The following is a 201,605-nucleotide window of genomic DNA, read 5'->3' on the forward strand; positions in this document are numbered from 1 at the left end:
CAGGGCATCAGCCACCTGCTCAGGATGTATCAGGCCATCGGCGTCTGGCGCCAGACGGGTCACAGAGACCTGATGCCAGCGCTCCAGCCAGGCGACAGTATCCAGTACCGCCTTGTGCTCAATGGCTGAGGTAATGATATGGAGTGGTGCATCAGGATTCTGCTGACGCAGATATTCAACCCGGCCCTTGATGGCGAGGTTGTTGCTCTCGGTTGCCCCACTGGTCCAGACGATCTCACGCGGGTCGGCGCCCAGCATGTCAGCGACCTGTCGCCTCGCCTGCTCGACGGCCTGCTCCGCCTGCCACCCGAAGCGGTGCGATCTTGACGCCGGGTTAGCAAAATTACCATCGGCAGTCAGGCAACGGGTTATGACGTCCGCCACTTCCGGAGCACAGGGAGTGGTGGCAGCATAATCGAGGTATAAAGGTTTCATATCGGCTTCCGGGATTGGAGAGTGGGCCATTGTCCGCACCCTCCTGGAGAGGTCAAGCGCCAGAGCCTGTCCGGGTCGGTCAGCCCGGCTCGTCGGCAGCGATCAGAGCTTCAATGCGCTGGCTGATCTGGCGGTCCTGACGTTCGGCAGTATCGCGGACTTCACGACGCTCAATCAGCTGACTGAGAGAAATGCCTTTGAGAAAAGCGTGGATCTGATCACTGAGATCCATCCACAGATGATGGGTCAGGCATTCCACACCGTCCTGACAGTCGCCTTTGCGCTGGCAACGGGTTGCATCCATTGATTCATTGACGGCATCAACGATTTCGGCAACGTTAATTTCTTTGTCTTCGCGACTCAGGCGATAACCGCCCCCCGGGCCACGGACGCTGGCCACCAGGCCACCGCGGCGGAGCTTGGCAAACAACTGCTCCAGATAAGAAAGCGATATTCCCTGCCGACCGGAGATATCATTGAGACTGACCGGCCCCTGGCGGGCGTGAATAGCCAGATCCAGCATGGCTGTCACCGCATAGCGGCCTTTGGTCGTTAAACGCATACATTCACCTCATGTGTGTCTGTCTGGATTATGCGTATATCCGAGCAATTCAGTCAACTTTATCCCCGGGCAGAACACCGGACTCTTTATCCGCTCCGAGCTTTTCGTGCAGACTGACAAAGGTCTCTTCTTCGAGTGTCGGCAGCGCATCGTCACAGCTGTGATCGCCGAGGTTATGCAGCGCCCGGCACATGCTGTCGATCTTACGGTCAACGTGGTGCATATGATCCATCAGGTTGTGAATCGAGCGAGCAATCGGGTCCGGCATATCATCTGTCATGCCGTACGCATCAAAGCCGATCTTGGCGGCCATTTCACGGCGACGGTTTTCATCCGCCGTCGTCGCCTTGCGTACAATACGCCCGGGAATGCCCACCACAGTCACGCCATCAGGCACATCTTTGTTCACAACAGCATTCGAGCCGATACGGGCATCACGACCGATAGTGATCGGCCCCAGAACTTTGGCCCCCGCACCCACTACAACACCGTCCTGCAAGGTCGGGTGACGCTTGCCTTTGTTCCAGCTGGTGCCGCCGAGAGTAACCCCGTGGTACAGGGTACAGTCATCGCCAATTTCAGCCGTTTCTCCGATCACGACGCCCATACCATGGTCAATAAAGAAACGACGACCTATCGTTGCCCCCGGATGAATCTCAATTCCGGTCATCCAGCGGCTGAAGGTAGACAACAGCCGCGCCAGCCACTTCAGCCCCCGCAGCCAGAGCCAGTTTGCCAGGCGATAGTGGATAATCGCATGTACGCCGGGGTAAGTGGTCAGCACTTCAAATGTGTTACGCGCCGCCGGGTCCCGGTCGAACACGCAGGCGATGTCTTCACGCAGTGTACTGAGGCTCAATCCTCTTCCCCTTTCTTCTGATGTGCGCGTTCTGCGGTGCGTTCTACGGCGACCAGCATGCCACGCAGGATATTGATTTCCATCCTGTCTGGTGCCGCGCGCTGAAACAGGCGCCGCATCCGGGACATAAGCTGCTTAGGAGTATTGGGGTCAAGGAAGCCAATCTCAACCAGTGTCTTTTCCATATGCTGCAACATACCGTTCAGCTGCTCGTGTGTTGCCATCGGGTAATCCCAGTCCACACCCCAGCGCGCCTCATCGGCAGAGTCATTTTCCGCAGGCAGGGAGGCTAACCGCAACTCATAGCACAGCACCTGAATCGCCTGGGCGACATTCAGCGAGGAGAAGGCTTCGTCGGTAGGGATATGCACATGCGCGTGACACAGGTGCAGCTCTTCGTTGGTCAGCCCGCGGCTTTCGCGACCAAACACCACCGCGATCTCGTTGTCTGCCGCAGCCGCCTGAGCGGCCCGGTCGGCACACTGACGGGGTGACATCAGTGGCCAGGGAATCGAACGGCTGCGCGCACTGGTACCGACCACCAGGCCACAATCGGCGATGGCTTCTTCAAGCGTGGCCGTGATCACGACGTTATCGAGAATATCTTCAGCCCGTGACGAGCGCTGAATTGCCTCTTCGTCGACCGCCGCAATCGGATCAACCAGATAAAGGCGACTCAACCCCATATTCTTCATGGCCCGCGCCGCCGCACCAATATTGCCGGAGTGGGTCGTATTGACCATCACAATACGGATCTGATTCAACATCGCTGCGCCTGCTACCTGTTTCGACTGTAAAGTCCGGGAGTTTATCGTAAAACGGGCTTCGCCAACCACTTATACGCTGATATACTGCGCGCCCTATTTTGATCGGGCGGCGCCACAAGCGGCGCCCGGCAACGTTCTTTACACAGACAGGAATGCTCATATGCAACCCATGGTGAATCTGGCGTTGCGCGCCGCGCGTAATGCAGGACAGGACCTTGTGCGTCGACTCGACCGCTTTGATGCTGCTCAGAGTACCGACCAGGAAAAAGCGAAATTCATCGCAGACTGCACGATCGGTCTGGAGAAAGGCATTATCTTCGAACTGAAGAAGTCCCTGCCTGACCACAACTATGAAGGCCGTGAGACGGGCCTGAATGGTACCGATGACAAGCAGCCGACCTGGCAGATCTGTGTGATCGACGATATTGCTAACTTCCGCGTGGGCATTCCTGCATTCGCCATCATCATCTCATGCATGGTGAACGGCAAAACTGAGCATGCTGTTATCCTTAACCCGATGAACGGTGACGAGTTCACAGCTTCACGCGGCCGTGGCGCTCAGCTGAACAACCGTCGCATCCGCTGCGGATCGCAGAACACCCTGTCTGATGCAATTACTGCGTTCACTCAGCCTATGGGCCTGAGCGATACCGCGTCACAACAGCGCGCTAAAATAAACACCCTGATGCAATCCGGCTACGATGTGCGCAGCATTGGCTCCAATGCCCTGACGCTGTCTTATGTCGCTGCCGATCGCTTCCAGGCTGCCTTTATTTCAGATATGGACAGCTTTTCTCTGAATGCAGGCGGTCTGATCGCGTCTGAAGCCGGTTGTCTGCTGGCAGACATCAACGGGCAACCCCGCATTGCTGCGCCAGCCAACGTCGCTGTCGCTAACCCTCGCCTGCTGAAGTCTCTCCTGACTCTCTGATCAGCATCTGGCCAGTTCAGAACTCCGGTCTATACTCAGATAGTTGACCGGAGGATCTGATATGTTCTGGCATAAATTTCAGTTACTGCTTTGCTGGCTGGGCGAAGCTCAGTCATGTGATCATCTTGAATTCCATCGTCCAGATGGTGACCATCAGGCGTAAAAAAAGCGGCCTGCGCCGCTTTTTCTATTGCTTTCTGTTCAGCGGATCGCCGATACGTCTTCAGCCTGCGGGCCCTTATCACCACGCACAACCGAAAACTTAACGCGCTGCCCTTCTGACAGTGAGCGGTGGCCCTGGCCGCGGATTGAACGGAAGTGAACAAATACATCTTCCCCTTCGTCCCACGTAATAAAGCCAAAGCCCTTCTTAACATTGAACCACTTCACCACACCGCGTTCCCGTCCGTCTTCTACATCAGACTCAACGACGGTACCACTGCTGCGCTGACGACGACGACGTACTGGCACCAGCTGCGCGGAGGCGAAACTCATGGCAAACGTCAGGACACCCAGCACGGCCAGCATAGCCACCACGCCTTCCGCGCGGAGCAAACCAGCGACCGTCAGCGCACTACCGTCCGCCAGCATCAGTCCTTTTGCCATTGCACCCAGCAGCCCCGCTACAACCAGAGGCGCGAGTACAGCGAATACCACTGCAACCACTATTTTACGAATCATTAACTTACCCATGTGTTATCTCTATTCCCGCATTGTTATCATCAACGCCTGCGGCTTGTGACTCTCAGGCCATTGACAAGTCGGCTATGAAAGCCCAATTAGTCAAAAAAATCAACACGATAGCATCCGGGATGCCCATGACATCTAGCGCCGATCAACATTCTCAGGACCAGATCACCGAACTGGAAACCAGAATTACCTTCCTCGAAGACACCGTCGATACCCTGAATCAGGAGCTCGCGACCCTGTCAGCTGACTTCCGAGTAGCCAAAGAGGCTCTCAAGATGGTGTATGCAAAACTTGAGAATCTTCAGTCCGGAGATGGCGGAATCCGCAACCCGGCTGACGAGCCACCCCCCCCACATTACTGATACCGGGCGAATGGCTGAAAAGAACCAGTTTTTACCCGTGCGTAACATTTAAACGCATCTTTTGTGGGAGTACACTAAGCGCCTTTTCAGCACCGCAGTGCGTCATGCTTCATCTGTCACAATGAATGCGCACTGTGGTGATTCCACGCCTATACAACCAGGTCTGATTATGAGTGTTATCAGAAAAGTAAGGACCAGCCTGATCAGCTGGCAACAGAAAATTCTTTATCGCCTGATCAAAACCAAAGTCATTGGTGCCGATATGAAATCATCAGGCATCGATCCCGAAAAGCCAATTATTTACGCCATGCAATATCCCTCCTACGCGGAGCAGATGGTGATAGATAAAGAAGTCAGTAAATTCGGCTGGCGTACCCCCTTCCAGCAACTCCTCAGCAAAAGCCTTCCGGGCCGTCCGTTTTTCAGCGTCTATAAACGCCCGGGAAATCCTTTCAGAAAAGACGGTGTTCCGATCGTCGCCCGTCAGATGCAACGCCAGGCCGAATGGATGCTGGCCGAAAAAGGCCGCGATATTCAGGTCGTGCCCGTCCGAGTCATGTGGGGCCGTGCTCCGGAGCGTGAACGTTCATTTCTGCGTATCTGGTTGCAGAACAGCGGCGCACTGGGCAGCCGCCTGATGACATTTTTTGCTGTGATGTTTAACGGCCGCAATACCTTCGTACATTTCAGTCAGCCACTGTCACTCCGTGAACTCGCGGGCGATGCCAGCTCTGCTGAAATCGTAGCGCGCAAGCTGTCACGGGTCCTGCGGGTACACAACCGCCAGGTGACCAACTCGGTACTGGGCCCTGAGTTATCACACCGCCGCACCTTAGTGCACCAGATCCCCAACCGCCCCCTGGTGCGTCAGGTCATTGATGAAGAGATTGAGCAGAAGGCCACGTCCCGTGACCGTTTGCAGGCTCAGGCGCTTAAATACGCGGATGAAATTGCGTCCAATATTTCCTACACCAATGTTCGCTTCCTCGACCACCTGCTCACCTGGGTCTGGAATAAAATCTACAACGGCACGGAAATTCACAATCTTGAGCCACTGAAAGAAGTTAGCAAAGATAATACGATTATTTATGTGCCCTGCCATCGCAGCCACATCGATTACCTGCTGCTGTCTTACGTGCTTTATCACAAAGGGTTGCAACTGCCTCACATTGCAGCGGGTATCAACCTGAATATGCCGGTGGTCGGATCTATCCTGCGTCGTGGCGGTGCTTTCTTTATGCGCCGTACGTTCCGTGACAACCGACTCTACGCCGCAGTGTTTGACGAATATCTGCATTCTGTTTTCACCCACGGCTATTCCACTGAGTATTTCGTTGAAGGTGGCCGTAGCCGCACCGGGCGGACTCTGAGTCCGAAAGCAGGCATGCTGGCGATGACGCTGCGTTCTTATCTGCGGGATTCCCGTAAGCCGATTATTTTTGTCCCGGTCTACACCGGATACGAAAAAGTGTTCGAAGAGAAAAGCTACCTCGGCGAATTACGTGGCAAGACGAAAAAGAAAGAGAGCCTGCTGGATGTACTCGGCACACTGCGCTCATTTAAAAAATCATTCGGCAAAGTGAACGTTACCTTTGGTGAACCCGTCCACCTGACAGAATTTCTGAACGAACGTCGACCTGGCTGGGATACCGAAGACTACAGCGATACGTCGTTCCGTCCTGACTGGGCACCGGCCATGGTCGACCAGCTGGCCCGGAGGGTTACAACAGAAATCAACCGTGCAGCTTCCGTTAACCCGATCAATCTGATCGCTATGACGATTCTCTCTGCGCCACGCCAGGCCATGGATGAAACGCAGCTGGTACGTCAGATGGAAGCCTACCGCGACCTGCTTGCTATGGCTCCTTACACGGATATGACCGTACTGCCACAAGGGCACGGCAAAGACTGGCTCGCTCATGCCGAAGAGCTGGATACCGTGTCACGCAGTAAACACGCAATGGGCGATCTGATTCAGACCAATGAGCGCCAGGCCGTCACGCTGACTTACTACCGCAACAATATTCTCCATATTTTTGCACTGCCTTCCCTGATTGCCTGCCTGCTGCTGAATAACCGCCGGAATTCCTTCGAAGATATCCGCAGTCACTGCCATGTGCTATATCCATTCCTTAAAGCAGAACTGTTTCTGCATTGGGAAAAAGACACGCTCGATAAGGCAATCAGCCACTGGCTGGATGTCTTCTGTCAGCGTGGCTATATCACCCAGAACGGCGACTATTATCACTGCGCTGATTCAGACAGTGAGCAGTTCCCGCACCTGCAGGGTATGGCAGAACACATCATGCAGACACTGCAGCGATACTTTCTGGCCACCTCACGTCTGCAGAAGCAAGGCAGTGGCAATATCTCTGCCGCCCAGCTTGAAGAGCAATCAACTCTGCTGGCACAGCGCCTGAGTCTGCTTTATGGAATTAATGCACCGGAGTTTTTTGATAAGGCTCTGTTCCGCACGCTGATTCAGGAGCTGATCCGGGCAGAAATGATCAGTGAGGGACAGGACGGTACATTATCGTTTGATGAAGGGCTTAACCCTCTCACCGACATACTCGAAAACGTACTCAACGGCGCACTGCGCCAGACGATCCTGAGCAGTATCTGATGACACTGCCCCGGCTACACCGGGGCAGCCTCACTCTTCTGGCGCACTCACCTTCGCGAGTGCATACACATCAAAGCGGTTCGATTTCCCTGTAAGACTGTAAGATGGCGCCTTCCCCGCGAGAGGAGCTGCTTTGCGCGCCCGCTTAACCACGACCCGACAACGGGCGCATGACATGGCACGGGCGAGTAATTCATCGGCGTCCAGATCCTGCCCGACAATATCCCGGAAGGCCTGCATGTCTTTCTTAACCGCTGCGGTCTGGCGCGGATCATGATCAAACATGGGGTCCAGATAGACAATATCTGCAAGCCAACCCTGAGCGGGCGGCACCAGTAAATCGTGACTGGAGCCGAAGCTGAGTTGAATTCTCTCACAGACTGGCCCTGCCTCCGGATCATCTGTCGCACGCAACAGACCATCTTCGAGGAGTGCGGCAACCACAGGCTGGCGTTCAAATGCCTTCACCTGGCAGCCCAGACTGGCGAGCACAAATGCATCACGGCCTAAACCCGCAGTGGCATCCACCACAGTCGGAATATACCCCGAGCTGACCCCGACAGCCTTGGCAATGTCCTGGCCTTTTCCACCGCCAAATTTTCTCCGGTGAGCGACCGCCCCACCACAGAAATCAACCACGACCCGGGTTTTAGGCGAGCCCCCCTGACGCAGACTCAGGCCGTCATCATCAAGGCACAGGTGATGTCCCGGCTGATCAAGCATATCAGCGGTTCCCGGTGTAAAACCGTAAGTTGTACAGAGAGCATTGAATCGCTCACCACAACTTGTCGTGAGCGGAATCAGGCAGGCCATATCAGATAAAGAAGGCGATCAGAACCGCCCCCAGAATCAGCCGGTAAACCACAAACGGCATCATTCCGATACGGTTAATAAAAGCGAGGAAATAATAAATGCAGACCCAGGCACTGACCGCGGAAATTGCTACGCCCAACGTCAGCGCCCGCCAGTCAACAGGGCCCGCCTCCTGGACGAGATCGAGCGTCTTAAGTGCGCCAGCCGCAAGAATCAGAGGTACTGACAATAAAAACGAAAAGCGCGCAGCATCTACCCGCTGAAGGCCGAGAAACAGAGCAGCAGTAATGGTAATACCCGACCGCGACGTCCCGGGAATCAGAGCGAACATCTGGGCAACGCCAATCACCAGCGCCATCATCAGAGTCATCCCCGCCAGACTGACCTCGCCCTGCCGGACCCGGTCTGAAATACCAAGCAGAATACCAAAGCCGATGGTGGTCGCAGCGATCACTGCGGTTGAACGCAGATTTGCTTCAATCCAGTCGTCGAACAGAAGGCCAGCAAGCCCTGCTGGGATGGTTGCCAGACCTACATACCAGGCCAGCCGCCCATTATTATCCGGCTGACGCGTAAATCCGGTGGTCACCCAGCCGTGTATCAGACCGCTGATGTCTTTGCGGAAGTACAGCATGACCGCAGCAAGGGTGCCGACATGAACGGCAACATCAAATGCCAGCCCCTGATCTTCCCAACCAAACATACGCGATGGGAGGATGAGATGCGCCGAACTGGAGATCGGCAAAAACTCAGTCAGCCCCTGAAGAACAGCAAGAACGATAACTTCAATCAGATCCACGACACTTTCCCTATATCAAGGTGTTGAATGAAACAGCCTCAGCGTTTCAGAAGGCTTGGCTGTTCGTCGAGTTTTTTCCAGGCAACCGAGTTGCGCAGATATACCGGCGGATGAGCATCAGCATCCCCAAACTTACCGTCTTTCCAGGCTTCAGCAGCGAGACGGGACATCGTTCGGGCTTCGGGACGAATTCCCGAGTAGGTAAGATCACAGCCAGCAAAGGGCATCAGTTGAAGACCGTCTCCGGCAATCACCCCATCCCAGTCCGCAATGGCCTCCAGACAAGCTTCCGGACTTCCGACCTGCTCATCCCCTGCAGGAACGCAAATTCCATTCTGAAGCTCGTAGGTGCCCCAGAATACTTCTCCCATATGGGCATCCATAAGAGTAAGCGCACGAGGACGGGTGTCTTCAGAAAGTGCCGCCTGTGCAATTGTCGCCAGAGACGAGATCCCACATACAGGAAGATCCAGCGCCAGAGATACGCCCTGAGCAACAGCCACCGCAATCCGGATACCGGTAAAAGAACCCGGTCCACAACCGAAAGCCACGCCATCGAGCTCAGAACGACTGATTCCGGCATCACTCATTAATTCGTCAACCATTGGCAACAGGCGTTGCGCATGCCTGCGGGGCTGATCTTCCGTCAACCAGAGGGTTTCGCCATTCAGGTTCAGGGCAACAGAACACAGGGTGGAAGAAGCATCGAGAATGAGTAACGAGGACATAACAGCAGGTCTGCAGATTTCAGTGTCGAGAGTATAACAAGGTTCCTGCCTACTCCTGAATAACAGATTGCCAGCCCTGTCAGACTGACATAAAAAAACCCGGCCAGGCCGGGTTTCTTTTCATCGTCGCGAATCAGGATTCACTGGCCGGCTTAGTATCTTCTGCCGGAAAGTTACTCACTGGAGCCGGAGTTGGTGCGCTCTCGACTTTCGCTTCTGCCGCAGGCGCTGGCTTTGGAGCTGCAGGCTTCTTAACCGGAGCTTTCTTAGCTGGCGCTTTTTTCGCTGGTGCCTTTTTGGCTGCAGGCTTAGCTGCCGCTTTCTTGGCTGGCGCTTTTTTAGCAGGAGCCTTCTTCGCTACAGGTGCTTCAGCTTTTGCAGCCGTTGCTGCTTTAGCTGGGCGACCGCGCTTCTTAGGTGCAGCCGTTGTTGTCGCTGCGGCGGTAGTCGCCTTAGCTGGACGGCCACGCTTCTTAGGAGCGGCAGCTGTTGCTGCAGTTGTTGCTTTCGCTGGACGACCGCGTTTCTTAGGCGCAGCGGTCGCTGCTGCAGTCGTTGCTTTTGCTGGACGACCGCGCTTCTTAGGAGCGGCTGCCGTTGCTGTCGTTGTTGCTTTCGCCGGACGACCACGCTTCTTAGGAGCAGCTTTCGCTGTTGTAGCAGTCGTTGCCTTAGCTGGACGGCCACGCTTCTTAGGAGCGGCTGACGCAGCTGCTGCTTTAGCAGGACGACCACGGCGTGCAGCTGGCTTTGACTCCAGATCTGCAATCGCTTTTTCGATCTTCTTGCTGTCAGCAGCCAGCTTCTTATCAGACGCTGTAGTTTTCGCTTTTACTTTACGTGCATCTTCACGAGCACGTTTTGCTTTCCACTGATCCGCAAATTTGGTCAGTGCTTTTTCCAGTTCGCTTTCAGCTTTGCTGGCCAGCGTTGATTCAAATTCAGCAAGCGCCGCTGCGGCTTTTGCTGCATTTTCTTCAATACGGACTTTCAGTGCCGCAACTTTTACACCTTTACGCGCATTCGCAACAGCTTCACGCAGCGCAACCATCTTTTCTTTCTCAGCGGAAACCCGTGCAGTCGCCGTGGCTACAGCACGCTTGCTTGCCGCTGTTGCTTTTGGCGCTTTTGCTTTTGTACGGGCAGCTGCAAGCTTCTCAGAAGCTGCATCAATTCGAGCCTGTTGTTTCGTCTGAGCTGCAACCGCTTTTTCAACTGCGGCTTCTGCTTTTGCAATCACTGCTGGAACAGCAGGAGCTGCAGGCTTACTCGCCGCTGGCTTCCGACCGCGCTTGGCAGGTGCTTTAGTTCTGGCCATAGATATGTCCTCTTTTATTTTCGCAATTATAAAAGTGGGGGTAGGCAGACCGCCCCTTTTTTTGTCTGACAGCTGATAGCCAGACCGGCAGACAGCCAACGACAACTATTAATCTGACGATTAATTGATATCAGTATATTAAGTAAACGACGGAATAATAGTATTTTCCCGAAAAAATACCAAAAAAAAGCCCATACCGGCTAAAAAAACGATTAATAACTCAATTTCTTCCGTTTTATTGTCCCGTTTGTACCATTACGGTGCACGGTTATGCATAGAGCAGGAATATTGAATCTGGAGAAATTGCAGGAAACAAAAAAGGGGCCGAAGCCCCTTTTATGAGATATCGCGTCCGTATCAGGACAGCGCTGCCATCACTTTATCAGTGATATCTTTCAACGAACCGACACCCGGGATATGAGAATACTCTGGCGCACTTTCGCCTTTTTCTTCACGCAGCTTTTTATAAAAGCTGACCAGTGGTGCAGTCTGATCATGATAAATAGCAAGACGCTTACGAACAGTATCTTCCTGGTCGTCATCACGCTGAATCAGATCTTCGCCGGTTTCATCGTCTTTACCCTCAGTTTTTGGCGGGTTGTATACCACGTGATATACACGGCCAGAACCCTGGTGAACACGACGGCCACTCAGACGTTTAACGATTTCTTCGTCTGCGACATCAATTTCGATCACATGATCAATCGCCACACCTGCTTCAAGCATAGCTTCTGCCTGAGGAATCGTGCGTGGGAAACCATCGAACAGGAAGCCATTCACACAGTCGTCCTGCTGAATACGCTCTTTTACCAGACCGATAATGATCTCATCAGACACCAGACCGCCGGTTTCCATGATCTCTTTAACTTTCAGACCCAGTTCAGATTCTGCCGCCACTGCTGCACGCAGCATGTCACCGGTAGAGATCTGAGGAATGGAAAATTTTTCACAGATGAACTGTGCCTGGGTACCTTTACCTGCCCCGGGCGCACCCAAAAGAATGACGCGCATGCGCATGCTCCTCGATTTGACAAAACTGGCCCGCTGGTTGTTATTGTTCAATATTTAACCAGCCGTAAGAAAAATAGGCCTAACCTTACTCTTAAGCCGACATTTGCTCAAGTGATTGTAGTCAAAAACAACCTGCCAACCAGCCCGACTTTGGTCGGGCCAGCTGCTTTCACTGTCATCACCCTGTATTGCGCATACCTGCGGCAATACCGGCCATGGTGACCATCAGTGCCTTTTCCACTTCATCACTGACCAGATCACCCGCCTGACGCTCGCGGAAGAGCAATTCGGCCTGTAAGTAGTGAAGCGGATCGGTGTATGGATTACGTACCTGCATGGAGTGCTGCAATGCCAGGTTATCCTGCAACAGCTCGGTCTGTTCCTTAACCTGAAGCACCAGGTCCCGGACATGGGCAAGGCGCTGCCGTAACAGGCTGCCGAGAGGCTGCATGGAAGGATCGACCAGAATACTCTCGTAGTATTCAGCGATGGAGCCATCGGCTTTAGAAAGCACCATTTCTAGCATATCGATATAGGTGCGGAAAAACGGCCATTCGGCATACATTTCCTGCAGTGTACCCAGGCGCCCTCCATCAATCTGGCGTTCAAGTGCAGTATCCGCACCTAACCACGCAGGTAACATCAGGCGAATCTGGGTCCAGGCAAAAATCCACGGGATCGCCCGCAGCGTTTCTATGCCTCCGCCACTGCGGCGACGTGCAGGGCGGCTACCCAGCGACAGTTTTCCCAGTTCCTGCTCCGGAGTGGCAGCGCGGAAATAACTGACAAAATCCGGATGCTCCCGCACCATTGCCCGATACGACTGTACGCCGTCAGCGGCGAGATCATGCATCAACTGGCGCCACTCTTCCCGGGGCTTTTCCGGTGGCAGAAAATTCGCCTCCAGTACCGAAGAGACATACACCTTCAGGTTGCGTGCAGCGACTTCCGGTAAGCCGAATTTAAAGCGGATCATTTCACCCTGTTCCGTCACCCGCAATCCACCTTTTACCGAACCTGGCGGCTGCGCGAGGATTGCACGGTGGGCTGGGCCACCACCCCGCCCGACCGTGCCACCACGACCATGGAACAGGCGCAGGCTGAAACCCTGTTCTTCTGCCACACGGGACAAGGTTTCCTGCGCCTGGTACTGAGCCCAGACGGCGGCCAGCTGGCCTGCGTCTTTAGAAGAATCTGAGTAACCTATCATGACCTGCTGACGGCACTGACTGTATTCACGATACCAGGGCACCTGCCAGAGTTTTTCCATACGCGGTCCGGACTGTTCAAGGTCTGACAGAGTTTCAAATAACGGGACCACTGGCATCGGATATTTAAGGCCGCTGGCGCGTAACAGAAGCGCTACCGCAAGAATATCGGAGGGTTCGCTTGCCATTGAAATAATGTAACAGGAGACGCCCTGACCAATCGGTTCACCTAAAACCTTCATGGTCGCAAGCACTTCTGCAGCTTCTTCCGACGGTGTCCAGTCATCAGAGATCAGTGGGCGCTTAGACGCGAGTTCTTTTAACAGAAACTCCTGCTTTTTATCTTCTGACCACGACAGATAATCGCCCCAGCCATAAAATTCACACAATTCCTGCAATACACCGGCATGGCGTCCGGACTCCTGACGGACATCCAGCCTCACGAGCGTCAGGCCAAAACAGGATGCACGCCTCAGCGTGTCGAGAAGGTAGCCATCTGCGATGTGGTCGAGGCCGCACCCAACCAGACTGTCGTAACAGGCGGTCAATGGATCGACCAGATCTTTTTCATCGAGCATGGGTTGCTTGCGGCTCTCTTCACCGGCCGCCTTTGCCTGCGCCCACTGACGCGTATGCTCGAGACGGGTACGCAGCTCATGAAGACAATCACGATAAGGCTCCCGGCCCGGATATCGGGTTTTAAATTCATGAGACGCTGCAGCCATCGACAGCTGACTGCCCAGAATTTCGATATCACGTAAAAAGAGATCCGCGGCCATCCAGCGCGCCAGATACAGGACTTCCCGGGTGACGGTGGATGTGACATTGGGATTTCCATCACGGTCACCGCCCATCCAGGACGAAAACCGGACAGGCACGGCATTCAGAGGCAGTGATGACGCATCGCGTTTACTGAGTTCTTTATCGAGCGTTCTGATCAGGCGCGGTACGGCATACCACAGGGAATTTTCAATCACTGCAAATCCCCACTTGGCTTCGTCTACCGCTGTCGGACGCACTTTGCGTATTTCATCGGTATGCCAGATCTCATCAATCAGCCGGGAAATTTTTAACTCCAGAGAGCCCAGTTCAGGATGGTCTTCCCGAAGGTCGTCACGACGCTGTAGCAGGCGCGAAATTTCATCGTACTTCTGAATCAGCGTACGGCGGGTAATCTCAGTGGGGTGTGCGGTCAGAACCAGCTCGATGTTCGCTTTTGCGATTTTCCGGGTCAGGGCGTCGCCATTAATACCCTCTTTATCGAGCCGGTCGAGAAGACCAGAGAACATATGATCAACGCCATCACTGATCTTTTCTTCCCGTCGCCAGCTGACACCGTGCTGCTGCTCGGCAATGTTGGCCAGGTTCAGAAACTGATTAAATCCACGGACCACAGGGACCAGTGACTCATCGCTCAGTCCTTTCAGAAGACGTAACAACTTATCGCGCTCTTCGGCATCACCATTTCGTGCACGCTTTGCCTGTTTGCGGATCGTTTCTATCTGCTCAAGCACTGCTTTACCGACATGACGCTCAATTGTTTCGCCTAAGGCGTTTCCCAGCATACGGACTTTGTCACGCAGCAAAGAATCCAGCTCCTCCATCTCACTCCCCTTAATCCGGTGATTTTGAGTGCATCGCATTACTTCAGTGTGAGCAAAATGTCAGGAAACTCAAGTAAGAATCATCAGGTCGGCGGCTACGGTCGTACTCCCACCGGGCTTTGTGATTCAACGGTATGCCAAAGTTTCCATAGAGGGAGGAAATCTGCCGGAACTTTTGCCATAAATTCAGAACAGAAGTCTGACAACGCAAGGAGAGGAATATGCCAATGAAAGTTGCTGATCTGATGACCCACTGGCAAAGCGAATTTGGTTCTGAATTATCTGCTGCCAGCTACAGTCTGCCACTGAAATCCCAGGATGCCGCGAGAGTGGAGGCACTGACAGAAATGTTTCCGTCGATGACGCGTGAACAGATCCTCCGGGACCTGATCAGCGCCGCCCTGGATGATCTGACGTCTGGGTTTCCTTATGTCGCAGGAGACAAAGTGGTCGCAGAAGATGAAGAAGGATTTCCGCTGTATGAAGATGTTGGACTGACACCCAGATTTCTGGAACTGACCCGCAAGCACCTGAATCAGACACAGGAAGAGCGTCACTGACGCCCGTTCAGCTATCGCGCTCCTGACGCTTGGCCTGCTGCCAGGCGTCTTCCATATCGCCCTCCGACATCTGCGCCCAGCCTCCACGCTGCTCAGCCACCTGCTCTACGACAGAAAACCGCTCACTGAAACGTTGATTCGTTCCGCGCAGCGCTGTTTCCGGGTTAATTCCCTGATGTCGGGCCAGGTTTGTGACAGCGAACAGAAGATCGCCGATTTCCTTTTCCAGAGCGTGCTGGTCACCCTTTTTCAGTTCAACCAGAACCTCGTCAAACTCCTCGCGGATTTTATCGACCACACCCGTGGTGTCTTTCCAGTCAAAGCCGACCCCTGATGCTTTTTTCTGCAGTTTTACTGCACGGGTCAGTCCCGGCAGCGTCACAGGCACGTCATCAAGAAGACCTTTACTGCGCTTGGGTGCCAACGCTTTTTCCTGCTGTTTGATCTCTTCCCAGCGCGCTGCAATCCACGCCTCGTCAGGCTCATCTCCGGGAGAGCGACAACTCTCCTTTGTACCTTCCGGGAAAACGTGGGGATGTCTACGGATTAATTTTTCAACCAGCCGGTGCACGATACTGTGCAGGTTAAACCAGCCTTTTTCATCGGCCATCTGTCCGTAAAAGATCACCTGAAATAACAGGTCACCTAATTCTTCTTCGAGATGTGGCCAGTCCTGACGCTCAATCGCGTCGGCAACCTCATAGGCTTCCTCCAGAGTGTGCGGAAGAATAGAGGCGAAATCCTGTTTCAGATCCCAGGGACAACCGGTTTCAGGGTGACGCAACCGCCGCATAACATAGAGAAGATCGTCAACAGAATAAGCGGCCATTAATGCCCTGCCCTCACACGGCGGGTAGAAAGAACGTTTGGCAACTGCTCGATTTTACTCATGACTTTCGCCAGACGTTCGAGGCTGTCGACTTCAACTGTCATATTCATGCTTGCGGTGTTTTCGCCCTGATTCGACAGGGTGTTCACTGCAATCACGTTAACACGCTCGTTCGCCAGCAATGCACTCACGTCCCGCAACAGACCTGTACGGTCATACGCGGTAACGGCCATTTCGACCGGATAGAGCTGGCCGGGTCTGTGACCCCAGCTGACCTGCAGAACACGTCGCGGCTCTACCGCCGCCAGATGCAACAGATTTTCGCAGTCACTGCGATGGACTGTCACACCACGCCCCAGGGTGACGTAGCCGCGGATATCATCACCCGGCACGGGCAGACAGCACTGCGCCATCTGCGTCATCAGGTTGCCGACACCTTCAATAAATACATCGTCACCACCACTGTGCCTGTCTTTCGGCTCGTGCCGACGTATCAGTGGCAGTTCCTGCTGTTTATGCAGGCTGGTATCTACCTGCTTCAGTAACTGATGTACGATCTGCCCGATACGCAGATCGCCAGCACCGACCGCCGCAAACATATCCTCGGCCGAGCGCATATTCAGCACTTTCGCAACATCGTGAAGTGGCTCGTCGACCAGATCGAGACGGTCCATTTCGCGAAACACCAGCTGGCGTCCTTCTTCAATATTCTTATCCCGGTCCTGCAGCTTAAACCAGTGAGCGACTTTTGCCCGGGCGCGGGTGGTATGAATATACCCGGCGTCCGGATACAGCCAGTCACGGCTTGGGTGTGCGCTCGGATGAGTCAGAATTTCAACCTGCTCACCGGTTTTTAATAAGTACGTCAGAGGAACGATGCGACCATTCACTTTTGCGCCACGGCATTTGTTGCCCACTTCGGTGTGAACGCGATAGGCAAAATCCACCGGCGAAGCTTTTGGTGGCAGATCCACCACATGCCCCTCAGGCGTAAATACATAGATGCGGTCCGGATTGATATCAGAGCGCAGCTCGCCGGCCAGTTGAGGCAGATCATCCAGTTCTTCGTGCCACTCAAGCACCTGACGCAACCAGGCTATCTTCTGTTCGTAGCCCTGATCTTTGGCGTTAATATCCGTGCCTTTATACAACCAGTGCGCGCAGACACCCAGCTCGGCATCTTCGTGCATCTGGTGGGTACGGATCTGAACCTCAATCACCTTACCTTCCGGTCCGACAACTGCGGTGTGCAGTGAGCGGTATCCGTTCTCTTTCGGGTTGGCGATATAGTCGTCAAATTCGTTCGGAATGTGTCGCCACAGGGTATGTACTATCCCCAGTGCGGCATAACAGTCCCGGACTTCAGGGACCAGAACCCGGACCGCGCGGATGTCATAAATCTGAGAAAAATCGAGATTTTTACGGCTCATTTTTCTCCAGATACTGTAGATGTGCTTTGCCCTGCCATAGACATCACAGGCGATACCTGACGCCGCCATTTCACCGCGCAGGCGGCTGACGACAGTCTCAATATAATCCTGACGGGCGAGACGCTTTTCATCGAGCAGCGAGGCGATCTTTTTATATGCGCCCGGCTGCAGATAACGGAAAGCCAGATCTTCCAGCTCCCATTTAAGATGACCAATGCCCAGGCGATGAGCAAGCGGGGCGTAAATATTGAAAACTTCTTCCGCGACTTTGCGGCGTTTGTCTTCCGGTGCATCCTTCACTGCGCGGATGGCAGATGTCCGCTCAGCCAGCTTGATCAGGGCAACACGCACGTCGTCGATCATAGCTACCAGCATTTTCCGCAGGTTATCCACCTGCGCTTCCCGCTGTCCAAGTACGACTTCATCGCGGGAATTCTGCAGTGCACTGATCGCAGCCATGCGCAGAACACCTTCGATCAGCTTGGCAACCTCTGCCCCAAACTGGCGTTCAACTTTCTGCAGCGACAGGCGACCTTCCCGCACGGCCCGATACAGCAACGAGGCAATAATTGAAGCATTATCAAGACGCAGATCGATCAGAATCTGCGCCATTTCGATCCCCATCTGCACACTGTCAATGGACCAGTAAGTGCGGTTCGCGATGGCTTCATCAGAAAGCTGTTTCGCCAGCATCAGCGCATCACGCAGAACCTCTGGTTCTTTCATGTGCGTTGTACAGCGGATGTCTTCTATCCAACGATCAATATCAAGAGAACCGTCGTGCAGAAGGGGGTGATCTTCACGGACTTTAACCATTACTTACCCCGGTACTCCAGCAACACCATGGTTTCGACATGGTGAGTCTGTGGGAACATATCCATAATTCCTGTTTTCTTCACTTCATAACCTGCAGCACACAATGCTCCCAGGTCCCGTGCCAGCGTCGCTGCATCGCAGGACACATAGAGGACGCGCGCAACCCGGCGTCGGATCAACTCAGGCACAACCGCAGCTGCGCCCGCCCTTGGAGGGTCAAGCAGCACTGCATCCGGCTCAGGCAGAACACTCAGTGCTGCCGTCTCCGACAGATCTGCCCGGATTGCCTGCAAAGGAAGGGCCAACTTTTCGGCCTGAGCCTTCAGACTGTTGACCATGCTGTCCTGTCCTTCCACTGCCACGACATGGCGACAGTGACTGGCGAGGGGCATAGAAAAATTCCCATGTCCCGCAAACAGGTCCCAGATCTGCTCATTTTCAGCAGGAGCCAGCCACTCAAGTGCCTGAGCCACCATCTGCCTGTTCACGGCGCCGTTTACCTGAATAAAATCATCCGGCTGTATCCGCAGTTTTAAGCCTTCTACCTGATGCCAGAGTTCGTCAGGATCTTCAGGCCAGAGACAGTCTGCCTCAGCGCCTTTTTCTGTGCGCACCCAAAGCTGTAACTGGCGGGCAGAGCGCTGCTGCCAGGCATCAAACTGCGTTGCCAGTACGTTACGATCGTTATGCCCCAGTGGTTTCAGGGCGCGTACAACAAAGACCAGCGCATTATCGGCCCAAAGCGGTTCTATCTGGGTAATCAGGCTGCGCGCCTCAAGGCTCCCGATCAGTGCCCGCCAGGCATCCCAATCAAGAGCCTCGTGGTCGGGCAGCACTGCGCAGCGACTGATGTTGCTGAGGTGCTTTGATCCTTCTTCGCGAAAACCGACAAAATTTGTATTCTGATCTTTGCTGAAGCGCACTCCGAGACGCGCTTTACGGCGATAGCCCCAGGCATCCCCCGTCAGCGCCTGGCTCCATTGCGGGACGGCCACTTTCTGACGACTGAGTTCACGCTCTACCCTTGCCTGTTTAAATGCTACCTGCGCATCGGCGGTCATATGCTGCAGATCGCAGCCGCCACAGCGACGGTAATGCGGACACGGGGGTTCGGTTCTCTCTGGCGCTGGCGCTTCAACACTGTCGAGACGGGTATGCCAGATTTTTTTACTGCGGTTTTCGAGACGCGCTGTTACGCGCTCGCCAGGCAGGGCGCCCGGTACGAAATACACGTCTCTGCCAAGCCGACCAACGCCCTGTCCTTCTGAATTAAGGTTATCAATGGTCAGACTGACTACCCGACCCTTTCCTGACTGTGTCACTGGCGTTACCGTCGCGGCGCTTTTGATTTATGCCCCATATCAGGGCGTTTTTTGTTTTTTCAAGTTATGTGACCGGAAACGGCACGCAACTTACTTTGGAGCAAAGACCCCGGATGACAGATAGCGGTCACCCCGGTCACAGACAATGGCAACGATCGTGGCATTTTTCTCTGTGGCAGCAAGCTTCAGTGCTGCCGCAACGGCACCACCCGATGACACACCACAGAAGATCCCTTCTTCGCGGGCGAGGGCACGCATCGTGTCTTCTGCCTCCTGCTGACCGATATCCATCACCCGATCCACGCGGCTACGATCAAAAATGGTCGGCAGATACTCCTCTGGCCAGCGCCGGATGCCAGGAATCGCAGCCCCCTCTGAAGGCTGCAATCCAACGATGCAGATGTCAGAATTCTGTTCCTTGAGGTAACGGGAGGTCCCCATAATTGTTCCCGTCGTACCCATTGAACTGACGAAGTGAGTCACCTGCCCCTGGGTCTGCTGCCAGATTTCGGGGCCGGTGCCGTGGTAATGTGCTTCAGGGTTATCAAGGTTGCCGAACTGGTTCAGCACAATCCCTTTGCCTTCCTCCTGCATCTTAAGAGCAAGATCCCGGGCGCCTTCCATGCCCTCTTCTTTACTGACAAGGATCAGTTCAGCCCCGTAAGCTTCCATGGCCCAGCGACGCTCCATGGTCGCGTTATCGGGCATGATCAGAATCATACGGTAGCCCATGATGGCAGCGGCCATGGCCAGCGCAATCCCGGTATTGCCGCTGGTCGCTTCAACCAGAGTATCGCCCGGGCGGATATCACCGCGCTGTTCTGCACGCTGAATCATCGACAGTGCCGGGCGGTCTTTGACCGAGCCTGCCGGATTATTGCCTTCGAGCTTCAGTAATACCGTGCTTCCTGAGTCCGCTGGTACCAGGCGTTGCAGTCGCACGAGAGGGGTATTGCCCACACAGTCAGCGATGGTCGGATAGCGGATATCGGTCACGGGAGAACCCTCAAGCTGGAAAAGCCGCTTATTCTACCCATCTCACTGGCCGCTGGCGACGGTCGCAGGAAGCGTTATGTTTGCACCCCGCCATTGTCGCCTATATTCTGACACTTTAATCCTCTGAAGCCTTTTCCCATGAAAAACTGGAGCATACGCAACCGTATTCTTTTTCTCGCTCTGCTCCCCGGTGTGCTGGTTTCACTGATTCTCGGCATATTCTTTATCTCGGGCCGCTCCAGTGACCTTCAGGATCTCTTGTCCCAACGTGCACTCGCCATGGCGAAACAGCTGGCTCCAACATGTGAATACGGTGTCATGACCGGCAGCGTTGGCATTCTGCAGAACATTGCCAACAGCATGCTGGAAGAACGGGATGTCCGCGCGGTCAACCTGTACGACCAGGAAATGAATATTCTGGCCCATGCCGGCCCCCGCATGATCGCCAACCGCATCGGTTCTACCGTAGTTAAAGACAGTCAGTTACAGCTGGTCTACACCGACGGCTCTGTCCGGGTTAAAGCACCAATATTTGCCCAGAACCTGATTATTGCGGATCAGCTTTCAGATCAGTTTTATGCGCAGCCACGCAGCCCCGAAGAGGAAAAACTTCTGGGCTGGGCGGAAATTGAATTGTCGAGCACCAACACCCGTCTGGCGCAGTATCAGCATATCGCCAGCTCACTCTCGATTATTTCTATCGTTCTGTTGCTTTGTCTGGTTCTGGCCCTGCGCATCAGCCGAACCGTCGGCGAGCCCGTAAAAGATATTCTCAGAACACTGGATGATATCCGCGCCGGGCGTCTCGAAAGCCGTGTGCATATTCACGAAGGCGCAGAACTGCAGGCGCTGGCCTCTGGCGTAAATGCTATGGCCTCTGCCCTGCAGCGCGCGAACATTGAATATCAGCAGAATATTGAGCAGGCCAACCGCGAAAACCAGGAAACCATTGATGAACTGGAAATCCGCAACCACGAGCTGACTCTCGGTCGTAAACAGGCTCTTGAAGCGAGTCGGATGAAATCGGAATTCCTGGCTAATGTGTCCCACGAAATCCGTACACCACTGAACGGAATTATCGGCTTCTCTGAACTGCTTGAACGCACTCAGATCAGCGAACGCCAGGGAGATTATCTCCAGACCATCCGGCGCTCCTCCGAAGACCTGCTGAACATCATTAACGATATTCTCGATTTATCAAAAATCGATGCCGGTAAACTTATTATTGAAAATTCCGGATTTAATCTGCGCGACGTTATTGAAGAGGCACTTCAGGTACTTGCTCCCGAAGCCGCATCGCGGGGAATTTCTTTAATACAGTGTATATCTCCGGATATTCCGGGTCAGTTGTGTGGCGACCGTTTGCGGTTAAAGCAGATTCTGACGAACCTGATTAATAACGCCGTGAAATTTACACCGGAAGGCAGTGTGACTGTCCGTGTGTATCCCATCCGTCGGGAAAGCAGCAGCATTCAACTTCAGTTCGATGTCTGTGATACCGGGATCGGCATGACTCCGGAACAGCAGGACAGGCTGTTTCAGGCCTTTTCTCAGGCTGATGCCTCTATTGCCCGTCAATATGGCGGGACTGGCTTGGGGCTGATTATTTCGAAAGCGCTGGTTGAAACCATGAAAGGTGAAATCCGGGTCATCAGCAGCGAAGGTGAAGGCTCGACCTTCTCATTTACGATTCACGCCAATATTGAGTCTGGCAACAATGAGAACCTGCCTGCACTCGAAGATCTGAGTGTGGCACTTATTGAGGATCAGGCGGACTGGGCAGAAGATACCGCGGGTCTGCTGGCTTACTGGCAGTGTCAGTATCAACGCTTTGACAGCGCGGTTGAGTTCTTTTCCCATTGCACGAACCATCCGGACCAGCGTCCTGAATGCCTGATTCTGTCACTCGACCGCTCGGAAGTCGGTGCTCAGTATCTGGAAGACTGGTTCACGCTCTGCAGCGACATGGAAATCGCCGTCATTCCGATCATCCGCAACGGCAAAGACGGCGACGAGGCTGGCCTGCCTGAGCCTTCTCTGACACTCCATCGCCCCTTTACTCAGCACCGCCTGCTGACCCACCTGCAGAGCGCCACTGGTCGTACCGTCCAGAGTGAAACCGTCGCAGAAGAAACAAGGTTGCAGACCCCTCCCACCATCCTTGCGGTAGATGACAACGAGGCCAACCTGAAACTGGTGGTGACTCTGCTGCAGGAGCTGGGAGTCGATGTACTCGCCGCCTCTTCCGGATACGAGGCCGTCGCGATCGTGAGCCGCGAACAGGTCGACCTCGTGCTGATGGACATTCAGATGCCAGGTATGTCGGGGACAGAGGCTACCGCCTGTATCCGTGATATTCCCGGTAAAAGCACCCTGCCAGTGGTTGCTCTGACCGCCCACGCCATGGCCGATGAGCGTCAGGTACTTATTCAGGTAGGAATGAACGATTATCAGACCAAGCCGGTATCACAAGCTCAGCTTGCCCGGATTATTGAGCGATGGACAGGCTACACCGCACCGGCAGAAACACCGGTAACCATTGCCCACCCAGGTAAAGACGTCGGACAGAATGTCATTTTCAGCACGCGCCAGGCACTGCATCATGCCAATCAGAACATGGGCCTGGCCGTCGATATGTTCGGAATGCTGCTCGACAATATGCAGGACGACAAAGAGAAAATTCTCACGCTCTGGGAAATGGAATCGTTAGACGAACTGCTTGAAGCGGTGCATCGTCTGCATGGAGCAACGCGCTACTGCGGCGTCCCTGCACTGCGTATCGCTCTGGATAAATTTGAAACACTACTGAAAGCAAATAAGGCGACCGAATTTCCTCAGGCATTACGTGCCGTGATCGGGCAGATTGATGCTCTGGCGCAATGGGCACAGGACAATGACTGGGAAGCACTGCTTCAGGAAGACAGCACGGCAAACGCCTGAATAAGATGTCCTTCATCAGAAAGACTGAGCATAAACTGACGACCGCCGAGTCGTTTCATATGCTGCAACGCCGCCCCGTTCACTGAGACCTCGGGGCACCCCTCCGCTGACCGGAGGATACAGAAATCCTGAAAGCTGACGCCCTGGCCAATCCCCGTCCCCAGGGCTTTGGAAAGCGCTTCTTTTGCAGCAAACGCCTTAGCAAGATAATTGCCGGGGCGTTTATGATCAGAAAATATCGTCCATTCCTGCTCGCACAGAATACGCCGGGCGAAGCGCTCCCCGTGTTCAGAAAGCGCAGCCTCAATCCGCGAACTGTCGAGCAGGTCAGTACCGATTCCAACCACCCCGGAATTCACGACTCAGCCCCGGGCCTTTTCGAGCAGTGCCCGCATTTCGCGAACCGCCGCATCCAGCCCACTGAAAACAGCACGCGCAATAATAGCGTGGCCGATATTCAGTTCATTCATCTGTGGGATGGCCGCAATCGCCTCGACATTGTGATAGTGCAGACCATGACCCGCATTTACGATCAGTCCCTTTTCTGCAGCGTAAGCTGCTGCATGACGGATCCGCTCCAGCTCTTCCTGAGCCTCTTCCGGAGTGTCTGCATCCGCGTACGCACCGGTATGCAGTTCAATGACCGGCGCGCCGGTGCGCACGGTTGCATCAATCTGAGCTTCTTCCGGGTCGATAAACAGAGACACTTCTGCGCCGATGGCAGCCAGACGGGCAACTGCCTGACGCACAGATTCTTCCTGGCCCGCGACGTCCAGTCCACCTTCAGTGGTCAACTCTTCACGCTTTTCCGGTACCAGGCAGCAGGCCGCTGGGCGGACGTCTTCTGCCAGTTTCAGCATTCGTTCTGTGACTGCCATTTCGAGGTTCATACGACTCTGTAGCGTCTGGGCGAGCAGTCGTACATCGCGCTCCTGAATATGGCGACCATCTTCCCGTGGATGCACCGTAATACCATCGGCACCAGCATGCTCCGCAACAAAAGCAGCCTGTACCGGGTCAGGATAAATGGTGCCACGCGCCTGACGCAGTGTCGCGACATGATCAATATTTACACCCAGTAACACCCTGGAACCTGCCATAATTTCCTCACTCAGTTCCGGCCACCCTGAAGGCAGACCGTCTTCATTCTGATAGTTTAAACGTTTCAGCGGCTGCGCCTGCTATCGAGCAGTTCGCGACTGACCAGAGAGCGTGGCAGCACGGCATCGAGTGCAACCCTCAGGACCTGTCGGGCAACCAGAAGGGCTTGCCCGGATCCCAGACGCCCCGCTCCGATATCAAGCAGTACCGCACCCGGATAACCTGACTCAGATTCAACGAAACCCGCAACCGCATCATAACGATAGCTTGCGGCTTTCACCACCGGACCACCCTGCGCCTGATCCCAGGAAACGCCATAGCCGAGTTCGAGCAACAATCGCTGCTCAAACACCCGCAACCACGGCTCCGGTGAGGAGGTAGTTTCCAGTCCTTCAAGTGTCTGATGGTACAGCCGGTAAAGTGCAGGGACAGGCTCTGAACGCGGCAGAAGCAGCACCAGCAACTCGGTGATATAGAGCGCACAGATCAGCGACCGCTCTTTCAGGTCAAAGCTTTTCCGGACCTCTGAGGCCTTCAGCCGCGACCAGTCGCGGCCAGTCTGCCAATCGCCTTCGCACAATTCAAAGAGGTCGGGTAACCGGGCTGGCGGTGAGACCCTGACGGGTACCAGCCCTTCTTCTGCCGAAAAGACATCCAGCAGATGGTCCCGTTCTGCGACGGGTTGTCGCCTGAGCAGGAACCAGTGCTTCAAACTCAGTCCTGATCGTCGTATCCGAGGCTGCGTAATGCCCGCTCGTCATCCGACCAGTTCGACTTCACTTTCACCCACAGATTAAGCATCACTTTAGAATCGAACAGGGTTTCCATGTCCTTCCGCGCTTCCTGACCAATCTGTTTGATGCGGTAACCGCCATCACCGATGACAATGCGCTTCTGTGAAGACCGCTCCACCAGAATCAGCGCACTGATTTCAATCAGACGGCCATCGTGAACAAATTCTTCAATTTCGACCGTCATCGAATATGGCAGTTCATCCCCCAACTGACGCATGATTTTCTCACGCACAAGCTCTGCAGCAAGAAAGCGGGAGCTGCGATCAGTGATCTGATCTTCCGGATAAAAATACGGACTCTCCGGCAGATAAGTGGTGATCAGATGCTCAAGCCGTTCAACGTTGTGTCCGGTTTTCGCACTGAGTGGAACAATCTGATCCCACTTATGACGACTGCTCAGCTCTTCCAGATACGGCAACATGTCGTCTTTTTCTTTAATGAAGTCGACTTTATTCACCACCAGAATCGCAGGTGCGCGCTGTTGCTTGATCGTCTGCAGAACCATCTCGTCTTCTTCGGTCCAGCGCAGACGGTCAACCACCATCACAATCAGATCAACGTCTTTTACTGCGGTGGTCGCGGCACGGTTCATATAGCGGTTAATTGCTTTATCGTGTGCCTTATGAATTCCGGGAGTATCGACAAAAACAATCTGCGTATCGTTCTCGGTCAGAATGCCAAGTATCTGATGTCTGGTCGTCTGAGGTTTACGTGAGGTGATAGAGAGCTTCTGCCCCAGAATCCGGTTCATCAGGGTTGATTTACCGACATTCGGGCGCCCTACGATGGCCACAAAGCCTGTTCGAGTCATTCTGCTGTCTCCGGGTCGAGACCCAAAATTTCAATCATCTGTGAAGCTGCGGACTGCTCAGCAATCCGGCGGCTACTGCCACTTGCAACGACCGCACGGTCAACCTCAGGGATACGACACTCTACGGTAAACATCTGCTCGTTCCCCGGCCCATCGACCTTAAGAACTTCGTATTTCGGCAGGCGTGATTTATTTGCCTGCTGATGCTCCTGCAGTCGGGTTTTAGGGTCTTTAATCGGGTCCTGCAGGCTCAGTTCCTGCAGACGACTGTCAAACCAGGTAAGAATCCGTTCGCGGGCGGCTTCCATCCCAGCGTCCAGATAAATCGCACCGATCACCGCTTCGACTGCATCGGCAAGAATAGACTCGCGACGGTAACCGCCGCTCTTCAGCTCGCCGCTGCCGAGGATTAAGAACTCACCCAGATCAAAATCAAGCGCAATCTTCGCCAGGGTTTCCCCCTTGACCAAGCGGGCACGTAAGCGTGAGAGCTTACCTTCTTTCGCCTGACCAAACTTACTGAACAGGGCATCCGCAATCACGAAATTAAGAATAGAGTCGCCAAGAAATTCGAGGCGTTCGTTATTGATTGAGGATTTACTTCGATGGGTCAGAGCAAGCTCAATAAGGCTTTCGTCGCGAAAGGTATAACCCAGTCGCTGAGAGAGTTTTAACAGAGGATTATTCACTTGGTAAATTCTTTACGCTGATGAAAAGTAAGCACAACGTCGATATTACCGAGGAAGTGGCCACGATTTTCATAGGTCCAGTCCAGCACGACACCCCCGCGTTCCCGGGTAATCACCACACCGTCGACAGACACCCGGATGTCGTTACTGCTCAGTCTGCGGGCGAGCTCTGCCCGGACATCGCGGACTGAGGTCGTATTCCCGACTTTGCCACTTTCTTCCAGATTATCCAGGATAATCCCGACTTCCATATCGTCGAAATAAATGGGCACGATCACCAGCAAGCCACGCAACAGGATCACCCCGACCAGAATCAGGGAGAGAAAAGTCACTGAAGACATGCCTTGCTGTGTTTTCATAATCAGTCGTCCACTTTAAGAACAGCCAGGAACGCAGACTGTGGAATTTCCACGCTGCCGATCTGTTTCATACGTTTCTTACCTTCTTTCTGCTTCTGCAGCAGCTTCTTCTTACGGGAGACGTCACCACCATAACACTTGGCGGTCACGTTTTTACGCAATGCTTTTACTGTAGTACGGGCAACAACCTGATTACCAATCGCGGCCTGAATCGCTACATCAAACATCTGACGAGGGATAAGCTCTTTCATCTTCTCGGTCAGCAGTGTGCCACGACGACGCACACTTTCACGGTGCATGATCACCGCAAGAGCATCAACCCGTTCACCGTTGACCAGAACATCCAGGCGAACCAGAGGCGCTTCCTGGAAGCGGCTGAAAGAATAATCCAGCGACGCGAATCCACGACTTGCTGACTTCAGACGATCGAAGAAGTCCATTACGACTTCCGCCATCGGAATTTCGTATTTCAGCGATACCTGACTGCCCGTGTACTGCATATCGACCTGCACTCCGCGTTTCTCAACACAGAGGGAAATGACATTCCCGAGGTAATCCTGCGGCACGAGAATGCTGCATTCAGCGATAGGCTCACGCATTTCCTCGATTGAGCCAGCGTCCGGCAGTTTGGATGGGTTATCAACAAGCAGCGTCTCGCCCTTACGGTTAACTACTTCGTAAATTACCGTTGGTGCTGTGGTGATAAGATCCAGATCATATTCACGCTCAAGACGTTCCTGAATAATTTCCATGTGCAGCATCCCCAGGAAGCCACAGCGGAAACCAAAACCAAGTGCGTCCGAATTTTCTGGCTCATAAAAGAGCGAGGCGTCATTCAGAGAGAGTTTCTCAAGCGCATCCCGGAAGGCTTCAAAGTCATCTGAAGAGACCGGGAACAGACCCGCGTATACCTGAGGCTTAACTTTCTGGAAGCCCGGAAGCGACGACGTGGTATCCGCGTGCTTGGTGCTGACAATGGTATCCCCGACTGGGGCACCATGAATGTCTTTAATACTGGCAACCAGATAACCCACTTCACCCGTGCCCAACTGAGGGCGTTTGGTCATTTTCGGGGTGAAATAACCGACATCGTCCACAATATGGTCGCGTCCGGTAAACTTCATCCGGATCTTGTCGCCTTTGCGGATCGATCCGTTTTTCACCCGGATCAGCGACACAACCCCCAGATAAGAGTCAAACCAGGAGTCAATAATCAGCGCTTGCAGGGGTGCATCAGGATCACCCTCCGGAGCAGGGATATGCGCGACCAGGTCCTCCAGAACGTCTTCAACGTTAAGACCGCTTTTCGCACTGCAGCGTACCGCTTCGGTTGCGTCAATGCCGATGATGTCTTCGATTTCCTGCGCAACGCGGTCAGGATCAGCCTGTGGCAGATCCATTTTGTTCAGAACCGGGCGGACTTCAAGGCCCTGCTCAATGGCGGTGTAGCAGTTTGCCACCGACTGAGCTTCAACGCCCTGAGCCGCATCCACCACCAGCAGAGCGCCCTCACAGGCAGACAGCGAGCGGCTGACTTCATAACTGAAGTCCACGTGTCCAGGGGTATCAATGAAGTTCAGCTGATAAGTTTCGCCATTACGGGCGGTGTAGTTGAGCGTGACACTCTGCGCCTTAATGGTGATACCACGTTCACGCTCAATGTCCATTGAGTCAAGAACCTGCGCCTGCATCTCACGATCAGACAACCCACCACAGACCTGAATAAAGCGGTCAGAGAGTGTCGATTTGCCGTGATCAATGTGGGCGATAATGGAAAAGTTGCGAATGTGGTCCAGCTGGCTCACAGAATAATCATCCGGTAGTAATATCAAAGGGCGGATTTTACCTGAAGGGCTGTGCAAAGGCTATGCAGAGGGGGAAGAGTCAGGGCCGGCTGCTCCGGCCCCGATACGGTCAATCTATACGCAGTGGGATAAAAGAGGCCTGACCACGACGGACGATACGCATAGGAACGTTACGCTTTTCCGGCAAAGCAGCGATGATACGGTCAAAATCATCGACGCCGCGGATGATCTCACCACCGATCATGGTGATCAGATCCCCCCGGACCACGCCCGCATTGGCGGCGGGGCCACGACGGACTTCTTTGACAATGACGCCGTTACCCATGTCCTTACGCTGACGGTCTGTCAGCTCGGCCACCAGAACACCGATGCGGTTGCTCTGAGACTGCTCCGGCTCGGCATTACGTGCCAGAACATTACCGTCTGAATCAGGCATGGCGCCGATCTCTACCTCGATCTTTTTCTTTTTACCGCCACGTACCACGTCCAGCTTAGCGGTGTCGCCCGCCCCCAGTCGCCCGATCCGGTGAGGAAGGTCGGATGAAAGATAGATGTCATGACCATTCACCCGGGTGATGATGTCCCCACTCACCAGGCCAGCGGCTTCCGCCGGACTGTTTTCCAGCACCTGAACAATCAGTGCACCGGCCGCCCGGTCCAGCCCGAATGAGTCTGCCAGATCTTTACTGACTTCCTGAATCACGACGCCGAGCCAGCCCCGGGTCACTTTACCTTTGCTCTTCAGCTGATCAGCAACATCAAGGGCCACGTTGATCGGAATCGCAAACGAAACTCCCATAAAACCACCTGAGCGGGTGTAAATCTGAGAGTTAATCCCGACGACTTCGCCATCAAGGTTAAACAGGGGGCCACCTGAGTTACCCGGGTTGATCGCAACGTCTGTCTGAATAAACGGCACATAGTTTTCATTGGGCAGACTACGGCCTTTAGCGCTGACAATGCCTGCCGTCACAGAGTAATCGAAACCAAACGGTGACCCGATCGCAACGACCCACTCACCCACGTCCAGCTTGTCTGAATTGCCGAGGCGCACCGTGGGTAGATTTTTCGCGTCGACCTTGAGGACAGCCAGGTCAGAGCTCGGATCAGCACCAACCAGGGTGGCTTCGAGTTCGCGGCGGTCATTCAGGCGAACGACAATTTCATCGGCATCCTGAACGACATGGTTATTCGTCAGAATGTATCCGTCTTTCGAAATGATAAATCCGGAGCCCAGCGACTCGCGGTCCTGTTTCCCCCGCGGAGACGGCATAGGCGCACCGAAAAAATGGCGGAAGATTTCAGGCATTTCATCCGGCAGACCATACTGCTGAGAGTAACGGTTCGCATTACCCGGATGCTGCACGGTACTGATATTGACGACGGCCGGAGATGCATCTTTGACCAGATCGCGGAAATCGGGCAGATCGGCCCTCGCCGCGCTACTGAAAATAACCAGAAAGCCAACAATCCAACGAATCGCTTTATTCATGCGTGTTTTTTCCTCATTCACACCCGCTGTTCAGGCCACGACAGCCTTCCAGAATACGTGGTTGCCAGCGCTCACGGTTACGTGATGCCAGCCATCGGGCCGAAAGCATTCCCAGAATCAGGCCCAGCATGCCACTGAGCATAGAGACCAGATCAGAGCCTCCCTGATATCCCAGCAGCGCCCCTCCAATCAACCCGGCAAGGGGCAGACCGTAAAGACTGAGCGCACTGACCGCCAGAGAGCCCTGGGGCAACTCCAGTGTGACCTGATCGCCCACATGGAGAGCACGGCTGGATTCCACCCAGAGTCTCACCGGACGCCCCAGCTTACTGAGTGAATGCTGCCCACAACCCGCACGGGCACTGCAGGAACCACACGCACTCTGCTGGATGCCTTCAACCCAAACACCACCATCGCCGATTTCGACGACTTCGACAATTTCCTGGTTCACCAGTCTGACCTTACTTTACGAGTTTCAACGTTACGCCACATTTGACCACAGTTTATGCACGGTTGGCCCGCCGGAATCAGCGATGCGCGATGTGATCATCCGGACGGACAGAAGCAGCGATGTCAGCGACCACAGCCGGGGGCAGCTCACCGACGAGCGTAATCCGGTAGTGACGGTCACCATCGGTGACATGCCGCACGACCGCTGCCGTCGCATTCCAGCGCTGACTCAGGTCCGGCAGACCCGCATCAGGCACTTCATCTACGAACAGAGTAAAGCTCGCCAGTCCGTCGCTGAACAGCACACGTTCGTGCCATACATCACTGCTGTCCGCGCTGCGGGCATAACGCACCGGCTCATAGCCCGAAGGAACAAACGACGGCCACCAGCCGGATTCCGGATAAGTGACAACATCATCTGCCCCGACGACGGCAATCCGATGGCCGTGCAGCTCTGTTTCTGAGGGAGATATAGGGGTGTCTGCTCCAATTTCAAGACGGGCAAACCGGAAGCGTTGCAGCAAGCGGCCGGACGTATCCAGCAGATCACTGCCAAGGAGCAGGCCAGTATCCTGATCCAGCCAAAGGTGATAGGCAAAGCGGTCGGACGTATCAGGCATCAGGTTCACCTGCACGGCTGACCGACCGGCAATACGCTGCGGGCTATCGACAACCACCAGGCTATAGCTGGCGAGGATACGGTCGAGCCGGGACGCAGTAAGTTGCTCGAAGCCTTTGAACACATCAGGCATCAGACCCGCGCGATGAGGGCCATTGTGCAGGCACAGAAGGGTGCTTCCCTGACGCAACTGCTGCCGTGGCTCACCCGTGAGAAATTCAGTCTGACGACGCGGTTGACCATCCACCAGCGACTGACTGATCATAAGGCTCTGCCACTGATCGCCCTCGCTGTATACCAGGTCGCCGTGAAAGCTGGTCGCGGCAAGCGCCTGACTCAGTCGCAGTAACCACTCAGCTCCCCCGGAGGCATGCGCCACCGGAGGGAGTTGGAAAACAAGAAGGAAAAAAACGAGCAGTGATAACGGGACCTGTGTCCGCATCATCACTTATCTGGGCTTAGCCTGATTGCCGTTCTGGCCGAAATTAGCCACACGCGCAAAAGGATCGGATTCTGCCACACCGGCAGCCTGTTCTTCGTGCTCAAGCACATACTGTTGCAGAACCTGCTGTGCCTGGCTGAGTTCTTCAGCAGAGACCGCTGGGACCGACTTTGCAGTACTCGCCACCATCGCCGGCTGAGAAACGGGTGCCGCAGGGGCCGCGACTTCTGCCTTAACCGGCTGCTGGGCTGCAAACATGGCCTGCTCGCTCAGCGATTGCTCATTCACAATCCGGGCGCCCGCAAGCACTGCCAGAGTCACAGACGCTGCCACCGCCCCCGAGACCAGCCACTGCGGCATGCCCCCGGCGGTTTTTCTGGCAACCGGCTGCTCCACAGCCCCGGCGAATGCGTCCGTCTGATCTTCTTCGATCACATCGACGAACTCGCGCTCATCATCCAGGGCTTTCATAATGCGACCCGAAAGATCGACTGCACCGGCTGGCTCATCGCGCATCAGAGCACCGATCAGTTGATAACGGCGCCACTCCTCACGCATTTCCGCGTCTGAACCGACATAGTTCAGCACGCGTCGCAGTTCCAGCTCGTTACACTCTCCATCACAGAGAGCAGACATTGATTCTTTAATTCGATCTTTCATAAACAACACCTATCAACCTGTCAGGCCGTCGCACTCAGGAGTGGCCGCATTTTTTTATCAATTGCTTCCCGTGCTCGGAAAATCCGGGATCTTACCGTCCCTATAGGGCAATCCATCGCCTCAGCGATTTCTTCATAGCTCAGTCCTTCGAGCTCACGCAGAGTGACAGCTCTGCGTAATTCGTCCGGCAGCGCCTCAATGGCTTCGAACACTACTGCACGCAACTGATCGCGCTGCAGCAGGCCGTCCGGCGTGTCCACATCCTTCATATTCGCCTCGTCTGCAAAGAACGCGGCGTCATCAAGGTCAATGTCCTGAGTCGGTGTCTTACGACCCCGGCTGATCAGGTGATTCTTTGCGGTATTGACCGCAATCCGGTACATCCAGGTGTAAAACTGACTATCGCCCCTGAATGATGGTAGCGCACGGTAAGCCTTGATAAATGCTTCCTGTGTCACATCCTGCGCTTCCGCGTGGTCGGTGATAAAGCGGCCAACCAGAGCAAGGATGCGGTGCTGATACTTCACCACCAGTAAATCAAACGCGCGGCGATCACCTTTCTGGACTCTGGCGACCAGTTGTTGGTCTGAAGTGGTCTCGTTGTTCATGGCGTTACCTGCATTTGCTTGCTGCTTCTTTGCAGCTGTCGCTGAGTTAGTCACACTCTGCCCTCCATACGTGGCTGTGTGACATTAGGTGCTTGAACATCGCAGTAGTTCCAATGACTGACACTTCATGACACTCGATACTTCCTGTGACAGAGTACAAAGGTGACAGTTCCCGCGATGCACACATTTTTTGTAATGCTACTCCGGCGGCATTATAGTGCGGGCTTTCCCGTTGTGACAGACGCCCTTGGCGGAGCAGTGTTTCATGAGTCGTAGCCTGAGTTTTGATGTCCTGATTATCGGTAGCGGAGCAGCCGGACTGACCCTGGGTCTGTCACTGCCTGACCATATCCGCGCGGCCATTATCAGCAAAGACACCCTGGACGCCGGCTCGACACGCTGGGCACAGGGGGGCGTTGCTGCGGTGCTGGATGAAGACGACAGCATTGAAGCCCACGTGTCCGACACTCTGATCGCTGGGGCGGGCCTGTGCCATGAGCCCGCTGTCCGCTTTACCGTTGAACATTCGACGGAGGCGATCAACTGGTTGATTGATCTCGGTGTCCCTTTTACCCGTGACAGCGAAGATCATTTTCATCTGACCCGCGAAGGCGGTCACAGTGCCCGCCGCATTATTCATGCCGCCGATGCTACCGGCCATGCCATATCCGATACCCTGCTACGCAAAGCATCCGAAAAAGAAAACCTGACGCTGCTGCAGGATTACATCGCGATTGACCTGATTACCCGGGAGAAACTGGGGCTTTCTGGCCAGGCCTGTGTCGGTGGTTACTTTCTGAACAACCGTACCGGCGACGTGGATACCATCACGGCCCACTCAACCGTACTAGCAACCGGTGGGGCAAGTAAGGTGTACCTCTACACCAGTAACCCTGACGGCGCTTCTGGTGATGGTATTGCGATGGCCTGGCGCGCCGGTGCGCGCATTGCCAATATGGAATTCAATCAGTTTCATCCAACCTGTCTTTACCACCCGCAGGCCGGCTCGTTCCTGATTACTGAAGCTGTTCGTGGTGAAGGTGGGCAACTGCTGCTGCCGGACGGCAACCGCTTTATGCATCACTTTGATGAGCGCGGCGAGCTGGCCCCGCGGGACATCGTCGCCCGCGCCATCGACCACGAGATGAAACGTCTGGGGGCTGATTGCCTGTTCCTGGATATTTCCCACAAGCCCGCAGAATTTATCCGCGAGCACTTCCCGACCATTTACGAACGTTGCCTGCAGCTTGGCATTGATATCACGCGGGACCCTATTCCCGTAGTCCCGGCAGCTCACTACACCTGTGGCGGCGTCGTTACAGACAACGATGGCCGGACAGATATCGACCGCCTCTACGCAGTCGGCGAGACCGCCTGCACTGGCTTGCACGGCGCCAACCGCCTGGCCAGCAACTCACTGCTGGAGTGCCTGGTATTTGCCCGCTCGGCGGCTGCCGATATCGCCCGCTCCATTGACCTAGAGTCGCCTCTTGAAAGCGTACCCGCCTGGGACTCTTCACAGGTCACAGACTCGGACGAGGATGTTGTGATTTCCCACAACTGGGATGAACTGCGCCGGTTTATGTGGGACTACGTCGGTATCGTGCGGACAACCAAGCGTCTGGTGCGCGCGAAACACCGGGTCGACCTGCTGCGTCAGGAGATTCAGGAGTTCTACAGCAACCATAAGGTGACCAATGACCTGCTGGAGCTGCGGAATCTGGTGGATGTCGCGGAGGTGATCATCCGCTCTGCCCTGCTACGCAAGGAGAGCCGTGGTCTGCACTACAGCCGGGATTACCCTTCCTCACTGCCGCGCGCCTTTGATACGGTCCTGACGCCCAAATACATCCGCGAGCTGGGCAGCCTCTAAACCACGCCGTAAAGACTGGCCTTGAGGCGCCGGAAATCGTCAGCGCTCAGGAGACTGTCAGGAAAAATGCTGATCGCCTGCCAGGGCCAGAATCCCCACACTAACCGGAGGTGACCTGCCCTGCGGTGACTCCCGTTCAGCCAGGTAACCGGGTGCCGCTCGGCTGCGCATTCGATCCACCAGCCGTTCTGATTTACCCCCAATGCGTCAACAGCAGGAGCCAGAATTCGCCGGCTGACCTGCCACCATACACACACCAGCAGCAGATACAGAAAAGCAAGCAAGGGAACAGCCAGCAGAAGTGTCAGGCCAACCAGAAGCAACGTCGCCTTGTGCAGGCGACGCTGACGGAGTGAGGGTTTAAGGCGCCACTCAAGCGCGCTGCTGTGCATGCTCCAGTACCATGTTGACCATGCGCGCCAGCCCTGCATCGTCCGGAATCTGATGCTCAAGGAACCAGGTGAAAAGATCCGGGTCTTCGCAATCAAGCAGCTGTCGGTAAAGCGCCTGATCATCGTCACTCAGATCTCGGTACTTCTGCTCAGCAAACGGCAGCAGTAGTACATCCAGCTCAAGCATGCCACGACGGCTATGCCATACAACGCGTTTTGCCTGGATTTCGTCAGTCACATCGGGTCTCCTCTGAAGTCGCCTCAGTATAACGAAAAACCCCACACAATACCCTGTGATAGCCACAGCGGTTTTACGTAAAATAGCCTCCAGAGTTCAACCGCCTAACGAACAAAGAGACACTATGTATTCAACCAGCGGCTACATCCCTCAGCAGATTTCGCAGGACCGTCCAGCCCGGACGCGCCTGACACTCAGTGCACTGGTCCGCGTGACGGGGCCAGACAGTGAACGCTTCCTGCAGGGACAACTGACCTGCGACGTTAAAAGCCTGACCAGCGACAACTGGACAGCCGGAGCCTGCTGTAATGCCAAAGGCCGGATGGTGGCAAACTTTATTATTGCGCAAACACCGCAGGGGTATCTGCTCAGGCTCCCCGCCGAACAGGCAGACACTCTGATCAACCATCTCAAGAAATACATTGTCTTTTTTAAAAGCCAGATCTCGCTGGCAGAAGACCTGTGCGTGATTGCTGAAGTGCCTGCCACCGCAACAACGGCGGATGCTCATGCCTCTCAGGAGCCCCATCTGACCCTGACCCACGCTGACGGCAGACGGGAATTCTGGATTACAGAAGAGGAAGCCACCGCCTGTCTGCAAGGGCCTCAGTGCAGCGAAGCAGACTGGATCAGCACAGAAATCCGCGCCGGATACGTCTTTGTCACCCAGCAGACCACCGAGGCCTGGGTGCCGCAATACATCGGCTGGCATGAGCTCGGCGGAATCAGCTTTTCCAAAGGTTGCTATACCGGTCAGGAAGTTGTTGCCCGACTCCAGTATCTGGGCAAAGCCAAAAAGAATCTGTATCTGGTTGACGGAAATGACGACCTCCCGGCGGTCACCGCACAGGTCACGGCAGATGGCCGTCATGTGGGCGATCTGGCCGCCGTATCGGGCAGCATCGGGCTGGCGGTGATTTCTTCAGAAGAACGGACCTTAAACGCCACCCTGGCAGAGCAACCCGTCGTTCTCAGCAGGCTCTTCTATACTGAGGAAAATCAATAACTCCGGAGGTGTCTCCGGACAGCCCTCAGGAGCCGGATACATGACTCAGGATCTCGTCGCTAAGGTCAGAGAAGACATACTGCAATTACTCGCCAACGACGAACTCGTACTTCCCACACTGCCGGAAGTGGCGCTGAAAGTAAGAGAGGTTGCAGAAGACGAGAACGCCAGTGTCGTGGACATATCCAGAATTCTGACCCGCGATCCGGCGATGAGCGCGCGTCTGCTGAGGGTCGCCAACAGCCCGATGGTGCGAACGGCTGTGCCGATTACCGATGTGAATTCTGCGGTATCGCGTCTGGGCATTAACTTCACGACCAACCTGGTGGTCGGGATCGCCATGGAACAGATGTTTCAGGCAACCAATGAGTTGATTGATCAGCATATGCGTACCTGCTGGCACCACGCACTCGAAGTAGCCGCTTCGTCTCAGGTTCTGGCGCGTCATTTCACCCGGCTCCCTCCAGATCAGGCGCTTCTCGCCGGGCTGGTCCACCAGATCGGGATACTCCCCATCCTTGCGTACGCAGAAACGAACGATGGGCTTCTGCAGGACAGCCTGTCACTCAATCACGTCATTGAAAAGCTCCATCCTGAGTTAGGTGCGCATGTTCTGCGCTCCTGGGATCTGCCAGAAGCGCTGATTCAGGTGACGGAAGAATATCTTGATTTCAAACGGGACCCGGGCCGCGCCGACTTCACCGATCTGGTACAGGTTTCGGTGCTTCAGTCATACGCAGGTACCGATCACCCGCTGGGCCGCATCGCTCACAGCGACGTCGGTGCCTTCCAGCGCCTCGGACTGGACGCTGAAACCGAAGAGCACCAACTGACCGAACTAGCAGAAGAAACCGAAGCGACTCAGGAAGCTCTGAAACCCGTGTAACCTGCCTCCGGACGCGGCATACTGCTCGTCATGCTGACATTTATCGCTGCGCTGACAATCCTGATTACCTTTGCTGCCCTGCTGCTATGGCTGGGGCGGCTGACTGTTTCATCGCGACAACGCTCGCTGCAGGACACCGCTACCGCACTGAAAGGCACATATGCGCACTGGCACCCGACGCTCACACTGCGACAGGCGGGCCTGCAACTGGTTAACCTGGGCGAAGCCCGCTATGCCCAGCACTGGTGCGAGATTCCTGGAGATTCCGACTGTGCTCCAGCCAGGTTCTGCGACTTTACCCTGATGACCCGCAGCGGCCCACACGCGCAGACACTCGTCATTATGGAGTGCCCTCTGCCTCTGGAGGGCAGGCTGATGATCTCAAGGCGTCGCTGGCTGGATGACGACGTCATGAGCCCGACCCAGGGAAGCCCCATGCTATGTCTGCCTGAAAGTGCCTGCCCTGACCGCCTGCAGGGATGGAACCTGACGGGTTCACCACCCCACCGGATGCTCAGACTATTATCCGAAGAGGTCACGGACTGGCTTTTGGCACATCATCACCTTCACATTGAATGGGCGAATGGCATTCTTCTCGCCTGCCAGCCGGACTATCTGATCGAAGCCTCAGAGCTCTCTCACGTATTGCGCGATGTCACTGAACTTCATACCCGACTGAACCGAACCTGTTTTTCTGCCGGAACCCAAAATGCTGACGAATAATCTGTTAAAAACGATCCCCGCCCTCATACTGAGCGGACTGCTCCTCTCTGGTTGTACCGCTCACCAGCAGGACGCACTGCTCGCCAGGGTCACCGATATGGGACGGGATAAAGCCGGTCTGCAGCTGCATTCGACGCGCACCGTCGACATCGATATGACGTATCTGGAGCGTCAGGGACAAGGCCCCGTGGTGATGATGATTCACGGTTTTTCGGCCAATAAAGATACCTGGCTACGATTTGCCGATTACCTTCCGGAAGACTATCGTCTGATTACGCCTGACCTCGCGGGTCACGGTGATTCCGGCACAGCCGGCTCTTACGATCTGGAAAAACAGGCAGACCGCCTGCACGCGCTGGCAGAAAAGCTGGGGCTGCCGGGCTTTCATATTGTCGGAAATTCCATGGGTGGCGCCATCAGTGTGATCTACGCCAGTAAATACCCCGAACAGATTAAAAGCCTGACACTGATCGACGCAGCCGGGCTTGATGGCGCAGATAAAAGCGAATATTTCCAGATGCTGGATCAGGGAATTAACCCATTAATCGCCACCGATAAAGCATCGTTTGAAGTGCGCATGGACATGGTGATGGAGAAACCGCCAATGCTGCCATGGCCTCTGCGTCCGGCACTGATCCGCCAGACCGTTGCCCGGGCTGATCTGAATAAAGAAATTTTTGCCGATATGATTGCCACGCGGGAGCGCATGAGCGAAGCGGAATTCGGTGCGCAGATAGATGCCACCGTGGAGATGCCAGTGCTCATTATGTGGGGAGAAAAAGACCGCGTGCTGGATGTTTCTGCCGTAGAGACATTCCGTCGCTACCTCCCCCAGGCGGAAGTGAAAATTTTTGAGGGCATTGGGCACGTACCTATGCTGGAAATCCCGCAGGAAAGTGCCGGCACACTGACCGCCTTCATCAGCCGCCTTGACTGAAATCCGCTACGCAACAGTCGTTGAAGCCAACGCTTTATACAAAGACGCTGGCTACAGTGGCCGGGCCGCACCGGGAGATCTCATTGTCGCGGCCTATCGCCATGGGAAACTGCTTGCGGTCGCCCGGCTTATTCCTCAGTCTGGTCATGCCCTCTGGCTGCGCCATCTGTGTACAATGCCGGCCTTCCGCAAGCGCGGCACCGCCAGAGCCCTGTGTCTCTGGATACGGAACAATGTCCGCGCCCCGGTAATAATTTTTCCATTGCCTGAGCTGATCCCTATGTATCAGAGTGCAGGATTCAGAATCACCGACGCCGATCACCTGCCAGCAGAACTGGCACGTCACTGGGCACAGGTAAAACGTAAATACCCGGCATCAGAAGTGATGTCCTCGGAGACCGAACAATGAACCGACTTAATAAAGTGATGAATAACATCGCCCGTTTCCCAACAGGAATGCAGCCTGCCGTGCGCTCGTTTCTGATCGGAAAAATCATCCCCTTTGCCGGTACCGCGGGCTGTCGGGTCGAAGTATTAACCAATAACGAATGCCGGGTCGTACTGAAAAACCGCCGTAAAACCGGCAACCACATCGGCACTATTCATGCTGCAGCGATGGCGCTGGTTGCAGAATCTGCAACCGGATTTGTCTGCGCAATGAACGTTCCCGATAATCGGGTACTTGTCATCCGCTCTATGGAACTGACATACCTTAAACGCACCAAAGGCCAGCTGACCGCCGTTGCGTCTCTGTCTGATGAACAGGTGAGCCGGTTAAAAGACGAAGAAAAAGGAGATATTTCAGTCCCTGTGACTCTGACGGACTCAGAAGGGACTGAAAGTGTGACGGCAACAATGATCTGGGCCTGGACACCGAAGCGCGGATAAGCCACAGAACACTTGCGCCGCTGGCGTCTGAATAATCAGACGCCGGCGTCGGCGATATAAGCACGACGCTGTTGTTCGCTTTCGATATAGTCATGCCACTGATTCGCGACTTTCTCTGCTTCGGGGAACTGCGAAGCCATTGAAAATGTGCGTGCCGCATCTTTCAGGCGATCCATATTAAACTGTGCCAGCCCCTTGATAATCATGGCCTGATACGGCGCTTTCAGGTCGCCAGCATCGAGGGCTTTCTGACTGAAATCAAACGCTTTATCCCACTCCTGACGTTCTGTATGAATCTGCGCCAGTTTAAAATAATCAGCTCCCTTGCGTGATTCTGCCGCAGCTGCCGTCATCGCGATAATTGCCTGCTCGTATTCGTGTGCCAGCATCCAGGCATCACCAAGCAACGACAGATTACGCGCACTACGTCCGATCGTTCCGGTATTCATGCCAATCTCAAGAACGTGTGCAGCCTTATAAGGGATCTGCTGCCCAAGGAGCGCCTGAGCAAAGTTCACCAACTCACGTTCTTTGGTCAGCAGCTTCTGTTCATAGGCAGTTTCAAGCGTCGCCAGCTCTTTATCTGCAAAACCAAGCTCGTTATAGACAGCGGCAAGCTGCACCCAGTACTCGGACTTCGGATGCTCAGCGACCAGGGCCTCCAGGTTTTCAGCCAGCCCCGGATAATCTTTCTGCTGAAACAGTACTGCACGCTGTAGCAGGTACCAGTTTTCCGACACCTTACGACCCGATTCCCGACGCATTGAAATCGCCGTTTCAACTGCATTCAGTGAGTGATCAAACGCCTTACGCTGATACTGAATCTGCGAACGCAGGAACCACGCATCTGCGGTGATTTTATCGGAGTGTTCCATCCACTCGGACAGCATGGCCAGCGAGTCATCGTAGCGCTCCTGTACCATGTAGAGCTTTGACATGGTGTATCTGGTCGACTGCTTCAGGTTGTCGGGCGCATTGCGGATCTCCAGCACCTGGCTGTATGCATCCACGGCGGCAGCATAATCTTCCTTAGCGGAATAAACGTATGCGTACATATTGTGAGTCATGGCGCGTTCATAAGAATTACGCTTGCGCGACTCAAGGCGTTCCAGCGTCTTCAGAGCACCGTCAAAGTCTCCGCCATCTGCAGCATCCCGTGCGTCCTCCAGTTTTTCATACACCACTTCGCGCAGCGTCTGTGTGCGGCGCACCCTGGGAGACGCCGTTTCCGCAGATTCAGCTTCTGCAGCTGGCTCGTCCGGGGCCTCGTCAGCCACACTGTAGCTGACCGGAAGCGCAGCAGTAATGCAGCTGAAAATCACAATGGCAGATAATTTTTTCATTTGACTCTCCTCCGTTATTTATCCAGCTCAAAGCGGATAATGTTACGGACTCCAGGTACCTCAACAGCCTGACCGTCGGTGACCTGTGGTTTGTATTTAAATTTCTTAACCGCATCGAGCGCTGCCTGATCGAATACGCCGGGCGGCTCTGCTTCCAGAACCACCGGATTAACGACAGCGCCCAACGACGATACGGTAAATTCGACGACGACATACCCTTCAATGCCGCGCTGTGCAGCACGACGCGGATAGGCTGGCGCAACCTTCACAATAGGCATTACCTCACCGTCAGAACCAGCCCCGGCAAGACCGGCATCCAGTGACAGGTCGGTTGATATATCCAGAGCACCAAGGTCCAGTGACGAAGCCCCCTCAGCGGCTGACTGTGGCTGCACCATGTCGGGTTTTGGTGGTTCTTTCTGGGCAACGGGTGGTTTCTGAGGCTGACGCTCTTTGGTCTGCACATCTTCTTCAGGCTCATTCATGATGAAGCTCTGAATGCGTCCATAATCGACGGGCTGAAGCACCGAACCACCGCTGGAGATCAGGCTCTGCATCACCCAGAACACCGCGATTGTTGCCGCAAAAGCAACCAGCAGAGCTCCACCAAAGCGCACTGCGACTTGCATATCAGAGCGCCTCAGTTGCCAGAGAAACGTCATACACACCAGCCTGACGGGCGGCATCCATCACCGCAACGAGCTTGCGGGTTTTCGCTTCTTCATCGGCCTGAATAACCACCGTACCCTGAGGATTTTCCGCGTGCAGGCGTTCAATATTCGCCCGCACCTGGCTCTCATCAACGCGACGTTTGTTAATCCAGATTTCATCATTTTCATTGATCGCGATCAGGATATTTGCGCGCGGTTTAGCCTGGGCTGTACTCGCATCCGGACGGTTCACTTCAATACCGGATTCTTTGACAAAAGACGCGGTAACGATGAAGAAAATAAGCATGATAAATACAACGTCGAGCATAGGGGTGATATCAATTTCACCCTCTGCTTCGGCTTGATTCAGATTAGAAAAACTACGTCTCATAATGTCGTTCTCAATAATTAATGGTCGAAATTCAGACGATCTTCGATCCGGACTTTTTCACGTTTGATGTAACGCTCTAACAATGACTGGGCGAAAACTCCCGTCAGTGCTCCAACCATTCCTGCCATCGTCGGTATCGTTGCTTTCGAAATACCCGAGGCCATCGCTTTAGGACTGCCGTTGCCGAAAAAAGCCATCACATCAAAAACTTCAATCATGCCTGTCACAGTTCCGAGAAGTCCGAACAGTGGTGCCATACCAATCAGCATTTTGATGGTTGGCATATTCGTTTCCAGGCTACTGCGCAGGCCGGTAATCAGATCCTGGCGGATCTGATGCGCATTCCAGGACTGCCTCTCAGCTCTGCTTTCCCACTCCCGCAGCGCTTCCTGCATAGCGCGACGATGTGAAAAAACGAAATATGCAGCGCGTTCAAGGACAAACAACCAGAGCAGGAAAATCAGCCCGAAGATGGCGTAGAGGACATCCCCTCCACGCTCCATGAACAGATAAACCGGCTCGTATACGTCACCGAAAAACATGATCAGGCTGCTTTGCTCTGTTGCTGTTCAGACTGGCGTGCAAGAATGCCCGTCGCGCGCTCTTCCAGAATCATAATCAGAGAGCGACTGCGGTTATTCGTCAGTGTATGCAGGAACACACAAGGGATTGCAGCGACCAGACCCAGTACCGTCGTTACCAGCGCCTGTGAAATACCACCGGCCATCAGTTTCGGGTCACCCGTACCGAACAGAGACATAGTTTCAAATACATCAATCATGCCTGTCACCGTACCCAGCAGACCCAGCAGCGGAGCAACGACAGAAATAATTTTGATCCAGCCGATGCCACGGGTCAGGCGAGGAATTTCCGCAGCAATGGCCTCACCCAGATGCAGCTCCAGAGTCTCAGTATCACTACGGCGGTTAGCATTAAATACCGCCATGACACGACCCAGAGCGTTGTTTTCATCCGCTGCATCTGACTTCATCTGTTTGTTAATCCGTGCAGCTTCCGCGTTCAGTACCACCATCCGCCAGAGCGCCAGCAGAATACCGACAGCACCAAGCGCCAGAATGATGTAACCAACAACACCACCCTGATCAACACGATCACCCAATTCAGGAGACTGACCCATGATTTTCAGCAGCTGACCACGGGACGGATCGATCCAGAACCCTGTCAGCGCATTCCCAGAGGCACCCTCAAGTTCTGCTGCTGGCGCCAGATAACGGCTACCCGGTTGCTTATCAAGCTCAACCAGGCGCGCGGATTCAATATCCCAGTTCAAGTACTTGCCATCGGCAACAGCATTAAAACCGCCCACACGGACAACATCGCGCGTTACGGTATCGCCACTTGGCAGAACCACTTCCGCCGGGTAGCTGGCAATGCGGCCACTGAAGGTTGCTTCGCGCTGCATTTCAAACCAGAGGCGCTCCAGCTGACTGATGGATGGCAGCTCAGAAGACGACCCGGCAACGCGGATCAGATCCGTCAGGAATTCATCACGTCCTGGAACTTCAGAACTGATCACTGAACCTTCGAACACACCTTTGGTATCACCAGCAACCTGCTGCAGCACGCCGAACAGTTCTTTAAGGCTACCAAGACGTTCATTCAGCTGATTCTGCGCATCAGCAATCGCGAGTTCATTCTCACGGAACTGGGCTTCCTTATCAGCACTCAGTGCTTCGAGCTGGGTACGCTGTGCGGCGGCTTCATTAACCATCTCAAGCCCACGCTCGCGTGAGCTGTTGAACTCGTTCAGACGCTGACGGAACTGCTGGTCGTCACGAGCCTGACCGGCTTCTACAAGGTTCAGCAGCTCATCCATGCTGACTGATTCAGCGTGAGTGGTAAAAGGCATCACGGCGGCCATCAGACCACCAACAATCAGAGAACGGATTTTCATTTTGAGGTCTCCTGTGGTGCAGCAACAGGCACTTTAATCAGATCCGGAGCGGCCTGCTCACGGGCAATGCGGATACCGGCAATCACTTTGCTCTTATACGCCGGGTCCAGTGGCTGCCAGCTGCGGTCATTAATATTCCAGACGCCCAGTTCCTGTCCATCGAGTGACTGATACATCAGAGCAACGCGGCCAATACGCAGGAAGTCGACCTCTTTTGGATTATCCACAGACAGCTCGCCACGATAGGATTCAATCGTGCGGCCGTATTCAACCTCAGCCTGGAAAGCTTCCATCACCTTACGGTACTTCTCCGCCACAGTAACATCAGAGCGTCCCATCAGTTCGTTCAGGCGCTGCACCCGGTCACTGCGCTCTTCGCGCATAAATGGAACATCCGCCGCAACAAACTGGCTCAGTGAATCAATCATGCGCAGCATCAGCGGCATGATCTGACGCTCTACCAGAGAGGCCTGCGCCATGCTGTTTTCAATGGCCATCATCTCTTTCGCCTGAGCATCCAACTGACGGTTGAGCTGAGCGATATAGACGTTAAGTCCTTCAATTTCCTTCACCAGAACACGGTAATCGCGCTCTGTTGCACGGATCTCTTTATCGATCGTATCGATCTTCTGCTGTGAAGCCTGAGCGCTTTCAACACGCTCTACGCCCTGCTCTACTGCGTCGTCCAGAGTCGCAGCAGAAACAGTGCCGCTGAAACCGATGCCAGCAAATGCAATCGCGCTCAGCAGACGCGATACCTGGCGTTTAGTCGTTGCCATCTTGGTTACCCGATTAGTAAGAATGCCCAGAGTGGGACGTTTCAATATTTCGCGCCAAGAATACGGCTGTTTGATGACAGTTCTGTTACATGACAGAACCGCTACAGAAAAATGACAGGTAATCAGCAGAAAAAGCGTAGAAAAAATAACGAAAAAAGGCAGTCCCGGAGGACTGCCTTAAAGGGGTACTGCTAAGGTATATCTTATTCGAAAGCAGCTGGTACAACAGAAGCTGCCCAGTACCACCAAGCGCTCTCTGCAGCAGTAACAGTCGGGTCAACTGCACCGATGTAGTCAGTTTCTACGAAGAAACCAGTTGAAGCGTTAGCGCTGGTTGCAGTGCTTGCAGACACTGAACCGTTACCACCAGTCACTTCAAAAGCGTTACCCAAGGCAACAGTATCGGTAGTCGAAGAAGAAGACCATCCAGTAATGTTAGATTCTGTAGCACTGTCATCCAGTCGAAGAACATCGCTAGAAGCTGTACCAGTGAACTCTACCAAAGAATCTGAAATAGTTACGTCAGTTTCAGTATTACCGATACGGAACGCCTTAGCATAGTTATCCGCCGCAATCTTACTCAGGTTACCCATAGTCCCAACTTTGCCGCGCATCAGGTAAGCAGAACCTTCGGAACCAGTCTGGAAAGTAATGTTAGTCAGTGTCGGGTTCGAAACAGGCTGTGCTGTATTGCTCAGACCTGCGTTGTCCGCTTCGATACCATTATCACCAGGGTTAGAGATGCCCTGACGTACAAGTGCGAACTGAATATTTCCACGGTAGCCATCATCCCAGTCGATGGATTCATCACCGTTATCTACCAGAATCAGGTTCTTAACGTTCACTGCACCGCCGAAGAACTCAACACCGTCGTCATAGTTGTTGTAAACCATAACGTTTTCAATGGTAGTGCCGTAACCTACAGAGTGGAGCGTGATACCGTTGATTTCGCTGTCAGCAACAACCTCGTAACCGCCTTCAGCAACGATCAAGTAAGAGATGCTACCGCTATTGTCAGCGTCATCATTACCACCATGGTTACCAGTGTCTGCCTCATCAGCCGTATTGCAGATTTCTTCTGGTGAAGCTGCATATTCATTAGCGCACTGGTTGTTCTTAGCGAAGCCTTGAACTACCAGGCCACCCCATTCTTTGTTGCCTTCGTAGTTATCATCGATAGACGACATAACAATAGGAGCAGTAGGAGTACCATTCGCAATAATGTTTGAACCACGCGTAATGATCAGTGTGCCCTTCGAGTTAGAGCGGAAAGCAACACCAGGATTGATAGTCAGAGTCACTTCAGTAGTGTCATCGTAAGAGGTGAGCGTACCAGCACCATCACCAACACGAACGTAATCAGTCATGGTATAAACGTAATCTGTAGTCAGAGTAACGTCTTCCATGATATTTCCACTCAGCAGACAAACAGGCATTTCGACGCCGTCTACTGTGTAAGTCAGATCCAGTTCCTGACCAACACCTACAGAACAAGTACTGTCATTGGTAGTAGTACCACCAGTATTATCGTCATCCGAAGATGAAGATGAAGAACCACCACCACAAGCTGTCAGAGCAACGGCAGAAGCTGCGGTCATAGCGACCAGAAGTTTTTTCAGTTCCATGATTATTCCTTGGGTTAATTAAGCTAAGTAAAAACTGAACGGTGCCTATCCTATGTAGTGTTTGTGACAATTTTGTTAACACCCAAAAAAAAGTCCGGAAACCCGGACTTTAAATCGTCATTTAACTTTCTTCAGAACACCAATGACAGTCCCAATGAAGCTTCTCTTCCCTTGTAGTAAGAGCGAAAGTTTTCGCCGTTTTGAACCAGGCTGACTTTCTCATCCATCAGGTTCTTGAGAGATATTTTCAGGCTCAAGTCAGGAACCAACTCTGCGGTGTAATTGAAATTTAACTCCCCCCTCGGCTCCTGGATAACATCTGGTGCGCCACTACCAGCCTGTGTTGCCGAATACAACATCTCTCCCTGGTAGTTATAAACTAACGTGTACTTCTGAGTACTGCTGTAATCGTCGAAGCCCACCTGAAGGTTAGCAAGGCTATCGGGTTGACCTTGCATTGAGCGCTTTCTGAAAGAAATATCTACTTCTGATTCAATAATCGAGAGATTTCCAGATACGAAGACCATGTGATCCAAGAGATCAAACTCAGAACGGAAGTCGATCTCTACTCCACTGATCGTTCCAGTATCTCCATTTTGATAAGAGTATACCTGCCCGCCTGTCAGCAGTGTTTTCTCAATAGGGTTGATAAAGTCTTTAGTGAAATAGGCAACACTTACACTCTCCGTTTCACTGAAATACCATTCCGCTCTGAGATCAATATTATCGACTTCAGCACTTTTCAAAGAAGGGAAGCCCCGGATGCTGTCTCCTGTATCCGGATCGATATATAGTGCGTAAGCCAGTTCTCGGAAATCAGGACGGTTCAGAGTCTGATACCACGCACCCCGAAGCTGAATTCCATCAGTAACAAATACTGTTAAACCAGCACTTGGAAAAGACGACGAATCGGAAAGCTCGGCGTTAATGGGATTATCTTTATTCTGTGCCGAAGATTCGTATGTTGTGACCGAAATATCAGATGTTTCATTTCGCAGGCCAGCATTAATCCGGAAAACGTCAAGCAACTCATACTCGAGACCACCATAAATAGCGGTCATATCCCAGTTCCCGGTATAGTCCGCCGATCCTGCTGTAAGATTGAGAAGGCCCAGTTCGTCGCTCTCGTTCATTTCCCGGATAATCTTATCGATATCGAAATCATTTATGTAATCACCCGCCAAACCGCTCGGTGCGTTATAGCCCAGGGTTGTACCATCAGCTTCCCGCTCACGACTAAAAGTTGAGAAACCATACGAAGCCGTTAGAAAGTTACCAGATGATTCAATCAAAGGAGTGTCAAAATCAAGACTGACATCAGTAACATTATCAGTCAGTTCATTATATTCCCGCTTAACTTCACTCCAATAGAGATAGTAATCATCCTGCCCATCGTCAAAGGCTGGAATTTCAAAAGCATAACTTCTACGATCCGGATTATCTAAAGTTGCCTCGGAAACACTGAACTGCCATGCCGCTGTAGTTTTCAATAATGAAGAAAAGTAGTGCTGACCTGTAAATTGCTGCATATAGAGCTGACGTTCTTGCCAGTTCATACTGGTTCGAACTCCAATTCTGTCCTGATCGCCACCCACCCCGTCTTTTACATTGGTATCCGCCTGAGTCTGTCGCAATATCAGTGTATTACTTGCAACCTCGTGATCCCCAGAAAGAATACCAACACTCAGACCCAATCCAAGGTTGATATCATTTGTAACCCGGGTTTCATCATATTCGTCATCAACAAACATATCGCCGTCTGCCGATTCCAGATTGGTAGCAGTCTCTCGCTCCTGCACCTGCCATTCATTAGAGAACTTAGCTGAAGCCAGATATCCAACGGCCGTTTCGCCGTTATCATAGAGAGTATCTCCTAAAGATATTTCTGCGGAGAGGTCGGGCTGGATTTTGTGTTCTTCGGTGTTCAGGTTTTCAGGAAGTGCCTTCACAAGCTCTTTATCGATTCCAGGATTAAGGAGAGTACTAGTACTGTTGAACTCTTTAGCGTCATTATTCAGTGCTCGATCGCCATTTGCCCCAAAGCCAAAATAGTCGCCACTTTCCTGCTGCATAAATTCCTGTTCAGTAAATGTCGCCCGATCGTTATAGCCTAGTGAGAGCGAAAGCTTTCCTTCGAACTCCAGGGGAAACTTCTTCGTGGACAAACGGACTGTACTACCCGTCGCGTCCGCGTACACATCAGGCGTAGTGGTTTTCTGAACATCGATTCCATCAATGACGCTTGATGGAAAAAGGTCAAGAGGAACGACTCGGCGAGAAGGATCAGGGCTTGGCAGAGAAGCTCCATTCAGAAGAATCGATGTATGACGTTCATTCAACCCGCGTGCAACAACATACTTACCATCCGCAATTGTAACTCCAGCGACCCGCTTTAATGCGGAAGCCGCATTTGAATCACCAAAGCGTGACATCTGTTCTGATCCGATCGAATCGAGAACTGCGCTGGAGTCCCGTTCCTGGCTCGTCGCGGAATCCGGATTGTAGCTGCCCACCGCGACTACTTCCTCGATCACGCCGCTGCCGGACATCCCAAGTTCTACACTGAGATCGACGGTCTTGCCCGCCATGGCATGAATATTCTTCATTTCTTTGCGATTGTAGCTCGGATGCGCAACGGTCACTGTGTAGGTACCGCGGGGCAGACTGAAACTGAAGCGCCCCTGATCATCAGTCATGGCTCCGGCCTCTGTTCCGGCCGCGGCAACCCGGGCACCGGACACGGCGCCACCGGTCTCTGAGGAAATCAGGCGGCCCGCAATCACACCATCGCCCTCGCCTGTCACGGTTTCAGCCACCGCTTCACCACCGAGGACTTCAACCAGTACATCCAGTGGAGCATCGCTGTCAGGAATCTGAATATCAGCTTCACCAATGTATGCACCAAACTGGGTAAACTCGGCAACGTACGCACCAGCCGGCAGGTCAAATGAGACAAAGCCTTCAGGAGAAATAATACTGCGCTGTCCCGCGACAGAGACTGACACACCGTCAGCGGCACCGCCGTCTTCGGTGATATAGAAAACCGTTTCTCCGGCCAGCACTGAGCTGCTCAGAACAGATGTAGATATCGCTGCAACTACCGACAGCAGACGAGTAGAAAACATATTTCCCCCAGGTTGAACGCGGGGGAAGAACTGCCCCCGCAAAATAAACGGAGGCAAAGTTACTACAGAAAAATGACAGAACTGTTACACCTCAGCAGAGGTCAGTCAGCCAGGGAGGGGTGACGCACAACAAGAAACTGATTCGGGTCAACATCATTCAGAGTAGTCGTCTGACCGTCCGGCCATTCGATTCTCACTTCATCGATATTACTGTGAGCAGCAAGTCCGAAGTGCAACTCAGGCGCGTTGTTGGAGATGTAGTTATTCTCGAAACGCATCTCGCGATACTGCGACAGTGAACCGGCCGTCACATACACTTTGGCTCCGTAGGCGTACTGATTGCCGCCGGTGCCACGGAGCCGGATGTTGAGGAAGTTGTCGGAAAAATCGAGCGTCCGGCGGAAGTGGTTCTCGTAATACGAGGGGGCTCCCGAGTGATTGAGAATAACAATATCGATATCACCATCCCGGTCAAAGTCGTTACAGGCAATACCCCGGCCCTCACCAGTGTCTGCAATGCCCCGCAAAAACGCCTGCTCAGTGAAACTACCGTCTTTATTATTCATAAACAGGCGTGCCGGTGTGCCGAAAAACTCGGTGTGCGCCTGAGAAGTTCTGGCGAGAATTTCAGCGCCCTCCAGCAGCACTTTGAGATCGGCAATCAGTGCGCTTTCAGACTCGTAAATGCCACCAAGAATAAAATTAACCCCTTCGAAATTTACGAAGTATCCATACAGATCGGTCAGCAGGCTGCTCGCGCTATTGTACTCGGCAATGGCCAGCTCCATCACTGACGTGAAGCCAATAGCCTGCAGAGCATTAAACAGTGGCGAGTTGAAACTGCTGTCTTCGTAGCCAAAACCGTTCACATGGAAGATATCCAACCAGCCATCGTTGTTGAAGTCTTTCATACAGACTCCCCAGCCCCAGCCGCCATCACGGACGCCCGCTGCGTCGGTAATATCTTCGAGCAGAATATCTGAGCCATCAATGCTGTTATTGCGGTACAGGCGGTTACCAGTGGCCCCCCAGTTACCCTCTGCGCGGGTCTCTTCACCCGACATAATTTCTGCGTCGTAGATATTGGTCACGAACCAGTCGAGGTCGCCGTCGTTATCAATATCGCCGATACCGGCGCCCATGGCATTCTCGTCGGTAATCACCGAAATATCAGTAACGTCATTAAACGTGCCATCGCCATTACCGGTGAAAATATGTGAGGTCAGGAAGTCTGACGCCACCAGCAGGTCCTGATGCCCGTCGCCATTCATATCGGCAAAGTTAGGGCTCAGGGTAAAGTCGCGTTCATTGAATGAGCCTTCGATACCTGTGCCATAGCGGGCGGAATAATAACCACGCCCGTCGTTGTACCAGAGGTGTGGTTCAACCAGGCTCTGACCTGCATCCCAGTTTGCGGTGAACATATCCAGATCACCATCACCATCAAGGTCTGCAAATGCCGCATTGTGTGTCTTACGGATGGAGCTGAAGCCGAAATCACTGACAACCAGAAACTGACCGCGACCATTATTCAGCCAGAGCGTGGCGTCCTTCAGCAACATATGGCCGTAGAAAATATCCGGCCAACCATCACCATTAACATCCGTCAGTGAGAAGGAGGCCGTATCGGCTGGTGATACAAGACCGTAGTTGTTGTCCGCCTGAGTGAACTCTCCATTTTCATTCAGGAATATGAGAATCCCGACACCCTCGCCACCATCGACAACCAGATCAAAATCACAGTCACCATCGATGTCACCCGACGCCACCGAGCCCGACATCAGCACCGATTCGAGGTAGAGCTTCTGGCTGTCAAAAATGGAATCGCCAATTTCCCGGTTGACCGGCAACGACTCTTTTTTGCGGAATCCGGTGATAACATCCGTTTCGACTGGCGAAGGCACGGAAGGCAATGCACATATTGCATCCGGATAAGGTGGAATATCACTCAGATCCGGGAATACGGCGTTACCTGTTTCTTCACCTTCGGGCTCAGTTACCGTAAATACTTCACTGTTATCAAAGTACGACAGAACGGGTTCTATCCGCATTCCGTCCGGGCTCGGTGTGCTGTAATCCGGCATCCAGGCACTCACACACGTCAGATCCTGCAGGCACTGCGAAGAGAGCGCGGTCAGGAATGCCTCATACTGATCCAACTGAGTCGCAGTGGCCTGCGGCATCGACAGTTTTTCGCTGTAGCCCGGAGCGTATTTCAGCGCCATGTAGGAATAATTGATGGAAGTGACCAGACTCGCCGATTCGGAGGTATCCACGCCAAGGCCAGCATATTGCTCAAGATTCTGCAGGCTGAAATCAAAATTACGTAATGACGTCACCGGGTTAAAGTGCCAGTTAATGGCTTCCCGCAGGGTGCCCAGTGAGCCCGCGTGCATATAAGGGAACGTCAGACCGACGTTCAGCAGGCTCGGCGTGCGGAACGAATGCCGGTCATACGTCGAACGGGTGATGTTGTAGCGCCCATAGTCCTGGCTGAAGCTGTTTTTACCACGACCAATCTGTGGCGTTGCCAGAGCGTAATAATTCTCGTCAGAGAAATGTGGTCCGGCGTGACACTGATAACAGCCACCCTGGTTTTCACTGAAGAAGAGAATCCCTCCCTCTACCGCCTCTGCTGACAGCGCGTCGGTATTTCCGTCAAGGTAGTCGAAGAAGCGGTTATCAATCGCAACCTGCGAGCGCTGATATTCCGCCAGCGCAAACGCGATATTGTCGTAAGAAAGAAGCGTCTCAAGCTCGCTGACATAGTCGTTAAAGCCCTCGCGGAACGCCATCTCCCAGCCACGCTCTGCAAGTTTTACAGAGATCAGTCTGCGGATCTCTTTACTCGTCTGACCTGCAGCAGCCGAGAAGCCGCGCATTTCGGCCACCGAAGTGACCGGAAACCGTGCCTGAGCTGTCGTCAGGTTGTTACCCGCGTTATGGTCAGGGCCGTTAGAAAAACTGTCTGGTGTGCGGATCAGGGCTCCTTCACCGTTGTCTGCTCCGGAATCGACCGGAAGATACAGGCTGTTCCCTTCACTGTATGCAACCGTCTCTACCCGGCCATCCCAGAACATTGCCTTATCATAGAAAGCAATATTGAAGGTTGTCGGGCTGTTGCGCGGCACATTCGGACCAAAATCGGCCTTTGGGTCAATGTAGTAGTTACCGTCATGACGACGACCAGGACCCACAATCAATGGATCGTGCGCTCCGACACCCACAGGAAGACTCAGGTTATCCGTACCCGCAAGACGTGGGTCATGGCAACTGACACAGGCCACGTCGTCTTCGAAGCTCAGTGAACGCGAGAAAAACAGCTCTTTACCGAGTTCAACAATCGGGTCACCCGGTTGGGGCAGGCTACGGTCACGCAGCTCTGATGGCGAGAAGCCCAGGTTGGTGACGAGAGTCAGCAACGCGGTATCGCGTTCGGTCGCCTGACGGCCGGGTTCTTCTGGTGTTGGCTCTTCAGGTTCTTCCGGAGTGGGTTCCTCCGGTTCTTCTGGAGTTGGCTCTTCAGGCTCTTCCGGAGTGGGTTCCTCAGGTTCTTCTGGGGTTGGCTCTTCAGGTTCTTCCGGAGTCGGCTCTTCAGGCACCTCAGGCACCTCAGGCACCTCCGGCACCTCAGGAATCTCGGGCTCTTCTGAGGTAGGCGACTCTTCGTCAGGCTCCGGCTCTACAGGAGTTTCCTGCACCGCTGGCGTGTCTGTCGTTGTGTCTTCATCAGTAGAAGCCTGCTCACCGCCACAGGCAGTCAGAACAAGTGTTGCTGTAATTATTATTATCCAGGTGTTCATCCGTACCATATCCCAGAGGAAATTCGGGCCTGTTACGCCACATACCTGAAAGTTTGCACAATCCCCCCATTAACGCCAGCCGGGAATATGTAAAGAAAGCGACTTTACCTAAAAAGTGCTGAAGAGGTCCGATACTTAGTGATTAATCCGGACAGGTGATAGGTGCCGCGAGGCCGCGGCACCTGAGAGAGGGATCAGCCCTGAGCGAGAAGCTCACGCAGATCAAGAATCGCAGCATTGGCGCGGGAGATGTAAGAACCCATCACCAGAGAGTGGTTGGCAAAAATACCGAAACCACTGCCGTTAAGAACAACCGGTGCCCAGAGCGGCTCCTGGGTACCTTCCAGTTCGCGGATGATCTGACGCAGGCCTACCAGAGCATTCTTCTTCTCCAGTACCTCACGGAAATCAACTTCAATGGCGCGCATCAGGTGCAGCAACGCCCAGGAGGTACCGCGGGCTTCGTAGAAAACGTCATCGACCTGAGACCATGGTGTTTTCACAATTTCTTCGTCTGGCGTTGTGGTTGAGTGCGGCGTGTTCATATCTTCATTGAGACGGCGCTGACCCACTGACGCACTCAGACGCTGAGACAGAGACCCGAGACGGGTTTCCACATCAAACAGCCACTGACGCAGGTTATCTGCACGGGCGTAAAACTGTGCCGTCTGCTCCTGAGAATCAGAAAGACGGGTCAGATAACTCTGCAACGCTTCAACGCCACGCTGATATTCATCTTCGGTAGCCGGCAGGAAGGTACTGTTGGCATCAAAGTGCAGCTGTGGTTCAGCAATCGCCAGGTCTTTGTCTTCGGTCGACTGGCTCTGAGAACGGCTGAAGTCTTTACGCAGTGCGCGGGAGAAATCGCGCACCTGTACCAGCACACCGAATTCCCAGTTAGGAATGTTATCAAGCCAGATACCAGGAGGAGTCACATCGTTGCTCAGATAGCCGCCGGGCTTATCCTGCAGGGTCTCTGTGACCTTCATCAGCGTCGCGGTCGTAGTGAAACCACGGACCTTTTTAACGCCCATTTCTTCAGCTTTGGCCGTCGCGTTCTGAACCACATCAAAATCTTCCGGTTCCTGCGAGAAGTACCAACCCAGGGCAATCAGTCCAACGACCACCAGCGCCAGAATAATGCCAGCAAAACGATAAGGGCCTTTCTGGCCTTTGCGGTCAGCCCACCAGTCCTGCATACGTTCCCTGGTGTCCTGTACCTGATCCTGTAAACCACTCATACGATAAGTTTCCTTAAATCACTGATAACTATCACAGGGGCAAGCCTAATCGGCCTTGCCCACTTCGGCAAGATCATACCCTATCCACAGGAGATAATCCGGGTTCCGCACGGCCATACCACAGGTGGGTCTCCCGTCAGTGCTGACAAAGCGGGTATACTCGGGCCACTTATGAACAATCTGGTGCCGGATGTCGTCTTACACAATTACCCCAGTGGCGTATGCCCGCTCTCCGTTCCGGGAGAAATTTGCGATTCCCAGGCAGCCAGGACTCGCACCGTCGGTCCGTACCCGAATTGAGCTTACCCCTCCCTTTGATGATCCCTGCGCGCTGGAAGGCCTGAACGACATCACGCATATCTGGCTGTTGTTTCTGTTCCATCAGGTCGGTAGCCGCAACGATTCCCTGAGGGTTCGTCCTCCAAGGCTTGGGGGCAACGAAAAGACAGGAGTATTTTCAACACGCAGCACGCATCGACCGAACGGTATCGGACAGTCGTTAGTTAAAGTAGAAAGTGTTGAAGGCAGCTGTCTCTGGGTCAGCGGCGCAGACCTGCTGGACGGCACCCCCATCATCGACATCAAGCCCTTTGTTCCGTACGCAGATATCCCGGTCAATGCCGGAAACCGGATGGCTCCCGCAGCGCCCGAATGGCTTGAGGTTATCTGGACAGAAGCCACAGAAACAGAGGCCCGGGAACAAGGTCAGCGCCTGCGCGAGAATGTCATGCAGATAGTGACAGAGTGCCTGCAGCAGGACCCCCGCCCCGCCTATCAGAAACATGATGAGAGCCGGGTTTATGGCGTCCGGCTCTGGGATCTTCAGGTACGCTGGCGCTATCCGACCCCTGACAGCATCCAGCTGGTCAGCATCAGCGAGGCGTCAGACGATACACTGCCTGACGCATAGAGGTCACACCGCGTTCACGAAAACGTGGCTCGTGATCAATCAACTCTCTGTCATCCAGCACGTCAGCGTGCATGAGTGAACCATAGTGAGCGATGACTTCGTCCTCTGGCACAGAAAACGGAGGACCCGACATCTGATTCTGATCATAGGCAAATGACACCAGCAGTTGCGGAGCATTGCGCGAGATATTCAACAGGTGCTGGCTGTAATCCACTCGCATCTGAGGTGGCAAAGCAACCAACGCAGCACGATCATATACGGCATCGACCGGACCGATATCACGCGCAGTCAACGCAAACCAGTCGCCGCAGATCAGCAGGATACCCGCAGCCCGGTAGAGGATCAGTCCATCGACTTCCTGCTTGTCTACGGCAAGGCCAAACTCCCCTTCGATGTCATAGGCCAGGGCATCCAAAGCCTTTTCGCTCAGCTCGGCACCCACCACCTGATAGCCTTCCTTCAGAAACCAGATGATGTCGACTGATTTTCCGCAAAGCGGCACTAGTACCCGGGTACCCAGATCAACCGGCATGGTATGCCAGTGGTTAACCAGCGCCGGATTGGGCTTGTCCAGATGAAACCCCGTCTCATCCTTCCCCCAACGCTCTTTCCAGAATTCTGTATCCATTGATGTAAGCCTTCTGTGTGCAAATTATTGCGTATAAACAAAAGACAGCGATTATGCCTCAAAGGGCGGCGGAGGGTCAGCTACCCGCGGGAAAGATACAAAAAAGCTCCCCGAAGGGAGCCAGTACACGCATGAAACACGGTCGTCTGCAGATCAGTTTACCTGCAGTTCAGCGATATCGGGGTAACGCTTCTCCCAGTCTTCAATCAGGTAATTCTGATCGATATCCCAGGGGTGAAAACCAGTTCGGAAAAACTTAGCCAGTCCCTTCATGTTATCGCGCAGTACGCCTTTTTTGCCCCAGAAAAATACAGCGGCTTCTTTCCACTCCCGCCAGGAAGGAAAATGACGCTGTGAGCGAAGCAACCAGACCTGATACATCGCAAGGCGGGAAAACAGACTGATCATGGCAAAAACCATAACGCGCTTGCGCATAAATTCATCATTCACGTGCTCGCGGTAAACATCAAACGCAACGGCTTTGTGTTCAATTTCTTCCACGGCATGCCAGAGCAACATTTTTCTGACCACTGGGGCTGCGCCATCAAGAATTTCAGGATTTTTCAGCAGAAATTCGGCCAACGATGCGGTGAAGTGCTCCATCGCTACCGTCATCGCCAGCTGACGCTCCCGGCTGAGAGATTTCAGAAAGGCGACCCGCTTGTGCAGGCGGCCAACAATGCGCTCCATCGGGAAGCCCATGTTCTCAATGGCCTTGTTGAGTGCTTCGTGAGACACACCGTGGTGAGCTTCCTGGCCGATAAACCCGCGGATCTGCTCTTTCAGAATGTCGTCTTTAATATCGTCCCGGTAATTACGCACAGAGTGAATAAAAAAACGTTCACCGTCAGGAAACAACGCCGACAGCGCGTAGAAAAAAGTACTGATCAGCGAATTGTTTTCAAAGGCAAATTTCTGCATCGGAGCAGAAGTATCAAAAGCCATACGACGGGGTTTGATTTCTACCGACTGGCTTTTATTTTTGATATCAGTCATACACGGTTCCTCTCTGTCTGGGCCGGGCAAAAAGCGATTGTCAGACAGGTGTCACACTTGGCAAGATCGCACATGTCTGATGTGAGATCACTATGACATACTAGGTTAAATTAACGAGGGTGCTAAGCTTTCACCCGATGGTTTAAAACTGGCAATGTGAGCTATGACAGCAAAAAGCGTTGGTGTGGGTGAATACCGGGTATCCTCCGATTACCTGATACTCCTGACAGAACTGGCATTTGAACGTGGTATCTCAACCGCGACTCTGCTGGAAGGCACTCACCTGCCTGAAACCTTTATCTTTCAGCCAAACATTCCCGTCGGGCATGAGTCTGCGCTGCGGATGATAGACAACTTCTGCGAACGCGCCGGCCTGGATGCGGCACTGGAGTACGGCAAGCGTATGACCCTGTCAAAGCACGGCGCACTGGGGTTTGCCGCCCAATACAGCGAAACAATGACAGACGCCGCCGCCAAGGTTGAACGCTATATCGCAACGCGGGCGCAGCTGTTTGAGCTCGAACGCGAACAGGACAGTAACAGCCGTCACCTCTATATCCGTACCCGGTTCCCGGACAGTCGTGCCGGATATTTTCTGGTACTGGCCTTTCTCTCCAGCGTCGAAAGCATCTGCCGGGCCCTGGTCAAAGAAGAGAACCGCGGTGCGCGCAGCATGTTGCAGATTCAGTTTGACGGTAATTTTTCTGGCCAGACCGTACTGCCAAACTGTTCTGTGTATGCGAACTCCCCGGTCAATTGCCTGACCTGGCCTCTGGATGCACTGGAAGGTATGCTGCCTTTCTTCAATCCGACGTTGTCGACACTGGCCGATCAGGAGCTGGAGCAAGCTCTGAACACCGTCAGTGAAACCAACACCCTGGCTGGGCGCGTACGCGAAATTCTGAACGAACATCTCTCTGAAATGCCAACCGTTGAGGATGTCGCCGGCATGCTGCACATGTCCGCAGCGACGCTGAACCGTAAGCTCAAAGCCGAACAACGGAGCTTCCAGCAGATTAAGGATGATCTGCGCTACAACAAGGCCCAGCGCCTGCTGCGGGATACGACCTTCTCTGTAGATCAGATTGCCGATCAGCTGGGATACAGCGACGCCAGTAACTTCGCCAAAGCCTTCAAAGCCTGGTCAGGCAACAGCCCCAGTCAGTACCGGCAACAGTCAGGTAACTGATACCCGCTGACAGCCGGCTCGGGTATACTGCGCGTTTTTGCACAGTCACCGGAGCCTGCCATGGCGGATAAACCCATGCTTATCAATTACAACCAGCTGAATACCCTATGGCTGCGCTGGCTCTCGCAACCCCCCCACATGGTGCTGGATCGCTGGCTGAAGCGCGAAGCTGCCGACTGGCGCAAACGCTATCGTGAATCCATGCCACTGGAACTCAGTCAGGCAATGCAGCATGGGGTGCGATTCGAGCAACTGGCCTGTGCTCTGGAACAGATACACCGCAGCGGCATCGAACAGGACTGGTCAGCCTGGGCTGACAACTGGCGTCCCGAACACTCCGAGGCGCTCGGGCGCAATAATTTCTGGTTCTGGATCCAGAGCCGCAGCCACTCCCGCTGGTATATACCTAAAGACTGGCAGGCGGGTAGCCGTCGTCAGACGACAGCTGACACCGAAGCCTGGGTCCGTGCACACCCTGACTCCCCTCTCGCTCTGATATGGCATGGTCTGTCACCCGACCTTGGTCCTCAACTGGCGCAGCGCAAAGCACTCAGTCAATGGTCAGATGGCGACCTGCAACGATTTATCAGCCTGCAGAGTACACGCCCTCCTCTGTGGCTGCGCGCGCGTCAAGGTGAAGATGCCGACGCGCTCCGGGAAGCGCTGAAGAACGAAGGTGTAGATATCAGCCTCAATCGCCATGGTCTCTGCGCGACTGGTGGTTTTGGCGTCACTCAGACCCCCGCTTACAAAGAAGGCCGGATTGAGATCCAGGACCTGGCCAGCCAGCAGATCGCTGCCGCGGTTGATGCCCGTAGCGGTGACAAGATCTGGGATGCCTGCGCTGGTGCCGGTGGCAAAACGCTGGCGTTGGCTGACCGTATGGGCAGTAAAGGGGTCGTGGTCGCTACCGACCTGCATCAGTTCAAGCTGGATGAACTGAAAAAACGCGCACGCCGGGCCGGGCAACTGAATATCCGGACCTTTCTCTGGAAAGGCGACGAGCCACTACGCCTGCCGCAGGAAGTTGCCCGCCAGAAAGGCTTCGACAAGGTTCTTATTGATGCCCCCTGCTCAGCCACAGGCACCTGGCGTCGCAATCCGGATGCACGCCTGCGCAATCCAGAACTGGCCTCGGCAGAGTTAACGGCCCTGCAGCAGCAACTTCTGTCTAACGCCTGTCAGGCAGTCAGGGACGGTGGACGCCTGATCTATGCGACCTGCAGCTGGTTAAGTGCAGAGAACGAAGAAGCTGTGTCTGCCTTTCTGGAACAGCACCCGGAATTCAGCCTGATCAGCCAGACACTGCTGGGCGCACCAGAAACAGACTCTGACACTATGTTCGTTGCTGTGATGGAGAAACAGGGCTGACCGCCCTGTTCTGATGAAATAAAAAAGGGCCCGCAGGCCCTTTTTTATCAGATGCAGATGGTTTTCAGCGGAGGAAAGCCGTTGAATTCAATCGCACTGTAAGTCGTGGTGTACGCACCGGTAGAGAACCAGTAGAGACGGTCACCCTGAGACAGATTCAGAGGCAGCTCATACTTGTACTGTTCATACAGGATGTCCGCAGAATCACAGGTCGGACCCGCAATCACAACTTCTTCACACTCGCCTTTCTTGTCGACGTACAGCGGATACTTGATCGCTTCGTCCATGGTTTCGATAAAACCACCGAACTTACCGATGTCGGTATAGACCCAGCGATGCAGACCGGTACGGTTTTTACGGCTGACCAGCACCACTTCACTCACCAGGATCCCTGCATTCGCCGCCAGAGAACGACCCGGCTCAAGAATGATCTCAGGAATATCATCACCGAAATCTTCACGCAGGAAACGGGTAATTTCTTCCGCGTAAGTTTCCAGTGGATTGGTACGGCTGATGTAGTTCGCCGGGAAACCACCACCCAGGTTGATCATCTTCAGGTTAATGCCGTCTTCTTCTTTCAGACGCTCAAAAATACCTTTAACCTTCGCAATCGCCGAATCCCACGCGCCGATATCGCGCTGCTGAGAGCCCACATGGAACGAAATGCCATAGGGCTCAAGGCCCAGGTCACGCGCCATGATGCACAGGTCCAGTGCCATATCGACATGACAGCCGAATTTACGGGACAGCGGCCAGTCAGCTGTCTGAGAGCCTTCGGTCAGAATACGGACAAACACGCGTGCACCCGGTGCTGCTTTTGCGATATTGCGCAGGTCAGCTTCTGAGTCCGTCGCGAACAGGTTCACCCCTTTCTCGAAAAAGTAGCGGATGTCCTTAGGCTTTTTAATGGTGTTGCCGTAACTGAAACGGCTACCAGGTACGCCCAGTTCCATCACCTTATCCAGCTCATACCGCGAAGCTACGTCGAAGTTACAACCACGATCACGCAGAATTTCCAGAACTTCAGGGCAAGGGTTTGCCTTCACTGCATAGTAGGTCTTCGCATACGGAAAGGATGCGATCAGATGATCCAACTGATCAGTAAAAGTTTTGGTATCCACAACCAGCAGTGGAGTGTCGTGTTGATCCGCTGCCGCTTTAATGCGGGCAAAGGTCTCAGCGTCGTAGTAGTCTTCTGGTTGAGTCAGCATCAGGCTCGCTACCTCCTTAATCTATTGGTAGAGCTCATTGAAAGTGGCGCAAAGATAGGCCGAATTTCATTTCAGTACAGTGATATTAATTTACCGTTACGATCACAAAAAGTGATTAACCAGAGATTGTTGTCTTTCTGGAACTCAATCTCCCGGTAAATCGCCGCCGCAACGACTTACAATGACAGGATAAGTCGGCTAAGGTTCGGTCACATCCTACCCCATAAGCACGCCGACCTCATGTTAAAGTTCTTCGAAAAACTGATCCGCCCTTTTCCAGCAGAGCATCCTCAGCAACCACCCGGGTCTCTTTACGCGTTCTGCCGTCACTACACCCGTGGGCTAGAAGGCTCACTGCTGGCGATGTCGTGCCTGACAGCTCTGTTGGCCATTCTCGAAGTCATGCTGTTCGGTTTTATGGGAGATCTCGTCGACTGGCTTTCCGCCAGCAACCCGGACACTTTCCTGCAGCAGGAAGGCACCAGACTGCTGGTGATGTCAGCAATTGTGCTGATCGCACTTCCGGTGGTGGTGTTTCTCCATGCTGCCTTCGTGCACCAGACCCTGCTGGGGAACTATCCGATGCGCATCCGCTGGCTGGCGCACCGCTACCTGCTGAAGCAGAGCCTGTCGTTCTACCAGAATGACTTTGCCGGACGTCTGGCCACCAAGGTGATGCAGACTGCGCTGGCGGTGCGTGAAACCGTCATGAAGCTGCTCGATGTTCTGGTCTATATCCTGGTGTACTTCACTTCGGCACTGGTGATTATCGCCACTCAGGACATACGCCTGATGCTGCCGATGCTGGTCTGGCTGGGGCTTTATATCCTGGTACAGATCTACTTCGTCCCCCGCCTTAAGCAGGTAGCGACAGAACAGGCCGATGCGCGCAGCCTGATGACCGGGCGTATCGTGGACAGCTATACCAACATCCAGACGGTTAAGCTCTTCTCTCACACCGAGCGTGAAACGAGCTATGCACGAGAGAGCATGGATGGTTTTCTGGACACCGTCTATCGACAGATGCGCCTAGCGACTGGCCTGAATTTCAGCGTTAACCTGATCAACTACCTGCTGGCGTTTACGATGGCAGCAGTCGCTATTGCCCTCTGGATGGAAGGCGCAGTCACGGTTGGCGCTATCGCTATTGCCGTCAGTCTGGCCCTGCGTATCAATGGCATGGCGCAGTGGATCATGTGGGAGGTCGGCGCCCTGTTTGAAAACATAGGGACCGTTGCCGATGGTATGAATACGCTCTCAACCCCTCAGGCCATCAAAGACGCAGAGGCTGCTCCCGCCCTTACAGCGGATCAGGGGAGCATCGAGCTGGAAAAAGTCACCTTCTCATACGAAGGCGCAGACAATGAGCGTCACACTGTTTTTGATGAGCTGAACCTGAATATCCGTGCCGGTGAGAAAATCGGTCTGGTAGGACGCTCAGGCGCAGGAAAATCTACCCTGGTGAACCTGTTACTGCGCTTTTACGACATCGACAGCGGCGAGATACGCATCGACGGTCAGAATATCCGCACAGTGACACAGGAAAGCCTGCGCCAGCAGATCGGCATGGTCACGCAGGATACGTCACTGCTGCACCGGAGCGTCCGCGACAATATTGCGTACGGTCACCCGGATGCCACCGACGACGAAGTGATCGCGGCAGCACGAAAAGCGGAGGCTCATGACTTTATTCAGGGGTTACATGATCCGGAAGGTAACCGGGGCTACGATGCTCAGGTCGGGGAACGCGGAGTCAAACTTTCCGGGGGGCAGCGCCAGCGGATTGCCATCGCCCGGGTACTGCTGAAAGACGCCCCGATTCTGATTCTGGATGAAGCAACGTCTGCACTCGACTCGGAAGTCGAAGCCGCTATTCAGGCGAGCCTGTATAAATTGATGGAAAACAAAACGGTGATTGCGATCGCCCACCGCCTGTCCACGATTGCCGCGATGGACCGCCTGATCGTTCTCGACGAAGGCAAAATCATCGAACAGGGAACGCATCAGGAGTTGCTGGAGCAGAAAGGAGTGTATGCTCAGTTGTGGGCACATCAGACAGGCGGCTTTATCGGGGAAGAGTAATAAAACCTTAATAATTTTAAGGTTTTATAGCGCCGCCCCGGAAGCGCGATGGCCTGATGATGAGGCGTTCAGAGCAGGACGCTCTGATCCGCTCCGGGGAACCAGTCAGCGGAAGCTGCTGCGATCAGCGAAAGGTTTGGGCTCCGTTCCTTTTGGTGCCAGACCGTTTTTCATCGCAATACGCTGATTCTTTCTGCCCAGCAGACGGGCCTGAACCCAACGTTCCCAACGAAGTGCTTTCCAGGTGTCTGCTTTCCAGCTTTTCTTGAACAGATACTTAGTCGCCGCAATTGCGTCAGGAGACTTGGTCGCAATGTCGCGCGCCAGTGCTTCTGCCTCGGCAAGAGGGTCGTCCGCCAGACGGGAAATCAGGCCGTATTCATAGCCTTCCTGCGCACTGAACTGACGGGCTGTCATCGTCAGCTCCTGAGCAATATCGACACGGGTCAGGCGTGACAGTGTCACCATGCCACTCATGTCAGGAATCAGACCCCACTTCATTTCCATGATGCAGAGGTTAGCGTCGGCGCGGGCAATACGGTAGTCAGACGCCAGAGCAATCTGCATCCCGCCGCCAAAGCAGTTACCGTGAATCGCGCAGATAACCGGCACTGGCAGATCGCGCCAGCAGTGAGCTATTTCCTGTGCCAGGTTCTGTTTGGTCCACGGCCACTTCAGAAACACCCGAGGGATCATTTTCGGGTTTTTACTGACCGCTTTGAAATCGAGACCAGCGCAGAAAGAGTCGCCATTACCAGACAGGATGACCGCTCTTACACTGCGGTTACGACGCAGGGTTCTGGCGGTTTTCACCATCTGCTCAAACATCGCCATATCCAGGCCGTTGAGTTTTTCTGGCCGGTTCAGGCGGACCCAGGCAATGTTGTCACGGATCTCACAGGTAATTCGCTGCTGTTCACTCATAGTGCTCTTCCTGATGGTTGCGCCCGCATCTTTGCATAAAGACCAGGCCCCTGCCATGACCATAACTGACGAATAAGCTACTCCGGTTAACTCCAGCCCTGTGCATTTTCACGCACCAGGGAGACCATCATATTGATATGGTCAGCGCTGTCGTTCAGGCACGGGATATAGTGGTATTCCTTGCCACCTGCCTCCATAAATACTTCCCGGTTCTCGACTTCCAGCTCTTCCAGTGTCTCCAGACAGTCGGCAGCAAATGCCGGACTGATCACATCGACACGCCCGACTCCGGCTTTCCCCCACTCCTCCAGCGTATGGTCGGTGTAGGGTTTGACCCACTCTTCGCGGCCAAAGCGCGACTGAAAGCTGCAGATCCATTCGTCGTCCGCCAGCTCCAGTGCCTGCGCGACGGCTGCAGCGGTTGCACGGCACTGGGATGGATACGGATCGCCTTTGGTTTCGTAACGTTTGGGGATACCGTGAAAAGACATCATCAGGCGGTCTGGCCTGCCGTGCTCATCCCAGTAACGACGAACAGAATCTGCAAGCGCACCAATGTACTGCGGATGCTGGTGATAATCGGTAATCCAGCGACTGGCCGGCACGTGAGGACACGGTGCCAGTGCCCGGGCATAGCGGTCATGCACGGCCGCGGTGGTTGATGAAGAATTCTGGGGATAGAGCGGCAGGACAACCAGGCGTTCTGCGCCTGCCTGGCGCAGTTCCCGGCCAGCGTCTTCCATCGAAGGACGGCCATAGGTCATTGCCAGAGCGACAGGAATATCACAGCCATATTCTTCGGCGAGCGCGGCTTTAAGCGCCCGCTGCTGCGCCCGGGAAATACTCATCAATGGTGAGCCTTCCTCCGTCCAGATACTGGCATATGCCTTTGCCACCCGTGGCGGACGGATACGCAGAATGACGCCATTCAGCACCGGCCACCAGAGCCATTTTGGAACATCAACCACACGACGGTCACTGAGAAACTCTTTCAGGTAAGCGCGGACTGCCGCAGAGGTTGGAGCTTCAGGGGTTCCCAGATTTACCAGCAGGACCCCAAAGGGAGGCTTATTCATAGTCGACCATAGCTTGTATCACTTTTGTCTAAGTTTAGCGAAACCCGACCGGGCGGTCATCTGTCTGCCGCGCCACCGCGAAAATTTTTTAGCCGGGATATCTTAATTTTCATATGGCTGGTATAAAATCGCCTAGAATCTGATCAACATCAGCCCTGCCTGTTATCACGCCCGGATACTCCCATGACTTACTGTGTCGCACTGAAACTGAAAGAAGGTGTTGTGCTTTGTTCTGACTCGCGTACCAACGCGGGTGTAGACCATATTGCCAGCTTCCGGAAGCTGCACGTTTTCGAGATTCCCGGCGACCGGGTTGTGTTCCTGCAGAGCGCTGGCAACCTTGCCAGTACCCAAAGTGTGATCAATCTGTTGCAGCACGCCATACTCCATGAAGAACGCCACGTACTGAATGTCAGCTCAATGTTCGAAGTCGCGGAGCTTATCGGCAGAATGATACGCCAGGTCATTAACCGCGATCAGGGTCAGAATCAGGGCGTCGATTTCAGCTGTAATATTCTGGTCAGCGGACAGATAAAAGGTGAAGAACATCGCCTGTTCCATGTGTACCCGCAAGGCAACTTTATCGAAGCAACCGAAGACACGCCCTATTTCCAGATAGGCGAGAGCAAATACGGCAAACCAATTCTGGATCGTATCGTTGATTACAACACCGGACTGAGCCGTGGCATGCAGTGTGCGCTGATTTCCATGGACTCTACCCTGCGCAGTAATCTGTCGGTAGGTATGCCGCTGGACACCATTATTTATCCGGCTGACTCCCTGAGCGACCCGGGTATCCGTCGCCTGGACGACACAAACGAATCACTGATGAAACTGCGCCTGGCGTGGTCAGAAGGTATCCGCGACCTGTTTAATGGTCTTCCCGAGTATTTCTGATGCCAGCCTCACAGCAGCTCATCTGTCACCATAAGCCCACGCAGCTGATCGGTCAGATGCTCTGCTGAATCGCGTTCGCGGATCTGTTCTGCGATGCGCACCTTTTTTCCACCACTGTGCACTTCAATATGAAAATATTCAGTGGTGGTATTTCCCGTTGTCACACTGCCACTGTCAGTCATTCTGATCTCGTCCGGGCTGTGTACGCGTATATTCCGGCGCCATAGTTGCCTGCCCATCCAGTAGCGCGTCGTGGTTATCCTGTCGCCGTGAATCCGTGCTTCGAGCGAGCGCCCCAGAGCAAAGATACCCATCAGGAAAATCGGCGTACCGATCAACGTGAACACGCTTCCCATCAGATAGAGCATAGCGCCTTCTTCGGCGGCAATAGAAAACAGGAAAATACCGGCTCCGGCAAAGATAAAACCCATCAGCAGAAACATCAGATTCATCCCGGTATTGCGGCCCGCTGCACTGTGAATAAGATATCCATCAGCATCCCTGCTCAGTCCCAGCTGCTGCGCCAGTGACGCATTTGCCATATCTGCCTGCTCCCGGGCGACAACCCCAGCGTGTTCTGCACTCACCGCTATATCAGACGTCCGCTCACCGGCAACGACCGGCAATACAAAGTGCCGGGTCAGAGCGACTGGCGTGTCTGGCCCCGTCAGGATAATCCTCCAGAACACCGCGGTCCGACCTTTCCGGTAACTCGCTGGCTGAGATGCATCCGGCTGAAATACAAAGCGCAGCCTGGTTGTTTCTGCGTCTTCTGTAACTTCGGGAACGGTTGAGCGTTGCCACAACACACTTTCACTACGCGTGCTGTTTTTACCGCTGCTGCGGGTTTCTCTGACACACTGCAGAACGACTTTCCATGACGACTCTAATCCCGCCCTGGCAATCGTAATTTCGCCACCAATATCCCCCTGCAACTGACCGGGAAACGGATTCATCCGTAAAGGCGTTTTCCCGTAGTAGTTCCAGTTTTTCCAGGAGCGACGGGCAGCATAAGCAAGTGCTACTGCCACCAGTGGAAACACCAGAACCATAAGAATGGCATGATTTCCCGACCGTATTTCCGCAGGAATACTGAACACGGCGGGCGAAGAGATCAGAAAAAACATCATCGCCATAAAACCGAAAATCCAGTGCTGATATTGCTGACCAGAATACACAACCGGACCTTCGGCTTTGGCAGACGCGCGCCACGTTAATGCAATCACTCCCACGCCCACGCCTCCGAACACCAGCACAAAAATCATCCCAAAGCCTATTTTTGACCAGCGCAGGTCGCGGATTAAGATACTCTCAGACGGAGAAGAAGGATTTACCCAGGCAGTGAGTTCGCCCCGGGCTGCAGCGACGGAAATGGCCGCCGACGTTGCCTGATGCCAGTTACCGATATTATCAGCACTGGTGTCATAACTGATCTGTGACCCTGAATAGCTACGCCCCTGATAACGGTAAGAATAACTGCCAGTGAGCGACATAGTGGTTGTCTCTCCGGAGTGATATTTCACGTCAATATCATTCAGCTGGGCAGGCACTTCGTCCCAGAAGCCAGTCATCAGATGTAAACGCAGGGTTTCCAGAGGGCCAGCGACCATAAAGATCAACGCGGGAATAAGAAAAAAACTTCCGAATATTGTCCCTGTGATCCGCCCCTTCCTTGTGCTGCCGGACATATCGACTCCTCAAAGTATTGTACTCAGAGTCTAACAAGCAGCGGCCGGTCTTCAAGCCCGGGGGGATATCAGTGTCAGAATAGCCTGCGCAATTTCATCGCCTTTATATTCCTCGATAAAATGCCCGACGCCGGGAAAGCGGTAAGTAGCACGCTTCATTTCTGGCATCGCATTGTGCCACTGATCAATCACTTCATCTTTTCCACAGGGGTCCCACTGACCAAAAAAACCTGCAGCAGGAATATCACGCCAGATCTTCGGCAGCTTTTCCTGCATCTGGCGATAAAACTCACGATTGCTCTGTTTACCGTAGACCGGATCACGATAGCTGTAGCCGTAGCCCCAGCGGGATGTCTGCATCACATTACGCATGGAGCTGCGCGCGTTGCGGACACTCCGTAACGACTGAGACCAGACATACTCAGGGGTGTTTCTGGGTAAGCGTCGCAGCAGATGAAGTGCGGTGTAACGCATTGCGCGACTGATCAACGAGAGAATGCTCTGAGGTTCACCATTGGTCACGGCAGTAGCCGCAATCCCACCCCAGGCAAACGCAGGATAGATACGGGGATACAGGCTCCAGGGCAGCACAGGATTGGGGTAATTCTGGTAGGTAAAGCCGCTGCGGGGCATAGGAAAGATGGTCGAGTTCAGCACCACCAGATTACGCAGGCGATACGGATCTTCGATAAAAGCACCGATGCCGATAGGACCACCCCAGTCGTGCACCACAAGCGTGACATTGATCAGATCAAGATGCCGGATCAACTGAATCAGATTGTCAGCGTGATGCATATCCACCATTTCAAAATCTGCCTGATCTGACAGACCGAAGCCGATATGGTCCATCGCAATCAGCCGCATAGACTGGTTACTGTCTATCAGAGCATCACGGATATGGCGGTAGGTGTACGAGGTTTCGGGATTTCCGTGAACAAAAACGATCGTGGCATCAGGCTCCTCATCACCCACAATATGATCCGAGTAAAACATTACCTTACCCGCATCTTTCCCTCCTGGAATCGTAAACCAGCGGTCACTGCCCGCAGGATAATAGTCGGGGGGAACAAGTGTCAGAGGTGAGTCAGTCGGTGGAGCGGATAGCGTCATGATGGCCTTCACTTTTTTCTTATATTTGTTCAAAAGGCATACAACCATCCTATGCCCGACGATACGCGCCGCACAGGTCAATAGCGGCCATTAATGTCCCGTATTGCCATTTCTTTTGGCGCGATAGTCCTGAGCCATATGTTTCAGACAAAGAAAAACCCCCGCCTGCGACAACAGACGGGGGTTCTGAATAAGTGGAGTCAGCCGATAAGCCGGGTTCTGTCTGAGACAGTCATTCGTCTAGGCCTGCAATCGCTCGCAGGCTCAAGCAACCTACCCGTTCCCAACGCGGGCCGCGCCATAGGGAACCTATTTGGTCTTGCTTCGGGTGGAGTTTACCGTGCCACGAACTGTTACCAGTCGCGCGGTGCGCTCTTACCGCACCCTTTCACCCTTACCTGATCCGCAAAGCGGCCATCGGCGGTTTGCTCTCTGCTGCACTTGTCGTGGGCTCGCGCCCCCCAGGCGTTACCTGGCACCCTGCCCTGTGAAGCCCGGACTTTCCTCCCCCTGCAGATGCAGGCAGCGACTGTCTGGCCGACTCCGGGGCGCGATTCTACACATTAAGCGCCCTTCTGTCGCGCCAGTAATGGCGTGAAGTATTTTTCCCACAACGACCGGTAACGGGCTTTATGCCAGCCGATATGACCGATCCGACGCTCGCCGATATCCTCCGGACGGATCACAGTGCGCTCGACCTGGCTGCCGGTAAAAAACGCGTGCAGACGCGAAATATTGTTCAGTGACATCATCTCATCATCACTGAATGCCAGCGATCGCACCGGCAGGCGGACGGCAGCAAAGCGTTGCTTCAGCCAATCTCCCTCTGCGCCAACGCAATAGTCATTGCGCAGACACCAGCGGCGCCACTGCATAATCACTCCTTTCGGCATATCACACATAATGCCAATGCGGTTCCCAGGCCAGTACCCCATCACAGGCACGATGACCGGCACTAATACATACCAGAGCAGCCAGGCAATACGTTTGGTCGGTGCTGAGTTGTACCACCAGGTGCCTGTTCCGGCTGCCACTGTTATCGCGTGATCAATCTGTTCGGTGGACGGCATCATCCCCAACATATGTCCGCCAACGCTGTGGCCTATCCAGGTCCGCTCCAGGTCAGGAAAGGTCTGAGTGACATAGTTCAGTACCGCTGGGCAGTCATGCTCGGCCCAGCTGAGTTTATCGCTGCGGGAGTGACGCACATGCCCATCTACCGACAACCCCATGCCATCGTAGTCAAACGTCAGGGCGTGATAGCCCTGCTCCGTCAGCCAATGGGCGAAATCATCGTACAGATACTGAGCAACCCCAGTTGCCGGCGCAATAATACAGATCCCCAGCGGGGACTGTTCTGTACGGAACAGACGCGCGGTCACGCTGTGTCCTGCCGTTGTCGGCAGACTTACTTTTTCAGACATGGAGATCTCCGGTCAGAATCGATCGATAATAAAATTCAGGAAGCGCAGTACGACGGTCATTTCTTCATCACTGAACTCGCTGCTGAATACCTCATTCATCTGCGCAATCAGAGGCATCAGCTGCGACATTTTTTCTAACCCCTCTGATGTTGCCTTCAGGCTGACAGCCCTTGCATCACCAACCACAGCGCAGCGCTCAAGCAGACCGTTCTTTTCCATACGGTTTACCAGTCCGGTGATCGCCGACTTATTCAGCTCCAGAGCCTCGGCCAGATCTTTCTGCTGCATCCCTGGCTGACGAGCAATCATCATCAGAGCCGCGAGCTGAGTTACCGAAGCGTCGAGCCTGTCTTCACAGACCGCATCGATGTTCCGGAACAGGCGCTTCTGGGCTTTGGTAAAAAGAAAGAACAGACGTCGGTCCATGCCGCCCTCCTGAGTTAATTTAGTTCACATATAAACAAAATATAGTTCACATGTAAACCATTCCAGGTATGGCCTAATAATAAAGAACCAGAATCAGTGTTCACCGATAAGAAATGTCTCTCTTTTCGCGCCACTGAGCGGTAAAGCCGGGAATCTGCTGCTTAACTGTTATATATTCAGGCCATATAGCGAGGTCATGGACGAGACATGCTGAAATTTATTCCTTCTGAGGTGTATGCCGCACTTTCCTTCCGGAAAGGAGGCAGGCCAGACCTCGAACGCTTCGAAACCTTCTTTCTGCCCCAGGCTGTGTTCATCAACAACAAAGGCAGCGAGCCGGTAATCAGTTCCCTGCAGGACTTCACGTCCATGATTGATTCGCTGATCAGTAATGAAGTCCTGTATTCACTGCGCGAAACTGAGATAGAGCAGACCTGCCAGGTGTTTGGAAAAGTCGCCCAGATCAATTCCGCCTATGAGCTTCTTGCTCATACAAAAGATGGGATTACTCCGCGCTACGGCGTCAACCTGTTCCAGTTTGTTCAGTCCGGTGACCGCTGGCTGATCAGCGCGATGTGCTGGGATGACAGACCAGATGGGACATTACTCAAGCAGCTTCCCTCCGGTGCACGCCTCCACCCGGAGTGATTGACCGGACGGACTGATCTGACCTGTTGGGTCCTTTTCCTGAATTCCTCACTGAGTCACATTGACGGTTGGACAACTCGATCAGGAAGACTCAATGAAACCCCTCGCCTTTTCTCTACTATCTCTGAGTGTCATCAGCCTCTCAGCCAACGCCTGGACCATACGTGGTGACGACTGGCCTGAATCCTCGCCAGAAGCCCACGGACTCAGCACTGAGCTGCTGGAACAGGCCGGTGACGACGTCAGAAACGTTCCGCTGCGCTACTGCCTTACCGTGATCAAAGACGGTGAACTGGTCTACGACCGCAACTACCTCGGCTATCAGAACGGCAGTTTCTACGCTTACTCAGTCACGAAAACATTAGGCGCCGTTCTGGTCGGTATCGCTGAACATCAGGGCTATCTGCAACTGGACGACAAAATCAGCGACTGGCTGGGTGAAGTACCTTCTTCAATGAACCCGGATGCCACGATCCGGCATGTACTGGGGCAGGTATCGCACAGCGACCCGTTGGGCAGTGATTTCAGCTACAACACAGGCGCCCGCATCAATACATTAAGCGCGGTACTCAAGGAAGCGACCGGGATGAATACACTGGAATACGCCCAGGATCAGATGCTCATTCCACTCAATATGAATTACACCTCATGGGCAACCGACTCGGACGATAACGTTACCATCGGCGCCGGAACCTCCTCGTCCTGCCGTGACCTGGCCCGGGTCGGTCAACTGATGATGAATGGAGGACGCTGGAACGGCCAGCAGCTGCTGTCACAGAGCTACATAGAAGACATGGTTCAGCCGTCTTACCCAGACGCAAACTCAAACTATGGATATCTGACCTGGCTTAATAAAAGCGAGGGCCCATGGCACCGACCACTGACCTCAGGAACGGGGATTATGGTCGAGGGGGCACCGCGTAATGCATGGTTCGCTACCGGATTTTTTGGCCAGCTGATTATTGGTATTCCGGATGAAAACATCGTGATCACGACGATGGGCACAAGTCTGCAGCTGGAGACGCTGAATACCCTGCAAAACGTCTGGGACGCAGTTGCCCCGGCCGTGATGCCGGAATAATCACAAGACAAAAAAATCCCGCGCACGGCGCGGGATTTTTTTATCAGTTCACCGTCGTGGTGAAGTTCACAACGGGACAGGACACTTCCCGTTTCAGCAGTGGCGTACGGGAACAGATCTCAACCTCGTGATCACCCGCCAACAGACGACGGATACGGATGGTGTCGCGCTGTTTCCAGATAGACCAGCTGCCACCATCAACACGATAGCGGTATTCCAGATTACCCAGTTCGGAGTTCGGGTTCAGACCATCAACATCAATCGTCACTTCACCGTTAGCAACCGATACGACGCCATCAACCATTTCACCAGTGTCGTCGTACGTGCTGATAGCAACATCCACTGAGCGCTTGCTGACTTCCTGAACCGTGGTAGCAGGAACACTGGCTGACGCTGTGACACTGACCGGAATCAGATCACCCGCCAGCGACAGGCTGTTGGTACCAGCCACCCAGAAATCACGCATGTACAGAGTGTGATTATAAATTCGTGGCAGCGGAACAACCTTCAGGCTTTTCGCCACTTCCGGCATGATCCAGGGCATAAAATAATCGATGGTCGAATTAATAAAGCCAGGCATCAGACGGATAATTCCACTCTCATCGACTTCGCTGACGTAAATCTCCGGTGCCTGTTCAACACCGATACTCAGGAAACCATCTTCGGTTGAGTTGATATCAAACGGCACTGCCAGATTGAAGGTGACGCCGAATACCGTGCGGAACTCATCCCATTCAGGCTTATAAAGATCAAATGCCAGATATACGTCGTACCAGCCAAGCTTACCGGCAACACCGGTTGCTGGCATAAACTTAACGAACGGCGCCGATGCAGGCTCGAGACGGACACGGATTTCATCCAGCTCGTCAATTTCATCTTCCGGTGCGCGGTAAACCGCAATACCGGCCGGTGTCGCGTTGCGGTTAAGCTCACGGGTCATTTCAACGGAATTCATTCCCGCCTCGAAGGCTGCCAGCAGCGCCTGATTTACTACGTTTGCTGACACAGACGCACCGAAGTGAAAATCTTCGCCCGCCGGAGTCTGAGCACCAAGGCTTGGAGTTTCACCCGCTTCAAACAATGAGCCAATCGCACCAGGTACATCTTCAGAAGGCACTGGTGCCCAGATGTGAGTCGACAGATCAACACTGACACCACGGTCCGCAGAATCCAGGAAGGTAGGCAGAGCACGGACACTCACCGTTTCGCCCGACTGAGGAGCCGTAACATCCAGCGTAATTGGAATGTCTTTAATAAAGTCAGACATCACGGGAACGATGATCTCTTCCAGTACATCAATAAACAGGCGCTCAAACATAGGAGCGAGAGCACCGACAATCGCGCTGGTCAGAGCATCAAGGATATTCAGTAATCCACTGGTGTTGGCAAAATCAATCACCGGGAACGAGTGATTGATCGTGGTATTACTAAGGCTGAGATCCAGATCGGAATCACGGATATCCATCAGCAGGTCAGTGCCCGATGCCAGCTGACTGAAGCGGATGGTGCCTGAGCTGTTGTAAGGAATAAAGAAGCCGATACGTCCGCTCAGCGTGAAGCCCAGCACCGTATTGGCAACCTGAATATCGGTATCAATACGCTCGTTATCCAGAACATTCAGATCGACATCGACATTGCTGAACGAGACGCTGTTGAATTTAATGCTCATGTCGAACAGTCCGAGCGTATTCAGCAAACGAACCGGATCCATTCCCGCAACGATGGGCGACAGGTCTGAACCATTAAGTTCGGTCTCAAGAACGTTAACCAGAAAATCGAAACCACCCTGGTTCAGGCGGGCAGAAATACCGGCGAATTCCTGATCACGACGCGCGTACTGGCTGCTGCTGGTGTGTCCGAAACTGTCTTCGGCTTCGAACGTGTGAAAGGCTTCGTCATAAAAAGACGCAGTGAACGCGTTATTTTCATCCAGGTCGACGGAAACACCATCAAGCATCAAAGACTCAACGCCACCCCGGTCAAATACATAGCCAGTCACAGTATGGCTGAGGTGATCGGTATCCAGAATATGAATCTCCGGCCCTTCAGTGTCGTAGTAGAACTCAATCTGATCGGTATCGCGGTAACCGGTGACTTTCAGAATATTCTTGCCGGGGAAGATATAGTCGGCCAGCTCGTAGGCACTTGCGGTAGCGCCTTCTTTGTTAACCACAAATGAGCTTGTCACATCCACCGAGTTCAGCTCGATCAACAGATCCTCAGGACCCAGATCGGAAGTAACGAATGCGGTACCGGTGAATTCGATCGCGACATCAAAGCTGGTGTCCGCGTGGACGCCTTCATCCATCGGCGAAACAATTTCAGGCTTACAGGCGGCGAGTACAATACCGGCGAGGATCACCAGTGACTGTTTGAGAATGTTCATGATTTCTGGCCCCGGAGAGGATCATTTTTATTATTCTGGCCACTTCGGACCAGTTATCACTATACATGAACAAACGTTTCTGGGAAGCGTTCCCAGTGGGCAGATGTGAACCGTTACTCAAACTTTACCCTGAATCTCCAGAGCCTGCTGATAGAGAGCTTTCTTGTTTTCTCCGGTCAGGTCAGAAACAATCGCCGCCGCCTTTTTCGGTGGCAATTCCGCCAGAAGTAACCGGAACAGATGAGCAGTATCAAACGCACTGGCCGTCGCCGGCTCAGGATTCCCTGCCACCATCACCACAAACTCTCCTTTGGTCTGATCATCATCAGCCTGCAATTGCAGGGCAATGTCCCCCAGCGAACCGTGATAGAAGGTCTCAAAGGTTTTCGTCAGCTCACGTGCCACACAGGCACCGCGCTCCGCACCGAACACTTCTGCCATGATGGCGAGTGTCTCGAGAATGCGATGTTTGGATTCGTAAAACACCATAGTGGCGGTTTCATTTGCGAGGGGGTGCAGACGGTCGCGTCGCCCTCCCGCTTTGTGTGGCAGAAAGCCCTCAAACAGAAAGCGGTCTGTTGGCAGCCCTGCGGCCGACAAGGCGGTAATCAGTGCGCTGGGGCCAGGAACGGGAACCACATTCAGCTGCTGCGCTCTTAAGGCCTGTACCAGAGGGTAGCCCGGATCAGAAATCAGAGGCGTGCCGGCATCAGACACCAGAGCGATACTGCGGCCTTCGCGCAGGTGGCCAGCAATCTGATCTATACGGTCACGCTCGTTATGATCATGCACCGACAGCAGTACTTTGCGCAGCCCCAGATGCTGGAGTAATTTCTGTGTATGTCTGGTATCCTCGCAGGCAACCAGATCGGCCTTCGTCAGCACCTGTACAGCACGCTCACTTAGGTCGGCAAGATTACCGATAGGCGTGGCAACGACGTAAAGTACGCCACCCTGAATCGAAGATGCAGTATTCGGAACAGAAGTCATGCGGGACAAATTACCTGAAAGTGGTTTATCAATTTACTGGCCTCGCCGGCTAGCCTGGTTAGCGGCCGTCGCGGTCGGTTCGCTGGGTCTTGCTGGTCTGTCCGGATGCGCGACCCAGAATGGCAGCAGCGCCGAAGAGTACAACTTTACGGTACCCGATAATGCACCTCAGCTGACTCAGGCCAGACAATGGCTGGATGCGGGCGAGTTTGGCAATGCTGGCCTGCAATTGCAACAGCTGGACCCAACCTTACTTCAGCCTGCAGCGCGCGCAGAATGGCACCTGCTGTCTGCAGAAGTGGCACTTGATGCCGGTGTACCTGACGCCGCTGAAGCCCATCTCGAGCACTACCAGCGCCTGATTAACTCAGTGACCACCGAACAGGAGCACCGCGGTGCTCTGCTCGGAGCACGTCTGCTGGAACTCCGGGGTAATTACCTCGAAGCCGCTCGCGAACGTGATTTTATTTCCGGCGTCCTGACCGACGAAAACCGCAGCGATAATGAGCGTCAGCTCTGGGAAGATCTGATGCAGATGCCTGAAGCTGAGCTGCAGGAATGGGCACAGAAAGTACCCGACTCACGCTTTGGTCAATGGCTGACGCTGGCTGCAGTCAGCCGTTCTTATCACCTGACGCTGGATGAGCAGTTACAGGGAGTACGCGACTGGCGGGCGTCTCACCCCGGTCACCCTGCCGCACAGAATCTTCCGGGCGCACTCAGCCTGCTTGAAAATATTGCCGCCAGCCGGCCCGACAGCGTCGCACTCCTGCTACCTCTGAGCGGACGCCTTGCGCGTACCGGTGAAGCAATCCGGGATGGTTTTATGGCCGCCTATTTTGAGTCCCTGCAAAAAGGCTATCCGGTACCCCGTATCACAGTGATGGACAACGCTATGCTGGACAGCATGGATCAGGCCTATGCTCAGGCAATCCAGGCCGGTAGTCAGTGGCTGGTCGGTCCTGTAAGCAAAAACGATGTGCAGACGCTGACTCAGGCCACCAGCCTGCCGCTGCCGACCCTTGCGCTCAATTATGGAGAGCGCACAGAAACAACTGAGCAGGCACCTCCGGAAGAACTCTTCCAGTTTGGTCTGGCCGCTGAAGACGAAGCTGCTCAGATTGCAGAAAAAGCCTGGCAGGATGGTCGCCGCCGGGCGCTCGTCATGGTGCCGGAAGGCAGCTGGGGCGAGCGGATCAACAGCGCATTTGCTGCCCGCTGGCTGGAGCTGGGAGGCGAAATCGAAGAAACCCGTTTCTACCCGCGCGCCAAAGACTACAACCCCCAGATCAAGGCCCTGCTGAATGTCGATGACAGTCAGAACCGGTACCGGACAATCCGCGGCCTGATGCGTCAGACCATGGAATTCGAACCACGGCGCCGCCAGGACGCCGACTGGATTTTCCTGGTCGCCTTACCCGACCAGGCCCGTCAGATAAAACCCACTCTGGCCTTCAACTTTGCCGGAGACCTGCCTGTATATGCCACGTCTCACGTCTATTCCGGTGAGCGCGACCCGTCACGTGACCGGGACCTGAACGGCATTATGTTCTGCGATGCGCCCTGGTTACTGCGCAGCTCTGAGCTGAAATCCGAAATCGATGCGGCGATCAGCGGTGGTGAAGGTGGCTATGCCCGCCTCTATGCCATGGGAGTAGATGCGTTCCGCCTGGTGGCACGGGTCAAGCAGCTGGAAGCATTCCCGGACAGCCGCATCTACGGCAGCACGGGGGCTCTGACTCTCGACAACCAGCGCCGGATTCACCGGGAAACCGAATGCACGCGCTTCCGCGCAGGGTCACCGGTGCAGCTGGCGGCCGACTAGAAACACTCACATGGCCATGGAGGGCATATGTGGTTTTCATCTTCTGACAATGCCCCGCGGGCGCGAGGCGAGGCCGTAGAAAAACAGGCCGAGAAATGGCTGAAGCGTCAGGGCCTGAAGGCCATTACCCGCAACTATCTTATCCGCGGCGGTGAGATAGATCTCATCATGCAGCATGGTAAAGTGCTGGTCTTTGTAGAAGTACGCTACCGCCGCTCAACAGAGCACGGCTCTGGTGCCGAAACCATCACGGCTGCCAAGCAACGTAAACTGCGACGGGCGGCACAGCATTACCTGATAACAAACTTCGGTAATCATGAACCCGACTGCCGCTTCGATGTTTTGTCAGGCTCGGGGGAACCTGTGGCCTTCGAATGGATTCAGAATGCTTTCTGAAACGCACTAATTTCTTTATGATGGCACTTCGCTGAACCGGGAGCTTATCTGTGCAAGACCGCATCATCGGCCATTTTGGCGCCAGTATTGAAACCAAAACCCTCGCAGCTGAAGAACTGCCTCCGTATATCGAACACGCTGCCCAGATGTTAGTGAACTGCCTCGTCAGCGGCGGCAAGATCCTTACCTGTGGCAATGGTGGCTCAGCAGGCGACGCTCAGCATTTCTCGTCTGAGCTGCTCAACCGCTTCGAGCGGGAACGTCCCAGTCTCCCGGCCATTGCACTGACAACCGACCCGTCGACCATCACGTCGATCGCCAACGACTACAGCTACAACGAAGTCTTCAGTAAACAGATCCGGGCGCTCGGTAATCCCGGCGATGTACTGCTGGCGATTTCTACCAGCGGTAACTCCAGTAACGTGGTTCAGGCCATTCAGGCAGCGCACGAACGCGACATGGTCGTGGTAGCACTGTCGGGTAAAGATGGTGGTCATATGGCGTCGCTGCTGACGGCAGACGACGTTGAAATACGGGTACCTTCCAACGTCACCGCCCGTATTCAGGAAGTGCACCTGGTAGTAATTCACTGCCTGTGTGATCTGATCGACTGCGCTCTGTTCGGGGAAGAGTAACGCCCCTCAGGCGCTCTCTGAGTTCACCGGGATACTGACCGGTCCAGCGCCTGAACGCGCGCCGGAAGTTAGTACCATCGCCCATACCAAGTGTGCGGGCGATGTCTTCGTTACTACTCTCATCTATGAGCATACTTTCGAGCGAAAAGCGCAACCTTGCAGTGTCCTGTAAGTCTTGCAGCCCCAGTCCCTCTCCCCTCAGATAGCGCTTCACTGACGCCGGGCTCAGATCAAAGTGTCCGGCGACCGACTGCAACGAGACAGACTGCGGTAACTGCTCATCAAAAAATGCAGCGACGGCCTCCGGAAAGGTCGCAGCCGGCAGTTCGTTAAGGCGGCTGACAGCCTGCGACAGCCCGGACTCAAAAAGGCGTCGCGAACCATTCTTCCAGGGCTGATTCAGCAACGAGCGTGGAAATATCAAAGCATCAGCCGCCGCTCCGGTCACCACAGGGCAACCCAGATATACCCTCAGCGGATCAGCCAGAGACCGCTCACGACTCCGGACCAGACAAAGTACGCGATCAGCAATGCCCTCACAGTTCTCGCGTAACACCGCCATCAGAGCCGTTGAAAACACTGCAGCAAGGTAGTCACAGACCGACCTGTCTGACCCACTCAGATGCCGCCAGTAAAGCAGGCAGTAATCGCCATTCAGTCGGACCACAGGACTGACTCCGGGGCAAAGAAAAAAACGCCCCAGGCTCAGAGTTTTCAGAAACGCTCCAAGATCCGGACTGGCCGCCAGTGCCTGACTGAGAGCACCACTGTATCCAGGCCACAGTCGATTACCCCAACGCTGAGCCGTCTCATGACGCTCATAAAGCGCCCGCATATTCCGGACGACGGCATGTACCTGACGAACGCTGATAAGACAGGCCGGATTCATCAGATCGTCAGGAAATATTCCACTACCACGGAGCACTCTGTGCAGAGCAACATCGTCCGCAGGTATCAGATCAAGCAGCTGCGCAAGTGGATAGCCAGCGGACAGGTATTTGTCTTCCCGGCTAAGCCACTTGTGTCGTGCGTGACGTGTCACCGTCAGGACACCAGACTCAAGCCATTGCCCAATGAGGCACGTGCCAATGCTTCGTGACCCCGCTCCATCAGACTGTCAGGCGAGTCTGCAGCCTGACGGACAGCAATCCCGACATCCAGACGCAACGGTATCCGCGCGCCGTCACCCGCCGCCCGGAAACTGAAATGCTCAACAGCCTGCTGCAGCTCGGATGCAATCGTAAAAGCAGTAGCCGGGGTCGTTTCCGGCAACAGAACGACCATACGGTCGCGGGCAAACCGACAGAGCATGTCCTGCTGCCGCAGATTCAACAGCAGCAACTCTCCTGTCTCTCTCAACATTTTCTCTGCCTCCCGGTCACCGTGGCGTCGCTCAAAATCTGCAAATCCTCTGAGCTCAGTCATTAGCAGGGCCTGGTACTGGCCCGGCCTGTGCCAATCGCGCCTCAGAGACGCCCGGACCTGATCGGCAAGAGAGACCTGCCCTAAACCGTCGAGCCAGAGATGCTCACGGAAACACTGCTCACGTTTCTGCAACTGCATCCGGATACTTAACTGTTCTTTATGCCAGTGCCATACCCCGTATGTCAGCAGTCCCAGTCCAAGAGGCATAAGTATCGATTCGATCATGCTTTCCCAGTACTGTCCGGCAGCCAGCCTGAAAAACTCATCCAGCGCGTCCTGCCACATCGCCAGAAACATAAACCCCAGACCCATAGTCAGCAGATTAGTGACCCTGCCCGCTGGGCGACTACGCAGGATCATCAGGAGCCAGACTCCCAGAGCCAGTGCCGTTGAACCCTCCCCGATAACATCCAGCCAGTCGATATCCGCTATTGGCTTCGTGTTGCCCAGGCAGGCGGACAATATCACAACGATTAACGCCAGGAGGGAAAGTAAAAGAAGCTTATGTATATGGAGTGAGAGAAGTGAAGTCATCAGAGTTTTCCAGGGAATACCTGACTCAATCATCACAAAATTTTATGACAGCTGTTCGGGGGTCATATCAGCTCAGGTAAACAACAAAAAGAGAGGAACATTTCCATAGCCGCGACCTTAACAGGCGCTATAACAGCGATTTCCAGTGCTTCCTTACCAGTCATCCAGGCTCAGAATTCCGATTGCGGGGGGCTGGAGTGCCTGAAATCCGCAGATCTGATTTCGGCTGTCACATAAACGTCACAGGCCGTTTCTACTTTCTTCGCCCATCCAGTTACTCACCGCATTTGAGGAAAACCCTATGAATTTTCGCAGCACGCCACTGGTTGCCGCTATTAGCCTGCTCAGTGCAGGTCAGGTATTAGCCGATGGGCAGATCGCTGGTCGGGTAAGCACCACCAGCGAACAATCACTGAACGGTATGACCGTGAAGCTCGAACGGACAGGACAGCAGGTCCTGACCCAGGATGGCGGTCGCTTCCGTTTTAACCAGGTCGCACCGGGAGTCTATTCCCTGATCTTATCCCAGGGTGGCAGAGTCATCGCCACTGAAGAGGTCTCGGTCGTTGACGATGAGGTCACACGGGTGCGTATGGAGCTGGATGAGTCATCTTCCGCCGATGACGAGATCCTTGTGATCGGACAGGCCGCCCAGCTGCAGCGGGCACTGGACCGTGAGCGCTTTGCAGACAATTCGATCTCCGCGGTGGATGCAGATGCCATTGGTCAGCTCCCAGACGCCAACGCCGCAGAGGCACTGCAGAGGGTGCCGGGCCTGTCGATTGAACGGGATCAGGGGGAAGGCCGTTTTGTCCGCATCAGGGGAATCGGTGCAGAACTCAACGCAGTCACTGTCAACGGCACACAGGTACCTGCCCCGGAAGCAGGCAGTCGCGCAGTCGCACTGGACGTGATTCCTGCTGCTCTTCTCAGCTCACTGACGGTGACCAAAACCCTGACACCCGATATGGATGCTAACGCTATTGGCGGTGCAGTCGACATCCGCAGTATTTCCGCCCTTGATCATGACGAGGGGTTTGTCTCGGCAGACGCAGAGGCGGCCTATGATAAACAGTCAGAACAGACCAACCCATCCCTGTCAGTCTCTGGAGGAAAAGCATTCGAGCTGAGCCAGGATCAGCGCCTGGGCGTCGCCCTCGCATTGAGCTGGGAAAATCGTGACTTCGGCTCTGATAACGTCGAAACGGGCGGTGCCTGGGACCTCGAAGAAAGTCCGGCGTTGCTGGAAGAAGTCGAAATGCGGGAATACAGCATCAATCGTCAGCGTTCTGGTGCCGCTCTCAATCTCGAATACGAAATTAACCGCGATCATAAGCTCTGGCTGAATAACCTCTACAGCCGTTTCGCCGACGACGAACAGCGACAGGCCATCGTCGTTGAGTTTGAAGACGCAATTTCCAGTGGCGAGACAGGCAGCGGTGACGTCGCCCGTGAACTCAAAGACCGAAAAGAAACGCAGACGATTATGTCCAGCACCTTTGGCGGAAAGCATGTCACTGACGACTGGACAATTACGTACCAGATCGGTGTCAGTAAAGCGGAAGAGGACGAACCTGACAGCATCGCCGGCGCTGTCTTTGAAGGCACTGACAGCCTGAACGATCTCAGTTTCTCCAGCAGTCGACGACCTGTCGTCAGCGGCCCTGCAGCCTTCTACGACACCGATGGTTTTGAGCTTGCCGAGATTGAGGCTGGCCGGAGCCACACTCAGGATATTCAGCGTCAGGCTCAGCTGGATATCAGCCGGGATTTTCTTCTCGGTGAGAAGTTTGCAACCTTGAAAGCGGGCGCAAAAACCAGCCGCAGGCACAAATCACAGGACGCAGACGTCTGGGTCTACGAGGACTTCGGTGATGCACCACTCAGTCTCAGTGACTACCGGGGGGCCACACGAGACTATTCACTGGGCCGTTTCGGGCCGGGCATTCACGCCGGAGCCATACGCGACCTCATGGCCGGCCTGAACAGTGACGAGGCCTTTGACGAGGAAGAATCTGCACTGGCTGACTACCGTATCCAGGAAAACATCAGCGCCACCTACCTGATGGGGACAATGGATATTACTCATCAACTCCATATGATCGCCGGAGTCCGACATGAAAAGACGGAAACAGATCTGGCCGGTAACGCACTCAACAGCGATGACGAACTTATCCGGACCGAGCGTGAAAATGACTATAGCCACACCCTCCCAGCCCTTCTCGCACGCTGGGACCTGAACAACACCACTGAGGTCCGGGCTGCCTGGACTCACGCAGTTGTCAGACCAACCTTTGAGCAGATGAGCCCCAATTTTGTTGATGACGGCGCCGAAGCGGAAATGGGCAATCCAGATCTTAAACCTCTGGAATCAGCGAATCTTGATCTCAGCGTCGCTCACTATCTGGGCGATGCCAGTGTGTTATCGGCGGCACTTTTTCATAAATCGATCGATCACTTTGTTTACGAAACCGATATTGCCGGCTCTGCAGACTACAGTGATTATGACGAAGTCATTACTTTCCGAAACGGTGACAACGCCAGACTGAGCGGAATTGAACTGGCGATCGCCCACCGCTTCAGCCATCTTCCCGCACCGTTTAATGGTCTGTTGATTAATGCAAATGCGACCTTCACTGAGAGCGATGCAACCATCAGCGGCTACATAGACGGTGAAGTCGCCGAACGTGATATTCCTCTGCCTGATCAATCAGATGTTTCCGGTAACTTCATCGTAGGTTATGAAAACGAACGCTTCTCCATCCGCCTGGCAACCAACTACAAATCAGAGTATCTGGCCGAGGTAAACAGTCTCGAAACCAGCGATGCCGATGTCTGGCAAAGCAGTCAGACCCAGGTCGATTTCAACGCCGCATATCAGGCTGACAAGGATCTGAAGATAACCTTCGGGATCGCAAATCTTACCGACGAATCCTATTACAGCTATCAGAAGACGGGGCGCTACAACGCTCAGTACGAAGACTACGGTCCGACCTACAGCCTCGGTATCCGTTACACCAATTTCTGATCACGACCGGGCCGGCACGACAGCCGGCCCTGACAAACGCAGGAAACTGAATGAATATCCGATCCATAGCACTGACATTACCGCTCGCCTTGATGACCAGTGGATGTGCCCAGAATTCAAACGACATTGCCAGTAAAGAACTCCCGCTGAATCCAGTTGCCGCGGGGCACGAAGCTGGCTGGGCTGTTGATAACGGCTGGCTGACACTGTCTCCCGATCACGGCCCGGTACTCAATGGCCAGGCTCTCACGACCTCCCTCCGGACTGAGTATGGAGATCTGCGCGGAGAATTTTTCGCCACCTTTGATGGCGCCAGCGACCGCATTGTGCTGATTCAACTCCGCCAGCAAAAGGCGTATTACAGCGGTCCGCTGTCATTCGCACCTGAGGGCTTGTGCCTCTACCAACCCGTGAATGAAGGCCTGCAGCTATTTGTACTCGGTGATGATCATCTCGCCCGCCATTACCTAATCACCCCCGAACACCCGGCTCTGCTGACCGAAATCCGCAGCTTCCCACTTCCGCCTGACGCTGAATACTGCACCACCAGCGACCGGCTGCAGCAGCTCTTCGTCAATGAGGAAACTATGGGGATCTGGAGTTATCCGGCCAATGCAGAGAAACCGTATGAGCGGAGTGCTGTGGCACTCAGCGCACCTTTCGGGAATCTGCCCGGGAAAGCCGGGGGGCTGGCCATTCGCCAGAATCTGCTTGTCGCTACAGGCGCGGGAGAGCCCTGGCTGGCCACTTACGATCTGAGTAGCGGTCTCCCATCCCAGAGCGAAGTATTTTCCCTTCCTGCTGATGTTCAGCCGGAAGGACTGAGCCTGGCGCAGGAATCCGGATCTCCACTGGTAACGGTATACGATGAACACAGTGGGCAGCTTCTCAGTACGATATTGCCCGGGCCAGTGTTCAGCAATCACCCGCCTGCAGTAGAGCAGGTTCCAACTGTCGTGGCGCAGCGCGAAACCGACAGCGTCCGTTCACCCGGCGATGCTGCAGACGACCCTGCGATATGGCTGAACCACCAGATGCCAGAAGCCTCGCGCATCCTCGGAACGAATAAGCAATGGGGTCTGGAAGTGTACAACCTGCAGGGCGAGCGTCTGCAGGCCATCGGTAAGGGCCGCCTGAACAATGTCGATCTGCGTTATGGCGTGAACCTCAAGGGCAACACCGTGGACATCGCAGCCGCCAGCCACAGAGACCTCAAAGCCATCAGCCTGTTTGCCATTGACCCAGCCAGCGGCAGTCTCAGCTGGATCAACGATGTCCCCACGACACTCGATGATGTGTATGGCTTGTGCATGGCGCAACACGAAGATGCAACCTACGTATTTATCAACGACCAGGATGGCCGCTACGAGCAATACCGGATACTTACGGATGGTGAGTACTGGCATGGAAAACTCGTCCGTGCCTTCCGCCTGCCATCTCAACCGGAGGGCTGCGTCGCCAATGATCAGACTGGCGTACTGTTCATGGGCGAGGAGGCTGCTGGTATCTGGAGAACGACCGTCAGCCCCGATAAGGCTCAGACGCCCGAACTGGTCATACCCGTATCTGAGCATCTGGTCGCCGATGTAGAAGGCCTGGCGCTCTACCAGACTGCCCATGACTCTGTTCTGGTTGTGTCCAGTCAGGGCAACGACAGCTACACGCTGTTTGAAGGAGATACACCGTACCGTTTCCTGGGAAGGTTCCGGGTCGGTATGAACACTGAGAAACAGCTCGACGGAGCCTCAGAAACCGACGGTCTGGAGGTAACTTCTGCCCGTCTTGGCAGTGACTTCCCAGAGGGTATGCTGGTCGTTCAGGATGGGCGCAACCGTATGCCCACCAGCAATCAGAACTTCAAACTGATCAGTTGGAGTGACATCCGCACCGCCCTGTCACTTACCAGTGACTGACTTCCGTCTCTGACAATCACATCCGGCACGCTGGTTTAAGCGCCAGCGTCGCCACTCACCACTGAGCCCGTCGTAAGTGTTCAGCCAACCCGTCTGGGAAGTGCCAAAGCCGGTAAGAAGCCGCAGAGTCTCAACCGCCTGAGTACTCCCGATCAGGCCGGTGATGGGTGACAGAATGCCGCTCTCGGCACAGGAAAGCGCTTCATCACTGAGCGCAGGATAAAGGCAGCGGTAACAGGGACTGCCCGGCACGCGGGGATCAAACACGGCCACCTGTCCCGAAAACGCGATCGCAGCCCCCGAAACCCAGGGGATGTCATGATCCAGACAATGGTCATTGATGGCATAGCGGACAGCAGCGTTGTCACTGCAATCCACAATCAGGCTCACATCAGCGGCAGTCGCCTTTAACCAGGCAGCATCAGCCCGGGCCTGAATGGCCTCAACTGAGACCGCCGCGTTCATCTCAGCAATACGGGCAGCGGCAGATGCTACCTTGCTCTGCCCTACCCTGGTCTGGTCATGCGCAATCTGCCGCTGAAGGTTGGATACCTCGACCACATCGTCATCAACCAGGGTTAAGCGCCCGACACCTGAAGCCGCCAGATACAGCGCAACCGGGGAGCCAAGACCACCCAGGCCAACAATCAGTACGTGCGCTCCGGCAATGGCTTCCTGCCCTTCTACATCTAACTGCGGCAGCAGAATATGGCGGCTATAACGCAACAATTCATCGTTGTTCACGGGTTACTCCTTACCGTCGTCGCTCTGCCATTTCCCACCACTGATCCTTGGGTTTCCACCCAGGTCCCGGCGGTTTTCTACCTCAAGGAAACCACGCATCCGTAAGTATTCACACACCTTCTCAGCCTGATCATATCCGTGCTCCAGCAATAACCAGCCGCCCGGCTCGAGATAATCCGGGGCCTGCTCAATGATCAGTTTCAGGTCCCCAAGGCCATGATCAGATGCCACGAGTGCAGACTCGGGTTCGAAGCGCACATCACCTTCACTCAGGTGCTTATCCTGCGGATCTATGTACGGAGGGTTGGAGACGATCAGGTCAAAGGTGCCCGCCACAGGCTCAAACCAACTCCCCTGCAGCACATTAAGGTCAAGCCCAAGATTGCTGGCATTGGTTCCGGCAAGGCGGGCTGCCTCCCGGTTCAGCTCGACCGCGCTGAGCGACCAGCGGGGTCGCTCGGAAGCCAGAGCCAGCGCAATGGCGCCCGTACCGGTCCCCAGGTCGAGTGCACGTGATCGCGCAGGAAGATCCAGTTCCAGCGCCCACTCAATCAGGGTTTCTGTATCAGCGCGGGGAATCAGAGTAGAAGGCGACACGGCGAGAGGCAATGACCAGAACTCTCTGACACCCGTGATATAAGCGATGGGCTCACCGGTTCTGCGGCGTTCCAGAAGAATCGTCAGTTCATTCAGCTGCGAAGCGCTCAGTTCGCGGTCTGGCCAGGTATACAACCAGGCGCGGTTTACCTGCAGTACAAAACGGATCAGTAACTCGGCGTCCAGTGCCGCCGACTCACTGTCAGCCAGCACCAGACGGGCATCCGTCAGCCACTGAGCGATGGACTGGCTCACTGACCCGCCATTTCCGCCAGGAGGTTAGCCTGGTGTTCGCGGATCAGCGGCTCGATGACCGGAGACAAGTCGCCCTGAACAATCTCTTCCAGTTTATAGAGCGTCAGATTGATACGATGATCTGTTACCCGCCCCTGAGGATAGTTATAGGTGCGGATGCGCTCAGAGCGGTCGCCGGAGCCCACCAGACTTTTACGGGTGGCTGCCTGTTCCGCCTGTGCAGCGCTGCGCTGTGCGTCGCGCAGGCGGGTCGCCAGCATCGCCATCGCTTTGGCCCGGTTTTTATGTTGCGAACGCTCATCCTGACATTCAACCACCAGACCGGTGGGCAGGTGCGTAATCCTGATCGCAGAGTCGGTTTTATTCACATGCTGACCACCGGCGCCCGACGCCCGGAAGGTATCTACCCGGAGATCGTTTTTGTTGATGTCGATTTCATCTTCACTTTCGACTTCGGGCATCACAGCTACCGTGCAGGCAGATGTATGAATACGCCCCTGACTTTCGGTTTCAGGGACACGCTGAACCCGGTGCGCCCCCGATTCAAATTTCAGCCGGGAGTACACATCCGCACCACTGATGCGAACGATCACTTCCTTGAAGCCGCCGTGCTCACCTTCGTTGCAGCTGAGCATCTCGGTGCGCCAGCTCTGAGTTTCAGCGAAGCGGGTATACATGCGGTAAAGGTCACCGGAGAAAATGGCGGCCTCATCACCGCCGGTACCTGCACGGATTTCAACAATCACGTTACGGCCGTCATCCGGATCTTTGGGAAGCAGCAGAATCTCAATCGCCTGCTCCAGCAGAGCGATATTTTCTTTGCTGCTCTGCAGCTCTTCCTCGCCCATCGCGCGCATGTCCGGATCACTGTCTGCGGCCAGAAGCTCTGCCTCTTCCCGGTCTGCCAACGCCTGCTCGTAGCGGGAAAAAGTCTCTGCAACTTCCTCCAGCTCGCTGTACTCCTTCGACAGTGCGCGGAATTTATCCTGATCACCAATAACGCCAGGATCAGACAGCAGGTGGCCTACCTCTTCGTGACGGTCACGCAGGCTTTCTAGCTTTTGCAGGATGGAAGGTTTCATTCTGAGCGATTATCCAGATCAAACAGTTCACGGCTCCAGTCGAGGACTTCCAGACGTCCCTCTGAGCCGGCACGGCGAAGCGCCGTCATGGGTTTGTGCAGTACTTTATTGCTGAAGGTATGGGCGAAAGTCCTCAGTACCTTTTCAGGGTCTGTGCCGTTCTGAAGCTGCTTCAGAGCCTTCTCCAGCTGATCTTCGCGCAGTGTATCCACATGCTGGCGGATATCTGTCAGGGTGTTTACCGCATCCAGAGCGCGCAGCTCGCGCATAAAGTGGTCCACGCCAGCCGAAATCAGCTCTTCTGCCTGTCTGGCAGCATCTTCACGGGAGCGCACGTTTTCTTCGATGATATCGCGCAGATCATCCACCGTATAAAGGTACACGTCTGATAACTCCCCGACTTCTTCTTCAATATCCCGGGGGACGGCGATATCCACCATGAACATAGGTTTGTGACGACGCTTCTTCAGCGCCTTTTCGACCATGCCCTTACCAAGAATTGGCAGCGGACTGGCGGTTGAAGAAATCACGATATCAGCATCGGGCAGCGCCAGCGGAATATCCTCCAGCAGAACCGCTTCGGCATGAAACTCCTGCGCAAGATGCTGAGCACGCGCCAGAGTGCGGTTAGCAAGCGTCATGTGACGGACCCCAGCCTGCTGCAGGTGCCTTGCCACCAGCTCAATGGTCTCACCCGCACCAATCAGCAGCGCCCGGCTGTTTTTCATATCGGCAAAAATATGCTGTGCCATACGCACGGCGGCAAAAGCCACAGAGACGGGATTCTGGCCGATAGCGGTATCTGTTCTGACGCGCTTGGCAATGGAGAAAGTCTGGCGGAAAAGACGCCCGAGTTCGGATCCGACCGTGCCGGCTTCCTGGGCGACTGCGAACGCAGATTTCATCTGCCCCAGGATCTGCGGTTCACCAAGCACCAGTGAATCCAGACCACTGGCCACGCGCATGGTGTGAGCGACCGCGTCAGATTCTTCTAACGCGTAGAGTGATGCATCGAGGTCGGCAGACCCGATTTCCCGGTTGTGTACCAGCCAGTCAGCGACCAGAGACGGTCCACGGTCATCGCCGGTACAGTAGATTTCAGTCCGGTTACAGGTAGAAAGAACAACCACTTCAGAAACACTGTCGAGTTCCTGCAGACGCTGGAGAACCAAAGGCATGCCCGCAGGGTCGAACGCTACGCGCTCGCGCACCGCCACCGGAGCAGTCTTATGATTGATACCCAGAGCCCAAATAGTCATTCTGCCGGACGGAACTCCCCGTGAAAAAGCCGCGATTATAAACATCCGGGCGATTTTTTTCGCGTGAAATCTTCCAGCTAATCCCTTGTCTGACCCGGAGAACACCATTATCGACCAGAGAAATGAGACTGCAAAGACACTCTTTCGGACGATTTCTGAGGAAATACCCTGAAAATCTGGGGTTTTTACTGCTTCTGCGTTGCCCGCGGGACATTTACACCGTTAAATAACACCATCAGATCCGCAGAGCATCGCGAATCAGGAACAAGGACCACAGGTTTTACACCCGTCATGCGAACACTATTTACCGACCGCAGCCGCGTAGCCATCGCCCTGTTGATGTCAGCAGTCACAATGTCAGGATGCAGTACCCTGGGAGGCAGTAAAGCTGCGGAAGAAACCGCCCCCGAACGCCCTCCTGTCGTCACTGAATACCGCTCCATTCCTGCCCCGACGATGTATTCCCTGCTTGTTGCCGAACTGGCCGGTCAGCGTCAACGCTACGACATTTCACTGTTTCACTACATGGACCAGGCCCGCAAAACGCGCGATCCGAACGTGGCAGAACGCGCCTTACGTATCGCCCAGTTTGTCGGTGCGAGCAAATTCGCCGCGGAAGCCAGTGCCATCTGGCTGGAAGTAGATCCTGACGATCCCGGAGCCGTCCAGGCCGCAGCTCAGGTTGCCCTCACCCAGCACACATTTGAAGACAGCCTGACCCTCTACACCCGGTTTTATGAGATGACCGGCGTTGCTCAGTTCGATTTCTTTGCCGTTGCCCTGACCACTCAGAGCCCTGACGATCAGTCTGTCGCTCTGGAACAACTGACCGCACTCTCCTCCGACTATCCGGAAGAAGGCAACCTGTACTACGCCCGGGCACTTCTTGAGCAGTCGCTGGACCAGCCCGACGAAGCCATCAGACACATCAATAAAGCACTCAGACTGGCACCCGGACTTCTGCCTGCCGCCATTCTGAAAGCAAGAATCCTGGCGGCCACCGACCGTCTGCCGAAGGCCATCGACTGGCTGGAAGACGTCCTGGATGATCATCCGGATAACAAACAGATTGCACTGCTGCGCGCCAAAATGCTGCTGCAGGCGGAGCGGATGGAAGACGCCCGCGATGCCTTCGCTCTCATTAATCACCGGTTCCCGGAAGATCCACAGATTATGCTGTCGCTGGCTCTGCTGGATTCTGAGCTTGGTTACTACGAAAGCGCCCGCGAAATACTTCGCAACCTGATCGGGATGGGCGCGCACGAAAACGAAAGCCACTATTACCTGGCCAAAATTGCAGCCGATCAGGGCGACAACGACCTGGCACTGCTGCATTACAGGCAGATAGGTGAAAGCCGCGAATTTCTTCCCGGACAACTGGCAGCGTCCCGCCTGTTGCGCGATGAACAGGGCACCGACGCTGCGCTCGCCTATCTCGAAGAGCGGGTAGCGCAGTACCCCCAGTACGAAGCCGACATGCTGCGTCTGAGCACCGATTTACTGATACACGACAAACGTTACGAGGAAGCAACTGATGCCCTGAACCGGGCACTGGATCAGGCCCCGGACGATGTCAGCCTGCTGTATACCCGCGCCATGTTATCTGAGCGTATGGGAGACCTGCAGGGGCTAGAAGACGATCTGAGAAAGCTGCTGAGTATCGAACCAGACCATCCCGAAGCGCTCAATGCACTCGGCTACAGCCTGGCGAACCGCACCGAGCGCTTTGCAGAAGCAGAACCCCTGATTGAAAAAGCCTTGTCACTGCAGCCGGAAAACCCAGCCATCATTGACAGTCTCGGCTGGCTCTACTTCCGTGAAGGCAAGATAAACGAGGCTGGTCCACTACTGATGGATGCCTGGAGCAAAATGCAGGACCACGAAATCGCCGCACATCTGGGTGAATGGTACTGGGTTACCGGCGCTGAAGATCAGGCCCGGGATGTCTGGAAGCAAGGGCTGGAGCTGACGCCCGACAGCGAAGTGATTATGGACACCCTGCAACGCCATGGCCTGACGCCAGCGGAGCTCTGATTCATGACCAGACCACTGAAAACCCTGACGCTGATCAGCGTCGTTCTCCTGTTATCGGCCTGCGCAGCCTTCCGTCCACAAGGCGGGCAGGAACACCTCCAGGATCGCCTGTCAGAACTGGAGCATTGGCAGGTCCGTGGCAAGATGTCAGTGCGGACTCCCGACGACGGCGCTACTGGTTACCTTGACTGGCAACAGCAACAACGCGAATTTGATATCTACATTGCCGGCCCATTAGGGCAAGGGGCCACCCGACTGAGCGGCGACGGTCATTCTGCAGAGCTGACCCTCCCGGGCTGGGACGAGCCCCGCAGTGCAGAATCGCCCGAAGAGCTCATGCTGCTTTATATGGGCTGGAACTTCCCGGTCTCAGACATCCGTTACTGGGTCAAAGGCCAGCCCAGCCCGCGTGGCGACGCCGTGACAACCTATGATGAGTCGGGTCTACTCAGCAGCATGGAACAGTATGGCTGGGAGATCCGCTACAGTCGCTACTCGCAGCAGAATGGCTTCTGGGTGCCGGGTCTGGTGAAAGTCAGCGGCTACGACTTCCGTTTTACCTTCTCGATCCGTGAATGGACCCTCTATGACTGACTCCCCTGCCGACAACACGTGGCTGACGTTGCCAGCGCCGGCCAAACTCAATCTGTTTCTGCATATCACCGGGCGCAGGGCCGACGGCTACCACAATCTGCAGACCTTGTTTCAGTTCGTGGATTATGGCGACGAACTCGCATTCCGGGTCCGGACAGATAATGAACTGTCCCTGACCCCCGAAATTGAAGGCGTCGCAGCGGAAGATAATCTGATTATCCGCGCGGCCCGCCTGCTGCAGAAGACGTCTGACTCGCCTCTGGGGGCCGACATCCGGCTGACCAAAATTCTGCCGATGGGCGGTGGTCTCGGCGGCGGAAGCTCAGACGCAGCGACGACGCTTCTCGCGCTCAATCATCTATGGAAGCTCGGCCTGAGCCTCGACGAACTGGCAGAGCTGGGGCTGAGTCTCGGTGCTGACGTTCCGGTCTTTGTCCGCGGGCAGGCGGCCTTCGCCGAGGGAGTTGGCGAACAATTAACCCCTGTGCCGGAACTCGACGAACCCTGGTACCTGATAGTGTGTCCGCAAGTGCATGTTAATACAGGAAAAATTTTTCAGCATGAGGGGTTGACCCGGGATACGGACCCAATTAATATTCGCACCGCGTTGAGGCAAGGGGGCAGAAATGACTGCCAGCAAGTTGTCACAATGCTTTACCCAGAAGTTGGTAACGCATTGAATTTGCTAAATAAATTTTCCCTTGCTAAGATGACGGGCACTGGAGCTTGCATATTTTCAAGCTTCGGTTCTGAGAAAGAAGCCCTCCGGGTTTCTGACCAGTTACCGGCTGAATATGTGGCCTTCGTCGCGAAAGGTTCTAACCTTTCAATGACTCATAAGGTATTATTCAGACCGTCTTGATGCTGGGGTGTCGCCAAGCGGTAAGGCAACGGGTTTTGATCCCGTCATGCGCAGGTTCGAATCCTGCCACCTCAGCCAACTTTCTGTTTCCTTCCATTATTGAATTGCAACATCAAGGGGCAGCCTGTGTCTAAATTGATGGTATTTACCGGTAACGCTAACCCGGAACTGGCGAAACTCGTCGTTGAACGTCTGGACATCCCCCTCGGTGAAGCCACCGTCGGCAAATTCAGTGATGGCGAAATTACGGTTGAGATCAATGAGAACGTCCGTGGTAAGGACGTATTTATCATTCAGCCGACCTGCGCTCCGACCAACGACAACCTGATGGAAATTCTCCTGATGGCTGACGGTCTGCGTCGCGCCTCTGCTCACCGCATTACTGCGGTAGTCCCTTATTTTGGTTATGCCCGTCAGGACCGCCGTCCACGCAGTGCCCGTGTGCCTATTTCTGCACGCGCCGTTGCAGACATGATGTCCGGCGCTGGTATTGACCGTGTTCTGACTGTTGACCTGCACGCCGACCAGATTCAGGGCTTCTTCGATATCCCGGTGGATAACGTTTACGGCTCCCCTATTCTGCTCGACGACATTGAGCGTCAGGCGTTCGAAGATCTGATCGTTGTATCCCCCGACATCGGCGGTGTTGTCCGCGCCCGTGCAATCGCTAAGCAGCTTGATGTAGATCTGGCGATCATCGACAAACGTCGCCCAAAAGCGAACGTGTCTGAAGTCATGCACATCATCGGCGACGTCAGTGGACGTACCTGTGTACTGGTTGACGATATGGTCGATACGGCAGGCACCCTGTGCCAGGCAGCCAAAGCTCTGAAAGAGTTCGGTGCGAAAAAGGTTGTCGCCTACTGTACACATCCTGTACTATCCGGCCCCGCGATTGAGCGCCTGGCTAATGCAGAGCTCGACGAGCTGGTAGTGACTGACACTATCCCTCTGTCTGAAGCCGCAAAAGCAACGGGCACCATCCGTCAGCTGACCATCGCTGGTCTTCTGGCTGAGTCGATCCGTCGCGTCAATAACGAAGAATCCATCAGCGCGATGTTCCGCTAAGGCACATCGTCTGGTCACGGTCTGACGGAAATCGTCAGATCACCAATGACCGCCGGGGTTGGTCGCAAACTCCGGCGGTTTTTATATTTGAAAATGAGGAAGACACAATGTCTCAAGATTTTACTCTGTCTGCTGTAGCACGTTCTGACGAGGGGAAAGGTGCGAGCCGCCGCCTGCGTCGTGAAAATGGTGTTCCTGCAGTTGTTTACGGTGGTAAAGCTGGCGGTAACGACCGTAAGCCTGTTTCCATCACTCTGAAAGCCAACGAGCTGAACAAAGCTCTGGAAAACGAAGCCTTCTACAGCTCCGTGATCAACCTGAGCATCGATGGCAAAGAAGAACAGGTCATCCTGAAAGATCTTCAGCGTCACCCTGCAAAAGCTCTGATCTGGCACGCTGACTTCCTGCGTGTTAACAAAAACACCAAGATCAAAGCACACGTTCCACTGCACTTCCTGAACGAAGACAGCTGCAAGGGCGTTAAGATCGGTGGTGGTAAGATCATGCACCAGCTGACCAGCCTGGACATCATCTGTACTGCTGGCGATCTGCCAGAGTTCATCGAAATCGATATGGCTGACGTTGAAGTTGGCGGTGTAGTACACCTGTCTGACCTGAAACTGCCTAAAGGTGTTGAATCACTGGCTCTGTCACACGGCCCAGAGCACGACACCTCTGTAGTAAGCGTAATCGCTCCTAAAGGTGGCGACGCTGAAGAAGAAGCAGCAGAAGAAGACGCTGGCGAATAATCGCTACGTGTCGGAAAAAGCGGGGCTGGTCCCCGCTTTTTTATTGTCTGTAATAAGTAGATTTTTCTGTTCAGGATATCTGTATGGCTGATTCCATCCGACTGATTGTCGGCCTCGGAAACCCGGGTGCCGAATACGAACAGACCCGCCACAATGCGGGTGCCTGGGTGATCGAACGTCTTGCCCGACTGGAAGGCATCACACTCTCCCCAGATAAAAAATTTTCAGGCCTTGCCGGCAAGGGCCGGATCGGCGGACAGGAATGTTACCTGCTTCTTCCGACCACGTTTATGAACCGGAGCGGTCAGGCGGTCTCAGCCCTGGCTAACTTCTATAAGATACTCCCCTCTGAAATTCTGGTTGTTCACGACGAACTTGATCTGCCTCCCGGCGTTGCCAGATTTAAGACCGGCGGAGGACACGGCGGCCAGAATGGCCTGCGGGATATCATCTCCCGCCTCGGTAACAATAACGGTTTTCACCGCCTGCGGATTGGCATCGGACATCCGGGTGACAAAAGCCAGGTGACTGGCCATGTGCTTGGACGGGCAAGCAAAGCCGACCAACAAAGCATAGATGCTGCAATTGATGAGGCCATGAGGGTACTGCCTGACGCAGTCAATGGTGATTTAGCGAAGGCGATGAATCGACTTCACAGCTTTAAAGGGTAAAATACCCGCAATTTTTTCAGATCTGAATTCAGGACACAGACATGGGCTTTAAATGCGGAATCGTTGGTCTGCCCAACGTTGGCAAATCCACTCTATTCAACGCACTGACCAAATCAGGCATCGCTGCAGAAAACTTCCCTTTCTGTACCATTGAGCCGAATACCGGCATGGTCTCTATGCCAGACCCGCGTCTGGATGCTCTGGCAGCGATCGTTAATCCTGAGAAAGTCATTCCTACGTCCATGGAATTTGTCGACATCGCAGGCCTGGTGGCGGGTGCTTCCAAAGGTGAAGGCTTGGGCAACCAGTTTCTCGCCAACATCCGCGAAACCGATGCGATTGCTCATGTCGTCCGCTGCTTCGAAGACGACAACGTGATTCACGTTGCCAACCACGTCGATCCGGCAGCAGACATTGACATCATCAACACCGAGCTCGTTCTGGCTGACCTCGAATCCTGTGAGAAGCAGCTGCAGCGTGTCACACGAACTGCCAAAGGTGGAGACAAAGATGCGATCGCGCAGAAAGCTCTGCTGGAGCGTCTGATTCCGCATTTCGAGGAAGGTAAAACCGCCCGGATGCTGGACATGAATGATGATGAAAAGCGTCTGTCGCGCATGTTCCACCTGCTGACCACTAAACCTACGATGTACATTGCCAACGTATCGGAAGAAGGTTTCGAAGATAATCCGTATCTCGATACCGTTCGCGATATCGCGGCCTCCGAAGGCGCATCTGTCGTCGTCGTCTGTAACAAGATTGAAGCTGAAATTTCGGAACTGGAAGACGAAGAGAAAACCGAATTCCTCGAAATGATGGGAATGGAAGAACCGGGCCTGGATCGCGTGATCCGTGCAGGTTATGAACTTCTCGGTCTGCAGACCTACTTCACCGCTGGCGTGAAGGAAGTACGCGCCTGGACCATCAAGGTAGGGGCCACCGCTCCACGAGCTGCAGCCGCCATCCACACCGACTTTGAACGCGGCTTTATCCGCGCCGAAGTCGTGGGGTACGACGATTTTATTCAGTACAAAGGTGAGAACGGCGCGAAAGACGCTGGTAAATGGCGCCTGGAAGGCAAGGAATACATCGTTAAAGACGGTGATGTTATCCACTTCCGCTTTAACGTCTGATTCCGGACTCACAGAACGGGCCCTTCGGGGCCTTTTTTGTTCCCACCGCCAGTTCCAGATAAATATGGAACAATACGTTCTTTTTTATCAACTCTTATAAAATAAGAGAAACAATTATACTGGGGGCCTGTGAATCCTCCGGGGGCGTTATGCCAACATCTCTGAAACTCCCGCTACCACTTCTCCTTGCTATGTTGACTGCTATCGCGCCTCTGGCGATTGATATGTATCTGCCGGCCATGGGGCAGATGGCGGCCACGCTTAACAGTGATATTCATCACGTCGAGCTGTCGGTCAGTACTTTCCTGCTCGGCTTTGCTCTTGGCCAGATTACGGGTGGACCTGTGTCCGACCGTCTGGGCCGTAAACCCGTGATTCTTACGGGACTGACGATTTTTGCTGTCGCCAGCGCTCTGCTGACATTCAGTACCAGCCTGGACAGCCTGCTGATTTTCCGGGCCCTTCAGGCCTTTGGCGGCGGTCTCGCCGTTGTAAATGCCACGGCCATCGTCCGCGATATGTTCGACGGCAGGGACATTGCTAAAGTACTGTCCATGGTGGCCATGATTATGATGGCCGCTCCTCTGTTTGCCCCGATGCTCGGGTCTCTGATTCTGCATATGGCTCACTGGCAGGCAATTTTCGCCGTACTCGGTATTTACTGTATTCTGGTGACTGCCCTGCTGGTCTGGCAGCTCCCTGAGAGCCACCCAAAGCATCAGAGAGTGAAACGCCACCCACTCGCGGGGTATCTTCAGGTGATCCGTCATCGTCCGGCACGCAGGTACATCCTGACTCTGGCGAGCGCCTACAGCGGCATGTTTGTGTTTATTACTGCCTCCCCCTATCTCTACCTGGAATACTTCGGGGCCTCAGAAGCGACTTTCCCCTGGCTGTTCGGGGCAAATGTGATCGTGCTGATGGTTATGAACCGCTGCAATATGCTGTTGCTGAACCGGTTCAGCCCGGTGCAGATTCTGACGGCGGGCATCGCACTGCATGTGCTCTCAGCACTTGCTCTGCTCAGCATCAGTATGGTGCCTTCACTGTTTGTCCTGCCTGTCGTATTGCCGCTGATGATGGTGTTCGTCGGAGCGCTGGGCCTGATTACAGCCAACACCATGGGCACCGTGATGCAACACTTCCGGGACGTTGCCGGTTCAGCAACGGCTCTGATGGGCGTCATACAGTTTTCAGGCGGCGCTCTGGCGGGTCTGCTGTGGGCACACCTTCACGATAATACGCCCGTGCCTATGATGGCAGTCATGGTACTGACGTCAGGCCTGTCTGCGCTGGCGTTGTTCAGTGCACGCCACGCAGACAGAGAATACGCAACAGACTGATCCACAATCAGCACCAATGATCGCAAATATTACCTTGAGTAATTTACTCGGGTAAAACAGAATGAACGTTCATTCCGGTTAATAGCAGTATGGATAAATCAGAACAGATTATCGAAGCCGCCGCGGAACTGATCGCCCTTAACGGGCTGCAGGCATCGCCGGTTTCTATGGTAGCTAAACACGCGTGCTGCGGTGCAGGCACCATCTACCGTTACTTCGACACCAAAGAAGAACTGGTCGAGGCAGTGTATCTGCAACTGATGCAGCGTATCACCCGGGCAACACTCGCCGGTGATGATCCTTCGGGAGATATACGCAGCCGTCTGAGCAATATGTGGCTCAACCTGTTTCGCTATCTGTCTGATAACCCAAGAGATGCGGCCTTGATTGATCAGTTAAGTGTCGCGCCGGCCATCTGTGAACTGAAACAGCGGATGGCAGAGAATGAACTTCAGTCAGGCGTACACAGTCTGTTTGAAGAAGGCCGTCAGCAGGGTCTGATCAAAGACCTGCCGAACGAAGTTCTGGGCATCTACGTCTACGGGGGGATTTCCACCCTGGTGCGTCTGGCCCACAAAGTTCCCGGCCTGAAAGAAAATACTATTACCGATGACATGGTACTCGGCCTCTGCTGGGACGCGATCCGGATTCATCACTGACTGCAACAAGGAGAAGACTATGGCAACTGCACTGAACACTCCGGACACCACTGCGGCAGACAACCGTAACCCGGTGACGGCTCAGCCCCGTACGACAGCGAATACAGGCTTTTTTGACGTGATCGGCGACCTGGCTCTGAGCCGCAAGCGCCAACGCGAACAGAGCACGTCTGATAAGTAATAAGACGAGCTGAAAAAAGGCGGCCAATGGCCGCCTTTTGCGTTTAATGGAAGGTAGCCCCCTCTCCCGTATCGGTATCGGCAAACGCGATGGGCAGCACGTTTGTCCGGTCAAAGACCAGAACACTGTGATCGGGCACCAGGCAGACATCACCGTCGCTGATGTCTTCCAGCAGGATGCAGGTCATATCGATGGAGTCCATCCCCACCACGATTCCCATCACGAATCCATACCGGGTATTCAATGCAACCAGATCTCCGATCTCGGTTTCATCGCGCTCGGTATTAATGTCATCGCCAACCAGTTCGTCGGATGGCCAGGGGGTTTTAAAGCGGGTCAGAGCGACCAGCTGAACAATGCCCTGTACGATGCCATCATTGATATCGAGGACAATGCTATCGTCTTCGGCATCTTCGCTGGACACGCGTTCGAGCAGACTGAGAAAGAGATCAGAATCATCATCAGACCAACGGACATCTACGGCCTGATTACCTGAGCGACGGGAGCAGAAGCTGACATCCGTCGGAACGACTGTGGCTGGTTCGCCTTCATTGGCGGGCATTAGCAGGCTGACAGCATCAAGGCCTGAGTTATCAGTATCCTGGATACGCCAGTAAAGCGGTTGCATCTCTGCGATCATAAGGGGTACTCCCTAGTCACCTGAGTTAGTCACCTGAGTCGGCTGTTGCCTCTCGGCAGTTCTGGTCTCTGGTCCTCCACATAAACAAGCGTATACCTGATATATAGCAACGCGGGAGATGCGACACAAGTCCTGCGTTTTACAAAAGCGGGATCTCATCACAGTCATAAAGGCAAAGCGGCCACTGCCAGTGTGTGGTAAAACACATGACCGGTATACACGTCACCGACTGGAAACAGACTATGCAATACAGAGTACTACTTACATTGATCAGCGCGGCTGCTTTAGTCAGCGGCTGCGCCAGCCAGCCGAAAGGACTGGATCAGATACGCGAGGAAGCGGACCGCGCCGCTCTGGTCACCGCCAGTTCAGGGGCTACCCTGATTAAAGACGCAGAGAGCCGTGCGGCGGACGCCAGCGCTCAGGAAACATACCGCTTTGCCCCTGTCCTGACCCGTGAAGCGATGGCATCGCTGGAAGAAGCCCGCGAGGTACAGAGCAAAGGGAAAGCAGATGACGCTGTCCGCAGTCAGGCACTGGCCGCTATTGCCACCTTTGACCGCGCGATTGCTCATACCAGCATTGCCCGTGAAACACTGGCTCCTGCGCTGGCTCACCTCGAAGTGCTGAATGCCATCGGCAGTCCGGCATACTTTCCAACCGGATATCAGAAAGTGTCTGAGAGTTTCGACGGGATTATCAGGGTACTGGAACAGACGGGCGCACCTGCAAGTACTGCCCAGAGCCAGCATCAGCTTCTGACTGCCATGCATGACCTCGAAGTCGAGACCATTGGCTTTATCAACCTGCAGGAAATCCGCACCACACTGGATAATCTGCAGGAGGCCGGGGCACAGAAGCTCATTCCTCAGAGCTACGCCGTCGCCCGTACCGCCCTGGCGGCTGCGGAAGATCTGATTGCCACCTCACCACGCGCTGAAGGAGGGATAGCCACTCTGCGGGAGCGTGCACTCAACTCGGCGTCACATGCTCAGGTCATTATGGCAATGGTGAACGAAATCCTGAATGCCAGCCCGGACTCGGCCGAAAGCCTGGTGCTGCGCACTGAGCGCTGGCTTTATAACATTGGCACCGCTCTGAAATTCCCCGATATCCGCCATTTACCGATGGATGAGCAGTCCCGGCAGCTGGCAGATGGCGTCGAAGAGCTGTTGCAACGGTGATTCTGCATCAAGGTGGCTGGCGAAGAAGTGAGCAGGCGCTGTATAATGCCGCCCTTTTTCAACAGCCACACTGAGGCCAGCAGCAGCACAATGACCGATCAGGTGAAAAAGCTTTACATCAAAACCCACGGTTGCCAGATGAACGAGTACGACTCATCACGTATGGCTGACATGCTGGGCGAAAGTCACCAGATGGTTCTGACGGACAATCCGGAGGACGCCGACGTCATTCTGCTGAACACCTGCTCCATCCGCGAGAAGGCGCAGGAAAAGGTATTTCATGAGCTTGGCCGCTGGAAGAACCTGAAAAACGGGAAACCGGATCTGAAAATCGGTGTCGGCGGCTGTGTGGCTTCTCAGGAAGGTGACGCGATCATGAAGCGCGCGCCTTTCGTTGATATGGTGTTTGGCCCTCAGACACTGCATCGCCTGCCTGAAATGGTTAACAAAGCCAGTAACTCGATTCAGGTGGTCGATGTGACCTTCCCAGAAATCGAGAAATTTGACCATCTGCCAGCACCCAAAGTAGAAGGCTGCTCGGCGTTTGTATCGATTATGGAAGGCTGCTCGAAATACTGTACGTTCTGTGTCGTTCCCTACACCCGCGGTGAGGAAGTCAGCCGTCCGCTTGCCGATGTACTGAAAGAAGTTCAGGTGCTGGCCGATCAGGGAGTACGTGAAGTAAACCTGCTTGGCCAGAACGTTAACGCTTATCAGGGTACAACCGCAGACGGTGACATCGCCGATCTTGCCGAGCTGATCACACTGGTCGCTGAAATCGAAGGCATTGACCGTATCCGTTACACCACTTCGCATCCGGTGGAGTTCAGCGACAGCCTGATTAACGTCTATGCGGAAGTGCCTGAACTTGTCAGTCACATTCATCTGCCGGTGCAGAGTGGCTCAAACCGCATTCTGGCAGCGATGAAACGTGGCCACGAAATCGATATGTACATTGAGAAAATCGAGCGGCTGCAGCGGCTGCGCCCGGATATCTCGATCTCCTCTGATTTCATCATTGGCTTCCCGGGCGAAACCGAAGAAGACTTTCTCGACACCATGAATCTGATTGAGAGAATCGGCTTCGATACCTCATTCAGCTTTGTCTACAGCGCACGTCCGGGTACTCCGGCCGCGCAGCTTGATGACGATACCCCGGAAGACGTGAAGAAGCAGCGTCTCCATATTCTGCAGACACGCATCACTCAGAACGCACAGCAGATCAGCCGCCGTATGGTGGGTCGCGAAGAAGTCATTCTGGTGACGGGCGTATCCCGCAAAGACCCGGGCGAACTCTCCGGGCGGACTGAAAACAACCGGGTTGTGAACTTTAAGTCACTTGATCATAGCCTGATCGGTAAGTTCGTTAAGGTACGCATCGAAGATGCCTATCCGAACAGTCTGCGTGGTGTCATTCTCGACGCCGCTATGGCTTACTGAAATCTGTCAGTCGCTAACTTCAGAGGCAACTTTTGACCACAGAGAACATGACCGACTCCCAGGCGCCGGAAGATTCCGGACACGAAGATAACGGCGCCAGACAGCACGTTATTTCTTTTATTCTTGAACCGGACGATGCCCCCCGGCTGGCTAACCTGTGTGGCCACCTGGATGCCCATCTGAAGCAGATTTCTGAGCATTACGACCTGGAGATCTACAACCGCGGAGCCCGCTTTCAGGTAGAAGGCAGCGTCCGCCAGGCCAAGCGCGCCGCCGCACTGATTCAGCAGCTGTACCGGGAAACCAACAAGGGAACCCAGATCAGTCCGGACCTGATTCACCTCTTCCTTCAGGAAGACGGTGCCCGCGTAAGCCAACGTGGTAAACGCAGTTACGACGCCAGTAAGGGCATCATCAAAACGCCTCAGGCGGTGATCAAACCACGGGGTGACAACCAGCTGGAATACCTGCAGCGGGTACGCGAGTACGATATCAACTTCGGTATCGGCCCGGCAGGTACCGGCAAGACCTTTCTGGCGGTAGCCGCGGGCGTTGAAGCGCTGATGCGTGATGAAGTAAAACGTATTCTGCTGGTTCGTCCGGCGGTGGAAGCCGGTGAGAAACTGGGCTTCCTGCCCGGTGATCTGGCGCAGAAGATCGACCCTTACCTGCGCCCTCTCTACGATGCTCTCTATGAGATGCTGGGCTTTGAACAGGTGGGTAAAATGATTGAGCGCAATCAGATTGAGATTGCTCCACTCGCCTATATGCGGGGCCGCACGCTGTCGCATTCCTTTGTGATTCTCGACGAAAGTCAGAACACCACCAAAGAACAGATGAAGATGTTCCTGACGCGGGTAGGTTTTGGTTCTAAAGCGGTCATCACGGGTGACGTAACTCAGGTCGACCTCCCCCGCGGCGTATACTCGGGCCTCAAACATGGCCTTGAAGTGCTGGACGGTGTCGATGGCATCGGGATTACGCGCTTTAATAACCGCGATGTTGTGCGTCACCCTCTCGTTCAGCGCATCGTCGATGCCTACGACCGTTTTGACGAACGTGAAGAGAAGCGCCGCAAAGAGCAGAAAGAAAACCCGTCAGGGAATGCCGAATGAATCTGATGCTGGATGTGCAGCTCGCGGATGATGTCGAAGACAGCCCGGAGCTGCCCGATGATGAGCAGTTCGGACGCTGGGCCACTGCCGCCCTGCTGAACCGCACAGAGTTCGCTGAGCCCGAGCTGACGATACGTCTGGTGAACGAAGATGAAAGCCAGAGCCTGAATCATGAGTATCGCGGCAAGGATAAACCGACCAACGTACTCTCGTTTCCTTTCGAAGCTCCCCCTCAGGTGCCACTTGAACTGCTGGGTGATCTGATCATCTGCATACAGGTTGTGGCCCGTGAGGCAAAAGAACAGAACAAAACCTGCGAAGCGCACTGGGCCCACATGGTGGTGCACGGCTGCTTGCATTTGCTGGGTTACGACCATATAAAGGACGATGAAGCCGAAGAGATGGAAGATCTGGAACGTCAGATACTCGCGTCTCTTGGCTACCCCGATCCGTACGCGAACGAGGCCCCATGAGCGACGACCGAACGAGCAGCCAACCCCGAAGTTGGCTGGAAAAACTAAGCGATCTGTTTTCTGACGACCCACGCACCCGTCAGGACATCAAAGATATTGTCCGCGAAGCTGCCGACCGCAGCATCGTTGATACCGAAACCCTCACCATCATTGAAGGTGCCCTGCAGGTTTCGGATATGCAGGTGCGGGACATCATGATCCCCCGTTCGCAGATGATCTACATTCAGGAAAACGAGCACCTGAAAGACTATCTGCCTCGCATTATTGAGTCCGCTCACTCCCGCTTCCCTGTGATTGCCGAGGGCCAGAATGAGGTATCAGGCATCCTTCTGGCGAAAGATCTTCTGCCCCTTGTACTCAAGAGCAATGCCGACGACTTCCGTCTAAAAGACATTCTGCGTCCGGCGAATTTTGTGCCGGAAAGTAAGCGCCTGAACGTCCTGTTGCGTGAATTTCGCTCGAACCGCAACCATATGGCAATTGTGGTTGACGAGTTCGGCGGCGTAGCAGGCCTGGTGACCATTGAAGACGTGCTGGAGCAGATTGTCGGTGACATCGAAGACGAACACGATTTCGATGAGGAAGAAAACAACATCAAGGAAGTCGAAGACGGCATCTTTACAGTTAAAGCTCTGACTCCGCTCGCAGACTTCAACACCACCTTCAATACCCGACTAGCAACGGAAGATTTCGATACCATTGGCGGCATTGTGACGCACCATTTCGGCCGTGTGCCGGAGTGTAATGAAAGCATCCGCATTGAAGGACTACGCTTCCGGGTAATTAACGGCACCAGCCGTCAGATTAACCTGCTTGAAGTACAGACCGACGAACACTGAGTATGATCAAACGCGCTGCCCTCACGCCCTGGCTCGCTCTGAGTGGCGGCGCTCTGTTTCCTCTCGCACTGGCCCCTTTTTACTGGTGGCCGGTGGGCCTGCTCAGCCTGGGCCTGCTCTACCTGACCCTGCAGTCTGCCAACAATACCCGCCGGGCATTTCTGATCAGCTGGTGCTACGCGTTCGGACAGTTTGGCGCCGGTGTCTCCTGGATCTACGTCAGCGTACATGATCACGGCGGTACACCGGCCTTTCTTGCCGTCCCACTGGTGGGAGTATTTGCTGCCTTTCTTGCGCTTATCCCGGCCAGCTGGTTTGCCTTACGTCAGAGACTGTGTGGGCAACACCTGAGCGTGATTACCTTTGCGTCATTCTGGCTACTCCAGGAATGGTGCAGGTCCTGGTTCCTGACCGGCTTTCCCTGGTTGTTCGCAGGTGATGCGCACCTGAATACCTGGCTGTCAGGCTGGGCGCCCGTGAGCGGTGCATACAGTATCTCCGTGATTCTGGCGCTGACAGCCGCTGGCATCATTGCCTTTATGCAGACCCGCCGCTGGGTCGCTCTGCTACCGCTGTTGCTGTGGCCCGCAGGCGAGGCCTTACGGGCAACAGACTGGACGGACAGAACCGGAGAGATCACAGTCGGCATTGTTCAGGGTAACGTAGAGCAGGAGCGAAAATGGCTGACGGAAGAAATCTTTCCCACCATGGAACGCTATCAGAGCGACAGTGAGGCGCTGTTCGGAACTGACCTGATACTCTGGCCAGAAACAGCCATTACTATGCTGTACCAGCGCTATGAGCCGTATATGAACCGCTTCGCCCGACAGGCGCGCGCAGCAGGCAGTACGATAGTCACAGGCATCCCCTTCCGCTGGCCGCAGGGCACAGAACTGGCTGGCGAATATCACAACAGCATCGTTGCCTTTGGTGACGGCGAAGGGCTCTACCACAAGCAACGCCTGGTCCCGTTCGGAGAATACATCCCACTGGAGCGGGCAATCCGTGGGTTGATTCCGTTTTTTGCCCTGCCAATGTCGAGCTTTCTTTCCGGCGACAGCGAACAGGCACCATTGCGGGTCAACCTGCATGGTGAAGAGCAACGCAGTGCGCGGATCATGCCTTATATCTGTTATGAGATTGCATACCCGGATCTGGTGCTCCGTGGGGCAAAAGAAGCTGGCCTGCTCGTCACTATCAGTAACGATGCCTGGTTCGGGGATTCACTGGGGCCAAAACAACATATGGCACTGGCTCAGATGCGCGCGCTGGAAACCGGACGCTGGGTATTAAGATCTACCAATACCGGCATTTCCGCTCTCGTCGATCACAGGGGCAGAATTGTTGAACGGGCGCCGGTCGCAATAAGAACCCACTTTACGGGAACCGCAGAACTTCGCAGCGGTAATACGCTTTATATGCAGTTGGGGGTAATTCCCCTGCTGTGTCTGATGACTGCTCCTCTGATCCTTGCGGGTTACCGGCAAAGAAAAGGAACAGCATAGCGTGGCAAAGTTACTTTTCCGCCTGAACGGCGTCACCGATGAAGAAGCCGATTATGTTCGCCAGGGGCTGGACGATGCGGGGGTTCATTACTACGAAACAAGCCAGGGGCGCTGGGGTATTTCACTGGCGGCCATCTGGTTGCGTGATGAGTCTGACTATCCGGAAGCGCGGGAAGTACTGGACAGGATACAGGCGCAATGGTCAGAACTGATGAAAGACCAGCCGGTACCTACCATGGTACAGCGCATCCGCGAGCGCCCCGCCAGTGTGCTGATGGCATTGATCGCGATCGCAGGCATCCTCGGACTTACCCTGCTTCCCTTTATCGGTGTCTTCCGCTGATCGCCCGAATTATTGTTGGGCGAGACGCAGTATCTCGCTTGCGTTGAAGCCTTTTACCACTTCGCCATTAATCAGAAGCACCGGAACGCCACGACCACCGAGCGAGCGATACTGGCGACGGCCTTCTTCGGACTTCTCAATATCATATTCGTAGTAGTCGATATTGTGTTCGGACAGCAGACGTCGTGTCGCCTTGCAGTAGCCACACCACTCTGTGGCATAAAGCACGACTGGCTCAACCTGGAGCTTAGCGTAGTCCGGGGTCGGAAGCATAAAATCCTGAAGCAGGTCCCACTTCAGAAAGATCACCAGGGCCACACCAGCAAGCAGCAGCTTTTTCACGTTTCTGTTCTCCGTCTGCGAATTCCATTTCCCAAGGCATCACTTGCCTCTTTCAGACCCACTCTAGCGCAGCACAGCAGATAAAAAAATACCCTGCATTGCAGGGTATTGTGATCGCTTCAGACGGACAGCGACGACATATCCATGACAAAGCGATGCGCAATATCGCCCTGACTCATGACGGCAAATGCCCGGTTAACTTCATCTGGACGGATAACTTCACACACCGGATGAATATCGTGTTCGGCACAGAAATCCAGCACTTCCTGAGTCTCTTTGATGCCCCCGATCAGAGAACCCGCCACACGGCGACGGCCAAAAATCATCGGCACGGTCATAAAGCCTTTCATCGGACCCACCTGCCCGACTATGACCAGCGTACCGTCAATATCAAGCAAGGGAGCATAAGGAGTAACGTCATGTTCCACCGGCACCGTATCGATAATCAGATCAAACGTTGCTGTGGCGCCCGCCATTGCAGCCTTATCAGACGACACAAGAATGCCACCCGCTCCCAGCTCTTTTGCTTCATCCGCTTTCCGGTCTGAACGACTGAGGACAGTCACATCGGCGCCCATAGCAACCGCAAGTTTTACCGCCATATGGCCAAGGCCTCCGAGACCGATCACTCCGACGCGACTGCCCTTTCCAACGTTCCAGGTACGCAGCGGAGAAAAGGTCGTGATTCCGGCACAGAGAATGGGCGCTGCCCGCGACATATCCAGGGCATCCGGGATACGCAGAACAAACTCTTCCCGCACCACGATATGTTTGGAATAACCGCCTTGCGTAATTTCGCCCGAAATTCGGTCAGGCGCCCCATAGGTTGGTGTCATACCGTGACGGCAATACTGTTCTTCGTGATTGTGGCACTGATCACACTCCTGACAGCTGTCGACCATGCAGCCAACACCGACCCGGTCGCCTTCAGAAAAGCGGGTCACTGCAGTACCGACTTCAATTACCCGGCCAACAATTTCGTGCCCGGGCACGAGCGGATAGGGCTGAGGGCCCCAGTCACCATTAACGGTGTGAAGATCTGAATGACACAGACCACTGAACAGAATTTCGATGGCGACATCACCAGGGCGCAGAGCACGCCGTTCAAAGTGATAAGGCACCATTTCAGCATCTGAGGAATGCGCTGCATAACCGACCGTTTTCATACTCTCTCCTGGACATAAAACTATTCAGTCAGACTTCATAGTAATCAGTGCCCGGAGAGATTTCGTGCCGGATAGTGTCAGTTGATTGCCTGATCCTACAAACCGTGAGAAAGGCCGATCAGCTCAGACGAGCGACGACCGCGTCAAGGATAGCGACATTCGCTTCAGGAAACTGAAAGTCCGCCAGTTTAGTGTAATGTACCCAGCGAACTTCCTGCCCTTCTGCACCGTGGGCAAGAAGCGCGTTATTCATTGGCACATCCACCCAGATCACATCAAGCAGAACCGATTTGTCCGGGTAATTGAAGGGAATCTGCATCAGCGGCGACATATGCTCCGCCGCCACGGGCAATGCGACTTCTTCGTCGAGTTCGCGGACCAGAGCAGCCGCCGTGGTTTCGCCGGGCTCGACTTTGCCTCCGGGAAACTCCCAGAGGCCCCCCTGATGCTTATCATCCGGGCGCCGGGCAATGAGGATATCCTCATTCACCACCGCCACGGCGACGGCAACGTGTACCTGTTTCATCAGGAACGGTAGTCAGCGTTAATAGATACGTAATCGTGAGAGAGGTCACAGGTCCAGAGACGTTCGTTTACGTCGCCGCGTCCCAGTTCGATACGGATAGTAAACTCCGAATGAGCCAGCACACCCGCCCCTTTCTCTTCGGTATAAGAGTCACAACGACCACCGTCTTCGACGATCTGCACGTCATCGAGATAAATCTGTACTTTTTCCAGATCAAAATCTTTGACGCCGGAGCGGCCAACCGCAGCCAGAATACGACCCCAGTTCGCATCAGAAGCGTACAGCGCTGTTTTCACCAGAGGCGAATGCGCTACGGTGTACGCGACATCCAGAGCCTCACGGACAGACGCGGCATGTTCTACGTCGATCGTGACAAACTTGGTCGCACCTTCACCATCACGGACAATCGCCTGAGCCAGCACGCGGAACACTTCCTCCAGCGCAGCAAACACAGCGTCAGCCGTCTCAGTTCCTTCTTCAACCGACACTCCGGCCTGACCTGTCGCAATCAACATACAGGAGTCATTGGTCGAGGTGTCGCCGTCGATGGTAATGCGGTTGAACGACTTATCTGCGAGCTTGCGCGCCCAGCCCTGCATTACAGCCGCAGGAATCGCTGCATCCGTTGCGATAAAGCCGAGCATGGTTGCCATATTCGGCATGATCATTCCGGCGCCTTTCGACAGGCCGGTGATCGTCACGGTTTTCCCTTCAACCTCAATCTGCTTACTGAAGCCTTTTGGCAGGGTATCCGTGGTCATAATGCCCCGGCCGGCCCTTGCCCAGTTATCTTCAGCCAGGTTGCCGAGCGCAGCTGGAATTCCACGCTCAAACGCTTCCATATTGAGCGGCTCACCAATCACACCCGTTGAAAATGGCAGCACCTGTTCCGGAGCAACCCCCGCAGCTTTGGCCAGCATCTCACAGGTGGTTTCAGCATTTCTGAAGCCTTTCGGACCCGTACCCGCGTTTGCGTTACCGGTGTTGATCAGCAGAAAACGGGGTTCTGCTTTTTCCAGGTTACGACGACAGATATGAACCGGTGCAGCACAGAACGCATTCGTAGTAAAAACACCAGCGACCTGAGTGCCCTCGGCCAATTCAAAGATCACCATGTCATCGCGATCTTTCTTGCGGACGCCCGCCTGTGCGACGCCAACGCGTACGCCTTTTACTACTGCGAAATCTTCAAAAACTGTGAAATTAACGGCCATTTGAGCTCAATTTTCCTCAGGACAGTTTGCCGTGGCAATGTTTGTATTTTTTACCGGAACCACATGGGCACGGATCATTACGACCTACCTTCTGCTCATCACGAACGTAAGGTCGGGCTGCATCTTCTTCCGCTGACGCTTCGTCGTCGCCAGACATAGCGCCGGCAGATTCGTGTTCAAACTTAGCGCGTGCCAGCTGCGCTTCTGCCTCAAGACGACGACGCTCTTCTTCTTCGCGGATCTCTTCTTCACGACGGACACGGATATGACTCAGCACCCGGATAGTATCGTGTTTGATATTGCGCAGAAGCTCCTGGAACAGACCGAAAGATTCACGCTTATATTCCTGCTTAGGATTTTTCTGACCATAGCCGCGCAGATGAATCCCCTGACGCAGGTGATCCATAGTCGCGAGGTGCTCTTTCCAGAGATTATCCAGTACCTGCAGCATCATCTGCTTTTCAACGAGACGCATGGTCTTCTCACCGACCGACGCTTCTTTTTCTGCGTAGGCTTTATCAATTTCTGCCAGTACGCGCTCGCGGATCGTCTCTTCGTATAACTTGCTGTCTTCATCCAGCCACTGCTGAACCGGCAGTTCGACTGCAAATTCCGATTTCAGATGTGCTTCCAGCCCCGGAATATCCCACTGCTCCGCAAGACTCTGCGGCGGAATGTAATCATCTATGGCTTCGTTCACCACATCGGCGCGGATGTTGGCGATCACACCAGAAATGTCATCCATTTCCATCAGGTCATTACGCTGTCCGTAGATTACGCGACGCTGATCGTTTGCAACATCATCGTACTCAAGCAGCTGCTTACGCATGTCGAAGTTTCGCCCTTCTACTTTGCGTTGTGCTTTCTCAACGGCATTGGTCACCATGCGGTGCTCAATCGATTCACCGTCTTTCATTCCCAGAGCCTGCATCATGCCGCGCATACGCTCAGACATGAATAAGCGCATCAGGTTATCTTCAAGCGACAGGAAGAATCGTGTTGAACCTTTGTCGCCCTGACGGCCTGCACGGCCACGGAGCTGATTATCAATACGACGCGACTCATGACGCTCGGTACCAATGATATGCAGACCACCGGCTTCCAGAACGGCGTCATGACGTTCTTTCCATTCGGCTTTAATACGTTCAACCGTTGCTGGGTCTTCAGTAGTAAGCGCTGCGACTTCAGATTCCCAGTTACCGCCCAGCATGATATCCGTACCACGGCCCGCCATGTTAGTCGCGATGGTCACCGCACCCGGACGCCCGGCTTCGGCAATAATCTGAGCTTCACGCTCGTTCTCTTTCGCATTGAGAACGTTGTGTGCGACTTTCGCTTTCTTAAGTACACCAGAAATATATTCTGAAGACTCAATCGAGGCCGTACCTACCAGTACCGGACGCCCCTGAGCAGTCACTTCACGGATTTCTTCAACAACCGCGTCGTACTTCTCGCGTTGCGTGGCGTAAATCACATCGTTGAAATCAATACGCTGTACCGGCTTGTTCGTCGGAATAACAACAACGTCCAGTCCATAAATCTGATGAAACTCAAACGCTTCGGTATCCGCGGTACCCGTCATACCGGACAGTTTTTCGTACAGACGGAAGTAATTCTGGAAGGTGGTAGAGGCCAGAGTCTGGCTCTCTGCCTGAATCTTGAGACCTTCTTTCGCCTCGACAGCCTGATGCAGACCTTCACTCCAGCGACGGCCAGGCATAGTACGGCCTGTGTGCTCGTCAACAATCACGACCTGACCGTTCTGAACGATGTAGTCAACGTTCTTCTGGAAAACTGCGTGCGCCTTGAGTGCTGAATGAACGTGGTGCAACAGGCTGAGGTTGCCCGCCGAATAGAGGCTCTCACCTTCGTTGAGGACACCTTCCTTCGTCAGCATCTCTTCAACGAACTCATGCCCTTCTTCGGTTAACTCAATAGACCGGCTCTTTTCATCAACAACATAATGACCGTCGACAGGCTTATCGTCTTCGCTGAATTCGCCACGCTTCAGTTGCGGCGCCAGCAGATTGATACGACGGTAAAGCTCAGAGTGATCTTCTGCCGGCCCGGAGATGATCAGCGGCGTACGAGCCTCATCAATCAGGATCGAGTCGACTTCATCGACAATAGCGAAGGCGAGCTTGCGCTGAACTTTCTGTTCCAGCGAAAACGCCATGTTATCTCTGAGATAATCGAAGCCAAACTCGTTGTTTGTGCCGTACACCACATCACAGGAATAAGATGCGCGCTTCTCTTCAGCGGTCATGCCCGGAACAACAACACCCACCGTCATACCCAGAAATTCAAACAGTGCGCGGTTCCATTCGGCATCACGACGTGCAAGATAGTCGTTCACAGTAACAACATGAACGCTGTCACCCGTCAGAGCATTCAGGTAGGAAGGCAGCGTCGCGACCAGAGTCTTACCTTCACCCGTACGCATTTCCGCGATGCGCCCTTCATGCAGGGTAATACCACCAATCAGCTGTACATCGAAGTGACGCAGACCGGTTACCCGGACACTGGCTTCACGACAGACCGCAAAGGCTTCAGGAAGGATATCTGCGACTGTCTTGCCATTCGCGAGGAGTTCGCGAAGCTCTGCAGTCTTAGCTTTCAGCTGCTCATCCGACAGCGCCTGCAGGCCTTCTTCGAGAGCATTGATGCGGGCAACGATTTTGCCCATACGTTTGAGTTCCCGGCTATTTTTACTGCCGAAAATCGTGCGAAAGAGGTTACCGATCATGAGGTTCTTATTGTCCGTAAAATAAAACAGAGGCGCCGGGGCAAAGTGCTAAAGGCTACTTATAACCCCGGTCAATGACAAGACGATGAGAGAGGAAAATCAGCGTGGACGGCGATGTATATAGGCCGCAGGGTCGACACTGCGTCCGTTTTTGTACACTTCGAAGTGAACATGAGGTCCGGTGGAGCGACCGGTGCTGCCCATCAACGCAATCAGATCGCCTTTGCGGACAACATCCCCTACGCTGACTTTGATTTCTTTACAGTGTGCGTAACGGGTTTTGTACCCATTACCGTGGTTGATCTCAACCAGATTGCCGTATCCGTAACGATCCGTTGCCCAGGTCACAACGCCTGATGCTACCGCTACGATGTCTGAACCATCCTTACCGGCAAAATCGACACCCGCATGCCAGGTGGAGCGTCCGGTGAAAGGATCTGCACGATAACCAAAGCGGGACGACATCCAGCCTTTAGTAATAGGCGTGCCCGCAACAAAGGTGGTTTCGCTTAGCTTATTTGCAGCCATCAGATCATCAAGGACGGCGAGCTGCTGTTCGCGGCTGTCGATACGGTCCGACAGCTCACGCAATGCAGAAGTGATCTCTGGCACCTGATAGATGCTGTCAGAGATGGTCGCCGGGCCACCCATCGCAGGGGGCGCAGCAAAATCGAATTCGTCAGAAGCAAGGCCTGCAGAATCTACCAGGCGTTCGCCGACAGCATCCAGGCGCAGAACACGCCCCTGAAGCTCCGCAAGCCGCACTGTCAGGGCCGCCATCTCGCGATCAGTCTGTTCGCGCAACAGTTCAAGCTCCTGGCGCTGATCGACCAGATCCCGTTCCCAGGCTCGGGCAGCGTTCGAGTCCAGTGCCGCTTCAGCCGTAAAACGCTCGGCCAGCCAATAGCCTGCCGCACCCATTGCCATAGGCAGAGCAAACAACAGGCCCAGCAGCATATGTTTGGCTGCTGAGCTGAGGCGGATACTTCTGGATTCGCCGTGGCGTTTACCGACAATAATGATGTTCATTAGCTGGTTACTGCGATTGCTTCCTGTTTACCCAGTACGGTCGTGGCCACGTTTTACATTTATTAAAGCTCAGATGCAACAAAGGCCATAGTCGAAGTATGGCCTTTGTTCACAACTACACAACACAGAATTGTATCAATGCGTTAACCGGCAGCCGGTCGCATGTACGTGATAGGTGCAGCTTCAGATTCAGTGAACTCTACAAACTCCCAGGCATCTTCATGCTTAAGCAGTTCGCGGAGCAAGCGGTTATTCAGGCCATGACCTGATTTATAACCAACAAACTCACCAATGAGGCTGTGACCCAGGAGATAAAGGTCACCCACCGCATCAAGAATCTTGTGTTTCACAAACTCATCGTCATAACGCAGACCGTCTTCGTTGAGTACACGGTAGTCGTCAACAACGATTGCGTTCTTAACACTGCCTCCCAGAGCCAGGTTCTTAGAACGCATGTACTCAAGGTCTTTGGTAAAACCAAAGGTACGCGCACGGCTGACTTCTTTTACATAAGAGGTAGAAGAGAAGTCGAGACTGGCTTTCTGAACACTCTGGCGGAAAACAGGGTGATCAAAATCAATCTCAAACGACACTTTAAAGCCGTTATAAGGTACGAAAGACGCAATCTTGTCGCCCTCACGGACTTCAATTTTGCGCTTGATCCGGATGAACTTCTTAGGCGCATCCTGCTCTGCGATACCCGCAGACTGGAGCAGGAAGACAAACGGGCCGGAAGAGCCATCCATGATAGGCACTTCCTGAGCGCTCAGTTCGACGATGGCGTTATCAATGCCAAGACCCGCCATTGCAGACAGCAGATGTTCTACGGTATCTACTTTGGCGTGCTCTTTAACCAGCGTGGTAGAGAGTGTGGTCTCACCCACCTGCAGCGCATTTGCCGGAATGTCGACAACCGGTTCAAGATCAACGCGACGGAAGATAATGCCACTATCCACCGGAGCGGGCTTAAGCGTCAGGTAGACTTTCTCTCCTGAGTGCAGGCCCACGCCGGTCGCGCGGATGGTGTTATTGAGCGTACGCTGTCGAATCATCGGACATTCCTGCCATTACTGAGCATAATATATACAATCTGGCGCGCATTATAACAGCAAATGAGGAGTGCGCCAGTGCGCACTCATCAGTCAGCCTGACGACGGAGGAAAGCCGGGATATCGAGATAATCCATATCCGGGTTCGCACCAGAGTCAAGTTGACGAGCTGCATTACCTGCCTGACGGGTTACCGCCGGACGGTCAAGCTGACGATAGTCGGTACTGCCATCAGCATTACGCGGTTGAGCTGTATTATCGACAACCTTTGTCGGCTTTGGTTCCTCAACTACTTTCTCCTGGCCCAGACCAGTCGCAACAACGGTCACCCGCAGTTCGTCTGTCAGTTCAGGATCAATCACGGTACCCACAACAACGGTCGCGTTTTCAGAGGCAAACTCTTCAACAACTTCACCGACTTCACTGAACTCACCCAGAGACAGATCGAAACCAGCAGTCACGTTAACCAGAATACCTTTAGCACCACGAAGATCGACATCTTCCAGCAGCGGGCTACCAATCGCCTTTTCGGCGGCTTCGCGCGCACGGTTTTCACCAGTCGCGGTGCCTGTGCCCATCATCGCCTGTCCCATTTCGGACATCACGGTGCGAACGTCTGCAAAGTCAACGTTGATCATACCCGGACGGGTAATCAGATCAGCAATCCCCTGAACCGCGCCCTGGAGTACATCGTTAGCTGCCTTAAACGCGTCAAGCAGGGATGTACCTTTACCAAGAACGGTAAGGAGTTTTTCATTAGGGATAGTAATCAGGGAATCCACATGCTGGGACAGGTGATCCAGACCCTGATTAGCAATGGCCATACGCTTCTTGCCTTCAAACGGGAACGGCTTAGTCACAACCGCTACTGTCAGAATGCCCAGCTCTTTCGCCACTTCAGCTACCACAGGTGCACCACCGGTACCGGTACCGCCACCCATGCCTGCAGTAATAAATACCATATCTGCGCCGCGCAGTGATTCTGCGATGCGCTCGCGATCTTCCATGGCAGCCTCACGACCGACATTAGGATTCGCACCAGCACCCAGACCTTTGGTCAGTCCGTTGCCTAATTGAATAACTGATCGTGCACCCACATTACGCAGAGCCTGCGCATCTGTGTTTGCACAAATAAAGTCGACGCCTTCAATCTGACCTTCGACCATGTGTTGTACTGCGTTACCGCCGCCACCGCCAACACCAATGACTTTAATAACTGCGTTCTGTTGCAGGTCATCTGCTAACTCGAACATATCGCCTTCTCTGTTATGAGACATAGCATTATCTCCTTTTTCCGCGCGAGTAATATTTAATATTAAAAATTCTCTTTTAGCCAATCTTTTATACGGCCAAGTGGACTTTTTTTATCGTCCTGGACACGCTTATTTAATGACTTTCTGTTTTCCTGGCCAGCGGCATACAAAAGCAAGCCGACTGCCGTTGAATAAATCGGATTATTTATTACATCCGTAAGGCCACTGACACCCACCGGACGAGCAAGACGCACTGGCATATGGAATATTTCTTCAGCGAGCTCAACAACACCTTCCATCTTAGATGTTCCGCCCGTCAGTACGATCCCGGCGGCAATAAGATCTTCGAATCCACTGCGACGTAGTTCAGACTGAATCAGAGTAAATAATTCGTCGTATCTTGGCTCAACAACTTCGGCCAGAGCCTGCCTCGACAGGTCGCGCGGCGGACGGTCACCCACACTTGGTACTTTGATTTTTTCGTCCGCTTTGGCGAGCTGAGTCAAGGCACAGGCGTACTTCACTTTAATTTTTTCAGCATGCTGAGTCGGGGTACGTAATGCCATCGCGATATCGTTCGTTACCTGATCACCCGCAATAGGAATGACTGCGGTATGACGGATGGCCCCTTCGGTAAAAATTGCTATGTCCGTTGTGCCACCACCGATATCAACCATGCACACGCCAAGCTCACGTTCATCATCAGTTAACACGGCATAACTTGAAGCCAGCTGCTCAAGAATAATATCGTCGGTTTCGAGGTTGCAGCGCTGCACACAACGCTCGATATTCTGAATGGCATTGACGGAGCCCGTCACCAGGTGCACCTTAGCTTCAAGGCGCACACCCGCCATCCCGACCGGTTCTTTTATTCCTTCCTGAGAGTCGACAACATACTCCTGTGGCAGCACGTGCAGAATCGCCTGATCCTGCGGGATCGCCACGGCCTGCGCAGCATCTATCACACGCTCAATATCGGTCTGGGTGACTTCCCGGTCCTTCACAGCAACGATGCCATTAGAGTTCATTGAATGGACATGACTACCTGCGATTCCCGCATACACAGAATGGATAGTGCAGCCGGCCATTAACTCAGCTTCTTCGACTGCCCGACGAATTGAATGAACGGTGGATTCGATATTAACCACGACGCCTTTTTTCAGGCCGCGGCTCGGACTGGTGCCCAGACCAACAACTTCAATATTGCCATCGGAATCGACCTCACCAACAATCGCTACAATTTTGGATGTGCCAATATCAAGGCCCACCATCATGCGCTTCTGCTGTACCGGACTCATTAACCCTTCTCCTGCTGCGGCTGCCAACGAATGGCAGCACCTTTTCCGTATCTCAGATCGACCTCTGCTACCTGATCGGCAGGCAGACGCTTCATCACTTTAAGCAGGCGACGTGCCCGCGCTTCTATATTTTTCCGGCCCAGTGCAACGCGCCAGTTATTACTCAGATCCAGCTCAACCGAACCTGTTTCGGTAAGGCTGAGTGTGCGGACATTTACCTGCACAGGCGCCAGCGCCTGCTGTATCAGTCGATAATCTTTTACGGCTTTATCCATATATTCGATATCGCCTTGTATAAGTGTCAGTTTATCGACATTTAAATGAGCTGGTATCGCCATTAAATCGCCACTTATACCGATTAATTTATTACTGTTCCAAACCGCCATAGGAATATCTTCTCTGACGGTGATTTCGACATATCCGGGCCAACGCTTCTTTACCCGCACTTCCTTAATCAGGGGCATCGACAATACGTTCTCATAAACACCCTGAAGATCTGCCGAAAAGAACCCCTGACCTTTAATCCAGCCCACCTGAGAAGTAATATCCGCGGCATTCCAGACAGTTAAATCACCGGTCACCCGCACATCCTGAATCGCCCAGCGGTCAACCATTTCCCTTCCTCCGAGAAACAGACCGACCAACAGCACCGGAGCAACGACCCAACTCCAGTGAACCGACCTGATCCAGGCTGGCACATGCCATTCCCGACGGGCCGCTTTTTCAGGACGACGTGTCGCGCCCCGCTGCGCCGCACGCTTTTTACTGGCCATAACGCCCTGCAGCTTCTTCAAGCAGGCGGACCACCAGAGCCTGGAATGTCATTCCCGCCGCTTTTGCCGCCATCGGCACCAGACTATGATCGGTCATACCGGGACTGGTATTGGCTTCGAGCAACCAGAAATCTCCTGCTTCATCCTGCATCACATCAATACGACCCCAACCCTGTACCCCGAGGACATTGAACGCTTTTACCGCAAGTGCCTGCAGAGCAGCTTCTTCATCTGCATCCAGACCACAGGGCAACAGATACTGCGTGTCATTTGACTGATATTTTGCGTCGTAGTCGTAGAATTCATGACTGGTCTTGAGCTGAATAACCGGTAGCGCTTCACCATCAATCACTGCCACGGTAAATTCACGTCCCTGCACCCAACGTTCTGCCAGAACCAGGCCATCGTACTGACAGGCGAATTCATAACTGGCACTTAACTCATCCGGATTGTGCACCCGACGCATTCCAATACTTGAGCCTTCGCGCGCCGGTTTCACAATGGCGTTTGATCCCAGGGCAATATCGATCGCTTTCCAGTCAGAAGACTGATCCAACAGAAATGCCGGCGGTGTCGGGAGCCCAGCCGCCTGCCAGATAAGTTTGGTCCGCCACTTATCCATAGCCAGCGCTGACGCCATAACGCCACTGCCGGTATATGGCTTATTCAACCACTCGAGTACTCCCTGAATGGTGCCGTCTTCACCACCCCTGCCGTGCAGGGCAATAAAAGCAATATCAAATTCAGCATCCGTCAGTTGCGAAATCGCATGGTCACGGATGTCAATGGAAATAACATCTGCACCGGCGCCTTTCAGAGCGTTAAATACAGCTGCGCCACTGCGCAATGAAACTTCGCGCTCCGCAGAGGTTCCGCCCATCAGTACTGCTATTTTTCCCAGAGACGCGACTGTCATTTCTTCATCTCCCCGAGCCACTCAGGTAATTCCTGCGTCAGTTTTGTCGCAATGCCACCGATATCTCCTGCGCCTTGTGTGAGCAGAAGGTCGCCGGCTTTGAGTACACTGGTGAGTGGTCCCTGCAGGGATTCATCCCGCTCGATAAAAATCGGATCGAGATTGCCTCGCTGACGAATGCTTCCACACAGTGAGCGACCGTCAGCTCCAGCGATCGGCTTTTCTCCGGCGGGGTACACATCCATAAGAATCAGAACGTCTGCGTCATTGAGAACCCGGACGAAATCCTCGTAAAGATCACGGGTGCGTGTGTAGCGATGCGGCTGAAATACCATGACCAGGCGACGCTCAGGAAAACCTTTACGGATAGCATCAATGGTGACTTCGAGCTCGCGGGGATGATGGCCATAATCATCAACCAGCATGACATCACCACCAGCGACCGGAAATTCTCCACAGACGGTGAAACGACGTCCGACGCCCGCGAAGTTTTCGAGCGCAGTGACAATGGCTTTCTCGTCGACACCTTCGTCTTCTGCGACAGCAATCGATGCCAGCGCGTTAAGCACATTGTGACGACCAGGCATACGCATACGGATCGCGAGTGCCTGTTCTTTTCCGGGGCGATGCACATTGAAGTAAGTAAACATACCTTCCTGGCGCAGGTCAGTCGCACGGTAATCGGCATCGTCTGAAAAACCATATGTCACGATCTGACGACCAATACGCGGAAGAATGCTGCGCACATGCTCGTCATCAATACAGACAACGGCCAGACCGTAAAATGGCAGGTTATGCAGAAATTCAACAAAGGTATTTTTCAGCTGCTCAAAATCGCCGCCGTACGTACTCATGTGATCGGCATCGATATTTGTCACAATCGAAACCATAGGTTGCAGATGCAGGAAGCTCGCATCACTCTCATCGGCTTCAGCAACCAGATAGCGGCTCAATCCAAGACGCGCATTCGTGCCTGCACTGTTCAGTTTTCCGCCGATCACAAACGTCGGATCAAGCTGCGCCTCAGCCAGTACTGATGTCACCAGACTGGTGGTCGTTGTTTTGCCATGTGTTCCGGCAACAGCGATGCCGTGGCGGAAACGCATCAGTTCAGCAAGCATTTCTGCACGGCGGACAACAGGAACGCGGCGCTCAATTGCCGCGCTCACTTCAGGATTTTCGTGATCAATTGCCGTAGACACGACCAGCACATCGGCTTCTTCAATGTTTGCTTCAGAGTGCCCGATCATAACCGTGGCACCGAGTGTACGAAGACGCTCGGTCACCACAGATTCTTTCAGGTCAGAGCCCGTAATACGGTAACCCTGATTCAGCAGCACTTCGGCAATACCACACATACCGGCTCCGCCTATGCCGACAAAATGAATGACGCGGATACGGCGCATTTCTGGAATCATATTCACTAACTTTGGTGTACGTTTATTGCTCACGGGCAAACCTCCTCACCTGTGCCACTACCTGATCAGTCGCATCGGTCATTGCCAGTCCCCGTGCCCGGGCGGCCATGTCACGCAGTAACGCCCGGTCGTTATTCAATTGCTGCCACTGCTCTGCCAGCCATTCGGAAGTCAGCTCACTCTGCTGACGGATCATTGCTGCGCCATCACGTTGCAGGTACTGAGCATTCGCGGTCTGGTGATCATCAACGGCATGTGGAAAAGGAACAAAAATCGCAGCACATCCCGCCGCTGCAATTTCCGACACCGTGAGAGCGCCAGAACGACATACGATAAGGTCTGCCCACTGATAAGCGGCCGCCATATCATCAATAAATGCAGTAACGTCAGCGCTGACGCCCGCTGATTTATAGTCTTCAGACATCTGCCCGATATTGCGTTTGCCAACCTGATGACGAAGTTCCGGACGCAGGGGCTCCGGAATTAATTTCATGGCACCCAGCACCGCTTCATTCAGTGCAACTGCACCGAGACTTCCACCCACGACGAGCACCCTGAGGCGCCCGTCGTTCATCTCGCGATGTTCAGGTGCCGGAATAGAAAGCACTTCTTTACGCACCGGGTTGCCCGTCACGAGTGCGTTATCAAGTGCGCCCGGGAAGGCCTGCATAGTGACGTCTGATATTTTTTGCAAAAGCCTGTTGGTCATACCCGCTCTGGCATTCTGCTCATGAATCAGAAGTGGAATTCCTTTCAGCCAGGCGGCCACACCACCCGGCCCGGTTGCATACCCACCGAGTCCGACGACTGCCAGTGGTTTAAGTTCGCGCATTATTTTTGCTGCTGCGCGGACTGCACGGGATATTCTCAGAGGGGATTTAAGAATGCCGAGCTTACCTTTACCCCGCAATCCGGCGATATCAATGGTATGAAGTGGAAAGCCATTGACCGGAACGAGATCGGCCTCTATACCAGCGGCAGTACCAAGCCAGTGAATTTCGTACCCCTGCTCAGCCAGAGCATGTGCGACTGCGAGCGCCGGGAACACATGACCACCCGTTCCACCGGCCATCATCAGTACGACCTTACTCATCGTCAGCCTCCCCGGATTTTTCTTCGCCGGTGATTACTTCCCCGGCGTGTTCAGCAACCTGAGTTTCATAGGCTATGCGCATAACAATACCGACCATAGCGCAGCACATCATCAGGCTACTGCCGCCATAACTATAAAAAGGAAGAGTCAGACCTTTTGTCGGTAACAGACCGGTATTTACGCCCAGATTAATCACCACCTGCAGACCCAGCAGTGAAGCAATTCCTACCGCAACATAGGAGGCATACATCATGCCCTGACGCTGTGCCGCCCATGAAATCTGCCATATTTTTCCAATCAGAAATGCGAGCAGCCCAAGAGCAGCAGCCGCACCCAACAGACCGGTTTCTTCCGCCCAGATCGCGAATACAAAATCCGTATGTGCTTCAGGCAGATAGAAAAGTTTCTGAACACTTTCACCAAAACCAACACCGAACAGCTCACCCCGGCCGAACGCAATCAGAGACTGAGTAAGCTGGTAACCTGTGCCATAAACGTGCTCCGGAGACCATGGATCCATATAGGCGAGAAGGCGCTGCATCCGGTAGTCTTCGCCGGTCACCACGATACTGCTCAGGATCAGCGTCGCGAATGTCAGCAGGAAGAACTGCCCCGCTTTTACCCCACCAAGAAACAGCATGATCATGGCAGAGCCCATCAGTACAACAACGGCTCCGAAATCAGGTTCGAGAAGGAGAAGAACAACCATAGCCGCCAGAATACCCAGAGGCTTAAGGAAGCCTGACCACTGGCTTTTTACTTCTGCTTCACGTCTGACCAGGTAGCCTGCGACATAAAAAACCGCGCCGAGTTTAGCGATCTCAGACGCCTGAATTTTAATCAGACCGAGGTTGAGCCAACGCTGGCTGCCATTCACTTCATGACCAATGCCAGGGACAAACACCAGAATCAACCCGATAAACCCGCCGATCAGCAGCAGCACATCAAATTTCGCCCAACGCGCCAGTGAAATCTGCGATACCAGAAACATCACACTCACACCAAGAATCAGATAGACCGCATGACGGATCGTAAAATAGAAAGAATTCCCCGTCAGGTATTCCCCAACACCCGTTGACGCTGATGCAACCATCATCCAGCCCAGTACCAGCAGAGCCAGCCAGGGGTAAAAAACGGAGCTGTTATGTTGCCAGCTGACAGGAGCGAAATTCATTCCAGCCCCCCCACGCACTGGCAATAGTGCTCACCACGATGAACGTAATTGCGGAACTGATCAAAACTGGCACAGGCAGGCGACAGAAGCACAATATCTCCGGCGACTGAGTGTTCAGCTGCATATTCAACCGCTTCATCCAGGGTTTCGTACAGACTGGTTTCTGCCCGCCCTGCAAGGTCGCCCTGTATTTTTTTTCTGTCAGCACCAAACAGCAGCACTTCGGCCACAGGATGTTTTTCGCACACCTCAGCCAGTTCTACGAAGTCCTGCCCTTTACCTTCGCCGCCAGCAATCAGCCAGATACGTCCTGCCAGACCATGACTCAGCCCTTTCACGGCTGCAACGGTCGACCCGACGTTGGTTCCTTTCGAGTCGTTAAAATAATCCACTCCGGAAATACGGCTGATCCACTGACAGCGATGAGCCAGACCGGGATAGTTCACCAGTGCTGACAGACAGCGACGGACGTCCATCCCAAGCGCATCAATAATCGCAAGGGCCGCCAGCGCATTGGCAATATTATGCCCACCACGTATTTTCAGATCCGAGGCAGGTAGCAGTGCGTCCTCGCCTCGTGCCAGCCAGAGTGCACCGTCTTTTTCGAGCGTACCGAAATCACTTTCCGCCGCGGCATCCAGACCAAAAGAACGTTGAGGGGCAGACGCACTCTGCTGTGGCAGGCTCTGCTCATCGTCCCGGTTCACAACAATGGTTTGCGCTCCCTGAAAAATACGTTGCTTCGCGGCCTGATATCCATCCATTCCCTCATAGCGATCCATATGATCGGGAGAGACATTCAGAATCACTGCAACCTGTGCTCCCAGGTTCCGTGTGGTTTCAAGCTGAAAACTGGACAGTTCAAGCACGTAAAAGTCAGTATTTTTTTCCTGTTCGAGAAGTTCCAGAGCTGGAGTACCGAGATTGCCTCCAGCAACCGCCTGCTTTCCTGATGCATTAATCAGCTCATTAACCAGCGTGGTGACTGTACTTTTTCCATTCGAACCTGTGATAGCAATCACGGGACGCTCTGCCACTTCGTGGAACAGCTGGATATCACCCGACACAGTGACTCCCCGCGCCTCAGCTTCGCGGAATACCTGCGTCTGAACTGAAATACCCGGAGAGACCAGAAGTTCATCGTACTGACAGAGAAGATCCGTTGTTAATTCGCCCAGATGAATATCATTGGCAGGAAACTCTGTGCGGATGGCTGTCAGTCCCGGCAACTCACTTCGCGTATCGCAGAGAGTGAAATCGAGACCATGTTTCTTGCAGAAACGAGCGCACGACAGACCCGTCAGGCCCAGCCCGATGATCAGATAACGTTTATTTCTGTGCGCTTCAGTCAACATATTTTTCTCAACGGATCTTAAGAGTTGCCAGACCGATCAACACCAGGATGATGGTAATAATCCAGAACCGGACAATGACACGCGGCTCTGGCCAGCCTTTCAGTTCAAAGTGATGGTGCAGCGGTGCCATACGGAAAATCCGGCGCCCCGTCATCTTGAATGACGCCACCTGCAGGATGACGGAAACCGTTTCGGCGACAAAAATCCCGCCCATGATAAAAAGTACAATTTCCTGACGGACCACCACAGCGACAATCCCCAGTGCAGCACCCAATGCCAGTGAACCGACGTCACCCATAAATACCTGAGCGGGATACGTGTTAAACCAGAGAAACCCTATCCCTGCGCCCACCATAGCTGCGCAGAACACAACCAATTCACCTGCGCCGGCGATATAGGGAATGTGCAGATAGCTGGCAAAATTCACGTTACCTGCCAGGTAAGCGCAGACCCCAAGAGCTGCCGACACCATAACCGTTGGCATAATCGCCAGACCATCAAGACCATCCGTCAGGTTAACGGCGTTGCTCGATCCGACGACAACGAAATACGTAAGCACAACAAACATCACCCCAAGCTGTGGCATGACGTCTTTAAGGAATGGCACAACCAGTTGTGTTTCCTGCGGGCTCTGGGCTGAATAAAACAGGTAAGCACCTGCAATCAGAGCCAGTACGGATTGCCAGAAATACTTCCAGCGTGCTGGCAGACCCCGGGAATTTTTCTCAACAACCTTGCGGTAATCATCAACCCAGCCAATAGCACCGAATGCCAGGGTGACGAGTAACACCAGCCAGACGAAACGATTTTCCAGATCACCCCAGAGGAGTGTGCTCACTGCAATTGACAGCAGAATCAGAGCACCGCCCATCGTCGGTGTTCCGGCCTTGCTCAGATGAGATTTCGGGCCAACTTCGCGGATCGCCTGACCAATCTGATATTCACGCAACTTCCGGATAACAACAGGACCAAGTACCAATGCGACAATCAGTGCGGTCACCACTGAAAATATTGCTCTCAGCGTCAGATAGTTCACCACTCCGAATCCGGAATGAAACTGTGCCAACCATTCTCCAAGCCAAAGCAGCATAATCAGTTTTCCTCTTTGTCAGCGCACAGTGCCGTCACTACTTTATCCATCCCGGCACTACGCGATCCCTTAATCAGCAGCGTATCGCCACTGCGGGTATTGTTATTCAGAAAGGCCTGCAGCTGGTCTCTGTCGGAGAACCAGTGCGCCTCATCACCAAAGGCCGTAGCGGCTGCCTTGCTCAAAGGTCCACAAGCCACGAAATGCTTGATGCCCTGATGTCGGGCATACTCACCGACACTGGCATGCATCGCTTCGGCATCCTGTCCAAGTTCTGCCATATCGCCCATCACCAACCAGCTTTCTGACGCCATAGAAAGAACATCCACAGCGGCAAAAAATGAGGAAGGATTCGCGTTATATGCATCGTTAATAATTTTCTGTCCGCCAGCTCCCTGACAGGACTGCATACGACCACCCACGGCCTGAGCACTTGCCAGACCAGCGATAATTTCATCCCAACTCAGGCCAACTGCACGGGTAGCAGCGATCACGGCCAGGGCATTGCGTACGTTATGTTCACCCATCAAGTGCAGAGAAATCTTTCTGGTCCCGCCTTCAGCAATCAGATCAAATTCACTGCCTTCAAGTGTGCTACGGATATTTTCTGCACGCACATCTGCGCCAGAGTTAACACCGAAAGTCACAATATTCAGATGTGCTGCGCGAGCACGCCACGCATCGATAAATACATCGTCTGCATTCAGTACTGCGGTTCCGCCCGGCTGAATAAAATCAATCAGTTCACCCTTCGCTTCTGCAATTCCGGGAACCGAACCAAAACCTTCGAGGTGTGCCGTGCCGACGTTAGTAATGATGCCGACGTGCGGGCGTACGAAGGCTGCGGTATAAGCAATTTCACCACCTGCACTCGCACCCAGCTCAATCATTGCCGCTTCATGCTGCGGCTCCAGGCTGAGCAGTGTCAGAGGTGCACCAATATGATTGTTCAGATTTCCCTGCGTCATCAGGGTGCAGAATTTCTGCGCTAAAACATCCGCAGTTAACTGCTTAACACTGGTTTTTCCGGCACTGCCGGTGACGGCCACAACCGGGCCTTCAAACTGATTCCGGTGCCAGGCAGACAGCTGCCCCAGTGCTTTCAGTGTGTCGTTAACACGGATAACGGGCAGCGAAGTGTCTGTCTCTTCTGAGGCCAGCATCGCAACGGCACCATTCTCTTCAGCAACACCTGCAAACTGATGTCCGTTAAAACGCTCTCCGGTAAGAGGCACATATAAGGATCCCGCTTCCAGAGTCCGGGTGTCGGTAGAAACACTGTGGCAGACGATTTCCTCATCATTGCGAGTAAGAACACCGCCGGTAATCCCGGCGATCAGCGCAAGCGGAAGATCACGCAGCATAGTCACCTCCCGCCCGTCGGTAACCAAGGGAGTACACGGTCTGTGCATCACTGTAGCTGTGTCGGATACCTGCAATTTCCTGATACGTTTCGTGGCCTTTTCCGGCAATCAGCACCAGACCGGTCGTCGGAGTTGCTGCAATTGCTGAACGTATTGCAACAGCACGATCATGCTCAAACTTATAATGCTCAGACGCGGCGGACTGACGGATATCGGCAAATATCTGATCGGAATTTTCGCCGCGGGGATTATCATCCGTTACCCAGACAGCATCAGCGGTTGCAACAGCATCGGCCATCAGAGGTCGTTTTTTACGATCGCGCTCACCGCCACAGCCAAACACCACGCTCAGATAAGCGCCGCTATTTTTCAGTGCGCCAACGACGTTCACCAGGGCGTCCGGGGTATGGGCAAAATCAATGACGACCGCAGGCTGGCCTTCTGCCAGATAGAGTTCCATACGACCATCCACCGGGCGTAATTTTCCGGCGCTTTCCGCCAATGATGAAAACTCGTACCCAAGCGCTGACAGAGCCGCCAGTGCTGACGTTACATTAGCGATATTAAACTCGCCCATAAGCGCGAGATTTAGTTCAGATTCACCCCATGGGGAACGTACATTGGCCTTCATGCCCAGCCCGGTAAATTCTACAGACGAGTACTGCACCTGCGCTGCAGGAGAACTGCCGGTGCTGATCTTCGATCCGGTCAGTGCGGACTGCAACAATTTTTCGCCATATTCATCATCAGTATTAATGACGGCGATATTACTTAGCTCAGGGTCAAACAGGCGCGACTTGGCAGCAACATAGGTCGCCATATCGCCGTGATAATCGAGATGATCCTGGGAGATATTGGTCAATACAGACACGCTGAATTTCAGCCCTTCAACCCGGCCCTGATCCAGACCATGCGATGAGACTTCAATCGCCGCGATGTCAGCCCCAGCCTGCGCTACTTCATTCAGCAGCCGGTAGGTCAGGCAGATATCCGGCGTGGTATTCCGGGTTGGCTGAAGGTGTGGCCAGAGGCCATTTCCCAGTGTACCGATGACGCCACATTGAATACCCTTCAGCTCAAGCAACTGAGCGCAGTACTGAGTCACAGAGCTTTTGCCATTTGTACCGGTAACACCAATCAGACGGACATCGCCTGCCGCACAATAACGACGGTTCAGCCAGACAGGTAATTGCTGACGCAGCTGCGGGAGATAAAACACAGGAACACCATTCTCTGCGCAACGGAAACCCTGTTCGCCTTCCGCAAGTACGGCAGCGGCCCCACCGGCAATGGCATCTTCAATAAATTTCTCACCGTGGCCTGCAGTACCTGAACGGGCAATAAAAAGATCGCCTTTATTGACATCACGACTGTCAGATACCAGATGATTAAATTCACGATCCCACTCGGGAGGCAGGTACATATCCTGACTGAGTAGCTGCGACAATTTCATCGGCTGCCCCCCGCCACCTGAAGCATCTGCGCTTCACCTGGCTGGTCAGGAATCACCTGACGTAATCTCAACGCCTGTTCCATAATCCGCGAGAAAACGGGAGCCGCAACCTCACCGCCGTAGTATTCCTGTCCCTGAGGCGCATCCACTACCACGACCAGAACCAGATCCGGATCACTCAGTGGAGCGAGACCTGCGAAAAATGCTGTGTACTCAGAATCTTCATATCCCGAACGACCCACCTTGTGCGCCGTCCCGGTTTTTCCGCCAACACGATAGCCTTCTACCGCAGCGCGTTTACCCGTACCATTTTTTCCGACTACAGTTTCCAGCATATCGAGAATCTGATGCGCCGTGCGCTCAGACATCACCCGCTCACATGGCTGAGTACCTGTCTGCACCATCAACAGCGAAACATGCTTACGGCAACCATCAACAAAACTGGTGTAAGCCTCAGCAAGCTGCAGCGGAGAAATGGAAAGACCGTATCCATAAGATACGGTCGCAAGGCGGAGTTCATCGAGCTGTTCAGGGTACGGCATACTGCCTGTTGCCTCGCCCGGAAACCCGAGCGTTCCGGGCTGGCCAATGCCCGCTTTTGTATATAATTCCCAGATGGCTTCAGGGCCGACATCATGCGCCAGAAGGCTGACGCCTATATTGCTCGATTTCGTAATAATTCCGGTCAGATCCAGCACACCATAATCGCGGTGATCGCGGATGGTTTTATTTTTTATACGCTTATATCCGGGCGACGTATTCACCGGTGTAGACGGAGAGTAGCGGCCTGATTCAAGTGCTGCGGCAACCGTGAAAGGTTTCATGGTTGATCCGGGTTCAATCAGATCAGCAACAGCGCGGTTACGCATATGTTCAGGGCGCAGAGTGGCACGGTTGTTCGGGTTATATGACGGCTGCCCCACCAGCGCGAGAATTTCTCCGGTTTTTGCATTGAGCATAACCGCACTGCCAGCATGCGCTTTATGCGCCTGCACTACAGCCTTTAATTCACGATATGCGAGGTATTGCAGGCGAAGATCAATCGTTAGTGGAAGACTTTCACCAGCCTGCGGAACAGCATCAACTCCCAGCTGTTTTATCACGTTACCCATAAGGTCTTTTACGACTTTACGCGAGCCATCCTGCCCCTGAAGGTACTGATCAAATGCCAGCTCAAGGCCTTCCTGCCCCTTCCCGTCAATATTGACGATACCAAGGGTATGGGCGGTCACTTCTGCCGCAGGATAATAACGACGGAAATCATCATCACCATACAGGCCGGCAATGCGGCGTTTCAGAATGCGCCCTGCAAGTTCAGGCTCAACCTGACGCTTCACATAATGAAAAGAGCGGCCCTGACGAGCCGCTTTTTCTACACTGCGCACCAGGTCTCTGGCGTTCATTCCGAGGTCTTTTGCAACCTCTGACATTTTCTGGGGGTCGACCTGCTGTGGATTCACCCATAAAGTCACAACCGGCGTACTGACGGCCATAGGCTCACCGTGACGATCAGTAATCATGCCGCGACTGGCCGGCTGCAATTCACTGCGTACCGTGCGTTTTTCACCCTGCTCAAACAGAAATGGCTGTTCGATGGTGTGCAGCATAATCAGGCGCCCCAATAGCAGCAGTAACAGCGACGCAAAAGCCACCAGCACCAGCGTCATACGCCAGCGCTGCATTCCAGCTTCTGTCTGTTTCTGTTCTGTTGCCATTAGCGGAAAACCTGTGTGTGATCCGGATCTTTCATACCCAGACGCTTACGCGCCAGAGTGTCGATTCTTCCATGCGCGGTCAGTGTGCTTTTTTCCAACACCAGTCGCGTCTGTTCCTGTAATAATTCCTGGCGAAGGCGATCCGCCTTCTGCCATTCCTGCAATAAATCCCGGTGCCAGCTGACAATGCTTACCTGCGCCACCGCGCTGATAATGACCAGGCTCCAGAGAAGCCCCTGCAGGACACTCATGCCAGGCGCTCTGCAATTCTTAATACAGCACTGCGTGAACGCGGATTACGGGAGATTTCTTCTTGCCCTGGCATAATTGCTTTGCCAATTTTCTTCATCGTGCGTCCCAGCTGATCTTCCATCACTGGCAGACCTGGTGGCAGATCACGACCCTTTTCCTGAGCACGGATAAAGCGCTTCACAATCCGGTCTTCCAGCGAGTGAAAACTGATCACCGCGAGGCGCCCCTGTGCCTGCAGAAGATCAACACTGTCAGCGAGTACCGTTTCCAGGTCGCCCAGTTCGTTGTTCACCGCAATACGGATCGCCTGAAAAGCACGGGTCGCCGGGTGCTTATGTTTTTCCCAGGCAGGGTTCGCTTCTTTAATAATTTCAGCCAGTTCACTGGTGCGCGTAATGTCGCGATTTTTGCGTTCACGGATCAGAGCTCCGGCCATACGACGGGCAAACCGTTCTTCGCCATATTCTTTTAATACGCGGGCAATTTCTTTTTCTTCGGTCGTTGCAACCCATTCGGCCGCACTGATCCCGGCGTCCGGATTCATCCGCATATCCAGCGGTCCGTCTTTCAGAAAACTGAATCCACGCTCCGGGTCATCCAACTGAGGTGATGACACACCGAGGTCAAGCAGAATACCGGTGACTTTTTCGATACCCAGGTTCGCCAGCTCGTCTTTCATATCGGCAAAGCTCGACTGCACAATCTGAAAGCGCGCATCTTCCTGCGCCAGCGCCTGGCCGCTGGCAATCGCCAGTGGATCTTTATCAAAACCGATCAGACGCCCTTTTTCTGACAGACGACTGAGCAACAGACGGCTGTGACCACCCCGCCCGAACGTGCCATCAACATACACACCATCCGGATCGGTAACGCAGCCATCGACTGTCTCGTCCAGCAGAACGGTGGTGTGATAGAAATCGGCAAGGCTCATAGTGAAATACTCATAATCTGTTCTGACAGCTCGGATTCGTCGTTAACCACGCTCAGGTATTCATCGCGGGTTTCTTCCCACGCTTCTTTACTCCAGAGCTCCAGCTTTTTGCCCTGACCAATCAGTACGGTTTCTTTCTCCAGGCCCGCGTAGTCGCGTAGCGCCTGAGAAAGAAGAATCCGGCCACTGCTGTCGATTTCGACATCGGTGGCATGCCCCAGCAACAGACGCTGAATACGTCGCGCCGCTTTATTAAAGGAAGGAAGAGCGGTGATCTGAGCTTCAATCTGCTCCCACTCATTTGCCGGGTACACAAGCAACGAACGTTCTTCGGTGTCTATGGTCACGACCAGATGGCCACCACAAAGCTCCGCCAGGCGTTCCCGATACTTGGTCGGGATCGCCAGGCGCCCTTTGGCGTCCAGATTGATCGTGTTAAGCCCCCGAAACATATGTTCGTCCCTAGTTGTGTGAGTGAGTCAGACAACAAATCTTTCCCACAATTACCCACTATCTTCCACTTTTTGACACTATAGAAACGGTATTGGCTATTTGCAAGCCTGAATGGGGGCTGCTTCAGGGGAATTTTGTTAACAAACACAAGGACTTAGAGGAAAATTTCAAGGAGGTGGGGAAAAGTGGGTGACAAAACCCAATCAGAGTGACCAACCTGCGTGCGATACTTAAAGTAAGTTGTTAAGAGTGGGGAAATCTGACCGCCTTTTAGACGTTTTTTGCATATGAAGTGACCACTAACAAACTTCTGGTCTTATGATGTTGCGTGTGGCGTATTATGCCCGAAAGGGATCACCGGGTCTGCACAAGTACGTCATTCACCGGTAACCTGAACCATACACTCTGTTTTACACTCCAATCCAGATATTCAGACAGGCTTCTGAGGCTTATTAATGAAACGACTCCTGCTCCGCCCCTTCATCAAAGGCTCAATGGTATTGCTGCCACTACTGGTAACCACCTGGCTCGTCTGGTCTGCCCTTGCCTGGCTGAATGAGCTGGGCGTATCAGCGCTGCACCTGGTGCATCCTGATCTGGTTCTGTTTCCCGGGGTCGGCCTGCTGGTAATGCTGGTCACACTGCTCAGTGTCGGCCTGCTGTTTCAGTTCAACCCGATCAGCTGGGTCTATCAGTATGTTGAGGACGCGTTTCTGCGCTTACCTCTCGTCAAAACCCTCTATGGCGCGGTCAAAGACTTTGCGGCCATGTTCGACGGCGAAAAACCGAAAGCCCAGCAGGTAGTTCTGGTGGAAATGCCGGAAATAGGACAACTGATCGGCTTCGTCACATCAGATCATGTCCCGGAGCAGGTCATGCGAACCAACGAAGGCCAGAACCTTTACGCCATTTACCTGCCCATGAGCTATATGGTTGGCGGTTACACGCTCTTCCTTCCGAAAGAGCGGCTGACCTTTGTCGACTGGTCGGTAGAGGATGCAATGCGCTTCGCACTGACGGCGGGTATTTCCCAGAGTCAGGCCCGCGCACGGCATGAGCCGGGCAAGCCCGCCACGCCATCTTCCACCAGCGAAGTACAGGCGCCGGCCGCGCCCGGATCAGCGTCCGGATCTGAGGGTACTGCGTAACGCGGCGACCATATTCCCGGTCAGGAAGGCAAGGTCTTCCTGATCCATCACAAACGGCGGCATAACGTAGAAGTTGTGCGCGAAAGGTCTGACCCAGATACCGCGTGCAACGCACTCTGGCTGGAGCTTTGCCATATCAACGGGCTGCTCCAGCTCAATAACCCCAATCGCGCCCAGCACCCGGACATCCGCCACACCGTCGATGGCTCTGGCGGGTGCCAGCCCCTCGTTCAACCCTGTTTCTATCGCGGCCACCTGCGATTGCCAGTCGTTGCTGACCAACAGATCCAGACTTGCACAGGCAACGCGGCAGGCCAGCGGATTCCCCATAAACGTCGGACCGTGCATAAAGCAGCCGGCCTCTCCATTGCTGATGGTGTCCGCGACGTTACCCGTGGCCAGAGTGGCGGCCAGCGTCATATAGCCCCCCGTCAGCGCCTTCCCTACGCACATGATATCCGGGCTGATTCCGGCATGTTCGCACGCGAAGAGTCTGCCCGAACGGCCGAAGCCGGTCGCGATTTCATCCGCGATCAGCAGAACCCCGTATTCATCGCAGAGTCGCCGCGCCTGACGCAAGTATTCCGGATGATAAAAACGCATCCCACCAGCCCCCTGAACCACAGGTTCAAGAATCAGGGCGGCGATGCTTTTATGGTTGTCTGCCAACATCTTTTTCAGAGGGGCGATATCGTCATCTGACCATTCTTCATCAAAGCGTGTCTGCGGCGCGGGCACGAAAAACTGCTCAGGCAGGATACCGCTGAACAGATGGTGCATTCCCCGGGTAGGATCACAGAGCGACATAGCACCGAGCGTATCTCCGTGATACCCACGTTCCAGTGCCAGTAACCGGGTGCGTCCTGTTTCCCCTCTGGCCTGCTGGTACTGGATGGCCATTTTAATGGCGACCTCTACAGACACAGAACCCGAATCAGCAATAAAGACCTTATCCAGCCCCGGCGGAGACAGCTCTACCAGCCGGCGCCCCAGCTCGACTGCCGGCCCATGGGTCAGCCCCCCGAACATCACGTGACTCATACGCTCCGCCTGCTCGGTCAGGGCGGCGTTGAGCACAGGATGATTGTAGCCATGCACCGCACACCACCAGCTCGACATGCCATCGACCAGCTCACGTCCATCGGCAAGACGCAGGCGCACGCCGCTGGCGCTTTCAACTGGCCAGATATTGCCGGGCTGAGTCATAGAGCTGTAGGGATGCCAGAGGTGTTCCCGGTCGTAGTCCAGATCCGGAGTAACAAACGGCGATGTCATAACGACTCCTGCTGCTGATTCTTTGCTGAGTAGTAAACCACATCATCGCCATGAAGTTGACCACTCAGGCGCGCAGCTTAAGATGATGGCATCGGATATTGGATACTTTCATGGCCTGGAACGAGCGCATCCACAACGCCCTGCAAACCCGCCGCGACCAACATTTATGGCGCCAGCGTCAGACTCTGGAGTCCGCCCAGGGGACGCGCGTGTTCTGCGACGGGAAAGAGTATATAAACTTCTGCTCGAATGACTATCTGGGACTCGCCAGCACTGGCACCGATGAACTCTCCGCAGCCGCACTCCGCTGGGGAACAGGCAGCGGCGCCTCTCACCTGGTCTGCGGTCACAGTCAGGCGCATCACGACCTGGAGCAGGCGCTGGCGGACTATACAGGCTACCCCCGCGCGCTCCTGTTTTCGACGGGCTATATGGCCAACGTCGGTGTCATCAGCGCACTGGCCCAGCGTGGCGATCTGATTCTGCAGGACAAACTGAACCACGCCTCGCTGCTGGATGGCGCCCAGTTGAGTCGGGCCCGGATGCTGCGGTATCGCCATACCGACGTCGGGCACCTCAACGAGCTGCTGAGTGAGCGCGAGGGTCATTCTGGTGAAACTCTGATCGTCAGTGACAGTATTTTCAGCATGGATGGTGATCTTGCCGATATTGCCGCCCTGGCAGATGTCAGCAGACAGCATCAGGCACTGCTGATGATTGATGATGCCCACGGGCTGGGAATTCTCGGCCCCCAGGGCCAGGGAGCACGTGCACACTTCGGACTCTCAACAGCCGATCTGCCCGTCTACATAGGCACGCTAGGCAAAGCCTTTGGTGGATACGGCGCCTTCGTCGCCGGCTCCGATGACCTCATCGACTACCTGATCCAGTTTGCGCGCTCCTACATTTATACGACCGCTATGCCACCCGCTCTGGCCGATGCAATGCAGGGTAACCTGCAGCGGATGAAGGATGATTCACTGCGCAGTCGCCTGCAGGCGCGCATTCTCCAGTTCAGACAAGGTGCGCAGGACAGCGGGCTCCCCCTGATGCCATCACTCAGCCCCATTCAGCCCCTGCTGATCGGTAGCAGCGATAAGGCTCTGCAATTAAGTAGCAGGCTACGGGAGGCGGGACTCTGGGTCAGTGCAATCCGTCCTCCGACTGTGCCACAGAACGAAGCCCGCCTGCGCGTGACGTTATCCGCCGCACATACTGCCGCAGACGTTGATCTCCTGCTGAGCGTATTGTCCGACTGCTGGCAGGCAGAATCATGAATCTGTTAACGCCGTACCTGCAGAACCCAACTCACCCGGCGACAGGCAGCCTCGACTGGATCTGGCTGCCTGGCTGGAGTTATCAGGCAAGCCTGTTTACCCCCATCATGGACGCCTTACCCGGACAACACTGGGCGGTGGATTATCGTGGCGAAGCGAGCCTGCATGCAGCAGCCAGCGCACTCGCCGACCGCGCCCCCCGCAACGCCATCTGGTGTGGCTGGTCTCTGGGAGGCGCATTAGCGCATCTGGCTTACGCGGCCGCAGACGGCCGGGCCCTCATCACACTTGCCACTGGCGCTTCGTTTCTGCAACAAGCTGGTCAGTCAGCGGGCATGCCGATGGACACCTTCCGTGCATTCGCCACCAGCTTCAGCAATCAGCCGGACAAGACCCTCAAGCGTTTCACAGCCCTGACGACCCAGGGCAGCCAGACCGCGAGAGCGCTCAGCAGACACCTGAATGGCCATCAATGCACACCAGATGCCCACCTGACAAAGACGCTCGACTGGCTCAGCTACAGTCCGCTGCCAGACATTAACAGCGGACAGGTACACCACCTCTACAGCCAGTCTGATGCGCTGAATCCTGCGCGCTTTGCCAATGGTCATATCAGCCCCGCTGGCAGTCATGCCTTCTTTCTCGAAGATGCCGGTCAGAAACACCTGCTGAATGTGCTGCGCAGCGTTTGCCAAAACACAGGAGCGACGTATGACCGCACGTAACAAGCAACAGGTGGCACGTCAGTTCAGCCGCGCTGCGGCCAGCTATGACAAGGCTGCGGGTATCCAGCAGCAGGTCGTTACCGCCCTGCTCAACGACCTGCCACCTCTGCACGGCCACTGGCTCGACATAGGTTGCGGGACCGGTGTTGCCCTGCCCCACCTGCGCAACCGTGGCGCGGCCAGCGTAACCGGGATCGATCTTTCCGAAGGGATGCTGGCCAGCGCCGCCGCCCATGCCGATAGCCAGACTCAGCTCGTCCTTGCGGATGCTGATGACCTGCCGGTTGCCGATGCGGGCGCCGACGGGATTTTCTCCAGCCTGATGCTGCAATGGAGTGAAGCTCCTGAACTAACGCTGGCGGAATGGCGCAGAACTCTGAACAACGACGGGCAGCTGGTTCTGGCGACATTGCTTCCCGGTACGCAACGTGAACTTGAACAGGCCTGGCAGGCCATCGATAGCCACCGCCATGTGAACGATTTTGTACCGCTTCCCAGACTGGAGCAGCTGCTGCGACAGGCAGGCTTCACTCAGCTCAGCATCCGCCAGGCCTGCCTGCAGGAACAGCACCCTGACCTCAGCCAGTTACTGCGCACGCTGAAACAGATAGGTGCAACCAACGTTAATCCTGATCGCCGTCAGGGGCTGGGGGGGCGCAGAGCATTGCAGCAGTTACAGCATCATTACCCAACCGTCTGCTCAGACGGTCAGACCGTCTACCCGCTCAGCTACGAAGTCGCCTGGATCACCGCGAAAGCAGGATCGGTGCAGGCCTGATGACCAATGCAACCCGTACCGGAATGACCACCACCATGAAACGCTTCTTCCTCACCGGAACAGACACTGATGCCGGAAAAACTCTGATCAGTGCCGCTCTGCTCAAACGCGCAACCATGGACAACCTCAGCGCCTTCGGCCTTAAGCCGATTGCCTCCGGTTCGGAGCAGACCAGCGAGGGCCTGCGCAACCGCGATGCTCTGCTTCATCAGCAATATTCATCGCCGCGCTGCGAATATCAGATTCACAATCCGATCACGCTGGAACCAGCAATCGCACCCCATATTGCGGCACAACAGGCGGGCGTTAATCTCACCGTACAGTCGTTGACTCAGGCCTGCGCCAGTGGTCTGCAGCAACCCCATGAACGCCAGCTGATTGAAGGTGCTGGTGGCTGGCTCGTGCCTCTGAACGATGACCAGACCCTCGCAGATTTTGCCGTGGCGCAGGGGGCCGGTGTGATACTGGTTGTCGGTCTCCGGCTCGGCTGTATTAACCATGCCTGCCTGACAGTTCAGGCGATTGAGCAGGCGGGATTAGCCGTCGCTGGCTGGGTGGCCAATGGCATCGACCCCGATATGGACGCCCAGGAAGAAAACCTGCGTTACCTGCACCAGTGGTTTGCACGCAAAGGCATTCAGCATTGCGGCACAGTTCCTCACATCCCGGACATACAGGCGGAAGATGACCAACAACTTGCGAAAGTGGCCGCTCTGCTGCGCTGGCCGGAGTGACGGAAGTACTTTCAATTGCTATATTTCAAACACACTCCGCCGAAAGTTATCGCACATTCATGGAAAACACGCTGAGTAAGCAACTGCAGCGCTTCATCCCGTTCGACGAATGGTCTGAGGACATCATCAACGAACTTATCCCTCACTTCAGGGTGTATGAGTCTGAACCCCGCAAAATCCTCTTCAAACGTGGAGAAGAAGATAAAGAATGCCACTTCCTTCTTTCTGGCAGTGTTGACCTTGCGGATGAAGACTTTGGCATTACCCCGGTTCAGGGCGATGATGACGATAACTTTATGGCGCTCGACAGCACGCACAGCACGCACAGCGTGCACCGCTACACTGCCATTACAACGACGCAGTGTGAAATTGTGTCGGTGCGCAGCAGCTACCTCGAGCTGATTTCAACCTGGGCAGAAGTCCGCCAGTCTCTCAATGAGAGTGGTGAAGATGACGCTGACTGGCTGGAACGATTGATTACCACCGAACTCTTTGCCCGGGTTCCGCCGGCCAACATTCAGAAATTGCTGTCACGCTTTGAAGAAATGCCGGCAGAATTCGGCGACGCCGTTGTCCGTGAAGGGGAAACCGGCGCACATTGTTATGTTATTAAAGAAGGCAAGGCGCTGGTATCACGCGGCGCAGGCGATCAGAGCGAAACACTGGCAGCGCTGACGCACGGCGATCTTTTCGGAGAAGATGCACTGGTCAGTGACATGCCCCGCAACGCAACGGTCACCATGACATCAGCCGGTACACTGATGCGACTGAGCAAAGAAGACTTTGATCAGCTGCTGCGTAAACCTGTGCTGAATTACATCAGCCGCAAAGAACTCGACACTATGACCGAAGAAGCGGACACCGGCATCGTCGTACTGGATGTCCGTCAGCCACAGGAAGCAGATACCGACCCGCTGCTGCGGGCACGGAATATTCCACTCTCGCAGATCCGTCAGGAACTCCGCAGTCTGGAGCGCGATTTTATTTATGTAATCTGCGGAGGTGGTCGGGCGGAAGCCGCGGCATACATTCTATCTGAGGCCGGGTTTGAAGCACGGGTGCTGAAGTAACCTTCAGGGATAAACCATGCCCTACCGCAGCGACATATCACAACGTCCGCCCCGCAGAATCCGCAAACGACTCATCGCGGCCATCCTGCTGTCTGTCGGACTGCACGTGGTCATCTTCAGCGAGCTGGATATTCTGCCAACATCGGATCAGGCGGTGACCCTCAGGGCCGTCCTGAACACACAACATACGCAAGGGATGGACAACGAAGACAGCACCGGCGTGAGTGAATCACAGCCCATGCCTGATACACCGGAGGTTCCTCCCCAGCCCGAAAAAGTGACGCAGATACCACCGGCGGAAGCACCCCCGCAACCGCCTGAGCCGCCGGCTTCCATTGCCGCGCCCGTCACGGAAACAGCGCTCGCCCCTGCACTGCCACCTGCCGTGCCCGTTCCTCCTTCGCCACCGGTACCCACACCACCCGCACCGGCGCCAGAACCGGATCCTGCCGAAACGATAACGCCCGTTGCCCCTCCGAAAAAGGAGTTGGCTGGGGATATCGAGGTGTTTGGTACCCCCGAAGAGGCGGAATACTTCCGCGTACTGACGGCCCACCTGCGCGCCCGCACACCGCCGCACCCTCCCGGACTGAAAGGCAGGGTGCGCCTGCAGGTAAAAATCCAGTACGGCAGCGTCATTACCTCAGTAGAGGTCATCTCCAGCACCGGAGATACCCGCCTTGAGCAATGGGCACGAAAAGTGGTGCTTGGGATCAGTCCAGTGCCTGCGGTGCCCTCCGGGATCAAACAGCCCTTCTATTTCCGGCCAACCATAGAAGTTGTCGGAGACTGAAGCATCGCGGGGATATCCGCAGTTGTTCAGTTCATATACGATGTTTCGTATAAGATAGTATTGTCCTTGTATAAGTCTGGTAAGGAATTTCTGTGTTCGATTCTGGGATTATCGCGTTTGCATTCATTGGAATACTGGCCTTCGCCTGTCAGTGGCTGGCCTGGAGGGTACGACTGCCCGCCATTCTGTTTCTGCTTGCCTCAGGGATTGTTGTCGGGCCAGTGGCAGGAATCTTCCACCCTGACGCACTGTTCGGCGAACTGCTCTTTCCGCTGATTTCGCTGGCCGTCGCCATTATTCTGTTTGAAGGCAGCCTGACACTCGACCTGAAGGAAATCCGGAGTCAGAGAAAAGTGGTTCAGAGGCTGATTACCGTCGGCGCTGCAGTGACCTGGGTGGTCGTTGCCGTCGCGGTTCACTATCTGTTTGCGCTCAGCTGGGAGCTGAGCATCCTCTTCGGCGCCCTCACAGTCGTTACCGGCCCCACTGTGATTGTGCCCATGCTGCGCACGGTCCGCCCGAACGCAGACATCGGCAACATACTGCGCTGGGAAGGCATTCTGATTGATCCGCTCGGGGCGTTACTCGTTGTTGTCGTGTACGAGTTCATCGTTGCTCAGGGACAGGCCGAAGGCGTGCTCAGCGGTATGCTCGCCTTCGTTGAAATCATCGCTTCCGGTAGCGTTCTTGGGCTGGCGTGTGGCTGGCTGCTCGGGTTTATCCTGAAAAAGCACTGGGTGCCCGAATACCTGGAAAACCTCGCTACCCTGTCGCTGGTGTTTTTCAGCTTCAGCGTGGCCAATATGCTGGCACACGAGTCCGGCTTGCTCGCAGTCACATTAATGGGGATGTGGCTGGCCAATCAGAAAGACATTCATATCGGTGAGATTCTTAACTTCAAAGAGAACCTCACGGTACTCCTGATCTCAGGGCTCTTCATCATACTGGCGGCAAGACTCACTCTCGAAGAACTGATAGCGCTCGGATGGCTGCCGTTTGCGCTGCTGGCAATCATGCAGTTTGTGGCACGTCCGCTTTCTGTCTGGCTGTCCGCCATCGGAAGCAGCCTTCACTGGCGCGAGAAACTGTTGCTCTCATGGATTGCCCCCCGTGGCATTGTTGCCGCGGCGGTGTCGGCGCTGTTCGCGATCAAACTTGAGCAGTCGGGTGAACCCAGCGCAATGATTCTGGTGCCTCTGACCTTCAGCGTGATTTTTGGCACTGTCGTACTGCAGAGCGCCACTGCCCGCCCACTGGCACGCTGGCTCAAAGTCGCCGAGCCTCCACCGCACGGCTATCTGATGATAGGTGCCAACCCCGTGGCCCGGGCCATTGCCAAGGCACTGAAAAAACATGATGTGCGTGTCGTGCTCACTGACTCCAACTGGGACAACATCCGCGCAGCCCGCATGGATAGTCTGGAAACCTTCTATGGCAACCCGGTTTCAGAATACGCCGAACAACGCCTGGACCTGGTCGGCATAGGTAAGCTGTTGGGTCTGTCACCCGAGCGCAGCCTCAATACCGTCGCTGGCATGCGCTTCGGTGCCGAATTCGGACAGCAGAATATTTTTGCGCTGCAGACGACTTCAGACACAAGATTGGCCGACAAACACCTCGATGGTGAAGTCCACCGGGGTCAACATCTGTTCGGTGCGGATATGACCTTCAGCAAGTTCTCAAGCATGCTGGCGCAGGGAGCAGAAGTGCACTCTACCCGTCTGACCGATGAATACGGTTACGTTGATTTTGTCGAATCGAATGGCAAAGCGGCCATTCCATTATTCGGAATTGCTCCCGATGGCAAGGTCCATACCTGCGTAATTGATAGAAAATTTGAGCCACAGAGTGGCTGGAAAATTATAAGTCTATTCACGCCAACACTGGTGGCAGAGCGGGCCAGAGCTCAAACTCAGCCTGTTTAGTCTTCACTCAGGGGCGAAGTTTTGGACTGGCCCCTGTGTACAACCGAAAACAGACCAATTGCGATCATTTAGAATATGGTCGCAATTTGTCTAAATTCTTGCCCGATATGTCTTATTGATAAAGTTGTCGGCAATTACTGGCTCTCCCGGCGAATTCCGCCACAAAGTGTCTTTTTCGGCCAAAATATGGAGTTCCATTGCGTAATCGGACATTGTTCCATCGCGTCAAGTAACTGCAGTCTGAACACCTCACCACAATAAAGCAGTAGTTAATCTCCAGATGTACTCGTTAAAACCACACGCAGAGACAATGCAGACCCTGCGCAGGTTGATGCCTCAGAAGGAATTGCGTAAATCAACACCGAGGCTGCCGACCAATAGCGACACCGTCACCGCGGGACAACCAGCGCTCATTCAGGTGCTGCGGATTCTCGAAGACAGTCGTCTCTCAGAAAAGCTCCCCGAGTTGTATCTGGAATACGGCCAGATCATGGCGCTCCAGAATCCACCGGCCAATACAGAAGGGCTGACCGACCTGTTCAATGAAATGTGTCGTCAGATCAGCACGCCTGATCACCCGTTCGATCTTCACATCCTTGATGATGGTCAGGTGAGTCATTGTGAGTTTTTCTGGAAGAATGATCCGGTCAGAGTGCCGTCGCAGGATCTTTCCGAAATTCTTCTTGCTTACGGATTCACCGTTGGACATAGCCTGATCCAGGGGCTGACCGACCAGATCTCCGTTTTTCTGCCCTACCCGGAGCCGGAAAACCGCGAGGAATACCGTAAGTACGCACCGATGAAGCTGACGTTTAATGCGCCGTATCTGGCCATCCGCCTGCCGTCGGAATTTCTGGCTCAGCAGCTGATGATCCGCCCGATGAATTTTCACGCCAACGGCGTGCTGCGTCCGGCCCATCTGATTGCACAGAAAGCGTCGAATATTCTGCGCAGCGACCTGAGCAATCCGCCAACTCTGGGTGAACTCTCAGAGATGCTGAATCTGACCGAACGGACCTGTAAGCGCCGCCTGCAGGAAGCCGGCACTCACTATCAGCAACTGCTGGCAGATCTGCGCCTGATTCAGGCCAGCTTCTGGCTGTCACGCCGGATGTGCAATGTCAGTCAGGCGGCCGAGCGACTGGGATACTCCAGCGTGGCTAACTTCTCCAAAGCGTTCAAAAAGTGGAGCGGTTATTCGCCGACTCACGCCAAGCAGGGACGTACCTTTCACCGCGACTGACCGCGCCCCGCGATCAAGGATGATCGCTCTGTTTCACCCTCTCCTGCCAACCCTGAATTTTTTTGTGATCCGCACTGCGGAAAGCGCTATAATTGCGGCCCTTTTTACAATGGTCCGGGCGTCCGGAGCCCGACCAGTGAGACCGCAGGAACGGATACATGGGTAAGCAAACCGCGCTGTACGCCAAACACACTGAAGCTCAGGGCAAGATCGTCGACTTCGGCGGCTGGGATATGCCAATTCACTATGGCTCCCAGATCAAAGAGCACAACGCTGTACGCGAAGCAGCAGGCATGTTCGATGTATCCCACATGACCATCGTTGACGTCCGCGGCCCGGATGCCAAAGCCTACCTGCAGCGTCTGCTGGCAAACGATGTCGACAAGCTTAAAGAGACTGGCAAAGCGCTCTACTCCGGCATGTTGAACACCGATGGCGGCGTAATCGACGACCTGATTGTCTATCGTATGGAAGGCTGGTTCCGCACGGTCGTGAACTGCGCTACCCGGGAAAAAGACCTGGAGTGGATGACCGCCCACACCAAAGGCTTTGATATCAGCCTGACTGAACGTCCGGAGCTGGCAATGGTGGCCGTTCAGGGCCCTGAAGCGATCGGTATGGTGAAGAAGATCCGCCCTGAAGCCGCTGACCTGATTGATGGTCTGAAAGTATTCCAGGGCCTGCCGCAGCACGGCTGGTTCTATGCCCGCACCGGCTACACCGGTGAAGATGGCCTGGAAATCATGGTACCGCAGGAAGAAGTCGTACAGTTCTGGACCCAACTTATCGAAGCTGGCGTACAGCCATGTGGTCTGGGCGCCCGCGATACTCTGCGTCTGGAAGCCGGCATGAACCTTTACGGCAACGATATGGACGAGTCCATCAGCCCGCTGCAGGCAGGCATGGGCTGGACCATCGCCTGGGAACCTGCAGACCGTGACTTTATCGGCCGTGAAGCACTCGAAGCCCAGAAAGCGGATGGCGTGGCTATGAAGCAGGTGGGTCTGGTACTTGATGGCCGCGGTGTGATGCGTTCTCACCAGAAGGTAGTTGTTGAAGGTGTTGGCGAGGGTGAAATCACATCGGGTACCTTCTCTCCAAGCCTGCAGTGCTCTATTGCGATGGCCCGTGTACCAGCCGCGACCGGCGACACCGCTCAGGTAGACCTGCGCGGCAAGCTGACCGACGTAAAAGTAATTAAATTGCCGTTCGTACGTAACGGCAAAAAAATGTTTTAAATTTTAAAAATTCTGACTGGAGTTTTCCCATGAGCAACATCCCTGCTGATCTGAAATACGTTGCCTCCCACGAATGGATCCGCGTTGAAGCCGACGGCACCGTCACTATCGGTATTACTGATTTCGCACAGGACCAGCTGGGCGACGTGGTATTCGTTGAACTGCCAGAGGTCGGCAGTGATGTCGCTGCAGAGCAGGACATTGCTGTGGTTGAGTCTGTAAAAGCAGCGTCAGATATCTACGCCCCGATCGCTGGAAAGATCATTGCGATCAATGAAGAGCTGATCGATGCACCAGAAAAAGTAAATGAAGACCCGTACGGCGATGCCTGGTTCTTCAAAATGGAGCTGGCAGACGCCTCTGATCTGGACGCTCTTCTCGACGCCGACGCATACGCCGCAATCTGCGAGTAAGCCACAACGTCTACTGGCTGGGCCCGCGCCACTGAAGCGGGTCGAATGCGACGCAGAGACCTTCTCTGCGTCTTCGTTTTAGATGCTTGGTTCAAGCGCTTCAATTCTGTCGGGTTCATTCATGACCACACGCTCTCTTAAAGAACTGGAACAACGCGATAATTTTATCAGCCGCCATATTGCCTCGGACGGCGCTGGCTATAACGCCAACGAAGAAGCTGCCCTGCTGGCAGCGGTTAACGCCGAGTCCCTGGAGGCTCTGACCAGTGAAATCGTCCCGCAGGACGTCCTGCGTCCGGCGTTCCTGAGCACAGGTGAACCGACCCCGGAATTTGCGGCGCTTAACCGACTGAAGGCCATTGCCTCTCAGAACAAAGTATTCAAAAGCTATATTGGTCTGGGTTACCACGACACCATTATGCCGCCTGTTGTGCTGCGTAACGTGCTGGAGAATCCCGGCTGGTACACGGCTTACACGCCGTATCAGCCAGAGATCGCCCAGGGTCGCCTTGAAGCCCTGCTGAACTTCCAGCAGATGGTCATCGACTTTACTGGTATGGAACTGGCCAACGCCTCTCTGCTGGATGAAGGGACTGCAGCGGCAGAAGCCATGGCGATGGCCAAGCGTACCGTGCGCAAAAACAAGTCGAACACCTTCTACCTTGATGAGAACTGTCTGCCACAGACCATCGACGTGGTACGCACCCGTGCCGAAGCCTTCGGTTGGGATGTACTGGTTGGCCCGGCAGAACAGGCCGCTGACCACGACGTCTTCGGTGCTCTGTTCCAGTACCCTGGTAAAGACGGTGACGTGAAAGACTTCACAGATGTGATCGCAGCGCTGCATGAGAAAGACGCGCTGGCCGCCGTCGCGACCGATCTGATGGCGCTGGTCATGCTGAAAGCGCCGGGCGAAATGGGTGCCGACATCGTACTGGGTAACGCCCAGCACTTCGGCGTACCCATGGGCTTTGGTGGCCCACATGCTGCCTTCTTCGCAACCCGCGATGCCTACAAGCGTTCTATTCCGGGCCGCATTATCGGTGTCTCTATCGATGCTCAGGGCAATCAGGCACTGCGTATGGCACTGCAGACCCGTGAACAGCATATCCGTCGCGAGAAAGCGAACTCTAACATCTGTACAGCACAGGTATTGCTGGCGAACCTTAGCTCTTTCTACGCCATCTACCATGGCCCTGAAGGCCTGAAGACCATCGCCGGTCGCATTCACCGCCTGACCGATATTCTGGCCAAAGGTCTGCAGAGCAAAGGCATTTCCCTGATTAATAGCCAATGGTTCGATACTCTGACCTTTGCCGTTGCCGATAAAGCCGCGGTTAAAGCTCGTGCTCTCGCAGCCGAGATCAACCTGCGTGATGACGAATCTTTGGGCATGGGCACTGACACTCTGGGTGTCACCCTGAGTGAAAAAACCTCAGCAGCCGATGTTGCTGAACTGTTTGATGTGATTCTGGGCGAAGGCCACGGCCTTGATGTTTACGCTCTGGACGCTGACGTCATCAGCAGTGGCTCTGCCAGTATCTCGACGGAACTGGCGCGCTCGTCTGCCTTCCTGACGCACCCGACCTTTAACAAATACCACACCGAGCACGAGATGCTGCGTTATATGAAGCGTCTCGAAAGCAAAGACCTGGCGATGAACCACTCTATGATCACGCTCGGCTCCTGCACCATGAAACTCAACGCCACCACCGAAATGATTCCGGTCACCTGGCCTGAGTTCTCGAACATTCACCCGTTCGCTCCGAAAGATCAGACCCCGGGTTATGAGCAACTCGTGAGCGAGCTGGATGGCTACCTGCGTGACATCACCGGCTTTGATGCCATCTGTATGCAGCCGAACTCCGGTGCTCAGGGTGAATACGCGGGTCTGCTGGCGATCAAGAAATTCCACGAGAGCCGTGGCGAAGGTCACCGCAATGTCTGTCTGATCCCGCGTTCGGCGCACGGGACTAACCCGGCATCGGCACAGATGGCGTCAATGCGCGTTGTCGTCACTGAGTGTGATGAACAGGGTAACGTTGATTTTGCAGACCTGAAGCAGAAAGCCGAAGAGCTGTCTGATCAGCTGTCGTGCCTGATGCTGACCTATCCTTCGACGCACGGCGTATACGAGAAAGGCGTTAAGGAAATCTGCGATCTGATCCACCAGCACGGTGGTCAGGTGTACATGGACGGCGCCAACCTGAACGCTCAGGTAGGCGTTACGCAGCCAGCCTTTATCGGTGCAGACGTTTCCCACATGAACCTGCACAAGACCTTCTCTATTCCCCACGGTGGTGGTGGTCCGGGCATGGGCCCGATTGGAGTTGCCGCCCACCTGGCGCCGTTTGTGGCGAACCACGCGGTACGTCCGATTGATGATGCATCTAAGGGCAACGGTGCAGTCTCTGCAGCGCCTTATGGCTCTGCCAGCATTCTCACCATCAGCTGGATGTACATCACCCTGATGGGTGGTTCAGGCCTGCGTAAAGCCACTCAGAATGCCCTGCTGAAAGCCAACTACCTGGCCAAACGTCTGTCGGCGCACTACCCGATTCTGTACTCAGGTCTGAACGGTCGTGTTGCCCACGAATGTATCGTCGATCTGCGCCCGATTAAGGCCGAAACCGGTATCACCGAAGTGGATATCGCCAAGCGTCTGATGGACTACGGCTTCCACGCGCCAACCATGTCGTTCCCGGTGGCGGGTACTTTTATGATCGAGCCGACAGAATCTGAAAGCAAAGCTGAAATCGACCGTTTTGCCGACGCTATGATTGCCATTAAAGGCGAAATCGACGCGGTTAAACGTGGTGAACTCGACGCCGAAAACAACCCGCTGAAAAATGCACCACACACGGCGATGGTAGTGACAGGCAACTGGGAACGTCCTTACTCCCGTGAACTGGCGGCCTTCCCGACCAGCAATCTGGGCGCACACAAGTTCTGGCCAACCGTAGGTCGTATCGACGACGTCTACGGTGACCGTAACCTGATCTGTTCCTGCCCGGCGATTGAGAACTACGAAGACTGACGGCGCTGGATTGCCACCTTCGCGGCAATGACAGAACAATGTCATCCCCGCGCAGGCGGGGATCCATTCCGCAGTCCAAATAAAAAGCCCGCATTATGCGGGCTTTTCTTTAGCTATCGTTTTCAGCTTCCTACTGAGAGATACCGGCGGCGCAGATTAAACGGCTTTTTCTCGTGGTTCTTTAACCACTCCTGCAGTTCACTGGCATCGATCGGGCGGGCAAAGTAGTAGCCCTGGATTTCTTCTCCCCCGAGATCCAGTACCTTCTCCAGCTCACCACGGTTCTCAACACCTTCAACGATCACTGACAGGCGGAGGCCATGCGCCAGAGAAACGATGGATGAGAACAGGCTTTCGCCACCATCCCGTAAGCCTGCAACAAATGAGCGGTCAATTTTAAGGGTATCCAGCGGAAAATCGCGCAGGTAGCTGATTGACGAATAGCCAGTCCCAAAATCGTCAATCGAGACACGGATACCGAGATCACGCAGGCGGCAGAGTTCCTCGCGGATACGTTCAACGTTGGCCGCAAACACACTTTCGGTCAGCTCAATTTCTAAACGCGAGGCAGACAGTCCGGTTTCTCTGAGAATGTCCTTAACTTCGGCGACAAAATCCCCCTGCTGCAACTGCATTACAGAAATATTCACCGCGACGCGCAGCTCAGTGCCCCCTGCGGCTTCCATTAATGCGTAGCAGGCTTTCCGAAGAATGTTGCGGCCAAGAGCGGGCATCAGCCCGGTTTCTTCCGCCAGAGGAATAAATACGCCCGGACTGACGTTAATGTCCTGGCGAGGGTCACGCCAGCGCGCCAGAGCTTCAAAGCCAGTCAGGCTGCCGTCTTCAACAGAGACAAAAGGTTGCAGGGCGACATCAATCTCGTCGTGATCTATCGCGTGATTGAGCGCCTGAACTAACTGCAGACGCTCAGTGGCTTCGTGGCCCCACTGATCATCGTATACCGACACGCCCGTCTTACGACTCTTCGCGCGGTACACGGCAATATCCGCATGTTCCAGCAGCTGTTCGGCAGTGGTGCCATGCTCCGGACAGATCGCTATACCGACGCTGGCTCCCAGCGACACCGGCCCGCTCTCCAGTTCAATCGGGGCACGCAATACTTCGACCAGCGTTGTCGCGAAGGCTTCTACCGCACCTTCACTGACCTGACGCGGCTCAAGAATAACAAACTCATCCCCACCCCAACGCGCGCAGACACGGGTGCTGCCACAGGTATCACTGATGCGTGAGGCAATCGCTTTCAGGACTTCATCGCCCGCCAGATGCCCGAGGCCATCATTAATTTCTTTAAAGCGGTCGAGGTCCAGCAGATAGACGGCAAACCCCGAATCACTGTTGCGCATGCCCTGCAGAGAGTCACTGACTTTGCGTGAAAAGTAATAACGATTTCCGAGGCCCGTCAGCATGTCGTGAGTCGCCTGGTGGTTGAGTTCCTGGGTACGCTCTTCAATCTGGCTTTCAAGCGAGGCATTCACTTCCGTCAGGCGCTCCCGCGCTTCCGTCAGTTCTGCATTGAGTTCCTGCATTTCTCCCGCGCGGTACTCTGTCAACTTCTGCAGGACACGACCACGGATAGAGTGAATGGTAGATCGGTGAATATTCTCAACCACAATCAGCAGACTCAATGACGCCAGCATGCCCAGAGACACCATGGACCACACTTCTTCCCCGGCAAACAGAATCAGAACGGGTGGCACCAGACACATAGCGCTGTTGATATATAGAAGAAGGCGGTCGGAAGTCAGGCCTACTGTGCTCAATACGGCAATCACAATAAACATGCCACTGACAACGCCCAGACTGAATCCACTCATGATGTCGTGGAACAGCAGCAGCAATGAATACCATGCCAGCTGATTGGCGACCACGCCCGCGGCAAACATCAGACGCCAGTCGCGGATACGACGGCGTGAAGGATCATTCAGATACGAGACAAAACCGGCGGTACGGAGTACCTGCAGTGACAGGTAACCAAGAAACCAGCTCCAGAGCATTCCTTCATGCTCCGGAACACGAAGAGTAATCACCAGGAAAAAAGCAGCCACGGCCTGCATCATTACCGAGGGGGTGCTGGTACTGTGCAGACGATGCAGCAGGCGGCGACGGAAACCCGCGACCGACATATCCGGTTCTTCGCTGGTCTGCGCCGGACGATACTTCACCAGCGATCTCATATCAGCCCGATACAGCCAGACAAAACTCCCGACTTCCATCGCCATCAGAACAAAACCACACATCCCGAACGCGACGACTTCGTATTCACCCAACAGTGACAGTTCGAGGGACAGTGGCAGCAGGTTAACCGCCATCAGGGCCATTCCCATGCGCGGGAAGGTCGAAAAAGGTAATGAATGGGCGTAGATCACCACGACGAACATAGATACTGCGATCAGGCGGGTGTCGCCATCCAGCAGCGGCAGGATGAGCATGCCGATGGCACTCCAGCCGGCAACGATACACAGCATGCTGATGAAGACGCTCTTACGTGCCTTCTCAACCTGACGGCGCTCCCTCGGGGTGCGCAGGTACCTCCATGCAATGGAAAGAGGCAACAGATAGGAAACCATGCTGGCGAAAATGAGGTACCCGTAGTCCAGGCCGACACGTAGCATGATCATGCTGACCACACCTATGCTGAACAGAACAGCCAGGCTGGCACCGATCAACAAACGTTTCATCAGCAAGGTAGTGCGCTTGTCCGCAAACTCACCGTTGTCCTGCATCGCGGCAGGAAAGAAATTCTGGACGTTCATGAGCCCTGACACCTTTATTATTGTTATCTTCCCGGCGTCGCTGTCCTTATCGAGTGCCTTGCACAAACACCATGTGCAGGGGTGATTGGTCGATTGTAGGACAGGAGACCATAAAAAGTGTGCTCCAGTCATCAGTATGACCCAGAGGGACAAATCAAGACAACTGTCAATTCAGCGCCACCTGTCATATGTACACTGATGGCCACATCAGACGATGCTGAAAATCTCAGTAAGCCTGTAAAAACAAGGGTTTACACAGCATTGACAATTGTTCAGCTTTGTCAGCCTTCAGACCCCCAGTCGCACAGCCTCTCTGGGGTTTTTCCGGCCAAACAGCCCCATAAACCATGCCTTCGTGCCACATCAGGTAGCTGGTCGTGCCATTCGATAAATAATTAATTTGCTTTTGATAGTAATTCGCATTTATACTTCAGAAACTTTCTCACTAGCACTACTGGATCTGACCTATGTACGTATGCATCTGCAAAGGAGTTACCGACCGCGATATCGTCGCTGCTGCTGAGCAGGGAGCAACCCGCATGAGCCAGCTGAAAGAATGCACAGGCCTCGGTAGCCAGTGTGGAAAATGTGCTCGTGATGCCAAGGCTATTTTTAACGAAGCCAAGCAGCAGGCTCGCGAGATGTCTCATCTCTTCTCTGCGGCCTGATAAACCGGATCCTTTATTATTCAGATCCGTATTAAGCCATGAATGCCTCTCATTCATGGCGTCAGATCACCGCCCTGACCGTCTGAAATCTTAATCGTTTTCAGTCCAGTACTTTTTTTGCCTTAAAACTCCCTAATTGTTTGACTCAGCCCCGAATCAGTATCCAGAATACACTCAGGCTTACTTGAAGGGAGATGCTGAAAATGAAAGGCGACGCAAAGGTTATCGAACACCTGAACACAATCCTCGCAAACGAACTGGTGGCTATTAACCAGTACTTCCTGCATGCACGCATGTACAAAGACTGGGGTCTCAAGCGCATCGCTGATCATGAGTACCATGAGTCTATCGACGAAATGAAGCATGCCGACAAACTGATCGAGCGTATCCTTTTCCTGGAAGGTCTGCCGAACCTGCAGGATCTCGGTCGTCTGATGATTGGTGAAAACACCAAAGAGATGATTGAGTGCGATCTGAAGCTTGAACTGAAAGCGATCCCTGACCTGAAAGAAGCCATCACCTACTGCGAAGAAGTGAAAGACTTCGTCAGCCGTGACATGCTGAATGAAATTCTGGAATCAGAAGAAGAGCACGTTGACTGGCTGGAAACTCAGCTGGGTCTGATCGATAAAGTCGGCCTGCAGAATTACCAACAGGCTCAGATGATCGAAGAAGACTGATCTGACGCCTACCAAAAAAGCCCCGCCCGGATATCCGGGCGGGGCTTTTTTGTGCCTGTCGCAATCAGTAGAGTGAAATCCAGTCCGCTTTCAGCATACCCTCACGGACGCGCTGCGGATGGTTACCCACATCAATACGTTTGACTTCCTGACCTGTCGCATAGTTGATGACTGACACCTGATCAGTGCCACTCCACGAGATCAGACAGTTTTCACCTGAACGGTCAGATACCGCCCAGTAGGCTTTCTCGCCAATGTCTTCGAGCAGGGTATATTCGAAGGTTTCACGATCGACGATCGCGGCGTAGTCATCCATAGTCCCTGCAACACAGAGCTTGGTGTCATCGGCACTCATCGCCAGGCCGTGGTGCGCTGAGTCATTGACGTAACGCATCTTAGGCATAAAGGGAACGTGATTCGGCAGCTCAGCCAGGCGGGTGATACGCTCTTCTTCCATATCAAATTCCACGAAGCCGTGGAGGAAAGACAGCTGGAAGTAAAAATAACGATAATCACTGGTGTGTGCCATCGGGCGGATGGATGGGCTCAGATCACCCAGACCCGCTTCTTCCAGTTTCGTCTTGATGTCGAAGTCTTTAACGATATCGCCCAGCTCTGTGTCGTACACCAGGAACTTACGTTCGCCACGGGTGGTGTCGCGCAGAAGTCGTCCATCGAACGGCATGAATACAAAGCCAATACTTGAGTGGTAAATGTACTTACCATCGTCAGAGTAAAGGTTCTCATGCGGCGAGTTGCCCGCAGGGAAACGCCCTTCTTCTTCACCGGTATAGACGTTCAGAAGATGAACCACATTCCCAGTAGACGCAGAAACCGCGACCTGAGAGCCGTCCGGCGACAGCGCCATATGGTCAGAACGGACACCGTCAACTTCAAAACGCCAGACAATCCCACCCGTTTCGAGGTCAAGTGCAACAACATCCGCAAAGCTTGGACGGGAAACAATCAACAGCTCACCATCATTGGTACTGTACATATCATCGACGTACTGATCGTTACCTTCGCCGATCAGCTGGCGGATGCCCAGAAATACGGTATAGCGCCAGAAATCACCTTTGATTTCGTCCATACGCTCTTCGTAATCCGGTATGCCATTCACACGACCCAGAATTTCATAGTTATCACCATCGATAACATCAATCGTGCCATCCCAGTTGTTGCCAACAAATATCGCCGGGCGCAGGCCATCCGGGTATTCACCGGGTTCAGTGACAACATCTTCGGGGGTTTCTTCAGGTTGGGAAGGGAACAACCAGTCCAGCCACCCAGCCTGAGCCGGTAAAGCCGCCATCCCTAAACCCGCAGCAACTGCCGTTGCCAGGAGAGTATTTCGCACTTTCATATCAGGACACCTTTCTTATTTTTATATGCGGACATTTCTTCAGAGAGAAACATCTCAGTGCTGCTTATATATGCAGGCTTCTGACATGGTATCCAGCGCTGACAGGGATATCTATAAGACCCCTGCTGATTGGCTGAATATGCACAATCTAAGAGGCGGAATGGCTGAATATACGCACCAGTACCAGTCAGGTGCGCACCAGCACTGTGCAGGTATTTATACCGTACCCTAAACACTCTCAGGTCGATCTGTTTTATTGCTCCCCTATCACTCCCTCCGCAAGGTTTTGAATTATCGGGAGTTTTACCCGCGCCGATGATTCTTTCAGATTTATTTCGCCTCCAATGGGAATCGTAAGCTGGCCCACTGGTTGCAATTCATTATGAAACCTACTTGTGGTCACAGACAGGAGACGGAATGTCGAACGACTGGCAGAACACAGTGGAGTTTGCCCGCGCTGTCCGCCGCGAACTGCACCTGAATCCCGAGCTCAGCTGGCATGAGCACGAAACAGCTGCACGTATACGCCAGATTCTGGATGAGTTGCATATCCGCTGGCGCTCGTGCGCCGGGACAGGCACTGTCGCCCTGATTAACGAAGCGGGGAGCAGCCCCGCGATTGCACTCCGGGCGGATATTGATGCCCTGCCAATCAAAGAAAATTCAGGCGTGGCCTGGAGCTCTGAGAACGAGGGCTGTATGCACGCCTGTGGTCATGACGGTCATACCGCAGCCCTGCTGGGTACCGCGAAATGGCTTAAGCAACATGAGAGTTCTCTTCAGCGCCAGATCGTACTTCTGTTTCAGCCTGCAGAAGAGGGAGGTCATGGCGCCCGGGAGATGATCGCAGCGGGGGCCCTTGAGGGCGTGAGCGAGATTTACGGCTGGCATAACTGGCCTGCACTCCCCTACGGCACTATGGCCTGCCCTGATGCTCTGGTCATGTGTGGCAATGGCACCTTCTCTGTTGAAATATCGGGGCGTGGTGGACATGCCAGTCAGCCAGAGGCATGCGATGACGTTGTACTTGCCGGTGCCGCAGTCGTGCAGGCCCTGCAACAGATAGTGTCACGCCGTCTGGCTCCTCAGAGTCAGGCTGTGATCAGTATCACCCAGTTCAACGCTGGCACTGCCCCCACCGTCATGGCAGACAAAGCGGTGATACAAGGCAGTATCCGGGTGCCAGACGAAGTCACCCGGGAGCGCATTAACCAGCTGATTACTGATACGGCCCGACATACCGCTGCCGCCTACAACACCGGGTGCCTTGTCGTTCATACGCCACGCTATCAGGCAACAATTAACCATCCTGATCAGGCAGCAACAGCCCGTCAGATCTGGCAGGAGTTATTCGGATCAGAAAGTATGAATCATGGGCAGTCGCTGCCCGTCATGGCATCGGAGGATTTCAGTTATTACCTGCGCAAAATTCCTGGTGCCTTTGCACTGATAGGAAGTAACGACGGACGTAAAACACCTCACCCGTGCCACAGCCCCCACTACGATTTTAACGACCGCTTACTGGAAGACGTCTGTCGCTGGTTCTGCAGGCTGACCGGTATGCGTACCCCACCGTAGATTCCAGAGTTCTGAAATTAAGGCACCCCGGAATAACTCTGACATGCCTGACTACCTTTTCTGAACTGAGGAATTATTTATGACTATTTTCGAACAGCGCGAATCCGCGATCCGCGCATACGGCCGCGTTTACCCTGAAACCTTTAAAACTGCCAGAGGCGCAATAATTACCGACGAAAAAGGCAATGAATATATCGACTTTTTTGCGGGTGCCGGGGTATTAAATTTTGGTCACAACAACGAACGCATGACCCGGGCGATGATCACCTATCTCGAAGAAGGCGGCATCCTCCACAGCCTTGATATGCAGACCACAGCCAAGGCTGATTTTATGCAGGCATTTACCGATACCATTCTTAAACCCAGAGATATGCCTCACAAAATGCAGTTTATGGGCCCCACCGGTACGAACGCGGTCGAAGCGGCAATGAAACTGGCCCGTCGTGCCACCGGTCGCACGGATATTGTGGCCTTCAGCCACGGATTCCACGGAATGACTCTCGGTGCTCTCGCAGCCACCGCCAATCAATATTTCCGGGGCGCTGCAGGCGTGCCATTAAACCATGTGTATCACGAGCCGTTCGGGTGCGCGACGCCCTGCCATGGATGCAACCAGGGCTGCGGACTGGATCAGCTGGAATCCCTGCGGGCCCGTTATAAAGATCCATCCAGCGGACTCTTACCACCCGCTGCATTTCTGCTCGAAACGATTCAGGCGGAGGGCGGCGTCAACATCGCATCACGCGAATGGATACAGAGCCTGGCCAGCCTCGCAAAAGAGATCGGCGCCGTGCTGATTATTGATGATATTCAGGTCGGTTGTGGCAGAACCGGCTCATACTTCAGCTTCGACAGCCTGGGGATTCAGCCCGATATTATCTGCCTTGCCAAAGGTATCGGTGGCGTTGGCACACCCATGGCCATGAACCTTGTTCATCCTGATCTGGATAAACACTGGTCGCCCGGTGAACACACAGGTACGTTCCGCGGCCAGAACCTTTCGTTTATCGCTGGCAAAGTTGCTCTCGAATACTTCCGGGATGACACCCTGATGGCAGATGTCTCTGAAAAGTCAGAGCTGATCAGTCAGTACCTGAAGCCCCTTCTGAATGCCGACAAATCTCTCCAGCTCCGCGGTAAGGGCATGATTTTCGGCCTCGATATGGGAGACGGCGAACGCGCTGCAGCCATCGTTCAGGAGTGTTTCCGTAACGGACTGATACTGTCTGCCTGTGGTACCGGTGGCAAAGTGCTGAAACTTATTCCACCGCTGACTATCTCCCGGGAAGAATTGATTTCCGGCCTCGACATTCTGATGAATGCTGTCCGTAACATCATGGAGGAAGCCGCATGATTGAACGCGATGATATGACCTTTACCCATGGCGAATATGTTCGCCGGATCGAAGAACTGCGCCAGAGAATTCAGGAGCGACATCTTGATGCGGTCGTTATTTCTGATCCCGAAAATATCATGTACCTGACGGACTATCAGACAACAGGTTACAGCTTTTTTCAGGCGCTCGTTGTACCTCTCGAAAAAGAGCCATTTATGATTACCCGTAAGCTGGAGGAGTCGAACGTAATTCACCGTACCTGGGTAAGTATCACCCGCCCCTATCCGGATACAGGCGACGCCATTCAGATGTTGGTAGATGCGTTACGTGAATTTGGTCTGGCCGACAAACGTATTGGCTATGAACGCAACAGCTATTTCTTTCCGGCGTACCACCAGGACGTCATTCATACTTCATTAATGGACGGAAAATTACTGGATTGTTTCGGCATTGTCGAAGAAGGACGCGTATGTAAATCGGCCGAAGAAATTGAACTGATGGGCCGCGCGGCCCGGGCGACAGAGGCCGGTATGATCGCCGGAATTGAGGCCTGCCGGGCAGGTGTCAGCGAAAATGAAATTGGTGCCGCAATCAGCGCCGGGATGTTTGCAGCAGGCGGCGAAGTACCTGCCGTAATGCCTTATGTCACCTCAGGTCCCCGCTCTATGATCGGCCACGCCACATGGGAAGGCCGGATCGTTAAGCCTGATGAGCACATCTTCCTTGAGGTCGGAGGCTGCTACCGGCGCTATCACACCGCCATGATGCGGACAGTCGTATTAGGAGAACTCACCGACTCTATGTATCAGGCGCAGGAGACGATGAAGCGTGCACTCAGCGCCGTGCATTCAATGGTTCAGCCGGGTATGACTGTATCGGATGTTGATAATCTCGTGCGGAATATTATTTCCGACAATACCGTCGGTGCCCAGCTGATTACCCGCTCGGGATATTCAATTGGCATCGCCTTTCCACCCAGCTGGGATGAGGGCTATATCGTCAGTCTGAAACAGGGTGAGGGTACGGTTCTCAAAGAAGGGATGACGTTCCATTTAATTCCCTGGATGTGGGGGGTCGATGGCAATAAAACCTGCGGTATTTCCGACACCATTTATATTACCGAAGACGGCTGTAAATCCTTCTTCAGCCTTGACCGGGATTTCACCGTCAAACCCGATACCGCGCGACAGTCCGCCCCTGTAAATATCGATCAGGCCCGGAAAAAAACGCCAGAAGACGAAAAGTCTGCAACGCGTAAAAAATCAGGCACAACGGTACAGGGATAAGGAGAAACGTATGCTGACACCAATGAATCCTGCTACGGGCGAGGTACTGCCCGCATACCCGTCTCTCTCCGTCGGAGAAATGAATGAAGTAATCTCCAGCGCCGGCAGTGCATTTCCCGGATGGCAATCGCTCAGTTTCCGTGAACGCGCAGCTTGCCTGCTGAATATTGCCGAGGGTCTGAAAAGTCAGCGCCAACGGCTGGCTGAACTGATGGCTCAGGAAATGGGAAAACCTCTTCGGGAAGGGCTGGCTGAAGTCGATAAGGCGGCGCTGTGCGCCGAATACTACGCGGACAATGGCGAAGCCTTTCTGGCACCGGAGTCGCTTGCATCCGATGCGCGCGACAGCTATGTCTGTCATAAACCTCTGGGTACTGTCCTTGGTATCCTGCCGTGGAACGCGCCGGTGTGGTTGGCACTGCGTTTTCTCGCCCCGGCACTCATGGCAGGCAACACCTGTGTGATGAAGCCCGATCCGAATGTACCCGGCACCGCCGTATTGCTGACCGAAATATTTCAGCGCTATCTGCCGTCAGGAGTTATGCAGAATCTGCCAATCGAAACCGAACTTGCCGGGGATGCCATTGACCACCCTCTCATCAAAGCGGTGTCGTTCACCGGCTCCAGTGCTGCCGGGCAACGGGTGGCTGCCCGGGCTGCAGCCGGCCTGAAACCCGCCGTGCTCGAACTGGGTGGTTCAGACCCCTGTATTGTGATGGCAGATGCCGATCTGGAAAAAGCCTGCGATGTCATTACGCTCTCGCGCATGATTAATGCGGGTCAGTCCTGTATCGCAGTGAAAAGAGTTATCGTCGAAAAATCTGTCTTCCCACAGGTGCGCCAGGCCTTAACCGAACGTTTTAATGCACTGTCGCTGGGTAATCCGGAAGAAATGAATGATTGCCTCGGGCCACTGGCCCGCAGCGATCTGCGTGAGCAACTGCACAGTCAGGTAATGCGCTCGGTACAGATGGGGGCGACCTGCCTCACTGGTGGAGAAAAAACCGAAGGTGATGGGTTCTTTTACCCGCCGACACTGCTGACAGACGTCACTCCGGACATGGCTGTATTTCAGGAGGAAACCTTTGGGCCGGTACTCGCCCTGTGTGTCGCAGAAGACTTTCAGGAAGCCCTGAACCTCGCCAATCTGACAGAGTATGGATTAGGAGCCAGCATCTGGACAGGGAACGACCTGATTGCACGCCGCGCCGCAGAAGAACTTAATGCGGGACAGGTTGCCATCAACGGCATCGTTAAGACTGACCCCCGCCTCCCAAGCGGTGGTATAGGGAAGTCAGGCTATGGTCGCGAACTGGGGCCACATGGAATCCGGGAGTTTGTGAATATCAAACAGATCTGGGCAGCATAAAAAAAGGGGCGTTAAGCCCCTTTATTATCATAGGTGGTATCCGAAACAGCTCAGGCAACGACACTCAGCTGGTTAGGGATATTACGACCATTTGCTTCCGCACTGGCAGCCACCTCCCTCAGAAATGCCTGTCCCCAGTAGCCGATGTCGTAATAACTCACCACATCAAACGCCTCACCGATCCGCGCCGCTGCATCATCAGGATGCATCGACAGAGCGAAGTAACAGGTTTCTGCCATCTCTGCCGGATCGTGAGGGTTACACAGAACCGCCCCTTTCACTTCTGCGGCAGCCCCGGCAAACTCCGACAGCACCAGAACACCTCGTCCACCTGTTTTTCCCTGTGTCGCGACATATTCTTTTGCGACCAGGTTCAGGCCATCACGCAGCGGGGTAATCCACATAACATCCGCCATCGCGTAATAGGCCACCAGCTCATCAAAAGGCACAGCACGGAAGAAAAACTGCACTGGCGTCCAGCCCACCTGAGCATAGCGTCCGTTAATCCGCCCTACGGCCTGCTCTATTTCTGTCTGCAGATCGTTATACACGGTCATTTCCTTCGCCGCCGGCACACACACAGTGACCAGTGTCACTTTGCCGTGTAGCTCAGGGTGCTCTTCCAGTAAGCGTTCAAATGCATCCAGTTTCGCAGGTATGCCCTTGGTATAATCCAGACGTTCGACCGACAGCACTAACTTCACACCGTGAAGCTCTTCGCGTAACGCGTTCATATGTTGCTGCACTGCAGGTTTTGTCAGTGCGTTATCAACGCGTTTGAGATCAAGGCCAACAGGGTGCGCGCCGAGGCGGATGACCCGGTCATTCACCTTAATTTCGGTGGTCATTTCATCCAGTCCGACGGCGCAGCCATAAGTCAGAAAACGCGGTGCACACCCGCTTTTTTCCGTGACCTCAAAGGGCATTACCCCTTTCGCAACGTCAATAAAGTTTTCCGACTGACGGGGAATATGAAAACCGATGTAATCACATTGCAGCAGACTGCCAATAATTTCCTTACGCCATGGCAGTACATTGAAGACATCCGCCGACGGGAAATACGTGTGATGAAAGAAAGCAATATTGAGATCGGGGCGCATATCCCGAAGATAAGCAGGCACCATCCAGAGATTGTAATCATGCAACCAGACGGTTGCTCCTTCTGACGCTTCTTTTGCCGTCTGCTCAGCAAACTTCCGGTTTACATCGCAGAATACCTGCCAGTGATCATCGTCGAAACTCGCACGCTCCCAGAAGGTATGAAGCGTCGGCCAGAACGCTTCTTTAGAGAATTTTTTATAAAAAATATCCACTTCCTGCTTACTTAACGGTACCCGTGCGGCAATCAGGTTCGGGTATTTTCCGGCATCAACTTCTGTGTGGGTTTCAAATTTTTTCAGCGTGTCGTCCTGAACCGACCAGGCAACCCAGGCGCCTTTTTTTCCATCTTTAAAAAAACTCGCCAGCGTCGGGATAATACCATTCGGCGATTTATGCGGACGGCGCTTCATCAGCCCGTCTTCCACGTACTCCTCGTACGGAAGACGATGATAAACAATGACCAGATCAGACGTACCGGGGGTGATATCGTCGCGCGCTTCCGCACAGATCCCCTCTTCACCTAAAAAGCCAAAGTAGCTGAAGGCTTCAATAATACCGCCGGCGCCCGGTGCCTCAGCATGATACACGCGGGCGCGCCCTTCCGTTGCTGCAATCAGCCCGGGTTCGGATTCACCGACACAGACCCCGATAAAATCGTGTTCATACATCGACAGATCATTGAGCGTATCACCGGCGACCATAATATCTTCCCGGTCGATGTCCAGATGCTCAATCAGCGCAGTCAGGGTAGCGCCTTTATTCACATCACGGGGTAAAAAATCGAGGTACCAGCCAGCCGAGTACAGCAGGTCGCAATTGAGGCGCGCAGCAATGTTATAGAGTTCATCCGTAACAACATCAGGTTCACAGAAATACGAGCAGCGGCGATCCTGCGGTACATCCTGACGTATCAGGCCGTCGATGTGCCCCACGGCTTCCTGAATGCGGTACTCCCCTGGCCATTTGTCGTCAATCTGCCCCTGCACCTCATGCAGAGGCTGCAGCGTACGACCGTCGACCACAGTGCAGCCTACATCGCAGATAATGTAATCGGGCTGTGGAATGGTCGGGTCCGCAAGCAGAGGAAGGACTGATTCAAGGCCCCGGCCGGTGACAAACACCAGATCGATGCCGGGATGAGACGCGATAAGTTGATAGAGTGCCTGTCGGTCTTCCGGGCTGCCGCCCAGGAATGTACCGTCCAGATCGGTTGCAAGTAACATAGAGATCTCCTGTCATCGCAGGAGCCCGGTGCGCCGGACTCCGCGTTTGCTGAGTTCCGTCAGGGCCAGGGTATGACCCGATTATGCGACCGCAATTAAAAGGCTGAGTTCCGGAGCGCCGCCAGGTCAAGGCGGTGCTACCCGAGTGACCGGCCGGTTCCGGTCTGGCCATCGACCCGCTTTTCAGCTGGCCAACTTTTCCGGTGAATCAGACAGCTCTTCTGTCAGTTCGTCAGGATGCATTTCCAGTGCTGTCGGCGTCGTCCGCACCATAGGTACGAAGTGCGCCGGTTCACCGGTGGGCTCTTCTACTGTTCTCTGATGCATTTTCCATACCGCCAGCAGAACCAGCCCGCCCTGCATCGCTGCAAAGTAGACAGGCAGGGCGTTTGCGCCCCCCAGTGCCATTAACTGCCCTGCAAGCGCAGGACCGATGGCTGCACCAACACCGTGCACCAACAGGATGGCACTGCCCCCGGCCAGAATGTCCGGTCCCTCCAGATGATCGATCAGATGTGCCACAGCAATCGGGTACGCGCAGAAGGCCAGCCCACCGTAGACAGCCATCGCAGCAAACAGTGCCTGGGGCCCAAGATACGAAGCTGGGATAAGAGTCAGTGCAGAGAACGCCGCCACACCTGCAGACCAGGCCAGTACGCGACGACGGTCAAAACGATCAGAGAGGCGACCTAACGGATATTGCAGAACCGCACCACCGATAATTCCTGACGTTACCAGCAAGGCAATACTGGCGGTATCCAGTCCAACAGATGTGCCATATACCGCCGACATTCCCCAGAATGCCCCCATCGCCAACCCTGACATGCCCGCCCCCGCGACCGCGACAGGGGCTATCCGCCAGAGAAACCGTACCCCCAGACGCTTGACCGTCTGCACCTCAGGAGGCGCGAGTCGCGTCCAGGTGACCGGAACCAACGACAGAGTCACCAGCATAGTGGCTACCGCAAACAGCAGATAGGAATCCACCGGGGCAAGATTCAGGAACTGCTGTGCGAGCGCCAGTGCCGCGAGGTTGACTATCATATACACCGCAAATACCTGACCCCGTTGCTCCGCAGGGGTCTGCGCGTTCAGCCAGCTTTCGATCACAGTGTAGAGAGTCACCAGACTGATGCCGGTAACGATACGCAGCCCTCCCCACGCCCAGGGAGTCAGCATAAGGTCATGCAGCATGACAGATACCGACGCCAGTGCCGCAAACATAGCAAAGGTGCGTATATGACCAATACGCCGGATCACGGGCAATGCGATAAAGGTCCCGATAAAAAAGCCGACAAAATAGCCGGACATGATCAGGCCCATCTGTTCAGCACTGAAGCCCTGAACACCTCCGCGGATAGCGAGGAGCGTGTTCAGCAGGCCGCTGCCTAACAGCAGCAGAGTGACGCCCGCTAAGAGTGAAAATATCGGACGGATCTGGGTATACATAAGCCACCTGGTGTTCTTACTGCCGGTACTTCAGCTCAGCAGGAAATCGATGTTTTTTCCAATGTTTCAGTATCCAGATAGCTTAATACACTTGTATTAAAATTGAGATCCACAAACAGCTCGCAATAATATTCGCCGTGCCGCCAGGCCATGTGGACACTTGAGTCATTGCTCGAATGCAATTCGAACCGGCCTTCGAACGCAGGATACTGAGAGCGGAATTTCATCAGCGTCATTAATCGTTTAACGACCGGCTGCTGCAGGGCATCTTCTGCTTCGGCCAGAGAATAATAATGCCGGTTGATGTCCCGCAGTTCTCCGGTGCTGTCCATCAATGCTTCATCATTCACACCGGCAAGCAGACCGACGTAATACACCTGCGGGATGCCTGGCGTGAAGAACTGAATTGCTCTGGCCGCAATATAAGCATCATCGTTCTGCATCAGTGCGTCATAGAAAGTGCAGGTTATCTGATAAATGGCCCCCACACTGTGAATATTTGCCGCAGATTTCCGCATAATAGGATCTGCACTGCGCTGCTGCAGGTTATCGATCAGTGCCTTTATCTTCTCTTCCGGCAAGACACCCTCTACATCGGGAATGCAGATACCGTCGTGCGTATCGAGCACTGTCACCATATTGCGTGGGCACATGCGCAGCCAGTGCTTCAGATACACGCTGTTGGCATCAAGCAGAGAGAAAAGCACCAGAGGGGGTAACGCAAACCCATAAGGATGCATATCACGACGACTGATGGCGTACTGGTAACTGCTGTGGTCATGCACTTCAGGCAGACAGCGGGCGCCATGTTTCTGCGCCACACTGTTGACCCAATCAAGATTCCGGTACACGTCAGGCTCAACCAGAAAACAACTGGTGCCAACCCGCTTAGTGGTGTAGCCAAAGGCATCCAGACGGAACAGCTTTACGCCCCGGGCAGCCATAAAACTGATGTAGTCTTCCATCAGGTCGTAGGTAGCGTCGTCCTCATAATTGAGATCAATCTGTTGCTCGGTAAAGGTACACCACACCCGTTCTTTACTGCCGTCAGCAAAGGTGACTTCCCGGAAAGGTTCTTTTTCTTTGCGGATATGAATTTTCGCCATGTCGTCAGGAGAGAACTCGCCCATACGGTCGACCCGCACAAACAGACCCGCATAGCGCGAGTCGTCCTTGTACCTGAGGAAGTCCTGAAACTCGGCAGACTCGTCGGAAATATGATTCACCGTCAGGTCTGCACACAGGTCAAACTGACGGGCGATACGCTCAATATCTGACCAGTCACCGTAGTCTGGATCGACTTCTTTATGAGTCAAGGGTGAAAACCCTGCATCAGCGTTGGAAGGATAAAAGGGCAGTATGTGGACACCCCCCACCGCCTCCTGCAGGTGCGCTTCCATAAAGTGAGCGAGGTCTTTCAGGTTGTTTCCCAGTCGATCGGGATAGGCGATCAACTGCACGGCATTTCGCAGATTCATAGTCTCCTCCTGTGTTTTTACCCTAACGCATGTCACCGGCCATGGGGGCGTATTGACCCAAAGCATGCGACGTTCTGGTCATTTTGTGATGAGAGAAACCCACGTTGGTTCATCCTTGTCTATGGTTAGCTGACAGGTAACGGGCACTGCAAAGTGCACAAATGCCCGCTACATGCTGTCTGCGACTAAGGTAAATTGACCCGGTTTACGCTTTCCGGTAACTTGCGGGCCGACTGAAAAATCAGAGCTGTTTCTCTTATCAGCCCTGACTCAGGGTTCACACGAACCTGACCCCTCAAAGCCAGACACACAGGGCGCTCCGGCATACAGGCCGGTAGCGGACCAGCGGGTGTACCCGGGCCACAAGCCCTGACGCAGCCACTGGCCTGTTAACTAGTTACAACCCGGAACAGGCGAACTTATATGACGACAGAAAAGGTCGATGTATTGCTGGTTGGCGGTGGAGTGATGAGTGCAACACTCGGGACACTTCTCAGCCGGCTTGACCCCTCACTGCAGATTGCTCTGGTTGAGCGACTGGATCACGTTGCTCATGAGAGCACAGACGGCTGGAATAACGCCGGCACCGGCCACGCCGGATATTGTGAACTTAACTACACCCCTCAGGACGAACAGGGCGTGGTCCATATTGACCGTGCACTGACCATCAATGCGAATTTCGAAGTATCCATGCAGCTCTGGAGCTACCTGGTACGGGATGGCGGTCTGCCTTCTCCTGAAGAGTTTATTAACACCACCCCGCACATGAGTTTTGTCTGGGGTGAGGACAACGTGGCTTACCTGCGTCAACGCTTCGAAAAACTGAGCGCGCACCATCTGTTTAAAGAGATGGAGTTCAGCGATGATCCTGACGTTCTGATGGAATGGATGCCGCTGGTCATGAAAGAGCGTAAGCCAGGGCAAGCGGTGGCTGCGACCCGCATCAAACACGGCACCGATGTCGATTTCGGTTCACTGACGCGTAATCTTGTCAGCACCCTCGAACAACATCCGAACTTCAGCCTGATGGTCAATACTGAAGTCGACGATTTTGACCGCCAGAAAGATGGATCATGGGTTGTGACGGTTAAAGACCGTAAGTCCGGTAAATCCCGCAAGCTGCATGCAAAGTTTGTCTTTCTCGGTGCCGGTGGCGGTGCTCTGCCCCTCCTGCAGGAATCCGGTATTGATGAGGCTGAAGGCTATGGTGGCTTCCCCGTCTCAGGTCAGTGGCTGGTGTGCAAAGATCCTGAGATTGTTAAACAACATCATGCCAAGGTGTACGGAAAAGCGGCGATCGGGGCACCTCCGATGTCAGTTCCTCATCTGGATACCCGTATTATCAACGGCGAACCCGCTCTGCTGTTCGGTCCGTTCGCTGGATTCACGATGAAATTTCTCAAATCCGGGTCGAAGTTCGACCTGCTGAAATCGGTCAGCGTCAGCAACCTTAAGCCGATGATGGAAGTAGGTCTGCACAATATGGATCTGACCCGCTATCTCATCAGCGAAGTACGGCAGTCTCACAAGGAACGCGTCGCGACACTGCGTGACTATTTCCCTGCCTGTAAAGACAGCGACTGGACCCTGGCCCGTGCCGGTCAGCGCGTACAGATCATCAAGAAAGACAGCGAAGGCCGTGGCAAGCTTGAGTTCGGTACTGAACTGGTTGCCGCAGCAGATGGCTCTCTCGCTGCACTGCTGGGGGCTTCTCCCGGTGCTTCTGTCGCTGCCCAGGCGATGATTGAAGTGCTGGAACGCTGCTTTGCAGAGCAAATGCAGACCGGTGGCTGGAAAGACCGCCTGAAAGAGATGGTGCCGTCGTATGGCGAAAACCTGAAGACTGATAGCGCACTGCTTGAACGCGTCCGGAGCGAAGCTCTTGGCACGTTGAAAATAGGATAAGCACAGTCGCATCATCTCACCAGGGGCCTGCCATCAGGCCCCTTTTCGTATCTGCTAATCTTCCTGATCTTCGCCCGTGCGCTCACGTTTCAAGGGCGTCACAAACTGCAGAACTGCAAAATTCATCAATGACAGTGTGATGGCGATTTCGTAGTAACTGTATGCGACCGATACACCAATGGCACCGGTATTCCAGATGCTTGCAGCCGTCGCCGTACCAGAAACATTTCCGGCGTTTTTCAGAATAGCGCCGCCACCAATAAAACCGATCCCGGTGATCAGGCCATACATCACCTTAGCCTCCGCATCAGAGCCGCTATACACCTGCATCGCCAATAACATGTACCCGCACGATGCCACTGAAACCAGGGGGAACGTCCTCAACCCTGCTCCACGACTCCTGAGCTCCCGGTTAACGGCCACCGGAATGGCCAGCAGAAAGGCGACCCCGAGATGCAGAAAGTGACTGAGCATCTGTTCCCACTGAAGATCCAGCATAATGTCCTCCTTCTGTCTTCAGAGGCACGTGCGTCAGCTGAGTTCCCACAGCGCCAGCCAACACAAAAAAAAACGGCGCCAGAGGCGCCGTTTTTTCAGGTCGGAGGGGACAATCAGCCAAAGAAGGAGATCATCACACCCGCAGCCACCGCCGAACCGATCACACCCGCAACGTTCGGGCCCATCGCATGCATCAGCAGGAAGTTCTGACCGTTCGCTTCCAGACCCACCTTGTTCGACACTCGCGCAGCCATAGGTACAGCTGACACACCGGCAGAACCGATAAGCGGGTTGATAGGATCTTTGGTCAGTGCGTTCATCAGCTTCGCCATCAGAACACCCGCCGCAGTACCTACAGAGAAGGCCGCCAGGCCCAGCAGTACAATGGCAATGGTGCTTGCATTCAGGAAGGCATCAGCGCTCATCTTGTAACCCACAGACAGGCCCAGGAAGATGGTCACGATATTGATCAGTGCATTCTGTGCAGTGTCACTCAGACGCTCAACCACACCAGACTCACGCATCAGGTTACCGAAGCAGAACATGCCCAGCAGAGGTGCCGCTGATGGCAGCAACAGAGCAACCAGAATCAGTACCGCGATCGGGAAGATGATCTTCTCGTTCTTGGATACAGTACGCAGCTGTTCCATCTTGATCTTACGCTCAGCTTCTGAAGTCAGCGCTTTCATAATTGGAGGCTGGATCATAGGAACCAGAGCCATATATGAATACGCAGCGACCGCAATCGCACCCAGCAGCTCAGGCGCCAGCTTAGAGGCAATAAAGATCGAGGTCGGGCCGTCAGCACCACCGATGATACCAATCGCAGCCGCCTGCTGAATGGTGAAGTCCATCAGGCCTGCATCTGTGAGCATTACCGCACCGAAGACAGTACCAAAGATACCGAACTGTGCTGCTGCACCCAGGAGCAGAGTCTTAGGGTTTGCCAGCAGAGGACCGAAGTCAGTCATCGCGCCTACACCCATAAAGATCAGCAGCGGTGCAACACCACTGGCAATAGTGATCTTGTAGAAGGTGTACAGCATGCCGTTTTCGTAGCCAGCCGCAGAACTCATGGCTACAACTTTGTTGTATACCGCTGTGCCTGCGTGGTGATAGGCATCCAGCAGCGCCGCTGTGTCAGCATTAGCCGCCAGACCAAACAGTTCACGGAACTGCGGAACCAGAGTGGCATCGCCCGCACGGATCGCCGCTTCAGCAGCAGACCACCCCAGACCTGCATCCGGGATGTTTACCATCAGCGTACCAACAGCAATTGGCAGCAGCAGCAGAGGTTCAAAACCTTTTTTGATCGCCAGGTAGAGCATGCCGAAACCGACCAGCATCATAAATGCCTGGCCGCCTTCAATGTGCGCAATACCTGTGTCGTTCCAAAGGCGGAGTAAACTTTCCATCCGTCAGCTCCCTTACGCGATCGTGTACAGAGTGTCGCCAACTTTTACCGCAACACCTTCTTTCGCAGAAACGCTGCCGATGGTGCCGGACTTAGGTGCACGAACTTCGGTTTCCATCTTCATGGCTTCGAGGATCAGCACAACATCGCCTTCTTCGACAATATCACCCGGCTGAACCAGAACTTTCCAGACGTTACCCGCCAGTGGTGCGCCAACTGGCTCACCGCCACCAGCAGCAACAGGAGCTGCAGCTGCTGCACCCGTATCACCGCCCATAGTCATAGGTGCGCCGTTGATCGGAGCCAGGTGAGTAACATCGCCGCCTTCGTTCACTTTCACCACGTATTCGTTGCCGTCTACGTTGATGGTGTAAGTGTCGGCTGCTGCACCCGTAGGCGCAGGTTCGAACGCATCCGGATTGTTACGGTTCTCAAGGAACTTAGGCGCGATCTGCGGGAACATAGCGTACGTCAGAGCGTCGTCGATCTTGTCGGCAGACAGGGTAATGCCCTTGTCAGCGGCCAGTTTCTCAACGTCGGCAATCACTTTATCCAGTTCGTTTTCGATCAGGTCAGCAGGACGACAGGTGATCGCTTCTTTGCCTTCCAGAACGCGAGCCTGAAGCTCAGCATTCATTGGCGCAGGAGCCGCACCGTACTCGCCTTTCAGGATGCCCTGAGTCTCTTTAGAGATAGACTTGTAACGCTCGCCAGTCAGAACGTTCAGTACGGCCTGAGTACCTACAATCTGAGAAGTTGGCGTAACCAGTGGAATGTGACCCAGGTCTTCACGAACACGTGGGATCTCTTTCAGTACTTCGTCAAACTTGTCAGAAGCACCCTGCTCGCGCAGCTGGTTTTCCATGTTAGTCAGCATGCCGCCTGGAACCTGTGCAACCAGAATACGGCTGTCGGTACCGCGCAGCGCGCCTTCAAACTTAGCGTACTTCTTACGTACATCACGGAAGTAAGCAGCGATTTCTTCGATCAGCAGCAGATCCAGACCCGTATCACGATCAGTGCCCTTCAGAGCAGCAACAACAGATTCTGTTGCGGTGTGACCGTACGTCATGGACATAGAAGAAATTGCGGTATCAACGCGGTCGATGCCTGCTTCAATCGCTTTCAGGATAGTCATATCAGACATACCCGCAGTCGCGTGAGCGTGCAGCTGAACTTCGAGATCAGTCTGAGCTTTCAGACGTGATACCAGTTCATACGCGTCATAAGGAGTCAGAATACCCGCCATATCTTTGATGGCGATGGAATCTGCACCCATGTCTTCGATCTGCTTAGCCAGATCGATCCAGGAATCCAGTGTGTGAACCGGGCTGGTTGTGTACGACAGCGTACCCTGCGCATGTTTACCCTGTTTTTTGACTGCTTTCAGTGCAGTTTCCAGGTTGCGCGGATCATTCATTGCGTCGAATACACGGAATACATCTACACCGTTAAAGGCAGCACGCTCAACGAACTTATCAACAACATCATCAGCGTAGTGGCGATAGCCAAGCAGGTTCTGACCACGCAACAGCATCTGATGCTTAGTATTTGGCATCGCTTTTTTGAATTCACGGATGCGATCCCATGGGTCTTCGCCCAGATACCGGATGCATGAATCAAACGTGGCGCCGCCCCAGGATTCAAGTGACCAATAGCCAACCTGATCGAGTTTTGCAGCGATGGGAAGCATGTCGTCAATACGCATGCGGGTAGCCAGAATAGACTGATGTGCGTCGCGAAGCACGACGTCGGTAATACCTAATTTCTTAGAATCGGACATGGGTGATGCCTTTTCTTCCATTAACGTTGTAAACGTTTCCGTTGTTATTTTCGCGCCTTACTTTTGGTTGGCGCGATGCTCTTTGACCGCAGCTGACAGTACTTTCAGCAGTTGCGGATCAACACCAGCCGCAGGGGCAGCTGCAGGGCGGCGAGGTGCCGGTGCAGGTGCTTCTACTTCAGGTGCCAGCTTGTTTACCAGCTTGGACATGGTTCCCGTCACGAATACCAGCATCGTCAGAAAGACGAATACGACACCCATACCGAGAATCATCAGCTCCAAACCCTGTGATATCAGATCTTGCTCTGGCATCAGGGGCTCCTTGTTGTTGTATTCTGTTGGCTTGTTATGCCAGCGGCAGGCACAAATCCCCCTGCCCCATGTATGACAAGCTGCCCAAGATTACTGAAAAGGTCTCTCCCACGCAACTGACTGTCCTGCCGTCAGCTGGTTATCTGACAAGTGTCAATTTATACTGCGCGCCTTTTCCCTTCTTCGCGGATATCTGATGTTCACCGGTACCCTGCCCTTCACTGACGCGGAGCGGCCCTACATTGCACTGGCGCCAATGGAAGGTCTGATGGATGGTGTCTTCCGTGAACTGCTGACCGCCGTCGGTGGAATTGATCACTGTGTGACCGAATTTATCCGCGTCACACAGCAGGTATTTCCTGAAAAAGTGTTTTACCGTCTGTGTCCTGAGCTGCATAACGGCGGCAGAACACTCTCTGGCACCCCCGTGCATATTCAGCTACTTGGGAGTGACCCAGAGCTGCTCGCGGGGAATGCAGCCAAGGCTGCCCGGCTTGGAGCGCTGGCCATTGATCTCAATTTTGGCTGTCCGGCAAAAACCGTTAACCGGAGCCAGGGAGGCGCAGTCCTGCTTCAGTACCCTGACCTGCTGAACCGCATTGCAACGCGTGTCCGTCAGGCCGTCCCCCCGCATATTCCCGTCAGTGCCAAAATGCGTCTCGGCTTTAAAGATAAAAGCCTTGCTCTCGATAATGCCGCCGCACTGGAAGCCGGTGGAATCCAGTGGCTGACAGTCCATGCCCGGACCAAAACCGAAGGCTACAAACCGCCGGCCTACTGGAGCTGGATAGCGGAAATAAAAAAGAAGGTGAACATTCCGGTACTGGCAAATGGAGAAATCTGGACGCCCACTCAAGCGCAACAGTGCCAGCAGGAGAGTACTTCAGATTTACTGATGATAGGTCGTGGATTAGTAGCGACACCGGATCTGGCACGCATCATCAAAGAACCGGGATATCAGCCGATGCGCTGGCAGGAGCATCTGCAGCTCATGGTCAGAATGGCCGATCAGCTTCCGCACCTGACGGACAAACAACTGACCGACCGCCTGAAACAGTGGCTGCATTATTTTTCAATGCATTCACCAGAAATCAAAGCCGTGTTTGACGAAGTTAAAAAGCTGCGTGAAAGAGCGCCGTTTTTTGCGGCACTCCCCCAGCACTGAGCAGCCCCTTATTGCAACTGAGAGTTATCCAGGGGTTCGGGCTCTGACTCTTCAGGCGTCTCGTCCTCGACAACCTCGGGGACATACTCTGCCGGCCATTCCATTCCCGACAGGAAGTCGATCGGGAGTACATAGGCCTGAGGGCGGTAACCTGACGTTACAGCAATGTACTGATCCCCGCTTCGACGTATTTTCCCGACATACTGCTGGCCAATCGTCAAAGGCCCAGCCAATGTCGCTGCCTCAGCGTCATAGGCCATCACGCCCAGAGTATGCATGGTTACCAGCGCAGGACTGACCGGCGTTGCCGCTTCAACCCTGATCTCGCTCGTCGCTATCAACCCCTGACTACGGAGGAAGCTGATGTCCTGAGACTGCCACTCACCGCCCGTGCCTTTACGATATTGCGTCGCGGACCAGAACGATGAAACATCGGCCAACGAATACATGATGAAATGATCCGCCCCGACAGGTTGAATGAAATACCCGATCTGACCCAACTCGTTGTCAGGATCGGTGTTGAGATAACACTCACCGTTGAACCAACAACCCTCTTCCAGGGTCAGTCCCGTGCCTGGAGTATATTGCAGCAATTCTGTCACCAGACCGGACTCTGTCTCGGAATCTACGAGCAGATAGAAAACCCCGTCGGTTGCCACAGACACCCTGCGCAGATCTTCCGGCGCGAAGTCCGGCAGAGAGTCTTTAATGTCTGCAAGAGGTGTCATTGTCCATTCGGAATCCTGAAGGAAGAAATTCACCAGTATCCCGTCCGTGGTCACCAGGTAGTAATTCTGATAGTCATCTTCTGGAAGATAATAAAGTTCAAAACCCTCATTTGTCAGAATCAGATTTTCCAGAACCTCGTCTTCCGGAAGACTGTAAGGTACCGACTCAAAATCCACGCCGTTATCCGATTGGAAATTCACCAGCTCATCCTGAGGTAGGTACCAGGTACCATCGCTGCCACGGACGATAAAGTCAGGAAGACTCTCCATGGCAACGCCATCGAGAGTCATTTCTGATACCTGCCAGTCAATACCATCAGCCGTTTCATGAACAAAAGCACCCCCATAGACCGGGCGCCCGGAGGAAGTATCTACCTTCTCTTCGTAAGCGCGGATATCTGCCTCCAGCGGATTGATGTACCAGTCCTGGATTAACAGACCTTCATTCAACGGCTGATAGCTCTCGGCCAGGTTATTCCAGATCAGGGAGTTGCCTGTGACCGTCAGCAGACGTTCGTCAGCAAAGCAGTTGGTGGCCACTTTAATAAGCGCATCTGAATCGGTTGAGGTATAGAGCAGATTCCAGTCGATGCCGTTGTAGCTTTGCGCCACTACTGATCTGCTGCCGCCATAACCTGCTGCGAGCCAGCGGCCATTGCTGTACTCAAGCGACATCATCTCAACCCGGTTAAAGTCGGTACCACCCTCACTGACTTCAAACGACTCGATACGCTGCCACTCCAGACCGTCGTATGAATAGTTAATGCCGGGTTCTGCGACTGTCATCCCATCGTTGTAATAATAATTACCTACTCCGATACGCAGACCAGTTTCCGGGTGACTAATCACCTTGCTGATATCAGCAACCCCATTATTAATCTGTGTTGCTTCCCAGCTCAGGCCTTCGTCGTCGCTGACGAGTAGAATTTCATTAAAATAGCCTTCTGCCTGCTGATATCCCCGCACCATGAGCACACCACCAGCATCCATCAGGTTGCGCACACTCAGTCGGGAAACCCCCTCAATGACCTGGCGATTCCAGCTTTCGCCCTGATCATCACTGTAAAACAGCCCTTCATCTGTCACAGACACATAGAGCCGGAGGTCTCCACCGGCTGTCTGGTAAGTCAGTACATGATTAATTCTCGCCGTGAGATTTTCTTCCGACACATCAGGCAAGGAGGTAAACGGCACTAATTCACCCTCAACCATAAAGCCGGCGTTGATGAGAGAGTCTGCGTACGATCCCCGCTGCTGTGGAATATAGCCCCCCCACACAGTGACACCGTGCTGGGTTTCTATATCCAGCAATGAAATATTGTTTACTGCCGTGCCAGGCTCCGCGGCCCAGGAAGCAGTCTCTTTGTCGTATACATAATACAGCCCCGCCCCATACGAGGACGAAGACTGGTAATACATAACGCAGCTGTCACCGGTATCCTGAATTGCCGGCGAGTTGATAGAGGGGCCGTTACTGAGCAGAGGCCCCAGCGCAAAGGCCTGGCGCTCAACTTTAACGGTCTGCCGGATGACAGTTTCTGAGCCTGCGCTGTCGAGCGCGATGATCGTTATTTCAAATTCGTCATCGTCCATCGCGACGGCTGACACATCGATCTGATAAGTGTCTGCAGATAAGGACACCAGATTCGCGATTGAATTGTCAGACACCTGAACCTGAACTGATACTTCATCGCCATCGATATCGCTGGCACTGACGGTAAAGACAGCCCGCCCACCCAGACGGACAGTGTCTGGCAAATCTGCAGACAGCTCCGGAGGATTATTCAGTATCTCACTGACCGTCAGAGTGAAAGTCACCGTGCTTCCATCGGCGTCAAACGTCAGCAGAAACTCACCGGATTCCTGAGCTGCACCGGAGATCACGCCGCTGTCGGCGTCAAGGTGTAGTCCTTGTGGCAATGAGCCGGATACCAGCGTCCAGGAGGCTGCATTTATGCCAGTTAACTGCGACAGATTGAGCCCTGTATCAGTCATAGGCGCCAACGTTTCCGGATTCACCGCGATGGTGAAACTGGTGCTGTGACTGCCCTGTAGATTGGCTGCGGTTAATGTCAGAGGGAAGGTTCCGACGCGATCCAATGTGCCACTGAACTCACCGGAAGACGCATCAAACGTCACGCCGGGCGGTAACACACCGTCATACGACCAGGTCGCCACCAGCCCCTCAACCTCGGGAACAAGAGTAATATTCCGCCCTATCAGAAGTCGTATGTCTTCAACATTACTGAGCACCGGTGCTGCAGCAACGACCGTCACCTGAAAAGTGTCTGAAAACAGATTCCTGCCGGAGGCATCACTGACAGAAAAACGCGCACCAGCAATCCCCTCGCGCACACCCGTAATCGTAAATCCATCCGCGAGACTGCCTGTCGCGGAAATACGCGATTCGTCGCTTGCCGATACAGGCAGCAGCGACACATTATAAGGAGCAAAACCTCCTGATACGTCAGGGCCAGAAATCCCGACCGACTGAGCTGTCGCTATGACAATATCACTCAGAGAAACAACCATCTCCAGAGGGCTACCAGGAATCAGCCGGAGAACGATCGAATAAACAATGTCATCTTCACCAACCCAGATATCGATCACAATATCGGTGGCATCAAATTCAGGAATTTCTCCACGCACGAAAACCTTGCCGTCCGCAGTGATTGTCAGCATGTCTGCAAACCATTGCGGACCTTCCGTCAGGTGCAACAGATAACTGGCGTCGGTTGCTGACAGCATCAACCCATCCAGCTCTGCCAACCGGAAGTCTGCCGAGGTCCCGGGAATTAAGACAAGGTCTCCCCCCATTTCCAACGGCTGGTTCACTTCGTTGAGCAATTCACCTGAGACAGAGAGATCTGACAATTCTTCAATGACTGGCGTATCGGAAAAATCAAACCTGAGAACGCGCTCCTCTCCCGCCGCGAAAAAGTAACGCCCCCCATCACGAGCAACCCGCGCAGTTGAGGAACGCGCTGCGTTGAGATACTGATACAGCACTACGTCAATCTGTGCCTGGGTATTATCAGGAATATATCCATCAAACACAGCAAGCCCACCCGCACGATAATCTACGGCCACACGCCTCTGGGAGTAGCGGCTGTTCAGCGGTGTTACGATATATTCAATGCGATAAATGACGTCCTCTGCTTCAGGCAGAACCGACTCGATACGGACCTCAGCAGGACGTGGAGAAACGTCGACATTCCACCAGGTAAAATGACTGACTTCTCCACGTTGTGCCAGACCTGTCGGCGAATGCTCGCTGGCAACCACTGTACCTTCGCCATCCTCATGCCAGATACCGGTGTCTTCATCCAGATACCAGAATGGAATGACATCCCCCAGACGCACCGGTGTGCCGTCCGGGTGTGACGTGACATACACAGGAACTTCGATGGTTGCCGTCTGCCCCTCAGCCAGTTGCAGTTCATTGCCGGACTCGTCGGTAAAGTGGTATTCGACCGTACCGTAAGTAATCAATGGTCGTTCGCTACCGTCTTCGAGCACCGCATTAAAGCTACCCGGAAAAGCGCCAGCTGCAGTCTCGCCAGACGCAACATCGACAGGCGTGACAGACACCAGCACATTGCCTGAATAGATATCTCCGGCAGCGGTGACGAAGGCATTCGCACCGGCCACCATGGCGGCACCGTCTTTCCCTGTAATGTCAGCACCCTCTGCTGCAACAAATGACACGGAAGCCTCCCGGGCGATCAGAACCACCCGCTGAGTCTGCGCTGTCTGAAAATCAGCAGCCCACACCTGAGGTGCGTACCCCGCAAGGGCAAAACGGAGGTTTTTTTCTCCGGTCGGAATGTCCACCAGCGTCAGACGACCACTGTCATCCGTGACCCCCAGCTCTCCGGAGTCATCCAGCACACTGACGCCCGACAGCAGTTTTCCTGACGGATCCGTAACCTCAAGAACCAGATCAGCGGTACTGAGCGCAGCCGCTTTTTCGGCCTCGGCCAAAGGTTCCGGAGAAGGTAATACAGGGGTGGGAAGACCCGGAATATCCGGGTCTGGAGAAACGCTGTCTGAATCTGAGCCCGAGCCGGAGCAGCCGGCAAGCGCCAGCAGCACGCAGCCCAGAAATAATTTTCTGGTCTGAGTAAACATCCCTGTATCCTGATCTGATGAGTATTGGCCGGATTACTTTACCGGCACCACCCGTCGCTTCGCTGCGACAGAATTAAACGGGTGTATAATAACTGAACAGATAGTGGCCGCAATTGTCCCTATGCGACACTTAACCTGCTCAGATCAGGCCTCAGAAAGAATGACTGCCCTCAATGGTGCCGGATACCCCTCGGCAGTTTTTGTTGGGTCATCCGGATCAAGAAAGTCTGGGAGCGAATTGAAACGCATCCAGTCGGTGGTCCGTTGCTCTTCAATACTGGTCTGATTAAGGTCGACCAGACGCGGATTTTTCAGGCCCGCGCGCCGACACCATAACAGCAGCGTATCAACCGATGGTAGAAACCAGACGTTACGCATCATGGCATAGCGGTCTTCTGGCATCAGTACTTCGCCGAGCCTGCCTTCAATCACTAAGGTTTCAAGTACCAGCTGACCACCAGGACGCAGGGTATCCCGCAGCTCCTGCAGGTGATCAATCGGCGACTTGCGGTGGTAAAGAACCCCCATCGAAAACGTCGTATCAAATGCACGCAGGCGTGCGGGTACGTCTTCCATCCTTAAAGGCAACAGGTCGATCGATTGTTTCCCGAGTGCCCGTTCGGCATAACGCTTCAACGCCTGAAACTGCATCAGAAACAACCGGGAAGGGTCGACTCCGATCACCCGTTCGGCACCATCGCCCAACATGCGCCACATGTGATAGCCAGAGCCACACCCGACGTCCAGTACCGTACGCCCCTTGAGAGGAGCAAGATGAGGGCCGACTCTGTCCCACTTCCAGTCCGAGCGCCACTCGGTATCGATATGTGTGTCGAAGAACTGAAACGGCCCTTTACGCCAGGGCATCAGACCACGCAGCCCGGCTTCGACCGCAGCACTTTCTTGTGCTGACAACCCGCGTTTACTCAGGCGAAGGTCATGTGCAGTGAGATCACATGCCTCCGGAGTAATCGCTGGCAACGCATCCAGTGCGTCCAGCCAGCGGGCCTGATCGCCATGCTCTTTGTCATGAAGAAACAGCTGCAGCTGATCCTGTAGAATCTGTCCCCACGGGGCAAATTTACCCTCCTGCAAAAACGCATGAACATCATCAAACCAGGGCAGCAGAGAATCGTCGGAATCAGTCATTATTTTATGGCGAGGTAAGAAACAAAATTAAAGCACTGATACCAACGGATCACTTTTGAGAAACCCGCCGCCAGCAGGCGCTCGCGGTGCACGTCTTCGGTTTCCGGGATCAGTACATTTTCAATGGCACTGCGCTTCTGGGCGATCTCCAGATCGGAATAACCATTCGCCCGCTTGAAGTCGTGGTGCAGGGTATCCTGAATCTGTTGCTCGTCAGCATCAAACGCAATTTTTTCAGAGAGAATCAGTGCGCCACCGTCACAGGTCGCAGCAGCAATGCGCGACAACAATGTCAGACGCTGCTCGGGGGCAATAAACTGCAGAACAAAGTTCAGTGCGGTAACAGAAGCATTCTCAAGTGGGTAGTTGCAGATATCGGCACACACCAGATCAACCTCAGGACCCTCATCGTCCAATGCCAGATAATGCCCGGCGCGCTCCAGCATCGACTGCGAATTATCAATACCTATAATCCGGCAGTCGTCGGTCGTCAACGCGTGGCGCATAGCGAGGGTCACGGCACCGAGTGAACACCCCAGGTCGTATAGATGCGTGCCTGCCTGAGCGTAACGGGCTGCAATAATACCCGACATGGCCACCGTCTCAGCGTACCCCGGAACTGACCGACGGATCATGTCCGGAAATACGCGTGCGACTGCGGTATCAAAGCGGAAATCCGGGACCTTATCGAGGTGAGTCTGATAGATATCGTCGCGGTCGGTCATGTCAGTTCGCTGCGCAGAAGATGAAAAGGCGCAAGTTTACCGGAGCTCAGCGACAACGGCCAATCGTCAGAGCAGCCGGACGCAATTACGACCTTCTTCTTTGGCGGCGTAGAGCCCGGTATCCACCCGCTCCAATGCCGTCACGTAGGATTCACCCTCACGGTGATAGGTCACCCCCAGACTGCAGGTGACTGCAATCCGCTCGTCCTGCCAGTGGAACGCCTGGTCGGCTATTTTACGCCGGATACGTTCCGCCAGACGTTCGAGCGAGCCTTCGGTCGCGCCGACAACGACCACAACAAATTCCTCTCCGCCGTAGCGGTACAGGGTATCGGTATAACGCAGGCTGTCGTCTACCCGGCGTGCGAAATCCGCCAGAATCTGATCGCCGGCAAGATGACCGAAACGATCATTGATCGCTTTGAAGTGATCAATGTCGAGCATGATCAGACCGACGTGTCCGTCCCCGCGGGACCCGTAGCTTTCCAGCTCATTCAGACGGGCCTCCAGGCTGGCCCGGGTGCCGGCTGAGGTCAGGTGATCAATGCGTACTTCACGCTTCAATTGCCGCATCTGCTGCTCGATCGACTCAGCATTGACCAGCAGAACGCCCATCACCGAACCGGATGGTTCAGCCACAGGGCCAACGCTGCACAGTACCGTAAAGCGCTGGCCGTTTTTTCTCTGCAATGTCAGACGGAACATACGATGCCGGTAGTGTCTCAGTTGCCGGTCCGAGGTCATTCTGGCTAACACCCGTTCAAACCGCTCACGCCATTCGTCCGGAACAAAACGACTGATGTTCACGGCTCTGAACTCGTCAGGCCCGACCCCGAACATAGCGGCAGCCCGTCGGTTACTTTCCCGTACGGAGCCATCTGCGGCGAGGTATATCATTCCGCCACGAACGATATCCATCATGCTACTCAGTTTCCGGTAGGTCGCTTCCCGCTCCCGTTCTTCGTCCGCGATACGCCGGTACCAGAGTGATTCCTGAGCGCTGTTCCAGATCAGAGCCCCGAGCACAACCACTGAAAACGCGGCGATGTACAACCCCATTGCCAACCCGGGAGACAGCGCGCCAGAGACCATGAGGTTATAGACCACCACACCCAACGCCAGCGGGCCCATAAGTACCGGAAACAACAAGCGCTCGAACTGACGTCTTCCAACAGACGCGCCAGCATCAGCGGCACGATGCTGAGGGTACAGACGCAGCGTCAATGCCGCCGTCGACAACAGAAACAGAAGTGCCGTATGAAGTGCGACGGTGGAAAAGAAATCCGACGACTGAACATCGGCCGGGTCCAGCAGGTAGACCCCGAGTACTGTGAGAGGAATACTGGCACTGAGCAGCAGCATAAAAGCCCGGAAACCACCGGGGAGCGGTAGTGACGCAGTCATCATCGTCAGTGCAAGGACAATAAATGTAACAGCCGTCGCCGGTGACGGTCGCCCCGGCAGCTCAGTGCTGTATGGATCAGCAATCAACCACTCATCGACACCGAGTGAATACCCGGTCAGGTATTGTGAAAGCGTGGCCAGCATCAGGATCGCAAGCAACAGACCTGCGATCTGCAACCGCGACACCGCACGACGGGTATGAGGACATACCAGCCCGATAGAAATCATCAGGAAACCGATGGCCGTGTTCGCTTTCATGGTGGGAAAGCCATCAATCACGCTCATCAGAGCACGCTGACCAGTAATCCAGCCAAGCAACACCAGTCCGGAGATCAGTGCAATGATCCAGCTTAGAATCTTCTGAAGGGTTGCCGGTGGCTCATCTGAAGCCTCCACCAGCGCTGAGTATTGCGAGAATCCGTCCATGCCTGTGGCTACCCCGCCAATGAGCAATCAGTCTTTCAGTTGTCATCCATCAACGGCAACTGAGCCTCATTAACAGTAGCAGATTCCAGCTCATGTTCCGCCTCAGCGTCTTCGACCAGGGTACGTGACAGCTCTTTTTTAACCCGGACCCCGAGTTTGCGGAAATCATCGGCCTGCTTGACCAGGTTGCCGCGACCGCTGCGCAGCGAATTCCAGGCTTCGTCGTAGCTTTTCTGAACGGTCGAAAGCTGGCTGCCGACTTTTTCGAACCGATCAACGACGATGACCAGCTTGTCGTAGATCTTCCCGGCCTGCTCCGCCAGTTTCTCTGTGCTGCGGTTGCGCCGCTCAATGGCCCAGATATTGGCGACAGTCCGCAGAGTAGCCAGAAGCGTGGTGGGCGTGACCACCACAATCCGGCGCTCAAACGCTTCGTTAAAGAGGCTTTCATCCTGCTGAAACGCCAGCATAAAGGCAGGCTCTACCGGCATAAAAAGAAACACAAAGTCCGGAGAGTTGATGCCTTCGAGCTGGTGATACGCCTTGTCGCTGAGTGAGCGGATGTGCTGACGGACGGCCTCTGTGTGTGCTCTCCCCAGCGCCGACCGACGGTCGCTGTCTTCGCAGTTTACGTAATCGGTGTAGGCATTCAGCGACACCTTAGAATCGACAACGATGTGTTTATCGTCCGGAAGGTTAATCACCACGTCCGGGCGGAAGCGGCGTCCTTCATCATTCTGCAGCTGCTGCTCACGGATAAACTCGATCCCTTCCCGCAGACCCGACTTTTCTAATACAGTTTCAAGAACCAGCTCACCCCAGTTCCCCTGCGTTTTCTTCTCGCCACGCAGTGCTGTGGTTAAGGCGTGCGCCTCGGCGCTCATCTGCTGATTCAGTTGCTGCAGTTCGGTAATCTGGGCCTTGAGTGTCGCCCGGTCGCGAACGTCCGACACATAGACTTCTTCGACTTTTTTCTTCAGTCCGTCCAGTTGCTCTCTGAAGGGCGTCAACAGGCCGTTGATCCCCTGCTGGCTCTGTTCACTGAACTGACGGGTTTTCTGCTCAAAAATCTTCTGCGACAGATTCTCGAATTCTTTCAGCAACTGCTCCCGGGCTTCCTGTAACAGCGTCAGCTTTTCGGCAGACGTACGCTGCTCCTGTTGACGGGCTTCCTGCTCGGTTGCCAGAGCGGCGGTCAGTTCCTGCTCCCGACTCCGCAGCCGGGTTAACTGATTCTGTAACTCCTGCTGCTGCTCAATCTGCTGCTGCAGGTGTTCCTGATTCTGACTGAGGCGTTCCCCGGTGCGGGCAATATCGACACTGAGGGCTTCGCGCTGCCTGCTGGAGTCTTCCAGTGCATCCTGCAGTGACTGGCAACGCGCGTGTAGAGCCTGAAGCTCGGTGTCCTGGCGCTGTTTTTCTTCCTGTATCTGACGCAGATGGTATTCCGCCTCGCGACTGCGACGATCACGCAGCAGCCAGCCAAGGCCCGCCGAGGCGACAACGGCAAGAAGAATCAACCCAATGGATATCAGGTCCGGGCGGTTGAGAAGTGTCTCAGGCATCAGATTTCCAGCAACTCCTGTAGCTGATCACACACCAGATCGGCGCCTGCCGAGTGAATGCTGTGGCCATGATTGTAACCATACGAGACTGCAATGGCCGCCGCTCCTGCGGCATGCGCAGCGCGGATATCATTCACAGAATCACCGATCATCAGTGCCCGCTCTGGCACAGTGCGCTGCCACTCACAGGCAAACTGCACCGGCACGGGTGACGGTTTCTTTTCTTTCAGGTCATCGCCGCAGATCACTTTTACGAAATGATCCTGCCATCCCAGTGAGCGCAGCAACGGTAAGGTAAACAGACGGGGTTTATTGGTAATAAGGATGGCCGGAATAGTCAGCGCCTGGAGAAAGGCCTCTACGCCCGGAAATGCACCCGTCGCTTCGGTCAACACACGGAGGTAAGCGCGATCAAAATGTATCCGCGCGGCACCGACCTCAGCGTCCGGTAACTCCTCCGCGGCTTGCTCACACCCGTCAGCCAGTGCCCGTCGAACCAGTTTATCGGCACCATTACCAATCCAGTGGGATACCTTTTCTATGCCCGCTGGCGCCCGCCCCAGCTCAGTGAGCATAAAGTCGCAGGCGGAGGCCAGATCCGGAACGCTGTCAATCAGCGTTCCATCAAGATCCAGCAGGAGCAGCGCCGGATCTTCTCCTCCGGTCAGGGCACGCACGTCTTCACGGAACAGAGGCATATCAGCCCTGAACCTTGGCAATTTCAGCACGCATTGCCGTGATCACTTCGGCATAATCCGGCTGATTAAAAATCGCCGAGCCGGCAACAAACATATCGGCCCCGGCAGCGCAGATTTCGCCAATATTATCGACTTTCACACCACCATCGATTTCCAGCCGGATGTCGAATCCGGAAGCATCAATTTTCTCCCGGGCCTGACGCAGTTTATCCAGTGTCGCCGGGATAAAAGACTGTCCGCCAAAGCCGGGGTTCACCGACATCAGCAGCACCACATCCAGCTTGTCCATCACATAGTCCATGTAGTGCAACGGCGTCGCCGGATTAAACACCAGGCCCGCTTTACACCCCGCCGACTTAATCAGTTGCAGGCTGCGGTCGATATGGTCAGAGGCCTCCGGGTGGAAGGTAATATACGTCGCCCCCGCCTCCGCAAAATCGCCGATCATGCGGTCAACCGGGCTGACCATCAGATGCACATCAATCGGCGCAGTAACCCCGTGATTGCGCAATGCCTTACACACCATCGGTCCGATCGTCAGATTCGGTACGTAATGGTTGTCCATCACATCAAAGTGCACAACGTCGGCTCCGGCCGCCAGAACGTTATCAACTTCTTCTCCCAGACGGGCGAAATCAGCGGACAGAATGGATGGAGCAATCAGAAAATCCTTCATAAATAACGAAACCGGAGCTGTGAGTGAGGCGCTATTGTAAAGCCTCTGCGGACCCTGTGTCATGGCGTATGCGGAACACTTCTTGCTGGTTTTCCTGCAGAACCGCACGAGTAACGTTTTTATGACGAGGCACAAAGACATATTCGCCCTGCTTCTCGCACTTCTGCTCAGCCTGTCGGCCCCGGCAGTGCTGGCCGAAGAGGATGAAGCAGAGAACGACGGACAGCCAGACGCTGAGGCGGCGATGCCAGCGCGCAGTTACGCTGTGCCGTATCCCCACGCCCGACGACATCAGGCGGTTCTGGAGTATCTGCAACTGAATCAGCGACAACAGGAAGCCGTCACTCTGATTGCGGACGAGCAGACCTTTTACGGGCTGTTTCTGCGGGAGCGTTCCGGTCAGCCCCAGGGCGGCGCCCTGTTGCTACACGATCTCGAACAGCATGGTCACTGGCCGGAACTGATAGCGCCGCTGCGGGAGGCCCTGCCTGATCACGGCTGGACGACGCTGGCCATCGAACTCCCCACGCCGACACCCGCGCCTCTCCCACCCAGACCCGAGCCCACAACCGATACGCCCGATGACGCGGGTGGGGATACCGGGGAATCCAGTGAAGATGAGCCAGTCACAACTGCCGCAACCGAGCCCGAGGACCCCCAAACGGACCCCGAAGATAATGACGGAATTAACGCTGCAACAGAGCCTCAGGACGACGAAGACGACACCCCGGGTGGAGATCCCGCCGACATGTCCGCTGAGCCTCCTCTGCCACCGCTGGGAGAACTGCCCCAACCCGATGCCCCCTCTCCTCCACCGCCCGCCGACGAACCCGCGCCGGATCTGCGGCAGAAGTTTGCCGCAGAGGTGCGATCACGGATCGCCTCAGGCCTTGAGTATCTGGGACAACGTGGCCAGCTCAATCTGGTTCTGATTGCCAGTGGCGACAGCGCCGTCTGGGCTGCAGGGCTGATTGAGGCGCGACAACGGGACAACGACAATGCCCGGGGGATAGCGCTGGGGTTGATTGACGCTCGCGAGCACCCAGCCAGTCAGCTCACGCTGACACAGGTACTCGAGACCCTCGACGTACCGGTACTCGATCTGGTGACGGCCGATAACCGCACACCAGAGTGGTCGGTCAGAGAACGCAGAGGTGCAATGGCGAGAAGGCACAGGGGCGGTTATCAGCAGATACGCTTAGAAGGCAGCGGTCACGCCAACCCTCTGGTCGTGCGCCGTATCCGCGGTTGGCTGAAGACCAATGCGGCAGGGACAGAGCTTAAAGATATCCCTGACTGATCTGAGTCAGAAAACCGCAAAAAAAGTCAGGCAATTCTTCCGGGCTTTTCTACACTTTTGATTCAGGAAACACCAATGAGGGATCCAGCGTGTCCGCTCCCGTATTTATCACCGCCGCCAGTATTTCTGCCGAACTCCATCAGGCCATGATGGAAGCCCGCGGACTTGCGCTGACCGCCAAGAATGCCCGTGCGCTCGCAGTCCGGGCAGGCAGCCGCACGGTCGGCTTCCGTGCAATTACCGATTTTATCGAAGAACTGGCCAGCGCCATTATTCAGCAGTCTCAGGCAATCAATAACGATGCTGAGCATCTGTCCAATCAGGCGGTATCGGCATGGCGCTCTGATATGGCGAACGAACGCTTTCACTGGGTCAGAGCCCAGAACTCGACACACGCAGACTCCATTTCAGGGCGGATACTTGCCTGCGAACAACGCAGCGGGTCGCTCAATCAGGAACTGCAACACGGGCTACGACGCCTGATTGATCAACTGGAAGAAAGCCGTAAACACATCCGCACAGCGAACCTGATCGCCACGTCCAGTCATGTGGAAGCCTCCAGTGCCGGCGACTTCCGGGGTCAGCTCGAAGTGATCGCCGACAACATCCGTGAGACTGCCGAACGCATCGGTGGCCACCTGAACCGGGCAAATGCCCTCCTCAGTCAGAACCACAGGGAAAGGAAAGCCGCATGTTAGCCACAGTCCTCTATGAACAGGATGATCACCGCTGGATTATGTTCGGCCGTGACGCGAACAAACCCGACGGTATTATTGATACTAACCAGTATCTGATTCAGAGCGGCAATCAGGCGATACTGCTTGATCCGGGCGGCATTGAACTGTTCGCACCTATGCTCTCTGCGGTACTGAAATACGTCCCCGCCGAACAGATAACCCATCTGTTTGCGTCCCATCAGGACCCCGACATCATTTCATCACTGGGGCTCTGGGATCAGGCGTTACCTAAGGCCGAACTCTACTCGCCCTGGTTATGGGAAAGTTTTATCCGTCATTTTGGCATGGAGAGTATCCGCTTCCGGGCCATTCCTGATGAAGGTATGACCATTCAGGTGGGACATACACAGCTGCAGTTTATTCCGGCCCATTACCTTCACTCCTCGGGCAACTTTCATGTCTGGGACGCTAAGGCGGGAATTTTAATGAGTGGCGATGTCGGTGCGGCCATGGAGCCCACCGATGCGCCGCTCTGGGTCGACAACATGGAACGTCACGCACCCAAAATGAAGAAGTTCCACCAGCGCTGGATGCCGTCAAACGACGCTAAGCTCGACTGGATCCGCCGGGTGCGCCAGCTCAATGTAAAAGTCATGGCACCCCAGCATGGGCGCCTTTTCAAGCAGCCTCAGGTCGGAGAATTTCTCGACTGGTTTGAGACTCTGCCCGTCGGCATCGCGATCAAGTAAGCCTTACCTCACCGGCGCACGGATCACGACATACGGGTCGCCGTGGCCGGAGATTGCATCCAGTTCTTCCTGCGACAGCCAGTCACTGGCTGACTGTCCACTCAACCGCGCCAGTTCCTTCAGGGCATGGGCCCAGGTACAACCATTGGCGAACAGCATTCCCTCACTGTCCAGAGTGCCACCCTGGTTGCGATATCCGAGAGCACTGCAGTGCGCGGGGCCAGAATCCAGACGCCGGGCGTGGGCAAGAAGGACTTCCGGGCGGGTATGTGTCAGCAGCACACGGGTTTTGACCTGAGGTGGAAACAACAGACTGATCACTTCATCCGACGCCATGGCGTGTGCCTCAGTCTGATCACGGGGAACCCGGAAGCGCCCGGGTTCCAGCAGACAGATCACGCTGTGCGAAACGCCAAGACTGCGCAGGCGATCACTGGCCAGTAAGGCCTGCTGCAGCTGAAATGCTCCACAGGCGACCAGTTGCAGGGCCGCACCACAATGCCCGCGCACGCAGATGGCACCATCATTCACCAGTTTCAGTGCCTGAGAAGATGTCAGCCGCACCGGCATGACGGATTTGGGCACCACCAGATTCCAGATAACACCGAGGTCACCGTAGCAGGCCTGCAGACAGGCAATCGCACTGTTGGCATCCACCGGGAATACCACACGGGACACGTCGCTCATTTCGCCCAGCAATGCTTCACCCAGCACCGGATCCTGGTGAGACTGCTCGTTTTTTCCGTTTTCCCAGACGTGCGACGTACTGATGACTGGCAGGCCCGCCCACCCTGCCGGCTCTCCCGCCTCTTTCTGGTGTCGGGCAAAAATCATCGCCTGACGCAGGGCCCCCAGCATTTTGACCGCAAAGGCCTCATAACTGACGACCAGGTTCAGTCCGCGCTGATTCGCCAGACAGGCACTGACTACGGCCTCCTCATTCAACGCAGTAATCACACCACCATACAGAGATTCAGGCGTACCCGGTTCAGGCTCAGTCACGCGGTGCTGCAGGAGATCGAGAGTCTGATTCATCCGGTTCGAGGACAGCTCATCCGGGTTACCAATGCGCACCCGCAGATGTGGATTAACCTCCACCAGATCGGTGAAATATCCATCCAGAGCGGCCATTGGCGATAGCGGATGATCACACCAGTGTGGCTCGTGACGTTGCACCGTAACTTCCGCAGGGCGCCGGGGGGCCTTGGGTTGAATCAGCTCCGCTGCGGCAGCCTTCCAGGTGGCTTCAGGCTGGTACAGCGCCGCCGCGCCCTTATGAAAAAACGTCTGCGCTTCTGTGCTGTGGTGCAGGTCCGCACCGAGTGGTAACCCGTGCGCGGCATTGGTGCCCGCCCCGGGAAAGCCAAACCCTTTTATCGTGCTGGCGATACAGTACGGCATCGCCACCGGGTAGCCATTGCCGCTCGTCTCTGCCTGTTCACCCAGCGCTTCCAGTTCCCGTTCCATCCGGAAAATCGCACAGACAAAAGCCGCCGGATCTTTACCGTCGATAATGAAAGGGGCGAACCCCTGATGGCGCAGATGTTGGCTTAACCAGGTCACCCCGCCCTGTTGTTCCGTCGTAGTCCGCTGATCAATGCGCCGGCCATTCGCAATCATCACAGGAGACACCAGCCCACTGTCGCGGGCACGCCACCAGCGGGCTGCCCAATCACTGCCGCGCTGTTCTTCAAACGCACCATCGCTCAGGAATGCGACCAGCCGTTCCCCAGGCAACGGCTGATGCACGTACTGAAGTCCACCAAATCCCAGATAGCCGCCTTCCATCCGGGCCCCCGCCGTATGGACATTCACGTGACTGCCGAGCGGCGACAGCGGCCGGCCGTCGGGTCCGATCTGATAACGATAAAAATCAGAGACAAACTGACTGAGACCATCGTCATTCAGGGGGTACGCCCTCCGGCGTGCAGGCAGCGCGGTTCCGGTCAGCAACTGCAGTGCATCAATGGCTGCGACACAGTGCCCCTGACCCATTAACCAGTCCCGGTGCGTGCCCGTCAACGTATTCAGTGCCAGCAGAGCAGCGTACGCAGGCACCATATTGAGTGATCCGCCGGTATGCCCCTGAGGATCCACTTTAAAATCGCTACTGTTCAGTGGCGTCCCGTCAAGGCGGATCTGACGGGCATAGGTCATATGAACCACCAACCACATGGCACTGTTGGTAACGACATCCAGAGCACGAAGTACGCGATAGCAGTCTGCGGCATCGGCAATTGCCCCTTCGCGTACAAGAATATCGGCCAGAGCAGCCACCTGCTCCACGGTCTCCGGACTGTGAGTGATGACACCGCACCCTGCTGCCCAGCGCTGAGCCTCTTCGCCAGATATCCCGGGTATCGCCGCCGGATGTTCCATACTGCTCAACTGAGTTGTCATAGTGAAGCCACTCGTCAAAGAAAAAACCCAGTCTAAGAGAGGCTCAGGGGGTGAGTAATTGCGCTGCATCAAGAGAAGAGATATTTACAGTTTGCATTGCCCCCTGTGGCTATAACACGTTAAATAGCGTCTGCCCCGCACATAACCGGACAGAACACCCCGATATGGATCTACCGATTTTTCAGATAGACGCATTTACAAGCACCGAAGGCTCCTTGTTCAGCGGCAACGCCGCGGCGGTTGTTCCCCTGCACCAGTGGCTGAGCGATGCTGAAATGCTGGCCATTGCGGCAGAAAACAATCTGTCTGAAACCAGTTTTTTTGTCCGCCAGACTGATGGCACCTATGCAATCCGCTGGTTTACCCCCACTGCCGAGGTAGACCTCTGTGGGCACGCCACCCTCGCTGCTGCTCATGTCATTCATCAGGTACTTGGCGATGAACGTGAAGAACTGCCGCTGACCTGTGGTGTAGGTAACATCTCCGTCACTGTGATTGATGGGGAGTCGCCGGAATATGAGCTGAACTTTCCCAATCGGGCCCCCGAACCGTTAAAAGGTAAACGCCTGCTTAATCAGGTTGCGAAAGCACTGGGGGTACCCGTGGTGGCTCTGCATCAGTCCCGCGATCTGATTGCAGAACTCGCAGATGCAGAGACTTTGAAAAGCTGCCAGCCTGATTTTTCGCTGATCAAAGCACTGGATATCTTCGGTCTGGCCATAACCGCGCCGGGGGGTAGCGAAGGTCTGGACTTCGTCTGCCGTTTCTTCGCACCACAGCAGGGAATCGACGAAGATCCAGTGACAGGCTCTGCTTATTGTTCACTGGCTCCGCTCTGGGCTGAGCGCCTGGAAAAACATCAGTTGTCGGCGCGTCAGTGCTCCCAACGGGGTGGCGATGTCAGCCTGACGGTCGGGGAAGACACGGTGGGTATCCGCGGGACAACCTTTCACTTTATGCAGGGTGTTATCCGCCTGCCGGATTGATCCTGAAGCAATCAGAGCTAAAGTGTATAGATGATCTCATCCAATCTGCCGCCACTTCAGCCCGGACTGTCACCTGCGACGAATACCACGCAGGAGGAGCGGTCACGCAACCGGGAACCGTTGCAGACCGATGAGGATGCCCGTCGCCAGACGAGTAACGTAATAGATGGTGAGTATTTTCCCGCGATCCCTGACGAAGAAACCCTCGCAACACTCGCCGGTGACCGCCAGGGTGCTTCCGCCACACCCGCTGACCCTTACAGCGAAACGGCCAGTCTGAGTGGCCAGAGCCGGCGTGGATCAATCATTGACCTCTACGCCTGACCTCAGGGCATCAAGCTGCGGCAGAGTGTAGCGATTCTTTTCCGAATCCCCCCACCCAAGAGGTGCTGAATACCGGTCAGAGATGTGACGGACCTGAATGTCCGTGAGCTGAAGATGACTTGTCTTCTGCTCTGCAGTGAGCGCCGTATCGCGGACATGCAGCAAAGCCTGACCCGTTGTTTCTAACCGTTGCCGGCTATGAAGGTGAGTGATGACGGCGCCCTGTTCGTCGGTTAGAGTGGCTGTCACGGTCACCACCCCGGGCTCGTACACCTCCACCCTTAGCGGAATCTGCCAGATACCCTGTTCGATAAAAGGCTGCCCTGTGCCTTTTACAACGGCGACCGGTTCAAACACTTCGGTCGCCAGGGATACCTGGACCGCATTTTCACCAGGAATCCGCAGGACAGCCTGAAGGCGAAGCTGTGTCGGCCATTGGGGTGAAGACATCACTGAAATACGCCCCGTGATCCGGTCCGCCTCTACCGTCCAGCCCGGAGTAATATCCGCGACAAAGTTACCCTGCCCGGTCGTGACCCACACCATAAATTCGTAATCGTCAGGCAGATCACCGCGACTCATTTCAAGTACGACTCTGGCCACCAGAGGCTCATCTCGGCGAAATCTGTATTCAGGGCTCTGTATCAGAAGACGCCCGGCAAGATGGCGCGCATCAAATAATGCGGCGTCACTGGCACGGTAAATAGTTTCACCCACCGCAGCGGGTGCACTGACGTCGTCGGGTTCGCCTGCAGCGGTCGCAGGCAGCGCTGCTAAGTCTGCCTCGCTCGGAAGCGGCGACGACAGCAAATGGAAAGACAATGCGGTAATCACACCGGGTAACAGGAGAATTACGGCCAGCACCCAGCGGCCGGAAGCATTCGTCATGTCGGTATCACCTTATTGTTATTCTTAAAATTCAGGTGCAGGGTCTGACCTGCCACTCCTGTCAGTGTAGACCTAAATCTCCCTTTCTGGCCGCTTTTGATAACGTAATCACGGCCAGAAAGTAACACTTCGTAACTATTGCGAGCGCATGTCATTCAGACAGAATCTGTTCATTTATGACCAGATGGCCTGAGTCTTCTATATACAAAGCCCGCCACACGGGCGATATTGTCCACTCTGCCATGTCGTCCCGTACGAGGAATAATAATAATGAAGACAGGACATCTACTGGCGGCCGCTCTGCTGGCTTCAGCAGCCACAACGGGCCATGCCGCACAATATGTAATCACTACCCATCAGGCCGAAGATGCCACTCCAACGCGTCTGCAGCAGTGGTTTCCTGCACTGACACTGAAACGTCGTATGGCGGATCGCCGGCGCTGGGTAATCAATCTGCCCGACGATCGCCGCAGCCAGTGGATTGAAGCCCTGCAGGCCAGTGGCCTGATCCGCACGATTGAAGAAGATATCCACGTTACCGCCAAATACGTGCCGGCAGACCCGATGGTGGGCCAGCAATGGGGGCTGTTCAGTGAGATTGCCGGGATCAATGCCTTCCCTGCGTGGGACATTGCCGATGGCAGTGGCGCAGTGATTGCGGTCGCTGACACTGGCTATGTACCTCACCCGGATCTGGATGCGAACCGCCTGCCGGGCTACGACATGATTTCCAGCTCCAGCGCTGCCCGCGATGGCGACGGACGCGACGGCAATGCCATTGATGAAGGCGATTACACCACCTTCTGGAACTGCGGCTTTTCCAGTAACTCTTCCTGGCATGGTGCCCATGTCGCCGGGATTGCCAATGCAGTAACCGACAATGGTACAGGGATCGCGGGCGTTGCTCCGGGCGCCCGGTTTGTCCCTGTGCGGGTGCTTGGCTCCTGTGGCGGATCGCTTTCGGATATTGCCGACGGCGTAATGTGGTCAGCCGGCCTCAGCGTCGATGGCGCCCCAGTGAATGCTAACCCGGCCGATGTCATCAACCTGTCGCTGGGCGGCGCGGGCACCTGCCCTTCGTTTATGCAGGATGCTATTGATGCCGCGACCGACGCAGGCTCCGTCGTCGTTGTCGCCGCTGGTAATGAAAACGTTAATGCGTCGGGGTCAGTGCCAGCCAACTGCAATAACGTAATTACAGTCGCATCGGTTGGTGTGGATGGCGCCCGCGCCAGTTACTCGAATTTTGGCGATGTTGTCGATATCGCAGCGCCGGGAGGTGGCAATGGTGAGGCAATTATCAGCACCATCGACAGCGGCACCCGGGGACGCGAAGGCGCGGCATATGCAGGATACCAGGGCACGTCTATGGCAGCACCACAGGTGGCTGGTGTGGTTGCTCTGATCCGCTCCGCAGACCCCTTGATTACTCCGGCGGAAATCACCAGCCTGCTGGTGAACACCGCGCGTCCGTTCAGCGCTTCTTGTGAGGGCTGTGGTGCAGGTGTGGTGGACGCTTACGCTGCGCTCAGCACGCTGACCGGAACCACGCCAGACACACCGGAAGAACCCGGGGAACCAGAAGAACCTCAGGAGCCGGAAGTGATCAGTGTGACCTACGGCGGCGCAACCAATGCCCGCCTTAACGACGCCAGCCGTTACTTCTGGTTCTTTACCCGTCAGGGCGTCACCAGCATCCCGCTTGTCGTGGCTGCAGAAGGCAGTAATGGGGCGTTGTCCGTGCAGATAGATCATGCATCTCATAATGAGCTGAGTGTGGTTCTCACGTCACCGGATGGTCGCCAGACCGCTATGACGCGCACATCGGTCAGTGGCCAGACAGGCACATACGGTGCAGCCGCATCCGGTGAGCCAGGCACGTATCTGCTGACCGTCACAGATCGCAATGTCGGTAATACAGGCACGTTACGCCACTTCAGCCTGACTCAGGACGAAGTGCAGTAATCCTCGCAATACCTAACACTTAGGAATCAGAACCAATGAGACTACAAAAACTTTTCGTTTTTGTAGTCTCATACACTATTCCTATTTTTAAATACCTGGCCTGTTACGTCATTCAGGCGAATGCCTGACCATACCGCTAAGCCGGAATAATCTGCAATATCTCACCAAGAAGAATAAGGATATTGCGATGAAACCTATGCTCCCCGAGGGTCTCGAACGGACCCTGATTACTCCCTTTCTGGTCATGTTCAGTCCTCTGACTGAGGCTGACAAAAGCGAACTCGGCAGGCTCTGCCGGGAGAATCACGATTATTTTATGGATCAGGTGAACCAGCATGGGGGGATTCTCTTCCGTGGTTTTACCGCCCCGGGCTCTGATGAGTTCGATCTCTTCGTAAACGAACAACTGCAGCTGGCTCCCTGGAATTCATTTAACAGCAAAGGCACCCCCACCTTTGTGGCGAACTGGCTACGCAAGTGGTCGGAAAAGATTCTGGGGGCTGGCGACTACCGTCGCTATCTTGGCAAATCTACCGTGCGTCTCGGACCTGTCGAAAACTCCATTCAGGGGCCTCATGTCGAGGGAGGTGGCCTGCCCCAACGTTCCCGTTATCTCGCCCTCTGCTGCCAGCAACCCGGCGAATATCAGGCAGAAACCGGCATGGCCGATTTTTCTTCGGTGATAGACCGGTTACCGGCTGCCTTACAGGAAAAATTTCTTAAGGGGTGGAATAAATACAGCTACACAACCGCACGTCCACTGGGATGGCTCGACAAGCTCATTCTTAACCTCAGTCCGATGGCGGTCGAAGTAAAAGAGGATGGCCACGGTATTCTCACTGGCAAACTCTGCCCTGCCGCATGCTATGTCCCGGAAACAGACAGCATTGCTGTACAGCCCTGGTCATTTGCCCGCAATGCCAACGGCCAGGTGCACAAGGCAGCACAGGAAGTGTTCCATGACAGAGGCGAGATCATCCGTGATTCGACCGCCGATGCACTGAACATGAACTGGGATCTGGTCGATGAAAACGGTGATTCTCTTGGTTGGAGCGAAGAAGAACAGTACCAGTTCTTCCACACCATATTCAGTGAAGCGCACCTGATGGCATGGCAGAAAGGGGATGTCGCTCTGATTGACAACGTCCGCCTGGGTCACTGGCGGATGAATGGCATTCAGGGCAACCGCCAACTGATTCAGGTTCAGGCCAACCCATTTAACGTGCTCGAACATCTGGTGCACTCCGGCACGGAGAGCGATGCAGAGCCGGCACTGGCATAACCTGTTTCTGCGAGACAAAAAAAAGCCGCTCAAGAGAGCGGCTTTTTCACGCGTGTGAGCAATAACTTACTGCTCAACACCCTTCATAGTCAGCTTAACGCGACCTTTTGGATCAACGTCCATCACGTGAACCTTAACCATCTGACCTTCGCTCAGGAAGTCTGACACGTTTTCAACACGATCTTCGCTGATCTGAGAAATGTGCAGCAGACCATCCTTGCCCGGCAGTACGGTGATGAAAGCACCGAAGTCAACGATCTTGCTGACCTTACCTTCGTAAGTTACGCCCACTTCGATATCAGCAGTGATACCTTCGATCATGCTCTTAGCCGCATCAGCGCTGGCTTTGTCAGTCGCGAAGATTTTGATTTCACCGTCGTCGTTGATATCAACAGAAGCACCAGTCTTCTCAGTGATGTCACGGATGGTTGCACCACCTTTACCAATCACGTCACGGATCTTGTCTGAAGCAATCTTCATGGTCGTCATGGTAGGTGCGTTCTCAGACAGCTCTTTACGAGGTTCTGCGATCACTTTGTTCATGTCGTTCAGGATGCTCAGACGTGCCGCCTTCGCTTTTTCCAGAGCGATTTCCATGATCTGCTCAGTGATACCTTCGATCTTGATATCCATCTGCAGTGCAGTGATACCTTCGTCAGTACCCGCTACTTTAAAGTCCATGTCACCCAGGTGATCTTCGTCACCCAGGATGTCGGTCAGTACAGCGAACTGCTCGCCTTCTTTAACCAGACCCATAGCGATACCAGCAACTGGTGCCTTGATCGGCACACCCGCGTCCATCAGAGCCAGAGATGCACCACATACAGACGCCATGGAAGACGAACCGTTAGATTCGGTGATCTCAGATACAACGCGGATGGTGTATGGGAATTCGTCCTGAGTTGGCATCATTGCCTGAACACCACGACGGGCCAGACGACCGTGACCAATCTCACGACGACCTGGAGAACCCATACGACCAGCTTCACCTACAGAGAATGGAGGGAAGTTATAGTGGAACAGGAACGGATCAGTCTGGGTACCGTGCAGGAAGTCGATCATCTGCGCGTCACGGGCAGAACCCAGAGTCGTAGCAACGATCGCCTGAGTTTCACCACGGGTGAAGATCGCAGAACCGTGAGTCGTCTTCAGAACACCAGTTTCGATGGTCAGTGGACGTACGGTGTCGTTATCACGACCGTCGATACGTGGCTGGCCTTCGATAACGCGGTTACGAACCACTTCGTACTTCAGTTCGCCAACCATCTCGGCGATTTCGTCAGCAGTGAAGCCTTCTTCGCCTTCAGCCGCTGCCAGTTTTTCAACCGCTGCCGCTTTAACTTCGTCCAGCTTAGCGTAACGAGCCATCTTGTCAGAGATGGTGTAGGCTTCGCCGATACCGGCAGCCGCTTCTGCTTTAACAGCGTTGTACAGAGCTTCGTTACGGGCTTCTGCAGTCCAGTCCCAACGCTCAACACCCAGTTCAGCCGTCCACTCGCTGATCGCAGTGATGGCGCTCTGGAAAGATTTGTGCGCGAACAGAACCGCACCCAGCATTTCGTCTTCGGTCAGTTCGTCAGCTTCTGATTCAACCATCAGAACCGCGTCTTTAGTACCAGCCACAACCATGTCCAGCAGAGACTCTTCCAGCTGTGCATCGGTTGGGTTCAGCATGTAGCCGTCTTCGTCAGTGAAACCAACGCGGGCTGCACCGATAGGACCATTGAAAGGCACACCAGACACTGCCAGAGCCGCAGATACAGCGATCATTGCGCAGATGTCAGGATCAACGCCTTTTTCAGAGGCCATGACCGTAGGGATCACCTGAACTTCGTTCAGGAAGCCTTCCGGGAACAGAGGGCGGATAGGGCGGTCGATCAGACGTGAAGTCAGGGTTTCTTTCTCAGAAGGACGACCTTCACGCTTCAGGTAACCACCCGGGATACGGCCAGCGGCGTACATTTTTTCCTGGTAGTGAACAGACAGCGGGAAGAAATCCTGGCCCGGCTTGGTGCTCTTAGCAGCAACAACCGTTGCCAGTACCTGAGTCTTGCCGATCGTTGCGAGAACTGCACCATCCGCCTGACGGGCGATACGGCCAGTTTCGAGAGTGACGGTCTGACCGCCGAATTCAAACGTTTTTGTCTTAGCAACAGGGATATTGCTCATTCAGTCTTTCCTTAATTTTTGTATGAGTTCCCTACGCTACTGCCGGTGCTTCTAAACATTTACCCTCGGTGAAGGAAAATGGTTAGAAGCACCACCGTGATTTACTTTATACACGGGGTTGGCACCACAGCATTCGCAGGATGTTTGGCAGAGATATGAGAAGTACAAAAAATAAGAGCCGCACTTGGCGACCCTTATCTTGCTGTCTTAGCGACGCAGACCCAGCTTCTTGATCAGCTCAAGGTAGCGGTTAGCATCTTTGCCTTTCAGGTAGTCCAGCAGCTTACGACGCTGGTTAACCATGCGAATCAGACCACGACGTGAGTGGTGATCTTTTTTGTTCGCCTTGAAGTGATCCTGCAGACCATTGATGTTGTAGGTCAGCAGAGCAACCTGTACTTCAGGGGAACCAGTATCGCCTTCAGCAGTTTGAAACTCTTTTACCAGTTCAGCTTTCTTTTCAGCAGACAGTGCCATTTTCATAACTCCGTTCAATGTGCTTGAGATCACATCACCACCGTGCACATTTACAGTGGCATGCGTTGTCACCGACGGTGACAGTTGTACCTTCCGGCTCAGGACGGCAGGTTGACCTGCAACAATCTCTGAGAGCGGATAACGCCGTTTTCTATGTAGCCGATGCCAGTAAGAACACGAACGTCAGATTCAACGGCCCATAATTGTACAGAAGGACAATCTTCCAGGCCAGTTTTTATTGCCTGCCCCTGCAGCATACGTGCGGCCTCCGAGACCGTCAGTTCTACGACAGGCCAGGACTCCGGAAGCGCAGTCTCTGCGGGCATCAGCAGCGAATCGAGCGCACCTTTGTCGTCGCCGGATTGTTCCGCGAGTGACTCAAGCCCTTCCAGTGTGTGCGACATACTTTCGTCGTAAGGGCCTGAGTGAGTGCGATGTAAATCCTGCACAAACGCACCACACCCGAGCGCCTCACCAATGTCTTCAACCAGTGTGCGGATATAGGTCCCTTTGGAGCAACGCACACTCAGATCCAGGGTCGTGTCCGTGGCGTGATGCAGCGTCAGCTCATGGATCTGAATCACGCGACGCTTTTTCTCAGCCACGGCGCGCATTTCTTCCTGCGACATGCCCTGACGAGCCAGCTCATACAACGGCTTGCCGTTCATCTTCAACGCTGAGAACATCGGTGGAACCTGCTCAACGTCACCACGAAAGTCGTTGAGCACCGCTTCAATGCGATCATCATCAAACACGGGCACAGGCCGCTCTTCAAGCACCTCACCTTCTTTATCGCCGGTGCTGCGTACCTGACCAAGAAAGGCCGTGGTACGGTAGCCTTTATCAGAATCGAGCAATAACTGAGAAAACTTAGTGGCCTCCCCCAGACAGATCGGCAGAACACCGCTGGCCTCCGGGTCGAGGGCGCCGGTATGACCGGCTTTATTGGCATTGAACAGGCGTTTAACGCGTTGCAGTACCTGATTGGAACTGAGTCCTAATGGTTTATTCACCACCAGAATACCGGTAATGTCCCGGCCCTTTTTCTTGCGCGCCATGTCAGTCCTGTTCGTCGTCCTTATGGCGGGCGTCGTCTTCTGAGCGGGCCTGTTTGATCAACCCCGTCAGGAAATGACCACGTTCCAGCGACTCGTCATAGTGAAAACGCAGTTGCGGAGTCACACGGGTACGCAGAATTTTGGCAAGTTCTGAACGCAGGTAGCCTGCTGCTTCATTCAGAATTTTGCTGGCCGTTGCACGGATCTCGGCATCGGTTTCGCCTTTGGCGCCCATTACTGTGAAATAGATATCGGCATAACCCAGGTCTTTCGCGACCTTCACCTGATTAAGCGTCACCATGCCCAGCTTCGGGTTTTTCATTTCAAACTGAATCATCTGCGCGACTTCGCGCTGAATCTGCTCTCCCAGTCGGGAGGTACGGCTGAAATCTTTTGGCATTCTCTTTTCTCCAGAGACACCAAAGCCCGGATGAGTCCGGGCTTTGGTTATTCAGACTGCTCGGGCTGAATTACAGCGTACGGGCAACTTCTTTCACGTCGAAGACTTCGATCTGATCGCCTGGGCGAACATCCTGATAGTTCTTCACGCCGATACCACATTCGGTGCTCTGACGAACTTCCTGAACGTCGTCTTTAAAGCGACGCAGAGATTCCAGTTCACCTTCGTAGATCACTACGTTATCGCGCAGTACACGGATCTTCTTATTACGGTATACCGTACCTTCCGTCACCATACAGCCAGCAATCTGACCGAACTTAGGCGACTTGAAGACATCACGCACTTCAGCGATACCAACGATTTCTTCGCGCAGCTCTGGCGCCAGAAGACCGGCCATCGCCTGCTTAACATCGTCGATCAGATCGTAGATTACGCTGTAGTAGCGCATATCAACGTCGTTGTTTTCAACTACACGCTTGGCGGCGTTATCCGCACGAACGTTAAAGCCGAATACAACCGCGCTTGCAGCAACCGCGAGAGTCGCATCAGTTTCGGTGATACCACCAACACCTGAGGCGACCACGTTCACTTTCACTTCGTCAGTTGCCAGCTTCTGCAGCGAAGATACGATCGCTTCCAGAGAGCCACGAACGTCGGTCTTAACCACGACATTCAGTGAAGCAACTTCACCTTCAGCCATACCAGCAAAGAGCGCATCCAGTTTCGCAGCCTGCTGGCGCTGCTGGTGCTGTTCTTTCATTTTGGTTTCACGGAATTCAGCTACTTCACGTGCCTTCTTCTCGTTCTCAACCACCATGAAGTTATCGCCAGCATCCGGTGTACCATTCAGACCCAGAATCTCTACCGGAATAGACGGACCTGCAGACTCGGTCTGCTTACCATTTTCGTCCAGCAGTGCACGGGCACGACCCCAGCAGGTACCTGCCAGAACCACGTCGCCTTTCTTCAGAGTACCGTTCTGAACCAGCAGCGTTGCCACCGGACCGCGACCTTTATCCAGACGCGATTCAACAACCACACCCTGACCCGGGCCTACGAAGTGAGCCTTAAGCTCAAGCAGTTCGGCCTGCAGCAGAACAGCTTCGAGCAGTTCATCAATACCCTGACCGGTTTTCGCAGACACTGGGATAAACGGAACATCACCGCCCCAGTCTTCCGGAATAACGTCACGCGCTGACAGTTCGTTTTTAACACGATCCGGATCAGCGGTTTCTTTATCCATCTTGTTCACGGCAACAACCAGAGGAACACCCGCTGATTTCGCGTGCTGTACGGCTTCTTCCGTCTGTGGCATCACACCATCGTCGGCGGCAACCACCAGGATAACGACGTCAGTGGCCTGCGCACCACGGGCACGCATTGCCGTAAAGGCTGCGTGTCCAGGTGTATCCAGGAAGGACACCATGCCACGGTCAGTTTCTACGTGGTATGCGCCAATATGCTGGGTAATACCACCGGCTTCGCCAGAAGCAACACGTGAGCTACGGATGTAATCCAGCAGAGACGTTTTACCATGGTCAACGTGACCCATAACGGTCACAACCGGAGCACGCGGCTGCTCTTCGCTGCTGTAGCTCACAGATTCGGTCACGTCCTGCTCAAGCTGGTTATCAGCGATCAGTTTCGAAACCTTGTGACCCATTTCTTCAACCACAAGCGAGGCAGTGTCCTGATCCAGAGTCTGGTTAATGGTCGCCATGACGCCCATTTTCATCAGCTCTTTAATCACTTCACCCGCTTTGACGGCCATCTTCGAAGCAAGGTCACCGACAGTGATTGCTTCTGGCAGTTCAACTTCACGAATCACTGGCGCAGTCGGCTTAGTGAAGGCGTGATCATTTGACTGACCGCGACCACGTCCGCCTTTGAGCTTGCCACCTTTACCACCACGACGGTGACCACGGTTACGATCGCCGCTGTTATTGTCGTCATCATCGAAACGACTGTCGCGGGACTCGTGACGCTTAGCAGGCTTAGCCTTTTTACGATGCTCTTCCTGACGCGCCTGAGCTGCTTCTGCTGCCGCACGTTTCTGAGCAGCATCTTCTTCTGGCTCAGCTGCTTTCGGCTTAGCTTTCGCTGCCGGCTTGTTACGCGGCGCAGCCTCTTTTACTGGCTCAGCAGCAGGCGCTGCTGCAGTTTCTTCAGCCTGAGGTTCAGCAGCGGTTTTCGCCGCAGCTTCTTCGGCTGCCGCTTTTTCCGCAGCTTCCTGAGCTTTCAGGGCTGCTGCTTTTTCTTCTGCAAGACGTGCTTCTTCTTCCTGACGTGCTTTTTCAGCAGCCAGATCGACATCTTCACGTTTTACATAAGTACGCTTTTTACGTACTTCAATATTGACCGCCTTCTTACCACCCTGACCAGTTTTCAGAGTGTGCGTGACCTTGCGGGTCAGCGTAATTTTCTTAGGCTCACCGGTCGCTTCGCCGTGGCTTTTCTTCAGAAACTGAAGCAGTGACTGCTTCTGTTCGTCTGTCACTTTCTCATCCTCAGCTTTCTGAGGAAGGCCAGCTTCTTTCATCTGAGAGAGAAGCCGGTCAGTGCTCGTCCCTACCACGTCGGCGAGTTCTTTAACTGTTACATCAGCCATACGTTTCTCCTATGCCGGGCGAGTAATTAATCGTTGCCTTCAAACCAAGGCTTACGGGCGGTCATGATAAGCTCACCCGCTTTTTCTTCCGTCATCCCTTCGATATCCAACAGGTCGTCGATGGACTGCTCGGCAAGATCTTCCATCGTTGCGATACCTTTGCTGGCCAGGACCAGAGCAAGATGCTTATCCATGCCTTCCATGCTCAACAGATCTTCAGCTGGCTCTGCGGCTTCCAGCTTCTCTTCAGAAGCAATAGCCTGAGTCAGAAGAACGTCTTTCGCACGGTTGCGCAGTTCGCTCACGACATCTTCGTCGAGACCGTCGATCTGCAGCATTTCTTCCATTGGGACGTAAGCGATTTCTTCCAGAGTCGTGAAGCCTTCTTCTACCAGCAGAGTGGCGAAGTCATCGTCGATATCCAGCGCCTGCATAAAGTGCTCGATAAAGCCTGCTGCTTCTTCGTTCTGTTTCTCGACCGCTTCTTCCTCGGTCATTACATTGATTTCCCAGCCGGTCAGTTCTGACGCCAGACGAACGTTCTGTCCGCCACGGCCGATTGCCTGAGCCAGGTTATCAGCAGCCACTGCAACGTCCATCGAGTTGGATTCTTCATCAACGACGATAGAAGCAACATCTGCAGGAGCCATAGCATTGATCACCAGCTGCGCTGGGTTGTCGTCCCAGAGCACAATATCAATACGCTCGTTACCGCCCAGTTCATTGGTGACAGCCTGAACACGCGCGCCGCGCATACCCACACAAGCACCAACAGGGTCGATACGTTTATCGTTGGATTTCACTGCAATTTTTGCGCGTGAACCCGGATCGCGGGCTGCGCCTTTGATCTCAATAACGTCTTCTGCAATTTCCGGCACTTCGATACGGAAAAGCTCAATCAGCATTTCCGGAATAGTACGGCTCAGCATCAGCTGCGGGCCACGATTTTCCGGGCGTACTGCGTGTAGAATGGCGCGGACGCGATCGCCCATACGCATAATTTCACGGCCAATCAGCTGATCTTTAGGCAGCAGTGCTTCAGCATTATTACCAAGATCAACGATAACGTTGTCACGGGTAACCTTTTTGACGGTGCCGCCAATCAGTTCACCTACGCGGTGCTCATACTGTTCTACGACCTGAGCACGCTCAGCTTCGCGAACTTTCTGCACAATAATCTGTTTAGCAGCCTGGGCAGCAATACGTCCGAAATCAGGATTTTCAACCTGCACTTCGTAGGTATCACCCGGTTGCAGATTGGTGTCGATTTCGTGTGCTTCTTCCAGGGTCAGCTCGTCGCCAAGACCTGGAACCACATCGTTGCTGACAACCAGCCAGGTGCGGAAAGTTTCGTAATCGCCAGTTTTACGGTCAATATCTACACGGATAATGGCGTTTTCATCTTCGTAACGTTTCTTGGCAGCGGCTGCGAGAGCCGACTCAATCGCCTGAAAAATAATTTCCCTTGAAACGCCTTTCTCGTTGGAAACCGCTTCCGCGACCAGGAGAATTTCTTTGCTCATCTTCTAGCCTCGCTCTGCAACCTTAATCCTTGAATTGTGGAACTACATTAGCCTTTTCAATCAGCTCAAGAGGAAGAAGATACTCGTTGTCATCGACACGGATGACGACATCTTCCTGTTCTGTACCAATTAAAAGACCCTTAAATTTACGACGCCCGTCAAACGCCATGCGCAGACGGAGATCGACAATATGCCCCGCGTGCGCGGTAAATTGTTCGAGAGTAAACAGTGGACGATCCATACCCGGAGACGACACCTCAAGGGTGTATTCCTGCGAAATCGGATCTTCCACATCCAGCACACTGCTTACCTGACGGCTGACCGCCGCACAGTGATCAACAGTAATGCCATCAGCGTGATCGATATAAATGCGCAACAGCGAGTGACGCCCCTGCGGTGCAAACTCGAGACCCCAGAAAGTAAATCCCATCGACTCCACAACCGGAGCCAGCATTTCTGTAAGCTGAGTGTCTTTTGCCAAACCTGATCTCTCCCGGAGAAACCTGTCCCCGATACAAACAAAAACTGGGCAACATGTGCCCAGTCCGCTACTGCTTACGCAGACCAGAGACTGCCAGAGCAGTCTCCTGTGACCTTAACTGAACAGCCAGCTACCGACCCTTCAGTTGCTAAAAAGCCCCTGACATGAGGGGCTTTATTAGAATATGCCCGCGCATTATATGCCCGGGCAATAAAAAAAGCGAACCAGGTTCGCTTCTTTGAAAGCCAGCCCATCACTGCGGCTGGACCGTCGCAATAATTTGGTGCGGATGGCGAGACTCGAACTCGCACGAGCGTTGCTCACCACCCCCTCAAGATGGCGTGTCTACCAATTCCA

Annotated in this window: 172 protein-coding genes, 1 tRNA gene, 1 other RNA gene and 1 pseudogene (1 of these 175 cut by a window edge); 69 read left to right on the forward strand and 106 right to left on the reverse strand. The window is 54.3% G+C overall.

Annotation, left to right across the window (positions count from 1 at the left end; genetic code table 11):
• From Q1L85_RS02595 to trmJ, 4 genes are all read right to left on the reverse strand, one after another.
• On the reverse strand, window positions 1-435 hold the beginning of the coding sequence (locus Q1L85_RS02595; RefSeq protein WP_300428565.1) for an aminotransferase class V-fold PLP-dependent enzyme. It extends 729 nt beyond the left edge of the window; the window shows 435 of its 1,164 coding nt (coding positions 1-435); the start codon lies at window positions 433-435; its stop codon lies off the left edge, out of view.
• 79 nt (window positions 436-514) lie between these two features.
• Entirely contained in the window at window positions 515-997 is a 483-nt protein-coding gene (gene iscR / locus Q1L85_RS02600) for a Fe-S cluster assembly transcriptional regulator IscR (protein WP_300428564.1), read from the reverse strand.
• 49 nt (window positions 998-1,046) lie between these two features.
• Window positions 1,047-1,856 carry a serine O-acetyltransferase gene (gene cysE / locus Q1L85_RS02605; RefSeq protein WP_300428563.1) on the reverse strand — a complete coding sequence of 270 codons (810 nt, stop codon included), beginning with the start codon at window positions 1,854-1,856 and terminating at the stop codon, window positions 1,047-1,049.
• Complete coding sequence (trmJ, locus tag Q1L85_RS02610; RefSeq protein WP_300432178.1) at window positions 1,853-2,623, reverse strand: tRNA (cytosine(32)/uridine(32)-2'-O)-methyltransferase TrmJ; 771 nt, start codon at window positions 2,621-2,623, stop codon at window positions 1,853-1,855. Before trmJ ends, cysE begins: the two co-directional genes overlap by 4 nt.
• 160 nt (window positions 2,624-2,783) lie before the next feature.
• Between trmJ and Q1L85_RS02615 the strand changes: the two genes are divergently transcribed.
• Window positions 2,784-3,554 carry an inositol monophosphatase family protein gene (locus tag Q1L85_RS02615; protein ID WP_300425684.1) on the forward strand — a complete coding sequence of 257 codons (771 nt, stop codon included), beginning with the start codon at window positions 2,784-2,786 and terminating at the stop codon, window positions 3,552-3,554.
• Between the two features lie 201 nt (window positions 3,555-3,755).
• Here the strand turns inward: Q1L85_RS02615 and Q1L85_RS02620 are convergent, their stop codons facing one another.
• On the reverse strand, window positions 3,756-4,235 hold the full coding sequence (locus Q1L85_RS02620; RefSeq protein WP_300425682.1) for a cold shock domain-containing protein: 480 nt from the start codon (window positions 4,233-4,235) through the stop codon (window positions 3,756-3,758).
• A 137-nt stretch (window positions 4,236-4,372) separates the two neighbouring features.
• Here Q1L85_RS02620 and Q1L85_RS02625 point away from each other — a divergent pair, with 137 nt between their 5' ends.
• Window positions 4,373-4,606, forward strand: coding sequence for a SlyX family protein (locus Q1L85_RS02625; protein WP_300425681.1), 234 nt, complete (start codon window positions 4,373-4,375; stop codon window positions 4,604-4,606).
• Window positions 4,607-4,775: 169 nt separating this feature from the next.
• Window positions 4,776-7,229 (forward strand): glycerol-3-phosphate 1-O-acyltransferase PlsB, encoded by a 2,454-nt coding sequence (gene plsB / locus Q1L85_RS02630; RefSeq protein WP_300425680.1) that lies wholly within the window; start codon window positions 4,776-4,778, stop codon window positions 7,227-7,229.
• Window positions 7,230-7,259: 30 nt separating this feature from the next.
• Here plsB and Q1L85_RS02635 read toward each other — a convergent pair whose 3' ends face one another.
• From Q1L85_RS02635 to ppc, 6 genes are all read right to left on the reverse strand, one after another.
• Complete coding sequence (locus Q1L85_RS02635) at window positions 7,260-7,952, reverse strand: class I SAM-dependent methyltransferase (protein WP_300425679.1); 693 nt, start codon at window positions 7,950-7,952, stop codon at window positions 7,260-7,262.
• A 91-nt stretch (window positions 7,953-8,043) separates the two neighbouring features.
• The gene (locus tag Q1L85_RS02640) at window positions 8,044-8,841 is read right to left on the reverse strand and encodes an undecaprenyl-diphosphate phosphatase (protein ID WP_300425677.1); all 798 of its coding nucleotides are present in this window, start codon (window positions 8,839-8,841) and stop codon (window positions 8,044-8,046) included.
• Window positions 8,842-8,879: 38 nt separating this feature from the next.
• Entirely contained in the window at window positions 8,880-9,569 is a 690-nt protein-coding gene (gene tsaB / locus Q1L85_RS02645) for a tRNA (adenosine(37)-N6)-threonylcarbamoyltransferase complex dimerization subunit type 1 TsaB (protein ID WP_300425675.1), read from the reverse strand.
• Between the two features lie 133 nt (window positions 9,570-9,702).
• Entirely contained in the window at window positions 9,703-10,887 is a 1,185-nt protein-coding gene (locus Q1L85_RS02650) for a hypothetical protein (RefSeq protein ID WP_300432183.1), read from the reverse strand.
• Between the two features lie 357 nt (window positions 10,888-11,244).
• Window positions 11,245-11,898, reverse strand: a complete 654-nt coding sequence (gene adk / locus Q1L85_RS02655; protein WP_300425672.1) for an adenylate kinase — start codon at window positions 11,896-11,898, stop codon at window positions 11,245-11,247.
• 178 nt (window positions 11,899-12,076) lie between these two features.
• Window positions 12,077-14,710, reverse strand: a complete 2,634-nt coding sequence (gene ppc, locus Q1L85_RS02660) for a phosphoenolpyruvate carboxylase (RefSeq protein ID WP_300425671.1) — start codon at window positions 14,708-14,710, stop codon at window positions 12,077-12,079.
• A gap of 221 nt (window positions 14,711-14,931) precedes the next feature.
• On the opposite strand from ppc, the gene Q1L85_RS02665 reads away from it, so the two are divergent.
• Complete coding sequence (locus Q1L85_RS02665; protein WP_300425670.1) at window positions 14,932-15,270, forward strand: type 1 pili tip component; 339 nt, start codon at window positions 14,932-14,934, stop codon at window positions 15,268-15,270.
• Window positions 15,271-15,277: 7 nt separating this feature from the next.
• On the opposite strand, the gene mazG is transcribed toward Q1L85_RS02665, so the two are convergent.
• From mazG to cysM, 4 genes are all read right to left on the reverse strand, one after another.
• Window positions 15,278-16,099 carry a nucleoside triphosphate pyrophosphohydrolase gene (gene mazG, locus Q1L85_RS02670; RefSeq protein WP_300425668.1) on the reverse strand — a complete coding sequence of 274 codons (822 nt, stop codon included), beginning with the start codon at window positions 16,097-16,099 and terminating at the stop codon, window positions 15,278-15,280.
• Entirely contained in the window at window positions 16,099-18,345 is a 2,247-nt protein-coding gene (gene relA / locus Q1L85_RS02675; RefSeq protein WP_300425667.1) for a GTP diphosphokinase, read from the reverse strand. The genes mazG and relA overlap by 1 nt, the downstream gene beginning before the upstream one ends.
• On the reverse strand, window positions 18,345-19,667 hold the full coding sequence (gene rlmD / locus Q1L85_RS02680; protein ID WP_300425665.1) for a 23S rRNA (uracil(1939)-C(5))-methyltransferase RlmD: 1,323 nt from the start codon (window positions 19,665-19,667) through the stop codon (window positions 18,345-18,347). The genes relA and rlmD overlap by 1 nt, the downstream gene beginning before the upstream one ends.
• A 90-nt stretch (window positions 19,668-19,757) precedes the next feature.
• Window positions 19,758-20,654: a cysteine synthase CysM gene (gene cysM, locus Q1L85_RS02685; protein ID WP_300425686.1), complete on the reverse strand. Its 897-nt coding sequence runs from the start codon at window positions 20,652-20,654 to the stop codon at window positions 19,758-19,760.
• Between the two features lie 147 nt (window positions 20,655-20,801).
• On the opposite strand from cysM, the gene Q1L85_RS02690 reads away from it, so the two are divergent.
• The gene (locus tag Q1L85_RS02690) at window positions 20,802-23,603 is read left to right on the forward strand and encodes an ATP-binding protein (RefSeq protein ID WP_300425663.1); all 2,802 of its coding nucleotides are present in this window, start codon (window positions 20,802-20,804) and stop codon (window positions 23,601-23,603) included.
• Here the strand turns inward: Q1L85_RS02690 and acpS are convergent.
• The 12 genes from acpS to rpoE form a co-directional block, all read right to left on the reverse strand.
• The gene (gene acpS / locus Q1L85_RS02695) at window positions 23,576-23,962 is read right to left on the reverse strand and encodes a holo-ACP synthase (protein WP_300425662.1); all 387 of its coding nucleotides are present in this window, start codon (window positions 23,960-23,962) and stop codon (window positions 23,576-23,578) included. The genes Q1L85_RS02690 and acpS overlap by 28 nt on opposite strands.
• A 3-nt stretch (window positions 23,963-23,965) precedes the next feature.
• The gene (gene pdxJ, locus Q1L85_RS02700) at window positions 23,966-24,703 is read right to left on the reverse strand and encodes a pyridoxine 5'-phosphate synthase (RefSeq protein ID WP_300425660.1); all 738 of its coding nucleotides are present in this window, start codon (window positions 24,701-24,703) and stop codon (window positions 23,966-23,968) included.
• A 65-nt stretch (window positions 24,704-24,768) separates the two neighbouring features.
• Complete coding sequence (locus tag Q1L85_RS02705; RefSeq protein WP_300425658.1) at window positions 24,769-25,416, reverse strand: DNA repair protein RecO; 648 nt, start codon at window positions 25,414-25,416, stop codon at window positions 24,769-24,771.
• Between the two features lie 2 nt (window positions 25,417-25,418).
• Window positions 25,419-26,309: a GTPase Era gene (gene era / locus Q1L85_RS02710; protein WP_300425656.1), complete on the reverse strand. Its 891-nt coding sequence runs from the start codon at window positions 26,307-26,309 to the stop codon at window positions 25,419-25,421.
• Window positions 26,306-26,998, reverse strand: a complete 693-nt coding sequence (gene rnc, locus Q1L85_RS02715) for a ribonuclease III (RefSeq protein ID WP_300425654.1) — start codon at window positions 26,996-26,998, stop codon at window positions 26,306-26,308. The genes era and rnc overlap by 4 nt, the downstream gene beginning before the upstream one ends.
• Window positions 26,995-27,357: a DUF4845 domain-containing protein gene (locus tag Q1L85_RS02720; RefSeq protein WP_300425653.1), complete on the reverse strand. Its 363-nt coding sequence runs from the start codon at window positions 27,355-27,357 to the stop codon at window positions 26,995-26,997. Before Q1L85_RS02720 ends, rnc begins: the two co-directional genes overlap by 4 nt.
• Before the next feature lie 2 nt (window positions 27,358-27,359).
• Complete coding sequence (gene lepA, locus Q1L85_RS02725; RefSeq protein WP_300425651.1) at window positions 27,360-29,162, reverse strand: translation elongation factor 4; 1,803 nt, start codon at window positions 29,160-29,162, stop codon at window positions 27,360-27,362.
• Window positions 29,163-29,271: 109 nt separating this feature from the next.
• Window positions 29,272-30,654 carry a DegQ family serine endoprotease gene (locus Q1L85_RS02730; RefSeq protein ID WP_300425649.1) on the reverse strand — a complete coding sequence of 461 codons (1,383 nt, stop codon included), beginning with the start codon at window positions 30,652-30,654 and terminating at the stop codon, window positions 29,272-29,274.
• A gap of 13 nt (window positions 30,655-30,667) precedes the next feature.
• Window positions 30,668-31,105, reverse strand: coding sequence for a SoxR reducing system RseC family protein (locus tag Q1L85_RS02735; RefSeq protein ID WP_300425647.1), 438 nt, complete (start codon window positions 31,103-31,105; stop codon window positions 30,668-30,670).
• 76 nt (window positions 31,106-31,181) lie between these two features.
• Complete coding sequence (locus Q1L85_RS02740) at window positions 31,182-32,168, reverse strand: MucB/RseB C-terminal domain-containing protein (protein ID WP_300425685.1); 987 nt, start codon at window positions 32,166-32,168, stop codon at window positions 31,182-31,184.
• Window positions 32,169-32,171: 3 nt separating this feature from the next.
• Window positions 32,172-32,825 carry a sigma-E factor negative regulatory protein gene (locus Q1L85_RS02745; protein ID WP_300425646.1) on the reverse strand — a complete coding sequence of 218 codons (654 nt, stop codon included), beginning with the start codon at window positions 32,823-32,825 and terminating at the stop codon, window positions 32,172-32,174.
• A 20-nt stretch (window positions 32,826-32,845) separates the two neighbouring features.
• Window positions 32,846-33,433 carry an RNA polymerase sigma factor RpoE gene (gene rpoE, locus Q1L85_RS02750; RefSeq protein ID WP_300425644.1) on the reverse strand — a complete coding sequence of 196 codons (588 nt, stop codon included), beginning with the start codon at window positions 33,431-33,433 and terminating at the stop codon, window positions 32,846-32,848.
• Between the two features lie 265 nt (window positions 33,434-33,698).
• Between rpoE and nadB the strand changes: the two genes are divergently transcribed.
• Window positions 33,699-35,306, forward strand: coding sequence for an L-aspartate oxidase (gene nadB, locus Q1L85_RS02755; protein WP_300425643.1), 1,608 nt, complete (start codon window positions 33,699-33,701; stop codon window positions 35,304-35,306).
• Here nadB and Q1L85_RS02760 read toward each other — a convergent pair.
• On the reverse strand, window positions 35,303-35,698 hold the full coding sequence (locus tag Q1L85_RS02760) for a hypothetical protein (RefSeq protein ID WP_300425641.1): 396 nt from the start codon (window positions 35,696-35,698) through the stop codon (window positions 35,303-35,305). The two genes, nadB and Q1L85_RS02760, sit on opposite strands and share 4 nt — an antisense overlap.
• Window positions 35,679-35,936: a succinate dehydrogenase assembly factor 2 gene (locus tag Q1L85_RS02765; RefSeq protein WP_300432192.1), complete on the reverse strand. Its 258-nt coding sequence runs from the start codon at window positions 35,934-35,936 to the stop codon at window positions 35,679-35,681. Before Q1L85_RS02765 ends, Q1L85_RS02760 begins: the two co-directional genes overlap by 20 nt.
• A gap of 124 nt (window positions 35,937-36,060) precedes the next feature.
• Between Q1L85_RS02765 and Q1L85_RS02770 the strand changes: the two genes are divergently transcribed.
• Genes Q1L85_RS02770 through Q1L85_RS02795 form a run of 6 tightly spaced genes read left to right on the forward strand, consistent with a single transcriptional unit; the run spans window position 36,061 to window position 40,376 of the window.
• Window positions 36,061-36,942, forward strand: coding sequence for a hypothetical protein (locus Q1L85_RS02770; RefSeq protein WP_300425637.1), 882 nt, complete (start codon window positions 36,061-36,063; stop codon window positions 36,940-36,942).
• Window positions 36,943-36,982: 40 nt separating this feature from the next.
• A complete protein-coding gene (locus Q1L85_RS02775) occupies window positions 36,983-37,828 on the forward strand; it encodes an HDOD domain-containing protein (protein ID WP_300425635.1) in 846 nt (281 codons plus the stop codon).
• A gap of 30 nt (window positions 37,829-37,858) precedes the next feature.
• Window positions 37,859-38,551, forward strand: a complete 693-nt coding sequence (locus tag Q1L85_RS02780; RefSeq protein WP_300425634.1) for a hypothetical protein — start codon at window positions 37,859-37,861, stop codon at window positions 38,549-38,551.
• Complete coding sequence (locus Q1L85_RS02785; RefSeq protein WP_300425632.1) at window positions 38,538-39,488, forward strand: alpha/beta hydrolase; 951 nt, start codon at window positions 38,538-38,540, stop codon at window positions 39,486-39,488. Before Q1L85_RS02780 ends, Q1L85_RS02785 begins: the two co-directional genes overlap by 14 nt.
• Complete coding sequence (locus Q1L85_RS02790) at window positions 39,481-39,897, forward strand: GNAT family N-acetyltransferase (protein WP_300425631.1); 417 nt, start codon at window positions 39,481-39,483, stop codon at window positions 39,895-39,897. The genes Q1L85_RS02785 and Q1L85_RS02790 overlap by 8 nt, the downstream gene beginning before the upstream one ends.
• Window positions 39,894-40,376 carry a DUF4442 domain-containing protein gene (locus tag Q1L85_RS02795; protein ID WP_300425629.1) on the forward strand — a complete coding sequence of 161 codons (483 nt, stop codon included), beginning with the start codon at window positions 39,894-39,896 and terminating at the stop codon, window positions 40,374-40,376. The genes Q1L85_RS02790 and Q1L85_RS02795 overlap by 4 nt, the downstream gene beginning before the upstream one ends.
• A 35-nt stretch (window positions 40,377-40,411) precedes the next feature.
• On the opposite strand, the gene Q1L85_RS02800 is transcribed toward Q1L85_RS02795, so the two are convergent.
• The 10 genes from Q1L85_RS02800 to Q1L85_RS02845 all read right to left on the reverse strand — a co-directional run bounded on the left by Q1L85_RS02800 (window position 40,412) and on the right by Q1L85_RS02845 (window position 55,248).
• On the reverse strand, window positions 40,412-41,719 hold the full coding sequence (locus Q1L85_RS02800; RefSeq protein ID WP_300432196.1) for a lipopolysaccharide assembly protein LapB: 1,308 nt from the start codon (window positions 41,717-41,719) through the stop codon (window positions 40,412-40,414).
• Between the two features lie 14 nt (window positions 41,720-41,733).
• The gene (locus Q1L85_RS02805) at window positions 41,734-42,348 is read right to left on the reverse strand and encodes an energy transducer TonB (RefSeq protein ID WP_300432198.1); all 615 of its coding nucleotides are present in this window, start codon (window positions 42,346-42,348) and stop codon (window positions 41,734-41,736) included.
• 1 nt (window position 42,349) lies between these two features.
• On the reverse strand, window positions 42,350-42,760 hold the full coding sequence (locus Q1L85_RS02810; protein ID WP_300432200.1) for a biopolymer transporter ExbD: 411 nt from the start codon (window positions 42,758-42,760) through the stop codon (window positions 42,350-42,352).
• Window positions 42,761-42,777: 17 nt separating this feature from the next.
• Window positions 42,778-43,302: a MotA/TolQ/ExbB proton channel family protein gene (locus Q1L85_RS02815; RefSeq protein WP_300432202.1), complete on the reverse strand. Its 525-nt coding sequence runs from the start codon at window positions 43,300-43,302 to the stop codon at window positions 42,778-42,780.
• 2 nt (window positions 43,303-43,304) lie between these two features.
• A complete protein-coding gene (locus Q1L85_RS02820; RefSeq protein ID WP_300432204.1) occupies window positions 43,305-44,675 on the reverse strand; it encodes a MotA/TolQ/ExbB proton channel family protein in 1,371 nt (456 codons plus the stop codon).
• Entirely contained in the window at window positions 44,672-45,454 is a 783-nt protein-coding gene (locus Q1L85_RS02825) for a DUF3450 domain-containing protein (RefSeq protein WP_300426462.1), read from the reverse strand. Before Q1L85_RS02825 ends, Q1L85_RS02820 begins: the two co-directional genes overlap by 4 nt.
• A 203-nt stretch (window positions 45,455-45,657) precedes the next feature.
• Window positions 45,658-47,079 carry a hypothetical protein gene (locus Q1L85_RS02830; RefSeq protein ID WP_300426464.1) on the reverse strand — a complete coding sequence of 474 codons (1,422 nt, stop codon included), beginning with the start codon at window positions 47,077-47,079 and terminating at the stop codon, window positions 45,658-45,660.
• A 131-nt stretch (window positions 47,080-47,210) separates the two neighbouring features.
• The gene (locus Q1L85_RS02835) at window positions 47,211-50,204 is read right to left on the reverse strand and encodes a TonB-dependent receptor (protein WP_300426465.1); all 2,994 of its coding nucleotides are present in this window, start codon (window positions 50,202-50,204) and stop codon (window positions 47,211-47,213) included.
• Window positions 50,205-50,305: 101 nt separating this feature from the next.
• Window positions 50,306-54,007: an FG-GAP-like repeat-containing protein gene (locus Q1L85_RS02840; protein ID WP_300426466.1), complete on the reverse strand. Its 3,702-nt coding sequence runs from the start codon at window positions 54,005-54,007 to the stop codon at window positions 50,306-50,308.
• Between the two features lie 194 nt (window positions 54,008-54,201).
• The gene (locus Q1L85_RS02845; RefSeq protein ID WP_300426467.1) at window positions 54,202-55,248 is read right to left on the reverse strand and encodes a DUF2333 family protein; all 1,047 of its coding nucleotides are present in this window, start codon (window positions 55,246-55,248) and stop codon (window positions 54,202-54,204) included.
• Between the two features lie 190 nt (window positions 55,249-55,438).
• Between Q1L85_RS02845 and tsaA the strand changes: the two genes are divergently transcribed.
• Window positions 55,439-56,158: a tRNA (N6-threonylcarbamoyladenosine(37)-N6)-methyltransferase TrmO gene (gene tsaA, locus Q1L85_RS02850; RefSeq protein WP_300426469.1), complete on the forward strand. Its 720-nt coding sequence runs from the start codon at window positions 55,439-55,441 to the stop codon at window positions 56,156-56,158.
• Here tsaA and tmpT read toward each other — a convergent pair.
• Both tmpT and Q1L85_RS02860 read right to left on the reverse strand, forming a co-directional pair.
• Window positions 56,121-56,786, reverse strand: coding sequence for a thiopurine S-methyltransferase (gene tmpT / locus Q1L85_RS02855; RefSeq protein WP_300426470.1), 666 nt, complete (start codon window positions 56,784-56,786; stop codon window positions 56,121-56,123). The genes tsaA and tmpT overlap by 38 nt on opposite strands.
• 153 nt (window positions 56,787-56,939) lie before the next feature.
• Window positions 56,940-57,782: a metal-dependent hydrolase gene (locus tag Q1L85_RS02860; RefSeq protein ID WP_300426471.1), complete on the reverse strand. Its 843-nt coding sequence runs from the start codon at window positions 57,780-57,782 to the stop codon at window positions 56,940-56,942.
• A 163-nt stretch (window positions 57,783-57,945) separates the two neighbouring features.
• Between Q1L85_RS02860 and Q1L85_RS02865 the strand changes: the two genes are divergently transcribed.
• Both Q1L85_RS02865 and Q1L85_RS02870 read left to right on the forward strand, forming a co-directional pair.
• Entirely contained in the window at window positions 57,946-58,971 is a 1,026-nt protein-coding gene (locus Q1L85_RS02865; RefSeq protein ID WP_300426472.1) for an AraC family transcriptional regulator, read from the forward strand.
• Between the two features lie 60 nt (window positions 58,972-59,031).
• Window positions 59,032-60,342 (forward strand): RsmB/NOP family class I SAM-dependent RNA methyltransferase, encoded by a 1,311-nt coding sequence (locus Q1L85_RS02870; protein WP_300426474.1) that lies wholly within the window; start codon window positions 59,032-59,034, stop codon window positions 60,340-60,342.
• Between the two features lie 47 nt (window positions 60,343-60,389).
• On the opposite strand, the gene Q1L85_RS02875 is transcribed toward Q1L85_RS02870, so the two are convergent.
• On the reverse strand, window positions 60,390-61,553 hold the full coding sequence (locus Q1L85_RS02875; RefSeq protein ID WP_300426475.1) for a type III PLP-dependent enzyme: 1,164 nt from the start codon (window positions 61,551-61,553) through the stop codon (window positions 60,390-60,392).
• A gap of 240 nt (window positions 61,554-61,793) precedes the next feature.
• Between Q1L85_RS02875 and Q1L85_RS02880 the strand changes: the two genes are divergently transcribed.
• Complete coding sequence (locus Q1L85_RS02880) at window positions 61,794-63,635, forward strand: ABC transporter ATP-binding protein (protein ID WP_300432210.1); 1,842 nt, start codon at window positions 61,794-61,796, stop codon at window positions 63,633-63,635.
• A 105-nt stretch (window positions 63,636-63,740) separates the two neighbouring features.
• Here the strand turns inward: Q1L85_RS02880 and Q1L85_RS02885 are convergent, their stop codons facing one another.
• Window positions 63,741-64,559: a crotonase/enoyl-CoA hydratase family protein gene (locus Q1L85_RS02885; protein WP_300426478.1), complete on the reverse strand. Its 819-nt coding sequence runs from the start codon at window positions 64,557-64,559 to the stop codon at window positions 63,741-63,743.
• An 86-nt stretch (window positions 64,560-64,645) separates the two neighbouring features.
• On the reverse strand, window positions 64,646-65,635 hold the full coding sequence (gene hemH / locus Q1L85_RS02890) for a ferrochelatase (protein ID WP_300426480.1): 990 nt from the start codon (window positions 65,633-65,635) through the stop codon (window positions 64,646-64,648).
• A gap of 183 nt (window positions 65,636-65,818) precedes the next feature.
• Here hemH and Q1L85_RS02895 point away from each other — a divergent pair, with 183 nt between their 5' ends.
• Window positions 65,819-66,532 (forward strand): proteasome-type protease, encoded by a 714-nt coding sequence (locus Q1L85_RS02895; protein WP_300426482.1) that lies wholly within the window; start codon window positions 65,819-65,821, stop codon window positions 66,530-66,532.
• 8 nt (window positions 66,533-66,540) lie between these two features.
• On the opposite strand, the gene Q1L85_RS02900 is transcribed toward Q1L85_RS02895, so the two are convergent.
• The 5 genes from Q1L85_RS02900 to Q1L85_RS02920 form a co-directional block, all read right to left on the reverse strand.
• On the reverse strand, window positions 66,541-68,220 hold the full coding sequence (locus Q1L85_RS02900) for a DUF3592 domain-containing protein (RefSeq protein ID WP_300432213.1): 1,680 nt from the start codon (window positions 68,218-68,220) through the stop codon (window positions 66,541-66,543).
• Between the two features lie 51 nt (window positions 68,221-68,271).
• Window positions 68,272-69,330 carry an alpha/beta fold hydrolase gene (locus Q1L85_RS02905; protein WP_300428239.1) on the reverse strand — a complete coding sequence of 353 codons (1,059 nt, stop codon included), beginning with the start codon at window positions 69,328-69,330 and terminating at the stop codon, window positions 68,272-68,274.
• 192 nt (window positions 69,331-69,522) lie between these two features.
• Window positions 69,523-69,875, reverse strand: an RNA gene (gene rnpB, locus Q1L85_RS02910) — RNase P RNA component class A.
• 18 nt (window positions 69,876-69,893) lie between these two features.
• Window positions 69,894-70,754 (reverse strand): serine aminopeptidase domain-containing protein, encoded by an 861-nt coding sequence (locus Q1L85_RS02915; RefSeq protein WP_300428238.1) that lies wholly within the window; start codon window positions 70,752-70,754, stop codon window positions 69,894-69,896.
• A gap of 12 nt (window positions 70,755-70,766) precedes the next feature.
• The gene (locus tag Q1L85_RS02920; RefSeq protein WP_300428237.1) at window positions 70,767-71,180 is read right to left on the reverse strand and encodes a MarR family winged helix-turn-helix transcriptional regulator; all 414 of its coding nucleotides are present in this window, start codon (window positions 71,178-71,180) and stop codon (window positions 70,767-70,769) included.
• Between the two features lie 207 nt (window positions 71,181-71,387).
• Between Q1L85_RS02920 and Q1L85_RS02925 the strand changes: the two genes are divergently transcribed.
• Window positions 71,388-71,828 (forward strand): hypothetical protein, encoded by a 441-nt coding sequence (locus Q1L85_RS02925; protein ID WP_300428236.1) that lies wholly within the window; start codon window positions 71,388-71,390, stop codon window positions 71,826-71,828.
• Between the two features lie 94 nt (window positions 71,829-71,922).
• The gene (locus tag Q1L85_RS02930; protein ID WP_300428234.1) at window positions 71,923-72,909 is read left to right on the forward strand and encodes a serine hydrolase; all 987 of its coding nucleotides are present in this window, start codon (window positions 71,923-71,925) and stop codon (window positions 72,907-72,909) included.
• 43 nt (window positions 72,910-72,952) lie between these two features.
• Here the strand turns inward: Q1L85_RS02930 and Q1L85_RS02935 are convergent, their stop codons facing one another.
• Entirely contained in the window at window positions 72,953-75,295 is a 2,343-nt protein-coding gene (locus Q1L85_RS02935) for a hypothetical protein (protein ID WP_300428233.1), read from the reverse strand.
• Window positions 75,296-75,412: 117 nt separating this feature from the next.
• Window positions 75,413-76,285, reverse strand: a complete 873-nt coding sequence (gene rsmI, locus Q1L85_RS02940) for a 16S rRNA (cytidine(1402)-2'-O)-methyltransferase (protein WP_300428232.1) — start codon at window positions 76,283-76,285, stop codon at window positions 75,413-75,415.
• On the opposite strand from rsmI, the gene Q1L85_RS02945 reads away from it, so the two are divergent.
• The 3 genes from Q1L85_RS02945 to Q1L85_RS02955 are packed head-to-tail and all read left to right on the forward strand — an operon-like array spanning window position 76,284 to window position 79,141.
• Complete coding sequence (locus Q1L85_RS02945) at window positions 76,284-78,110, forward strand: penicillin-binding protein activator (protein WP_300432217.1); 1,827 nt, start codon at window positions 76,284-76,286, stop codon at window positions 78,108-78,110. The two genes, rsmI and Q1L85_RS02945, sit on opposite strands and share 2 nt — an antisense overlap.
• Before the next feature lie 27 nt (window positions 78,111-78,137).
• Window positions 78,138-78,506: a YraN family protein gene (locus Q1L85_RS02950; protein WP_300427479.1), complete on the forward strand. Its 369-nt coding sequence runs from the start codon at window positions 78,138-78,140 to the stop codon at window positions 78,504-78,506.
• Between the two features lie 50 nt (window positions 78,507-78,556).
• Window positions 78,557-79,141: a phosphoheptose isomerase gene (locus Q1L85_RS02955; RefSeq protein WP_300427478.1), complete on the forward strand. Its 585-nt coding sequence runs from the start codon at window positions 78,557-78,559 to the stop codon at window positions 79,139-79,141.
• Here Q1L85_RS02955 and Q1L85_RS02960 read toward each other — a convergent pair.
• Both Q1L85_RS02960 and Q1L85_RS02965 read right to left on the reverse strand, forming a co-directional pair.
• Window positions 79,056-80,183: an AraC family transcriptional regulator gene (locus tag Q1L85_RS02960; protein ID WP_300427476.1), complete on the reverse strand. Its 1,128-nt coding sequence runs from the start codon at window positions 80,181-80,183 to the stop codon at window positions 79,056-79,058. The genes Q1L85_RS02955 and Q1L85_RS02960 overlap by 86 nt on opposite strands.
• A 2-nt stretch (window positions 80,184-80,185) precedes the next feature.
• Complete coding sequence (locus Q1L85_RS02965) at window positions 80,186-81,100, reverse strand: diguanylate cyclase domain-containing protein (RefSeq protein WP_300427475.1); 915 nt, start codon at window positions 81,098-81,100, stop codon at window positions 80,186-80,188.
• Window positions 81,101-81,401: 301 nt separating this feature from the next.
• Between Q1L85_RS02965 and Q1L85_RS02970 the strand changes: the two genes are divergently transcribed.
• Window positions 81,402-84,128: a TonB-dependent receptor gene (locus tag Q1L85_RS02970; protein ID WP_300427473.1), complete on the forward strand. Its 2,727-nt coding sequence runs from the start codon at window positions 81,402-81,404 to the stop codon at window positions 84,126-84,128.
• Window positions 84,129-84,178: 50 nt separating this feature from the next.
• Window positions 84,179-86,041: a phytase gene (locus Q1L85_RS02975; RefSeq protein WP_300427471.1), complete on the forward strand. Its 1,863-nt coding sequence runs from the start codon at window positions 84,179-84,181 to the stop codon at window positions 86,039-86,041.
• Here Q1L85_RS02975 and Q1L85_RS02980 read toward each other — a convergent pair.
• Genes Q1L85_RS02980 through hemA form a run of 4 tightly spaced genes read right to left on the reverse strand, consistent with a single transcriptional unit; the run spans window position 86,024 to window position 89,978 of the window.
• A complete protein-coding gene (locus Q1L85_RS02980) occupies window positions 86,024-86,785 on the reverse strand; it encodes a molybdopterin-synthase adenylyltransferase MoeB (protein WP_300427469.1) in 762 nt (253 codons plus the stop codon). The two genes, Q1L85_RS02975 and Q1L85_RS02980, sit on opposite strands and share 18 nt — an antisense overlap.
• A 3-nt stretch (window positions 86,786-86,788) precedes the next feature.
• Complete coding sequence (prmC, locus tag Q1L85_RS02985; RefSeq protein ID WP_300427468.1) at window positions 86,789-87,637, reverse strand: peptide chain release factor N(5)-glutamine methyltransferase; 849 nt, start codon at window positions 87,635-87,637, stop codon at window positions 86,789-86,791.
• Window positions 87,634-88,719: a peptide chain release factor 1 gene (prfA, locus tag Q1L85_RS02990; protein ID WP_300427466.1), complete on the reverse strand. Its 1,086-nt coding sequence runs from the start codon at window positions 88,717-88,719 to the stop codon at window positions 87,634-87,636. The genes prmC and prfA overlap by 4 nt, the downstream gene beginning before the upstream one ends.
• Window positions 88,716-89,978, reverse strand: a complete 1,263-nt coding sequence (gene hemA, locus Q1L85_RS02995) for a glutamyl-tRNA reductase (RefSeq protein ID WP_300432222.1) — start codon at window positions 89,976-89,978, stop codon at window positions 88,716-88,718. Before hemA ends, prfA begins: the two co-directional genes overlap by 4 nt.
• 291 nt (window positions 89,979-90,269) lie before the next feature.
• Here hemA and Q1L85_RS03000 point away from each other — a divergent pair, with 291 nt between their 5' ends.
• From Q1L85_RS03000 to Q1L85_RS03050, 11 genes are all read left to right on the forward strand, one after another.
• On the forward strand, window positions 90,270-92,012 hold the full coding sequence (locus Q1L85_RS03000) for a tetratricopeptide repeat protein (protein ID WP_300427464.1): 1,743 nt from the start codon (window positions 90,270-90,272) through the stop codon (window positions 92,010-92,012).
• A 3-nt stretch (window positions 92,013-92,015) separates the two neighbouring features.
• Window positions 92,016-92,606 (forward strand): lipoprotein insertase outer membrane protein LolB, encoded by a 591-nt coding sequence (gene lolB / locus Q1L85_RS03005; protein WP_300427463.1) that lies wholly within the window; start codon window positions 92,016-92,018, stop codon window positions 92,604-92,606.
• The gene (ispE, locus tag Q1L85_RS03010) at window positions 92,599-93,468 is read left to right on the forward strand and encodes a 4-(cytidine 5'-diphospho)-2-C-methyl-D-erythritol kinase (RefSeq protein ID WP_300427462.1); all 870 of its coding nucleotides are present in this window, start codon (window positions 92,599-92,601) and stop codon (window positions 93,466-93,468) included. Before lolB ends, ispE begins: the two co-directional genes overlap by 8 nt.
• A 3-nt stretch (window positions 93,469-93,471) precedes the next feature.
• A tRNA-Gln gene (locus Q1L85_RS03015) sits at window positions 93,472-93,546 on the forward strand.
• A gap of 48 nt (window positions 93,547-93,594) precedes the next feature.
• Window positions 93,595-94,536, forward strand: a complete 942-nt coding sequence (locus tag Q1L85_RS03020) for a ribose-phosphate pyrophosphokinase (RefSeq protein ID WP_307726790.1) — start codon at window positions 93,595-93,597, stop codon at window positions 94,534-94,536.
• A gap of 107 nt (window positions 94,537-94,643) precedes the next feature.
• Window positions 94,644-95,285, forward strand: coding sequence for a 50S ribosomal protein L25/general stress protein Ctc (locus Q1L85_RS03025; RefSeq protein WP_300427809.1), 642 nt, complete (start codon window positions 94,644-94,646; stop codon window positions 95,283-95,285).
• An 83-nt stretch (window positions 95,286-95,368) separates the two neighbouring features.
• A complete protein-coding gene (pth, locus tag Q1L85_RS03030; protein WP_300427808.1) occupies window positions 95,369-95,956 on the forward strand; it encodes an aminoacyl-tRNA hydrolase in 588 nt (195 codons plus the stop codon).
• Between the two features lie 41 nt (window positions 95,957-95,997).
• The gene (ychF, locus tag Q1L85_RS03035) at window positions 95,998-97,089 is read left to right on the forward strand and encodes a redox-regulated ATPase YchF (RefSeq protein WP_300427807.1); all 1,092 of its coding nucleotides are present in this window, start codon (window positions 95,998-96,000) and stop codon (window positions 97,087-97,089) included.
• Window positions 97,090-97,238: 149 nt separating this feature from the next.
• Window positions 97,239-98,432 carry a multidrug effflux MFS transporter gene (locus tag Q1L85_RS03040; RefSeq protein WP_300427805.1) on the forward strand — a complete coding sequence of 398 codons (1,194 nt, stop codon included), beginning with the start codon at window positions 97,239-97,241 and terminating at the stop codon, window positions 98,430-98,432.
• An 89-nt stretch (window positions 98,433-98,521) separates the two neighbouring features.
• Entirely contained in the window at window positions 98,522-99,091 is a 570-nt protein-coding gene (locus Q1L85_RS03045) for a TetR/AcrR family transcriptional regulator (RefSeq protein ID WP_300427803.1), read from the forward strand.
• A 19-nt stretch (window positions 99,092-99,110) separates the two neighbouring features.
• Window positions 99,111-99,272, forward strand: coding sequence for a hypothetical protein (locus Q1L85_RS03050; RefSeq protein WP_300427802.1), 162 nt, complete (start codon window positions 99,111-99,113; stop codon window positions 99,270-99,272).
• Between the two features lie 43 nt (window positions 99,273-99,315).
• Here Q1L85_RS03050 and Q1L85_RS03055 read toward each other — a convergent pair whose 3' ends face one another.
• Window positions 99,316-99,912 carry a hypothetical protein gene (locus tag Q1L85_RS03055; protein ID WP_300427800.1) on the reverse strand — a complete coding sequence of 199 codons (597 nt, stop codon included), beginning with the start codon at window positions 99,910-99,912 and terminating at the stop codon, window positions 99,316-99,318.
• A 242-nt stretch (window positions 99,913-100,154) separates the two neighbouring features.
• On the opposite strand from Q1L85_RS03055, the gene Q1L85_RS03060 reads away from it, so the two are divergent.
• From Q1L85_RS03060 to Q1L85_RS03090, 7 genes are all read left to right on the forward strand, one after another.
• Window positions 100,155-101,096, forward strand: a complete 942-nt coding sequence (locus tag Q1L85_RS03060; protein ID WP_300427798.1) for a hypothetical protein — start codon at window positions 100,155-100,157, stop codon at window positions 101,094-101,096.
• Between the two features lie 90 nt (window positions 101,097-101,186).
• On the forward strand, window positions 101,187-102,536 hold the full coding sequence (gene miaB / locus Q1L85_RS03065) for a tRNA (N6-isopentenyl adenosine(37)-C2)-methylthiotransferase MiaB (RefSeq protein WP_300427812.1): 1,350 nt from the start codon (window positions 101,187-101,189) through the stop codon (window positions 102,534-102,536).
• A 47-nt stretch (window positions 102,537-102,583) separates the two neighbouring features.
• Window positions 102,584-103,651, forward strand: coding sequence for a PhoH family protein (locus Q1L85_RS03070; protein ID WP_300427811.1), 1,068 nt, complete (start codon window positions 102,584-102,586; stop codon window positions 103,649-103,651).
• A complete protein-coding gene (gene ybeY / locus Q1L85_RS03075; protein WP_300427797.1) occupies window positions 103,648-104,124 on the forward strand; it encodes an rRNA maturation RNase YbeY in 477 nt (158 codons plus the stop codon). The genes Q1L85_RS03070 and ybeY overlap by 4 nt, the downstream gene beginning before the upstream one ends.
• The gene (locus Q1L85_RS03080) at window positions 104,121-104,963 is read left to right on the forward strand and encodes an HlyC/CorC family transporter (RefSeq protein WP_300427795.1); all 843 of its coding nucleotides are present in this window, start codon (window positions 104,121-104,123) and stop codon (window positions 104,961-104,963) included. The genes ybeY and Q1L85_RS03080 overlap by 4 nt, the downstream gene beginning before the upstream one ends.
• A 2-nt stretch (window positions 104,964-104,965) precedes the next feature.
• Window positions 104,966-106,468: an apolipoprotein N-acyltransferase gene (gene lnt, locus Q1L85_RS03085; RefSeq protein ID WP_300432228.1), complete on the forward strand. Its 1,503-nt coding sequence runs from the start codon at window positions 104,966-104,968 to the stop codon at window positions 106,466-106,468.
• 1 nt (window position 106,469) lies between these two features.
• The gene (locus Q1L85_RS03090; protein ID WP_300427790.1) at window positions 106,470-106,811 is read left to right on the forward strand and encodes a DUF6164 family protein; all 342 of its coding nucleotides are present in this window, start codon (window positions 106,470-106,472) and stop codon (window positions 106,809-106,811) included.
• A gap of 9 nt (window positions 106,812-106,820) precedes the next feature.
• Here the strand turns inward: Q1L85_RS03090 and Q1L85_RS03095 are convergent, their stop codons facing one another.
• The 22 genes from Q1L85_RS03095 to mraZ form a co-directional block, all read right to left on the reverse strand.
• Window positions 106,821-107,153 carry a glutaredoxin family protein gene (locus Q1L85_RS03095; protein WP_300427787.1) on the reverse strand — a complete coding sequence of 111 codons (333 nt, stop codon included), beginning with the start codon at window positions 107,151-107,153 and terminating at the stop codon, window positions 106,821-106,823.
• Window positions 107,154-107,272: 119 nt separating this feature from the next.
• Window positions 107,273-108,319 (reverse strand): NAD(P)-dependent alcohol dehydrogenase, encoded by a 1,047-nt coding sequence (locus Q1L85_RS03100; protein ID WP_300427784.1) that lies wholly within the window; start codon window positions 108,317-108,319, stop codon window positions 107,273-107,275.
• 118 nt (window positions 108,320-108,437) lie between these two features.
• Entirely contained in the window at window positions 108,438-108,845 is a 408-nt protein-coding gene (mutT, locus tag Q1L85_RS03105; protein ID WP_300427781.1) for an 8-oxo-dGTP diphosphatase MutT, read from the reverse strand.
• Window positions 108,845-110,059, reverse strand: coding sequence for a bifunctional glutamate N-acetyltransferase/amino-acid acetyltransferase ArgJ (gene argJ, locus Q1L85_RS03110; RefSeq protein ID WP_300432231.1), 1,215 nt, complete (start codon window positions 110,057-110,059; stop codon window positions 108,845-108,847). The genes mutT and argJ overlap by 1 nt, the downstream gene beginning before the upstream one ends.
• A gap of 16 nt (window positions 110,060-110,075) precedes the next feature.
• Window positions 110,076-112,805 (reverse strand): preprotein translocase subunit SecA, encoded by a 2,730-nt coding sequence (gene secA, locus Q1L85_RS03115; protein ID WP_300425726.1) that lies wholly within the window; start codon window positions 112,803-112,805, stop codon window positions 110,076-110,078.
• 99 nt (window positions 112,806-112,904) lie between these two features.
• The gene (locus Q1L85_RS03120) at window positions 112,905-113,834 is read right to left on the reverse strand and encodes a M23 family metallopeptidase (RefSeq protein WP_300425728.1); all 930 of its coding nucleotides are present in this window, start codon (window positions 113,832-113,834) and stop codon (window positions 112,905-112,907) included.
• 143 nt (window positions 113,835-113,977) lie between these two features.
• Window positions 113,978-114,886 carry a UDP-3-O-acyl-N-acetylglucosamine deacetylase gene (lpxC, locus tag Q1L85_RS03125; RefSeq protein WP_300425730.1) on the reverse strand — a complete coding sequence of 303 codons (909 nt, stop codon included), beginning with the start codon at window positions 114,884-114,886 and terminating at the stop codon, window positions 113,978-113,980.
• 86 nt (window positions 114,887-114,972) lie between these two features.
• Window positions 114,973-116,136, reverse strand: a complete 1,164-nt coding sequence (gene ftsZ / locus Q1L85_RS03130) for a cell division protein FtsZ (protein ID WP_300425772.1) — start codon at window positions 116,134-116,136, stop codon at window positions 114,973-114,975.
• Between the two features lie 62 nt (window positions 116,137-116,198).
• A complete protein-coding gene (gene ftsA / locus Q1L85_RS03135; protein ID WP_300425732.1) occupies window positions 116,199-117,434 on the reverse strand; it encodes a cell division protein FtsA in 1,236 nt (411 codons plus the stop codon).
• On the reverse strand, window positions 117,434-118,207 hold the full coding sequence (locus tag Q1L85_RS03140; protein ID WP_300425733.1) for a cell division protein FtsQ/DivIB: 774 nt from the start codon (window positions 118,205-118,207) through the stop codon (window positions 117,434-117,436). The genes ftsA and Q1L85_RS03140 overlap by 1 nt, the downstream gene beginning before the upstream one ends.
• Window positions 118,197-119,144, reverse strand: coding sequence for a D-alanine--D-alanine ligase (locus Q1L85_RS03145; RefSeq protein ID WP_307726791.1), 948 nt, complete (start codon window positions 119,142-119,144; stop codon window positions 118,197-118,199). Before Q1L85_RS03145 ends, Q1L85_RS03140 begins: the two co-directional genes overlap by 11 nt.
• On the reverse strand, window positions 119,120-120,541 hold the full coding sequence (murC, locus tag Q1L85_RS03150; protein WP_300425775.1) for a UDP-N-acetylmuramate--L-alanine ligase: 1,422 nt from the start codon (window positions 120,539-120,541) through the stop codon (window positions 119,120-119,122). The genes Q1L85_RS03145 and murC overlap by 25 nt, the downstream gene beginning before the upstream one ends.
• A gap of 22 nt (window positions 120,542-120,563) precedes the next feature.
• A complete protein-coding gene (gene murG / locus Q1L85_RS03155; protein WP_300432234.1) occupies window positions 120,564-121,634 on the reverse strand; it encodes an undecaprenyldiphospho-muramoylpentapeptide beta-N-acetylglucosaminyltransferase in 1,071 nt (356 codons plus the stop codon).
• Complete coding sequence (ftsW, locus tag Q1L85_RS03160) at window positions 121,627-122,808, reverse strand: putative lipid II flippase FtsW (protein WP_300425736.1); 1,182 nt, start codon at window positions 122,806-122,808, stop codon at window positions 121,627-121,629. The genes murG and ftsW overlap by 8 nt, the downstream gene beginning before the upstream one ends.
• A complete protein-coding gene (murD, locus tag Q1L85_RS03165; protein WP_300425738.1) occupies window positions 122,805-124,163 on the reverse strand; it encodes a UDP-N-acetylmuramoyl-L-alanine--D-glutamate ligase in 1,359 nt (452 codons plus the stop codon). The genes ftsW and murD overlap by 4 nt, the downstream gene beginning before the upstream one ends.
• A 7-nt stretch (window positions 124,164-124,170) precedes the next feature.
• On the reverse strand, window positions 124,171-125,253 hold the full coding sequence (gene mraY / locus Q1L85_RS03170) for a phospho-N-acetylmuramoyl-pentapeptide-transferase (RefSeq protein WP_300425740.1): 1,083 nt from the start codon (window positions 125,251-125,253) through the stop codon (window positions 124,171-124,173).
• A gap of 2 nt (window positions 125,254-125,255) precedes the next feature.
• Window positions 125,256-126,617, reverse strand: coding sequence for a UDP-N-acetylmuramoyl-tripeptide--D-alanyl-D-alanine ligase (gene murF, locus Q1L85_RS03175; RefSeq protein WP_300425741.1), 1,362 nt, complete (start codon window positions 126,615-126,617; stop codon window positions 125,256-125,258).
• Complete coding sequence (locus Q1L85_RS03180) at window positions 126,607-128,070, reverse strand: UDP-N-acetylmuramoyl-L-alanyl-D-glutamate--2,6-diaminopimelate ligase (RefSeq protein ID WP_300432238.1); 1,464 nt, start codon at window positions 128,068-128,070, stop codon at window positions 126,607-126,609. The genes murF and Q1L85_RS03180 overlap by 11 nt, the downstream gene beginning before the upstream one ends.
• Window positions 128,067-129,785: a penicillin-binding protein 2 gene (locus tag Q1L85_RS03185; RefSeq protein WP_300425745.1), complete on the reverse strand. Its 1,719-nt coding sequence runs from the start codon at window positions 129,783-129,785 to the stop codon at window positions 128,067-128,069. The genes Q1L85_RS03180 and Q1L85_RS03185 overlap by 4 nt, the downstream gene beginning before the upstream one ends.
• Complete coding sequence (gene ftsL / locus Q1L85_RS03190) at window positions 129,785-130,036, reverse strand: cell division protein FtsL (RefSeq protein ID WP_300425747.1); 252 nt, start codon at window positions 130,034-130,036, stop codon at window positions 129,785-129,787. Before ftsL ends, Q1L85_RS03185 begins: the two co-directional genes overlap by 1 nt.
• Complete coding sequence (gene rsmH / locus Q1L85_RS03195; protein WP_300425748.1) at window positions 130,033-130,968, reverse strand: 16S rRNA (cytosine(1402)-N(4))-methyltransferase RsmH; 936 nt, start codon at window positions 130,966-130,968, stop codon at window positions 130,033-130,035. Before rsmH ends, ftsL begins: the two co-directional genes overlap by 4 nt.
• A complete protein-coding gene (gene mraZ, locus Q1L85_RS03200) occupies window positions 130,965-131,420 on the reverse strand; it encodes a division/cell wall cluster transcriptional repressor MraZ (protein ID WP_300425750.1) in 456 nt (151 codons plus the stop codon). The genes rsmH and mraZ overlap by 4 nt, the downstream gene beginning before the upstream one ends.
• Window positions 131,421-131,876: 456 nt before the next feature.
• Between mraZ and Q1L85_RS03205 the strand changes: the two genes are divergently transcribed.
• A complete protein-coding gene (locus Q1L85_RS03205) occupies window positions 131,877-132,569 on the forward strand; it encodes a DUF502 domain-containing protein (RefSeq protein ID WP_300425752.1) in 693 nt (230 codons plus the stop codon).
• Here Q1L85_RS03205 and bioA read toward each other — a convergent pair.
• A complete protein-coding gene (gene bioA, locus Q1L85_RS03210) occupies window positions 132,540-133,844 on the reverse strand; it encodes an adenosylmethionine--8-amino-7-oxononanoate transaminase (RefSeq protein ID WP_300425754.1) in 1,305 nt (434 codons plus the stop codon). The genes Q1L85_RS03205 and bioA overlap by 30 nt on opposite strands.
• Window positions 133,845-133,954: 110 nt before the next feature.
• On the opposite strand from bioA, the gene bioF reads away from it, so the two are divergent.
• The 11 genes from bioF (at window position 133,955) to gcvP (ending at window position 147,077) form a co-directional block, all read left to right on the forward strand.
• Window positions 133,955-135,121, forward strand: coding sequence for an 8-amino-7-oxononanoate synthase (bioF, locus tag Q1L85_RS03215; RefSeq protein ID WP_300425756.1), 1,167 nt, complete (start codon window positions 133,955-133,957; stop codon window positions 135,119-135,121).
• Window positions 135,118-135,846 (forward strand): alpha/beta fold hydrolase, encoded by a 729-nt coding sequence (locus Q1L85_RS03220; protein ID WP_300425758.1) that lies wholly within the window; start codon window positions 135,118-135,120, stop codon window positions 135,844-135,846. The genes bioF and Q1L85_RS03220 overlap by 4 nt, the downstream gene beginning before the upstream one ends.
• Complete coding sequence (locus Q1L85_RS03225; RefSeq protein ID WP_300425761.1) at window positions 135,833-136,624, forward strand: methyltransferase domain-containing protein; 792 nt, start codon at window positions 135,833-135,835, stop codon at window positions 136,622-136,624. The genes Q1L85_RS03220 and Q1L85_RS03225 overlap by 14 nt, the downstream gene beginning before the upstream one ends.
• Window positions 136,624-137,358 carry a dethiobiotin synthase gene (gene bioD / locus Q1L85_RS03230; protein ID WP_300425762.1) on the forward strand — a complete coding sequence of 245 codons (735 nt, stop codon included), beginning with the start codon at window positions 136,624-136,626 and terminating at the stop codon, window positions 137,356-137,358. The genes Q1L85_RS03225 and bioD overlap by 1 nt, the downstream gene beginning before the upstream one ends.
• A 59-nt stretch (window positions 137,359-137,417) precedes the next feature.
• Complete coding sequence (locus tag Q1L85_RS03235; RefSeq protein WP_300425763.1) at window positions 137,418-138,428, forward strand: cyclic nucleotide-binding domain-containing protein; 1,011 nt, start codon at window positions 137,418-137,420, stop codon at window positions 138,426-138,428.
• 16 nt (window positions 138,429-138,444) lie between these two features.
• On the forward strand, window positions 138,445-139,221 hold the full coding sequence (locus tag Q1L85_RS03240; RefSeq protein ID WP_300425764.1) for an energy transducer TonB: 777 nt from the start codon (window positions 138,445-138,447) through the stop codon (window positions 139,219-139,221).
• 92 nt (window positions 139,222-139,313) lie between these two features.
• Complete coding sequence (locus tag Q1L85_RS03245; protein WP_300425766.1) at window positions 139,314-141,146, forward strand: sodium:proton antiporter; 1,833 nt, start codon at window positions 139,314-139,316, stop codon at window positions 141,144-141,146.
• Window positions 141,147-141,426: 280 nt separating this feature from the next.
• Window positions 141,427-142,389: an AraC family transcriptional regulator gene (locus tag Q1L85_RS03250; RefSeq protein ID WP_300425768.1), complete on the forward strand. Its 963-nt coding sequence runs from the start codon at window positions 141,427-141,429 to the stop codon at window positions 142,387-142,389.
• Window positions 142,390-142,547: 158 nt separating this feature from the next.
• A complete protein-coding gene (gene gcvT, locus Q1L85_RS03255; protein ID WP_300432244.1) occupies window positions 142,548-143,627 on the forward strand; it encodes a glycine cleavage system aminomethyltransferase GcvT in 1,080 nt (359 codons plus the stop codon).
• A gap of 29 nt (window positions 143,628-143,656) precedes the next feature.
• Window positions 143,657-144,040, forward strand: a complete 384-nt coding sequence (gene gcvH / locus Q1L85_RS03260; RefSeq protein ID WP_300428161.1) for a glycine cleavage system protein GcvH — start codon at window positions 143,657-143,659, stop codon at window positions 144,038-144,040.
• A 121-nt stretch (window positions 144,041-144,161) separates the two neighbouring features.
• Window positions 144,162-147,077: an aminomethyl-transferring glycine dehydrogenase gene (gene gcvP / locus Q1L85_RS03265; protein WP_300428162.1), complete on the forward strand. Its 2,916-nt coding sequence runs from the start codon at window positions 144,162-144,164 to the stop codon at window positions 147,075-147,077.
• Between the two features lie 122 nt (window positions 147,078-147,199).
• On the opposite strand, the gene Q1L85_RS03270 is transcribed toward gcvP, so the two are convergent.
• Complete coding sequence (locus Q1L85_RS03270; RefSeq protein WP_300432247.1) at window positions 147,200-149,851, reverse strand: bifunctional diguanylate cyclase/phosphodiesterase; 2,652 nt, start codon at window positions 149,849-149,851, stop codon at window positions 147,200-147,202.
• A 467-nt stretch (window positions 149,852-150,318) separates the two neighbouring features.
• Here Q1L85_RS03270 and Q1L85_RS03275 point away from each other — a divergent pair, with 467 nt between their 5' ends.
• Both Q1L85_RS03275 and bfr read left to right on the forward strand, forming a co-directional pair.
• The gene (locus tag Q1L85_RS03275) at window positions 150,319-150,519 is read left to right on the forward strand and encodes a (2Fe-2S)-binding protein (protein WP_300428164.1); all 201 of its coding nucleotides are present in this window, start codon (window positions 150,319-150,321) and stop codon (window positions 150,517-150,519) included.
• A 203-nt stretch (window positions 150,520-150,722) separates the two neighbouring features.
• On the forward strand, window positions 150,723-151,199 hold the full coding sequence (bfr, locus tag Q1L85_RS03280) for a bacterioferritin (RefSeq protein WP_300428165.1): 477 nt from the start codon (window positions 150,723-150,725) through the stop codon (window positions 151,197-151,199).
• 64 nt (window positions 151,200-151,263) lie between these two features.
• Here the strand turns inward: bfr and Q1L85_RS03285 are convergent, their stop codons facing one another.
• The gene (locus Q1L85_RS03285; RefSeq protein ID WP_300432249.1) at window positions 151,264-152,562 is read right to left on the reverse strand and encodes a serine/threonine protein kinase; all 1,299 of its coding nucleotides are present in this window, start codon (window positions 152,560-152,562) and stop codon (window positions 151,264-151,266) included.
• 417 nt (window positions 152,563-152,979) lie between these two features.
• Between Q1L85_RS03285 and doeB2 the strand changes: the two genes are divergently transcribed.
• The 4 genes from doeB2 (at window position 152,980) to Q1L85_RS03305 (ending at window position 158,131) form a co-directional block, all read left to right on the forward strand.
• A complete protein-coding gene (gene doeB2 / locus Q1L85_RS03290) occupies window positions 152,980-154,140 on the forward strand; it encodes a N(2)-acetyl-L-2,4-diaminobutanoate deacetylase DoeB2 (protein WP_300432251.1) in 1,161 nt (386 codons plus the stop codon).
• A gap of 79 nt (window positions 154,141-154,219) precedes the next feature.
• Window positions 154,220-155,494 (forward strand): aspartate aminotransferase family protein, encoded by a 1,275-nt coding sequence (locus tag Q1L85_RS03295; RefSeq protein ID WP_300426214.1) that lies wholly within the window; start codon window positions 154,220-154,222, stop codon window positions 155,492-155,494.
• A complete protein-coding gene (gene doeA, locus Q1L85_RS03300; protein ID WP_300426212.1) occupies window positions 155,491-156,762 on the forward strand; it encodes an ectoine hydrolase in 1,272 nt (423 codons plus the stop codon). Before Q1L85_RS03295 ends, doeA begins: the two co-directional genes overlap by 4 nt.
• A gap of 10 nt (window positions 156,763-156,772) precedes the next feature.
• A complete protein-coding gene (locus Q1L85_RS03305; RefSeq protein ID WP_300426210.1) occupies window positions 156,773-158,131 on the forward strand; it encodes an NAD-dependent succinate-semialdehyde dehydrogenase in 1,359 nt (452 codons plus the stop codon).
• Window positions 158,132-158,181: 50 nt separating this feature from the next.
• On the opposite strand, the gene ggpS is transcribed toward Q1L85_RS03305, so the two are convergent.
• From ggpS to gtfA, 3 genes are all read right to left on the reverse strand, one after another.
• Window positions 158,182-160,455 carry a glucosylglycerol-phosphate synthase gene (ggpS, locus tag Q1L85_RS03310; protein ID WP_300426209.1) on the reverse strand — a complete coding sequence of 758 codons (2,274 nt, stop codon included), beginning with the start codon at window positions 160,453-160,455 and terminating at the stop codon, window positions 158,182-158,184.
• A 183-nt stretch (window positions 160,456-160,638) separates the two neighbouring features.
• A complete protein-coding gene (locus tag Q1L85_RS03315) occupies window positions 160,639-161,904 on the reverse strand; it encodes an MFS transporter (RefSeq protein ID WP_300426207.1) in 1,266 nt (421 codons plus the stop codon).
• 35 nt (window positions 161,905-161,939) lie between these two features.
• Entirely contained in the window at window positions 161,940-163,382 is a 1,443-nt protein-coding gene (gtfA, locus tag Q1L85_RS03320; RefSeq protein WP_300426206.1) for a sucrose phosphorylase, read from the reverse strand.
• 393 nt (window positions 163,383-163,775) lie between these two features.
• Here gtfA and mqo point away from each other — a divergent pair.
• Window positions 163,776-165,287 (forward strand): annotated as a pseudogene (gene mqo / locus Q1L85_RS03325) (malate dehydrogenase (quinone)); the annotation flags it as partial.
• Between the two features lie 54 nt (window positions 165,288-165,341).
• Here mqo and Q1L85_RS03330 read toward each other — a convergent pair.
• The 4 genes from Q1L85_RS03330 to Q1L85_RS03345 all read right to left on the reverse strand — a co-directional run bounded on the left by Q1L85_RS03330 (window position 165,342) and on the right by Q1L85_RS03345 (window position 169,294).
• Window positions 165,342-165,785: an MgtC/SapB family protein gene (locus tag Q1L85_RS03330; RefSeq protein ID WP_300426205.1), complete on the reverse strand. Its 444-nt coding sequence runs from the start codon at window positions 165,783-165,785 to the stop codon at window positions 165,342-165,344.
• Between the two features lie 113 nt (window positions 165,786-165,898).
• The gene (locus Q1L85_RS03335; RefSeq protein WP_300426203.1) at window positions 165,899-167,200 is read right to left on the reverse strand and encodes a sodium ion-translocating decarboxylase subunit beta; all 1,302 of its coding nucleotides are present in this window, start codon (window positions 167,198-167,200) and stop codon (window positions 165,899-165,901) included.
• A 12-nt stretch (window positions 167,201-167,212) separates the two neighbouring features.
• Window positions 167,213-168,982: a sodium-extruding oxaloacetate decarboxylase subunit alpha gene (oadA, locus tag Q1L85_RS03340; protein ID WP_300426202.1), complete on the reverse strand. Its 1,770-nt coding sequence runs from the start codon at window positions 168,980-168,982 to the stop codon at window positions 167,213-167,215.
• Between the two features lie 57 nt (window positions 168,983-169,039).
• Complete coding sequence (locus tag Q1L85_RS03345) at window positions 169,040-169,294, reverse strand: OadG family protein (protein WP_300426201.1); 255 nt, start codon at window positions 169,292-169,294, stop codon at window positions 169,040-169,042.
• A gap of 196 nt (window positions 169,295-169,490) precedes the next feature.
• On the opposite strand from Q1L85_RS03345, the gene Q1L85_RS03350 reads away from it, so the two are divergent.
• On the forward strand, window positions 169,491-170,459 hold the full coding sequence (locus Q1L85_RS03350) for a tRNA-dihydrouridine synthase (RefSeq protein WP_300426200.1): 969 nt from the start codon (window positions 169,491-169,493) through the stop codon (window positions 170,457-170,459).
• Between the two features lie 8 nt (window positions 170,460-170,467).
• Here Q1L85_RS03350 and Q1L85_RS03355 read toward each other — a convergent pair whose 3' ends face one another.
• The 7 genes from Q1L85_RS03355 to rpe all read right to left on the reverse strand — a co-directional run bounded on the left by Q1L85_RS03355 (window position 170,468) and on the right by rpe (window position 181,961).
• On the reverse strand, window positions 170,468-175,318 hold the full coding sequence (locus Q1L85_RS03355) for a putative Ig domain-containing protein (protein WP_300426198.1): 4,851 nt from the start codon (window positions 175,316-175,318) through the stop codon (window positions 170,468-170,470).
• Between the two features lie 144 nt (window positions 175,319-175,462).
• On the reverse strand, window positions 175,463-176,467 hold the full coding sequence (gene cmoB, locus Q1L85_RS03360) for a tRNA 5-methoxyuridine(34)/uridine 5-oxyacetic acid(34) synthase CmoB (protein ID WP_300426196.1): 1,005 nt from the start codon (window positions 176,465-176,467) through the stop codon (window positions 175,463-175,465).
• Window positions 176,467-177,192, reverse strand: a complete 726-nt coding sequence (gene cmoA, locus Q1L85_RS03365) for a carboxy-S-adenosyl-L-methionine synthase CmoA (RefSeq protein ID WP_300426195.1) — start codon at window positions 177,190-177,192, stop codon at window positions 176,467-176,469. Before cmoA ends, cmoB begins: the two co-directional genes overlap by 1 nt.
• 66 nt (window positions 177,193-177,258) lie before the next feature.
• Window positions 177,259-179,049: a diguanylate cyclase gene (locus tag Q1L85_RS03370; protein ID WP_300426194.1), complete on the reverse strand. Its 1,791-nt coding sequence runs from the start codon at window positions 179,047-179,049 to the stop codon at window positions 177,259-177,261.
• Between the two features lie 8 nt (window positions 179,050-179,057).
• Window positions 179,058-180,587 carry a DNA recombination protein RmuC gene (rmuC, locus tag Q1L85_RS03375; protein ID WP_300426193.1) on the reverse strand — a complete coding sequence of 510 codons (1,530 nt, stop codon included), beginning with the start codon at window positions 180,585-180,587 and terminating at the stop codon, window positions 179,058-179,060.
• Complete coding sequence (locus Q1L85_RS03380; protein ID WP_300432258.1) at window positions 180,587-181,285, reverse strand: phosphoglycolate phosphatase; 699 nt, start codon at window positions 181,283-181,285, stop codon at window positions 180,587-180,589. The genes rmuC and Q1L85_RS03380 overlap by 1 nt, the downstream gene beginning before the upstream one ends.
• A gap of 1 nt (window position 181,286) precedes the next feature.
• Window positions 181,287-181,961 carry a ribulose-phosphate 3-epimerase gene (gene rpe / locus Q1L85_RS03385; RefSeq protein WP_300432260.1) on the reverse strand — a complete coding sequence of 225 codons (675 nt, stop codon included), beginning with the start codon at window positions 181,959-181,961 and terminating at the stop codon, window positions 181,287-181,289.
• A 121-nt stretch (window positions 181,962-182,082) separates the two neighbouring features.
• Between rpe and Q1L85_RS03390 the strand changes: the two genes are divergently transcribed.
• The 3 genes from Q1L85_RS03390 (at window position 182,083) to Q1L85_RS03400 (ending at window position 184,687) form a co-directional block, all read left to right on the forward strand.
• Window positions 182,083-183,261 carry a DUF3530 family protein gene (locus Q1L85_RS03390; protein WP_300432262.1) on the forward strand — a complete coding sequence of 393 codons (1,179 nt, stop codon included), beginning with the start codon at window positions 182,083-182,085 and terminating at the stop codon, window positions 183,259-183,261.
• Window positions 183,262-183,350: 89 nt separating this feature from the next.
• Window positions 183,351-183,959 (forward strand): hypothetical protein, encoded by a 609-nt coding sequence (locus Q1L85_RS03395; RefSeq protein WP_300425941.1) that lies wholly within the window; start codon window positions 183,351-183,353, stop codon window positions 183,957-183,959.
• On the forward strand, window positions 183,953-184,687 hold the full coding sequence (locus Q1L85_RS03400) for an MBL fold metallo-hydrolase (RefSeq protein ID WP_300425944.1): 735 nt from the start codon (window positions 183,953-183,955) through the stop codon (window positions 184,685-184,687). Before Q1L85_RS03395 ends, Q1L85_RS03400 begins: the two co-directional genes overlap by 7 nt.
• A 3-nt stretch (window positions 184,688-184,690) precedes the next feature.
• Here Q1L85_RS03400 and Q1L85_RS03405 read toward each other — a convergent pair whose 3' ends face one another.
• Window positions 184,691-187,066 (reverse strand): xylulose 5-phosphate 3-epimerase, encoded by a 2,376-nt coding sequence (locus tag Q1L85_RS03405; protein ID WP_373914443.1) that lies wholly within the window; start codon window positions 187,064-187,066, stop codon window positions 184,691-184,693.
• A gap of 185 nt (window positions 187,067-187,251) precedes the next feature.
• Here Q1L85_RS03405 and Q1L85_RS03410 point away from each other — a divergent pair, with 185 nt between their 5' ends.
• Together Q1L85_RS03410 and Q1L85_RS03415 are read left to right on the forward strand one after the other, a co-directional pair.
• Window positions 187,252-188,073: a PhzF family phenazine biosynthesis protein gene (locus tag Q1L85_RS03410; RefSeq protein ID WP_300425947.1), complete on the forward strand. Its 822-nt coding sequence runs from the start codon at window positions 187,252-187,254 to the stop codon at window positions 188,071-188,073.
• 30 nt (window positions 188,074-188,103) lie between these two features.
• A complete protein-coding gene (locus Q1L85_RS03415) occupies window positions 188,104-188,397 on the forward strand; it encodes a hypothetical protein (protein ID WP_300425948.1) in 294 nt (97 codons plus the stop codon).
• Here the strand turns inward: Q1L85_RS03415 and Q1L85_RS03420 are convergent.
• The gene (locus tag Q1L85_RS03420; RefSeq protein WP_300425950.1) at window positions 188,374-189,285 is read right to left on the reverse strand and encodes a hypothetical protein; all 912 of its coding nucleotides are present in this window, start codon (window positions 189,283-189,285) and stop codon (window positions 188,374-188,376) included. The two genes, Q1L85_RS03415 and Q1L85_RS03420, sit on opposite strands and share 24 nt — an antisense overlap.
• A 270-nt stretch (window positions 189,286-189,555) precedes the next feature.
• Between Q1L85_RS03420 and Q1L85_RS03425 the strand changes: the two genes are divergently transcribed.
• Window positions 189,556-191,250 carry a S8 family serine peptidase gene (locus tag Q1L85_RS03425; RefSeq protein WP_300425952.1) on the forward strand — a complete coding sequence of 565 codons (1,695 nt, stop codon included), beginning with the start codon at window positions 189,556-189,558 and terminating at the stop codon, window positions 191,248-191,250.
• Between the two features lie 187 nt (window positions 191,251-191,437).
• Complete coding sequence (locus Q1L85_RS03430) at window positions 191,438-192,532, forward strand: TauD/TfdA family dioxygenase (RefSeq protein ID WP_300425954.1); 1,095 nt, start codon at window positions 191,438-191,440, stop codon at window positions 192,530-192,532.
• A gap of 66 nt (window positions 192,533-192,598) precedes the next feature.
• Here Q1L85_RS03430 and pnp read toward each other — a convergent pair whose 3' ends face one another.
• The 7 genes from pnp to rimP form a co-directional block, all read right to left on the reverse strand.
• Window positions 192,599-194,701, reverse strand: coding sequence for a polyribonucleotide nucleotidyltransferase (pnp, locus tag Q1L85_RS03435; RefSeq protein ID WP_300425956.1), 2,103 nt, complete (start codon window positions 194,699-194,701; stop codon window positions 192,599-192,601).
• A 207-nt stretch (window positions 194,702-194,908) separates the two neighbouring features.
• Window positions 194,909-195,178 (reverse strand): 30S ribosomal protein S15, encoded by a 270-nt coding sequence (rpsO, locus tag Q1L85_RS03440; RefSeq protein ID WP_300425959.1) that lies wholly within the window; start codon window positions 195,176-195,178, stop codon window positions 194,909-194,911.
• Between the two features lie 98 nt (window positions 195,179-195,276).
• Window positions 195,277-196,236, reverse strand: a complete 960-nt coding sequence (truB, locus tag Q1L85_RS03445) for a tRNA pseudouridine(55) synthase TruB (protein WP_300425961.1) — start codon at window positions 196,234-196,236, stop codon at window positions 195,277-195,279.
• A 1-nt stretch (window position 196,237) separates the two neighbouring features.
• A complete protein-coding gene (gene rbfA / locus Q1L85_RS03450) occupies window positions 196,238-196,636 on the reverse strand; it encodes a 30S ribosome-binding factor RbfA (protein WP_300425962.1) in 399 nt (132 codons plus the stop codon).
• A gap of 70 nt (window positions 196,637-196,706) precedes the next feature.
• Window positions 196,707-199,244, reverse strand: a complete 2,538-nt coding sequence (gene infB, locus Q1L85_RS03455; protein WP_300425963.1) for a translation initiation factor IF-2 — start codon at window positions 199,242-199,244, stop codon at window positions 196,707-196,709.
• A 26-nt stretch (window positions 199,245-199,270) separates the two neighbouring features.
• Window positions 199,271-200,767, reverse strand: a complete 1,497-nt coding sequence (gene nusA / locus Q1L85_RS03460; protein ID WP_300425964.1) for a transcription termination factor NusA — start codon at window positions 200,765-200,767, stop codon at window positions 199,271-199,273.
• Window positions 200,768-200,789: 22 nt separating this feature from the next.
• Window positions 200,790-201,248, reverse strand: coding sequence for a ribosome maturation factor RimP (gene rimP, locus Q1L85_RS03465; protein WP_300425965.1), 459 nt, complete (start codon window positions 201,246-201,248; stop codon window positions 200,790-200,792).
• Window positions 201,249-201,605 lie beyond the last annotated feature (357 nt).

Source organism: uncultured Thalassolituus sp., assembly GCF_950066645.1.
Classification (GTDB): domain Bacteria; phylum Pseudomonadota; class Gammaproteobacteria; order Pseudomonadales; family Oceanobacteraceae; genus Thalassolituus.

Coding starts and splice junctions, on each gene's coding strand:
- Q1L85_RS03070 (WP_300427811.1), top strand. CDS start 102,584: ATGACCGACTCCCAGGCGCCGGAAGATTCCGGACACGAAGATAACGGC.
- murG (WP_300432234.1), bottom strand. CDS start 121,634: ATGAGTAAGGTCGTACTGATGATGGCCGGTGGAACGGGTGGTCATGTG.
- era (WP_300425656.1), bottom strand. CDS start 26,309: ATGACTCGAACAGGCTTTGTGGCCATCGTAGGGCGCCCGAATGTCGGT.
- Q1L85_RS03240 (WP_300425764.1), top strand. CDS start 138,445: ATGCCCTACCGCAGCGACATATCACAACGTCCGCCCCGCAGAATCCGC.
- Q1L85_RS02840 (WP_300426466.1), bottom strand. CDS start 54,007: ATGAACACCTGGATAATAATAATTACAGCAACACTTGTTCTGACTGCC.
- truB (WP_300425961.1), bottom strand. CDS start 196,236: ATGGCGCGCAAGAAAAAGGGCCGGGACATTACCGGTATTCTGGTGGTG.
- cmoA (WP_300426195.1), bottom strand. CDS start 177,192: ATGACCGACCGCGACGATATCTATCAGACTCACCTCGATAAGGTCCCG.
- Q1L85_RS02870 (WP_300426474.1), top strand. CDS start 59,032: ATGGCGGATAAACCCATGCTTATCAATTACAACCAGCTGAATACCCTA.
- Q1L85_RS02635 (WP_300425679.1), bottom strand. CDS start 7,952: ATGCTTGATCAGCCGGGACATCACCTGTGCCTTGATGATGACGGCCTG.
- Q1L85_RS03400 (WP_300425944.1), top strand. CDS start 183,953: ATGTTAGCCACAGTCCTCTATGAACAGGATGATCACCGCTGGATTATG.
- Q1L85_RS03235 (WP_300425763.1), top strand. CDS start 137,418: ATGGAAAACACGCTGAGTAAGCAACTGCAGCGCTTCATCCCGTTCGAC.
- Q1L85_RS03140 (WP_300425733.1), bottom strand. CDS start 118,207: ATGGCCAGTAAAAAGCGTGCGGCGCAGCGGGGCGCGACACGTCGTCCT.
- pth (WP_300427808.1), top strand. CDS start 95,369: ATGGCTGATTCCATCCGACTGATTGTCGGCCTCGGAAACCCGGGTGCC.
- ispE (WP_300427462.1), top strand. CDS start 92,599: ATGACTGACTCCCCTGCCGACAACACGTGGCTGACGTTGCCAGCGCCG.
- rpoE (WP_300425644.1), bottom strand. CDS start 33,433: ATGAACAACGAGACCACTTCAGACCAACAACTGGTCGCCAGAGTCCAG.
- Q1L85_RS02690 (WP_300425663.1), top strand. CDS start 20,802: ATGAAAAACTGGAGCATACGCAACCGTATTCTTTTTCTCGCTCTGCTC.
- Q1L85_RS02810 (WP_300432200.1), bottom strand. CDS start 42,760: ATGAGACGTAGTTTTTCTAATCTGAATCAAGCCGAAGCAGAGGGTGAA.
- mutT (WP_300427781.1), bottom strand. CDS start 108,845: ATGAAACAGGTACACGTTGCCGTCGCCGTGGCGGTGGTGAATGAGGAT.
- oadA (WP_300426202.1), bottom strand. CDS start 168,982: ATGTCCGATTCTAAGAAATTAGGTATTACCGACGTCGTGCTTCGCGAC.
- Q1L85_RS03180 (WP_300432238.1), bottom strand. CDS start 128,070: ATGAAATTGTCGCAGCTACTCAGTCAGGATATGTACCTGCCTCCCGAG.
- Q1L85_RS03380 (WP_300432258.1), bottom strand. CDS start 181,285: ATGCCTCTGTTCCGTGAAGACGTGCGTGCCCTGACCGGAGGAGAAGAT.
- Q1L85_RS02905 (WP_300428239.1), bottom strand. CDS start 69,330: ATGACGCTATCCGCTCCACCGACTGACTCACCTCTGACACTTGTTCCC.
- Q1L85_RS02950 (WP_300427479.1), top strand. CDS start 78,138: ATGTGGTTTTCATCTTCTGACAATGCCCCGCGGGCGCGAGGCGAGGCC.
- trmJ (WP_300432178.1), bottom strand. CDS start 2,623: ATGTTGAATCAGATCCGTATTGTGATGGTCAATACGACCCACTCCGGC.
- Q1L85_RS02625 (WP_300425681.1), top strand. CDS start 4,373: ATGACATCTAGCGCCGATCAACATTCTCAGGACCAGATCACCGAACTG.
- iscR (WP_300428564.1), bottom strand. CDS start 997: ATGCGTTTAACGACCAAAGGCCGCTATGCGGTGACAGCCATGCTGGAT.
- ybeY (WP_300427797.1), top strand. CDS start 103,648: ATGAATCTGATGCTGGATGTGCAGCTCGCGGATGATGTCGAAGACAGC.
- gcvP (WP_300428162.1), top strand. CDS start 144,162: ATGACCACACGCTCTCTTAAAGAACTGGAACAACGCGATAATTTTATC.
- Q1L85_RS02970 (WP_300427473.1), top strand. CDS start 81,402: ATGAATTTTCGCAGCACGCCACTGGTTGCCGCTATTAGCCTGCTCAGT.
- lnt (WP_300432228.1), top strand. CDS start 104,966: ATGATCAAACGCGCTGCCCTCACGCCCTGGCTCGCTCTGAGTGGCGGC.
- gcvH (WP_300428161.1), top strand. CDS start 143,657: ATGAGCAACATCCCTGCTGATCTGAAATACGTTGCCTCCCACGAATGG.
- Q1L85_RS03415 (WP_300425948.1), top strand. CDS start 188,104: ATGATCTCATCCAATCTGCCGCCACTTCAGCCCGGACTGTCACCTGCG.
- Q1L85_RS02945 (WP_300432217.1), top strand. CDS start 76,284: ATGCGGGACAAATTACCTGAAAGTGGTTTATCAATTTACTGGCCTCGC.
- mraY (WP_300425740.1), bottom strand. CDS start 125,253: ATGCTGCTTTGGCTTGGAGAATGGTTGGCACAGTTTCATTCCGGATTC.
- Q1L85_RS02740 (WP_300425685.1), bottom strand. CDS start 32,168: ATGATGCGGACACAGGTCCCGTTATCACTGCTCGTTTTTTTCCTTCTT.
- Q1L85_RS02800 (WP_300432196.1), bottom strand. CDS start 41,719: ATGAAAAAATTATCTGCCATTGTGATTTTCAGCTGCATTACTGCTGCG.
- Q1L85_RS03185 (WP_300425745.1), bottom strand. CDS start 129,785: ATGGCAACAGAACAGAAACAGACAGAAGCTGGAATGCAGCGCTGGCGT.
- rmuC (WP_300426193.1), bottom strand. CDS start 180,587: ATGCCTGAGACACTTCTCAACCGCCCGGACCTGATATCCATTGGGTTG.
- Q1L85_RS03080 (WP_300427795.1), top strand. CDS start 104,121: ATGAGCGACGACCGAACGAGCAGCCAACCCCGAAGTTGGCTGGAAAAA.
- rbfA (WP_300425962.1), bottom strand. CDS start 196,636: ATGCCAAAAGATTTCAGCCGTACCTCCCGACTGGGAGAGCAGATTCAG.
- ftsA (WP_300425732.1), bottom strand. CDS start 117,434: ATGAGTCCGGTACAGCAGAAGCGCATGATGGTGGGCCTTGATATTGGC.
- Q1L85_RS03355 (WP_300426198.1), bottom strand. CDS start 175,318: ATGTTTACTCAGACCAGAAAATTATTTCTGGGCTGCGTGCTGCTGGCG.
- infB (WP_300425963.1), bottom strand. CDS start 199,244: ATGGCTGATGTAACAGTTAAAGAACTCGCCGACGTGGTAGGGACGAGC.
- Q1L85_RS03335 (WP_300426203.1), bottom strand. CDS start 167,200: ATGGAAAGTTTACTCCGCCTTTGGAACGACACAGGTATTGCGCACATT.
- ychF (WP_300427807.1), top strand. CDS start 95,998: ATGGGCTTTAAATGCGGAATCGTTGGTCTGCCCAACGTTGGCAAATCC.
- Q1L85_RS02745 (WP_300425646.1), bottom strand. CDS start 32,825: ATGAAAGATCGAATTAAAGAATCAATGTCTGCTCTCTGTGATGGAGAG.
- gtfA (WP_300426206.1), bottom strand. CDS start 163,382: ATGAATCTGCGAAATGCCGTGCAGTTGATCGCCTATCCCGATCGACTG.
- Q1L85_RS02930 (WP_300428234.1), top strand. CDS start 71,923: ATGAAACCCCTCGCCTTTTCTCTACTATCTCTGAGTGTCATCAGCCTC.
- bioD (WP_300425762.1), top strand. CDS start 136,624: ATGACCAATGCAACCCGTACCGGAATGACCACCACCATGAAACGCTTC.
- ppc (WP_300425671.1), bottom strand. CDS start 14,710: ATGGAGGAGCTGGATTCTTTGCTGCGTGACAAAGTCCGTATGCTGGGA.
- Q1L85_RS03100 (WP_300427784.1), bottom strand. CDS start 108,319: ATGAAAACGGTCGGTTATGCAGCGCATTCCTCAGATGCTGAAATGGTG.
- Q1L85_RS02920 (WP_300428237.1), bottom strand. CDS start 71,180: ATGGACCGACGTCTGTTCTTTCTTTTTACCAAAGCCCAGAAGCGCCTG.
- tsaA (WP_300426469.1), top strand. CDS start 55,439: ATGTCGTCTTACACAATTACCCCAGTGGCGTATGCCCGCTCTCCGTTC.
- bioF (WP_300425756.1), top strand. CDS start 133,955: ATGGCCTGGAACGAGCGCATCCACAACGCCCTGCAAACCCGCCGCGAC.
- Q1L85_RS03275 (WP_300428164.1), top strand. CDS start 150,319: ATGTACGTATGCATCTGCAAAGGAGTTACCGACCGCGATATCGTCGCT.
- Q1L85_RS02795 (WP_300425629.1), top strand. CDS start 39,894: ATGAACCGACTTAATAAAGTGATGAATAACATCGCCCGTTTCCCAACA.
- lolB (WP_300427463.1), top strand. CDS start 92,016: ATGACCAGACCACTGAAAACCCTGACGCTGATCAGCGTCGTTCTCCTG.
- pdxJ (WP_300425660.1), bottom strand. CDS start 24,703: ATGGCAGGTTCCAGGGTGTTACTGGGTGTAAATATTGATCATGTCGCG.
- cmoB (WP_300426196.1), bottom strand. CDS start 176,467: ATGACTGATTCCGACGATTCTCTGCTGCCCTGGTTTGATGATGTTCAT.
- Q1L85_RS02875 (WP_300426475.1), bottom strand. CDS start 61,553: ATGCTGACTCAACCAGAAGACTACTACGACGCTGAGACCTTTGCCCGC.
- argJ (WP_300432231.1), bottom strand. CDS start 110,059: ATGGCCGTTAATTTCACAGTTTTTGAAGATTTCGCAGTAGTAAAAGGC.
- nadB (WP_300425643.1), top strand. CDS start 33,699: ATGAGTCGTAGCCTGAGTTTTGATGTCCTGATTATCGGTAGCGGAGCA.
- Q1L85_RS03295 (WP_300426214.1), top strand. CDS start 154,220: ATGACTATTTTCGAACAGCGCGAATCCGCGATCCGCGCATACGGCCGC.
- Q1L85_RS03250 (WP_300425768.1), top strand. CDS start 141,427: ATGTACTCGTTAAAACCACACGCAGAGACAATGCAGACCCTGCGCAGG.
- rsmI (WP_300428232.1), bottom strand. CDS start 76,285: ATGACTTCTGTTCCGAATACTGCATCTTCGATTCAGGGTGGCGTACTT.
- gcvT (WP_300432244.1), top strand. CDS start 142,548: ATGGGTAAGCAAACCGCGCTGTACGCCAAACACACTGAAGCTCAGGGC.
- Q1L85_RS02830 (WP_300426464.1), bottom strand. CDS start 47,079: ATGGAACTGAAAAAACTTCTGGTCGCTATGACCGCAGCTTCTGCCGTT.
- tsaB (WP_300425675.1), bottom strand. CDS start 9,569: ATGTCCTCGTTACTCATTCTCGATGCTTCTTCCACCCTGTGTTCTGTT.
- Q1L85_RS03430 (WP_300425954.1), top strand. CDS start 191,438: ATGAAACCTATGCTCCCCGAGGGTCTCGAACGGACCCTGATTACTCCC.
- Q1L85_RS03405 (WP_373914443.1), bottom strand. CDS start 187,066: ATGGAACATCCGGCGGCGATACCCGGGATATCTGGCGAAGAGGCTCAG.
- murD (WP_300425738.1), bottom strand. CDS start 124,163: ATGTTGACTGAAGCGCACAGAAATAAACGTTATCTGATCATCGGGCTG.
- Q1L85_RS02650 (WP_300432183.1), bottom strand. CDS start 10,887: ATGGCCAGAACTAAAGCACCTGCCAAGCGCGGTCGGAAGCCAGCGGCG.
- doeB2 (WP_300432251.1), top strand. CDS start 152,980: ATGTCGAACGACTGGCAGAACACAGTGGAGTTTGCCCGCGCTGTCCGC.
- Q1L85_RS02620 (WP_300425682.1), bottom strand. CDS start 4,235: ATGATTCGTAAAATAGTGGTTGCAGTGGTATTCGCTGTACTCGCGCCT.
- Q1L85_RS02780 (WP_300425634.1), top strand. CDS start 37,859: ATGCTGACATTTATCGCTGCGCTGACAATCCTGATTACCTTTGCTGCC.
- rpsO (WP_300425959.1), bottom strand. CDS start 195,178: ATGGCACTGTCTGCTGAAAAGAAAGCTGAACTGGTAAAAGAGTTTCAA.
- prfA (WP_300427466.1), bottom strand. CDS start 88,719: ATGAAACCTTCCATCCTGCAAAAGCTAGAAAGCCTGCGTGACCGTCAC.
- Q1L85_RS03270 (WP_300432247.1), bottom strand. CDS start 149,851: ATGAACGTCCAGAATTTCTTTCCTGCCGCGATGCAGGACAACGGTGAG.
- Q1L85_RS02825 (WP_300426462.1), bottom strand. CDS start 45,454: ATGGCAACGACTAAACGCCAGGTATCGCGTCTGCTGAGCGCGATTGCA.
- Q1L85_RS03285 (WP_300432249.1), bottom strand. CDS start 152,562: ATGAAAGTGCGAAATACTCTCCTGGCAACGGCAGTTGCTGCGGGTTTA.
- hemH (WP_300426480.1), bottom strand. CDS start 65,635: ATGAATAAGCCTCCCTTTGGGGTCCTGCTGGTAAATCTGGGAACCCCT.
- Q1L85_RS02730 (WP_300425649.1), bottom strand. CDS start 30,654: ATGAATAAAGCGATTCGTTGGATTGTTGGCTTTCTGGTTATTTTCAGT.
- bfr (WP_300428165.1), top strand. CDS start 150,723: ATGAAAGGCGACGCAAAGGTTATCGAACACCTGAACACAATCCTCGCA.
- Q1L85_RS02845 (WP_300426467.1), bottom strand. CDS start 55,248: ATGAGTGGTTTACAGGATCAGGTACAGGACACCAGGGAACGTATGCAG.
- Q1L85_RS02860 (WP_300426471.1), bottom strand. CDS start 57,782: ATGACTGATATCAAAAATAAAAGCCAGTCGGTAGAAATCAAACCCCGT.
- Q1L85_RS02925 (WP_300428236.1), top strand. CDS start 71,388: ATGCTGAAATTTATTCCTTCTGAGGTGTATGCCGCACTTTCCTTCCGG.
- murC (WP_300425775.1), bottom strand. CDS start 120,541: ATGATTCCAGAAATGCGCCGTATCCGCGTCATTCATTTTGTCGGCATA.
- Q1L85_RS02775 (WP_300425635.1), top strand. CDS start 36,983: ATGACTCAGGATCTCGTCGCTAAGGTCAGAGAAGACATACTGCAATTA.
- Q1L85_RS03425 (WP_300425952.1), top strand. CDS start 189,556: ATGAAGACAGGACATCTACTGGCGGCCGCTCTGCTGGCTTCAGCAGCC.
- ftsW (WP_300425736.1), bottom strand. CDS start 122,808: ATGAATTTCGCTCCTGTCAGCTGGCAACATAACAGCTCCGTTTTTTAC.
- Q1L85_RS02915 (WP_300428238.1), bottom strand. CDS start 70,754: ATGTCTGAAAAAGTAAGTCTGCCGACAACGGCAGGACACAGCGTGACC.
- hemA (WP_300432222.1), bottom strand. CDS start 89,978: ATGACTATTTGGGCTCTGGGTATCAATCATAAGACTGCTCCGGTGGCG.
- Q1L85_RS02820 (WP_300432204.1), bottom strand. CDS start 44,675: ATGAAAATCCGTTCTCTGATTGTTGGTGGTCTGATGGCCGCCGTGATG.
- ftsZ (WP_300425772.1), bottom strand. CDS start 116,136: ATGTTCGAGTTAGCAGATGACCTGCAACAGAACGCAGTTATTAAAGTC.
- Q1L85_RS03330 (WP_300426205.1), bottom strand. CDS start 165,785: ATGCTGGATCTTCAGTGGGAACAGATGCTCAGTCACTTTCTGCATCTC.
- Q1L85_RS03000 (WP_300427464.1), top strand. CDS start 90,270: ATGCGAACACTATTTACCGACCGCAGCCGCGTAGCCATCGCCCTGTTG.
- bioA (WP_300425754.1), bottom strand. CDS start 133,844: ATGACATCGCCGTTTGTTACTCCGGATCTGGACTACGACCGGGAACAC.
- Q1L85_RS02760 (WP_300425641.1), bottom strand. CDS start 35,698: ATGCACAGCAGCGCGCTTGAGTGGCGCCTTAAACCCTCACTCCGTCAG.
- Q1L85_RS03390 (WP_300432262.1), top strand. CDS start 182,083: ATGACGAGGCACAAAGACATATTCGCCCTGCTTCTCGCACTTCTGCTC.
- Q1L85_RS03055 (WP_300427800.1), bottom strand. CDS start 99,912: ATGATCGCAGAGATGCAACCGCTTTACTGGCGTATCCAGGATACTGAT.
- Q1L85_RS03305 (WP_300426210.1), top strand. CDS start 156,773: ATGCTGACACCAATGAATCCTGCTACGGGCGAGGTACTGCCCGCATAC.
- Q1L85_RS03345 (WP_300426201.1), bottom strand. CDS start 169,294: ATGCCAGAGCAAGATCTGATATCACAGGGTTTGGAGCTGATGATTCTC.
- nusA (WP_300425964.1), bottom strand. CDS start 200,767: ATGAGCAAAGAAATTCTCCTGGTCGCGGAAGCGGTTTCCAACGAGAAA.
- Q1L85_RS02615 (WP_300425684.1), top strand. CDS start 2,784: ATGCAACCCATGGTGAATCTGGCGTTGCGCGCCGCGCGTAATGCAGGA.
- plsB (WP_300425680.1), top strand. CDS start 4,776: ATGAGTGTTATCAGAAAAGTAAGGACCAGCCTGATCAGCTGGCAACAG.
- Q1L85_RS02805 (WP_300432198.1), bottom strand. CDS start 42,348: ATGCAAGTCGCAGTGCGCTTTGGTGGAGCTCTGCTGGTTGCTTTTGCG.
- rpe (WP_300432260.1), bottom strand. CDS start 181,961: ATGAAGGATTTTCTGATTGCTCCATCCATTCTGTCCGCTGATTTCGCC.
- Q1L85_RS02885 (WP_300426478.1), bottom strand. CDS start 64,559: ATGAGTGAACAGCAGCGAATTACCTGTGAGATCCGTGACAACATTGCC.
- adk (WP_300425672.1), bottom strand. CDS start 11,898: ATGCGCGTCATTCTTTTGGGTGCGCCCGGGGCAGGTAAAGGTACCCAG.
- Q1L85_RS03025 (WP_300427809.1), top strand. CDS start 94,644: ATGTCTCAAGATTTTACTCTGTCTGCTGTAGCACGTTCTGACGAGGGG.
- Q1L85_RS03040 (WP_300427805.1), top strand. CDS start 97,239: ATGCCAACATCTCTGAAACTCCCGCTACCACTTCTCCTTGCTATGTTG.
- Q1L85_RS03225 (WP_300425761.1), top strand. CDS start 135,833: ATGACCGCACGTAACAAGCAACAGGTGGCACGTCAGTTCAGCCGCGCT.
- Q1L85_RS02770 (WP_300425637.1), top strand. CDS start 36,061: ATGTATTCAACCAGCGGCTACATCCCTCAGCAGATTTCGCAGGACCGT.
- Q1L85_RS03315 (WP_300426207.1), bottom strand. CDS start 161,904: ATGTATACCCAGATCCGTCCGATATTTTCACTCTTAGCGGGCGTCACT.
- Q1L85_RS02815 (WP_300432202.1), bottom strand. CDS start 43,302: ATGTTTTTCGGTGACGTATACGAGCCGGTTTATCTGTTCATGGAGCGT.
- Q1L85_RS03045 (WP_300427803.1), top strand. CDS start 98,522: ATGGATAAATCAGAACAGATTATCGAAGCCGCCGCGGAACTGATCGCC.
- Q1L85_RS03220 (WP_300425758.1), top strand. CDS start 135,118: ATGAATCTGTTAACGCCGTACCTGCAGAACCCAACTCACCCGGCGACA.
- secA (WP_300425726.1), bottom strand. CDS start 112,805: ATGATCGGTAACCTCTTTCGCACGATTTTCGGCAGTAAAAATAGCCGG.
- Q1L85_RS03350 (WP_300426200.1), top strand. CDS start 169,491: ATGTTCACCGGTACCCTGCCCTTCACTGACGCGGAGCGGCCCTACATT.
- miaB (WP_300427812.1), top strand. CDS start 101,187: ATGACCGATCAGGTGAAAAAGCTTTACATCAAAACCCACGGTTGCCAG.
- Q1L85_RS02895 (WP_300426482.1), top strand. CDS start 65,819: ATGACTTACTGTGTCGCACTGAAACTGAAAGAAGGTGTTGTGCTTTGT.
- Q1L85_RS02935 (WP_300428233.1), bottom strand. CDS start 75,295: ATGAACATTCTCAAACAGTCACTGGTGATCCTCGCCGGTATTGTACTC.
- pnp (WP_300425956.1), bottom strand. CDS start 194,701: ATGAGCAATATCCCTGTTGCTAAGACAAAAACGTTTGAATTCGGCGGT.
- Q1L85_RS02965 (WP_300427475.1), bottom strand. CDS start 81,100: ATGACTTCACTTCTCTCACTCCATATACATAAGCTTCTTTTACTTTCC.
- Q1L85_RS02785 (WP_300425632.1), top strand. CDS start 38,538: ATGCTGACGAATAATCTGTTAAAAACGATCCCCGCCCTCATACTGAGC.
- Q1L85_RS03410 (WP_300425947.1), top strand. CDS start 187,252: ATGGATCTACCGATTTTTCAGATAGACGCATTTACAAGCACCGAAGGC.
- Q1L85_RS03205 (WP_300425752.1), top strand. CDS start 131,877: ATGAAACGACTCCTGCTCCGCCCCTTCATCAAAGGCTCAATGGTATTG.
- Q1L85_RS02835 (WP_300426465.1), bottom strand. CDS start 50,204: ATGTTTTCTACTCGTCTGCTGTCGGTAGTTGCAGCGATATCTACATCT.
- mraZ (WP_300425750.1), bottom strand. CDS start 131,420: ATGTTTCGGGGGCTTAACACGATCAATCTGGACGCCAAAGGGCGCCTG.
- rsmH (WP_300425748.1), bottom strand. CDS start 130,968: ATGAGCCTTGCCGATTTCTATCACACCACCGTTCTGCTGGACGAGACA.
- doeA (WP_300426212.1), top strand. CDS start 155,491: ATGATTGAACGCGATGATATGACCTTTACCCATGGCGAATATGTTCGC.
- relA (WP_300425667.1), bottom strand. CDS start 18,345: ATGGTTAAAGTCCGTGAAGATCACCCCCTTCTGCACGACGGTTCTCTT.
- lpxC (WP_300425730.1), bottom strand. CDS start 114,886: ATGATTCGACAGCGTACGCTCAATAACACCATCCGCGCGACCGGCGTG.
- ftsL (WP_300425747.1), bottom strand. CDS start 130,036: ATGAGTGTCCTGCAGGGGCTTCTCTGGAGCCTGGTCATTATCAGCGCG.
- Q1L85_RS02720 (WP_300425653.1), bottom strand. CDS start 27,357: ATGAAAACACAGCAAGGCATGTCTTCAGTGACTTTTCTCTCCCTGATT.
- Q1L85_RS02880 (WP_300432210.1), top strand. CDS start 61,794: ATGTTAAAGTTCTTCGAAAAACTGATCCGCCCTTTTCCAGCAGAGCAT.
- Q1L85_RS03120 (WP_300425728.1), bottom strand. CDS start 113,834: ATGAACATCATTATTGTCGGTAAACGCCACGGCGAATCCAGAAGTATC.
- Q1L85_RS02975 (WP_300427471.1), top strand. CDS start 84,179: ATGAATATCCGATCCATAGCACTGACATTACCGCTCGCCTTGATGACC.
- Q1L85_RS03420 (WP_300425950.1), bottom strand. CDS start 189,285: ATGACGAATGCTTCCGGCCGCTGGGTGCTGGCCGTAATTCTCCTGTTA.
- mazG (WP_300425668.1), bottom strand. CDS start 16,099: ATGGCCGCTTATTCTGTTGACGATCTTCTCTATGTTATGCGGCGGTTG.
- Q1L85_RS02865 (WP_300426472.1), top strand. CDS start 57,946: ATGACAGCAAAAAGCGTTGGTGTGGGTGAATACCGGGTATCCTCCGAT.
- murF (WP_300425741.1), bottom strand. CDS start 126,617: ATGCTGCGTGATCTTCCGCTTGCGCTGATCGCCGGGATTACCGGCGGT.
- Q1L85_RS02900 (WP_300432213.1), bottom strand. CDS start 68,220: ATGTCCGGCAGCACAAGGAAGGGGCGGATCACAGGGACAATATTCGGA.
- ggpS (WP_300426209.1), bottom strand. CDS start 160,455: ATGTTACTTGCAACCGATCTGGACGGTACATTCCTGGGCGGCAGCCCG.
- Q1L85_RS02665 (WP_300425670.1), top strand. CDS start 14,932: ATGCCAATGAAAGTTGCTGATCTGATGACCCACTGGCAAAGCGAATTT.
- tmpT (WP_300426470.1), bottom strand. CDS start 56,786: ATGGATACAGAATTCTGGAAAGAGCGTTGGGGGAAGGATGAGACGGGG.
- Q1L85_RS03050 (WP_300427802.1), top strand. CDS start 99,111: ATGGCAACTGCACTGAACACTCCGGACACCACTGCGGCAGACAACCGT.
- Q1L85_RS03060 (WP_300427798.1), top strand. CDS start 100,155: ATGCAATACAGAGTACTACTTACATTGATCAGCGCGGCTGCTTTAGTC.